The sequence below is a fragment of the Paenarthrobacter aurescens genome, assembly GCF_025421775.1.
Taxonomy (GTDB): Bacteria; Actinomycetota; Actinomycetes; order Actinomycetales; family Micrococcaceae; genus Arthrobacter; species Arthrobacter aurescens_B.
Map to the genome: position 1 here is coordinate 56,162 of NZ_JAOEFX010000005.1, position 230,686 is coordinate 286,847.

The following is a 230,686-nucleotide window of genomic DNA, read 5'->3' on the forward strand; positions in this document are numbered from 1 at the left end:
TTCATCAGGCGCGCCGCAACCTGGACGCGTTCCAGGACGCCGCAGCCGGGTTCCTGCAGACGTCCCAGCGCATCGATCTGTTGGCCTTTCTGTCGTGGCTGGAGGCCGCGGCTTCCGAAGAAGGCGGCTTGGACGTCGCCCCGGTGGAGACGAACAGGGAGGCAGTGCAATTGCTGACGGTTCACGCCTCCAAGGGCTTGGAATGGGATGTTGTCTTTGTCCCGGGCCTCAACGCAGGCTCGTTCCCCAGCAGCAGGGATTCGCGATGGAGCAGTGGCGCTGCGGCCTTGCCATGGCCCTTGAGGGGTGACCGCGCCGATCTTCCCCAGTGGGACCTGGACCAGCCAGACCAAAAGGGATGGCTGGACGCGGAAAAGTACTTCAAGTCCGAGGTCCAGCATCACGGCGAGGCCGAGGAACGGAGACTCGCCTATGTTGCCTATACCCGGGCGAAGTTCGTCTTGTGGGCGTCCAGCGCTGCGTGGAACGGCTCCCGCGCGGGAATGGCCGGCATGTCAGCTTTTCTCTCCGAGTTGGCTCCGCTTGCGGGACGTGCAGAAGAGGACAGCGGTAGCTCCCTTACAGCTGGTAGCGCGGTGATCCATCCGGAATCCGTTGCCGAGGAAGGCCTCCCTGAAGAAAGTCCGCTAACTGCAACGCTTGAGGTTGCCGGGTTCCCGTATGACCCTCTGGAAGGTCCGTCCGATCCCCGGACGGGAGCCCGCCTCCGACTGGTTCCGGGCCGGCGCCTTGCCATGGACCAGGCGGCCGCGATGGTCCGCCACTACATGGACGGGTCCGGCTGGGAAGCACCCTCTGCCGAGCTGGGTGGTGCGGCCGGGAAATGGTCAGAGGAGGCTGAACTCCTGCTGGATCGCCAACGGCAGCGTAAGACGGTTCAGGATGTTCACCTGCCCAGCCACATTTCGGCTTCATTGTTCGTTGACCTTGGTGCGGACCCGGCGGCCGTCCTGTCCCAGCTCCGGAGGCCTGTTCCCCGTGAACCGGGCATCTCTGCCCGTAAGGGCACGGCTTTCCATGCTTGGGTTGAGGAGTACTTCGGGACAACAGGCATGCTCGACCTCGATGAGGCGCCGGGCTCGGACTCCCACATCGACGAGGCTTACGGTTTGGATGACATGGTGGCGGCGTTCAAGCAGTCCGAATGGGCCCAGCGCGCGCCGGCGTTCGTCGAAGTTCCCGTGGAGACTCGGATTGGGGACGTCGTTGTCCGTGGACGGATCGACGCAGTGTTCCGTGACGCCGACGGCCGCTGGCAGCTCATCGACTGGAAAACCGGACGACGCCCGGCAGGTCAACAGCTGGCGACCAGGGCGGTGCAGCTGGCCGTGTACCGGCTGGCTTGGGCTCGGCTTAAGGACGTGCCCCTTGCAGAGGTCAGCGCAGCGTTTTATTACGTAGCGGAAGACTCAGTGGTGCGTCCGCACGATTTGGGCAGTGCCGAGGAACTCGAACAGATCGTTGTGAGGGCTCTGGAGAGCCGCGGCTAGAAGCCTAAGATCTCTCGGCCGCGTGAAGTGGCGTCACGTTGACCACACTGATGGCCGCAGTGGACGTGTCGTCAGGGATGGTCATGGCAGGGGAGTCACCGTCCGTGGCTTGGGTAGGCCCTTCGGGTTCTTTGGCATCGGCGGCCGATTCCGGTTCGCCGATTCCGTTTGGGGTTGACTCAACTGGCTGTTCAGGCGCGGCCGAAACCGTCTCCGCAGCGGCAGGCAGGGGAGCCACCGTGACTGATGACCCGGCGTCGGGAATTGCCATGACGCTGACGGGTGGCTGCTGGCCGGCCGGAGCTTCCGAAGCCTGTAGCCGGGCTGCCTCTTCTTCGGCAGCGTGCGCCGCCTCTTCTTCGTCGCGTCGGGCCTGCTCGTCGATGTCGTCCGACAGTGTCTGGAGCATGGACTCAGCCTCCGCCGTCATGCTCTGGTGCCCGGCCGCCATGGCCTTGACCAAATACTGGGCCAGGGCGAATTCGGCCAGTAGAGCGGCACGGCGGAGCAGGTGGACGTCGGGGGTTTCCCGGCGTGCCTCGGTGTAGTGGTTCAGGACAGCCTGAACGAACGAAGCCTCGTTGGATGCCACAAGCCAAGCGAAGTCGTCGGCTGGATCGCCGATCCGGAGATCGGTCCACCCAGTCAGGGCAGTCACCGAGTCGTCCTGCACCATGAGGTTGTCTTCATGGAGATCCCCATGAACCACCGAGGTGTTGAACCGCCAGAGGGCGACGTCTTCGAGGGCGTGTTCCCAGCGGCGAAGGAGGGTAGCCGGTATTTTGCCGGTGGTTGCGGCTTGGTCCAGCTCGTTGAGCTTGCGCTGCCGGAACTCATTTGCTGAGTAGCTTGGCAGGTCAGCGTTTGTCACGAGGGACAACGGGAGGTCGTGAATGGCGGCAAGGGCTGAGCCGATCTCCCGGGCCAAGGCAGGGCTGCCCGCGGAGAGCTCTTCGATGGAGAGCATTGAACCTTGCATGTGGGCGTAGACAAACGTGGTGAGGGCACCTTGGCGCACCGTGCCGGCGATCGTGGGCACGTGGAAGGGCAGCTCGGCACGGATGGCCGGTACGAAGGCACGCAGCACCATGAACTCCGTTTCCAACCGTGTGCTGGCTTCCGGATGGCGCGGCGAACGGACACGCCAGCGTTTGCCTTCCGAGTCGAGCAACAACGCCGAGTCGAAGTCTGCGTCATCGTCGGGGGAAAAGGCTGTAGCCGTCGGCGCCAGGCCAGGCACCGCCGCGGTTGCTATGGCGGCCAGTTCGAGCGGTGTTCTTCTCACCTTCTCCACGGTAGATTGAGTGAGGCCTGTGGCCATGATGCAGTGCGGCGAGTCTTCAGATCCACCGCAAAACAAGGCAATAATGGCTGCCCTGTCGGCCCGAGGGCGATGCATCCACAAGGCGGGACCATGCCAAATGTTTTTTGTCGGTACGAGTCAGTACGGTAGATACATGAGCAATACGGAGTCACCGGCGCTGGCCAACCACCTGATGGACACCGTTCTTCCAGTGCGCCCCGCCATGGTGGATCGGGGCTCGGGGGTTCGGATGAAGCCCGGCATGGTTGAGGACCTCATCGCCTCGGGCACGGCAAAGGCCATGGTGATCTCCCAGCGCAAGGCGCTGGTGAGCGCGGATGGGCTGTGGTTCGGGGACGCCGCTCCGTTGTGGAAGGCCCTCACCACGGGAGACACTGATACCGCTGCGGCCATTTACCTGGGCACCACCCTCGGCCCCTCCTCCTTGCTTGAAGGTACGTCCGTTCTGCTCTTCACCGTTGCTGAACCTCCGGCACCGGGCACCGCCACGGTGCCTGCAGACGCCCACTGGGCCGGCTTCCGGGAAGTCGCGGGTCGGCTGGATGCCAACGACACCGCCCTTTTCATCGAGGCAAGCGCGATCTCCAACTGGCACGCAACCCACACGCACTGCCCGCAGTGCGGAAATCCCACGGACGTCGAAGCCGGGGGCTGGGTTCGGCGGTGTCCCAAGGACAATTCAGAGCACTACCCCCGGACGGACCCCGCGATTATTGTCACGGTGGTAGGACCGGACGGCCGGCTTCTCTTGGGCGGCGGCGGTCCCGCGGACGCCAGGAACTACTCCACGCTTGCAGGTTTCGTTGAGCCCGGTGAGTCCTTGGAGCAAGCAGTTGTCCGTGAAATAGGGGAAGAAGTGGGCGTCCGTGTGACGGCCTGCCAGTATCTCGGTTCGCAGTCGTGGCCGTTTCCTGCCTCCCTCATGCTGGGGTTCACCGCCACCACCGATGACACTGTTGCCCGGCCTGACGGCGTCGAAGTCACACGGGCGCGCTGGTTCAGCCGCGAGGAATTGCAGCAGGCCGTCTCCAACGGCGAGATCACCATCTCCACGCGCCTGTCCATCGCGCGTTCACTGATTGAGCACTGGTACGGCGGCTTCATCGAAGACCTCCAGCCGTGACGGAGGACATTTTCGACGCCGGAGGGTCACTCGAGGACCGTATCCTCGGCGGTTTGGATGAAGAGCAGCGTGAAGTAGCCAGTACCCTGACGGGCCCCATGTGTGTCCTCGCGGGGGCCGGTACGGGCAAGACCCGTGCCATCACACACCGCATCGCGTACGGGGTTCACTCCGGCGTCTACAGCCCGCAACGGCTGCTGGCCGTGACGTTTACCGCGCGGGCGGCAGCGGAAATGCGCAGCAGGCTTCGTGATCTTGGTGTCGCCAACGTTCAAGCGCGCACCTTCCACGCTGCCGCACTAAGGCAATTGCAGTTCTTCTGGCCCCAGGCAATTGGCGGGACATTGCCAAATCTCCTGGACCACAAGGCCAACATGATCGCTGAAGCCTCCCGCAGGCTCCGCCTAAGCACGGACCGCGCATCCATCAGGGACTTGGCCGCTGAAATTGAATGGGCGAAGGTGTCAATGCTGACACCGGCCAACTACCTTGAGAACGCCCAGGACCGGGGAACGCCTGGCGGCTTTGACCTGACGGCGGTGTCCCGTGTTTTCCAGGCCTATGAGGACATCAAGACCGACCGCAACGTCATCGACTTCGAGGACGTCCTCCTGATCACCGTGGGTATCCTCCAGGAGGACCCGAAAGTGGCCGCTACGGTCCGGGAACAGTACCGGCATTTCGTGGTGGATGAGTACCAGGACGTATCGCCGCTGCAACAGCGGCTGTTGGATTTGTGGCTCGGGGGCCGAAACGAGTTGTGTGTGGTTGGCGATGCCAGCCAGACCATCTATTCCTTCACTGGTGCTTCACCCAAGCATTTGCTGGGGTTCAAAGCACAGTTCCCGGGAGCAACTGTCGTGAAGCTCATCCGTGACTATCGGTCCACCCCGCAAGTGGTGAAGCTGGCCAACGAACTCCTCGGGTCCCGCAGGAGTGGTGGTCCTGTTGCAGATGCCGCATGGGCGCCGCCCCTCCAGCTCGTTGCGCAGCGGCCCTCCGGTCCTGAGCCGCGCTTCATGGAGTGCCCGGATGACGAGGCCGAGGCAGCCGTGGTGGCCGGCAGGATTCAGGAATTGCTCAGCGCCGGTGTGAAGGCCAGTGAAATTGCCATACTGTTCCGCACCAACGGTCAGTCCGAGGCCTATGAGCAGGCTCTCGCTTCAGCCGGTATCGGCTACCAGCTGCGAGGTGGCGAACGGTTCTTCGCCCGGAAGGAAGTCCGGGATGCCATTCTCCAGCTGCGGGCCGCAACCCGCGCCGTGGCTGAGGGACCCCAAGAAGCACTGGGGCAGATCGTTCGGGATATTGTCGCTTCGCTTGGATATACGGATGCCGCACCGCACAGCGGGGGAGCGCTCCGCGAGAGGTGGGAATCGTTGGCTGCCTTGGTGGCCTTGGCCGATGAACTCGCCGTCAGCCGTGGCGAGTCCTTCACCTTGGCTGAGTTCGTCAACGAGCTCCAGGAACGCTCGGTGGCACAGCACGCACCTACCGTCCAGGGCGTGACCCTGGCTTCCCTGCATGCCGCGAAGGGCCTCGAATGGGATGCTGTCTTCCTGGTGGGCCTCAGCGAAGGCCTCATGCCCATCTCCTTCGCTGATACGCCGGAGGACGTGGATGAAGAACGCCGCTTGCTCTATGTAGGAATCACCCGGGCACGGGAACACCTGTGTCTTTCGTGGTCCACCGCCCGAACTCCGGGCGGCCGGGCCAACCGCAAGCCCTCGCGCTTTTTGGACGGACTTCGACCCAATTCGGTGGCCTCCGCAAGCGCTCGGAGCAAGACAGGCCCCACTCGCCGCAAAGCTGCGGTGCCGGCGTCGTGCAGGGTGTGCGGAAGCATGCTGGCCAGTGGAGCCGAGCGCAAGGTGGGGCGTTGCAACCAGTGCCCACCGTCGTATGAGGAACAAACCTTTGATGCGCTGAGGCAGTGGCGCAAGGATGAAGCGAAGTCGGCCGATGTCCCTGCGTATGTTGTCTTCACGGACGCTACGCTCACGGCCATCGCCGAGGCCAAACCGTCGACGCTTGAGGAACTGGCCGGCTTGGCGGGTATCGGCCCGTCCAAACTTGAGCGCTACGGCGAAGCAGTCCTGGCAGTTCTCACCGAGAGCACTGAACTCTGATGGCGCCCCGAACTGCAGCTGACCGTGAGATTCCGCTCGTTACCGACGACGGCGCTCCTGTCGTGGTGCGCCGCTCGGCACGGCGTCGAAGGACTGTTGCTGCTTTTTGGGAGGACGGCAACGCCGTAGTGGCTATCCCGGCCAGCTTCACTAAGTCGCAGGAGCGGGAATGGGTCCGACGCATGCTTGCGAAACTGAAGAAGCAGGGCGAGCATCGGTCGGGGCAAGGAAGGCGCCGTCCCGCCACAGACGAAGTACTCGCTGAGCATGCCGCGCACCTTTCGCGGACATACCTGGGCGGGCGGGCTGTTCCGACGTCGGTGCGTTGGGTCAGCAACCAGAACTCGCGGTGGGGTTCGGCTACGCCGGCGGACGGCACCATCAGGCTTTCACACAAGCTTCAGCCCATGCCGCAGTGGGTCATCGACTACGTTCTCGTGCACGAACTCGCGCACCTGCTGGTAGCAGGTCACAATGCCGAGTTCTGGAGGTTGGTCGAGGCTTATCCCGAAACGCAGCGGGCCAAGGCCTTCTTGGAAGGCGTTGCTTTTGCCACGTCCCGGGGTCTTCCCGTAGATGCAGTGTCCAGCGATCATGCGCCCTCCACTGCGGACCTGACTGATGAGGGCGACAAGCGATTGACACAGTAATGGCCGCCATCCGGGATGGCGGCCATTGCCGTGGTTGTCACAACCGCTTACTTGGCAGGCGACTCCGGATCTGTGTCGTCCGATGGAGTTTCGTCGCTGGACCCGTCCTCCGCGGAAGCGCCGGAATCTGAGGCTTCAGCACCGGTTTGGTCGGTGTCGTAGCCGCCGCTCAGCAGCTTCTGGAGGGCGTCATCAACTTCGCTGTCACTGGCTTCGGCGAGCCGCCGGCGTTCGGAGAAGCCTTTGGGGTCGTCGAGGTCGGCACCGGTCGGCAGCAGATCCGGGTGGTGCCAGATCGCATCGCGGCCTGCGATGCCGCGCTCTTCCTTCAAAGTTGCCCACAACGTTGCAGCCTCCCGGAGTCTGCGGGGCCGCAGTTCCAGTCCGACGAGGGAGGAGAAGGCGTGCTCGGCCGGTCCGCCCGTGGCGCGGCGACGACGAACAGTCTCGCGGAGCGCTGTCGCCGACGGCAGGACTTTGTCGGTAGCTTCTGCTGTGAGCTCGTCCACCCAACCCTCGACGAGCGCGAGTGCGGTTTCGAGCTTTTCCAATGCGGCGGTCTGAACCGGGGTTCGTTCCGGCGTGAAGACTCCTTGGGACAAGGCTTCCTGGATTCCCTCAGGGTTGCTGGGATCCAGGTCCCGGGCCAGGTCTTCAATGCGGGACATGTCAATGTGGATGCCGCGGGCGTACGCCTCAATGGCACCCAGCAAATGGCCACGCAACCAAGGGACCTGGACGAACAGCCTGGCATGGGCGGCTTCGCGGACGGCCAGGAACAGCCGGACATCGTTTTCGGGCAGACTGAGGCCCTCCCCAAATTTGGCCACATTGGCCGGCAGGAGTGCCATTTCCAAGTCGGCCAAGGGGACGCCGATGTCAGTGGAACTGACAACCTCCGCTGAAAGAGCACCAATTGCTTGTCCGAGTTGCATGCCGAAGATCGCGCCGCCCATGTTTTGGAGCATGGACGAGGCGCCGCCCATCATGGACTTCATTTCCTCGGGCATCTGCTGGGTGAGAGCGTTGGACAGCGCGTTGGCGATGCTGTTCGCCACGGGTTCGGTCAGGCGCTTCCACGTACCCAGGGTTGCTTCAACCCACTCGGCCCGAGACCATGCCCGGCCAATGAGGCCGGTAGCCGAGAGATCAGTGACGGGATCCAGCCATAGTTCTGCGAGCCTGAGAGCTTCGTCAATCTCTTTGGCCTGTTGGGCGTTGACTGAGGGATCGCTGCCGGCCGCTGCGACCCGACGGGCATTCTCGTGGGCAAGCTGCCAGTTGACAGGGCCTTCGGAGGTGGAGCTCATCATGGCCTGGACCTGCGCGAACATCTGCTGCAGCAGTTGGGGATCGTTGGGCAGGCCTGCGGCCTTGGCCAGCTCGGCGGGATCGATGTTGCCCATGCCCTGGCCACCCATGAGGTTCTGCAGCATTTCTGCCAAGGGATCCTTGGGTGTTTCGTCGTTGTTGGACGGGTCGTTGGGGTTGGATGTCATGGTGCCGCCGATCGTCGAACTGGCTGGTGATCTCTTTCACCGTACCCCGCAGCCGGTATGCTGTCTGCCCGGATGCGGCGTCGTTCGCTGTAGGCAAAGCAGTCCCGCAACGTCGGACCGCGTAGTGTTGATGTTTGGTATGTGCCGCCGTCGTCTTCGGTGGCAGAAGCCATGGAACCGGTCATGCAGTACCGGCATAGAGAGGCCTCAATGCTTACTTCGCCCAGCCCCGAGGGCTCATTGGACCCGCGTCAAACGCCCGACGCCGATCCCTCCTCCGTGCCTCCGGCACCTCCCCGAGACAACAGGTACATGATCATGGTGATCTCGGGCCTGCTGGCGCTGGGCCTGGGTATTGGAGCAGCAGCCCTGCCGGTCCCGTACGTCATCGAGTCAGCAGGACCCACGTTTAATACTTTGGGCAAGGACGGCGATAAGCCGGTTATCAGCATTTCCGGCCGCGAGTCATTTCCAGCCAACGGCAACCTGGACCTCACCACCGTCGTCATGACCGGCGGCCCGAAGAGCCCGGCCACCATTTTTGATGTTTCTCGAGCTTGGTTGGACAGTTCCAAGGCCATTTACCCGGAGGAACTTATTTATCCCAAGGGCACTACCGCGGAGCAGACGGTGCAAGAGGGCGAGATTGCCATGGAGACTTCGCAGGAGAATGCCCTCGCCGCAGCGTTGCGGGAGATGGACATTCCCTTCGAGCAGCGGCTGACCGTGGCGGGCCTGTCGGACCCGTCACCTTCGGCCGGGAAGATCCAGGAGGGTGATCTCCTGAAGTCCATCAACGGCAAGGCGATTACCTCCATGAGCGTGATCCAGGCCGAATTGGCTGCGGGGGCCGGGGCGCCGGCCGTTGTCGATGTGAGCAGAAATGGCACTCCAGTGACGGAGACGGTCACCCCCACAAAGAATTCGGCTGACCGGTATGTGTTGGGTGTGCTGTTGGCCAGCGACTTCACCTTCCCGTTCGACGTCAGCATTTCCTTGGAGAATGTGGGCGGACCGAGTGCTGGAATGATGTTCGCCTTGGGAATCATCGATAACCTCACTCCGGGGGACATGACTGGTGGCAAACACGTGGCGGGTACCGGCACCATTACTGCCGACGGAGCGGTTGGCCCCATCGGTGGCATCGCGCAGAAGATGATCGGCGCCCGGCAACAGGGGGCAACCATGTTCCTCGCTCCTGCAGCCAATTGCGCAGATGTTGCGGGCCATGTTCCGGACGGATTGCAGGTTGTTAAAGTCGAAACCCTGGCCGATGCCACATCCGCTGTGGAACGGCTCGGTTCCGGTCAAGACACGGCGGGCCTTCCCACCTGCACAAACAACTAGACTGGCGGTGGAACTTAGCTCCACTGCCACTCGTGGCATATATGACGGCCTCCGCCATATTCCAGCGGCGGAGAATGTCAATCACTCGCACACCGACTGTTCACTGACACCAATGAGGTACAGAGTTTGTCCCGTCCCGCCAGCTCCAACCCGCCCGGAAGATCACCGCTGAGACGAGGTGCCTTAACGCCGACGCTCATTGTCGTGGCAGTGGCCGTCGTCGGGTTCATTTTCTTCGCCAATGTGTGGACTGACGTCCTGTGGTACCAGCAGCTTGGTTTCTTCGAAGTTTATATCCGTGAAAACCTCGCCAGGATCATCACTTTCCTGGTCGGTTTCGCCATGATGTTCGCGGCCGTTTTCTTCGCCATCAGGATCGCCTACCGTTCCCGACCCGTCTACGCTCCTGACGCCGAGTCGCGGGACAACCTCAACCGGTACCAAGCGCAGCTCGAGCCTGTTCGCCGGGTTGTCATGATCGGCCTTCCTGTTCTGTTCGGGCTTTTCGCCGGCAGCGCAGCGGCCAGCCAGTGGCAGAAGGCCTTGTTGTTCTTCAACCAGGAACCATTCGGCCAGACGGACCCGCTCTTCAACCTCGACATCAGCTTCTACCTGATGACGCTGCCCTTCCTGGGTTTCGTCACCGGATTCCTGATCAGCATCGCCGTTGTGGCCGGCATCGCCGGTATCCTCACGCACTATCTGTACGGCAGTATCCGCCTGATGGAACGTGGCATCTTTACCAGCCGCGCAGCCCAGATCCACATCGCCGTCACCGGCGCCCTTTTCCTGATCCTGCTGGGTATCAATTTCTGGCTTGACAGGTACACCACGGTGCAGAGCAACTCTGGCCGCTGGGCGGGCGCCCTGTATACGGACGTCAATGCCGTTGTGCCCACCAAGGCCATCCTTGCCGTCGCCGCCATCCTTGTTGCCATTCTGTTCATCATTGCCGCGATCATCGGCCGCTGGCGCCTCCCGGTCATCGGGACCGCGATGCTGGTAATTACGGCCATCCTGGCTGGCGGTGTTTACCCATGGGTTATCCAGCAGTTCCAGGTGCGCCCCTCGGAAAACACCTTGGAGAAGGACTTTATCGACCGCAACATCAAGATGACACGGGCCGCTTATGGCTTGGATCAAATTGATGTGTCGGCCTATAACGCCACCACCACAGCCACAACGGGCGCACTTGCTGCAGACGCCCAGACCACGGCGAACATTCGCCTTCTGGACCCGAACCTGATTTCTTCCGCGTTCGCCCAGTTGGAGCAATACCGCCCGTATTACCAGTTCCCGCAGACCCTGAATGTTGACCGTTACATGGTTGATGGCAAGGTCCAGGACACGGTGATTGCTGTCCGCGAGCTCAACCCGGATGGCCTGAGCGCCAACCAGCAGACATGGGTTAACCGCCACATTGTGTACACCCACGGTTATGGTGTGGTCGCAGCCAAAGGCAACAAGTTTACGGCCGACGGCAAACCGGAGTTCCTGCAGTCGGGCATCCCGTCCAATGGTGTCCTCGGCAACGACACCACGTATGAGCCCCGCATCTACTTCGGTGAGAACTCGCCCGAGTACTCCATCGTGGGTGCACCGGACGGAGCCCCGAACCGTGAGCAGGACCGGCCTGCGGGCCGGGAAGGCGGCGGAGAGACGCAGTACACGTTCAGCGGCAATGGCGGACCCAACGTTGGCAACTGGCTCAATCGGATCCTTTACTCCATTAAGTTCCAGTCTTCGGACCTGTTGCTGTCCGACGGTGTCAACGCTGAGTCCCAGATTCTGTATGAACGCAATCCGCGTGAACGCGTCGAGAAGCTGGCTCCGTACCTGACTGTTGACGGCAACGCGTACCCGGCAGTTGTTGACGGACGTGTGAAGTGGATTGTTGACGGCTACACCACCAGCCAGTACTTCCCGTACTCCCAGCCGCAGCAGTTGCAAAACGCCACTGCGGACTCGCAGACCAGCGCTGGCCGCACCGTTGCCCTGCCGAACAGCTCAGTCAACTACATCCGTAACTCCGTCAAGGCCACAGTGGATGCCTACGACGGCTCCGTAAATCTGTATGCCTGGGATGATCAGGACCCCATCCTGAAGGCATGGCAGAAGGTCTTCCCGACGGTCATCAAGCCCTACTCCGAGATGTCCGGCGACCTCATGAGCCACGTCCGGTACCCGGAGGACCTCTTCAAGGTCCAGCGCGAACTCCTCGGCCGGTACCACGTGACGGACCCGGACAGCTTCTACCAGAACAACGATGCTTGGAGTGTGCCGAACGATCCCACCGTTTCGGAAGCCGTCAAGCAGCCGCCGTTCTACATGTCCTTGCAGATGCCTGACCAGGAGAAGCCGGCGTTCCAACTGACGTCGTCGTTTATTCCCCAGACGGTTAACGGCAGTGCGAGGAACATCCTGTACGGATTCCTTGCCGCTGACTCGGACGCAGGAAACGTGAAGGGCGTCAAGGGGGAGAGTTACGGAAAGCTCCGGCTTCTGGAGCTCCCAACCGATACCCAGGTCCCTGGGCCCGGGCAGGCCCAGAACAAGTTCAACTCCGATCCCACCGTGTCCCAGGCCCTCAACCTTCTGCGACAGGGTGCGTCCGACGTCTTGAACGGCAACCTGCTGACCCTTCCTGTTGGAGGCGGTCTGCTCTACGTACAGCCGGTCTACCTGAAGTCCACCGGTGAGACGTCGTACCCAACGCTGCAGCGCGTGCTTGTGGCGTTCGGTGACAAGATCGGCTTTGCCCCCACGCTGGATGAAGCACTTGATCAGCTGTTCGGTGGCAACTCCGGTGCCACGGCCGGCGACGCGGACAACAACGGTCAGACGCCCACGGCACCTCCGGGTACCACCACACCGCCCGCCGGGCCAACCGACGCCAAGGCTGACCTGAAGGCGGCCCTGGAGGAAGCCAACAAGGCCATCCAGGATGGCCAGGCTGCTTTGGCCAAGGGTGACTTCGCCGGATACGGTGCCCAGCAGACCAAACTGTCTGAAGCATTGAAGAAGGCTCTCGACGCCGAAACGCGCCTGGGTGCCACACCAACCGCGACGCCGGAAGCTACTCCGAGCGCGACTCCCTCGCCCTCGCCGAGCAGCTGACAGCCGTCTGTGATTGACAGAGCCGGTGCCCGCTCCGATTTGGGGTGGGTGCCGGCTCTTTTTGCCGGGGGAGATGCACATCACGTAGCCAGGATTTGGTCTCCCATTCACCGGACGGTAATGTTGTTCTTGCGACGCGGGGTGGAGCAGTTCGGTAGCTCGCTGGGCTCATAACCCAGAGGTCACAGGTTCAAATCCTGTCCCCGCAACTGGAGAAAAGGTCCGGATCAGTAATTACTGATCCGGACCTTTTGTTTTCCCATTGTTTTCGACGTCCGCTCTATTCCCGTGGGCCTCTGCCTCGACGCCCTTCGCTTACCCGAACCGCTGGAGTGTCTGCGCCGGGCATACCCGCCGTGCCAATCAGTGCGGGCTGTGTCAGTGATTCAGGGGCTAAGAGTGATCTGCGGCACCATTGGACCGGAATGGTCGGAACCACCCTGTTGGGTGCGGTAGAGTTGATTTTGCGACGCGGGGTGGAGCAGTTCGGTAGCTCGCTGGGCTCATAACCCAGAGGTCACAGGTTCAAATCCTGTCCCCGCAACTGGAAGGAAGATCCGGATCAGTAATTACTGATCCGGATCTTTTGTTTAACTGGTCGCTCAGACACCAGTGCTAGCATCAGATCCGGATTTGATGTGGCAAGAAATGGATGGGACGGCCCGATGGTCAACGAAGACTACAACTCCGGCCGCAACCGTGAGGTACTTCAGAGGGATGGCCCAGTGGCCGTTTACCAGCAGGTAGCTGACGTTCTAACGGACCAGGTCAGCCGGCTTGAGCCAGGATCCCGGATACCTACTGAAGAGTCCCTGATGGATGAGTACGGCATCAGCCGTACCACCGTCCGGAAGGCGATAGAGACGCTCGTCGTGAAGGGCCTGTTGGTCCGCAGGCAGGGGAAGGGCACATTCGTGATGGCCCAGCGTCCCGTCAGGATGCTGAACCGCCTGGCGCCGTTCATGGAGACGTTCACAGCCGCCGGCATGAAAACGGTGAAGGGCCTTATCGAATACAAGTGGATGGAGAAGGACAAGTCAGTGCCGGCGAAGCTGGTCTCTGATGACAACCTTGTCCTTGTGATCCGCCGATCGTATTCAAGTGCGGGCTGGCCCTATGCCATCGCAGAGATCTTTATCCCTTCGCACATCGGCCGACACATCAGCTTGGCGGACGCCGAACGGAACTCCATTTACCAGGTGATCCAGGACAGGACGCTGAAGCCCCTTCAGAGGGCGGAAATTACCGTTACCATGCATGCGCCGCCGGAGCACCTTGCCGACGCCCTGAACGTTCGGGGGTTCGCCATGGTGCCGCGGCTGGAGCGGACAACGTTGGGTCCCCATGGAGAGGTTCTGGAGTGCACGGTGACCTATTTCCACCCGAAGGGTTTCGAAATTCGGGCTGAAGTGGCCACCGACGTCAGTCCCGGCCATGATTCGCCAGTGCCCTCCGCGGGTTAGGTGAAATGCGGCAAAGGACAAAAGAATGGACCGGATCCTTTGAGGATCCGGTCCATTTCGTTTCAGCGGCACAAATCGGGCGGTGTGCCCTACTTTTCCTAGAGCTTGTCGAAGTCGGCTTCGTCCACCGTTGCACCTGTTGAAGCGGGTGCTCCAGCGCCGATGGCAGGCTTGGAGCCGCCCGACTTCAGTGCTGCAAGGCGGGCTTCGATCTCGGTCTGCTCTCCGAGGTCCTCAAGCTGGTTGAACTGGGCGTCGAGGCTGGAGCTGGCGAGTTCCTGCTGTCCCAGAACCTTGGCCTCTTCACGCCGGATCTTCTCTTCGAAGCGGCCAACCTCGCTGGTGGGATCCATGATGTCAATGCTCTTGAGCGCGTCGTGAACCTGGGACTGCGCGGCCGCAGTCTTGGAGCGCGCCACAAGCTCGTTGCGCTTGGCGGTCAGTTGGTTGAGCTTGTTCTTCATCTGGTCAAGCCCGGTCTTGAGCTTGTCCACTACCTCGGTCTGGGATGCGATGCTTGGCTCTGCTGCTTTTGCCTCGGACTCAGCGGTCATCTGGCGCTGGATGGCTACCTTGGCAAGGTTGTCGAACTTCTGGGCATCCACGGGATCCCCGGCGGAACGGTACTCATCGGCTTTCCGCGACGCTGCCAGTGCCTTGTTGCCCCAGTCCTGGGCGTTCTTGACGTCTTCGTTGTAGTCCGCCTGCAGCATCCGCAGATTGCCGATGGTCTGGGCCACGGCTGATTCGGCCTCGGCAATGTTGTTCGTGTAGTCGCGGACCATCTGGTCCAGCATCTTCTGCGGGTCCTCAGCCTGGTCCAGCAAGGCGTTGATGTTTGCCTTGGCGAGCTGCGAGATCCGACCGAAAATGGACTGCTTAACCATGGTGTTGCCTTTCGTCCTGCTCAGTGGTTCCACTGAAATCAGTGATCAGTTGTTGTACCGCTTCTATGCGGGGCATGGACCCCACTTAGTCTGTAGGGCTAGAAGCTACCGGAGTCTCCGCCGCCGAAGTCGCCTCCGCCGCCGCCCCAGTCGCCGCCGCCACCGGAGTCGCCGCCGAAGAAGCCACCGCCGCCGCCTCCGCCGTCGTTGTTGCCGCCGCCCCAGCCGCCTCCGCCGCCGTTGAAGATGGAGTTGATGAGAATGCCGCCGAGAATGGCACCGCCAAGGCCGCCGCCTCCGCCGCCACCGCCGAACATGCCACCGCGCCCGTAGCCTTGGCCTTGGTCTGCATAGCCGAACTGATCGACGTCGGACTGCGCAAGTTGGGCCGCCTGGGCAGCGAGTGAGTGTGCCTGCTGGGCGTAGGTCAGCGCCGTGACGGGATCATTGCGTGAGATGGACAGCGCGTAATCGAGATTGCGCTGGGCCTCAGCCAACCTGGTCCGGGCCTCCGTGCCCACACCACCGCGTCGGGCAGTGATGTAGTCGGAAGTGGCGCTGATCTGGGCCTGGGCAGCCATGATGGTCTGCTGCAGCGATGCCTGGGCCCGGCGGGCCTGCTCCTGCTGGTCGCGAATACCGGACAAGGACTGGTCCAGAGCTTGATGGGCCGACTCCACGCGGCTGAGCGTAGCGATGGGATCAATCTTTCCGCCTTGGATCTCGGTCTTCACCTGGGCCAAGGCGGCTTCCACACCCGCTACGGGGCCGGCGAGTTCAGGGTGCTCGCCCGATTGGATCATGGCCCTCGCCTGGGCAAGGTCCTGGCTGGTTTCTGCCACGGCGCCTTCCAGGGACGCCCGGGCCTCATCCAGGCTGCCGGCCGTCTTGGAAATGGCATCGATCAACACGTTGGTCTGGTGCAGGCTTTCCTCTGCGGCTCGAACGGCTACAGCCGCCATGCTGTTTTCGCCGGCGGCCAGCTTCTCTTGGGCCGCAGTCACGGCATTCTGCACGAACGCGAGCCGCTCCTTCGCCTGCAGTATGTTGTCCGAGACCTGCGCCAAGGCGGATTCTGCGTACTTGGCACGCAATCCCTCCAACGATTGCTCGGCGTTGGCGATCTTTGCATCGGCGTCCTTGGCTCCCGCGGATACCGCTGCAAGGGCCTGGGGCGCGTTCTTTTCAAGCTCCCGCAACGAGTCGAAGTCGGCTTTCTGGTCACGCAGCGACGCGAGCGCTGCCTCCGACCGGCGGATGATCTCCCCAAGCCAGCTCCGCTGCTGTTCCTCGGTGTCGGGGATATGGTCGTCCAACTGCTGCTGAAGCTTGAAGGATTCCGTCATGTGGGCCTTGGCTTCTTCCAACGCTTTGGTGAAGTTGCCAATCGCGGCATCACCGTACTGCGCCTGGGCAAATCCGAGTTCCTGCTCGCTGGACTTGATGGCGTCATCCGCTTCGATCAACAGCGAGCCGCTCTTCTGGCGCAGTTCCGGGATGCTCAAGCCGGCGAGCGGATCAAGCTGTTCACCTTGCGGTCCGTAGCTGGCGCTGACAGCCTGGGTGCCGCTTTTCTTGCGACGGTTTCGCAGGTAGAGGTAGGTGCCGGCACCGCCGGCCGCTACAACTCCAACCCCGACAAGGACACCGACGCCGGCATTCCCGCTGGGCACTGTCCCGCTTCCACCGCCCGCGGCATCGCCGATGGCAGCAGCCGTATCTATGGCTGCTTGGGCGTAGTCCTTCTTGCCGCCTGCCAGATTGGCAACAACGGCGTTCTGAGCGATTGCCGACTGCTTGGAGTAGATGGAGCTGCCCGAATTCAGGGCAAAGTTGTACTGGCCAGCCGTGGAAATCGCCAGAATGGCGTCCGGCTTGCCCATGAGCTTCTTATCGGCAACGGCCTTGGTCCACTCTTTGGGGTCCGAGGGGTTGGTGAAGGAGTCCACGGTCACCACGTACAGGTTGTACTTGTGATCCTTGAGCGTCTTTTGGATGGCTTCCTGGACCTCGCCTTTTCGGCTGCCCAGGACGTTGGCGTCGTCCACGATGTTCTGGCCGGATGGAATGGTCACCGGATCAGCGGCCCAAGCAGCTGTGGCCGGGAAAGCCAACAGCCCAGCCACGCCAATTCCGGCGAGTACGCGTTTAAATATTGACCGCATGTGCAACCCTTCAGCACGTCTGCGACTGGAACAAGGCGTACCAATCGTCACAGAATGCTCAGCGCCCCCACGCATGGTGTAAAGCCGCAGGTCGCTGTGGCAATTCCTCTTGATTCTATGGTGCACCCCATGACCCGTCCACAGGGGTGAATATGCCACCAGCGAAATATAGGAGAGAGCCGGATTGTTGAGGCGTTGAGGCTAATTTGGGGAAGCCTACTCAGGCAGCCGAACTCTTTCAGCAAGCTCCCAGCGAACGTCCGCTTTTGTTCCAGTTATTGGGTACATAGTTATGGAAGACGAGGACGAAAGGAAGACCCATGACGGAGAACCCAGCGCAGGGCACCGCACCGGAGGACCGCGAGCCAGCTGAGCCGCGGGATACGACCGGCGAGCATACCGATGCCACCGCTACCCAGCAGCAGCCAGCCTGGACTTCAGGGAAAGAGGCGGAGGGCGGCAATGCCCGGCCCACCACACCCTTGCCAGCCTTCCAGCCCCCGGCATCGGCCCCCGGCTCGGATCAGCATGCGGCCCCCGAACAGCATGCAGGCCAGTACGGCGGCCAGAACAGTGCTCAGGCTCCGGGCGCGGGCCAGTATGGTGCCCCGGCTCAGCACGCAGCCCAGGCCGGCCACTCAGGTGCCCCTGCCCCGTACTACGGCGCTCCACAACACCAGGATCCGGCCCACCGCCCGGGCTACCCCCAGCATCAACCGTTCTACGGCGGGGGCGCAAACCCCCAAGGCCAGCACGGACCCGGACTGCAGCACGCGCCTGGGAACTCAGCTGTTGCCACGAAGCGAAAGCCTGCGTTCGGCGTTGGCACGCTCGTGGCGAGCATGCTCGCAGCAGGCCTGATCGGTGGCGGAGTGGTGGCCGGAAGCAACGTGCTCTGGGACCAGCCGGCACCGGCCGCGTCAACGAGCGGACAGTCGAGCACCGTCATTGTGAACAACAAGGATGACGTCAACGTCATCACTGCAGCGGCCGCCAAAGCGTCGCCCAGCGTCGTGACCATCAAGGCAACCAGCGGCAACGAGGGTGGAACCGGTTCCGGGATCATTCTCGATGACCAAGGCCACATCCTCACGAACACCCACGTCGTGACGCTGGACGGTGCCACAGCCAACGCAGCCATCGAAGTACGCACCAACGACGGCAAGGTCCTCAAGGCCACCGTTGTAGGGACGGACCCGCTGTCCGACCTCGCCGTCATCAAAGTCAGTGACGCATCCGGTTTGGTTCCGGCAACGCTCGGTGACTCGTCCAAGATCAACGTGGGGGACACCGCCGTCGCCATCGGTTCGCCGCTGGGCCTGACCGGTACGGTAACCGACGGCATTGTTTCCACGCTCAATCGGACCATCAGTGTTGCGTCGTCGGCCGTACCGGAAGGTACGCCTGATGAGAGCCAGGGTGGCGACGAAGGCTTCCAGTTCGCGCCGCCAAACGGCGGGCAGAGCCAGCGGACAGCCAATGAGGGGTCCATCGCCATCAACGTTATCCAGACGGACGCAGCCATTAACCCCGGTAACTCCGGTGGTGCGTTGGTGAACAGCAAGGGCGAGGTCATCGGCGTTAACGTCGCGATTGCATCTGCAGGCAGTGGGACATCCGATTCCTCCACCGGCAACATCGGCGTCGGCTTCAGCGTCCCGATCAACCACGCCAAGCGTGTTGCACAGGAAATCATCGACAACGGCAAGGCCAGCCACGGACAGTTCGGTGTGTCAGTGCGTTCGAAGTCGTCCACAGGCAGCGATTCCGGATTCTCTGTCGGTGCCGAGGTTGCTTCGGTGACTTCCGGTTCCGCTGCAGCCAAGGCAGGGCTCAAGGTTGGCGATGTAGTCACCAAGTTCGGTGACTACGCTGTCAGCGACCCGAACCAACTGACCGCGGCCGTCCGCGAACAGCCGGCAGGTGCCAAGGTCAAGGTCACCATTGAACGTGGTGGCCAGACGCAGGAAGTTGAGGTTACCCTCGACGCCGCCCAACAGTAGACGGCAGGAACAGCGCACGACGGCGGGCCGCACCTCACAGGTGCGGCCCGCCGTTTGCCATCCCCGGCATACCCATGCGGTGAAACAGGGGTTAACGCTGGGAGTGGCTTTCTGCGGGCAATATGCTTAGCTAGGACGAGCCCACGCGCTGGGCAATTCACGGCCACGCTGTTGCGGTTGGCCGTCCACAAGCATGGAAGGCTGCTTCGAAGACAGTGGAAGAGACATTGAAGATTGTCGTTCTGGTCAAGCACGTCCCGGACGCCCAGTTCGACCGGCACATTACCGGACCTGGCAACACAACCGACCGTGATGAGAGCATCTTGTCCGAACTGGATGAGTACGCCCTTGAGGCAGCGCTGCAGTTGGCAGAGGAACGCGGAGGACCGAAGGCCGGTAACGAGGTCATTGCCTTGAGCATGGGCCCGTCCGGTGCGGTCAACGCTGTGAAGAAGTCGCTCCAGATCGGGGCGTATTCCGGCGTCCACCTTAGCGATGACGCTTTGGCCGGTTCTGATGCAGCTGCCACCTCGCTGGCGCTCGCCGCCGCGATCCGCCACATCTCGGCCGACGGCCGCCCGGTTGATCTGGTGCTGACGGGCATGGCGTCCACGGACGGCGAGACATCCCTGATCCCTGCCCAACTCGCCGAACGCTTGTCGTTCCCGCAGGTTACCTTTGCTTCCAGCCTTGAGGTTGCGGCCGGTCAGGTCAGTGCCCGCCGCGATGCCGGAGCCTTCTCTGAAACCGTTGAAGCGCAGCTCCCTGCAGTTGTTTCGGTTACCGATCAGATCAACGAGCCGCGATACCCCAACTTTAAGGGCATCCTGGCTGCCAAGAAGAAGAAGATCGCCTCCTTGTCGCTGGCCGACATCGGCGTGGACGCCTCGCAGGTGGGCCTGGCTGGATCCTGGACGGTGGTGGAGTCTGCTGAGGCCCGCCCACCGCGGACCGCAGGGACCATCATCACCGACGACGGCGACGCCGGCATCAAGCTGGTCGACTTCCTCGCCGCACAGAAGCTGCTCTAGAGGGGACTCCAATCATGGCAAATGCACTTGTTTTCATTGACAACCCGGGAGCGGCTCTCAAGAAGAGCAGCCTGGAGCTCCTGACCATCGCCCGCTCGCTGGGGGAGACCGCCGTCGCGTTCACCGGTGAGCTGAACGACGACGTCGCGGCCACCTTGGGTGCCTACGGCGCCACTACGGTTTACCTGCCGTCGGCGGAGGACCTCGACAACTACCTGGTTGGCCCGAAGGCCGCCTACCTTGCTGCTGCGGTACAGAGCTCGGGAGCCACGGCTGTTCTCCTGGACAACTCGCCCGAGGGCAAGGAAATCGCGGGCAGGCTTGGCATCAAGCTCAATGCCGGCGTCATCACCGATGTCGTGGGCGTTGAGGCTGATGGTACGGCACACAAGTCGGTTCTGGCAGGCTCTTACAACACCACGGCGAAGGCCACCACTCCGGTGACGGTCCTTTCGGTCAAGGCGAACAACGTGGAGCCTTCGCCGGTTGGTGCTGCGGCTGCCCCGGCCACTGCAACGGTTGAAGTACCGGCAGGCGCGATCACCAACTCTGCACGCATCGCTGCCCGGACCGAGAAGCCGGTCAGCGGCCGCCCGGACCTCAGCGAAGCGAGGATCGTCGTTGCCGGCGGCCGCGGCGTTGACGGTGACTTCAGCCCGGTCGAAGAGCTCGCCGACGCCCTGGGCGCGGCAGTAGGCGCATCCCGCGCTGCCACCGACGCAGGATGGATCGGGCACGACGCGCAGGTAGGCCAGACCGGCGTCACGGTATCACCGCAGCTTTACATTTCTGCCGGAATCTCAGGAGCCATCCAGCAGAAGGCTGGAATGCAGACGTCCAAGGTCATTGTGGCCATCAATAAGGACGCAGAATCGCCGGTGTTCGAAATTGCCGATTACGGCATCATCGGTGACCTCTTCAAGGTCCTTCCGCAGGCCACGGCCGAAATCAAAAAGCGGAAAGGCTGATCCCTTTGCCCACTGACGTCACGTCAGCAAAGAGCCCGTTCGACGCCTCCGCGGAGCGCGTTGAGCGGGTGCTTTGTTTTACTGCCCATCCCGACGATATCGACTTTGGCGCCGCCGGGACCATCGCGGCCTGGACGGCAGCCGGCGTAAAGGTCAGCTATTGCATCATGACCGACGGCGACGCCGGCGGTTTCGATCCTGTGGACCGGGAACGGATAGTCGAACTCCGTGCCGAAGAGCAAAGGCGTGCGGCCGCCCTTGTGGGTGTCACGGACATCCATTACCTTCATGAGCGCGACGGGTACCTCGAGCCGACACATGGCGTCATCAAGCAGGTGGTGAAGCTGATCCGTGAAATCCGTCCGGACATCGTGCTGACCATGCACCCGGAACGGAACTGGGACCGCCTCCAGAAGAGCCACCCTGACCACTTGGCAGCGGGGGAGGCCGTGACCCGGGCGGTTTATCCTGCAGTGGAGAATCCCTTCGCCTATCCGGAACTTGCTGAAGCCGGTCTTGACGCCTTCAAACTGCCATGGTTGTGGTTTATTTCCAGCCCGGAGTCCCGGGAGAACCACTTTGTGGACGTCTCGGGCCACGTCGACGCCAAGCTCGATGCCATCCGGGTCCACGCAAGCCAGCACCCGGATATCGACGGCATGGAGCGCGTAGTGCGGAGCTTGATGTTGGCTAACGGGGAACGTGGAGGGCTGCCCGCCGGGACCAGCGCCGAGGGCTTCCATGTGGTCTCCGTCAACGGATCCACCACCATCGCCGGCTTCTGACGTTGCCGTGGTGTAACCCGTGTCATATGCTTGATCTCGGTTAAATCATATTTATTCGAGGAAGGCAGACTTTGATGGCGAAGACTGCGCAACAACCCGTACTGGTGATTATGGGAGTCTCCGGTTCTGGAAAATCCACCGTGGCCGGCGTCCTTGCCGGCAAATTGGGATGGGACCTGGCCGAGGGCGATGATCTTCATCCCGAAGCGAATGTGGCCAAGATGCAGGCGGGGCAAGCCCTCAGTGATGAGGATCGCTGGCCGTGGCTGAATATCATCTCGGAATGGATCCGGGAACGTGCTGATGCCGGAGTGCCGGCCATCATCACGTGCTCGGCCTTGAAGAAGAAGTACCGCGACGTGCTTCGTGGCGAAGGTGTTGTCTTTGTCTTCCTGCAAGGAAGCAAGGACAAGATCTCCGACCGTCTGGCCTCCAGGCACGGTCACTTCATGCCGCCGTCGCTTCTGGAATCGCAGTTTGACGCACTTGAGGAACCCACGGAAGACGAGAATTACATCTCGCTGTGCGTTTCAGCGTCTCCTGCCGAAGAAGCGGACGAGGTCATTGAACGCCTTGGTCTCCGCCCTGTTGGCGCAGGCACCGGAACGACCAAGCTGTGAGGGCGCTGGAAACCGCGACGCAAGTACAGGAATGGACCGGGCACGATACCCGGCTGCTGGTGGTGGCAGCCCTGGGTATCGCACTGATTGTGGTCCTGATCGCGAAGCTGAAATTCCATCCGTTCCTGGCCCTTATCCTGGGTTCGGCTTTCGTTGGTCTGGCCTCTGACGTCGAACTTGGCAAGGTGGTCACCAACTTCGAGGACGGTGTTGGTGGTGTCCTTAAGGAAGTCGGCCTGTTGATTGCCCTCGGGGCCATGCTCGGCAAGCTGCTGGCTGATTCCGGCGGTGCAAACCGTGTGGTGGACACCTTGCTGGCCAAAGCCAGCGGAAACAAGTTGGTCTGGATGATCACCCTTGTGGCCGTGATCATTGGCTTGCCCATGTTCTTCGAAATCGGACTTGTCCTGCTGCTTCCCGTGATCGTCCTGGTGACCCAACGATCCAAGATGAAGCTGATGCGCATCGCCATCCCGGCGTTGGCCGGACTGTCAGTTCTCCACGGCCTTGTGCCACCGCACCCGGGTCCCCTCATCGCCATCAGCGCGGTGAAGGCTGAGCTTGGGACAACGCTGGGCTTGGGCATCCTCGTGGCGATCCCCACTGTCATCATCTGTGGTCCGCTCTTCTCACGGCTGGCTGCCCGTTGGGTACCCGTCGACGCCCCGGCCGTGGCCGGCGGCATCGATACCCAGCACGCAACGGACTTCAGCGACGTCAAGCGCCAGCCGTCGTTCCTGGTGACCCTGCTGACCATCATCTTCCCGGTGGTCCTCATGCTGTTGAAGGCCTTGGGCGGCATCATCTGGCCGGACCCGGAGACGGCACCTGCACTCCGGATCTTCTTCGACTTCGTCGGCCAGCCTCTGGTGGCAATGACGTTGGCAGTGCTTGCTGCCATCGTGACGTTCGGTTATGCAGTGGGCTTCACCGGCAGCAACATCACCGCCAAGTTGGGGGCCAGCCTCGGCCCCATTGCCGCGATCCTGCTCATCGTGGGCGCGGGCGGCGGTTTCAAGCAGACGCTGATCGGGGCCGGTGTGGGTGACGCCGTCAAGAAGTGGGCCGAGGGTGCCAACATGTCGGTCCTGGTGCTCGGCTTCATCGTTGCCGTGGCTCTGCGGCTTGCCACGGGCTCTGCAACGGTCGCTACTGTGACCGCGGCAGGTATTGTGGCACCTCTTGCCAGCAGCTTGAGCCCCACGCACGCAGCCCTGTTGGCCTTGGCGATTGGCGCCGGCTCGCTGTTCCTGTCCCACGTCAACGACGCGGGGTTCTGGTTGGTCAAGGAACTATTCGGCCTGACTGTTGGGCAGACGTTCAAGACGTGGTCCGTCATGGAGACACTGATCTCCGTGGTCGGATTCGGATTCGTGATGCTTCTATCGCTCGTGTTGTAGCTGCGTAATCCGCCAACAAATGCTCGACGGCGGCCGTCGCCAAGGTGGGGCGGCCGCCGTCGTGCATTAAGTCGTCGTGCTTGAGCCAGAGATTCAGGCGCTGAGCGCTACCACCAGGACCGGAGCCGTGGTCGGGGAAAGGGATCCGCCAGTGGGTTCCACGGTGATGGCTACGGATGAAGCGGACGACAAGCCCTTCACAACAGCCGGCTTGGAGAGGGTCTGGGCGTCCATGGTGCCCTGCGGGACAGGGGCAGAACCGTCCTTGGGAAGCGTCCACAACTGGTAGACCTTGCCCTCCGGAGCAGGCGCAACACCATCCATCAGGACGACGAATGAGTCCTTGGCCGATGAAGCGGAGATGGTGGCGGTTCCGCCGCCGGGAACAGACGCCGACTTCTTCTGGACGTCCTGTGCTTGCAGCACCTGATTGACAGGATCATTCTGAGCAGAGACGTAAGTACCTACCCCGATACCACCGAGAGCGATCACCGCTGCGGCTGCTGCGCCGACGATCCACCGGCGTGCGCCACCAAGGCGCTGACGCTCTTCCCGCTTGGTCCTCGCGGCCGCAAGATCGTCGACGGCGGGGCTTGCCGTCTCGGCACTTGCTGGCTCGGCAGGCGGATTGTTGGAGGCCTCGTTGGTAATTCGCTCCATGATGTTGCCAAAGAGGGCTGCCGGTGGCGTTTCTTCGGGTGCGAAGCTGACTGCCAAGGCCTCCCGGGCTTCACGGACCCGTTCGAAAAACTCCGGGGCTTCCGGGGCGTCTTTGACGTACTCGTCGATCATTACCCGTTCGTCGTCGCTGACGGCGTCCAAGGCGTAAATCTCCGCCAGTTCGAGGACGCGGCCCTCGGCGAGGTCGGTAGCGATGTCGTTGGCAAACATTCTGCGGATAAAGCCTCCACTGGTGTTTTCACTCATTTCAACCCACCCCCAGGCAGGTTTTAAGACGCAGCAGTCCATCGCGGATGCGGGACTTGATGGTCGGGACGGCCGCGCCGAGGTGTTCGGCGACCTCCCGGTACGTCAGGCCGCCGTAGTAGGCAAGCCTGACCGATTCACGCTGGGTGTCCGTCAGGGTGCCCAGGCATCGGCTGACGGCCTCGGCCTCCAAATTCGTGTCGGCCTCCTCCGCAACGAGGTCACGGTCCGGGTCCTGGCTCGACGCGCCATACTTGGCTTCGCGGTCTGTGGCAGCCTGCACGGCCCGCACACGGTCGATGGCACGGCGATGAGCGATCGTCATGATCCAGGCCAGCGGTGTTCCGGCGGAGCGATCGAACTTTGCCGCCCCCTGCCACACCTGAATGAAGACTTCCTGCGTGGCGTCCTCGCTCAAGTCGGGATCTATCAGGACGCGCTTGGCCATGCCAAAGACGCGCCGCGAGGTCAGGCGGTAGAACTCGGCAAAGGCCTGCTGGTCGCCGGTGGCCACGAGTTCGAGCAAACCAGCCAGTTGCGAATTCAGATCAGTCGCAGTGCCGGTAGCCTCGAAGACCGGTGGGCCGGGAGTGTTGGGGATGTCCATCACCGTCCAGCATATGTCGTCCCGTTTGAAACCGGCAGCACGACCATGTTGTGTTGCGGGCGCGGCGGTGCAGCGTCTTGCCGTTTTCACCCTGGTCTGCAGCGCGCTCACGTAGGCTCCCTCAATGAATGTCCCGGGCAGGAGTTGTCCCTGCATAAGGTATTCGGTGCTGTGGCGCCCCTGGATGGGCTAGACCTTGGCGCCGGCAAATCCGTTCTGTCGCCACGCTTCAAAGACTGCGATCGAGGCAGCGTTCGCGAGGTTGAGTGAGCGGAGGGATGGCTTCATGGGAAGGCGGACGCGCGCTGTGACGTGCGGGTCTTTCTTGAGCCAGTCCGGCAGTCCCACTGATTCCGGACCGAACATCAGGACGTCGCCTTCCCGGTAACTGACATCTGTGTATGAAGTCTCGCCGTCGGAGGTGAATGCGAAGACGCGTTCCGGCTGCAAAGCTGCCCAGGCGGCATCGATGTCCTTATGCACAGTAACGACGGCGAGATCGTGGTAATCAAGACCGGCGCGGCGTAACTTGGCGTCGGAAAAATCAAAGCCGAGTGGCTCCACCAAGTGAAGCTCGGCCCCCGTGATGGCTGCAAGGCGGATGGCGTTGCCCGTGTTGCCCGGGATTTCTGGAGTGTGGAAGAGGATGCGGAACACTGTCCCATCTTAGTCAGCCCCGTGCCCGGCGGCCGCCGTGTGCAGGTACGGCCTAGTGCATCCCGCGAAGCAACCGCGCCAGGACGGGGATCACCACGGTGTTTGGCGCGGGCCCCGAGCTGAGGAATTGCTTGAGCCCCCTGACCAGCCCTGCGCCATTGACTACCTCTACGGTGTTGAGGCTGGACTGCCCTTTACCGTACTGGTCGATGACGGGTTCATGGAGGTTGCCATCGGGACCGTGCAGGACAACCCAGCCCGTGACGTTGAGTTCTGGGAAGATGTCCTGCATATGGCGAACGATATGCGCCAACTGCGGGGGAGCCACGGAACGGCCCCCATGGCGCAGGGAATGGCCATCCCAGGCGTAGGCGCCCTTGGGGAGCAGCATCGAGCCGACCAACGCCAACCGGTAGCCGGACAGGACCGCGTGGTCGATGTGGTTGTTGTCCGAAGGTGAGCGCAGGCCGTTGATGAGCCGGGCCGCGGGAATAGCGGGCAGAACCTGGCGGCTGATGAGCTGCACGGTGCGCATTTCCCGTTGGATGCGCGCTTCGGCACCAAAGATTCCTCGTTTGCGCGGAAGCCCGTGGACCTGTTGGGCTGCTTCCGCAGCTGTTATGAGGGGCACTTCGTTGGGATCGTCAAAGGCCGGTACGTAGACCGGAGGATCGCCTGCCGTATTGCGCTGGGCCTGGGGTCGCTTGACGTTTGTGGTGGCCGAAGGTCCGGGTGCGGCCGTGCCCGTATAGTCGCCTGGCCTCGGCTGGCTACGGCCGGAGGCCCCACTGGCGTACCTCCGGTCGTATTCGGCCCTCCGCTGCGGGTCGATCAGGGTTTCATACGCGAGGGTTACCCGCCGGAACGTTTCCGCTTCGCCGCCGTGATCGGGATGGGCTTTCCGGGCAGCCTTACGGTAGGCAACTTTGATCTCCTTGTCCGTTGCTGTGACGGACACCCGGAGAACCTGATAGTGCGAACTGCTGCCCTCGGCCAAGCACGGGCCCTTCTCTAAAGACGGTGGTCCGCGCCGGGAAGCGCGGTACAGGCAAGTTTATCCAGCCACTAGGTGAACGTTGGCACCATGGTGCGTGGTTCCCGGCTGGCATAATTCGGGCTGTGAATCCTCCGGAACCCGCGCACCCCTCCAGCCCACCGGGGAAGATCGCCATAGCCATCAACCCTGCAGCCTCTTTCGGCCGCACCCGCAATGCCGGGTACCACGCCGCAGGCCACTTCCGCGACGCCGGGTGGGACGTCGTCGTACTGGAAGCGGACAGTTATGACTCCTTAAGGCAGCTCGTTGATGAAACCCTTGGCGCGCGAGCCAAGGTTGAGGCATTGGTGGTGGTGGGCGGCGACGGCATGGTCCATTTGGGCGTCAATGCGCTGGCGGGCCTGGACATACCTCTTGGCATTGTTCCCAGCGGAACGGGCAATGACGTTGCGCGGCTGTTGGAGGTTCCCCTGCAGGACACCGCGGCCGCATGCAGCCACATCGTGGCCGCGTTGGGGGCCGGCGGACGCTGGATGGACATCGGCCGGGTCACGGCAGCCGGCGGCACCTGCACCTACTTCGCCGGCGTCCTCTCGGCCGGGTTTGATGCCGCCGTTAACGAACGGGCCAACACGTGGCGCTGGCCACGGGGGAAGAGCCGCTACAACCTGGCGATGCTGAGGGAGCTCGGCTCTTTCCGGCAGATCGAATACACAGTGACCGCGGACCACCGGACATGGCGGCAGCCGGCGTTGCTGATTTCGGTAGCGAATGGCCAGTTCATCGGTGGCGGCATGAGGATCACGCCCGATGCCTCGCCCGACGACGGGTGGCTGGACCTGTTTGTGGTCAAACCGTTGTCCCGGATCCGTTTCCTCGCGGTGTTTCCGAAGGTGTTTGCTGGAAAGCACACCAGCCACCCTGCTGTGGACATTACGCGGGTCCGGAAGGTACGGCTGGAGGCAGAGAACGTGGTGGCGTACGCCGACGGGGAGCGCATAGCGGCGTTGCCCATCGACGTCGACATCGTTCCTGGTGGCCTAAGGGTTCTCGCCTAGGAGGTTAGACTCGATCGCGGCAGAAGGACCGCAGGACTGCAACGGCAAGGAGCGATGGTGGCGAGTAGCGTTCGACGACGACTGGCTGGGTTTGCTGTCCTGGGTGCCGTTGGATTGGTACTGGCTGCCTGCAGCGTTAACGTTCCGGATCCCGCGTCGCCGAAACCATCACCGTCTGAATCCACTCTGGCTACGCCGACCATTACACCGGGCCACGACGCCGCCGCCGTTGCGGCGAAAGACCTCCCCTTGGCAGCTGGGGGCACACTGGCTCCGGGGGATCCTGTGACGGTCGCCCTGCGATTGGAGGAAGTTCCCGGATGGACAGTGGTGCATTCCGCTCTCCAGGGCGAGGTCAGGTACCAGAAGGCTGATGGGTGCACTCTCGTTGCCCGAGTCAGCGTCAACCAGGAGCCGCTGGTTGTGGCGGGCGACGACGCAGCATCCACCAAGGAACTCTTCCGTTATCTGGACCCGGGAATCGCTGTGGAGAATTTGAAGCCCGTTCTGCTGCGGTGGGGACAAGACTCCGATAAACCCCAGCACAGCGCGGAGTTCCTCGCCTTGGATTCGTCAGCAGCGTCCGGCGGGAAGGCCGCTGTTGTCTTTGCCCGGCTCTTCAGTGTTCCGGCGTCTTCGGTGTACGTCTCGATTGCCTGCCCGGATGACGGGGCCTTGGCCAAGGCCCGTGCTGAGGCGGCGGCCCAGCTTGTGGTGGTCCCGCCAGGTTAAGCAAGGATCGTGGCTGCGAAAGAGACAACTGCGTTCTGGGTCCCATCGGTAGAATGGCAAGGTGCCTGTATACCTCGATCACGCTGCCACCACGCCCCTGTCGGCAGAAGCACTCGCCGTCATGACGCGGGAGCTGGCGCGAACCGGCAATCCGTCCTCACTGCACGGAGCGGGTCGTCGCGCCCGGCGCGCCGTAGAGGATGCCCGTGAAATGCTGGCCGCAGCAGCCGGCGCCCATCCTTCGGAGGTCATCTTCACCTCGGGTGGAACCGAAGCGGACAACTTGGCTGTCAAGGGCTTGTTCTGGGCCCGCAGGGACGAGGACCCCCGCCGGACGAGGGTCTTGTGCTCCGCCGTCGAACATCATGCGGTCCTTGACACTGTGGAGTGGCTGGAGCGGCACGAAGGTGCAGACGTTGTGTGGCTACCCGTCGATGAGTCCGGCACCGTACGGCTCGAGGTCCTTCAACGGGAGATCGAGAGGGATCCCGGATCAATTGCACTCATCACCATCATGTGGGCCAACAATGAAGTGGGCACCATCCAACCAGTCACGGAGATCGTCGAGCTCGCAAAGCCCCATGGAATCCCGGTCCACTCCGACGCTGTGCAGGCCTTCGGTTCGGTCCCCGTGGATTTCCGGGGGAGCGGACTCGCGGCAATGTCGGTGTCCGGGCACAAGCTTGGCGGCCCAGTGGGCGTGGGCGCGCTCTTCCTGGGGAGGGCCGTGAAATTGACGCCGGTACAGCACGGTGGCGGCCAGGAACGTGATGTTCGCTCGGGAACCCTCGACACCCCGGCCATTGCCGCATTCGCCGCCGCGGCTGAGGCAGTCACCGGGAACCTGGCCGAAGAGCGGGAACGGCTCAGCGCGTTGCGCGACCGTCTGATCGATGGCGTCTGCGCTACGGTGCCCGACGCAGTGCTGCGGGGTGCCGCGGGAGAGCGGCGGCTGCCGGGAAATGCCCACTTCACGTTCCCGGGGTGCGAAGGCGATTCGCTCCTCTTCCTGCTGGACCTGGCAGGCGTTGAATCATCCACTGGCTCTGCCTGCACGGCAGGAGTCCCGCGCCCATCGCACGTGCTGCTGGCCATGGGCCTGGACGAGGAAACTGCCCGCGGCGCCCAGCGTTTCACTTTGGGCCACAGCTCCACGGACGCGGATGTGGACGCGCTGCTGAAGGCTCTTCCCGAAGCATGCTCAAGGGCACGGCAGGCAGGAATGGCCGGTCACGAGTCCAGCATCCAGACGGCGGCAACAGTGGCGCGGCAGGGATCGCCGACGTCCTTGTAGCGGTGGCTTGGTGGCGCGGGTCAACGGATTTAGCGCAGGCATGGTATTGCAGGCTAGAATAGATGGGCACCCCGGCTGCTCTGAGCCGGAACAGTTGCCACAGCCCCCGACCCGGAAAGCCAGCATGCGAGTACTTGCAGCAATGAGCGGCGGAGTGGACTCCGCCGTAGCCGCCGCCCGCGCCGTAGAGGCCGGACACGACGTCGTCGGAGTCCACCTCGCGTTGTCGCGCATGCCCGGCACCCTGCGCACCGGAAGCCGGGGTTGCTGCACCATCGAGGACTCCCGTGACGCCTGGCGTGCATGCGACGTCCTGGGTATCCCTTACTACGTGTGGGATTTCTCGGAACGCTTCAAGGAAGACGTCGTCCAGGACTTCATCGATGAATACGCTGCTGGCCGGACGCCAAACCCCTGCATGCGCTGCAACGAGCGCATCAAGTTCGCTGCCTTGCTGGAGAAGGCCATTGCCCTCGGCTTCGATGCCGTATGCACCGGGCATTACGCCAAGGTGATCGAAGATGCCGACGGCAACCGGGAACTCCACCGCGCCGCCGACTGGGCCAAGGACCAAAGCTATGTTCTCGGCGTCCTGACCCACGAGCAGCTCAAGCACTCCATGTTCCCGCTGGCGGACACGCCGTCCAAGGCAGAAGTGCGTGCGGAAGCTGAGCGGCGGGGCCTGTCAGTGGCCAACAAGCCGGACAGCCACGACATCTGCTTCATCTCCGACGGCGACACCCGTGGCTGGCTGGCCGAAAAGATTGACATGACCACCGGCGACATCGTTGACGAGACCGGGGCCAAGGTAGGCGAACATCCCGGTGCCAACGCCTTCACAGTGGGACAGCGCCGTGGATTGAAGCTGGGAACTCCGGCCGCTGATGGCAAACCGCGCTTTGTCCTGGAGATCCGTCCCAAGGAAAACAAGGTGGTTGTGGGACCCGAAGCCTTGCTTGCCATCGACGAGATCCGGGGCATCAAGGTTTCGTGGGCAGGCTTACCCATCTCCGAAGTTGCGACGGGCGCGGAGTTCGATTGCCATGCCCAAGTACGGGCTCACGGGGATCCCGTTCCGGCGCGTGCGTATGTAGAAATCGTTGACGACTCAGGCGATCAGCGGGCCGAACTCGTTGTCACCCTGACCGACCCTCTCCGCGGTGTGGCTCCGGGACAAACGGTGGTCCTTTACCAGGGCAGCCGTGTCTTGGGGCAGGCAACCATTGACGCCGCCCGATCCCTGCAGCGTGTAGCGCTCTAGGAGGCATTGCCTCCGGATTACCGCGCCTCCATACTGGGCTAAGCAGCTCTTCCGCTGCGGTGTTTGGGGTCCGCATTCGGGACGGCGATGACTGTGGCATTTCCAAAGAAGAGCCCGGGAGACATCAAGGCCGGGCAGATGGTCTCCGTGACCGTTCTGGCTGAGGGGCCGATTGGCTCCTCAGGGGGACCTCCGCTGACAGCGCAGGTTCGTATTCCGGTTGAGCGTCTAAGGCGTGGTCCCACGGGCCACCGATACGCCATCCACATCCGGAAGTGGCGGGGGACTACTGTGTCCCCGGTGACCCTGACGCGGCAGGGAGACCCTTGGCTGTTGGTCTCTGAACCCCCACCTGACGGGCTGCGCGAACTCTTGGATGACACCCGCTTCCTGGCCCAGCATGTTTACGGCGTGGCGATGAGCACATTGGACATTTTCGAATCCACCCTCGGCAGGCGCATGCCATGGAATCCGGAAGGCCGGGTGGTTCTCAAGGCGCGGGATCTGGTGACTGCTACTGACACCGGCTATGAGCGGGGAACCAACGTCATACGGTTCGGATCAGTGGACCGCATGGGTTACAAAGTCCCCACCGCCCTCTACAGGGACATCGTCGCCCACGAAGTGACACATGCCATTCTGGATGGATTCCGGCCCGCATGGGCGGACCACATGGCCACCATGGAGCAACTGGCCATGCACGAGGCGCTGGCAGACATCGTGGCCATTCTTTCGGTATTTTCTTCACGCGAAGTTGTATACCGGCAACTCGAAGCGGCCGCCGGTGGCTTTGAGGCCGGGCAGGTGGTGGATGACGCCGTCTTGATGCGTTCCCTCTTCGACTTCGCCCGCGACCTTTTTGCGCGGGGTCCCCTGCGTGAGCCGTTCGTTGGTGCTGTGCCGGAAAATTGGCAGACACTGCCGGAGCCGCACATGCGGGGTGCCGTCGTGGTAGGTGCGGTGCTCCGGGCCGTCCAGCGCCTCTGGTCGGAGAGGATCGCACGGTTCGGGGACGGCCAAAGCCTGCAACAGAAGGCTGAATCAGGATCAATCGTGGCCATCAGGGTCCTGCGGATGGTGATCCGTGGACTCTCGTACATGCCTCCAGTTGATGTTTCCTGGCGTGATCTCCTGCGCGGAATCATTGCCGCAGATCTGGACATGGTTCCTGAGGATAACCATGGATACCGCGAGGCTCTCCAGTCAGAGTTCTCCGCCATTGGTATCCGGCGGGTGTCAATGAACAACATCAGTGGCGTGGACAACTACCAGGGTCTCCGTTACCCGATCCGCCTTTCTGCCCTCGGCTCCGACCCGCAGGAGGTGCAGCGTTTCGTTTGGGAGAACCCCCGGCTTCTGGAAGCTGCGCGGCTTGAACGGCGCACGCCACTGAGCTCCACTCGAGTACGCACCTCTGAGCGTGTCTCCCCGGATGGGTTCATCATTTCCGAAATAGGGGCCTCTTTTATCCAGACGGTCCGCATGGGCAGACGGGAAGCGTACGTCCGCCTTGGGTTGAAGACACGGAGGGATTTCGTGGACATCCGCGGGGGAGGACTGCTGCGTTTCGATGCTGGTGGCCGCCTCGTGTACGCAGCCCTCAAACCTGTGATGGACAGGGAACGCCAGGCGCAACTGTTTGGTTCGGACCAGCGCCATGATGCAGAGGAGGCTGCGTCCTCCGGAGTCCGGGACAAGTTCCACGGCACCGGAGATTAGCCGGTGACCGGATTGACGCCAGCGGAAGGTCAGCTGCCCCACGCGGCGTTGCGTGCCGCCGTCGACGCTTCCAGCTGGGCGATCTGGTCGAAACCGCCGGTCTTCAGCCCCTTGCTGACGAGCTTCAGAATCTCCGCCCGCCCGGCTGTATTGTCCCCCTCCAGGGACTTCACGAAGTTGTAGGTGAAGGCGCCGTTGTATCGGCCGTCAATCAAGGCATCGGCGGCTGTCTGGTCGGAGCGGCATGCCGCCATCAGTACCGGCGTGGAGAGCTTCGCAGTTTTGACCATGTCGCGCAGGCTGCGGGTGTCCTTGGATTCGTTGGCAATTACTGCCCGGGGCGTGGGCGCCGGCAGGAAGCGTGGGCGGCGACCCGGAAGCAGGTCCAGCGACTTCAGCCCAGTCCCGCTGTGGCAGGTGTCCAGCACAACGTCCATCAACACACCCTTGGGCAGCCTGGCGAAGAGGGTTGCCAGTTCGTCGTCTGTGATGACCGTACTGAAATCCCAGGCGTCTCCGGCGTCATTGATGTCGTAGCATGCGAAGGCCTCGTCCAGGCGGTCACTTTCATCCCCGCTGGTGTCGGGCACCTGCGTCCCGTGGCTGGAGAAGGTGAACACGATGTGGGTAGCTGTACCCGCCACCGCTGCGTCCACCAATTTGGTCAGTTCAGCCATGACCGTTTTCTTGACAGCCTTGGCATCGCGCAGCACCGTGATGGCAGAACTTTCGAAACCGTATTGTTTTTCAAGCATCCCGGCCAGGTCTTCGGCATCGTTGACGCAGCCGTTGAGCCAACTGGACTGGGGGAGGAACTTGAACTTGTTGATCCCTACACAAAGTGCTGCCTTGCTCATGTGCTTGTCCTTTGGGCGGTCTTTCAGTGAGTGGGGACTCGGAACCTACGATATTCCGGCGCGTCACCCGGAGCAATGGCCGGGAGGCTTTCGAAGAAAGCTACTGGAAAGTAAATTTTGTGTCTCAAATCACTAAAATGTAGGTTCGCGGCCTGCGAAGTCTGGTTGAATCGAGGCACTAAGAGTGTGCGCCGTCACAAATATCCCACGGCGGCGCGCCGAATCCATCGAACAGAAGGTTCACCAGATGGCACTGAACAAGAAGGCCCTGCACGGCGCTATCGCGCTGGCGGGCATTTCCGCGCTCGCCCTGACGGCATGCACGGGACCCTCCGGCGGCGGCTCATCGTCCGCACCGGCCGCTGCAGGCCCCATCGCCTACGGCACCACAGACAAGGTCACATCACTGGACCCCGCCGGATCCTATGACAACGGTTCGTTCATGGTGATGAACCAGATCTATTCCTTCCTCTTGAACTCCAAGCCCGGTGGCGCGGACCCCGTGCCCGACCTTGCGGAATCGTCGTCGTTCACGTCGCCGTCCGAGTACACGGTCAAGCTCAAATCCGGATTGAAGTGGGCCAATGGCCACACGTTGGATTCCAAGGACGTCAAGTTCTCGTTTGACCGCCAGGTGGCGATCAATGACCCCGCTGGTCCGGCGTCGTTGCTGACCAATATCGAGAGCGTCACTGCGCCCGATGCCACCACCGTTGTGTTCAAGCTCAAGAACGCCAACGACCAAACGTTCAGCCAGATCCTCAGCAGCCCTGCCGCGCCGATCGTCGACGACGAAGTCTTCCCGGCGGACAAAGTGCTTTCTGACGACGAGATCATCAAGGCCAACGCGTTCCACGGCCAGTACACCATTGACAGCTACAAGAAGAATGAGCTCGTCAGCTTCAAGGCGTTCGCGGATTACCAAGGCGTTCTGGGTAAGCCGGCAAACGATGCAGCCACCATCAAGTACTACGCCAGCCCCACCAACCTGAAGCTGGAAATCCAGCAGGGAGCCATTGACGTTGCCTTCCGCAGCCTGAGCGCGACAGACATCGACGATCTCCGCAAGGACTCCAAGGTCAAGGTACTCACAGGGCCGGGTGGCGAAATCCGCTACATCACGTTCAACTTCGACACCATGCCGTACGGAACCAAGGCTGCGGGCGCGGACCCGGCCAAGGCGCTGGCCGTTCGCCAGGCCGTGGCCAACCTTGTTGACCGGCAGGCAATCGCCGACCAGGTTTACAAGGGCACGTACCTGCCGTTGTACTCCAACGTCCCGAGTGGATTCCTCGGTGCCAACGAGTCGTTCAAGGACGCTTATGGTGATGCCGGCAAGCCGAGCCTGGACAAGGCCAAGAAAGTCCTGGCCGACGCCGGGATCACCGAACCCGTGGCCCTGAACCTCCAGTACAACCCGGACCACTACGGCGGATCCTCGGGTGACGAGTACGCCATGGTCAAGGAGCAGTTGGAGAAGTCCGGCCTCTTCACAGTGAACCTGCAGTCCACGGAGTGGGTCACCTACAGCAAGGCCAGCCGTGCAGATGAATACCCGTTGTTCCAGTTTGGCTGGTTCCCGGACTTCAGCGATGCCGATAACTACCTGACTCCGTTCTTCCCGGAGGGTGGGTTCCTGAAGAACCACTACAACAACGCCACGGTGAACGAACTGATCAGCAAGCAGCTCACCGATGCGGACAAGACCAGCCGCGAGTCGGCCATCAAGGATGTCCAGAATGCGCTCGCCAAGGACATTTCCACGCTGCCCCTGCTCCAGGGTGCACAGGTGGCTGTGGTCGGAAGTGGCGTGAACGGCGTCGACAAGACACTGGATCCGTCCTTCAAGTTCCGCCTGGGAGTCATTTCCAAGTAACCGCACCACTGTGACCAGAAGGCAGGCGGGACACTGATCCGGTGTCCCGCCTCCTTTGCTGACCACCACCTTGGCCGGCACGCATGAGCCAATCCCGCGCAATCCACGGGCAGGAAATACAGGTAATAATGACAACACTTATTGAGGTACCCGAGGCCGAGCCCGGGATCGTTGCTCCGAAGAGCAAGTCCAAAGCCGGGGGAGGGCTCGGCAGATATATCGTGATCCGGTTCTTCCTGATCATCCCCACCGTCTTCATCCTGGTGACACTGGTGTTCTTCCTGATGAGGGTCATTGGAGATCCCATCACGGCATCACAAGGCGGCCGGCTTCCTCCGGATGTCCTGGCCCAACGCATCCACGACGCCGGCTACGACCGCCCCATTCTGATCCAGTACTTCGAGTATCTTGGCCAGCTCATCACCGGCAACTTTGGCACCACGATCACCGACCGGCGACCAGTGGTTGAAGTTCTGACCACCTTTGGCGCCGCAACCCTTGAGCTGTCCATCAACGCCCTCATCGTGGCGCTCGCAGTCGGAATTCCCTTCGGGCTCATCGCGGCCCAGCACCGGGACAGGACCCCGGACGCATTCCTGAGGTTCTTCGCGATCCTCTGCTACGCCACTCCGGTGTTCTTCTCGGGCCTGCTTCTCAAGCTCACCTTTTCCGTATGGCTCGGATGGTTCCCCGTCGCGGGCCGGGCCTCCACCCGGACTGAACTGGCCATGAGCAGTCTTGAAGCCCCGTCCGGTATCTATTGGCTGGACGCGATCCGCAGCGGTAACTTCGCAGCACTCGGCGACATCGTTTCCCATGCGGTACTCCCGGCCATAGCCCTCGGCCTGCTGACCGCCGGTGTCTTCCTCCGCCTTGTGCGCACCAACGTTATAGGCACCCTGGGCAAGGACTACATCGAGGCGGGACGTTCCAGAGGCGTCAGTGAGTTCCGCTTGGTGACCAAGCACGCATACAAACCGGCGCTGATCCCCATCATCACGGTCATGGGTTTGCAGATTGCCTTGATGCTGGGCGGTGCCATCCTCACCGAAACCACGTTCGAATGGAAGGGGCTGGGGTACCAGTTGGTGCAGTATCTGAATGCCCGTGACTTCGTGGCCGTCCAGGGAATCGTTGTCCTTCTGGCCATCATCGTCGCCGTTACCAACTTCGTCGTGGACATTATTGCCGCGCTCATCGACCCCCGAGTGAGGTACTGACCATGAGCACTCCAGCGCTGACCGCACCCAGGCAGCCATTGTTCTCCAGGCTTCCTGTCATTTCACACCTCAAGAAGAGTGTTGGCCTCCAACGCGGCATGCTCATCGTGGGGGTAGTCCTCAGCGGGCTGTTTATCCTCACCAGCATCTTCGCACCACTTCTGGCGCCCTACGGCTACTCCCAACTCAGTGATGCTTCGGGCTCGTTCCCCACGCAGCAGGCCCCGAGCGGCCAGCACTTGCTCGGGACTACCGTTGGCGGTTACGACGTCCTGTCGCGGGTCATCTGGGGATCCCAGACGGCCGTGACGGTCATCATCGTCTCGGTTGCCATGTCCCTGTTCCTTGGCGTGGCCCTTGGCCTGCTCAGTGGCTATTTCGGAGGCTGGTTGGACCGGATCCTGGTGGTGGTGGCAGACGCCATCTACGCCTTCCCAACCCTGCTCCTGGCGATCGTCATCTCCATCGTGATCAGCCGGGGACAGTCCAGCTTCTGGGGCGGCATCTTCTCGTGCGCCTTCTCCATTACGGTGGTCTTCGTCCCGCAATACTTCCGGGTGATACGTGCCGAGACCATCCGGCTCAAGGCTGAACCGTTTGTTGAATCGGCCAAAGTACTCGGAGCCTCGAGCATTCGCATCATTGGCCGGCACATCTTCAAGAACGCCACCCGGACGCTGCCGCTGATGTTCACCCTCAACGCATCCGAGGCGATTCTGACGCTGGCCGGCCTCGGCTTCCTTGGCTTTGGCATCGAACCCACATCTGCCGCTGAATGGGGATTCGACCTCAACAAAGCACTGGCTGATACCTCGTCAGGTATCTGGTGGACCGGTGTCTTCCCGGGTATCGCTATCGTGCTCACCGTTCTGGGACTGACCTTGGTGGGTGAAAGCATCAACGACCTCAACGACCCCCGGATCCGTGGACGCAAACGCGCGGGCGGAACACCAGCCCCAGGGACTCCGGCAGCACCAACAACGCCGTCTACCCCGGCAGAGGCAGGTAAGCCATGACCAGCAATCTTGGAAATCTTTCAGACCAGGCCGCCAGTGGTCAGCCTGTCCTCACCATCGACCGTCTCCAGGTCACATTCGCCACCGACGGCGGGGACGTTCACGCAGTTAAGGACGTCAGCCTGGAGGTGAAGGCCGGAGAAGTAGTTGCGATTGTGGGGGAGTCGGGATCCGGCAAGACCGTGACCGCCAAGACCATCCTGGGATTGCTCCCGGAAACGGCCATCAGTTCCGGCGCGGTGGTGATCAACGGCAACGACGTGATCAGCGTCAGCAAATCCACGCTGCGCAAGATCCGTGGCCGGGATGTGGCCATGGTGTTCCAGGAGCCTTCCACGGCCCTGAACCCGGTCTTCACGGTCGGCTGGCAAATTGCCGAAGGCATCCGCGCGCACGCAACGGATGGCAAACGCATCTCCGCCAAAGAGGCCAAGCAACGGGCCACGGAGGCGCTGCGCAAAGTGGGTATCCCGGACCCTGAAACCCGGGTCAACTACTACCCCCACCAATTCTCCGGCGGCCAGAAACAACGCGTAGTCATCGCTGCGGCGCTCGCACTCAATCCGGGGTTGATCGTGGCTGACGAGCCGACCACCGCGTTGGATGTCACGGTCCAGGCAGAGATCCTCCAACTCCTGCGTGATTTGAGGGACAACTATGGGACCTCGATTGTGCTGATCACGCACAACATGGGTGTAGTTGCCGATCTCGCGGACCGGGTGGTGGTGATGTACCAGGGTGACGTGGTGGAGGAGGCTCCGTCCAGGGTCCTGTTTGCGGAACCTCAACAGGACTACACCAAAAAGCTCCTGGCAGCAGTGCCGCATCTGGGCCGCCATTCGGCCTCGGAAGGCGCCCGGGGGCGCCTCCACCAGGACGGCGGAATCCTGGTGGAGGCAAAGAATCTCACCATCGAATACCCTGGACGGTTCGGCAGGCACGGGTTCAAAGCCGTGGATGACGTCAGCTTTACTGTTTCGGAAAACGAGGTATTTGGCCTGGTGGGCGAGTCCGGCTCGGGAAAGTCCACCATCGGACGTGCCATCGCGGGGCTGACCCGGACAACAGGTGGCAGCTTGAAGGTTCTGGGCTACGAGATGCTGGACTTCAAGGAGCGTACGTTCCGTCCGCTCCGCAAAGAGATCGGATTCGTGTTCCAGGACCCGGCCGCCTCGTTCAATCCGCATCTCACCATCGGTGAGTGCGTTGCAGAGCCGTTGATGATCCACACCAAACCGAGCGCGGCTGAGGCGAGGAAAAAGGTAGGTGAGCTGCTCGAGTCAGTCCAGCTGCCGGCGTCGTACGCGCAACGCTACCCGCACGAGCTGTCCGGCGGGCAGCGGCAGCGCGCCTCGCTGGCAAGGTCGCTGGCGCTTAACCCGCGCCTACTGATCGCCGACGAACCCACGTCCGCCTTGGACGTTTCCGTTCAGGCGAAGGTCCTGGACCTTTTCAAGGACATCCAGGAGCAGTTCGGTTTTGCGGCGCTGTTCATCAGCCACGACCTTGCCGTGGTGGACATGTTGTCCCACTGGGTGGGGGTTCTCTACAAGGGCCGGCTGGTGGAGCAGGGGATCGGGAACCATGTGATGGGCTCGCCGCAGCACGACTACACCAAGCGGCTCATTGCGTCCCTGCCGGTACCGGACCCTGACGAACAGGCACGACGGCGGGAAGCGCACCGCGCGTTGCTGGGCGGCTAGACCCGTCCCTGGGAAGTGAAAGGCACGCCCCCTCATGGCGGGGGCGTGCCTTTTCCATGCCAAAGAGGCTGCGGCGCTATTCGGAGACTATGCCGATGTTGAACATCTTTCCCTGCGGCTGCTGCATGAAGAGACGAAGCCAGAGCGGCAGCCACATCTCCATTCCGCGGGCGGCATCGAGGGCGCCCAAGTCCCTGATGTGCTCCGGTGCCCAGCCGAATTCCTGCAACAACGCGGACACAGCGGACTTGGATTCCTGATCATTGCCCGCCATGAAAATGTCATGAGGCCCTGGGAGCCGGGCGGGGTCCACCATGACCGGTGCGCTGACAGTGTTCAAAGACTTGACCACGCGAACTTCCGTGAATGTCCGTTGAATGGTTTCGGCGATGCTGTCCGTATTGCACACAGCCAGCGATGGAGGAAAACCACTGGAGGAGTCCAAGGCATTGGAGACGTCCAACAGGATCTTGCCGTTGAGGTTGGCTTCGCCTGCTTCGGCGAGGGCAGCAAGGCTCACAGTGCCCGGCGTGGCGTTGACAATCAGCTCGGCATGGCCTGCCGCCTCCGCAAAAGAACCGGCATGGGCCTGTGGCCCGGCCTGGGCAGCCCACTCCTCGCCCTTTGGATTGCCCGACTCACGGGACCCCATGGTGACGTCATGGCCCAACGACACCAGCTTTCCCGCGAGGGCGTGCCCCACCATGCCAGTGCCCAGAACAGCGATTTTCATGGATTCTCCTTTGCCGAACCAGCAGTGATGGTGCCATTCTGCTCCGATACCGACGCAGGGGATACTGCTGGTGCCCCATTGCCTGCCACCCTCTGGTGAGCCGAGGTAACACCCGCGTCGGTACGGTCCAGCACCATAGACTGGGATGCATGATCGAGCAGAACAACGCCCTTCCCGACGACGCCGAATCCTTCAACCCGGCAGCAAGCTCCCTGGCCGGCCAAGTGGACCGCGCCGTCATGGATGAGTTGCTGTCCATCCGGTCCAGCATCGACAACATCGACGCAACGCTGGTATTCCTGCTCGCCGAGCGGTTCAAGGCCACCCAGAAGGTAGGAATCCTTAAAGCCACCCACAAGCTTCCTGCTGGAGATCCGGGCCGCGAAGCTGCCCAGATCACCCGCCTGCGGCGTCTCGCTGAGGACGCCAACCTCGATCCCGCCTTTGCGGAAAAGTTCCTGAACTTCATCATCAGTGAAGTGATCCGCCACCACGAGGCCATCGCCGAGGATCACCAGATTTCAAGCCAGCAGGCCTGATTGATGTCCTCAGTGAATGACTTGCGCGCCAGCGCTGCCGCGCTGGGCCCGTGGCCCGGCAACGATCCCGCTGAGGCAACCCGGATCATCCGGGGCGAGTTGGGGGATCCCCACCTTCCGTTCCTGCCCGAACTCCCGGACCGCGGAGTGGGCTCGGATGCCGTCGGCCGGACGGGTTCCCTGCTCGTTGACCTGGCCATCGACGTCCAGCCGCACGGATGGCGACTCGTCGACAGGCCGGGGAAAGACGCGCAGCGCGGCCGCTCTGCGCTAAAGACGGACATCAACATCCTGGCCGACATCGCCGGTGCCGAAGACGTTTCCGCCACTGAATTCAAGATCCAGCTGTTGGGCCCCATGAGCCTCGCCGCCAATCTTCACCTGCACAACGGTGAGCGTGCACTTCTGGACTTTGGCGCCCGCCGGGATATTGCGGAATCCCTGGCCGCCGGCGTCGCGGAACACCTTCGCCGTGTGTCCACCGCTGTCCCCGGCGCTGGCATCGTGGTGCAAATCGACGAGCCGGACATCTCTTCCGTGATGGCCGGGACAATCCCGACTGCCAGTGGTTACCGGACACTGCGTTCGATCTCTGGTGAGGAGATAACTGGAGCGTGGCGACTGGTGATCGACGCACTGAGGGCCGCGGGCTCCGTCGAAACCGTCATTTCCGTACCTGAAATTGAAGCACCCATCGAGCGGATACTTGCCGCCGGTGCAGATGGCGTTGCCGTGCCGCTCAAGGCCTTGACCACACGCCAGTGGGAACAGCTTGCCGGTGCCGTCGAAGGCGGAAAGCGTGTGTGGGCCGGGGCTCTGTCCACGAGCGACGCGCAAGCGCGGCTGCCGCGTACTGCGGACGTCGTCGATAGTATCTGGAAGCCGTGGCGCCAGCTCGGTCTGCCGGCATCGGGCCTGGCGGGTCTTCGCGTCACTCCCTCGACAGGACTTGCTCACTTCAAGCCCTCAGGGGCCAGGGACGTGCTGAAGAAACTCACGCAAGTGGCTGACGGACTGGATCAGCTGGCTCAGGGCTGACCACAAAACGTCAGATTCGCTCTTCCCAGCGGTCTGGTTCCGCGTAGCGGGGTAGCGTTGTGCCGGGGGCGGCCCCTGGCAGATAGGGTGCCAATCGGTAGTCGAACCGTCCGGCGTAAACAAGCACCAAGCCGATCTGTGGCTGAATGACCTTCACCTGGATCCGGTGCTTGCCTTCAGCGTTGTCCCACCATTGTTCCGCGTAGGCGCGGGCGTCGAGTCCTGCCGGCAACGGGATGCGCAGAGGGCCCAGGAACAGCCTGCTGGCATTGGAAACACCACGAAGACGACCCTTCGCTGTGACGCTGACGTCCAGGTCCGTCACCAGCCGGCGGTACCGTCCCACATGGTCCACCAGACGGGCCCGCCCATGGGCGCCTCGAGCATCGGGGCCAGGCATGACGGCGCTGGTCGTATCGTGGAACAGCCGTGTCCCCGAGGGGAAGTAGATCTCCCGTCGGGCTGTCAGGGCTGGGCGTCCAAAGGGATCTACATGCGCATGGTTCTCGATGCGGAAGGGGATGCCTTCGCCATACTCAGGGAAGAACGCCTCCTCGCCTCCGGTCAGCGCCAGAGGTGGCCGAAGCCACTTCTGCCGGCAACCCACAACATCAAAGATTCCTTCTCCGATTCCGTAGGAACCGGAGCCGGCTGCCAGCGAAAAGTACTCCTGAAGTTCGGGGGCCAGCCTGGTGAAATCATCGCCGAGCGCCAGCTGGTAGATAGGGGTATTCATGGCAGTCCTTTCCAGAGCCTGGGTACTAGAGCCGTCCGGCCGCTTTGAGCCGGATATAAGTGTCGGCCAGCAGGGGTGGAACCTCGAGTGGCTCGGCGTCCACCACTTCGGCTCCCAGCTGCCGGAGTTGGACTGTGACCGCAGCCCTTTCCAACAATGCGCGTTCGGCCGCAGCGGCCCTGAACACCTGGCTTGCCGTTGTCCGCTGCTCCTTCATTTCAGCCAGCAACGGGTCCCGCACTGACGCGACCACCACCACATGCTGGCGTGCCAATTGCGCCACGGTGGGGAGGAGACCTTCTTCAGGGGCGCCGCCGTCGAGGGCCGTCAGCAGCACCACCAGTGACCGGTGCGCCGAGACGGTCCGTACCTGCCCCGGGATCTGCTGCCAGTCCAGTTCTATGAGTTCGGCTTCCAAAGGGGCCATGGCCTGGACCAGTTGACCGAGCAGATTGCCCTTGGCCGATGAATCGACCCGTGCGCGCAGCCTCCGGTCATAGGCCAGGAAGTCGACGCGGTCCCCACCACGTTCAGCCAGCACAGCGAGCAACAGGGCGGCTTCCATGCCGGTATCGAGCCGGGGTTCATCCTCGATTCTGGCAGCAGCTGTGCGGGAAGTATCCAGCACAATGATCACCCGGCGGTCACGCTCCGGCCGCCATGTTCGCACCACCACTGACGTACGGCGTGCTGTGGCGCGCCAGTCGATGGACCGGACGTCGTCGCCGCGGACATAGTCGCGAAGGGAATCGAACTCGGTTCCGGCGCCGCGGATCTGCACCGCTGCCCGGCCATCCAGTTCCCTGAGCTTGCGCAGCTTGGAAGGCAGGTGGCGCTTGGAATGGAAGGGAGGGAGGACTCTTAACTGGCCGGGAAGTATGCGTGTGCGTTGCCTGGCCGCGACGCCGAGTGGTCCAAAAGATCGGATGGTCACGTGCGGACTTTCGAGGTCGCCGCGGCGATGCGGGACCAAGGTCACTGTCATCCGGCGGCGTTCGCCGGACGGGACCACCAGGGGCTGGACAGGATGGGCGGCTCCTGCGGATGGCTGCCACGCATCCCTGACTTCGGCACGCAGCTTCCTCCCGGTGGCGTTGGTGACCGTCAGCACAGAGTCAGCGTTACCCTCGAGTGTCACATTTCCGGGCTGCTGGCGTTCCAGGCCAAGTTTTCCAGGCGATGCCGCCAGGAACATGTCAAGTACCAGCACCATCACTAAGCCGGCCGCCACATACAGGACAGTGCTCCACGCGGGAAACAAGACCAACGGCACCAGCCCCGCCAGGGCCAGCATCACAAAACGACCTGTGATGGACATTCAGGCCACCTTGGCTGCGGGCGGCAGGGAGATCACCGGGGCACCGGGACGGACGCCAGGATGCTGCCCAGAACATCGTCCACCTGGATTCCGTCCATTTGGGCTTCCGGTCGGAGCCCCACCCTGTGCCGAAGGCACGGCAACGACAAAGCCTTGACATCGTCCGGAGTGACGAACGACCTGCCGGACAACCACGCCCATGCCTTGGAAGTGTTGAGCAGTGCGGTGGCACCGCGGGGCGAGACGCCGAGTTGGAAGGACGGCGCGGACCTCGTGGCACGGACGACGTCAACGATGTAGGCGAGGATTTCGGGTGCCACGGCCACGTGGGCTACTGCCGCCTGCGCAGCGGAAAGTTCGACGGCGCCGGCCACCGGCCGTACGCCGGCTGCGGCGAGATTTCGCGGATCAAAGCCACTGGCATGGCGCCGGATGACCTCGATTTCCTCGGCCCTTCCGGGCAGCGGCATGGTCAGTTTGAGCAGGAACCGGTCGAGCTGTGCCTCCGGCAGGGGATAGGTACCTTCGTATTCCACGGGGTTCTGCGTGGCCGCCACGATGAACGGACTCGGCAGCGGGCGGGACACGCCATCCACCGACACCTGGCGCTCCTCCATGGCTTCCAGGAGCGAGGCCTGGGTCTTCGGCGGTGTCCGGTTAATCTCGTCCGCGAGCATGATGTTCGTGAAGACAGGGCCTTCCCGGAAGGTGAATTCCGAAGAGTGGGAGTCGTAGACCAGCGACCCCGTGACATCACCAGGCATCAGGTCAGGAGTGAACTGGACACGCTTCGTATCCAGGCTCAGGGCAGTGGACAACGCCCTCACCAAGAGTGTCTTGGCCACGCCCGGCACGCCCTCCAGGAGGACATGCCCGCCGCAGAGGAGGGCAATGAGCATTCCCGTGACGGTGGGGTCCTGCCCGACCACAGCCTTGCCCACTTCGGTTCGGACATTCAGCAGCGACTGTCGCGCCGGGTCTTCAACCGCATGGTGACCATTCGGCTGGGGCACGCTTTCCTGGGGCGGAACACTTCCCGTGTATTGGCTGTTGCTGTCCGTGTAGCTATTTGGCTGGCTGCTCATCGGGCGGTCGCCTCCTGTTCGATTCGTTCGATCTGTTGTGCCCACTGCACCAGTTGTCCTTCGTTTTCCGGCATGAGGTCGATCAGGACTGACCCTACCTCCGGGGCTGGCCGCCCAAGGCGTTGGGCTGTCGCGTCCACAATTGCTTCCCGGGTTGCGTCGGCGCCGAGATTGAAATGCCGGGCCAAACGGGCCAGCGTTCCAGCCCGCAGGTTGTCGGCGGCCCGCACCACAGCCCGCGAGTCCTGGTAAAGGCGGGCCCTGCCTTCTGCGGTCTCAGCGGCTTTGACCACCACGGGGAGAGGCTCGAAAACCAGCGGACCCATTCGTCGGCCCCGCCACGCAATGGCCAGCAAGGTCACGACGGCCAACCAAGGCCCTGCGAATGCCAACCATCGGGGTGCAAGTTCGTTGAGGGTCGGAGTCGAATCCGCTGTGGAGATGTCCCCGACGCCGGGGATATACCAAACGAGGTCCCTGTTGTTGCCCAGCGTTCTCAAGGCGAGAGCTGCGTTTCCCTCTGTTGCGAGGTGCTGGTTGTCCAGCAAATCCGTGCTGCCGAGGACAATGACGCGCCCATCGGTTGACGCCGCGTAAAGGCCCGGGCCGCTGCTGCGGATGGGGTAGCACACCATAGGTCCCGTATAAACGGAGCCCTGCGCGGAGACCCTTCCGGCTGCCACGGCATCCCGCTGGTCGCAGTCAGGCCCGATGACAGTTGTTGCTTCGGGAACCACGCCACCCGGCCGGAAGCCTGGTTCAAGCCCGCTGAGGGTCCTGAGCCTCGGCTTTACCAGCACTATGCGGTCTGCAGCTGCTGTGAGGTCCTCCACCTGTGATTGATCCAGGAAGCCCTTGGGGTCGTACAGCAGGACTGTGGCGTTGTCCCTGGCTGACAACGCCGACAGGGTGTCTGCGAGCGTGTCCGTCGGTGTGATGGATACGCCTTGGCGTCCCAGGATCTCCGCCACGGCCATGGCGCCATCCGGTGCGGGATTTCGGGCCGACAACGGCCGTGGGTCCTTGGCGCCGGAGACACCGGCGATGGCGAGGTATGTCACCAGTCCGGCAAGCAGGGCACCGATCCCGATCCACGCCAGGTGTTTCCGGAACCAGACCGTGAAACCCCTCCGCGAGGACCGTTCGAGAGGTGCCGCCTCATCCGGACGACGTTCTTCTGGACGATGTTCTTCTGAACGACGTGCTGTGTCGTTAAAGCCTGTTGTCATCGGGGCACTGCGAATCCGGCGTGCGCCTGTCCCGTGAAGTCGGGTTTCATCGCAAGCACGTCAGCGTCCAACTGCCGGAAGGACTCATAGTCGGCCTTGGTCGCGCCCTCTTCGCCGTAGCGCACGGCGTCGAAGACGAGGGCGGCGTCGTCCAGCCGACGTTGTGCAGCACCAAAGACCTGCCCCAGCTGTGTGGCAGCTTCGTCCGCGGTTCTGCCGGCCCGGGCATCGATCACGTCCCGTTCTTCGGCGGATCGGACCAGAGCCCGGAACTGATCGACGACGGCGGCCGGCCAGTCGCCGTCGTCGGCCGCCTTTTCCGCGCGTTTCCTATACCCATCGGAATCGACGCTGGCGTCGTCGCCGTAGATGTCCACGGACGTCGCGTTTCGACGCGCATTCAGGCGGGGCCGGACAACGAAAACTGCCACGATGATGAGCGCCACGGCCACAGCGACCATCAACGGAACAGCAACATCCGGTCCGGGCCCGATTCCGTCGCCTTCCAAGGAGGCAAGCCAGTCAAGAAAATCGAGCCACAGCTGGTCCAGCCAGCTTGGCTGTGCATCAGGATATTGGGGTTTTGAAAGTTCTTCGGCTGCCCACCGCCGGGCTTCATCGCGATCCGGCGTCACGGGCGGTTCCATGGCTGCCAAGTTGGCCGGCACATCCCACGGCGTCACCCTCATGCTGGAGGCCGGGGCCCGGGAGAAGCGGACGGAAACTGTCCGTCGTTCGGGGGCCAAGCGGTGTTACGGGGCAAAGTCGAGTGACCGCCCGGTATTCCGTCCGGATCTGCACCGGTTTCCATCAGCCGCATCAACTCAACGTCCAAGCCATCCCGGCGCATCCGCAGGTCCATGTAGATCAGCGCGAAAACCGAGGCCTGGAATGCGAAAGTCACGGAGCCCACCAGCGCACCTATCGCCGTCGAAATCACAGTGGTTATCACCAGAGTGGAAGCGATTGATTCGGCGTCGGGGTGGGGGGTGACCACTTCCCCGATGGCCGCGGCCGCCAGGGAAGCGGGGATCTGGACAATTTGGGCAATGACGCCCACCATGATGGCCACCACGAGCGTAATCCCGAAGATGCGCCACCAATTGTTCCTTGTCAGTTGCCAGGACCGGAGGAGTCCGTCGTAGACACCCGTCCGCTCAACCACGATGGCCGCAGGTGCAAGCATCAGCTTCAAGCCGATCCAGACGAAGACCACTACTGAACCAAGGCCCAGGGGCAGGACGATCAGCAGGGCCCCAACGCCCATGGCAGTAAACAACAGCACCGAAATACCCACCACGGCAGCCGCGGCAAGAAGCCCGCCGAGTGTCAGCAACACTGCCACGCCCAGCAGAGGCCAGATTCTCCTGCCTGCAAGCTTCCACATCTGTTTGAAGCCCGTCCGTCGGTTCAGGACCGAACGGGCCACCGGCACCACCAATACCCCTTGAAGTACCGATCCGAGGAAACCGATGAGCACCGAGACACCCAAAGTGCCGGCCATGATGGCGAGGAAGGGACCCATGGCTTCGGCGAATTCTGCTTCGGAGTTCACAGTTTCAAGGGACATCGACAACTGGAACATGCCTAGGGTGACGATGCCAACGAAAACCGCCCCGATGGCTTGCACGATCAGCGCCGAGCCGAACATGGAAGCGGCATTGCGGCGAATCGTCTGGAAGGATCCATCCAGGATCTCGCCAAATTGCAACGGTCGGAGTGGAATAACACCCGGCTTGGGCGGAGCGACATAGAGGGGTTGTCCGTAGGGAGGCCCGGGGGGCCATCCCGGGGCGGGTTGGCCGCCATGAAACTGTCCGCCACCTTGCGGGGCTGCCCATGCAGGGGGACCGCCCCATTGTGGTTGGTTGCCCCATTGTGGTTGGTTGCCCCATTGTGGCTGGCTGACCCCTCCGGGCTGACCGCCCCTTCCGGGCTGACCGCCCGGCGATGGATTCCGGCCGTGCTCTGGCTGTGACACGATATCCTCCCCATAAGACCCGGCCCGCCGACATTCGACGTCCCCCACACGGACCTTGGCACCCAGCCTATAGTCCCGCCGTCGTCCCTCATAGCCCGCCGCCCGGCCCGCCATTGAAGGAGGAGTACTGCTGCGGTGCAGTACGGTGGAACTGCCCCTCGGGCGCCATGCCGTGCGCCGCGCCCAACGGGACAAAGACTTGGTGATAAGGGAATATATAACTATGAAGGCACGCATTCTGGTAGTTGACGACGACGAAGCGCTCGCAGAGATGATTGGTATCGTCTTGCGCAATGATGGCTTCGAGCCGGTGTTCTGCGCAGATGGTGGCCAAGCCTTGGAAGTGTTCCGCTCTTCCAAGCCGGACCTGGTCCTGCTGGACCTCATGTTGCCTGGCTCAGACGGCATTGAGGTCTGCCGGCAGATCCGTGGTGAGTCGGACGTCCCCATTGTCATGCTCACTGCGAAATCCGATACCTCGGATGTCGTCCGTGGTCTTGAATCCGGCGCCGATGACTACGTGCCCAAACCTTTTAAGCCCGCCGAACTCGTAGCGCGCGTCCGTGCACGCCTGCGGCCGGGCGAACAGAAGGCCCCCGAAACGCTGCGTATCGCCGACGTGACCATCGACGTCGCGGGCCACTTGGTGACCCGCGGCGGGGAGCGGATTTCGCTGACTCCCCTTGAGTTCGATCTTCTGGTAGCGCTGGCCCGCAAGCCTTGGCAGGTCTTTACCCGCGAGCTGCTCCTTGAGCAGGTCTGGGGATACCGGCATGCCGCAGATACGCGACTGGTCAACGTTCACGTACAACGCCTGCGCTCAAAGATTGAACGCGATCCGGAAGCGCCCGAGGTCGTATTGACGGTTCGTGGTGTCGGATATAAAGCAGGTTCCTGAGTCCCCGGTCGGCAAGACCGGCAAGACCAACGAGGACCAAGGTCCCGGAAGTCCGGAAGTGGCCGGCGCCCAGGATGTGACGCCGGCTTCTTCAGCGACCCCTGTGCAGTCCCCGGAGCAAACCACCCGGAAAGTTCGAAACCTGCCGTGGCTCGTGTCGCGGGCAAGGATCTGGACCCGACGTGGACTCATCCTGGTTCTGCGGGTTTCGCGGCTGGTGTCCATCGGCGTGCGGCAGATCAGGCCGGGACTTCGCTATCTGTGGCGGTCGCTGCTCCGGCGTTGGCGGCGGTCCCTGGAATTCAGAACAGTCCTCACCACGCTGCTGCTCGCCGTGACATCCTTCGCGATCGTCGGCGCATACCTTTCCAACCAAATTGCCAACAACCTCTTCCAGGAACGCCTTGCCCAGGCGGAATCAGAGTCGCGCTACAACGTCAAACAAGTCCAGGACACCTTCGACGGCGCGCAAGTCACCGATCAGTCCAGTGTCATCACTTTGGTCTATGACACGTTGACTGCCGTTGAGGGGCGCGGTTCGGTGATCCAACGACGATACGTCTTTGAAGCCAAGCCGGAGCAGACCAAGCCGCGGAACCGTTGGGTCGAGTCGCGTGCTTCCGACCAGCTAACGGTTCGCGTCATACCGCCGGACCTGCGAAAGGCTGTTCAGGAAGGTGGCAAACAGCAGTTCTGGGCCTCCACCCAGTTTCCAGTGGGCAATGAGGACCGCCCCGGCATTGCCGTCGGAAACATGGTCACCTTCAATGGCACGTCCTACGAGCTTTACCTGATCTACGACCTCAACACAGCCCAACAAACGTTGGACGAGATCCAGAACGTTCTCTGGGCGGGCGGCGCTGCCCTTGTCCTCATGATCGGTGCCATCGCCTGGTACGTGACGCGCAACGTGGTCAGTCCCGTAAGCCATGCTGCAGTGGTTTCGGAAAAACTCGCTGCCGGGCAGCTCCAGGAACGCATGGTGGTTAAGGGAGAGGATGAGGTGGCGAGGCTGGGTGCCTCCTTCAACCACATGGCCGCCAGCCTCCAGGAACAGATCACCCAGCTGGCCACCTTGTCGCAGATGCAGCAACGCTTTGTCTCCGATGTTTCGCACGAACTGCGAACCCCGCTGACCACCGTCCGGATGGCTGCCGAGGTCCTCTTCGAAGCCCGTGACGACTTCGACCCCATGAACAAACGGTCGGCAGAGCTGCTGTACCACCAGGTAGAGCGCTTCCAGTCCTTGCTTTCGGACTTGCTGGAGATTTCACGATTCGACGCCGGTGCTGCCGTCCTGGACGCAGAACCACAGGACATCTTCCAAGTGATCTCGCACGTCATGGAAGGTGCGGCACCTGTGGCGGCAGAGTACGGTTCGGATGTCCGGCTGAACGCTCGGCAGAAGAGCATTGTCGTGGAGATGGACTCCCGCAGGATCGACCGGATCCTCCGCAATTTATTACTCAACGCACTGGAACATGGTGAGGGCAGGCCGATCCACATATCCGTGGCCGCCAACCACGATGCTGTTGCGGTATCCGTCAGGGACCATGGGATCGGGATGAGCCAAACAGAGGCTGCCAGGGTCTTCGACCGTTTCTGGCGCGCAGATCCTGCACGGGCCCGGACCACTGGGGGCAGCGGCTTGGGCCTCTCCATCGCGGCCGAGGACACCAAGCTGCACAATGGCTGGCTGCAAGCCTGGGGCCGCAAAGGATCCGGCTCCAACTTCCGCTTGACACTGCCGCTTCGGCAAGGAGGCACCATTGTGAAATCGCCGCTGCAGCTTGAACCCGCGGATATCGACTTCCCCGGCTCCGCCAGCGAGCGGCAGATGCTGGTGTTGGGCAAGGAACCCGGGAGCCGTCCACAAGGGTCGCAAGTTGCGGCAGGCAAGCCTACGCCAGCAGACGCTGCGGCTGGTGAAGGGGCATGGGAATGATGCGGCCCCGGCGCGCAAGGGCAGTTGCAGCAGTGTTGGCCATGCTGATGGTGCTGTTGGCTTCCTGTGCGCAGATTCCCCGTTCCGGCCCCGTGGGCAAGAGCAAGGATGAAGGCGCCGGTAATCCGAACGCGCCCGTCTTCTTTCCCGCGGCCCCACGTGCCGGCTCAAGTCCCGAGACTGTCATTGAGGACTTCTACATGGCCGGCAGCGGCTACGAGGACGATTATCCTGTGGCACGCCAGTACCTGACGCAAGCACAGTCGGTGACGTGGAAACCTGACAAGCGCGCGATTGTTTTCCGCGAGGCGCAGGTGGTCAAGTCAGCCGTGGAGAATGAGTACCTTTACGAACTCGACCTCGCCTATTCGGTGGATGCTGACGGCGTGGCGACCCAATTTCCGCCGGGTACCAAGGAGACCATCCCGCTAACGCTCGAGCAGGTGGAGGGTGAATGGCGGATCTCCAAGGTGCCGGACGGAACAGCCATACCGGAGGAGACGTTCAAGGTCATTTACGGGGCGAACCCCATCTTCTTCTATGACCCAACCTTTACCTACGCGGTTCCTGACTACCGGTGGTTCATCAAGAAGAACACGGTCAAGTCCATGACCTCTGCTTTGCTCGCTGGCCCGGCGCCATACCTGCGTGGTGCAGTCGTCAGCGCATTCCCGTCCGGGATGAAGCTTGCACGGGAATCCGTTCCCGTGGTGTCCGGTGCAGCGCAGGTGGACCTGTCGGCCAAAGAGTTGTTTGACGCCTCGGCGGAAGACCGTCAGAGGATGCAAAACCAGTTGGCGCTGACCTTCCGAAGCCAGCCGGACGTCATCAACGTCCAACTGCGCGCCGACCAGGACCTTGTCCGGGTCGAAGACAACGGCACTGTGTTGCCTCCAGTGCTGGACAAGAGTGTTCCAGCGCGCCAGATTGCTGTGAGTAATGGCGATCTGGTGCGCTACGAAAACAACCGTATTACTCCGCTTCCGGACATACAGTCGGTCGCAGGATTGGGTCCGCACTCGCCGGCTGAGTCGCCTGTGTCCCAAACGGCTGCGTTCCTGAACGGCGATAGAACCACGCTTTATTCGATCGAACCAGGACAGCCAGCCCGTCAGCTCACCACCAGGAGTACCCTTACAGGTCCTTCGTTCAGCCCGCACGACTGGGTGTGGACAGCGGGCCCGGGAGCCAACGGAGCCGCCGAAGTTGTGGTCTACAAACCAACGGGCATAGCGCCCGGCATGACAGTTCCCAGTGTCACCATGACGCCGTCCTGGTTGTCCGGAAGGACTGTTAAGGACTTCAGGGTTTCCAGGGAGGGGACCAGGGCTTTGGTGATTTCCGAGGCCAATGGAAAGTCCACTGTGCAGATCACAGGAATAGTCCGGAACCCTGATGGCGTTCCCAAGGACCTCACTGCTCCCATTACCCTGCTCAGCACAGCCACCGCCGACCAGGGAGCCTGGGTCAACGGTTCAACCGTGGCGGTGATGTCCAGTTCGGCCACGGGAACCGTGGTTCCTGAATTGCTTTCCCTGGCATCGGGTGAACCTCAGCAGCTGGCCCCTTGGGACGGTCTGACCACCCTTAGCGCCGGAAACGGGTCCGAACAGATTTATGGTCAGTCAGAGGCCGGAATATTCCAACGTGTCGGAAACGGCTGGGAGCTCCAGCTGAAAGGACCTACGGAGCCTGCTTTCCCCGGCTGATCACCCGCCAGCAGGATCTGCCGGTTGTCCACATAACCGGCCGGATGTCTTCCAGATGCAGTCACTGGAAGCCCAAGCTTTCAGGATGACTCTCTTCGACAGCAACGCAGGGCCCCAAGGCCGGCGGATCCGACGCCGGCTCGACCCCGACCTTATTGCACCGGACCCTGCCGGTGCGCGTCGGCGCGGTTGGGACCACAGCAGACCCGGCCGTCTTTTTGCCGCGCTGCACGGAACATTGACGGATTTGCTTGCCCTGTTGGTTCCGGTTGAATGTGTATGTTGCGAGGCTGAGGACACAGTATTGTGTGGCGACTGCGCCAAACACGTTCGCCAACTATGCAAGCAACCATTCCGCGCCGAAGGTGAATCGCCTGCCTTGGTTGACGTCGATGGCACGGCGAAGCTCGGGGTGGTGGCAGCAGGACCCTACCGGGATGAACTTGCGCGATGCCTGTTGTCCTTTAAACGCTTTGGCCAGTGGCGTGTGGCAGCGGTTCTGGCACAGTGCCTCGGCAAGGCTGCGGAGGCTGCCATCGGGGGCCAGCCCGGATACTGCCTTGTCCCCGTCCCGACCAGTGGCCGGGCCTACCGCAGGCGTGGATTCAGCCCGGTCCATCTCGTGCTTCGTTGCATTCGCCTCCGCCGTATCCTGCCGTATTGCCCAAGCCTTGATGTGCTTGAGAAACGTGGAGATCCAACTGCGTCCGGGGTGATCCTTGCAGTGTTCTGGCGGCTGCCCGCACGGCTGGCGGAGGCGGTGTTGGATACGGGCGCCCCTAAGCAGGCCGCTGGACAAAAGGGCCTCGGGAGGGGAGAGCGGGCCAGCAGGGTCCGCGGATCCATGCGTGTCAGGCGCCGCTGGACCAAACGGCTCAGTGGGAGGCGATGCATCCTGGTGGACGACGTCCTCACCACCGGGGCTACCCTCGCTGAGGCAGCACGTGCAATTACTGCCGCTGGGGGAGTCGTTTGCGGTGCCGTGGTGCTCGCGGCCACGAGGCCACCAGCCTACGCCTCAACCGCTGCCGGGTACGACCCCCCATGAAGGCCTTAAGACTCAATCAAAAAATAAGTGGCTAAAGGATGAATAACGGGTGGCGATGAACTAACGTCGGTTGTGGGTACCAAGAACAGATGTACCTGTCGATAGCGGCTCGGAAAGGGGCTCGACTGTCCGTCAGACAAGCCCCTAACAGCGCCGTTGTCGTGTCACCTGAGTTATTTGGAGGGCACCATGGAGTTCATGATCAGCGGACGAAATCTCACAGTTTCCGACCGCTTTCGCGAATACGCCGGCGAGAAAATCTCGAAGATTGAATCGCTGGGGGATAAGGTCCAGCGAGTCGACGCCAAGGTTTCCAAGGAAACCAATCCCCGGCAGACGCCGGGCCAGCTCACCGTCGAAGTGACAGTCTTGGGCCGTGGCCCCGTTATCCGTGCCGAGGCCACAGCCGCTGACAAATTCGCTGCCTTCGATCTCGCGTACAACAAGCTGCTTGAAAGGCTTCGTCGTGCAAAGGACCGGAAAAAGGTGCACCACGGGCGTCACACGCCCAAAGCCGTACGGGAAGCCACGGCGACCCTCGAGCCAGCCAGTGCTAGCGAGCCACTCTACGTTGAGGCCAGCAACCACCAAGAGCCCGCGCCACAGGCAGACGAGCGTTCTCCCTATGAGATCGAGAACGACATTCCGGCAGGCGATTCACCCGTTCTGATCCGCCGGAAGGTATTCCCCGCAGCGTCTCTGACACTCGATGATGCTGTGGACAGCATGGAACTCGTTGGCCACAACTTTTACTTGTTCCTGGACAAGGAAACCAATGCGCCATCGGTTGTGTACCGTCGGAGTGGTTGGACCTACGGTGTGATTACCCTCGATTCAACCTGCGAACCCGGCGAGGAAGCCGTGGAGGAAAAGATCCACGCCTATCGCTCTGATGATCAGGCTTCCACCGCCAAGTAAGCCGTCAATTCCTGTATGAAGGGACTTCAATGACCGCTTCGCTGAGCCTTTTACAGGCACGGCGGATCGCATTGGCAGCTCAAGGATTGGCAAAGGTCCGGCCCACCGGCCCCGTGACTCCACGGGCGGTGGGCCGGACCTTTGCCCGGATCCAGCTCGTCCAGATCGATTCCGTGAATGTGGTGGCACGAAGCCACTACCTTCCGTTCTTCTCCCGGCTCGGAAATTATGATCCCCTGATCCTCCAAGCCATGGCCGGCCGGAAGCCCCGCAAGATGATGGAGTATTGGGCTCACGAGGCCAGTTTTATCCGCCCGGAACACTTCCAGGACCTGCTCGTATGGCAAAAGCGGGCCTGGGTGGGTGCCCATCACCTGGAGCCCGCCGTTCGCCAGGACATGGAGGACCGCATTCTGATGGCCCTCACGGCCGGGCGTCCCATGACGGCGTCGGAACTCACCGCCCAGCTTGGTCATGACGAACAGGCTGAACGGGATAACTGGGGCTGGAACTGGAATATCGTCAAGCGAGTGCTGGAGCATCTGTTTGAGCAAGGCCGGATTTCCGCAGCTTCGCGGACACCGCAATTTGAACGCAAGTACACCCTGACATCCCGGGTGGTCCCCGTCATGCCCCGGTCGGACATCAACGCTGAAGAGTCACTCGATCGTCTGATCGATGCAGCAGCCCAAGCCCATGGCATTGGCACCGTCCGATGCTTTTCCGACTACTTCCGGACACCCTTGAAAGCGGGAGCGGATTCCGTCCGGCGCCTGGTCCGGGCAGGCCGCCTCCAGCCGGTATCGGTCCGTGGCTGGGACCGGGATACTTTCAGGCATGTCAGCGCGAGGATGCCACGCCAGGCCGCAGGCAGGGCGCTGCTGAGCCCCTTCGACTCGTTGGTCTTTGAACGGCGGCGACTTGAGGAGCTGTTTGGCTTCCACTACAGGATCGAGATCTACACGCCTGCTGCCAAGCGCCAATTCGGCTACTACGTACTACCATTCCTGCTCCGGGATGGCATCGTGGCCCGGGTGGACCTGAAGGCGGACCGGGCATCCGGTCAGCTCCTGGTGCGCTCTGCATTTGCTGAGGCCGACGCGCCGGCGGAAACCGCCGTCGAGCTTGCTGCCGAACTGGAGCTCATGGCTGCCTGGCTCCGGCTTCAGGAAGTGGTGGTGTGGCCGGTTGGGGATCTTGCCGGAATGCTCGCCGAGGCTGTGGCCCGTCGTGCTGATCGTATAAAAGGGCACCGGCTGCCGGGCAGTCCGCTCACAGTGGAACACGGCAACGTGGCGCTGGTCTCTCCCGTAGACTGAAACAGCCAGAATTCGGCAGCATGAGACTGGGAGCAATTTCACGTGGCATCACTAATCGAAAAACTTCTCCGCACGGGTGATAAAAAGACACTCAAGCAACTGCGGAACTATGCCGATTCCATCAATGCCCTGGAAGACTCCTTCAAGTCCTTCACGGACGCCGAACTCCGCGAGGAAACGGACCATTTACGGTCCCGCCATCAAGATGGAGAAACGCTGGAGGCATTGCTGCCGGAAGCCTTCGCCGCTGTTCGCGAGGCCTCCTCCCGTACCTTGGGCATGCGGCACTTCGACGTGCAGCTTATGGGTGGTGCCGCACTTCATTTGGGCAACATCGCAGAAATGAAAACCGGCGAAGGCAAAACGCTTGTGGCTACCGCTCCGGCCTACCTCAACGCACTCGCGGGCAAAGGCGTCCACGTCGTCACGGTCAACGACTACCTTGCTGAATACCAGTCCGAACTCATGGGCCGCGTCTATAGGTTCCTCGGTCTCACAAGTGGTTGCATCCTTTCCAACCAGGACCCGACGGTGCGCAGGCAGCAGTACGCCGCGGACATCACCTACGGAACCAACAACGAATTCGGCTTCGACTACCTGCGCGACAACATGGCCTGGGATGCCAGTGAACTCGTGCAGCGCGGCCACAACTTCGCGATCGTGGATGAGGTCGACTCCATCCTGATCGACGAGGCACGTACTCCGCTGATCATTTCCGGCCCCGCCCAGGGTGACACCAACCGCTGGTACAGCGAATTTGCCAAGGTCGTGCTCCGCCTGCAGCCTGAAGTCGACTACGAAGTGGACGAAAAGAAGCGGACCGTTGGTGTGCTCGAAGCCGGTATTGAAAAGGTGGAGGACTACCTTGGAATCCAAAACCTCTACGAATCGGCAAACACGCCGCTGATTGGCTTCCTCAACAACGCCATCAAGGCCAAAGAACTGTTTAAGAGGGACAAGGATTACGTCATCCTCGACGGCGAAGTCCTGATCGTTGACGAGCACACGGGTCGTATCCTGGCGGGGCGCCGCTACAACGAGGGCATGCACCAGGCTATTGAAGCCAAGGAAAACGTCGAGATCAAGGCGGAGAACCAGACTCTCGCCACAGTGACTTTGCAGAACTACTTCCGCATGTATTCGAAGCTTGCAGGCATGACGGGTACGGCCGAGACTGAGGCCGCAGAGTTCATGAGCACCTACAAGCTCGGTGTCGTGCCAATTCCCACCAACCGCGACATGCAACGGATTGACCAGTCGGACCTCGTCTACAAAAACGAGGTGGTTAAGTTCGACGCCGTCGTTCAGGACATCGCCGAAAGGCACGAAAACGGCCAGCCTGTCCTTGTTGGTACCACCAGCGTTGAGAAGAGCGAATACCTCTCCAAGCTGCTGGCCAAAGAAGGCATCCGGCATGAAGTCCTGAACGCCAAGAATCACGCACGGGAAGCGTCCATCGTGGCGCAGGCTGGACGAAAAGGCGCGGTTACAGTGGCAACCAACATGGCAGGCCGCGGTACCGACATCATGCTGGGCGGAAACGCAGAGTTTACTGCCATTGCAGATCTTGCCAAGCGTGGCCTGGACCCTGAGGAGAACTCGGAGGAGTACGAGGCCGCATGGCCGGAAGCTCTCGCCGCAGCCAAGCAAGCGGTTAAGGACGAGCACGAAGAAGTTCTGGACCTTGGCGGACTTTATGTGCTGGGCACCGAGCGCCACGAATCCCGTCGGATCGACAATCAGTTGCGTGGACGTTCTGGACGTCAGGGCGACCCCGGTGAATCCCGGTTCTACCTGTCACTGACAGACGACCTCATGAGGTTGTTTAATTCCGGGGCCGCAGAACGTCTCATGAACAGCTCAGTGCCGGATGACGTTGCACTCGAATCCAAGCTCGTCTCACGTGCCATCGCCTCGGCCCAAGGCCAGGTGGAGGGCCGAAACGCCGAACAGCGCAAGAACGTCCTCAAATACGATGATGTACTCAACCGTCAGCGTGAGGCCATCTATGGCGACCGCCGTCGAATTCTTGAGGGCGACGACCTTCACGAGAAGGTCCAGTACTTCTTGGAAGACACCATCAATGCCCTTATCGATGCCGCCACAGCCGAGGGAACTGGCGACGATTGGGACTTCAACCAACTCTGGGCGAACCTGAAGACGTTGTACCCGGCAACGGTGACCGCTGAGGAAATCATCGACGAAGCGGGAGGCAAGTCAAAGGTCACGGCTGACTTCCTGAAGGATGAGATCCTTTCCGACGCGCGGCTTGTGTACCAAGCCCGCGAGGAGAGCATTGGCTCTGAGAGCATGCGTGAGCTTGAACGCCGCGTCGTACTTTCGGTCATTGGGCGCAAGTGGCAGGAACACCTGTACGAGATGGATTACCTCAAGGAGGGAATCGGTCTTCGGGCGATGGCCCAGCGGGATCCCTTGGTGGAATACCAGCGCGAGGGTTTCGTGATGTTCCAGAGCATGATGGAAGCCATCCGTGAGGAGAGCATCGGCTTCTTGTACAACCTCGAGGTAGAGGTAACACCAGGCGAGGATGTGGTGGTGGCGGACGATACTGCCGCTGGTGCCCACACCGAACACCATGATCCCCAGATTCGTGCTGCCGGTTTGCAAGCGCCAGAGAGGCCGGCGCAGTTGCAATACACGGCTCCGGGCGAGGATGGGGCCACCCAAACGCGCATCGAGGGCCGCGCGTCAGGTCGATCAGGTAACCCTGCCAAGGCGGCAAACCAGGAGCAGCGTAAAACGGCGAAGAAGAAGCGTCGCTGAGCCTGGTCCCTACGGGGTTGTAGAGCATTAATTAGTTGTAGAGCATTAATTAACGGGGCGAATCCCGGACTCAGCGTCCGGGATTCGCCCCTTTTGCGCTGCTGATCGCCACCCCGTCGGGCCGCGGCAAGCTATCCGATTTCCAGCGCCGTAACCCGCCATACGCCGTCGAAGCGCTCCAGCCTCATGGCGATGGCGCGGCACCTGTGTTCTTCCGCCACAACGATGCTGGCTTCACAGATGGTTTCGGATATGGAGCAGACTCGAACAGAGCGGACCATGGGGCTGCGGTGCGGGTGCAAACTTCCCCGGACCCGGGCGGCGTGTTTCCGTGTCAGGGCTACTCGATGCTGGAGAGACACATAGCATTCCGGGTCAAGGGAGCGGGACAGCTGACTCAGCGGGCGAGTGCCGGCAAGAACTTCCAAAGCGGCCTGGGCAATGCTCCGCGCAACCAAGCGCACATCAATTTCCGAGCCCTTCGATCCGTATGCGGCTATTGTGCGTTTGGTGTTCTGGTGCCCTGTACCCCGGCTTGCGGTTGCAATGGTCATGGTCATACCTCTGGCATTCACTACGTGAGCGGGAGCGTGGGGACGCTCTGCTCGGGTGGCTTCTGCTGGGATGACGCTGGATTAGCTTTGCGGCGTGGACGTTGCCCCTGAGTGGGTGGCATCCATTGAATCGGGAGGGGTGTTAGCCGGGCATCGGGGCCCGCAGCACTTGACCAGGAAGCAGCACGGCCGGGTCACTGCCAATTGTCGAGCGGTTGGCCTCGTACCACTGAGGCCAAGCCAGGGCGATGTCCACGTCAGTGGCAAACGGTCCCAGTCTTGATGCGGCTATCGACCACAGGGAGTCGCCGGTTTGGACGATGACGCTGGCTTGGTTCGGATTCGATGTCTGACGCGAGGACACACTGCTCAGTAGCCCAGGTTCAATCACGGGGGGTCGTGGCTGCCAGCGCGGATCATCCGACAGGGTGCCAGCTGTAGCTGTGTCGGCTGTCGGCGAGATGTCGCTTGCCCCCACGAAGGACGTTGGTGTCCAGGCTGCCTGGAAAGGATGTACGGTGCCCACGGCAGCTGGTTGCCAGCCGGGATCCGGTGGGGCAGCGGATGCTAGCGCTAAGGGCGCCCCCAGAAGGTTGAAGCTCACCACGGCTGCCGCCAGTCGCAACATGAAAGCGGGGCTGAATTTCGAGAGGGCCTCCGCTCCCTTCTCTTGTCCCTTCCGATGCATGACGGAGGCGAAGAAGGCAAGCACCATGGACAATACCCACCACGCTACAAGCGCAGCTCCTGCAGCGCTTACGAGTAGACCAAGAAGGTGCTCAAAGGAGAAGCCTTGGTGGTGATACTGAGCGGCCTGCCATTGACCCACCAAGGTGTTACCCACTAGAACGAGGAACAATCCAAGTCCAGGAATTGATGCAGCGAGGGCCATATCACTGCGTAATGTTCGTGCCATTCAAAGCCCCCAAGCTTCGTTTGATGCAGTTTGATGCGATTTGATCTTACTGGCTCATTCTGAACACACCTTGTACCCTTTGTCCAATTGTGGTGTGGCCGCAGACAAGAATTCGACCCGCCTTCATACTGCAGCCTAGTCTGACCACATGAGATGGGACTCTCTCTTTGACGACTTGGAAGCACAATTTTCGGCCGAACGTGCCCTGAAGGAGGAATCCGAGATAACGGAACGGTCCAGGGTTGAGCTTGCGGGCATTGAACTGGGCGACCGCCTCCGCGGGGCCATGGGTGCAGAAATCAAAGTTGTGCTGCATGAGGGCAGCATCATTCGCGGAGAGCTTTGCCACCTGGGGGGAGAGTGGCTGGTGCTTGTGGAGGGGGCGCGGCAATGGCTGGTTCCCCATACGTCCGTGCTTTCATACCAAGGGCTGGGGAGGCTGGCGCGGAAACCACCGCCCCGGATGCGGCAGCCGGCGGGGATCGCCAGTGCCTTGAGGGCGCTTTCCAGGGATCGCGCCGAGCTGGTGGTTCATCTGAGCGTCCGGGTGGGAGACGGCTACAGGCTCCAAGGAGTCATCGACAGGGTCGGCCGGGACCATTTTGATCTTGCAGTGGTCGCGCACGGCGAACTGCGGCGGGCCGGAAATGTGGCAGCAGTGATGACCATCCCGTTCAACTCGCTGGCAGCATTGTCATCGACCGGTAGCCAAGACGCCCGGCGGGGCAGCTTCTAAGGCTGGCCGGACTTTGACTTGGCCTCTTCGATCATGCGGCTTGCTTCTGCGTAGCGGTCCTGAATGTACTGCTCGAGCATCGTCTCTTCGATTCGCCATTGTCCGCGCCCACCTACCTGTATGGCTTTCAGCTCACCGCTTCGCACCAGGGCGTATGCCTGGGGCGAATTAATCTGGAGTTGTTCGGCGACATCCGCAAGAGTCAGGAATCGGGGCATGGATCCATATTGCCACCGTTGCCGCTGTTTGATGTAGTTATCCACAGTTTCGGCCCATTTGCCCATGATGGCTTTGGCACCGCCGGAGCCGCCAGTGAAAATGAGGAGGGCAGGTCTGTCGACTAAGCCACAACGCATACCGGGGGAGCATGAAAATGGGTCCAAGCGCAGATGTCGCCGCGGCGCGATTGAAAAAGCCATCGTGGAAGGATCCGCGTCTTCTCGTCGGTGTTCTGCTGGTTCTGGCGTCAATTGCCGGCGTCATTGCACTTATCGGCACGGCCGACAGGACCACCCAGGTCTACACGGCCAGGGAAGACATCGCGGTGGGCCAGATGGTCACCGGCGCAGATCTGTCCGTTGCCAAAGTCCGACTGGACGACATCGAGTCCAGCTACGTAACAGTCGAGAGCGGCCTGACTGCCGGGCAGGTGGCGTTGCAGAGGGTAGCGAAAAACCAGCTCATACCCCGGGGAAGCCTGGGGCAGGCTGACGCCCTGAATCGGAAGCCCGTTGCCATTTCAGTGGAGGAAGTACTCCCCGAGCAAGCCACTCCCGGCGCCCGGGTTGACGTCTGGGTAGCCATGCCAGGGGCGGGCAGTGCATTCGATGAGCCGCAACTGTTGCTGCCGGGCGCAGAAATCGCCCAGGTGACCTCAGGTGCCACTGCGCTGGGCGCGTCGAAAACCACCGTACTGCTGGTGCTCGTGACGGATGAGCAGATGCCGCAACTGCTGGGTGCACAAGCAAACAAGGCCAATATTTCCGTGGTTTGGAACCCCGCGGGTTCCAGCCAATGAGTATCCCGGTTGTTACCGTCGGGCCGGCCCAAGAGGCGGTGGTTGGCGGGCTGGAGAGCCTCCATGGTCCCGTGACCGTTGTCCGTCGTTGTTCTGAACTCTCAGAACTTATGGCCGCATGCCAAAGCGGCCTCGCGATGGCGGCTGTGGTAGCTGAGGGAAGCGAAGAACTTACTGCCACCCTGGTGGATCGCCTTGGAGCTGTTGGAGTGTCAATCCTGGCCCTGACAGATGACCCTGCCGAAGCATACCGCCTGCACTCCATCGGAGTCGTCGCAGCTGATCCAGGGATAGAACCATCAACCCTCGCAGCGAAGATTGCTGAGGCTGTTGGTCGAGAACGCATCGGTGGTCGGCTGGGCTCGGGTCACGACATGGGATTCGCGGATCCGGGCGCGGAATTGCTGCAGCTGCCTACCACCGGACCTGCTGAAGAAGGGCCAGGAGGCGCGGGGCGGGTATTCGCAGTGTGGGGGCCTATCGGTTCCCCCGGCAGAACTGTGCTTGCCGTCAACATCGCGGCAGAGTTGGCAGCGGAGGGCCAATCCGTCATCCTTGTGGACGCTGACAGTTATGGCGCAAGTGTGTCTGCAGTCCTTGGACTCCTGGACGAATCCGCTGGTCTGGCCCAAGCCTGCAGGCTCGCGGACCAGGGCCTGCTCGATGTCACAGCGCTGAAGGTCGCGGCGATTCCTGTCTTCACCAATAGCGGTTCCTTCCGGGTGCTTACAGGGACGACGCGCGCTGACCGCTGGACCGAGCTTAGGGCGGCAGCACTCTCGATGGTCCTCGAAAGGGCCAAGGAAGTGGCAGATGTTGTTGTGGTGGACACGGGCTTCTGCTTGGAATCAGACGAAGAATTAAGCTTCGACACCCTTGCCCCACGGCGGAACGCGGCTGCCCTCCGCAGCCTGGAGATGGCTGATGTTGTGTTTGCGGTGGGAGCGGCGGATGCCATCGGGGTCCCGCGCTTGGTCCGTGGACTGGCAGAACTCGAAGCAGCGGTTCCGCATGCATCCCCACGCGTGGTGCTGAACAAGGTCAAGCGCGAAGCTGTTGGCCCATCGCCCAAGCGGCAATTGGAGGAGGCATGGCAGCGTTATGGCCCGGGAATGGGCATCGACGCCTATTTGCCAGCTGACCCGGTCGCCTGCGACGCCGCGCTGCTCTCAGGGTCGGTCCTGCTGGAAGTGGCGCCGGAATCGGCACTGCGCATCGCCATTGCCAAGCTGGTCTGTGCGCCTGTCCAGCAAAAACGTATTTCCCTTGGCCGAAGTACCAGAGCCTTCCGTCTCCTTAAGCGATAGGCTCGCGGTGTGGGCTGCAGAGTCGCAGCAATCAACATGTGATGGAGGCGTTTGTAGATGTCGTCAGGATCCAGCGTGGAGGATCGGTCCGATGCAGCAGTTGTCCGTGAAGGGTTCTTCGGTGACTACTATGAGCACCTCGCAGAGGAGGATTCCCGCGCGTATTCGCCTGAGGTTCTGATAGCGCGGGCAACAAACCACAGAACCGTCGCGCAATCCCGTCAGCCCGGGAACGCCGTCGTCGAGGTCTCCGGTGAAGCTGACCGCAGCGTTGTCTACATTGTCACGGACGACATGCCGTTCCTTGTCGACTCTGTCAATGCCGAACTCGTTCGCCAGAATTGCGCGATCAGGCTGGTCATGCACCCCTTGTTCGTGGTCACGCGTGACCGGGTCTCCGGGGAGCTTCGCAAGATCTCAAGGGTGCCGTCCAACGTCGGAATTTCCAGTGGTGACACGGCTGCGCTGCCCAGCATCGCCCATCTCCTCGGCGACGGGGACAACTCATCGCACATGGAGTCATGGATCGCCGTCGAAATTGACCGCGTCAGCGATGATGCCCGCGCGGAATTGGTGGCCGGACTGCAGCGTGTCCTTGGCGACGTCAGGGCCGCCGTAGAGGACTGGCCCAAGATGCGTAGCAAGGCGCTTGAGTTGGCCGAAGCACTTGGCGGCGTATCGCACCCCGAGCAAGTCGCCGAACTCAGGCAGGCCCAGGACCTTCTGCGATGGCTGGACAACGGTAACTTCACTTTCCTTGGCTACCGCGAATACGACCTCGTGGACGAAGATGGCGAAGACGTCCTGCAGCTGCGTGAAGACAGCGGCCTGGGACTCCTCCGCGCAGGTGACACCACGCGACAGGTCCAGCACCTCACGGATGCGGGGCGGAAGCGTGCCAGGGAGAAGCGTGCTTTGGTGATCACCAAGGCGAACTCGCGGTCCACCGTGCACCGGCCCGCATACCTCGACTACATCGGAGTCAAGAGCTTCGATGCCATGGGCAACGTCAACGGGGAACGGCGCTTCATCGGGCTGTTCGCGACCAGCGCCTACACGGGATCTGTGCGCAGCATCCCGATTGTTCGGGACAAGGTCGATGCCGTTCTTCGGAACGCGGGCTTCCCGATTGATTCACACTCGGGCAAGGATCTTTTGGGAATCCTTGAGACCTACCCCCGCGATGAGCTGTTCCAGATCGAGATTCCGGACCTGGCCGCCACGGCCACCGGAATCCAGCGGCTGCAGGAACGCCGTCGGACCAAGCTGTTCCTCCGTCCCGACATCTACGGCCGGTTCATGTCCGCAGTGGTGTATTTGCCCCGCGACCGGTACACCACCAGCGTTCGCCTCAGGATCGAACAGGAACTCCGCGAAACGTTCCAGGCCGAAAGCATTGACTACGAGGCACGGATAACAGAGTCCGCTTTGGCCCGTGTTTTCTTCAGGATCAGGCTGCCCCGCACCGCCGAATTGGCTGACGTAAACGTTGAAGAGCTCGAACATCGTCTCATGAGGGCCTCCAGGTCCTGGAGCGAAGGTGTCGCCGAGGTTCTCCGCGAGCACCGCCCTTCAGGCAATGCTGACGTCTTGTCCGCCCTGTGGGCCGAGGCATTCCCGGCCGGATATCGCGTGGACTACGAAGTCGAAGACGCACTGGAAGACATCGAACGCTTCGAGAGGTACGGTGCGCAGGCGGAACGGGCCGGGGAAGTAACCAAGCAGGTCAAACCCGGTGTTCATGTGTACCTTCCTGAAGGGGCGGGAGAGGCGCTGGAAGAGGATGCCCGCGTCAAGCTCTATTTGATGGAGCCCAAGAGCCTGAGCCAGATCCTTCCTTACTTCCATAATCTCGGTCTTGAGGTATTGGACGAGCGGCCCTTCGAAATCGAAACTGCGGACCATCGCGACTTCTTCCTCTACGATCTGGGGCTCAAGTACCCCGCAGGCGTGGATCCCCTCGCGACCGGGGACCTCCTGGGTGATTCCTTTGGCGCTGCCGTCACAGGTTCCGTGGAATCGGACAACTTTGACCGCCTGGTGCTCCGTGAAGGCATGCACTGGCGCCAGGTAGTGGTTCTCCGTGCGTACGCCAAGTACATGCGCCAAATGGGCAACACCAACTCGTTCGGGTTCATAGCGGACACGCTTCTGGGCAACCCGGATGTTGCACGAGGACTCACTAAACTCTTCTCTGCGCGCTTCGATCCCTCCGTTCCAGAAGATCAGCGGCCTGAGCTTCAAGCCGCTGCACGGACAGCCCTGGCGGAGTCCATTGAACAGGTTGCCACGCTGGATGCGGACCGTGTCCTGCGTACATTTGTGAACCTTATCGAGTCGACCTTGCGGACCAACTACTTCCAGAACAAGGAATACCTCAGTTTCAAGCTCGATCCGACCTCGATTGAGGGGCTCCCCTTCCCCCGTCCGATGTACGAGATCTGGGTCTACTCACCCAGAGTGGAGGGTGTGCACCTTCGCTTCGGCAAGGTTGCCCGCGGTGGACTTCGTTGGTCAGACCGCCGGGAAGACTTCCGTACCGAGATCCTCGGCCTGGTAAAGGCACAGACGGTCAAGAATGCCGTCATCGTGCCGACCGGAGCCAAGGGCGGCTTCTTTGCCAAGAAACTGCCCAATCCCGCAGTCGACCGGGCAGCGTGGATGGCAGAGGGAATCGAGAGCTACAAGACCTTCATTCGAGGACTGCTTGATATCACCGACAACCTTGTGACCTCAGCTGAGGGCGAGACGCTTGTGCCGCCGTCGGACGTCGTTAGGCACGACGGCGACGATTCATACCTCGTAGTGGCAGCGGACAAGGGAACCGCCACGTTCTCTGACACCGCCAACGGATTGGCAGCCGACTACGGCTTCTGGCTCGGTGACGCTTTTGCCTCCGGAGGGTCCGTCGGTTACGACCACAAGGCCATGGGCATCACAGCAAGGGGAGCCTGGGAATCAGTCAAGAGACACTTCAGCGAACTTGACCTCGACACCCAGACCGAAGAATTCACTGTTGTGGGCGTTGGCGACATGTCCGGTGACGTCTTTGGCAACGGAATGCTGCTTTCCCGCCACATCCGGCTTTTGGCCGCATTTGACCACCGTCACATCTTCCTTGATCCCTCGCCGGATGCTGCGGCATCCTTTGCGGAAAGGCAGAGGCTCTTCGAGCTGCCCAGGTCCTCCTGGGATGACTACGATCGTAAGCTCATCAGCGAGGGTGGCGGCGTGTACACGCGCAGTGCAAAGACCATCCCGGTCTCGGACCAGGTCCGCAAAGCGCTGGGCCTGCCTGATGGCACGACGAAGCTAAGCCCGCCGGAACTTCTTCGCGCGATTTTGCTGGCTCCGGCTGACCTTTTGTACAACGGAGGCATCGGCACCTACGTCAAGGCAAGTACCGAGACGCATGCTGCTGTTGGAGATAAGGCCAACGATGCCATTCGTGTGGACGGCCGCGACTTGCGGGTCAAAGTGGTCGGCGAAGGTGGAAACCTCGGTTTGACTCAGCGGGGGCGCATCGAAGCCGCATTGCAAGGGGTCATCCTTAATACGGATGCGATCGACAACTCGGCCGGCGTGGACTGTTCCGACCATGAGGTCAACATCAAGATCTTCGTTGATCGAATGGTGGCGGCCGGCAAGTTGGACGCCGCGGAGCGCCCGTCGTTCCTGGCCGACATGACCGACGAAGTGGGACGGCTCGTTCTCCAGGACAATATCGACCAAAATATCCTGCTGCTCAACGACAGGACCCGTGTTGCCGATTGGAGCCCCAGCTACGAGCGTCTCATGGACTGGCTGGAGAAATCTGCCGACCTCAAACGCGATCTCGAGGCGCTGCCCACCACCGACACACTTCGTGCGAGGTTGGAACAGGGCCAGGGGCTGACGTCTCCCGAGCTGGCAGTTTTGGCAGCCTACGCGAAAATCGAGCTCGGAGCAGCGTTGCGGGACAGCAACCTCGCCGACGACCCTTGGTTCGCTGACACCATTCGCAACTACTTCCCGAAACAACTGCGGGAGAGGTTCGACGCGGAGCTGGACACCCACCCGCTGCGGCGCGAAATCATCGCCACTGTCGTAGCGAACGACATTATCAACCTGGGCGGCATCACCTTCGCGTTCCGGGCCATCGAAGAAACATCGGCCAATGAAGTAGCAGTTGCCAAAGCGTTTGTAGCCCTGCGCGAAATTTATGACCTCGATCCGATGGTTGCTGAGTTGAACGCACTTCCGGCTTCATTCCCCACAGAGCATTGGAGCGAAGTCCACCTGGACATCCGTCGACTGCTCGACCGGGCAGTGCGCTGGGTTCTGGGTCAGGGAATGGCTTCGCGGCCAATTTCCGAGGTTGTGGAATCGTTCAAGCCAACCATGGCTCCGTTGCGGGCCAAGCTTTTGGACTATCTCCGTGGTGAGGACAAAATCCGGATCTCGGCGTGGCTGGAAAAAGCACGTGGCTGGCACCTTCCAGACCATCTTGCACACAGGTGGGCAGAGCTCTTCGAGAGCTATGCGCTCTTGGATATCTCGCGGATTGCCCAGACCGGGAGCGACAGCGTCGAGGACGTTGCACACGTTTACTACACCGTGTTCAACCGATTCCATGCGGACTCCCTGCTCGAAAGAATCAGTTCCTTGCCGCGCGATGACCGCTGGCAGGCCTTGGCGCGGGCAGCCCTTCGGGATGACCTGTACTCAACGGTGGCGGATATGACGACGTCAGTGCTGGAGTCGACAGAGTCCGGCGCCGCAGCTGAGGATCGGCTGAAGGCATGGGAAGGGCAGAATGCCGAGCAACTCGGCCGTGCCAAGACCATGTTTGATGAGGTCAACGCCCTGGAAGCCGACGACATGGCTTCACTGTCGGTAGCATTAAGGCTCTTGAGGTCAATCGTTCGACGCTAGGGGCAATTCCCGGCGTCGCAAATGGAGGTGCAGTGGCAATCTTTACAGACCCCATCAGGGAACACGCTGATTTCGGGCCTGGAGATGCCGAATGGCTGCACCTCCTCGTCGGTGACTGGCAGATGGTCGCTGACTTGGCTTTTGCGGACCTCGCATTGTGGTTTCCGCATCCGGAGTTCGGCTATATCGCCCTCGCCCACGTACGTCCGTCGACATCCCATACGGTGTTCCACGCGGACTTCGTGGGTGAGGGCATCCGCTCTGATCTTCGCCCCCTTGTAGATAAGGCGTGGAACAGTCGGTCGATCGAGCGTTCCAGCGAAACGAGCTGGAGCAGTGAGATGGCTCTCCGGGTCGAGGCTGTTCCCATGGTGCGCAACGGCAGGACGCTCGCGGTCGTGACGTCCCACATGGACTTGTCCAGCTCCCGTATGCCGTCAAGGCTGGAACTGACGTATCGCCAGTGTGCGTATGACCTCCTTCGCATGGGAACCCTCGGACTCTGGCCTGACTTCGCGTCTCCGACAGGCTCCAGGCGCGGAGCGCCGCGCGTAGGCGATGGGCTCATCAGGCTCGATGCTGAGGGCATCGTGCAGTATGCCAGCCCCAACGGCGTATCAGCCTTCCGCCGGCTTGGAGAAGTTGAGTCGCTGGAAGGCCGGTCTCTGGCGGAGGTGACTGCCGGCCTGCTTAAGGACCGCAGGATGGTGGATGAGACATTGCCTTTGGTTGTCACTGGGCGAATGCCTTGGCGCAGCGAGATTGAGTCAAGGGGTGTCAGTCTTTCCCTCCGGGCCATTCCCTTGCGGGACGAGCAGCATCGCTTTGGTGCCCTTGTCCTCTGCCGTGATGTCTCGGAACTAAGGCGCCGGGAGATGGAACTTGTCACCAAGGATGCCACCATCCGGGAAATCCACCACAGGGTCAAGAACAATCTTCAGACTGTGGCGGCTCTACTGCGAATGCAGTCCCGGCGCATGGTCAGCGACGAAGCGAAACAGGGGTTGGAACAAGCAATGCGGCGTGTGGCCACCATTGCACTTGTGCATGAGACCCTCTCCCAGGGACTGACGCAGAGCGTCGATTTTGACGAGCTGATCGGACGGCAGTTCCGGCTGTCTGCAGAGGTGGCATCGCCGTCCCAGCAAGTGCGAACGGAACGATCCGGGATGTTCGGCGAGTTGCCCAGCGATTTTGCTACTCCGTTGGCCTTGGTGATTAATGAACTCGTCACCAACGCAGTTGAGCATGGGCTTGAGGGGCGAACAGGAACGGTGTGGTTGCTGGCCGACCGCGCAGACGGCGACGGCAACGACGAATTCTTGACCGTGACCATAGCCGACGACGGCGTAGGTTTGCCGGACGGACAGTACACCGAGGGCTTGGGCCTGCAGATTGTCCGCACACTGGTGACGAGCGAGCTCGGTGGATCCATTCAGTGGAGGCCACGTGACGGAGGAGGGACAGCCGTCGAAATCGTACTGAACCTCGCGCGGGCGTAGGCTTCCGAATCTACGAATACGGAACCCGCTCAGACGACAGGGTTCAGTAGTTGGGGATTAATAAGAAAGGCCGCGAACCAAATGGTCCGCGGCCTTTCTTGATTCTGTGGCCTACGAAGCGCGGCGTGCGCGAGCAGCGCGACGCTTCAGGGCACGACGCTCGTCTTCACTCATGCCGCCCCAAACGCCGGCGTCCTGGCCGGACTCCAGTGCCCACTGCAGGCAGGTGTCTACGACCGGGCAGCGGCGGCAGACACTTTTGGCTTCCTCGATCTGCAGAAGTGCTGGTCCCGTGTTGCCCACTGGGAAGAAGAGCTCCGGGTCCTTGTCGAGGCAGGCTGCGCGATTACGCCAATCCATGCTGATCAGTCACTCCATTCGTGAGAACTAGATAGTGCCTTTTGTGAAAACATTCACGAGAGGCTCCAAAGGAAAGGGGCCCGCATGGGCCCCCTTGGTCGTCTGAGTCAAGCGTTTCATGTTAACGCCTTGTAAACAAGGGGTGTTAGTGGTCGAAATGCCCGGAATCCGTGAGCGATGCATCACATCAGCCGCCAGTGTCCTCACTGCTAGACGACTATGTCCGGTAGTGTGCCAGTGTGTCAAGACCTCCCGTAAACCCTGCCCAACCCCCTTCCGGACCCGACGGAAGCGACGGTTCTGACGTGCAGCCGAGCCAGGAAGCCGAGGCTGCGGGCGGTCGCCCTAGGCCTCGGGGAATCATTGTGATCTCCGTTGTTGTTCTGCTGGAAGCCCTCGCGCTCCTCGGAGCTGCAGCCTGGTATGCCTTCGAGTTGCTGACGGGGGCTCCTGTGTTGACCTTCTGGGGAGCTGTCTTCACCCTGGGCTTGCTCCTTGCTTTCTCGGTATGGCTCTTTGCAGTGGGACATTTCCTGTTCCGCGGATATAGATGGACGCGCGCCGCAGCCTTGGTGGCCCAATTGTTCGTCCTTACCATCGGCTTCCCCACGATGACCGGCGGGCTGGTGGCGCCAGGGCTGGCGATGATCGTCCCTGCCGCTGCTGCGATTGTGTTCCTTTTCCAAAAGGACGTCGTCGCTTATGCCTCACGCACCGGCGGTACGTCCGGAGTGCTGTAGCTGGTCCGCGCGTCCGCTGGCGGCAGGTTCGGGGGCGGGAAGCCTGTTGTGAGCACGCCTTGAAACGGCTTCACCTCCGTTCCATTAACCAGGAAGCCGCGACCGGGGCGTGTTCGACCTGCATCAAGCCGGACCCCCAGCAGTTCACCATCGTGGGGTGTTCCCGGGGCCAGAATCACACCCGTACGTGAAGCCTGTACTTCCCTGGCGAGGGGCAATTGCTGTACGAGCGCCGGGCCAGGGGTAGCCGTGAGGACGACGCCGCGGACATTTCTGACCACCGCAGCGAGAGCCTTGTGGACTTGGGCATTCAAAGAATCCGCGTCATCCACCAACAGGATGCTGTTGGGATCCAGCATCCCCGCCGCCGCATCGCCCGCAACTGTGGCCCAAAACGATTCCTGGGATGCCCCGATTGGTGGGAAAACCCATGGAATCGAGGAATTCAGGTTGTAAAGAGACGCCAGGGCCGAGCTCTTCCCGGAACGATGGCCACCGAGGATGACGCCGACACCGTGAGACCTGAGTGGGAAAGACATGGGCATCGCTTCGTCACCTCCGACGCCGATCCACAAAGAGCTATGAGAGTTCTCCTCCGGGATGCCCAAGACCTTGGAGTTCACCCGTTGCCTGGACAGATGCGTGGCTTCTGGTCCGGGGGGTAACCGCTGTTCGGGGGTCTCGGCCAGCAGACTACGAAACTCCTGTCCGCCAAGTAGCTCCGGGAGTGGCCGCAGCCGGAATGGCGGTTCGGACTCCATGACGTGGGCGAACGGCCAAGGGGAAGTTGAGGGAGCTTCGCGAAACTGTGCCACCGTTGTCTGACCTTCAACGAAGTTGCCCACAACCACGGCGCGTCCCTGTAGGGAGTCCACCTCAGGTAGTCGCGGCCAGTGTAATCGCGACTCTTCAGTGGACCCGGTGGGAAAATATACGCGATTTTGTATGGCTGCAAAGAAGCGTGAGCTGACGAGCTCCCGCTCACCACAAATCAACACAGTGATGCCGAGCGATCTACCATCCCGGACAATGTCCTGGAGAGCTGCTTCTGCCCAAGCTGAGGGCCCTGCTCTGAACGCAGTCGCCCAAGAACACCAGCCAGTGACGATCAAACACAATGGTTTGCTGGCCCTGCTTGCATCACTTAGGGTGCGTCGACGTTCCATTTCCTCCGCGAGGCGCTTCAGGACGCGCGCCGCGAGTGTCAGTTGGTGCAGTCCAGCTATGGCGCCAATTCTTCCGCGCCCACCGAGATCGCCGATTATTGCGGCTGCGTCCAAGATATAGAGGTGCGGTTGAGGGCCATGGGTCGCCAGCATGGCGGAGGCAGCCCTGAAGCAGGTGTCCATGCCGCTCGACGGGCCTCCGATCATCGCCAGATGACCATCTTCGGCCGGAAACCACAGCAGGGGTTCCACGATTTGCTTCGACGGCCTGTCGAGCAGCGCCACAGGTCCGACAGCCCACAGCGGTGTTGCACTGGATGCCTGGCGCTTGACGATCTCCACAGCACGCAGCTCTTCCTGCCAACGGATCGAAGGGGGCAACGGTGCCGCTACAGGGTGCCTGGGGAGGGGCTTGCCGAGAAGCCGCCAAGCGTCCTGCACAATCGAAACGAGTTGCTGGACACCCGCATCCGGGAGAGCATCCGGGTGGCTTGTCATCATTCGGGCTTCTGTACGTTGCTGTAAAGCCTGCTTAGTCGCCTGGACAATCAGCACATCTTCGACCGGTGTGCCCGTGATGGTGACGTCTGGAAAACCAGAAAGAGATGCGGCTTGGAACTCTTCCGGCTTGCTCGCCGCCCGGGCCAGAAATGCCCGACCCGGGACGTTGGCTCGAATCGAGGCAGCTGCCTTGGAGTTGATGATGTCCACGGACTCTCCCTCCGACTGCACTCTAAGGGCGATGCTTGAGGTCACGTTTGCCCGGATATCGGCGGTCAGTGCCCCCTGAGGCCTTTGCGTTGCCATCACCAGATGGATACCGAGAGACCGGCCGATAGAGGCGATTCGAATGATCTCGCGAAGGGCGGCTGGGGCTTCGTCAATCAGCATGCGGAACTCGTCGATTACCAGCAGCAGATGCGGGATGGTCGGATACCTGGCCGTAGCAGCATGTTGGTATTGGCCCAGGTCCGTCACGCCGGCCGCGGCGAACAGTTCCTCGCGGTACGTGATCTCTCCACGAAGTGAAGTAAGAGCGCGATGAAGTTGATGGCTGGCAAGGTCGGTCAGAAGCCCAAGGCAGTGGGGGAGGCCAGCAAGAGGACGCAGCCCTGAGCCACCTTTGAAATCAAAGAACAGGAAAGTTGTGTGATCCGGAGGGTACTTCAGCCCCATGGAAGCTACGAGCGTCCTGAGGAGTTCCGACTTTCCAGAGCCTGTGGTCCCGGCAATCAACAGGTGCGGACCGTCATGCTTGAAGTCAAACGCCAGCATTCCATTGCGGCCCCGGCCCAGCACCGCCGTAAGCTCCTTCTGCGGTATCGCGTCTTCCCAACGGCGGAGGATTCGCCGGTGCCCAAAAGGAAGCAGGTCTGCCAAGGAACACTGGTCAGGAATAGCTTGGGTTGTGCTGGCTCCAACCTGGCCGGTCATGGCCGCCACGCTCCTGCAGAACCCGTCGAAAACCCGGTCTGGAACGAGGTCCGGAATGAAGGGCCTTCGCTCACTGCCCTGCTCCAAATAAGCATCTGTACCCGATGACGAAATCTCTATGGCGGGTTCAGCGCGTTCGGACGGCGCCCCGCAGTACACCACTTGCCACGAAGCAAGACGTGCAGCGCTCAGCAGGGATGGCAGGGCATCGACCTGGTCACGCACTGGGTCCCCAATGATGAACAGCCTCCCGTTAGGACTGCCGTTCTGATCCTGAAGGGCAGCATAAGCGGCGTCGTGGCCGGTTGCGAGAGTTACCTGCGGGAGGAATCTTGCGCTCAGGGGGAGGCGTCCCGCCGGTCCCAGGATGACGACAGGTGACTGTGAGGCGACCGGAAAGATGGCCAGTTGCATCAGCATGAAGCGAAGCAGGGCATCCACGTGGTTTGGTTCCCCGGAAAGGGCCACCACCGGATGTCGTGGATCCAACGTCACCGGCGCCGGGCCGATGGGTGGCGGACGGAACCCGGGATCCTCAGGGACAATCCGTATGTTGGCAGCTGTGTCCATGGTGCCGAGCCTGAGCCACGCTCCGGGCCGGTCAATGCCAGCCAATGACTGTGAACCTGGAGCCACTGCAGAATTGGGCAGCGCCTGTGCGGCCTGCGGACACAGCCGGCCCGCAACTGCGCCGATGCCGTGCACAGCTACCGATATCTCCGCAGCTGATGGCGAGCATCGACGACGCCGGCCGATGTCGTCCTGTGCCGCACGGGCAACAGCTGTCCTACGCTCGCGTCGGCTCTTCCGGCCGGCGATGAGGGGGAGAAGGAGACTGCCTGCTGAGATGGCGGTGAAACCCAAAAACGTCCACATACCGGTGGCAACAGCCAGTCCGATACCGGCAGCCAACGGTAGTCCCGCCGCCAAAGTGATGGCCAATCGGTTGCTGGGACTTCCCGTATGGGGGACTTCGAGGGGTTCTTCGACGGAGCAGCCGGCGTCGGCGGAAATTTCCGGCAGTTGACCGCTCTCTGTGAGCACAGTGAAAGTGGAGTTTCCACACCGGACTACTGACCCGGAGTTGACTGATCTACGGCGTGCGGGCTGTCCATCCACGAATACAGTGTTTGCACCCTTCACCGCGCTCAGTGTCAGAGCTGTACTGGAAACGTCCACGACAGCATGCTCCCTGGACATGCCCGGATCCGGTACCGGAATTTCGACCGGGCCCCTGCCGATTCGGAACCGTCCGCGATGGATCCGAAAGATGGCGCCGGCACTGGGGCCCGAATGGGTCAACAGCATCAAGGGCTGGGGCGTGGGTCCGGAGCGGCGCGGCGGGGAAGGACCATCCACCAAAACGGCGCCTGACACCAAGGGCGGCTGTCCTACTGTAAGGGTGGACAAATCCCGTCCGTCGACGGAGAGTGTGTCAGCTCCACGCTGATCCTGAAGGAGGGACAGGAGTTGGGTGCCGGACATACCTGCAGTGACCGAGATGGTCAATTCCTCCGGGGCAGCAGTACTCGCCGCAGCCGGGCCGCGCACCAATGTGCACTCCAATCTCACTGAATCCTCCTCGCATCGCTGCCTTGATGGTTCGCTTTTCATTGGCGGGACCGCCATAGCTGACGATATGTAGTTGGCAGCCGAACCGCTGCCCGTGCGAGGGTGTATGTGGACAACTGGGCAAAGCACGCTTGCTGCCTTGACGTTGGGGCTTGGTGTCTCAGCTAAGATGAATCTCGTTGTCGCGTGTGCTCAATGAGGAAGGACCTTCACCGGTGATAGTGGTTGCGGAGAGCGCCGATGTTTCAGACAAGGCGGTAATTGGTGATGGATCAAAGATTTGGCATCTTGCCCAAGTCCGCGAGCAGGCCGAGTTGGGCGTCAATTGCATCGTGGGACGAGGTGCCTATATCGGCACCGGGGTGAAGATGGGGGACAACTGCAAAGTCCAGAACTATGCACTTGTCTACGAGCCCGCGGAACTTGAAGCCGGTGTGTTCATTGGCCCGGCAGTTGTGCTGACCAACGACACCTACCCCCGTGCTGTCGGCCCGGACGGCAGCTTGAAGAGCGCTCACGATTGGGAGCCCGTTGGCGTCACCATTCGCGAGGGCGCATCAATCGGTGCCCGCGCCGTGTGCGTTGCTCCCGTGACCATTGGACGGTGGGCCACAATTGCCGCCGGCGCGGTCGTAGCCAAAGATGTCCCGGATTTTGCCCTGATGGTCGGAGTTCCGGCCAAGCGTCACGGGTGGGTCGGCAAAGCTGGTTTCCCGCTGCAGCGCAGCGGAGAGAACTGGGTGTGTCCGGAAACCGGCGCAACGTATGTTGAACAGAACGAGACCCTTCGAGAGGTAGAGGCATGAGCCCCGAATTCATTCCCCCGGCCAAACCCATCATCGGCGATGAAGAGCGCAAGGCCGTTGATGCCGTGCTGGCTTCCGGCCAACTCGCCCAGGGCACGGAGGTAGCCGCTTTCGAGGAGGAGTTCTCCCAGGTCCTCCTCGATGGCAGGGCCGCCGTTGCTGTCAACTCCGGCACCTCGGGTCTTCACCTGGGCCTGCTGGCTGCCGGCATCGGCGCTGGAGACGAGGTCATCGTTCCGTCGTTTACTTTCGCAGCGACGGCCAACTCGGTGGCACTGACTGGTGCCACTCCCGTTTTCGCTGACGTTGATCCGGATCACTACACTCTGGACCCGGCATCCGTCGAAGCAAAAATCACCGACCGTACAGCGGCCATCATGCCAGTGCACCTCTACGGGCACCCGTTCAACGTCGATGCGATTGGCGCGCTTGCAACCAAGCACGGCGTCAAGGTCTTCGAGGACGCTGCTCAGGCCCATGGCGCAGCAGTTAATGGACGCAAGGTTGGCACGTTTGGCGACTTCGCCATGTTCAGCCTTTACCCCACCAAGAACATGACGTCGGGTGAGGGTGGCATGGTCAGCACTGGTCTGGCCGACGTGGAGCGTCGCCTCCGGTTGCTCCGCAACCAGGGGATGGAACGCCAGTACGAAAACGAACTGGTTGGCTTCAACTGCCGCATGACCAACATCCATGCCGCCATCGGCCGCGTCCAGCTGACCAAGGTCAACGGCTGGACCAAGACCCGCCAGGAAAACGCTGCCTTCTTTGACGCGAACATCGAAGGCGTTGTCACGCCTAAGGTCGCCGAAGGCTACGAACACGTTTACCACCAGTACACGATCCGCATCGCTGAGGACCGTGACGGTTTTGCCAAGGCCCTGCGTGAGGAATACAACGTTGGCTGCGGGGTCTACTACCCGATTCCCAACCACCGTCTTGCGCCTTTCCAGACCTCGGATGACCTCCCCGTCACCGAAGAGGCGGCAGCAAGCGTGCTCTCCCTTCCGGTGCACCCGTCACTGAGCCAGGATGACCTTGACCGGATTGTTGCCGCCGTCAACGCTGTCGCCAAGGCGGGTAGCTAGTGGCGAATCTGCGCGCAGGCCTCATCGGACTTGGAATGATGGGGCGTCACCACGCCCGTGTCATTCGTGAACTTGAAGGCGTTGACCTTGTTGCTGTTGCCGATTCCTTCGGAGACCCCCACAACGTTGCCGACGGCCTGACGGTTTTCAACACGGTTGAGGAACTCATCGCACAGGGCATTGATATGGCTGTGGCGGCAGTGCCCACGATCCTCCACGAGGAAGTGGCGCTGCAGCTTGCCGAGGCAGGTGTCCACTGCCTCGTCGAGAAGCCGATCGCGAATGATTCCGAATCTGGCCGACGGATCGCTGAAGCCTTTGAATCCAAGGGCCTCATCGGTGCCGTCGGGCATATTGAACGCTTCAACCCCTCGCTGCAGAGCCTCCGGGACCGGTTGGAGAATGGTGACCTGGGTGATGTCTACCAGATCAGCACAAGGCGGCAGGGGCCGTTCCCGGCCCGCATAGCCGACGTCGGTGTCGTCAAGGACCTGGCCACCCACGACATCGACCTCACTGCCTGGCTGGCCCAGAGCAACTTCGTCAACGTCGTGGCCCACACTACCTCCCGCAGTGGCCGCGAGCATGAGGACATGGTCACGGCCATTGGCCATCTCAAGAGTGGCGTTGTGACGAACCACATTGTCAACTGGTTGTCACCCATGAAGGAACGCACCACGGTGGTCCTTGGCGAACGCGGCGCGTTCATTGCCGACACCATTTCCGCGGACCTCACGTTCGTGGAGAACGGCACGTTCCAGACGGACTGGGATTCCGTTGCGGCATTCCGCGGTGTTTCCGAGGGGTCATCGACGCGCTTTGCGCTGGCAAAGCGTGAACCCCTCAAAATGGAGCACGAGGCCTTCCGTGATGCAGTTCTCGGAAAGTCCTTGAACATTGTCACCATGGCAGAGGGGCTCGAGACCCTGAGGGTCGCGGAGGCTGTTTTGGAATCCGCGAAATCCGGCTCAGTCATCACTCTCTGAGCACTTCAGATCAAGCAAGGCACCAAGGGGAGGTTGGCCGCTGGCCAACCTCCCCTAGCCGTTTCCGGGCGCGGCCCCTCACCACGGTGCCCCGCCCCGGATACCGGGAACCCGAGTCATGTCGGGTAGCCTTGACCAGTAGACGTGGGCATTTCTGTGCCCGCACGCCAATACACAGGAGAGTTTGTGAACGCTGATCTCGTCGTCGTCGGCTCGGGTTTCTTTGGCCTGACCATTGCAGAACGCGCCGCTACCGAGTTGGGGCTGAAGGTCGCGGTGCTTGATCGCCGCCACCATATTGGAGGAAACGCCTACAGCGAGAACGAAGCGCAGACGGGAATCGAGGTCCACCGCTACGGCGCACACCTCTTCCACACGTCGAACGAACGCGTTTGGGAATATGTGAACCGCTTCACCAAGTTCACGAGCTACCAGCACAAGGTGTACACCAGCCACAAGGGCGAGGTTTACCCGATGCCCATCAACCTGGGCACCATCAACCAGTTCTTCCGTTCGGCCATGAGCCCGACCGAAGCGAAGGCCCTCATCGCGGAGCAGGCCGGCGAATTGGCCGGGACCGATCCGCAGAACCTCAATGACAAAGGCATCCAGCTGATTGGCCGCCCGCTGTATGAGGCGTTCATCAAGCACTACACAGGAAAGCAGTGGCAGACGGATCCCAAGGACCTGCCGGCCGAGATTATTTCCCGGCTCCCTGTGCGGTACAACTACGACAACCGGTACTTCAATGACTCTTACGAAGGTCTTCCGGTTGACGGCTACACAGCGTGGATCGAACGTATGGCCGATCACCCCAATATCGAGGTTGTTTTGAACACGGACTTCTTCGACGACGGTGAGTTCGGCAGGTCTGCTGTTCTGGGCCAGGTGCCGGTCATCTACACCGGCCCGGTGGACCGCTACTTCGACTACGCCGAGGGCGACCTCTCGTGGCGCACCATCGACCTTGAAGAGGAAGTGCTTCCCATTGAGGACTTCCAGGGCTGTTCTGTGATGAACTACCCGGACGCCGATGCTGCCTACACCCGCATCCACGAATTCCGTCACTTCCACCCTGAGCGTGACTACACCAAGGACGCAACGGTCATCATGCGTGAGTTCTCGCGCTTCGCCGAAAAGGGTGACGAGCCGTACTACCCGGTCAACACCTCTGACGACCGCCAGAAACTGCTTGCATACCGCGACCTCGCCCGTGGCGAGAAGTCCGTCCTCTTCGGCGGCCGTTTGGGAACCTACAAGTACCTCGACATGCACATGGCCATTGGCTCTGCCCTGTCCATGTTCGACAACAAGATCAAGCCGCACTTCACTGGCGGCGCCAAGCTTGAAAGCGGGGGAGTGGACGCATGACGGCTACTACGAACGAAAGTCAGAAGACGGCTATGACCACTACGGATGACCTGGCACCGGCCAAAGAAAACCTGCGTATTGTTCAGCGTGTGGTTTTCCCGGCCAACCGCGACCTCGACACCCTTCCGCTGTATGTCGACCCGGATACCAGCAAGGTGAAGAAGGACGACGGCGACAACAGCGCCGTCGTGCAGGCAGTTGGAATGACGCGGAAACTGCACCCCGAGGACATCCTGGACCGCGGTTCCGTGCAGGTTCGCCGTGGTGAGCGGCTTTCCTTCGGTTCCTATTTCAATGCTTTTCCTGCCAGCTACTGGCGGAAGTGGACCGTTGCCACGAAGACAGTCCTGCATCTTGAAACGGAAGGCGAGGGGACGGTCATTGTCTACCGCTCCAACGCCCGTGGCGCCTCGCAGCGTGTTGACTCCATACTCGTGGAAGGCGCGGCCGGCAACGACTTTGAATTGACCCTGGCGCCGTTCGGCGACGGTGGCTGGTACTGGTTCGACCTCATCGCCGGCGGCGACGGCATGACGCTTAAGAGCGCCCACTGGGCAGTCCCGGATGAAGGCCGCCCCCAGGGCCGGGTCACGCTCGGTGTTACGACGTTCAACCGCGCTGACTACTGCCTCGAAACCATCAAGTCGATTGATGCCGACGCCGGGCTGAGGGAGATCCTCGCCGAGCTGATCATCGTCGACCAAGGCAACAAGAAGGTCGCTGACGAAGCCGGATTCGATGCAGTCGCAGAGTCGATGGGTGACCAGCTCCGCGTCATCAACCAGGGCAACCTGGGTGGCTCAGGCGGTTTCGCCCGCAACATGTATGAGATGGTCGTTTCCGACAAGAGCGACTACGTGATGCTGCTGGACGACGACATTGAGCTTGAGACTGAGGGCGTCATGCGTGCAGTGGCATTCGCTGACCTCTGCCGCAAGCCAACCATTGTTGGCGGGCACATGTTCGACATGTACAACAAGTCGGTCCTGCATGCCTACTCGGAGGTCGTCAACTTCTACCGCTTCCTGTGGGGGCCTGTGGAAGGCCTCGGCAACCACGACTTCTCCTCTGCGGGCTTGCGTTCCACCCCTCAGCTGCACAGGCGCTGGGATGCTGACTACAACGGTTGGTGGATGTGCCTAATCCCGAAGACCGTGGTGGAAACCATTGGACTTTCCCTTCCCGTCTTCATCAAGTGGGATGACGCAGAGTATTCACTTCGCGCCCGTGCCGCCGGATTCCCGACGGTTACTCTGCCCGGAGCGGCTGTCTGGCACGTCTCCTGGGCCGATAAGGACGACTCTGTTGACTGGCAGGCCTACTACCATGAGCGCAACAGGCTTATCGCGACGCTCCTGCACTCGCCGTTCCCCAAGGGCGGACGCATCTTGCGCGAAAGCCTGAACACGGACGTCAAGCACTTGGTGTCCATGCAGTATTACCCTGAGCAGGCGAGGATCATGGCCCTCAGGGATGTCCTTGCGGGCCCGGGCAACCTGCACCAGCAGCTGCCCACCACCATGCCCAAGCTCCGTGCAATGCGCGAGGAATTCCAGGACTCGCAGGTCAAAACTGATCCCGGGGCCTTCCCGGAGGTCTTCCGGAAGCGTCCCCCCAAGAAGCCGCAGTCCTACAAGCAGCCCGGTGCCCTTGGTCTGCTTCCCTGGGCCGTGAAAACCGTCCTGAAGCAAACGCTGGCCCCCGTGCGTGACTCCGCCAAGGAGAACCCCGAGGCACAGGTAGCGCACCAGGATGGCAAATGGTGGAGCCTTGCGCACTTGGACAGTGCAGTCGTCTCCAACGCAGATGGCACGGGAGCTTCGTGGCACTTGCGTGACCCCAAGCTGGCCCGCCAGCTTGTGGTGGAATCGGCAAAACTCCACGCCCAGCTCTTCTCCAACTGGGAGACCCTGCGGGCCCAGTATCGTGAAGCCCTTCCAGAGATCACTTCGATGGACTCCTGGCGGCAAACCTTTGATGCGTCGGAGCCCAGCAAGTAGCGATGTCGAACTCCACTGATACGTATGCTGTTCCGGGGGTGGGCGCCGGGCTGCTGGACGTCTACCGCCGGCGGTACCTTCTTAAGCTGATTGTCCGCAAGGAACTCCGTGTCCGCTACCGCGGCTCGGTACTGGGTTTGGCTTGGTCCTATGTCAAGCCGCTGGTCCAGTATGTGGTCCTGTTTTTTGCCTTGGGCATCGTGTTGCGGGTTGGGGATCAAATTCCCAACTACGCGCTTTACATGTTCTCCGGTGTCATTGTCATCAACTTCTTCTCGGAGGCATTCTCGAATGCCACCCGATCCATCGTCTCGAATGCGGCACTGGTAAAGAAGATCTATCTTCCGCGTGAGCTGTTCCCGGTGGCATCCGTATGGGTGGCTGCAGTCCACTTCCTGCCGCAATTGATTGTCCTGCTGGCCGCAGCACTGCTGAGCGGATGGCATCCGGACATCATGCAGCTCTTCGGTGCCCTTCTTGGTTTTGTCATTGTGGCCGTTACGGCAACAGGCCTTGGCCTGTTGGCCGGTGCCATCAACGTGTTCTTCCGGGATGCCGAGAACATCGTGGACATGCTGATGATGATCGTGACATGGACTTCGCCGGTCTTGTATGACTGGACCATGATCCGCCGCCTGGCCGCGCCTTGGGTATTGACGATCTACCAGCTCAACCCCATTACCGTTGCGGTGGAACTGTTCCACTGGGCGTTTTGGTATCCAACGGTCAATCAGCCTGTCGAATTGCCTCCACACCTCCTGGTGACCGGCTTCATCGGACTGGGCATGGCGGCACTGTTCCTTGTTATTGGCCAGATCGTCTTCCGACGGCTCGAGGGCCACTTTGCGCAGGAGGTCTAAATGGGTGCAGCAGTAATCGTCAAGGGCCTGAAGAAGACCTTCAACCTCCGCCACTCGCATTCCATGAAGGAAACGCTGGTGTGGCTTGCCAAGGGGCGGAAAGGGGATCTCACCAAGAAATTCGATGCCTTGCACGACGTCAGCTTTGAGATCCAGCCGGGGGAGACCGTGGCATTGTTGGGCTTCAACGGCTCCGGCAAGTCCACGCTTCTTAAGCTGATCTCAGGTGTCATCCTGCCTGACCAAGGGACCGTTCGCACCAAGGGCAGGGTCGCGGGCCTGATCGAGGTGGGAGCAGGCTTTCACCCGGATTTGTCAGGTCGTGAAAACGTCTACCTCAATGCGGCCATCCTGGGGATGACGGAACAGGAGATCCAGGAAAAGTTCGACGACATCGTTGCCTTCTCCGAGATTGAACAGTTCATTGACACTGAGGTGAAGTTCTATTCCTCGGGTATGTTCCTCAGGCTTGCGTTTGCGGTAGCTGTCCATACCCAGCCGGATATCTTCCTCGTGGACGAAATCCTGGCCGTGGGCGACGAACCGTTCCAGAGGAAGTGCCTGGCCAAGATCAAGCAGCTCTCTGATGAAGGCCGGACTTTGGTGGTGGTCAGCCACGACCTTGACATGATTTCGCGGATCTGTGACCGGGGAGTGGTGCTGTCCTCGGGCACGGTCCAGTTCGAGGGTCCGGCTGACCAAGCCGTGGCGTGGCTGCGGGAACGTAACTAAGCCGCATCCAATTGCAAAGAGTCGTCTGTCAACGGATGGCTGGTGGAAGCATCTAAGAAAGGCGATCGTAGGAATGGGTATCGGCCCGCTGCTGTTGTGTGTACTCCTGATCGTTGTGTTGTGGTGGGGCCCGGGGTGGATCCTGGGAGAAGCGTTGGGCGTTCGCCGGGTTCTACTGCCCGTTGTAGCGCCGTTGCTCGGAATGGGCGTCCTGACGGTCATCGGCGTCATGGGAAATGCGCTGGGGCTCAGTTGGCAGTTGCTCCCGGTGACGGCGGTGCTGCTGGTGCTGTGTGCACTCCTGTTTGCCCTGCGCTTGACGCTGCGGCGCTATTTCCCGGACAAATTCGGCACCGTTGCCCAGCCGCCAGTCTTTGGCAAGCAGCTTTTTAAGGGATCGTGGTGGATCCTCCTGGCCGGTTTGGTCGCTGGCGGTGCGGTTGCCGCTGTCTCTTGGATTGTGGGAACCGAAGGCCTCCAAGGGATCAACCAGGACTGGGACATTCCCTGGCACGCCAACATGATCCGACTGATCTCCGTGAACCACGAGTGGGATCCGAGTATCGCAGGCAACTTTGCCTACTACGACACCACCATTCCTGAAGCTCCCATCCGGAGCTACCCCATCGCCTTCCACGCGGTGTTGTCTCTGTTCTGGCCCATGAGCGGCGTAAGCATCCCAGTGTTCCTGAACGTCTTTGTCCTGGTGATGATGGCAGTTCAACTGCCGTTGAGCACCATGGCCTTGACCATGCTGGTCACCCGCCGCCCGATTGCTCTGGCGGCCGCGGCGGCCGTTGCCGGTTGGTTTACGGTCTACCCATACGACCTCTTGTGGCGTGGCCCGTTGATTCCGTTCTTTGCCGGAATGCTGCTGGTTGGGCCGTTCGCCCTGCTGGCAGTGAAGGGGGCCGTGGAGCGACAGAAGTTCTGGATCCCCGGCATCGCTTTTGGCGCAGTCGGACTCATCGCAGTCCATCCCTCACTGGCCTTCGTTGTCCTGCCCGTACTGATCTTCTGGTTGATTTCTGCATTGATCCGCCGCAAGGGCAGGATCCTCGGCATTACGGTCTACCTTGCGGTCTCCGGTGTTCTGGCAGTCGTCCTCGGTTGGCCGATCATCGCCCAGATGCTGAAGGAATCCGAGCGCGTCTCCAAGCAGGTCTGGGCCGCGGACACTGACCGCAACGGTGCTATCCAAAACATCATTTTCCTGAACCACGGTTCAATGGCAATGCCGATCCTGACGGCGCTTGTGGCCCTTGGCTGCCTGGCCGTGGTCCTCAGGATCCGCATGTGGTGGTATTTCGGTCCTGTCCTCGCCTTCGCCTTCCTCTCGGTCTACACCATGGGTACAGACAACCCGCGTTTCATGACTTTGACGGCCCCGTTCTACGACGACCAGTGGCGAATCTTCGGCATACTTGTGATGCTCCTTGTGCCCCTTGCGGGTTTGGGAGTGGCGCAGGTGGCTGAAGCCATCGCCTGGCTGGTGGCAAAGGTACGCAGCCGCTCGGCCAACTCCACTACGGACGGAATCAAAGCCGGCCGGAGGCCCAGCCACGTGGTGACCGCAGTTGCCGCGGCAGCGGTACTCCTTGTCAGTGGCATCGCGGCTATCCCGTACTTCAAGCAAAACGCCGAGCGGATAAACATCAACACCAAAGTTAACGGGGCGACGCTGAGTGCATCTGAAGTCGGCCTCCTCAGCAAAATCGATCAGTATGTGCCGCAGGACGCCACGGTACTGAACGATTCGTGCGACGGCTCGGTCTGGATGTACGCCCTCGGCAACCGCATGCCGATGATCCGGCACTTCGAGATTCTTCCTACGAATCGTCAGTTGCTCGTCCTCCAAAAGCTCCCTGAGCTTGCCACGGATTCGGAAGTACGCGACGCGGCCGCCGAGCTGGGCATCGAATGGGTCTATATTGCTGATGGCAGGATCCGGGCATGGGACGAGCCCAAGGCCGGGCTGACACAGCCGGACTCCATTCCGTATCTTCAGCTCGTGGTGCGCGAAGGAAACGCCGCGCTCTACAAGATCGACTGGTCGCAGTTGCCCGGGGGCAAAGAAGCCTTCGACGCCGCAGCCAAGGACCGACTCCAGCTCGACGGCGTATCGGGGATCCTCGAGAACCGGAACCCGGACGGAATCGCACCGCTAGGAAGGATCTGCTGATCATGAAGGCATTCATCTCCAAGTTCCTGGCGTCCAGCTTGTTCAAGTTCCTCCTGATTGGCGGTTTGAGCTTCCTTCTGGACCTCGGACTGCTGGCCCTGTGCTTCCAGGTCTTCGGCTGGCCGTTGTGGCTTGCCACGGGCGCCGGCTTTTGGGGCAGCTTCTTCTTCAACTACTTCCTGCAGCGCCACTTTGCGTTCAACGGCGGCGGAACAGCCATTGGCGGGGTGCTGAGGTATTCGGGGCTTCTTGTTTTCAACACGCTTGCCGTGATGGGAATCGTTGAGCTTTTTGAATTCATAGGTGCCGGGTACGTGGTGGGTAAAGTTGTTGCGACGATCGTGACCATGGGATGGAACTACTTCATTTACAAGCACTGGGTCTTCCCGCAAAAGAAGCAACCGGAGACCGGTAGCGAACAGTTAGATGGCCAGTCGGGCACCGACACGCCAACACAGAGACTCACACCAAACAGCAGCGAAGGATAATCGATGTATCGAGGCGTTCGAATTGCCGCGGTAGTACCGGCCTACAAAGAAGAAAACCACATCGCCCAGGTCATCGAAACGATGCCTGATTTTGTTGATGACATCGTCATCGTCGATGACTGCAGCCCTGACGACACGTCAGGCGCAGCACGCCGTGCCGACGACGGTCGGGTCACCTTGATCCGGCACGAGGTCAACCAGGGCGTGGGAGGCGCGGTCCTTACGGCTCACAAAGCCGCAATGGAACTGGGCGCCGACATCAACGTGGTCATGGCCGGCGATGCCCAGATGGATCCCGACTACCTTCCGCAGCTTCTTGATCCAGTGGTTGATGGCTACGGCTTCGCGAAAGCCAACCGCTTCTTCTCGGGTGAGTCATTTGCGGGAATGCCTGGCTACCGCATCTTCGGCAACATCGTGTTGTCTTTCATGACGAAGCTTGCCTCGGGTTATTGGCACATCTTCGATCCGCAGAATGGCTACACGGCCATTCGCACCGAGGTCCTTCGCCGTCTCCCGATGAACAAAGTTGCCGCGCGCTACAGCTTCGAGAATGACCTCCTGATCCACCTGAACATTCTTGACGTTCCGATCGTTGATGTGCCGATTCCGGCCGTTTACGGCAACGAAGTGTCCAGCATCAAGCTGCGGAAGGTCATTCCCGAACTTCTGGCGATGCTCTTCGGCGGCTTCTGGCGCCGTGTGTGGTGGAAATACATGGTGTGGTCCTTCTCGGCGGTCGCCCTCCTGCTGATCGCCGGCATCGCCCTCATCGTCATGGGTCTGGTTGCCGGAATCTGGGTTCTTGCCGCCAGCGTTGGGTCTCCGACTGCAGGGTCGGTGATGTTGGCTGTGGTGCCCTTTGTGCTGGGCGTTCAGATGCTGTTGGTTTCCCTCCAATTGGATATCCAAGCGAGCCCGAACAGGCCCACCATGCATCCCATGAAGGAACGTACGTAGGAACTCCCATAAAAGGGGGAGGGGCCGGACCCTTGGCGTCCGGTCCCTCCCCCTTTTTTATGTGGTTCTAAGGAAGGGAAGTGAATCCTCCCCAGCCCCAACCGACCTGGCTGCGGGAGAGCCATCCGGATGTTCCGTTCCCGGGATACAGGAAGAGGTTTCCACCGGCGTCCCGGGCAAGGACATCGTTCTTGCCATCGCCGTTGAAGTCGCCTGGCCCAAGGATGGCGGTCATGCCACTCCAGCCGCTTCCGACCTGAACCCTGTTGAGCCACCCGCCCGTCCCGTTGCCTGGATACAGCCACAGGATGCCTGACGTGTCCCTGGCCAGGACGTCGGTCTTGCTGTCGCCATTGAAATCGCCCGTACTCAGAATGGCGTTCATGGCATTCCAACCTGTGCCAACCTGGGCGCTTGACGCGAATCCGCCCGTGCCGTTTCCACGGTATAGCCACAGGACGCCCGCAGAATTCCTTGCGAGAACATCAGCCTTTCCATCGCCGCTGAAGTCGCCCGGTGCCAGGATCAGCGTCATGCCAGTCCACCCGGTCCCGGCCTGAACGCGTGCTTGGAGACCGCCGGTGCCATTTCCCGGGTACAGCCAGAGAACGCCATTCGTATCCCTTGCCAGGACATCACTGCGTCCGTCCCCATTGAAGTCTTTCGTGGGGACAATTGCATTCAGCGAGTTCCAGCCAGTGCCGAGCGAACGTTGGGTCAGCCAACCACCGGTGCCGTTACCCGGGTAGAGCCAGAGGGTGCCGCCGTTGTCGCGTGCCACCACATCGTTCTTGGCGTCACCGGTGTAGTCCTTCCAGGTGTTGGCCGGAGGAGCTGTCACCGTGTAAGCCTGGGTGACGATTGCCGAACTGTTGTTGGAGGCATCCACTGCGAAGTACTTCAGTGTCATCGCCGTTGTCAGGGTAATGGCCGTGGAGTACTTGTTTGCGGCTGTGGCCGTCGGGTTTGTTCCGTTGGTGGTGAAGTAGATACTGGATCCCGGCTCATTGGCCGTGAGCGTGATCTGCTGGTTGGCAGGGTAGCTGCCCGCGGGTGGCGTCACAGTGACTACCGGGGGAGTTGTATCAAGAACCGTGTAAGCACGGGTGGTGACCGCCGAAGCGTTTCCATAGGCATCAACAGCGAGGGCCTTCACGGTGGTGTTGGCGGTCAGTGCAAACGCGGCAGTGTAGGCCTTGGTGCTACCCGAGGCACTGGTTGCGGGTGTTGTGCCATCGGTTGTGTAGAAGATGCTTCCGGGTTCGCTGGAAGACATCGTGACAAGTTGTCCCGAGGCATAGCCTCCGGCAGCGGGAGCCACCGTGAGAGCTGGTGCAGAGTTGTCCAGCACGTATGTCTGGGTGGCCACAGCTGAGGAATTTCCTGCGGTGTCCCGCGCGAAGTACTTCAGCGTCATGGACGTCAACGGCATCGGTCCCGAGTACACGGGGCTGGATGTCGTGGGCGTCGTACCGTTGGTCGTCACGTAGATGGTGGCAGCTTCATTGACCGACAAGGCAATGGTCTTGCCGGCACCGTACGTTCCTCCAGCCGGATCCACGGACACTACGGGAGCCGACGTATCAGGAGCAAAGACAGTCACGTTCCTTGAAGCCGTGGAGATATTTCCCGCATTGTCCCTGGCTTCCACCGTGAACGTGACGGGACCGCTTGGAACGTTCGTGTACGTCTTGGGTGAGGTGCACGCCGTATACGCGTTGGTCCCGAGCTTGCACCTGAATCCCGCAATATCCGGGGAGGAGGAAGCAAACGCGAAGGATGGTGAGATGCCGACTGTTGCGCCCTCTGCAGGTGAACTGATGGACACCTGCGGTGCGGTCAGGTCGGCAGTCACGGTTACCGAGGCCAGTGCGCTGACATTACCGGCCATGTCGGTGGCCCGCACCCGAAGTACGTGCTGGCCTGCCGTGGCGAGATTGAAGACGTACCCGTTGGTGCAGGCCGTAAACGTCGTGGTCGAATCGACGGAGCAGGACAACGTTGAATCCGGGTCCGAGGTGACGCCCAGGACTGGCGCTCCGTTGACTGTCGCTCCAGCCGCGGGTGACGTAATCACTGGTGTGCCGGGCGCGGTCACGTCGACGGTGAAAGCCCGCGAGACGGGAAGGCCCGACGGCGCTGCCCGCACCGAGAACGTGTAGGCGCCGTTGGCCAAGGCCGTCGACGGTGTAAAGCTGCCACTGGAACACACCTGCCAGACCGGCGTGGCAGTGCTGAGTTGGAGGCTGCATTCAAGAGCGCCGCCTGGAGGGGTCGAGGCCACCGCGAACGTCGGAGTGGAATCGTTGGTGAATGCCGGGTTGGCCGCCTGGGTTCCGTTCGCCGCCGTCGGACCGCTGACGATGGAAGGTACTACTCCGCCCAACGTGAGTAACCTGCCGCGTTCAGCGGGCTTCGCCGGATCCAGTTGTCCCGGATCTTCCATCACCAGAAGTTTGCCGGCCCGCATGGCCAGCCCCCCGACTTTGCTGAATCCCAGGGCCCATTGGTTGTCTACGGTGTCCGTGCTCAAATCGATCCGGGAGATGGTGTCCTTGCCGGCGTCGGCGGTGGTGGTTCCCCCACCCGTTCCGGTGTAGAGAACCAAAGGCGATTCCCAGTCGTAGTAGATGGCCGTAGGCTTACCGACGTTATAGAGAGGTGCTGGAACGAAATTGGTCAGCACACCGTCATCGGGTGCCGTGAAGACGGTCAACCCCGTGGTTTCGGCCACATAGACCACCACGTTGCCTGCACTATTGCGGTGCGTGGCAGCGAGGCTAAGCGAACTGGAATTGACCGAGGCTATGGATTCGATGCTCGGATGGAGAGCAGTGGGATTCACTATCTTGACGATGGAGCGAGCATTGGCAAACGACAAGTAGATGTTGCCATCAGGGCCGTCGCTGACGGCATTCGGCCGAAGGTCGCCGTCGAAGATGGTCAGTGCGCCGTCGTAGTCGAAGACACCGTTGTCCGGGTTCCAGAGTGCTCGGACTACATCGGAACTTCCGACGGCGGCATCCGGGATGAAAGCGATTTCGTCGCCATCGCCGTGGCTGGCGGGAGACGGATCGATGAGGGCGGGAGTGCCTGCCACGGCAGGGCCGCTCTCATGACCAGGCAGGGTTCCCCCAAGGCACGTGTCAGTTTCGAGTCCACCGGCCGTAGCGCCGGAGGCTTCTGTCACGCGGCAGAAGCCCGCGCGTGCATCCGAAACCCAAAGCCGTCCGTCCGGGTCCACCAAAGTTCCGGTGGCCTTGGTCAGGCCGGTGGCCACCGTTTGTCGTGCCTGGTCCGCCAAGGCCGGGCCTGCAGTGAGCACGCCGGTGAGGGCTGCCGTTGCAAGGCTGGCCGTTGCCAGAACTGCCGTCAGCTTGTGGCGTTGCCGTCCGTCAACCACCCTGCCGAGGGCGGAGGGTCGGGGTGTCTTGGAAAAGGTTCTTGAGCGACCGGCGAAGGCAAGACATGCCAAACCAAGCTGAAGAACACTGCGTTTGCGCGTGTCCACCGAGGGATCCCCACTTCATTCGGATGCTCCCCAGCTCCGCATGCATTGGTTATTCGCCCCACGCCGTTTCCGGCTGCGTCTACGTCCATCTTCCACCAATTTTCACATTTGTCACTAGTGAATTCCCGAAACGTCCCGTGTAGGACGCTAAGAGCCCGCCATCTTGACCGCGCAAGCCGGGCACCGCACGATTGAGGTGGAGGTCACAATGCGCAGACTGTTCCCGATGGCGGTGCCGATGGTGATGCTGTTGGTCGCCTGCACGGCCCCCTCAAGCCAGCCAACCACCGGAGGCAGCACGCCGGCATCGAGCAGTGCCGGCGTTACCGCGGAACCCAGCGGAACGCCGTCGTCCACTACAGCCAGCGCCCCCACTGCCGACGACGGGCCGACGGCAGGCGACGACGAACCGGGACGGTTCTCCTACCGTTGCACAAGCCTTGACGCTTCGCCGGAAGTCCAGTTGTCGAGTCTCGCCGAAGTTTGGGCCGCCAACAACTACACACGAATGGACTCCTGCGAAGTGACTTTCGCAGGTGACGAGCCATTCCTTCCCACGCCCCGTGAGGCTGAAGCGATTTCCACAGCTGCGTCGCAGGGGGCAGCAGCAGAGGATGGCCTTGCCACCATGGTGGATGTACTCCGCCTGTGCACCCGGATCAGCGATGAAACCGGACCTGGGGGATTCGAGGAGGCAAGTCACGGGACTTTGCTCGCGGCGGCCGCATTTTGTCCGGACGCTCCGCAGGGAAACATTATTGCCGCCTGGGCTCAAGGTACGAGGGTGGGAGACGGCAGCCACCTCGTGGGTGAAAGCGTGGAGCCCGGGGAAGTTCAGCTCCTTAAGCCGGGCGCTTCAGCCAGCGAATGTTCTTGGTCCCTCACCGCTCCGGATGGTTCTGTGGTTGCCAGCGGAGGAGTGCCTGAGGCCGGCAAAAACGTTGAGCTTGAAACCGGCCAGAACTTTACTAGTGACAAATGCGGAATTTGGGGGAAGATGTAGTAAGACGCAGCCGGAGACGGCTTGGGGCGAATAACCAATGCATGCGGAGCTGGGGAGCATCCGAATGAAGTGGGGATCCCTCGGTGGACATGCGCAGGCGCAGTGTTCTTCAACTCGGTGTGGCAACTTTAGCCTTGGCCGGTTGTTCAGGAACCAAAGTAGATACTTCCCAACCAGCCGCACTTGATATGGCGCCTGTTGTCGCGAACGATGACAAGATTCCCATTGAGCGTCCGGAACCTCTGATCCGATACCAATTTACGTGCACGGCGGCGGATGGCAGCCTCATCGGCAAATTTTCGAGCCTCGAAGAGGTTTGGGCATCGACGCGGTACATGCACGTCACAGATTGCCAGGTGGTATACGTCGGGAGCGGACCCCATGTCCTGACTCCCGAAGAAACGGCTGCCGTGAATGCGGCCGTGGCGGCGGGGGCGGCTACTGGCCAGGCTTCCGCGCTATGCCTGCGCATCATCAAAGCATGCACGAGGACAGATCACAGGACTCTGGCAGCATCTCTCGCCGCCTATGGGATACCCGTAGTCAAGGGCGCCTTGACGCTGGCCCCCTTGGCTCCGCAAGCTGTGCTGCTCACGAGGTGGCTCAAGACCGCGGTGCCGGGCTAAGCCCTGAATCAAGGCATATCCTGACGTCAATTTTCGAACCAGGATGGCGCTTGACAGGGCGATATTTATCCCCGGCAACCACACAAATCAACGGGATCACATGGTCTAATGAAGGTGGTCTCACGTATTGGCTGTTCAGCGTATTTTGGGAAACTGACTTTGTTTGGGGGCAAAGGAAGATCACCCGTTGCGCACAATCAAGGAGTGATCTTTTATGGCGTTTAGAGTAGGAACTGCAAGCGCTGACATAACGCCGTCGCTGAGCACCAATCCCTATATGGCCGGATATGGTTCTACCGATGGCGGACGCGAAGCCACCAGCAGTTCGCCGTTCGAGCCCCTGTACGCTCGGGCAATCCTCATCTGGGAAGACGCCCATCCCCACATCATTATCAGCTTGGACGTTCTGGCGTTACCGCGGGCAATGCACCAACGGATCCGCGACCGGATCATTGGGCTTGCGGATTGGTCCAGCAGCGATATCCTCATTCAGGCGACACACACGCACAACGGGCCTGCCCTCATTGACACCCTTCATCCGTTCATGGCGTACGGACTGGCGGACCTTGGCCTGGTGCGGTCTTACAGCTCAGACCTTGAAGACACGATTGTGGATCTCGCGCAAGAGGCCTTGGACGCGAACGAAACGGCGGTGACCTTCGACTACAAGGTTTCAACGCAGAACTTTTCCGCCAACCGGGTAGGCCTGCCGTACACGGAGACGGCCGTTCCCATCCTTGTGGCAAGACGCGGCAACGGCACGCCGGCCGCCGTGATTTTCAGCTATGGATGCCACCCGATCAGCGCGGGCCTGCGCACTCTCTTTGACGGTGATTTTGCAGCCGGCGCATGCAACTACATCGAAAACCGTAACCCGGACTGCTTCGCGATGTTCATCCAAGGTCCGGCCGGTGACCAGGACCCGGGAGGAGTCCGGAGTTGGGAACTCAGGGACCAACACGGAGACGCATTGGGGGCGACGGTGCATTCGAACATGCAGTCTGCCGGGCGTGCGCTCAGCGGGCCCATGGTCACGCGCTACCAGGAAGTCCAGCTGCCGTTGGACATCACGCCGACAGCCGGCAATCTCGCCGCTGTGCGTGCATCCTATGTTGCCCGCCTGGCGAACCCCAATGGCCAACCCCAGTGGTACCAGCGGCACGCGCAGGTGATGATCGGGCGCATTGACAGCAACAGTGTGGACACCTCGGTTCCCTCACCCTTCCAGGTGTGGAAATTCAACGGCAGCCCACAATTGAAGATCGCCATGATCGGCGGGGAATTAGTCAGTGGATACGCTGCTTACTTCCGGGGCAGAAACGGTGGAACCAACGGAATAATTGTTGGGGGATACGCAAATGAATCGTGCTGCTATATCCCAAGCAACGAATTCTTCCCGCCGTTCATGCCCCTTGGAAGCTACGAAGGCGGCTGGGAGCCGGATTTCCCGGGAATTGCCGGTGGCTCAATGACCGTGTATGGGCACTTGGCGCATTTCAAAGCGGGCACCAATGGCGTAGAGACCACGCTTGTTAATGCCATGAATGCATTGCTTGCATAATATTGATTTCGCAGTTGGCCGGGTGCTGACGCCGTGAGGGCCTGTCCAGGGAGAATTACCTTGGGCAGGCCCTCACGGCGCATTGGCATTCGAGCCGCGTGGTCCGGCTGCTATCTGGCGGCCGGGGCCAGGATAGTGAGGTTGTTCCAGCCCGTGCCGATCTTGGTTGGCGTTCCCCAGGACCGGTTGGAACCCACGGGGTAATACCGCAGTTCTCCAATGGTGGTCCGTGCGATGATGCCGGTTGAACCGGTGCCGGAGAATCCGCGCACCGCGCTGAAACTCGAAATCACGTTCCACCCGGTTCCCACCACGCCCGCAGCTTCCTGCACGAAATTGCCGGTGCCGTTTGAGCGATACAGCCTAAGGTCGCCTGTGCTTGTTTTAACCAGGAGGTCGGCGTAGGAATCTTTGTCGAAGTCCATTTGAACGATGTCCAGTCCAGTCCAGCCAACGCCGATGGAAACGCCGGTGGAAACCGCTTTTCCGGTCGGGTTGTTGAAATAGTAGAGCCGGCCGGTGGAGTCATACCCGACGATCCCGGGATGGGCATCGGCCTTCTTCCAAGTACCGACGCTCAGGGTCCAGCCCTTCCAATTGCTGCCAAGGGCGATCGCGGTCCCAAAGCCACTGCCGTTCCTGCCGGGGTAGACGTTCAACCGGCCGTCGGACCAGTGCGCCACGATGTCCAAGGCGCCGTCACCGTTCCAGTCCGTGACGAAACCAGCCTTCAGGCCGGCCCAGCCGGTTCCGATGAGGTCTTCAGGGAGTAGCGCGGTGGTGCCGGTTCCCGGGTACCGGTAGAGATTGGCGTCGGGACGGACTGCAAGGACGTCCTCCTGGTCAACGCCAAGGGTTGTCTCCACATCAATCGGGGCCCCGCTGATCAGGCTTGCGTCGTTCCACCCCAGACCGACGAGGCTGCGGTTGCCCCAGCTTCCAGAGCCGGCAGGGTAATAGTAGAGGTCTCCGTTGGAGGCCCGGGCATGAAGCCCTTGGGAGTCCGCGCCATTGAAGTTGACCGATGAGCTCACTGACGTCATGCCGGTCCACCCGGATCCGATGACCCTGCCCGGCTCGCTGACGAAGCTGCCCACTCCATTGGAGCGGAACAAGCGGAGGGTGCCGTCAGCGGTGCGTGTCACGATGTCCTGGTTACCGTCTCCATCGAAGTCGATCTGGTTCAGTTGGTGACCGCTGAACCCAGTTCCAATCAGGACTCCGTTCCCCAAACCGCCGCCGCTGCTGTTCGGGTACCGGTACAAATTGCCCAGGTAGTCCTGTCCGATGACGCCCGGATAGGCATCCTTGGAGTTCCACCACCCGACTGTCAGGGACATTTCCTGCCACCCGGAACCGACCTGGATCGGCGCGTAGAAGCTTCCGCCCGGGGCGCCCCGGAATACCTTTAGTGTCCCGTCGGACCACTGGGAAAGGATGTCCTGGACTCCGTCCTGGTTCCAATCCACGACGTAAAGGGACTTCGCGCCTGCCCACCCCGAACCAATCGCTACGGGTCCGGTGATTCGACCGGACCCGCTGGCAGGGAAGGCATCCAACCCTCCCGCGGGGGTGGTAGCGAGGACGTCGGCGGCGGATTTGATGGATGGGTTTGAGGGGTAGGAAACTCCCCGGGCAAATGTCCTTAGCTGGTCATAGCTGCCGTTGAAAATGTTTGAATCGCCTTCGAAGGGTCCAGTGCTGCTGTACTGCCACATCGTGTAATTGCCCCAACTGGCCGGCATTGAGCCCGGTGAGTTTGTTGGGTTGTTCCAATATGAGGCGATCCACAGGGGGTAACTTCCGAACGTGGAGTTGCCCACGCAGGTGTTCCACCAATCGGTGGTGCTGTAGATGACGGGGAAGCGGCCGGTCAGGGCTTTGACGGTGTTGCCGAAGTCGGCTGCCCACTGTCCCAACTGCGCCTTGGACATGTCGTAGCAAGTGTTGCCGAAGTAGAACCCGTTGATGGTGCGGCCAGCATAGGGGTTGTACTCGATGTCCAAGACGGGCGGGAGGGTGTATCCGTCAGCCGTCCAGCCACCACCGTTCGCCACGAAATACCTTGCCTGGTCAGCACCTGAGGACCAATTGGGGATGGCGAAGTGATAGGCGCCCCGCACCATGCCTACATTGCGGGATCCGTTGTACTGCTGGGTGTATTGCTCGTTGAGGTAGTAGTTGCCTTCGGATGCCTTGACGTATGCCCAGCGGGATCCTTGGTTCCATTGGCTCTGCCAGTTGATGTTGGGTTGATGGGCGCTGACGTCCTGTCCGGCGACGCCGATGGTCGGACGCCAGTGGCCAGGATCGGCTGCCATGGGGATCGCAGCACTGACTGCGCTTCCGATGGCCCGTGCGCCTGGGGCCGCCGGGGTGCCGTTGCCTTTTTGTGCTGCCAGCACCCGGGGGGACCGTTGTCCCATTTCCGCGCCGCCCGCGGGGATGGCTGCCCGCATGGCTGCTTTCATGGCTTCTGCGTCCGGGGCGTTGCCGGGCATTGCCTGCGCCTTGGGAAGCTGCGATTCGGGAGCCTTCGTAGGTTCCGCTGCGGGCAGCGGTGCAGTCCCGGGTGAAGGCTCGACGGCGGGTAGCTGCTGTTGCTGTTCGGTCGCCTCTGTCCCAGCGGGAGTCTGGACGCCTGAGGGCATCGTGGTGGTGTCGTTCCCTGTGGGCCCGGGTCCCGGCGCCGGGTTTGTTTCCTGCCCTGCCGGCGCTGGAGCTGGGCGTGGACCTTGTGTTTCTGCCCAGGCGGGCGATCCAAGGCAGCTGCCTGCTACGAGGGCGATCGTCAGCGCCAGACCGGCCCGGGCCAGCGGGATACGGCGGGACGGTTCACTCGAACGTCTTTTCATCTTCACATCCGGCCCTGTACCGCGGCTCAGCGGCGCATGGGGTGGCTTGCGGACAAGCTCCGGGGCGGGCGCCTGCGCATGAGACCAAAGGCCAGCTCCTAACGGCCTTTACCCTAACATCCTGAAACTGGAGTGACTAGTGGGATTGAGGATGCTGTCGTGACTGGTGATTCCGGGTTATCCACACACAATCGCAAGTGACTTGAGGGGGCACAACAGCTCGCTTAGCGTAAGTGACTCGAGATATGCCTCTCGTTTTTCGGGCTCATGATCGTTGGGGGAAGATGTGGATGCTGTAAGGATCGTGGAGGGAGAAGTCCGCGAGCTTATTCGACGTCGGGGTCTGGATCCTCTTGAGCAGGCTGCGGATGTCAGGCGGCTTGTGGAAGCGGCCGTCAACGACTACGACGAACGGGCGCTGTTAGGCCCGCTTCCCCCTCTGGGGCATCTTGAGGCTGCCCGCCGACATATCTTCGATGCCGTGGCGGGGTTCGGTCCTCTGCAACCACTTCTGGACGATGCCGCAATAGAAGAGGTGTGGATCAACTCGCCGCACGAGGTCTACGTGGCACGGAATGGTGAATCCGAGTTGACGGCCATCAGCCTCAGTGAGCAGCAGGTCCGCGACCTCGTGGAACGAATGCTTAAGAGCTCCGGGCGCAGGCTTGATCTCTCGTCACCATTCGTTGATGCCGCACTCCCGGACGGCTCCAGGCTGCACGTAGCCATCCCTGACATCACCCGTAAGCACTGGGCCGTCAACATCAGGAAATTTATCGCGAGGGCCAGCCGCCTGGAGCACTTGGTCGAGCTCGGAAGCCTGACGCCCCAAGCGGCCCGGTTCCTGGGTGCGGCAGTGGCCAGCGGACTCAACATTCTGGTTTCCGGTGCTACGCAGGCCGGGAAGACCACTATGTTGAACTGCCTGGCCGCACACGTTGGTTCCCGTGAACGAGTCATCACGGTCGAGGAAATCTTCGAACTGCAACTCCCACTGCGCGACGTGGTCGGGTTGCAGTGCCGCCAACCCAACCTGGAGGGTGGGGGCGAAATTCCCCTTCGCCGCTTGGTTAAGGAAGCGCTGCGTATGCGGCCGGACCGGTTGGTAGTGGGAGAGGTCCGGGAAGCGGAAAGCCTCGACATGTTGATCGCACTTAATTCAGGGCTTCCTGGTATGTGTACTGTGCACGCCAATTCCGCGCATGACGCCGTGACCAAGATCTGCACCCTCCCGTTGCTTGCCGGTGCAAATATTTCCAGTGCCTTCGTGGTGCCTACGGTGGCATCCTGCATAGATCTCGTAGTGCACTGCAGTCGCCACTCAACAGGGCGCAGGCAAGTGACAGAAATCCTCTCGCTGGGACGGAGGGTCGAAAACGGGATCATCGAATCCTCAGGTGTGTTCGGCATGGTCGCCGGCCAACTGCAGCCCAGGGGCAACTCGATGCCGGCCGCTGAGAAGTTCGCCCGCGCCGGCTTCGATGTTGCAGCGCTTCTGGAGCTGAACTGATGGCACCGCTTCTCGGCATCGTGGGTGGATTGGGAGTATTCCTTATCTGGTGGTCCGCGTGGGTGCAGCCGCCGGCGGAAACGAAAGCAGCCAAGGCCCGACGCCTGGATCTTCTGCTCATGTCGGCAGGAATTGAGAAAGTAACGGGCGGAGGACTACTCCTTACCTGCGCCGGCTTTGGCGTCTTCGCACTACTCCTGTTCTTCATTCTCACGGGCTCGCCGCCAGTTGCCATGTGCTTCGCCTTGTTCGGCTCCTGGATTCCGTTTGCCACCGTCCGTTGGCGGGCACGGAAGCGCCGGGCAGCACTGCGACTGCTGTGGCCTGACGTTGTGGATCATTTGCGGTCAGCCATCCGCGCCGGTCTTGCCCTACCCGAGGCGCTAATTCAACTGGGACGCAAAGGGCCCGAAGAGCTAAGGCCGTTGTTCCTGGATTTTGGGGCCGACTACAGATCCGGCGGGCACTTTGAGGCCGCGCTCAACAGGCTCAAACAACGGCTGGCCGACCCGGTGGCCGACCGAATCATAGAGGCGTTGCGTATGACCCGAGAAGTTGGTGGGTCGGACTTGGGGCGCATGCTGGGCACACTCTCCGAGTTCCTCCGGGACAGCGCCCGCACCCGCAGTGAGCTTGAAGCCCGGCAGTCATGGACCATCAACGCGGCCCGGCTCGCTGTTGCAGCGCCTTGGATCGTGCTGGTTGTCATGGCAAGCCGGCCCGAGGCAATGCTTGCCTACAACTCCGGCGTGGGGATCATGGTCTTGCTCGGAGGGCTGTTGGTTTCCGTCTTCTGCTATTCCGTGATGCTTCGCGTTGGGGCATTGCCTGAGGACGAAAGGGTCCTTCGATGAGCACGTCGACGGCTCTCGCCGTGCTGTGTGGACTGCTCCTTGGGACGGGCTGCTGGTTGATCCTGGTTCGACTCCATTTCATGCGGGGGAGAACGTTCTCGGACCGCATCGAACCCCAACTGAAGTTCCGTAGTTTGGAATCGCGGCTTCTGCACACACCAGCGCACAACCTCACGCCATTTGGGCCGTTGGAGAGAATACTCCGCCCGATCATGGGCGACGCCATCACCTATCTGTCCCGCTTCAACATCGGGTCCGCGGCGCTCGGAAAGAGGCTCGCGCGTGCCGGTTCGTCAAAGTCGACGCTGGATTTCCGGGCAGAGCAACTCCTCTGGGCAGGCGCAGGTTTCGTGCTGTCGGTGCTCGTGGTCGCTGTCAGCGCAGCTGCCGGGCAATTCAGCCCGGCGCTCTCGTTGGTTTCGGTAGTAGGCGGCGCAATCGCAGGCTACCTGCTCCGCGACTATGTGCTGGGACGAAAGATCAAGCGGCGCGAATCAGCCATGATGTCTGAATTTCCAAGCCTCGCGGAACTTATGGCACTCGCCGTGGCCGCAGGCGAGAGCGCCATGGGGGCCATGGACAGGGTGAGTCGCAGTTCCCGGGGTGAGCTTTCCGCAGAATTCACGGTGGTCCTGGCTGACACACGGTCCGGGAAACCATTGGCAGAGGCACTTCAGGCCTTCTCTTCAAGGTCGGAGCTGCCTCCGTTGGCCAGGTTCTTTGACGGTCTGGTGGTCGCTGTTGAACGAGGGACGCCGTTGGCCGACGTCCTCCGCGCACAGGCTGCCGATGTCAGGGATGCCGCCAAGCGTGACCTCATGGAGTCCGCGGGCAGGAAAGAGATTGCCATGATGGTGCCGCTTGTCTTCGGAGTGCTTCCTCTTACGGTCGTATTCGCTGCCTTTCCTGCCGTCGCCGCTCTGGAAATGAGCATGTAGTGCCCGCAAACAAGTCCTCCACAGCACCACTTCAATCCATCCGGTAACAACCGCATACCGCACAAATCGTCTTAGAGGAGAACCATGAAAAGAATCGCAGGAAAACTGTCCGCCACGTCCATTTCTGTCCTTTGCCGCACGCCACGGCTGATGGCGATCACCCGGGGTGCGGTACCGCCGCGGGAAGACCGCGAGCGCGGTGACGTCCCTGGTTGGGTCATGATTACTTTAATGTCGGCTGTCCTTGTCGCCGGGCTTCTCGCGATTGCGACACCAGCGTTGCAGGACCTCTTTAACCAGGCGATGAGCAAGGTGGGCAAATAAGGAATGCGGCGCGTCCGCGCCGTGGCTCCGAGGATTGTGCCCCACCACCGGTGGAGAGTCGCCGACGAGCGCGGATCTGCCGTTGTCGATTTCGTCCTGGTCGGAGCATTACTGACGGTGTTCTTCATGGCTATTGTCCAACTTACGTTGGTGTTGCACGTCCGGAACACGCTCATCGACGCCGCTGCATCCGGAGCGCGCTACGGCGCATTGGCGGACCGCACCCCGGCAGATGCCCGAGCCCGGACGACGGAGCTGATTGCCATGGCCCTGAATCAGGATTTTGCCCGCGATGTTGCCTCTTCCGTGACCACCGACGATGGAGTCCGCACCTTGGAGGTAACCGTGAAGGCACCTTTCCCGATTGTCGGGCTGGTGGGCCCCGGCGGAGTGATGGAGGTAAAGGGACATGCCGCTCTCCTTGGCTAGGCTGCACAAAACAGGGCTGACCGCCTTCCGGCAAACATTGCGTGAGGCGCTCTGCCTGCCCGCGGGCCCATCCAAAGAACGGCCGGCCGGTGCCGGAACTTCTGAAGGGCAACAGGGCAGTGCCGTCGTGGAGTTTACTTTCCTGGCGCTTCTGCTCATGGTTCCGGTGGTCTATTTCGTGGTCACAGTAGGCCAGATCCAGGGTGGGTCCTTTGCGGTTGTCGGAGCTGCAGACCAGGCCGCAAAGGTCTTCGTGACTCATGAAGACGCAGCCGGTGCGAGGATCGCCGCGGAGCGTACGGTCCTCATTGCCCTCAAGGACTACGGCCACCCACCGGACCAAGCCCAAGTTGAGATTTCGTGCGATAGAGCAGACTGTTTGGCAGCAGGAGCACGAGTGACCGTAACAGTCGGCTTGGATGTTCCCTTGCCCATGGTGCCGTTCGGGGACTCTTTGCACCTGAATGCCAGCAGGTTGAGTGCGTCCGCCACGCAGGTTGTGGGGCGCTACCGATGACAGAGTCTCCGCCCGGTGTGAACCCCCGCGAAGACGGCCAGATGTCAGTTCTCATTGTTGGTTTCGTGGTGTTGGCCCTGCTCCTGGCCACCGTGGTCATGGGTGCATCAGCGATCTACCTGGAGCACAAGAAGCTGCTGTCCCTGGCGGACGGGGCCGCCCTCACCGCCGCCGACTCGTTCATGGTGGGGGAGCTTGGAGGAGGAAGTCTGCCATCCCCATCGCTGGTGGACCAGCGCGTTGTAACGGCCGCGGGTTCCCACCTGGTCAGCAGTGATGCCTATTCCCGGCACGACCATTTGGTTGTCGCCGCCGGTACGGGCAGCGAGCCTGGCGGCACGGCCGTGGTAGTTCTAACGGCTGTTGCCCATCCTCCCGTGATCAGCTTTCTGTTGCCCGAAGGGATCGTCGTTGAGGCCAGATCGACGGCTCGTTCGTCGCTGACGCAGTAATGCTCAGGCAATCGGGGAGGGACGACGTTAGGGGAACACGGTGGATAGGGAGTGCGGTGGATAGCGTACGCTGGGATGACCATGGCTGAGATAGATTTTCCCGCAGAAATCCGCGCACTTCGCGCAACTTACAGCTCCATTGAGAACGTCACGGATGTTGATGCGCTCAAAGCTGAGATCGCCGAACTGAGCGAGCAAGCAGGAGCCCCGGACCTTTGGGATGACCCAGCTTCAGCTCAAGTAATCACCTCGCGGTTGTCGCACCGGCAGTCCGAAGTTGAACGCCTTTCCAGGCTCGCGTCCCGTATTGACGACCTCGAGGTCCTCGTGGAACTGGGGCAGGACGAGGGCGATGAGGACTCGATGGCGGAAGCGGCCAAGGAACTGTCATCCATCCGCAAAGCCTTGGCAGAACTCGAAATCACAACGTTGTTGTCCGGCGAATACGATGAACGCGAAGCTGTTGTCACCATCAGGGCTGGAGCGGGTGGCGTCGACGCTGCCGATTTCGCCGAGATGCTGATGAGGATGTACTTGCGGTGGGCCGAACGCCATGGCTATCCGACCACCGTGATGGACACCTCCTACGCCGAAGAGGCAGGGCTGAAATCCGCAACCTTCGAAGTCAAGGCACCGTACGCCTTCGGCACTCTGAGTGTCGAAGCTGGCACGCACCGGCTGGTTCGCATCAGCCCCTTCGACAACCAAGGTCGCCGCCAGACGTCCTTTGCAGCCGTCGAAGTTATTCCGTTGATTGAACAGACAGATTCCATCGAGATTCCCGATAACGAAATCCGCGTCGACGTGTTCCGGTCCTCGGGTCCCGGCGGCCAGTCAGTCAATACCACTGACTCTGCCGTGCGGTTGACGCACATTCCCACGGGCATAGTGGTCTCGATGCAGAACGAAAAGTCCCAGCTTCAGAACCGGGCAGCGGCTATGCGCGTGCTTCAATCACGCTTGCTGTTGGTTAAGAAGGAACAACAGGATGCCGAAAAGAAGGCCCTGGCTGGGGACGTCAAAGCTTCCTGGGGAGACCAGATGCGCTCCTATGTGCTCAATCCGTATCAGATGGTTAAGGACCTGCGCACCGAACACGAGGTGGGCAATACTTCTGCAGTGCTGGACGGCGATATTGACGACTTCATCGATGCCGGCATTCGCTGGCGGACAGGCAACCGCAACGCCGCGGCGAACTAGGATCCTGAGGGACGGGGAAGGTTCGCAGCGGATGCCGAATCCGCGACACGCCATTGAAAGCTCCGGTTTCCGCGCCTACCCGTGCGTATAGTCGAGTGGCCGGTGCTCTCACTTCCCCCATCGAAAGCCCGTGCTCCGGCTGTTGGACTGGGCGACTAAGTCATGTCCGGCGGGGTTCTAAAGGGCCATGATCAGATTCGAGAATGTCACCAAGGTATACGAGCAGAATGCCCGACCGGCGCTCGACTCTGTCAGCCTTGAGATCAACCGCGGGGAATTCACCTTCCTGGTGGGCGCTTCGGGCTCAGGCAAGTCCACCTTTCTGCGGTTGATCCTGAAGGAAGACAAAGCCTCCTCCGGATCCGTGTATGTTGCCGGCCAGAATGTTGCCAATATTTCCAGTTGGCGTGTCCCCAAGCTCCGGCGCGGCATAGGCGTGGTCTTCCAGGACTTCCGTCTGCTGCCCCAAAAGAACGTCTTCGCCAACGTTGCTTTCGCAATGCAGGTCATCGGCAAGAGCCGTTCCATTATTCGCGAAACAGTGCCTGAAGTCCTGAAAACTGTGGGCTTGGAGGGCAAGGAACGTCGCATGCCCCATGAACTTTCAGGTGGCGAGCAGCAGCGTGTGGCCATCGCCCGCGCCGTCGTGAATCGTCCCGGCATCCTGCTCGCGGACGAACCGACGGGCAACCTGGACCCCATCACCTCGATGGGAATCATGGGAGTCCTGGACAAGATCAACCAGAACGGCACCACAGTAGTCATGGCAACCCACGACGACGACATCGTCAACGAAATGCGCCGCCGCGTGGTGGAACTCAAAAACGGCAAGGTCATCCGCGACGAAGCCAAAGCGCTGTACACCTCGATGATCCCCGTGGTTGGCGAATCGCGTCGACTGCGCGATGCCAGTGGCGAGGAACTCAACCGTGCCCAGGGGGCCCAGCTGTGAGGCTCTTGTTCATTCTCGGGGAAATCGGCAGTGGCCTGCGTCGAAACCTTTCCATGGTGATTTCCGTGGTTCTGGTGACGTTTGTTTCCCTGACGTTCGTTGGTGCGGCCGGAATGCTGCAGATGCAGATCAACCAGATGAAGGGCTACTGGTACGACAAAGTACAAGTTGCGGTTTTCCTCTGCAATGACGGTTCGACGGCGGTGGGCTGCGCTTCGGGTCCAGCCACCGAGGAGCAACAGGCCAACCTTCAGTCGATGCTTGAGTCTCCGGCAGTCAAGCAGTACATCAACGACTTCCAGTTCGAATCCCAGGCCGAAGCGTATACGCACTTCAAGGAACAGTTCTCCAACTCGCCGATTGTGGACTCAGTGTCCGAGGACCAGTTGCCCGCGTCCTTCCGCATCAACATGAAGAACCCCGAGAAGTACCAGATCATCAGCGAGACTTTCTCCTCCCAACCGGGCGTTGAGACGGTCAGCGACCAACGGCAGGTTCTTGAGCGGATCTTCTCCTGGATGAACGGGGCATCGGTTGCAGCGATGGGTGTAGCCGCTGTGATGATTTTCTGCGCCGTGCTGCTCATTACCACCACCATCCGGCTCTCGGCGTTCAGCCGACGGCGGGAAACCGGAATCATGCGACTCGTGGGCGCTTCCAAGACAGTGATCCAGCTACCGTTCATCCTGGAAGGTGTCATTGCCGCCGTCGTGGGTGCTGTACTGGCGTCGGTGACGTTGTGGCTCATGGCGCACTTCTGGCTGAATGGCGACCTGTCTACGCAGTTCCTCAACACTCCCTTTATTTCCTCCACCCAGGTACTGGTTATCGCACCAGTGCTGATCGCACTTGGCGCGGGGCTTGCCGGGATATCCTCCTTGTTGACCCTCCGGCGTTATCTGAAGGTCTAGCCATGAACGCCGAAATCCGATGAACAACCATGCTGACAAGCGAAAAGGACTCCTGATGACCATGTTGGACCCGAACTCCCTGCGCCGACGCCTCGCGTCAGGCAATGCTCGGATTCTGGGTGCCGTCCTGGCTGTGGGTCTGGCTGTCAGCCTCCTCTCAGGCGCCCCCACGGCACAGGCTGACAACCTCGAAGACCAGCAAGCCGCGCTCGAAGCGGAAGCTGCCAGGGTCCAGGCTTCCCTAGAATTCGTCGACGCCAATATCGCAAAGGCAGCCGGTGACCTCGTGATCTACCAGGGCCGCCTTCCGGGTGCCCAGCAGGCGCTGCTTGAGGCCCAAGGACGGGTGGCCAGCGCGGTCAAGGAAGTCGAGGCATTGGCTGCCAGAGTTGAACTTGCCCAGCAGAACAAGGCCAAGATCACCGAACAGTTGGAGAGCGACAAGCAGAAGATCACCGACACGAAGAAGCTGATCGGCCAGATCGCCTCCCAAGCCTACAAATCCGGCGGCGTTCCTACCAATGTCGCCCTGCTCTTTGGGTCCAGTGAGTCGGGCAGCCTGACTGAGTCGATGGATTTGGCCGACCAGGCCATGCGCAGCCAGAACGCCGCAATGACCAAGCTGACCCAGCAGAACGCTACCAACGTGAACTCCCAGGCACGGCTCGTCGCAGTCGAGGAGGAGATTCAGGACCTGAAGGCGAAGGCAGACGCTGCGCTTGAGCGGGAAAAGTCGGCGAGAGACGAGGCAGCGAGCAAGAAAGCTGAAGTCGATAAGCTGATTGAAGACACCACGCGCCTTAACGGACAACTGCAGGCTGCCAAGCCGGGCATCGAAGCCAACCTGGCCCGGGTGAAGGCTGAGCAGGATACCGTTGCCGCCGAAATTGTGGAGCGTGACCGGAAACTCAGGGAAGCCTGGGAAGCGGAGCAGCGTCGTCTTGCCGAAGAAGCTGCTGCTGCTGCCGCGGCTGCGGCTGCAGCTCAAGGACGGCCGGCCCCTCCGGAACAGCCGTACGTTCCGCCGGCCGCTGGTTCGCCGTCCGCTTTCGGCCTACGTCATCCCTTCGCCAGCTACGTGCCTATTACGTCCGGGTTCGGCTGGCGTGCAACTCCGCCGGGGACCATCGACTTTTACGGTACTGGCGGCTACATGCACACCGGCATTGACTTCGGCGCGGCATGCGGCACTCCCGTCTACGCGGCAGCCGCAGGCGAAGTCTTCAACTCGGGTTGGAACTCGGCCGATGGCGGTGGCTGGCGTGTGAAGTTGTCCCATGGGGTTGTTCAAGGGAACTCCCTGACCACCATCTACTACCACAACAGCAGCATCGTCGTGGCTAATGGCCAGCGGGTCTCGGCAGGCCAACTCATCGCGTTTTCCGGCAGCACGGGCAACTCCACCGGCTGCCACGCGCACTTTGAGACTTGGCTGAACGGCTCCGCAGTGGATCCCATGAACCTCCTCTAGCGTGCGGCCAGCGTGCGGGTCACCCCCGACGCTGGCGTACACTAGTTGAAATCCGCATCTAACAAGGAGTTCTACCGTGCCCAAGGAAAGTGGCCGTAAGGTAGTGGCCACCAATCGGAAGGCCCGGCATAACTACCATGTTCTGGACACCTATGAGGCAGGCATTGCCCTCATGGGAACAGAAGTGAAGTCCCTCCGTGAGGGACATGCGTCCATGGTGGATGGCTTCTGCACGTTCTACAACGACGAGTTGTGGATGGAAGGTATCCATATCCCTGAGTATCACCAGGGGAGTTGGACCAACCATGCCGCGCGCCGGCGTCGTAAGCTCTTGCTTCATCGCGAAGAACTGGACAAGATCTCGCAGAAGATCCGTGAGTCCGGCTTCACTGTGGTGCCGCTTCAGCTTTACTTCCTGGACGGCAGGGCCAAAGTGGAAATTGCCATCGCCCGCGGTAAGAAGGACTACGACAAGCGTCAAACCCTGCGTGAGCAGCAGGACAAGCGTGAGTCGCTTCGTGAGCTGCGGGAACGCAACCGACGCTAGGCTCCGTGCCAGGCGTGTCCGGGGAATGTTCCGCCGGATGAATGCGTTATGATGGGTAGTCCGACAGGAACTCGATGTACTCCGTGCAATCGGGTCGCCGGTCGGGTTTGGTAACAAAATACGGGGATGATCGGTTTCGACGATGTTAGTCGCGACAGGTGAAGCGGGCCGAGGATGCAGAATTATCTCGTAAACGCTGTCTGCAAACCAATAAGTGCCGAATCTAAGCGCACTGACTTCGCTCTCGCTGCCTAAGCAGTAAGACAGTCCGTCAGCCCGGGGTTGCTATCGCCCCGGTTCCTGGCGTCATTTAGATAGCCACTGCTGTTTGCCTTCGTCATTGAGGTAAACGGGACTCTTAGATGACTGGGCCCGGATCAGCCACCTGTTCGCAGGATGGCTGGGGCCGAGAAAATCCGACGCGAACTGCGCCCGGAGAAGCCCTGACAAAACGACATCGGACGGGGGTTCAATTCCCCCCATCTCCACCCTGGAAAGCCCTCGGATCCTCGTGATCCGGGGGTTTTCTTGTGCCCGGAACCAGGAGCGTTCACCCAAGGCGTACCAAACCCAGGACTAGTGGCGCGTGATTGGCGGTTGAACTGGGTAAGCGCTCAACAGCGTGAGTGGTGGCGGGAGGCATGTGATGAGCACTGAACCTGAGTTTGAATTGCAGGACCCGGACGACGAGCAAGCCGTGGACGCTTACTCGCGGATCGTGATTCGTGTGGCCGCGTCAGTAACGCCCCATGTTGCCGCCATCGAGATGACGAGCACTGGCCGCCGGGGTCAGATCCGCAGGGGCAGTGGCTCGGCCGTTGTCTTCACTGGTGATGGGTACATGCTGACGAACGCGCATGTGGTGGCGGGTATCCGGTCCGGCCGGGCTGTATTCTCCGACGGGAAGCATACCGAGGTGGAGTTGGTGGGCGCAGATCCGTTATCCGACCTTGCGGTGGTCCGTGGCTTGAGGCCTGGCCCGTCGCCGGCGTTGTTGGGCAACGCCGACACGTTAAGGGTGGGCCAGCTGGTGATCGCCGTGGGCAACCCGTTGGGATTGGCCGGATCGGTTACCGCGGGTGTGGTCAGCGGACTGGGCAGATCCATCCCTGTCCGGGCTGGTGAGCACAGGCGCGTCATAGAGGATGTGATCCAAACGGACGCCGCCCTCAATCCCGGGAACTCTGGAGGTGCGCTGGCCGATGCCCGGGGGCGGATCGTCGGAATCAACACAGCTGTGGCCGGGCTTGGGCTCGGGTTGGCGGTGCCAATCAATGCGACAAGCCAGCGCATCATCGCCGGGCTGCTGAGGGATGGCAGGGTTCGCCGCGCCTATCTGGGTTTGGTGAGTACGCCAATATCCCTTGACGCCAGTGCTGTGGTGCGGACGGGCCAGAAGGAGGGGCTGCGTGTGGTGGAGGTGATCCCGAATTCTCCCGCGGAGCTGTCAGGACTCCAACCGGGGGACTTGGTGCTGCGCGCTCAGGGGCGGGCAGTGTCCAGTGCGGAAAGCCTGCAGAAACTGCTGTTTGAGGAAGCCATCGGCGAACCCTTCCCCCTAACGGTGCTGAGGGAAGGGAAGGCACTGCATGTCATTGCGGTGCCCTCAGAAATGAGCCAGCAGAATTAGGGAAAAGCTAGGCTTGGTTCTCCGGTACGTCGACGACGCCAACGAAGCGGCTGCCCACGCCTTCGTATTCGCTGCGCACTTCACCCAGGAAGAGCTTGGGAAGGTCGCTGTTCCGGTGGGTGCCGCAGTAAACGAAGGAAAAGTCAGGCCACCATTTCTTGGGGCGAACGGCTTCGGAGTAGCCACATACGGCACAGGTCAGATGAACCCAGACAGGGCGTTTGCCTGTGCGGTTGGCTCGAGACTGCACCAGCCACGCCGGGGGATTGTCCTGCATCTCCCGGAGTTCTGCTTCTGAAAGCCGGGACGGAATACCGTGGCGTTGGGCCATTTCCATCGAAATATCAAGGGCCAATGCTGCATCACGTCTGCTAATCACCACTCAACGATACGGGACTTCCCGGGCGTAGGCTGTGCTCATGACTGACGCAACGGTCCTGCCGCCGAGTACACCTCTCCAGAAACGCGTGCTGGTGGTGGCGATCGTGGCTTCGTTCATCGCCATCCTTGACGGTTTTGTGGTGAACCTCGCACTCCCCGCCATCGGGCGGGAACTCGGCGGCGGCCTGGTTATCCAGCAGTGGGTGGTGGACGCGTACCTGCTCACCCTGGGCGGATTGATCCTTGTGGCCGGCTCACTGTCCGACCATTTCGGCAGGGCACGGATCCTTGAGTGGGGCCTGGCCGGCTTCGCACTGACCTCGGTGCTGTGCGGTTTGGCATGGACCGGCGAAGTGCTGGTGGTTTCCAGGGCGCTCCAAGGGATCGCGGGTGCCCTTTTGGTTCCGAGCTCGCTGGCCATGATTATCACGTCGTTCTCCGGCCCTGCCCAATCGAAGGCCATTGGCCAGTGGTCCGGGTGGACCAGTGCGGCGGCCATTGTCGGCCCGCTCATCGGCGGCCTGGCGGTCGACGTCCTCTCATGGCGGGTGATCTTCTTCATCAACGTCATTCCTGCAGTTGCCATCTGGCCTATGCTGGCCGGTCTTCGTGCGTCCGACGCCGCGCGGGACAAGAGCAAACGCATCGACTACCTCGGAGCCGTCCTGGCCATGGTGGGCCTCGGTGGACCCGTGTTTGCGTTCATCGAACAAGGCCGCATGGGCTGGGGCAGCGCCCAGGTGTGGGTGCCATTGGCGGTTGGCGTGGTGGCCATGGCCTTTTTCCTGATCCACGAGGCACGGACTCCTGAGCCCATGCTGCCGCTCAGGCTGTTCACCATCCGCAATTTTGGCTGGGGCAACCTGGCCACCCTGGCCATCTACGGCGGCATTTCTCTGGGCTTCTTCGTCTTGGGGATTTACCTGCAGCAGGTGGGCGGCATGGGTGCCACGGTGGCAGGAATGGCACTCCTGCCGGGCACGGTCATCCTGATGCTGGGTGCTTCATACTTTGGCGGTTTGGCCGGAAAATACGGACCCAGATGGTTCATGACTGCGGGTCCGCTGCTGTGCGGTGTGGGCTTCCTGATGTCATTGTCGGTTCAGGAGCCGCTCAATTACTGGACTCAGGTGCTGCCGGGCCAGATCGTCTTCGGTCTGGGCTTGGCGACGCTCGTGGCACCACTCACAGCCGCGATCCTCGGTGCCGTCCCACCTGAGGAAGCCGGGATCGGTTCAGCGGTGAACAACGCTGTTGCGCGTATCGCAGGTCTGATTTCGATCGCCTTTGCAGGGGTGATTGTCGGCCCGGTTTTTGCCCGGGAGGGTCTCTACAACGCCTTGCTGGTCACAGCTGGTCTGTTCCTGTTCGGGGCGGCGGCGTCCGCCGTCGGGATCCGAAACCCGCCACGCGAAGCGGAGACTGCGGCCAAAAGCCAACCGGATGCAGCAGCGCCCGACGACGGCGGTGCGGCCGGGCAGCGCAGCTGACCTTGGGCGTGGGCCCGGCAGCGTTCAGGTCAGCGCGTCGGCAGGACGCAGCCTTCGTGGACCTCTGCGCTCTGCACCCAGAGCGCAGACGTCACTTCATCCGCGAGATCGAATTCCCGGCCCTGGGCGCCACTGCCGATCCGCACTACCAGTGCCCCTCCGAAGGGTTTGCGCCCAACGACTTCAACCGGCGCGTCCAAGGCGATCTCCTCAGCAGCAAGGTACCGGAGAAGGTCCGGGTTCTCGTCGCTGATCCGGGTGATGCGGCCTGAGTGTCCTTGGTCCAGTTCGATCATGCGGTAAGCATGCGGCAACTCGACGGACCCATCGGCTGAAGGAATAGGATCTCCATGCGGATCCCGGACAGGATGGCCAAGCTTGGCGGACATGCGTTCGATGAAAGTATCTGACACCGCATGTTCCAGCATCTCGGCTTCGTCGTGGACTTCGTCCCAGCTGTACCCGAGTTCTTCCACGAGGTAAGTTTCGATGAGTCGGTGCCGCCGTACCATGGCCAAGGCCAGCCGCATGCCCGCGGGAGTCAGCCGGATGGCACTGTAGGGTTGGTGGTCCACCAGGCCCTGGTCTTTGAGCTTGCGGACCATTTCAGACACCGAAGAATTGGCGACACCCAGGCGCTGGGCGAGTTGGGAGGACGTAATCGGCTTGTCTTGCCACTCCGTGTAGGAGTAGATGACCTTGACGTAGTCCTCGATCGAGGAGGAGGGCGTACTGGTCTTCACAACCCCAAGCCTACCGTGGCGGAGCGTTGTGGATATTGAGTGCCCGCCAGGTTTGTGTCACGTACGGCAGTTGGACGGTGTCTCCTGGCACGTACCCCAAGTGGTCGAAGAGATACCACTCCAGGTTCCCCATGACCTTTGCCCTTGTGGCATCGTTGGCGCGCAGATAGTAGCTGCGCGACTTGGTCAACTCCATGATGTCCTCAGGCGTCAAGGCGTCCTCCCATTTGGTGAGGTGGCTCTCCAAGCCTGCAAACTCCGGGCCGATGACGGGCCGGAAGCCGGGCTTGTGGACGTCTCCTGCATGCATAATGCGCGAGAGGCGGTGTACCCACGGAACAGCGGTGTCCAGCTGGTTCCAGATCAATCCCAAGGTGCCCTGCGGCCGCAGGATCCGGGCGATTTCGGTGCTGGCTGCGAATGGATCGCACCAGTGCCAGGCCTGGGCGACACTGACGACGTCGAATGCTGAGTCCGTCAGTCCAGTCGCCTCGGCCGTTCCCACCAACGCATTGACCTGGGGGTAGGCCTTCCGCAATTGCTCCAGCATGTCTGTGGAAGGGTCGACGGCGGCGACCTCCAGTCCGCGTTCTGCGAGGAGAGCCGTGAACTTGCCTGTACCCGCTCCTACGTCCGCAGCGGTTCTGGCCCCTTCGGGAACGAGCCAGTCCACGGAATCCGAAGGATAGCCCGGACGCACGCGATCGTAGTGCTCGCCGCCGTCCTGGAAGCTCAGGCCGAGTTCATTCCTGCGGGTTGCGTGGAGCTTGGGACCACGTGGTCCTGCCGGCCCGGGTACGCCGCGCTGTCCGCTTGAGGAAGCCGGAGAACTCAAAGCCACTGAAGACTCCTTCATAGGGTCGCCAAAGATACTCTACGAATTTACCGCAGTGGCAGGAAGCCTTGGTCCGCGTCTCCTAGTCGACTGTGCAGGGAGCTGCGCCAGCTGTGCCCGGAGTGTTCGGCGCCCACTCAGGGTAGCTGCGGTGATCGTTGGCAGGCACCCACCGGCCCTCGTCCACCACGTAGTCCCAGCCAAGCCCGGTGCGCTTGAGCCCTTCGATGCCTGCAAGCAGCCTCGTGGCGTCCTCCAGCCGGGAGCCGACGCCGAAGCTGGCGCGCAAGGAGCCGGAAGGGAGACCGAGCCGCTTGAGCAAGGGGTGGGCGCAGAAGCGGCCATCCCTGAGGCCGACGCCGTGCTCTGCCGCCAGGTAAGCGGCGACCAAACCGGCATCGAATCCTTCAACGGAGAAATTGACTACGCCGATCGTGTCTTCAGAGTCAGTGAAGATCCGGTGGACGGTCACACCATCGATAGCCTCCAGGCCTTCCACCAGGTACGAGCGGATGGCGGCTTCATGCGCGTGCCAGGCCTCCGGGTCAAGCGCGGCGAGCACCTGGGTGGCCCGGGCGAGGGTGGCGGCTCCCAGGACATTGGGGGAGCCGCCCTCGTGGCGGGCTGGACCGGTAGCCCAGCTGACGGAGTCCAAGCGGGCTTCACGGACGGCACCGCCACCGGCCAAGTGCGGAATCCCGGCGTCGAGCCAGTCCGGGCGACCCACCACGACGCCGGCGCCGAAGGGCGCGTAGAGCTTGTGCCCGGAAAACACGATGTAGTCCACGTCTGCTTCGGCGATGTTGATCCGGCGGTGCGGAGCCAACTGGGCAGCATCCACCACGATCCGTGCACCGTATTCGTGGGCCAGCGAAGCGAGTTGGGCGATGGGAAGAATTTCGCCAGTGACGTTCGATGCGCCCGTCACTGCGAGCAGGCTCACCCCGCCTTGGGCCAGCTCAGAGCGGAGTTTTTCCACTGTGGCGGCCAAGGTTGTGGCTGCGACGACGCTGCGGTGCGGGACTCCCTGCCAGGGGAGCAAATTGGCGTGGTGCTCGATGTCCAGGTAAAGCACCTCGCCGGTGGGCTGGCCGTCTGCGTGCGGGAGGCAGCCGGCCAGAAGGTTCAGGGAGTCCGTGGTATTCCGGGTGAAAATCACGGAATCATCAGGGCGCCCGCCGACGAACTCGCGGACGATGTTCCTGGAGTTTTCATACACGGACGTGCTGATCTGGGAGGCGTAGCCCGCGCCGCGGTGGACGCTCGCATAGTACGGCAGGACTTCGTTCAGGTAGGCCGAGACGATGGTCAAGGCTGGAGCCGATGCTCCGTAGTCGAGGTTGGCGTATCGAACGTGGCCGCCCTGGATCAGCGGAGCCTGCAACTCAGCGCCGGTAACTGCTGCGAGCGGCCGTGCTGCTGCCTGTGCCGGGGTTTCTTCGGCGAAGGACGGAATGATGTTTGAGTTGAACGTGACAGTGCTCATGGGACCTCACTCAAGAGGGACCCCCATAGGGGGATCCGCGCTTGCCGCATCCGTTCCGGACCGGCCGGGTCGTCACCCGGGGCACCCCACCGCGAATGGAGGGTTGCCGGCCAGCAAACCGGGGTTTAGCGCTGGCACTCGTGACCTGTAAAAAGGTTAGGGCACCTCCCGCAACCCGTCCAAAGTCGCTTCGTTATGTTAAGCGCTTTGTTACGTCTGCCGCCGGATCGGCCGTTTCCGCGAAGAAAAAACGGCAGACACCCCCAAAAGGGGGCATCCGCCGTCGAAAATTCGATAAAGTGCCGCTCCGGTGCCAGCCGCAGCCAGGTCCTAGAGCAGGTCGTCCAGCCCGGGGTTCAGCCTCTTGAGGACCTCCGAGTGCAGGATGGAGTTCGTGGCCAGGGCGTTGCCGCCGAAGGGGCCGTCTTCGCCCTCCAGGGAAGTAAAACGGCCGCCTGCCTCGGTAACGATGGGGACCAACGCTGCCATGTCATACAGGTTGAGTTCAGGCTCGCACGCGATGTCCACGGCGCCTTCGGCCACCAGGCAATAGGACCAAAAGTCGCCGTAGGCACGAGTACGCCAGATGTCTTCGGTGAGTCCCATGAACTCCTCGAGGTTCCCGCGTTCCTTCCACCCGGACAGGCTCGAATACGACATCGAGGCGTCGGCCAGGCGGGAAACGTTTGAAACCTTCAGCCGTGTTGCAGATGCAAGGGAGCGGCCCATGTAGGCTCCCATATCCTTCGCTGCCCACCACCGTTTGCCCAGCGCCGGTGCGCTGACAACACCAACAACGGGTTCGCCCTCATCCACCAGGGCAATCAACGTGGCCCACACCGGAACGCCGCGGACAAAGTTCTTGGTCCCGTCAATGGGATCGATGATCCAGCGTCGCGAGCCATGACCGCTGCTGCCAAACTCCTCGCCGAGGACGGCGTCGCGTGGGCGGGAACGCGACAACTGACCGCGGATTGCTTCCTCGGCTGCCTTGTCGGCGTCAGTGACAGGTGTGAGGTCAGGCTTGGTTTCGATCTGCAGGTCCAGCGCCTTGAAGCGATCCATGGTCTGGGCGTCGACTGAATCAGCGAGGACGTGGGCAAGGCGCAGGTCATCGTTGTAGGTGGAAACGGGATGGGTCATGCCACCAAACTATCCTGAATCATTCGCTGCAGTGGGGACGTGAAGCCGTAGCCGGTCAGTTGACCGTGCCCAGTTCCTTTGCCTCTTTGGCCTCCAGCCTCGGATCCGCACCCAGCAAACGGCGCAAGGATGCCAAACGGGCCACTCCCGAGGGGCCCGCATGGCCTTCATTCACCCATGCATCCAACCCGCAATTGATAGCCGTGGCGTCGTGCTTGCAGCCACGCTCGCAAGCTTCCGTCCCCGGCTCAAGATCAGGGAAGGAATGCAAAATCCGGTCCGGGTCCACGTGCGCTAGGCCAAATGAACGAATACCGGGGGTGTCGATGATCCAACTGCCGGAGGGGGCATCGGCAAGTTTGAGGGCCAGCGCCGATGACGAAGTGTGCCGTCCACGGCCCGTCACGGCGTTGACTCCGCCTGTGGCCCGCTCCGCTCCCGTCAGTGCGTTGACCATGGTGGATTTCCCGACGCCGGAGTGGCCCAGCATGACGGTCACCTTGCCTCCGAGGTGGGAGCGCAACTGGGCTACGGCGTCCCGGTCCAATCGTGCGGACAATCCGTCATCCGAGCGGGCATCAATGCCGCCGGCCTCAGAATCGGCCGTGCGGCTGATGATCACGGGGAAGTCCAGGCTGAGGTAGTTGGCGAGCAACTCCGCCGGATCCTTGACATCCGCCTTGGTGATGAGCAGCAGCGGCTCGATGCCGGCGTCGTAGGCTGCCACCAAGGCGCGGTCGATGAAGCCGGTACGTGGTTCAGGGTTGGCGGCAGCAACCACCACCACGAGCTGATCGGCGTTGGCCACAACCACCCGCTCGATGGGGTCGGTGTCATCGGCGCTTCGGCGCAGGAGCGTCGTACGCTCTTCCACGCGGACCAACCTGGCGAGAGTGTCCGGGGCTCCCGAGACGTCTCCCACCAATGCCACGAAGTCACCGGGAACTACGGGGTTTCGGCGCAATTCACGGGCGCGTGCCGCGATGACCACGCGCTCGTTCTCGGAATCTTCGCCCACAATCGCCCTGTAGCGTCCGCGGTCCACTGTGATGATCCGGCCGATGACGGCGTCATCATGGCTGGGCCTGTCCTTGGTCCGTGGCCTGGATCCTTTTTTGTTGGGACGGATCCGAACGTCTGATTCGTCCCAGGAGCGTGCATCACGGCCCATGGTCAGTTGCTGGCCCCATCTTTGCGGGACGTTGACTCAAGCATTCGCGCCCAGATTTCGGGGAACTCCGGCATGGTCTTTGACGTCGTGGCGATATCCTCCACGTTGACGCCCTCGACGGCGAGGCCCAGGATGGCGCCCGCAGTGGCCATGCGGTGGTCGGCATAGCTGTGGACCACTCCGGCGTGCAGGGTGGCGGGACGGATCACCAAACCGTCAGCCGTCTCTTCCGCGTCTCCACCGAGGCGGTTGATCTCGGCTACGAGCGCCGCGAGCCGATCCGTTTCGTGACCTCGGAGATGGGCGATGCCAGTCAGGCGCGAAGGACTTGCAGCCAAGGCGCACAAGGCGGCAACCGTCGGAGCGAGCTCGCTGGTTTCGTCGAAGTCGGCGCCGATGATCGAAGGGCCGCCTGTCACGGTCAACATCCCATCCTGCAAGGTGACGTCGGCCCCCATGGTGGCAAGGATTGTCCGCCACATATCGCCAACCTGGGTGGTGCCGGCGGGCCAATTTGGGATGCGGACTGTGCCCCTTGTGGCCAAAGCAGCGGCGAGGAACGGGCCGGCGTTGGAAAGATCCTGCTCGATCCGCTGGTCAAAGGCCCGGATGGGTCCGGGGGAGACACGCCAGTGGTTCGGCACGGAGTCGTCCACGCTGACACCGACACTGCGGAGGACCTCCACCGTCATGGTGATGTGATCAAGGCTCGGGACCGGCTTGCCTACGTGCTCCAGATGGAGCCCCTCGGTGAATCGGGCACCCACCAGGAGCAAGGCCGACACGAACTGCGATGAAGCGCTCGCGTCAATCACCAGGTGGCCGCCACGGACCTCGCCGTTGCCTTCCACGGTGAAAGGAAGGGCCGACGGCGTCCTGCCGCCCTCGGCTGCCACCGGAACTCCAAGGGCGATCAATGCCTCGATGATGGTTCCCATGGGCCGGTTGCGGGCGTGGGGGTCGCCATCGAAGACGGTAGTGCCATTGCGCAACGCAGCCAGCGGGGGAACGAACCGCATGACGGTACCGGCCAAGCCGCAGTCGATGGCTGTCCGTGAACTCGAGGCAGCGGGATCCATGGGAGTGATCTCCAGGTCCGGGCCGTAGTCGCCGTCACCGGGGACCTCGGTAACGGTGGCCCCCAATTGCCGCAGGGCCTGGATCATCAGTGCAGAGTCACGGGAATGAAGCGGAGCCCGCAGCCGGGAGGGACCATCCGCCAAAGCCGCCAGCACCAGGAATCGGTTGGTCAGCGACTTTGAACCAGGTACCGTCACCGTGGCGTCCACTGGGCCTCTGGCATAGGGAGCCGGCCATAGAGGCAACGTAGTGGCGGCTTTGTTTGAATCGGTGTTTGCGGCGGTGGTACCTGTCATGCTTCCTTATGCTCCAACTGCGTTGTCAACGGCCTTGCGTACTGCTTTGTCTGCCCGCTTGATCTGCTTGCCTGTGACTTTTTTGGCATCGGCCGCCAAGTGCTCTGCCCGCCAGGCGATGCTCGGACGTCCGTCGGTATCAACCGAGGCGAGAAGCACCCCGCCCGTCAGGGAAATGTTCTTGAGCAGCTGTGCCTTGCGCGCACGGCGGCCCTCCTTGGTGCTGATATCTGCCGAACGCCATTCGACGTAGGAGTTCAGTGCCGAGGTCACTGCAAGCAATGTGGCGGCGAAACGCGACAGTTTGCCGAGTCCCAGCAATGCTCCGGCGCCCAATTGGGCCCCGCCGATGACGCGCGCAAGGGTTTTCTCATCAGCTTTGAAAGGCAGGGATTCCGATGCGCGGCGGAGGATGGGCGAGAGTTGCTTGGCAGTGTCGTCCGCGTTCCTGAGCTTGTCCAGACCTGCGACGACGAAGCTGGACGCGAGCATGGGCCGCGCGAGAAAACGGATAACAGACATGTCTTGCCTCCTGGGTGGCTTGCCACACTTTATTGATGAATGTTCACGGGGTGCAGTCTGCTCTAGTCTTGCACCTTTGCGGAATATTTACCCAGCGGCTGCCGTTGTGAACTTAAGGTGCGGTGGATACCGGACCGCGGCATGGTGTTGCCGCCTCGTTGAACGGAGTTGGTTTTTTGACTTTGGTAAAGGACCGTGTGGTTCTACCGGAGCCCGGGTACGGTATGCAGCCGGATTCCCAGCAGCTGACAGTAGACTTGGCAACGATGAGCACCACGGAACCGGCCGCAGCGGCCATGTACCAGGCAGCCGGCGCGGATGAAGACGCAGCGGCAGTGAACCATGTCGATGTCGCTACGGAGACTCCCGAACAGCGGCGGGCGCGCTTTGAGCGTGACGCCATGCAGTACGTGGACCAGCTGTACTCGGCGGCCATGAGAATGGCCCGGAATCCTTCTGATGCGGAGGACCTGGTCCAGGAGGCCTACACCAAGGCGTTTTCGGCTTTCCACCAGTACAAGCCTGGCACCAACCTCAAGGCCTGGCTTTACCGCATCCTGACCAATACCTATATCAACCTCTACCGGAAACGGCAGCGTGAGCCGTTGCAGTCCAATTCGGACACCATTGAGGATTGGCAGTTGGCCAAGGCAGAATCGCACACGTCTGCCGGCCTGCGGTCCGCAGAGACCGAGGCGCTGGATCATCTGCCGGACTCCGACGTCAAGAACGCGCTGCAGTCGATCCCGGAGGAATTCCGGTTGGCCGTCTACTTCGCGGACGTCGAGGGATATGCGTACAAGCAGATCTCAGAGATCATGAACACCCCGATCGGCACGGTCATGTCGCGGTTGCACCGCGGCAGGAAGATGCTGCGGGACATGCTGGCGGACTACGCCACTGAACGGGGCTTCAGGGCCCATACCGAAGATCAGGCCGCGGCCGGAAGCAACAATCAGGAGAAAGAGAAATGAGCGACTGCCAGGGATTGGGCGATTGCGACGATACGCGAATGCAGCGGATCTATGAGTACCTCGACGGCGCCTTGACCCGCGAGGACCTCAGCGAGATCAAGCAGCACCTGGACACCTGCGAGGAGTGTGCTGAGCAGTATGACCTCGAATGCCTCATCCGCACCATGGTCAAGCGCTCATGCACTGAATCTGCACCGGAGAACCTCAAGAATTCGATTCTTGACAGGATCCACGCCATCAAGCCTGTGGAGGCCTGAACCGGTCCCTGCCGAGCATCCTACGCAGAGTCGTCGGATGAAGCGTCGGGCTGAAACGCCAAAGGCCCCGGAAACCGCATGGTTTCCGGGGCCTTCGCTCTTAAGCCTGTGACACTAAGCCGCTGGCTTAGGTGTTGGGACGCTTGCCGTGGTTAGCGCCGCCGCGCTTACGGTCACGACGCTTACGTGCACGCTTGCTCATAGCTGGCCTCCTTCAATTATTGATACTCAATAGAGCTGCCCTCCAGTTTCGCACATCCGGGTGCCGCGTCGCGAACCGGGGGGGTAGGGTCGAACTGCACGGTCCCACCCCCGGGTCAGTTCCGCAGCGAATTCCGGATGGAGATCCGGGCCTGGTCCAACACTGTGCGCACAGTCTCGAGCGCAACGGGCGTCAACGGATGCGAGGCGCCGTGTTGGCGCAGCTCGACGCGGATATCATCCCTGAACGACTGAACCAACAACTCGGCTTCCTTCAGCATGCGTTGGCCTTCCGGCGTGTAGCCTGCGGTACGGCTCCGGAAAGATGCCGAGGTTGCGCTGGTGCGGGCCGCCTCCGCGGTGGCGGCCAGATCTGCCCGCAGGCCGCGCATATTGGTCCTGATGTCTTCCCGCAGGTTGTCGGCAAGTCTTCTGACGGAGGCCGAGATGGTGTCTTCGACGTCGGCCAGTTCCTCCCGCCGGGAGTCCAGTTCGGCGCGGCCTGTATCGGTGATGAAGTACTTGGTGCGGCGGCCCTCGGTCTCGGTGGCTACCAGCCCTTCTTCCTCCAATTTTCCCAACCGCGGATAGATGGTCCCGGCGCTGGGGGAGTAGGTGCCGCCGAAGCGGTCACCCAGGGCCTTGATCAGTTCGTACCCGTGTTTGGGGCCATTCTCGAGCAGCGCCAGAAGGTAGAGGCGCAAGGCTCCATGCGCGAATACCGGAGGCATCAGAGGCCCGCTTCCCCGGGGACGGGGTGGTCATTTTCCGTTGCAGGTGCTGAGCCGTGCATGATGTACGTCTTGCCGGAAACCGTATTTGTCCGCACCAGCATGAGCCGTTCGTCAGGGCCGACGATGGTGTGCACATTACTGCCCGGTTGCGCGTACATCTGATCGTCGATGACCACGGTTCCGCTGGCTGACTTGGCCACGATGTCCAAGCCGACATCATGGGGCAACCGGATGGTCAGGTCGCCTGAAACCGAGTTTGCCCCGAGGTCGTTGGTGTAGTCCTGCAGATCGAAACTGAGGTCCCCGCTTACGGTGCTCGCGCGCACGTTCTTGAACTTGCCCGAAGCGGTGACCTCGCCTGAAACGCTTTTGGCGGTCAGGACGCCGTCGTGGTTCCTGGCGATGACCTCGCCGCTGACCGTGTTGACGTGCAATTCGCCGCTGGTTCCGTCCGCCATGACGGAACCGGAGACGGTGTTAAGGCGGGTGCGGCCGCTGATGCCGGAGACCATACCGTCTCCGCTCACCGTTCCCGCCTCGACGTCGACGCCGGGTGGCAGGGCGATGCCGACCACCACGGAGTTGGTGCTGGTGTTGTTGACGGTTCCCATCAGGTTGCGGAACCAGCCCTGAGGTCCCTGCAGTTGGTGGCGCACTTCCAGGCGTCCATCCACCAGCGTTACCGTGAGGGGGTCGCCGGTGATTTCGCTGACTTCGATGCGGACAAAGGGTTCATCGTGTGTCATGACGTCAAAGCGTCCCTTGACGATTCCCAATTTGAGAGAGCGGACATCGTCCACATCAATGGTTTGCGGACCCGTCACGGTCCATAGTTCGTCAGACATGATCCCTCCAATTTGCGATATATCGCGTTGATGGAATCACGATATATCGCGAATGCCCGGGAGGCAATGCCTTCCGGAAACCTGCGGAAGATCAGGCGGCCGGGCGGTACAACTTCCCGATCAGGGTCTTCGCGATGGTGGTGGCAGGATCCCGCCCGTCAGCTGCGGGAGCCAGGTTGGTCCAGACCACCAACGTGACGGAATTGACGGGGTCGTTTCCCATAAAGGTATTGAAGCCCGGCAGCTCGCCGGTATGCCCATACAAGTTGCCGAATTTAGCGATACCCAGACCGTAAAGGGCACCGCCGGGATTCTCCGGGTTGGTGGGGGTGACGCTCTCAAGCCGCTTCTGCTGGAGTTCCGGCTTGAGCAATTTGCCATTAACGAGTGCTTCCCCCAGGATCTTGAGGTCAGCAGCCGTGGAGATGCCCGAGCCAGCGGCCCATGCCCACGACGGATTGACATCGGTGACGTCGTTGGGCGCCAGACTGCCGGCAGCAGCTTCCTTTTGCATGTCCTCGGGAATGGCTGGATTTGTCATGGTCAGGACGTTGTCCCCGTAAAAGTAGCCACGCGGATGGGGCTCCGGAATGGCGTTGGACGAAACATCCGGAAAGACGGTGCCCTTCAAGCCGAGAGGTTCGAAGATCCGTTCCTTGAACAGTGTGCCAAGGGGCTTGCCCTCGACTTTCTCGGCTATGAGGCCCAAAAGCACCGTATTGGTGTTGGAGTAATGGAAGCCTTGGCCCGGCGCGAAATACGGAGGATGGGCGAACGCCAGGGCCAGGAGTTCGTCCGGCTGCCAAGCTCTTTGCGGGTCCTTGTCCATGGCCGTATTGAGCTCAAGAGTCTCGGTGTAATTGAACAAACCACTGCGCATGGTCAGCATCTGTTCAAGGGTGATCGCGTCCCCGTTGGGAACGTCGGTGCGGTATTTGGATACGGCGTCGTCCAGTGACAGCTTGCCCTCCTGCACCAGTTGCAGAATGAGGGTGGTGGTCCAGGTCTTCGTGACCGAACCCACCCGGACGTGGTCCTCAGTCGAAACGGGACGTTCAGACCCCCGGGTTCCAGTGCCGTAGGAGGCGGTGAGCGTTCCCTCGGGAGTCTGCAACAGGACCACGGCGCCGGGCACCAAAAGGTCTTTGGCCGTGCGTTCAAACTCGGCTTGCAACGCCGAGGCATCGAAAGGCCGCAAGGCACCTGATGCTGACGGGGCAGACGACGTTACAGGCGCTGTGGAGGGTGAAGTTGGCGTGGACGGAGCCGGGGGTCCGGAACTGCAGGAAACTGTGGCTGTCACGGCGGCTACGACGGCCGCTGTGACTGTTGCTCTGACAGAAACCTGCATGTTCCGCGTCATGGCTACTCCGGTTGAGCGATATTAAGCCACTGGAACCAGCCACGGTGCAGGACCAGCCACGCGATCAAGCCGTAGCCCGCCTGTCCCGGTGTTCCCCCATTGGCTGCGAGGTCCGTCCTCCACTGCTCATGATTAAGCAACGGGGAGAACGTGTCAACGTAGTGGTGGTTGCGACGGGTGGTGACATCGGCAAATGCCGTGTTGAGTTCGGCGAGGCGCTTGTTCCGTGCAGGGTCCAGTGTGGGCGGCGGCCCCACCACGAATACCTCTACGCTGCTGTGCGAGGCGCCGTCGAGGATGTTGGCGAGATTGAGCCGGCTGCGTGCAGTCGACAACCCAAATTCGAGATCGCGACCGGACAGGCCGATCACCAATCGATTCTCATGGGTATCACTGAAGCGTCTGCCTGCTTCATCTTGCCAGCGGGCAGCGAGGCCCTCAGTGCCTTCCATGGGGCAGGGGAGCGGGAAACTTTCCACTACGACGGAGTCCTGGGGCGTGCGGGCCAGCACTCGTCCGAGCCAACCCAAGGCGCGGGGATCCCCCAGACCCGCGAGCAGTTCATCTCCTACAGCTGCGATGCGCAGCTTCCTGTCTTCCACGGTTACCTCTTCACACTCGTTACGGTCCTTGCAGGGTTTGCCGGATTATCGGCCGGTTCTGGAACCGGGTACTTGTCCCATTAAACAGAACTGCCCGGCCTGAGGCGCGCTTATCGCTCCTCAGGCCGGGCAGTTTCGTTTACTTGCGCTCGAACGCCTGCTTGATCAGGGCATCCTGCTCAGCGGCGTGCCGCTTCATGGAACCGGCAGCCGTGGAGGCCGAAGCCGGACGCGAGACCAAACGAAGCTTGCGGTCAAGCTCGGGTGCCAGGTTCAGGCCCATGAACGGCCACGGACCCTGGTTGGCGGGCTCGTCCTGTGCCCAGACGATGTCCGCGTTGGGGTACTTGGCCAGTTCGGCGTCGATCTCGGCCTTTGGAAGCGGGTACAACTGCTCCACGCGGATGATCGCCGTGGAAGTGTCGCCCGACTTCTGGCGGTTGGACAGGAGGTCGTAGTACAAACGACCCGAGACCAGGATGACGCGATCCACATTGGCCGGCTGCACTTCCGGATCACCAATGACAGGCCTGAAACCGCCCGTGGTGAAGTCTTCGACGGCCGAAGCGGCGCCCTTAAGGCGGAGCAGCTGCTTGGGCGTGAAGATGATCAACGGCTTGCGCGGCCGGCTGTAGGCCTGGCGCCGCAACAAGTGGAAGTGCGAGGCAGCGGTGGTGGGGTTGGCCACGATCATGTTGTCCTCGGCGCACATCTGCAGGAAGCGCTCGATACGGGCAGAGGAGTGGTCGGGCCCCTGGCCTTCGTAGCCATGCGGAAGCATGAGCACCAGCGAAGAGCGCTGGCCCCACTTCTGTTCAGCCGAGGAAATGAACTCGTCAATGATGGTTTGGGCACCGTTGACGAAGTCACCGAACTGGGCTTCCCAGAGGACCAAGGCATCCGGGCGCTCCACCGAGTAGCCGTACTCGAAGCCCATGGCCGCGTATTCGGACAACAGTGAGTCGTAGATCCACAGCTTGGCCTGGTCATCCGAAAGGTTGCCCAGGGGCAGCCATTCATTGCCGTTGGCGCGATCGTGGAACACAGCGTGACGTTGCACGAACGTGCCACGACGGGAGTCCTGGCCAGCCAAGCGAACCGGCACGCCCTCCATGATCAACGAGCCGAAAGCCGCGATCTCGCCGAAGCCCCAGTCGATGCCGCCTTCGCGGGACATTTGCTCACGCTTCTCAAGGAGCTGCTTGAGCTTGGAGTGAACGGTGAAGCCGTCCGGAATCTCCAGGTGCGCCTTGCCGATGCGGGCAAGGGTATCGGCAGATATTGCCGTGGAAGCAGGGGAGTTGGTGCCAAAGTCAGCCTGCTGGGCAATGGGACGCTCGATGTCCGAGACAGCTGCGGAGTCCGCAGTGATGATCGGGATCGGGGACGTCTGTGCAGCGTGCGTCTCAGCGAAGACCCGCTCAAGCCGTTCCTGGTAGTCGCGCAGCAACTGTTCTGCTTCTTCTTCGGTGATGTCCCCACGGCCGATGAGCGACTCCGTGTACAGCTTGCGGACGGAGCGCTTGGCTTCGATCAGGTTGTACATGAGCGGCTGGGTCATCGAGGGGTCGTCGCCTTCGTTGTGGCCGCGACGGCGGTAGCAGACCATGTCGATGACGACGTCCTTGTGGAAACGCTGACGGAACTCGTAGGCGAGCTGCGCAACGCGCACCACGGCCTCGGGGTCGTCACCGTTCACGTGGAAGACCGGTGCCTGGATCATCTTGGCAACATCCGTGGAGTACGTGGACGAGCGCGATGAGGACGGCGCGGTGGTGAAGCCAACCTGGTTGTTGACGATCACGTGGATGGTGCCGCCGGTCCGGTACCCACGCAGCTGCGAGAGGTTGAGGGTTTCAGCCACTACGCCCTGACCGGCGAATGCGGCGTCACCGTGGACCATGATGGGCAGGACAGGGAACGACTCGCCCTGATCCAAACGGTCCTGCTTGGCGCGGACGATGCCCTCAAGGACGGAGTCCACTGCTTCCAAGTGGGACGGGTTGGCCGCGAGGTAGACCTTGGTCTGCTTGCCGTTGTCCGACGTGAAGGTGCCTTCGGTGCCGAGATGGTACTTGACGTCACCGGAACCCTGGACCGAGCGCGGGTCCTGGGTGCCCTCAAATTCGCGGAAGACCTGTGCGTAGGTCTTGCCTGCAATGTTGGTCAGCACGTTGAGGCGGCCACGGTGGGCCATGCCGATGGCAACCTCGTCCAGACCGTCGTCAGCTGCGTCCGAAATGACGGCGTCGAGCAACGGAATCAGCGACTCGCCACCCTCAAGGGAGAAGCGCTTCTGGCCGACGAACTTGGTCTGCAGGAAGGTCTCAAAAGCTTCTGCGGCGTTGAGCTTGGAGACGATGCGCAGCTGCTCTTCGCGGCTCGGCTTGGAGTACGGGTGCTCCAGCTGGTCCTGGAACCACTTGCGTTCTGCCGGTTCCTGGATGTGCATGTACTCAATGCCCGTGGTGCGGCAATAAGCGTCGCGCAGGACCCCAAGAATGTCGCGGAATTTCAGCTGCGGCTTGCCACCGAAGCCGCCGGTGGGCCATTCGCGGTCCAAATCCCACAGGGTCAGGCCGTATGTCAGTACGTCCAAGTCGGGGTGCTTGCGCTGTACGTACTCCAGGGGATCGGTGTCAGCCATCAGGTGGCCGCGCACACGGTAGGAGTGGATCAGCTGCTGGATCCGGGCAACCTTGTTGATTTCGTCGGCCGGATCGACCTGAAGGTCCGGGCTCCAGCGGACCGGCTCGTACGGGATACGCAGGGCTTCGAAGATTTCGTCGTAGAAGTTCTGCGCACCCAGGAGGAGCTGGTGGACCAGCTTGAGGAACTCGCCGCTGCCTGCACCCTGGATGACCCGGTGGTCATAGGTGGAAGTCAGGGTAAGGATCTTGCTGATGGCGTTTTGGGCGATGATTTTTTCGCTCGAGCCCTGGAACTCCGCCGGGTAGTCAAGGGCGCCGACGCCGATGATGGCAGCCTGGCCCTTGGAGAGGCGCGGTACCGAGTGAACGGTGCCGATGCCACCGGGGTTGGTCAGCGAGACCGTGGTGCCTGCGTGGTCATCGGCCGTGAGCTTGCCATTTCGGGCACGCTTGATCAAGTCCTCGTAGGTGTGCCAGAACTCCGCGAAGTCCATGGTCTCTGCCTTCTTGATGTTGGGAACCATCAGGAGGCGGGTGCCGTCGGGCTTCGGCATGTCAATGGCGATGCCGAAGTTGACGTGTGCAGGCTGCACAGCACTCGGCTTGCCATCAATCTCGTCGTAGTAGACGTTCATGGAGGGGAACTGGGAGAGTGCGCGGACAACGGCGTAGCCGATGAGGTGCGTAAAGGACACCTTGCCACCGCGGGCACGGGCAAGGTTCGAGTTGATGACTACGCGGTTGTCGATGAGCAGCTTGGCGGGAACTGCCCGGACACTCGTGGCGGTCGGAACCTCCAGGCTGGTGACCATGTTGGTTGCAATGGCCTTGGCCGGTCCCCGGAGGACGGAAACGACGTCTTCCTCAGGTGCCGTAGGAGCCTTGGTGCTTTTAGGCAGCTGCGCAGGGATGGGCTGGGACGTGGTGCCGGCGGCGGGCTTCTTTGCTCCGTCCCGGGCAACCGTGGCAGGCGCTTTCTTCGCCGGGGCGGGTGCCGCCGGTGCCGCCGGGTCCGCGGCAGGTGCAGCTGCGGGAGCGGCCGGCGCCGGTGCCGGTGCCGCTGCAGCCGGAGCTACCACGGGAAGTACTTGGGTAGGGGGATTGGCAGCTGCTGGAGCTGCAGAGGTTCCGTTGGAAGAAGTGCCGTCAGCGGAAGCAAAGGATTCGAAGAGGGGCCACCACTTGGTGTCCACCGAATTCTTGTCCTGTTGGTACCGCTCGTACAGTTCGTCAACGAGCCACTCGTTTCCGCCAAATTCCTCTGGTAGACGGTGGCTGGGCTGCTCTGGCACTTGAAATACGCCTCTTCCATGAGTGTTGTTTTCCCGCTGGCCAAAGTTGCTTTTCCGCAACGATGGGACAGGGTCCGGGTCCCGCGAACTCAGACCCCTGACAGTCTAGTTAGGATCGTTGGTTAACTGCCAATAGTGGTGACCTAAATCATGTTGCGGCTGACTTAGTGGGCAGCTCCTTCATTTTCTGTCACCGGGCTAAGCTGGCTGCCGGGCATGCAGCAGGTGGACTGTAGACTGAAAGTCTTATGGACAGTAAATCTAGGTGCCGGCCTGGGAACTGTCGGGGAAGCCAATCTGGCAACCCCGTACAGCGCGCCCGTCGAGCCGGCAACACCCGTTCACATGCCCATCACGCGCCGGCGCTCACAGCCGGTGGTGCCGCAGGCCATGCGTCAGCGGCACCCGACCAGCCTCCGCCGGGGCGAATTCCCCTGCCGATGGCACCAACCCCGTTGCACGCGCCCACCCTTGGAGTGATGCGCTAAGTGGAATGGATTCTTCTCCTTGCCGGCTTTGCCCTGATTCTGGGCACCGGCTTCTTTGTCGCTGTTGAGTTTTCCCTGGTTGCCTTGGACCAGGCAAGCGTCCAGCGTGCAGTTGATAATGGCGACCACGCTGCGGCCCCGCTGCTGAAGTGCCTCAAGTCGCTCTCCACCCAGCTCTCCAGTTGCCAGCTTGGCATTACCCTGACAACGCTGTTGACGGGTTTCGTGATGGAACCCTCCGTTGGGCAGTTGCTCCTGGGGCCCCTCGGCCTGCTGGGCCTCCCGGCTGAAGTGGTTCACTCCGTGGCATTGATTGTGGCGATGGCCTTCGCCACGCTCCTGTCGATGCTTCTTGGTGAGTTGGTCCCCAAGAACATGGCCATCGCCCTCGCATTCCCCTTGGGAAAGCGACTGGCCCGTCCGCAGCTGATGTTCACGGCGGTTTTCAGGCCGGCCATCGTGGTGCTGAACGGGTTCTCCAACAAGGTGCTGAACCTGTTCGGCCTCGAAGCCAAGGAAGAGATCTCCGGGGCGAGGACCCCCGCTGAACTCGCATCCTTGGTGAGGCGCTCCGCTGAGCTCGGGACCTTGGATGCAGGCACGGCCAACTTCGTCGCACGCACCCTGAACTTTTCGGGACGCACGGCGGCTGACGTCATGACGCCGCGTATCCGCATGGAAACGATCGATGCCGACCAGCCCGTGGCTGACATCCTGGACGCCGCGCGGAGAACCGGATATTCACGGTTCCCCGTCATCGGCGACTCCACGGACGACATCCGTGGAGTAGTGCACATCAAAAAGGCCGTGGCCGTCCCTGCGGAGCGTCGGGCCAAGCTCCAGGCGGGGGCGATCATGACGGATGTTCTCCAGGTACCCGAGACCATCCACCTTGATGCCCTCCTCGCCGAATTGCGTGAAGGCAATCTGCAGCTTGCCGTAGTCCTTGATGAATACGGTGGTACGGCGGGTATCGCCACCCTCGAGGACCTGGTGGAAGAGATCGTCGGGGAAGTCGCTGACGAGCACGACAAAGTCCGCCCGGGAGTGCTGCAGAGCGCGTCCGGTGACTGGTACTTCCCGGGCCTGCTGAGGCCGGACGAAGTATCCGAGCAGATCCCCAACCTCACTGTTCCTGATGAATCTGCCTATGAAACTGTGGGCGGGTATGTGATGAGCCAGCTCGGCCGGATTGCGAAGGTTGGAGACGCCGTGGACACAGTGGGCGGGACGCTGACAGTGACCAGGATGGACGGCCGGAGAATCGACAGGATCTGCTTCCACCACGTGGAGCGGGACGAGGCAGCGCCGGCGGATGCCGGAAACACCCGGCATGAAGCAGGTGCCATATGAGCGACTGGGTAGGAATCGTCTGGCTCGTTGTGCTCCTGATCGGCAACGCCTTCTTCGTGGGTGCTGAGTTCGCGGTCATGTCAGCCCGCCGCAGCCAGATTGAGCCTTTGGCCGAAGCTGGCTCCAAGCGCGCGCAAACAACACTGCGGGCCATGGAGAACGTTTCGTTGATGCTGGCCTGCGCCCAACTGGGTATAACCGTCTGCTCGCTCCTGATCCTGCAGGTTGCCGAGCCCGCCATCCACCACCTTTTGGCGGAGCCCCTTGAGCTGGTCGGCGTTCCGGTTGAACTGGCAGACATCATCGCTTTTGCCATTGCCTTGCTGTTTGTCACGTTCCTGCATGTCACGTTTGGTGAGATGGTCCCGAAGAACATCTCGGTTTCCGTAGCAGACAAGGCTGCGCTCCTGTTGGCTCCGCCACTGATGTTCATCGCACGGGTGGTTAACCCGATCATCTGGTCCCTGAACTGGCTGGCCAACCACATCCTGCGGCTGATGAAGATTGAACCCAAGGATGAAGTGTCCTCCTCGTTCACGCTTGAGGAGGTCCAGTCGATCGTCCAGGAGTCGACTCGCCATGGATTGGTGGACGACGAAGCCGGCTTGTTGAGCGGGGCGCTGGAGTTCTCGGAGCATACGGCGTCGCACATCATGGTGCCCTTGGACAAGCTGGTGGTGCTGAAGACCGCTTCCACTCCGGTTGACCTGGAGAAGGCCGTCAGCCGTACGGGGTTCTCCCGTTTCCCCATGGTTGACGACGACGGCGAACTTGCTGGATACCTGCACGTGAAAGACATCCTGTCCATTCCGGACGAAGGCCGAAGGCACCCCATCGCCGAGGGGCGGATCCGGTCACTGGCCAACCTGGCCCCGGAGGATGAGATCGAACAGGCGATGTCTGTCATGCAGCGCACGGGCTCGCACCTTGCCCGTGTTGTCGGTGCAGGCGGGGAGACGCACGGTGTTTTGTTCCTCGAGGACGTCATTGAGCAGCTGGTAGGCGAGATCCGCGACGCCACGCAGGCGACGGGAATCCGCCGCTACGGAGGCCAGCAAGCGCAGTAGAACAGCAGCAGAAGCAAGCTGAAATCAGTCTGGCGTCGATCGGGTTCGGTCGGCGCCAGACCGTTCTAAATAGGAATCATTCCTATTTAGGGTTACACTTGAACCTGCCAGTAATTGTGTTTGATTCTCATTTTGAGTAGATCCGAGGTCTTCGTGCGTCGTTCCGCCGCCCGCCTGTCCATGGCCGCTTCTGCCGGTCTTGCCGCCCTCTTGCTTTCCTCCTGCGCCGGCACAGCCGGCGCAAGCGATCCGTCGTCGTCAGGTGCCATCGACGTTGTCACCTCCACGAATGTTTATGGCGACATCGTGAAGGCAATTGGCGGTGACAAAGTCAACGTGAACGCCATCATCACCAAGACAAGCCAGGACCCGCACTCCTACGAGGCCAGTGCCCAGGACAAACTGGTCATCTCCAAGGCCAAGCTCGTGGTGGAGAACGGCGGAGGCTATGACGAGTTCCTCCACAAAATTGCTGATGAGACCAAGGTCGGCCACGAGAACATGATCAGCGCCGTGGAAATCTCCGGGCTCGCCCCCGAAGAAGAAGCCCACAGCGAGGAATCCCACAGCGAAGAAGGCCACACCCACAACCACGGCGAGTTCAATGAGCACGTCTGGTACAGCCTGGACACGATGGGGAAGCTCGCCGATGCAGTCGCTGCCAAGCTCGGCAGCCTGGATGCGGGATCGGCGGCGACCTTCACAGCCAATGCCGAAGCCTTCAAGACCAAACTCGCCGACATCACCGGAAAGCTCGACGCCGTCAAGGCCGCAAACGACCATGCGCCAGTAGCTGTCACCGAGCCCGTGCCCTTGTACCTCTTGGAAGCCGCCGGCCTGGAAAACAAAACTCCGGAGGCTTACAGCGCCGCCATTGAAGAGGAAACAGATGTCCCGGCTGCCGTATTGAAGGAAACCACGGACCTTGTCACTGCCAAATCCGTGCGGTTCCTGGCGTACAACGAGCAGACCGAAGGGCCCCAGACTGAATCCGTCAAGCGGGCCGCGGAAGCTGCCGGCGTGCCAGTGGTGAACTTCACCGAGACGCTGCCTGATGGCAAGAATTACGTCCAGTGGATGTCCGACAACGTGGAATCGGTTTCCTCCGCGCTCAAGAAGTAGCATTTCCTGACACCCGGTATGCAGTGAAGGGCCCTGCCAACGTCCTAAGATATTCAGGATGGCTGTGGGGCCTTTTGCCTGTCACCAGCACGGCCGCGAATACCAGCGGCACCACTGACTGCGTCCCCAGCGACGCATGGATCGAGGACAACTTTTGACACCGGTAGTGAGCCTCCGCGGAGCCAGCCTGCAGTTCGGCAAGAGGACGCTCTGGCGGGATCTCGACCTTGACATCAACCCGGGCGAGTTCTTCGCTGTCCTGGGGCCCAACGGCAGCGGCAAGACCAGCTTCCTGAAGGTTCTCCTTGGGCTGCAGGAACTGCATTCAGGAACTGTTTCCCTGGGCGGTCATCCGGTAGAGCGGGGCAGCAAACGGATTGGCTACATTCCGCAGCAGAAATCTTTTGCCCCGGATACGCCCTTGCGTGCACGTGACCTGGTGGGCCTGGGCATCGATGGGCATCGCTGGGGTATGCGGCTGTCATCCGGGAAGATTAATCAGCAGATCGATGAGCTGCTGGAGCAAGTGGGCGCCGCGGACTATGCCAAGGTTCCGGTGGGGCAGTTGTCCGGTGGCGAGCAACAACGGCTCAGGGTAGCCCAGGCGCTTGCCACGGAACCGCAGGTCCTCCTTTGCGACGAGCCGCTGCTGTCCCTTGACCTGCATCACCAGCAGGGCGTCAGCTCGCTGATCAACAAGCAATGCCATGAGCGGAACAGCGCCGTGGTGTTCGTGACGCACGAGATCAACCCGGTGATCGACTATGTGGACCGGGTGCTCTACTTGGCCGGTGGCCAGTTCCGGGTGGGTACCCCGCAAGAGGTCATGACCACGGAAGTTCTTTCGGAGCTGTACGACAGCCATGTGGAAGTCATCCATACCAACGGAAGGATCGTCGTCGTTGGTCTTCCGGACGCAACCACGCACTTCCACGACGATGCCCACGCAAGCGCCGGGGAGGAGCTCTAAATGGATCTCGACACCATTCTGCAGACCATTTTCAACTTCGAGAACTACGGCGAGTTGCTGGTCCTTGTCCAGAACTCCATCTGGGCTGGAGCCGTGCTGGGACTGCTCGGCGGGTTGGTGGGCACGTTCGTGATGAAGCGGGACCTAGCTTTTGCGGTCCATGGCATCTCGGAACTGTCTTTTGCCGGTGCTGCGTTTGCCTTGCTGATCGGCGCCGACATCATCTTCGGCTCGTTGATCGGCTCGGTGGCGGCCGCTGTGCTGCTGGGCTTCATGGGCGTCCGCGCCAGGGACAAGAACTCGATCATAGGTGTCATCATGCCGTTCGGCCTGGGGCTGGGCATCCTTTTCCTGGCACTCTATGAGGGCCGCGCGGCCAACAAATTCGGCCTGCTGACCGGCCAGATTGTTTCCGTCGACACCGTGCAACTGCAAGTTCTTGCGGGAACTGCAGTGGTGGTGATGATCGCCTTGGCGGCAATCTGGCGACCGCTGAGCTTTGCCAGTGTAGACCCCGAAATGGCGGAAGCCAGGGGCGTTCCGGTTCGTGGCCTGGCCATTGGGTTTATGGTGCTGCTGGGTGTCAGCGTGGCGCTGTCCATCCAGATCGTCGGCGCCCTGCTGGTCCTCGCCTTGCTGATTACGCCGGCAGCAGCTGCCCTTCGGGTGACCACCTCGCCCCGGTTGGTGGTGCTGCTCAGCGTGGTCTTTGCCATGACCGCCACCGTGGGTGGCATCCTCCTGGCCCTGGGCAGCCGCATTCCCATCAGCCCGTACGTCACCACGTTGTCATTCTTGATCTATGTGGTGTGCCGGATCATCGGCCGGGTTCGGGCCAACCGTGGACTCAACGGCAGGGTGTCACGGGACCAGCCCGCAGGAGCCCTCTAGAGCTTTCCCGCTGCTTTCTTGGCAGTGCACTCCGGGCAAAGGCCGAAGATTTCAACGGTGTGGGCCACCTCGGTGAAGCCATGTTCAGCAGCCGTTCGGGCAGCCCAGGTCTCGACGGCGGGAGCTTCCACTTCCTCAGCCTTGCCGCAGTTGCGGCACAGCAAGTGGTGGTGGTGTCCGGTAACAGCGCAGCGCCGGTAGACAGCTTCGCCTTCGCCGTTGCGGAGGACATCAATGAGTCCGTCATCGGCCAGCGATTGAAGGATGCGGTACGCGGTGGCCAGCGACACGGAAATGCCCTTGTTCTGCAGCATCCGATACAGCTCCTGGGTGCTGACGAAGTCATCCAATTCGTCCAGCGCGGCGCTGACGGCCAGGCGCTGCTTGGTGACGCGCTGCTCCTTGACGCCGCTGGTGGCCGGTGCCGAAGGGCCGGCCGTGGCGGAATTGGTGCCATGTGGCATTGAAGGACTCACTTCCCTGGGGATGCTGGCAAACCCTAATTTTACCAGCAGGGCAGGGTTGGAAACTGTCAGCGGGCGCCCATAGGCTGTGGGCATGAAGCTCACCAAGTACACCCACGCCTGTGTCCGGTTGGAGAAGGACGGGAAGGTTCTGGTCATCGACCCCGGGACGTTTTCCGAGGCAGAGGAAGCGTTGAACGGCGCCCACGCTGTACTTGTCACGCACGAGCACAATGACCATATCGACCGTCAGGCCGTGACGGCAGCCCTGCGGGGGAATCCCTCGCTGGAAGTCCATGCACCGGCCGGTGTCGCCAAGGCTTTAAAAGATGAGAGCGATGTCGCTGACCGGGTGCACGCCGTTGAGCCCGGCTCTGAATTCGACGCTGCTGGATTCAACGTGCGCACCTTCGGCGGCCAGCATGCGCTCATCCATCCGCAGATCCCTGTGGTTGCGAACATCGGTTACTTGGTGGATGGGAACGTATTCCACCCAGGGGACTCGTTCGTGGTCCCGGACGGGATCAACGTTCAAACGCTCCTGGTCCCCATCCACGCACCCTGGTCAAAGGTCGGAGAAGTGGTGGACTTCGTCATCTCAGTCCGCGCTCCCAAGGCGTTCCCCGTCCATGACGCCCTGCTCAATGAGCTGGGGCGTGGCATCGTGGAGGGCCATGTCACCAGAATCGGGTCCCGCTACGGGACCACATATGAGCGGCTCGCTCCGCACGACAGCGTGGAGGTCTAACCTGCCCATACCCCCGTGTCGTGGAATCGTTCCAGAACTGCTTCGTGCGGTACCGGATCGAGTCCGTGCGCGGCCAACCATCCGGCGTCGTTGTAACTGCCTGCGTAGCGATCGCCGCCATCGCACATCAGAGATACGATGCTGCCCCTCCGTCCCTCGGAAACCATCCGGGCGACCAATTGCCAGACTCCCCAAAGGTTGGTACCCGTGGAAGGGCCGGCGTGCAGGCCCGTGATCTTCCGCAGGTGGCGCATGGCGGCCACCGACGCGGCGTCGGGTACCTGGATCATGTGGTCGATAACCGCCGGAACGAAACTCGGCTCGGACCGTGGGCGGCCGATACCCTCGATCCTGGATGGCAAGCCGGTGGCTGCTGCCGCGTCACCGTCGCGCCATGCGGGGTAGAAGGCGGAGTTTTCGGGGTCCACTACAGCCAACCGGGTGTCGTACCGGTTGTACCTCAGGTAGCGGCCAATGGTTGCGCTTGTGCCACCTGTGCCGGCGCCCACCACGATCCACTCCGGAACGGGGTGCTCTTCCAGGGAGAGCTGTTCGAAGATTGATTCGGCGATGTTGTTGTTGCCCCGCCAATCAGTGGCGCGTTCCGCGAAGGTGAACTGGTCCATGTAGTAGCCGCCGGATGTCCTGGCAGTTTCTTCGGCCACGGCATAGACCTCCGAAGCGTGGTCCACCAACAGGCATGCGCCGCCGAAGTCCTCGATCAGGGCGATCTTCTCAGGGCTGGTGGTTTTGGTCATGACCGCAATGAACGGCAAGCCGATCAGCCGGGCAAAGTAGGCCTCGGAGACTGCGGTGCTGCCGCTGGAGGCTTCAACTATGGTGGTGCCTTCGGTGATCCAGCCGTTGACCAGGCCGTACAGGAACAACGACCGGGCCAGGCGATGCTTGAGGCTGCCCGAGCGGTGGGTCGACTCATCCTTCAAATACAGCTGTACCCCCCAATGCTCCGGGAGGGGAACTGCATAAAGATGCGTGTCCGCCGAGCGGTTGTTCTCGGCCTCGATTTTGCGGATGGCCTCGCTGGCCCATGCCCTGTCTTGAATGCACGAATTGCTCACCGGATAAGCCTAGGCTGGAATCCGGGCGCCGGCAGCAACAGCACCTGCGCGGGAAGCCGGGACGCCGGAACGAAGGAGAAACTATATGTCCACGCTGATGACTGCGTCAGAACTACGCGAGCGTCTGGAATCCGGGGAGCGCATCGTGCTCCTGGACGTCCGCTGGGTGTTGGGCCGGGATGACGGGCACAGTGAATACCTGACGGCCCACATTCCCGGTGCCGTGTTCGTGGACCTTCCCACGCAGCTCGCGGACCACTCGCAGCCCCGACTCGGCCGACACCCGTTGCCTTTGCCGGAACGGTTCCAGGAGACTGCCCGAAAATGGGGCATCAACGACGGTGACACGGTGGTCGCGTACGACAACAGCGGCAGCATGGCTGCAGCACGCGCCTGGTGGATGTTGCGGAACGCCGGGGTGGAGCCCGTCCACCTGCTCGACGGCGGATTGGCCGCCTGGCGCGCGAACGGTTACCCGGTGGAGTCCGGCGACGTGGGTCCCGCCGTCGGGAATGTCTCTTTGGGCGCCGGCAGGATGCCGGCCATCACGGCGCAGGAAGCGGCACGGTGGCACAGCCACGGCATACTCCTGGATGCCCGGGCGGGGGAGCGGTACAGGGGAGAAGTGGAGCCGATTGATCCCCGGGCGGGGCACATCCCGGGTGCTGTGAGTGCCCCAACCACGGCCAACGTCGCCGCAGACGGAACCTTCCTGCCGGTAGAAGAATTGAGGCGCCGGTTTGAAGCGTTGGGGTTGGACCACTCGTCCACCGTGGCGGTCTATTGTGGATCCGGAGTAACAGCCAGCCATGAGATTGCCGCATTGCACATTGCCGGGTACCAGGCAGCCCTCTTTCCCGGATCCTTCTCGCAATGGTCCAACAATGCCGCGAATCCAGTAGCCGTGGGCAGCGAACCGTTCGAGGACGGTGCAAACGGAGCCGGCGGACCAAGTGGCACAAGCCCGGCTGCCGGGAGTAGCGTCGAAGCATGACACCCGGACGCCCCGTGCCCCCGCCCCTTGCCAAACCCATCACCCTGGACACCAGCGACGCCGGGCCCCGGAGCGCAACCCTTGCTGCAGCGTATGGCGCGACGTCTCCAGACAGCGGTTTGGTTCCGCTGACCGTAGCCCGTCGGGCACCCACGGCGGATGACGTCGAGATCGCGATTGAATTCTGCGGCCTGTGCCATTCCGACGTCCATGCAACGCGCGGGGAGTGGCGGATTCCTCCCTACCCGCTGGTACCGGGCCATGAAATTGTAGGCCGGGTGACCCGTGTTGGCTCCTCGGTAGCCGACTTTGCACCGGGAGACCGGGTGGGCGTCGGCTGTATGGTGGACTCCTGCCGGGAATGCGGGAGCTGCCTCGATGGCCTCGAACAGTACTGCGAGCGGGGCAATATTGGAACCTATGGAGCTGCGGATCCGCGCCATGGGGACGCCGTCACCCAAGGTGGGTACTCGACGTCGGTAGTGGTGGACAGGCGCTTCGTTTTGCGGGTCCCCGAGGCCCTCGACCCCGCCGCAGCGGCGCCGTTGCTGTGTGCGGGAATCACCACGTATTCTCCGCTGCGGTATTTCGACGTCGAAGAAGGCGACGCCGTAGGTGTGGTGGGCTTGGGGGGCCTGGGTCATATGGCGGTTAAGATCGCCAAGGCCATGGGTGCCGAGGTCACTGTGTTCACTACCTCTGAATCCAAGTTTGAGGCGGCCCGGGAGCTTGGCGCCGACCACGTGGTCCTCTCCAAGGACGCCGACGCCATGGAGGCCGCCAACCGGAGCATCGACGTCATTATCGACACCGTCGCGGCGCCGCACGATCTCAACCCCTACTTCCGCACGCTCCGCCTGGACGGCGCCCTTTTCCAGCTGGGGCTTCCCGCCGACGACATGCCTCCGGTCAGCCCCGGGCTGCTCATTCGCCGCCGACTGGCCTATGCGGGCTCGTTGATCGGTGGCATTGCAGAAACGCAGGAAATGTTGGACTTCTGTGCTGAACACGGAGTAGCCAGCGACATTGAACTCGTTGGTGCTGAACAATTGAATGAGGCCTACGACCGCATGGTGGCGGGCGATGTGAAATACCGCTTCGTTCTGGACACCGCAACACTTCAGGAACCATCGGAAAGGGCAGACGCATGAGCACACTGTTCACCAAAATCATCAACGGGGAAATCCCGGGCCGCTTTGTCTGGAAGGACGAGGAAGTGGTGGCTTTCCTCACTATCGCTCCGCTCACGCACGGCCACACACTGGTGGTGCCGCGCCAGGAAGTGGACTCGTGGACGCACGCCAGCCCGGAACTGCTGGCCAAGGTCATGGACGTGGCCCAAAGCATCGGAAAGGTCCAGGAGAAGCTCTTCGAAGCCAAACGGGTAGGCGTCCTGATGGAAGGCTTCGAAGTTGAGCACCTGCACGTGCACGTGTGGCCGGCCTACTCCACTGCGGATTTTGAGGTGCACAACGTGGACCACAACCCGGACCCGGCGATCATGGATGCTACCGCCGTGAAACTCCGGGCTGCTCTCCGGAGCGCTGGCCATGGGGATGCCATTCCGGAAGACTGAGTCTTCCCAGAGACTTAACCCGGCGGTGCTGAATCAGTGCCGCCGGGTTTTTGATCGCTGCTAGGCCGGGGCGAGTGCCTGGTTCAGCACGGTACGGATGCGTTTCTCCGAGACTGAATAGGCCGTGCCGAGCTCAACCGCGAAGAGGCTCACCCGCAGCTCTTCGATCATCCAGCGCACCCGGGTTAACTCCGTGCCTGCGCGGCGTCCGGGAAGGAGCGCGGACACGGCGTCGTCGTAATCGTCCTCCAACCCCTGCACGATGGCCATGTTCAGGCTGTCCCGTTGAACGTTGCCCGGCAGCTTCTCCAGCCGCTTCTCGATGGCTTGCAGGTACCGCGGCAACTGGCTGAGCTGCGCGTAGCCCGTCTGTGCCACAAAGCCGGGGTGGACCAGTTGCTCCAGTTGGCTCTTCATGTCATTAAGGGCACTGATCAGTGGCAGGCTGGCGTTGGACTTCAGCTGCTTCTGGATGCGCCGGGTACTCGCCAAAACGCGCTCGACGACGGCAGTCACCGTGAAGACGGTATCTATCAGTTCTGCGCGGACCACTTCATACAGGGCATCGAAAGACGCCCTGTCCCATGGCAGGTCCTGTGGCGTCAACTTGTCGATGGCAGCAAGGGCGCAATCAGCGATGAGTGCACTGACTGATCCGTGCGGGTTCTGGCTGAATGTCAGTTTTTCCATGTTGCTCAGGTGCTCCAGCACATAACGGTCCGGAGGCGGAATCCGCAGCGCCAGGAGCCGGATGACGCCACCGCGCATGGCGGCTTCCTGTTCAGCCCTTGTCTGGAATACCCGAAGGGCGACTGACTTGCCTTCATCGACGACAGCAGGGAATCCGGTGACGTCGTGGCCCTTCACCGTGCGTGTCACCTGACGCTCTACGGTGCCGAAGTCCCATTCGGTGATCCCGCTGCGTTCCGCCACCGCTCCGTTGCCGGCTGAAGCGCCGGTGATGGCCGCCGTCGACGGTTGGCTGTTGGCGCTGCCGGTCGCCTTTCCGCCCTTGGCGGGTGATGTTGTGGCGGGGGTGGCACCGAGCGATTCGGCGATGGCGCGGCGCGTGGCCGGAGCCAGCTTTTCCTGGAGCTCGGCGAGGTCCTTGCCCTCATCCAGCACTTTGCCTTTGCTGTCCACCACCTTGAAACTCACGCGCAGGTGTGGCGGTACTGCATCCCAGTTCCAGGATCCCGGGGGAATGACCTGTCCGCGGAGTCGGCGAAGCACCAGCTCCAAGGACGGTTCGAGTTCGTCGACGGCGGGGTCGAAGTCTGCCTCGAGCGCCGCGGTTGCCTGGCGTGCGACATCGGGGGCCGGTACGAAGTTCTTCCGCACCTGCTTGGGCAACGATTTGATGAGCGCCGTGACCAACTCCACCCGCTGGCCGGGGATCTGCCAGCGGAACGGAGCATCATCCAACTGATTGAGGAACAGCACGGGAACCTCGGCCGTGACGCCGTCCGATGGATTGGGCACAGATCCTGGTGCCACAGGATGGAATTCATAGCTCAGGGGGAGTTCAAAGCCCTTGTGCAGCCAGGTCTTCGGGTAGGCGGAGTCGTCCAGTGCGTCGGCGTCTTCGCTCATCAAGAGGGATTGGTCGAAGTCCAGGAGGGCGGGATCGGCCTGGCGGGCGTCCTTCCACCACTTATCAAAGTGCCTCTCGGAGACAACATCCTTGCCCACGCGCGCGTCATAGAACTCGAAGAGGGTCTGGTCGTCCACCAGGATGTCGCGCCGCCGCATGCGCGTCTCGAGTTCTTCGATCTCCTGGAGCAGGGCACGGTTGCGGTGGAAGAACTTGTGATGGGTCTTCCATTCGCCCTCCACCAGTGCGTGGCGGATGAACAGTTCGCGGGAGAGTTCGGGATCAACGCGTCCGTAGTTCACCCGGCGGTTGGGAATGATCGGCACGCCATACAGCGTGACTTTCTCATGGGCCATCACGGCACCCTGGCGTGATGACCAATGCGGTTCGCTGTAGGACCGCTTCACCAGGTCCGGGGCCACTTGCTCGGCCCACAGGGGATCGAACCTGGCAGCAACACGGGCCCACAGGCGGCTGGTTTCCACCAGCTCGGCTGCCATGACAAACGCCGGGGACTTCTTGAAGAGTGCCGACCCGGGGAAAATCGCGAAACGGCTGCCACGCGCACCGGCATATTCGCGTTTGCGCTCATCCAGGAGGCCGATGTGGCTCAGCAACCCCGAGAGCAGGCTGATGTGGATGCCCTCATAGTTGCCCACGGGATCGGCTTCGCGTTTGTTATCCAGCGTGATGCCCAGCGGCTTGGCCAACTGCCGGAGCTGGGTGAAGAGATCCTGCCACTCACGGACGCGAAGGTAATTGATGAACTCGTTGCGACACAGTTTGCGGAACTGTGTGGAGGACAACTCGCGCTGCTTTTCCTGGATGTAGTTCCACAGGTTGAGGAATCCGGTGAAGTCCGAGATCTCGTCGCGGAACCGGGCATGCTTTTCAGCGGCCAGCTGCTGCTTGTCCGTTGGCCTTTCACGGGGGTCCTGGATGGTGAGGGCGGCTGCGAGGATCATGACTTCTCGGACGCAGCCACGCTTACCCGCCTCCACGATCATCCGGCCCAGCCGCGGATCAACCGGAAGCTGCGCAAGCTTCTGTCCGACGGCGGTCAGCCCGCCGCCGCTGCGACCGTTGCCGCCCGCGTCACCGGCCTTGGGCGAACCCAATTTGGGCGAACTCAAGGCTCCGAGCTCGCGCAGGAGAGTCACGCCGTCGTTGATGGCCCTCGAATCCGGTGGCTCCACGAAGGGGAAGTTCTCTACGTCCTTGGGTCCGCGGGCGACGCCCATGGCGGTCATCTGGAGGATGACCGCAGCGAGGTTGGTCCGGAGTATTTCCGGGTCCGTGAACTGAGGACGCGACTCGAAGTCCTCTTCGGAGTAAAGACGGATGGCGATGCCCTCGGAGACGCGCCCACAGCGGCCCGAGCGCTGGTTGGCCGACGCCTGGGAGACGCGCTCAATAGGCAGCCGCTGGACCTTGGTGCGGTGTGAGTAGCGCGAAATGCGGGCGGTGCCGGTGTCGATCACGTACTTGATGCCAGGCACGGTCAAGGAGGTCTCGGCAACGTTGGTGGCCAGGATGATGCGTCGTTTTCCACCGGGGTTGAAGACCCTGTGCTGCTCCTGGAGGCTCAGCCGCGCAAACAGCGGCAGTACTTCGGTCCCGGCGAGGCGGCGGTTGCTTTGGATGCGCCCGTTGATTGCCTCGGCGGCGTCGCGGATTTCGCGCTCGCCGGAGAAGAAGATGAGGATATCGCCGGGAGCTTCCTTGGCGAGCTCATCCACGGCGTCGCACACCGCGTCCAGGGGATCGCGGTCCTCTTCCAGTTCGTCGTCCGAAGTGTCCTCATCGCCGCCCGCTGGCTGGGACAGCGGCCTGTATCGGATCTCAACCGGATAAGTGCGGCCGGACACTTCGATGACGGGCGCGGGGTCCTCCTCGCTCCCGAAGTGCTTCGCGAAGCGTTGGGGATCGATGGTAGCCGAAGTAATGATGATCTTGAGGTCCGGGCGCTGGGGGAGGATGCGCTTGAGGTAGCCCAGGATGAAGTCGATGTTGAGGCTGCGTTCATGAGCCTCATCGATGATGATCGTGCTGTATTTCCTCAGCAGTTTGTCGCGTTGGATCTCGGCAAGGAGGATGCCGTCGGTCATGAGCTTGATCTTGGTCGACGCGCTCACCTCGCCGGTGAAGCGGACCTGGAAACCCACCTCCTGGCCGATCTCTACGTCGAGTTCAGAGGCAATGCGTTCGGCAACAGTCCGGGCCGCGAGGCGGCGCGGCTGGGTGTGCCCGATCAGGCCCTTGTCTCCAAGGCCAAGTTCGAGGCACATCTTGGGGATCTGCGTGGTCTTACCTGAACCGGTCTCGCCGGCAATGATGGTCACCTGGTTTGCGGCGATGGCCGCCATCAGATCCTCGCGGCGCTCGGATACGGGCAGCTCTGCGGGGTAGGAAATATGAAGTGTCATGGCTGCTGCCAGTCTACTGTGGCCGGGGTTCCACTTCCGCTGTGTCCGTCACAGTCCCGGCTGCAGCACTTAGCCGGTGCGAGAGTTCGATGGCGTAGGACTTGAATTCTTCGGGCTCGAGGATCTCGAAGTCCATGTCCAGCGCGGCCAGATACGCAGCCGGTGCGGCCAGGTTGTCCCATCCGGAGCGCAGGATGGTGGCTTTCGGGCCGTCGGCCGACAGTGTCGCGTACTGGGAATTGACGACGGCGGCTACCTCGGCGAGAGGCTCGCGGAGCCGCACCACGACGTCGAACCTGTACGGCGAGCGGGTGATGGACTCTTGTACGTACGCTGCCAGGTCCTCCGCGGGCAGGGGCCGTGGAGTGTATTTCTTGCGTTCCGAGGGCAGCGATTCAAACCGGTCTGCACGGAACGTGCGCCAGTCCTCCCGCTCCACATCCCACGCAACCAGATACCAGCGGCGGCCAGTGTCCACCAACCTGTAGGGCTCCACCAACCGCCGCGCGGACTCACCGTCCGACTTGACGTACTCAAAGGAAATCTGCCGTCGATCCGATATCGCGGCTGAGACGACGGTCAATTGTTGGGGATCAACGGTGGCCGCATTGCTCGGCAGGGTAGTGACAGCGGCCTTCAGCATGGCGAACTTCGGGCGCAACCGGGACGGCAGGACCTGTTCCAGCTTTGCAAGGGCGCGGACAGACGCTTCTCCGATGCCGGCCACGGGGCCCGCCGCTACGGAGTTCAGGCCCAGGGCGACGGCCAAAGCTTCGTTGTCGTCCAGGAGCAGCGGTGGTAGCTGGGCACCTGCGCCCAGCTGGTAGCCGCCGGCAATGCCGGGGGAAGCATGAATGGGGTATCCCAGGTTGCGCAGCTTGTCGATGTCGCGCCGCACCGTCCGTTCGGTCACGCCCATGCGGCCCGCGAGGGCCGGGCCAGTCCATTCCCGGCGTACCTGCAACAGCGACAACAGTTGGAGGAGGCGGGCAGAGGTTTGGATCATGCAAGTGAATCTAGCCCATGGTGCAGTGGTGGGACGCCTGTGGGCTTGGAAGCCGGGAGACATAAGGACGCCCGTCGTTCGGCGAATCCTGCAGAATACGGCGAACGAACGGGCGTCGGTTGGATGTGGCTCTGGTTGACCGGACTGTTGTGGTTGTGCAGTGCCCTGGCATGCCCTAGTAGATGCGCGGGTTCCAGTAAGGGCTGCTGGGAGCGTCGAATGCGCTCCAGGGTTCCTTGGAGTTGATGGGCGGGTTGTGCCCGCGCCCATCCTTCAACAGGGCAGAGATGGTGGCTGCGACGGCGGTGATGAGGACGATGAAGAGGATGATTCCGAAGATTTCCATGCCTCCAGCCTGCTCCTGTAGCGGACCAAGAAACAGTGGCAGAAATGCCCCATTTAGACAATTTTCTGCCACACTGGTCCTATGTTGAAATCAGTGGCAGTGATCGTGGTTCCCGACTTCTCGATCTTTGAATTCGGCACGGCTTTCGAAGTCTTCGGCATCGACAGATCGGATCGCAACGCCGGCGTCCCGGCCTTCGACTTCCGTGTGTGCGCGCCGGAGCCAGGCGACATTCGCATGAAGTCCGGCCTCTCGCTGCATGTGAACCTGGGCCTTGAAGCAGCGGCGGATGCAGACCTGGTGATCATGGCTCCCTTCGGCAGGGACCAGGACGTCCCCGAATCCGTCATGGACGCTTTGCGGGCAGCCCACGCGCGGGGCGCATGGGTGATGTCCATTTGCTCCGGCGCTTACGCGCTGGCCCGGGCGGGACTGCTGGATGGGCGCCGTTGCACCACGCACTGGCACTATTCGCAAGACCTGGCCAGTCGCTATCCGGGGGTCATCGTGGACGAGAACGTCCTCTACGTGCAGGATGGCACCATCATTACCAGCGCAGGCACAGCAGCCGGCATCGATGCTTGCCTGCACCTTGTCAGGGTCGAACTGGGCGCCAACGTCGCTGCCGCGATCGCCCGGGACATGGTGGTCCCGCCGCACCGCGACGGTGGCCAGGCGCAGTTCATAGACCGGCCGATGCCCCGCTGTGGTTCAGCTCCCATGGAAGAGCTCCTGCGCTGGATGGTGGAACACCTGGACGAAGAACACAGCGTGAATGAATTGGCTGCACGGCTCCACATGTCTCCCAGGACTTTCGCTCGCCGCTTCAGGGCAGAAACCGGCACAACTCCGGCTGCCTGGCTGAATTCACAACGGGTACTGAGGGCGCAGGAACTCCTTGAGACCACGGAACTGAACATCGACGAAATCGCCAGGGAAGCAGGTTTTGGACATTCTGTGCTGCTCCGCCACCATTTCACCAAGGTGCTGGATACCAGCCCGCAGAGTTACCGGCGTGCGTTCCGGGGCCAGCTGGCCGAGGCCATCTGAGGCCGCTCCGGACCCTGGATGCGCCTGAAGCGTGGACGCGGACTGCAGATGCCTCTGTGGGCTTCAGCGCCGGTTGCCGAGGCGCCCACGGGACTCCGACCCCTCAGCCTTGGCGCAGTCCACCAGTTCCTGCCATGGTCCCGTGACAGCGCGGTCGGGGAGAGTGGCACGACGCTGGCCTGCCCTGATTGAGTACATGAACCGGTCCGGTTCATTGGGCGTCCGGGCCTGGCTCTTGGCTTCGTCCCAAGGGCATGCCTCAACGATCGGAACCCAACGTTCCTTCTCATCGGGGGATACAGCGTCCACGCTCCAGACGCGTGTCAGTGCGGCGATTCCTCCACTGCGTTGGACGGTGATCTTCATGACCGGCTGCTTCTCGTTCGACGTTCCGTAGTCAGCCAAACAACGGGGACCGAACAAGGCTGCCCGGTCCCGCCCTTTGACTAAACCTTGACCTTCACAGTCTCCCACGCCTTAAGGACGGCGTCATGCTCAGTTGAACCCGAGCCGAAGAGTTCCTCCGCGGTAGCAACGGTGGTTTTGGCAAACTTTCCGAAGGTGCATGTTGGCGGCAATGATCCACTGGTCAGTGTGCCGTACCAGATCTGGCCCGCGGCCTCCCACGCATTGCCGCCGAGTTCTGTGGCGACAACGTAAAACGCCTTGTTGGGGATGCCGGAGTTGATATGCACGCCACCATTGTCAGCGCTGGTCCGCACATACGTGTCCATGGAGTCTGGCTGGGGATCCTTGCCCAAAACATCATCGTCGTAGGCGGTACCCGGTGCTTTCAAGGAGCGGAGGGCGGCACCCTGCACTTGGTCGGTGAAGAGTCCCTCGCCGATCAGCCAACTGGCCTGCCCGGCCGACTCCTGCTTCAGGTACTGCTCAACGAGGACGCCGAAGACATCTGACATGGACTCATTGAGTGCCCCGGCCTGGTTCCGGTAGGCAAGGTTGGCCGTGTACTGCGTGACGCCATGAGCCAGTTCATGGCCTATGACGCTGACGGATTTGGTGAAGCGCTGGAAGATCTGGCCGTCGCCATCGCCAAAGACCATCTGGGATCCATCCCAGAAAGCGTTGTCGTAGAGCTTTCCGTAATGGACAGTCGCATCAAGGGCGAGGCCTGCGTCGTCAATGGAGTCCCTGCCGAAAATCTCTCCGTACAGGCGGTGCGTACTCCCGAGGCCCTCGTAGGCTTCATCTGCAGCTACATCACCCACAGGGTCGGCGCCTTCTTTCCGGACGATCCGCCCGGGCAGGGTTTCCGCGGACTCGGCATCGAAAATGGTCCGCTTGGGTGGGCCGGGTTTGGCTTGACGCGCACTCGGCGGTGCAGCCGGAACAGGGGCCGTCCGGATGGCTTGGAGGTCCTTGATGTGCAGCAGCGATTCTTTGGCAGCCCTGGCAACGGCCCGAAGCCGTGGTTCATTCTGGGCGGCAATCCTGCGAAGCATGTACGGCGGGACGATCGAGCACATCACGGCAAACCCCTTTGGCTATCGGTAAGACCAACTGGGTTTAAGCCTAAAAGCAGGGGCTGACAATATTGCGGTGCGAGCCCGGCAAGCCCCGAAGTGATAGCCAGTCACCGCCAAACAAAAATACCCCGCCAGCAGGCTGGCGGGGTATTCGTTGTGCCCTCGATAGGATTCGAACCTACGGCCTTCTGCTCCGGAGGCAGACGCTCTATCCCCTGAGCTACGAGGGCATTCAGGGATCCCTCCGTTGCCGGTGGGACGTCCTAGAGCTTAGCAGCCACTGCGCCGCAAATGAAAACCCGGGGCCGTGGCGGCAAGCCCGGCCCGGAAGCCCGCCAATCAGTACCCTGCGAACGAGTCGACGTGAACCCGGCGGGCTCCTGCGCTCCGGGCTGCAGCGCGCAGGGAATCCACGCTCGCCGGGGAGCCGGAGACAAACACTTCCCGGTCCGCGATGTCCGGAACCAACTCCTTCAAGCGCGTGGCATCGATCCTGGAGGTGCCGGCGTCGAGCATGAACTCCGGGGGAGTTGAACCGTCCGAGAGCCGGGCGAAAACCCTCGCCCCCGACGCTTCAAGCTGTTCCACGCAGGCCAACTCACCGCGGCCCTTGGCGAGGTAGACCACCACGGTGTCGCGCGCGTCGCCGTCGGACGCCAGGTGCGACAGGAAAGGCGTAATGCCGATGCCTGCAGCGATCAGCAGGACCGGCCTGCCGGCGTCGTGCGGAAGCAGGAAGTCTCCACCGATGGCTGTGGCAGAGATGCGGTCTCCGGGTTGAAGCGCGAGCAGGGCCTTCTTTGCCGACGACAGCGGCTCGGCCGTGCCAACCCCGAAAGTCACTTCGGGCGCACCCGGGGGACTGGTGATGCTGAAGACCCGCCTCCGGCCTTTTCCGTCAGAACCTGAATGCGGAAGGTTGAGCTCCATGAACTGTCCCGCTGCAAAGCGGACCGGACGCTGCGGTTCAAACCTGAACTCGGTGCTTCCCGGCGTCAAGGCCCTCGCTTCCTTGAAGGTCAGGTGAACGCCGCCCCGTTGGCCCAGGAAGAAGGCCAAAAGGTTGCCCAGCAAAAGTGCGAGTTCGGGGGAGTTGGCCACGAAACCAAAGTTATAGGGGACCGCAAAAACAACACCCACGACGGCGGCAAGCGCCAACTGCTGCCAGCGGCGGGGAGGCAGGGTGAGGGGTTCCGAGAGCATGAAGCCCACGAAGAAGAGGAGCGGCCGTTGCGCCAGGGTCTGCCACAAGGCCTGGCCGAGCGTCATGCTGCGGCTCAGAAGCTCGACGGCGATGATGCTGGTGGCGGCCACCAGGAACACAGTGGCCATCAGGATTTTCCGCGTCCGATAGAGGACAACCAGCACACCCGGGACCAGGAGCCAAAGCATCGCCGGAGTCGCGGCCCACCAAGTGGCGATGTTCAGCCCGGTAAGGCCGGTAATGAACGCTCCGGCCGCGGCGGGATTGAAGATGTGCCGTCCCCGGTAGGCCAGCGCATACTTCGACGCACTTGCCAACACGCAAGCCAAGGCCACACCAGCCATGTCGGTGGCTCCGAATGCCGGCCAGAACAGGAAGTAGAGAAGCAGCCCCGTAATAAGGGAAGACTCAGTGTGCGGCGTGACCCTGAATATCAACGCGAGCAGGCGGTTGGATGCGTACGTCACCCCAAGGCAGAGCACCAAATGCACCAACATTTCCGGGAGGCCGAAGGTCAGCCACCCCAAAACGTTGAGGACCATGCTGTAGGCCACCAGCACACCCAGCACCCACAGGATCAATCGGTACATGGTGAAGCGACCCAACCAGGTGTCCAAGCGGGACTTAATGGCGATCATGAGAACAGTCTCCCCTCAAAACGGTTCGAAAACGTGGCGGCACCGCTTGAGGACACCCTGAGCCACGAGAAATCGAACTCATCCTCCAGCAGGTCAGGTTCAAGCATGAACAAAGCGGTGGCCAGCGCATCCGCTTCCAGTGCGCTCGCGGCCATTGTCCACGTAGCCACCGTGGTGTGGATGGGCTTTCCCGTGGTTCCGTCCAGGACATGGTGCAGCCCATCGCCCCAGACACGCCGGTTGGAAGCAGAGGCGCAAAGTGCGCCATTGTCCAGTTCCACGGTGCCAATCGCCTGGCCGGCGTTATAGGGGTGCTCCAACGCAACCATCACGGGGGCGGCTCCCGCGTGCAGCATGTCACCGCTGCCATCCACCAGGAACTCGGGGTGGCCAGTTGTGCGCAGGACTTCGCCCAGGAGGTCTACCAGTTGGCCTTTCCCGGCGGCGCCAATGTCCACAACCACTGGCTCGGCGGCGGTCAGGGAGGTGCCTGTCCAAGTAAGGACGTCTTCCCACCGCGGCGGGGCCTGCGGACCACCGGACGGAGCCAGCGTGTATCCAGGATCGTACCCAAGCCGTTCGAGGCTGCTGCCGATAAGCGGCGTCATGGCACCTCCACTCAACCGGTACAAGGCTGCGTAGATGTCATGAAGACCCTTGGCATGCTCCGGCAAGGTGATACTGCCCGATCCACGGGACAGGCCCGACACCACGGAATCGGCCCTGAACCGCGACCACGTCTTGTCGTACATGGCAACTGTCCCAAGCAGCTGGTGCCGGACATCGGGAGCCAGCCCGTCCGGCGTCGTAACCTCCCACCGCGTACCGATCCCGTCGAACCTGAAGCTGCTCCAGGCAGGATGCGGCATGGCTCCTACTTGGCCTGGGATTTGATCTGTTCCACGGCTTCGTTGAAGCCGCCTGATGTCAGCGAGGAGCCGGCAACTTTGGAGACATTGAGTTCGTCGATGTTCTTGCCCACGATCTGGGCCGCGATGCCGCCGGCAAACTCGCCCTGGAACTTCTTGGTGTTCGGGTTGGATGGGTGGACCGTGATATTGACGGCGGATACCTTGTCAGCGGCCAGTGTTAGTTCAACGCCCACCGTTTCCTGGCCGTTGGGCGATGTGTAGGTTCCATCGGAGCTATAGGTGCCGTCCTTGTACGTGGACTCGCCACTGGCGGTGGCAGTTGACGACGAAGGGCTGGTGGTGGATGCCTGCCCGCCATTCTGCGTAGCGGGAGTTTGAGTGGACGGCGACTCCGTGGTGGGGGCGCACGCAGTGGCTGTTCCCATGATGGAGAGACCGGCAATACCAAGGTAGAGGCTCTTGCGGAGTGGCGTAGTCATGATTCTGCTCGTTTCAACTGGACAAGATTTCGTCAATGGGCAATGTGGTCAAAGGGACACTGGGTTGTTCCGGGAGGACCAACGAGGCCACCTCCTACGTCTTCACAACGTCGAATTCAGCGTAATGGTTCAGCCTGTGACGCCCGACGGCCGTTGCTGTGCGTTGGCTGTGTCCACATTTTCCACATAGGGGGCCCTCAATTCCGCGACATTGCGGGCCCCCGGTAGGCTAGATGCGTGACTCCCGAAGAACTCTCTGCTGCCATATCCGCCTGCCTTAAGGACGCCGTCTCTGCCGGCGAAATCGCCTTGACGGAATCTGCCGTGCCCGATGCCGTGCGGGTGGAGCGACCCAAGAACAGGGATCACGGAGACTGGGCCACCAACATCGCCCTGCAACTGTCCAAGCAGGCCGGCATGAATCCCCGCGAATTCGCCGGTATCCTCAGCAACCATTTGCAGGGAATTCCGGGCGTGACCGGAGTGGAAATCGCTGGTCCCGGCTTCCTGAACATCACGGTGGATGCCGCCGCGGCCGGTGCCCTCGCCAAGGCCATCGTGGAGGCCGGACCCGCCTATGGCACCAACACGGCGCTCGCAGGCCGCGTGGTCAACATGGAATTCGTTTCCGCCAATCCCACTGGTCCGCTGCACATCGGGCACACCCGCTGGGCGGCCTTGGGCGATGCGATTGCGCGGGTACTTCGTGCCTCAGGTGCCGACGTCACCGCTGAGTACTACATCAACGACGCCGGCTCGCAGATGAACGTCTTCGCCAACTCCGTCCTCTCCCGTTTGCACGGACGTGGCGTACCTGAAGGCGGCTACCCCGGCGAGTACATCCGCGAGCTTGGCGACGAAGTCCTCAAGGCCCACCCGGACATCCGCGAACTCACGGATGAGGCCGCACTGCCGGTGATCCGCGCCGCTGCCTACGAAGCGCAGATGGCCGATATCAAGACCACCCTGGCTGAATTCGGCGTCGAGTTCGATGTCTTCTTCTCCGAGAAAGAACTGCACGACGCCGGTGCGATTGAATCTGCCGTCGCCCGCCTTCGCGAGCAGGGCCACGTGTTCGACGACGGCGGGGCCGTCTGGCTGCGCACCACCGACTTCGGCGACGACAAAGACCGCGTCATGATCCGTGCCAACGGCGAACCGACGTATTTCGCCGCTGACGCTGCGTACTACCTTTCCAAGAAAGACCGTGGTTTCACCGAGAAGATCTACCTCCTCGGTGCCGACCACCACGGATACATCAACCGCCTGAAAGCCATCGCAGCCTGCGCGGGCGATGACCCTGAGGTCAACATCGAGGTCCTGATCGGGCAGCTTGTGTCCGTCAACGGCGCAAAGCTGTCCAAGCGCGCCGGAAACATCATCGAGCTCAAGGACCTCATTTCCTGGCTTGGCAAGGACGCCGTACGCTACTCGCTGGCGCGTTTCCCGGCTGACTCCCCGCTGACGCTGGATCCCGAGCTGTTGAAGAAGCACAGCAACGAGAACCCCGTTTTCTACGTGCAGTACGCACATGCACGGTCCCGCGGCACGGCACGCAACGCTACCGAAGCAGGCGTGGATCGTTCCATATTCGATGCGTCGCTGCTCGATCACGCTACGGAAAACGAGTTGCTGTCCTACCTGGGCAGCTACCCCTCCATCGTCGCCAAGGCCGCGGAACTGCGTGAGCCGCACCGCGTGGCCCGACACCTCGAAGTCATCGCCGGTGCCTACCACCGCTGGTACGACGCTTGCCGAGTCTCCCCGCAAGGGGACGAACCTGTACAGGACGTCAACCGCACCCGCCTGTGGCTGAACGATGCCACCAGTCAGGTGCTCGCCAACGGACTCGAACTGCTGGGCGTTTCTGCGCCGGAACGGATGTAGGGAAATGAACACAGACGCTGCACACGCTTCTCCGCTCGCACCCGGGTGGCTGGCCGTTCCCGAAAACCTGAATGCCCTGCAGGCCCCCATGTGGGCGGCCGGGGTTGAGAAGAACGACGCCGGCGAGGTCACCATCGACGGTGTGACTGTCAGTGAGCTCAAGGAACAGTTCGGAACTCCGCTTTTCGTGATGAGTGAATCAGACTTCCGCTCCCGCGCCCGGGCATTCAAGGACGCCTTCGATGCCGCCTTCGATGACATCTGCGGGGGAGTGGACGTCTATTACGCGGGGAAGTCCTTCCTCTGCACCGCCGTAGCCACTTGGGTGGCTGAAGAGGGCCTCCGCCTGGATACGTGTTCCGGCGGCGAACTCGCTGTTGCCGCTCGCGCGGGTATTGACGGCGCCAACCTTGGTCTGCACGGCAACAACAAGTCGGACGCCGAGATCAACCGCGCCCTTGACATGAAGCTGGGCCGGATCGTGGTGGACAGCCTCGACGAACTCGAGCGGGTTGCCAAGATTGCCTCCAGCCGGGGCGAAACTGCCAAGGTCATGCTCCGACTGACCCCCGGTGTGCACGCCCACACCCATGAGTTCATTGCCACTGCCCACGAAGACCAGAAATTTGGCCTCTCCATGGCCGAAGACTCCACCGATGAAGCCGGCCTGTCTGCAGCCGAGGAGGCAGTGGCAGCCGCCACCTCCTACGCCAGCATCGAACTCCTGGGCCTGCACTGCCACATCGGCTCACAGATCTTCGAGCCGGACGGTTTTGCCGTCGCAGCGGAGAAGCTCCTGGGCTTCCTCGCCGCGATGCAGTCCAAGTACTCCATCGTCATGCCCGAATTGGACCTGGGCGGCGGTTATGGAATCGCCTACACCCCGGTGGACACGCCCCGCCCGCCAGCCGAAATCGCGCAGGCAATGGCCGCCGTCGTGCGCTCCAAGTGTGCTGAGTTGAACATCACACCACCGCGCATCTCCATCGAACCCGGACGTGCAATTGTGGGCAGCACCACCTTCACGCTTTACGAAGTTGGCACGCTCAAGACCGTCCGTGTTGACGTCCCTGAGGGTCAAGACGGGCAAAAGAACGTTACGTATCCGCGCCGCTATGTGTCGGTGGACGGCGGGATGAGCGACAACGCCCGTCCGGTGCTGTACGACGCGGATTATTCGGCAATTTTGGCGTCCCGGGACTCAGATGCGGCTCCGCAGCTGTCCCGAGTAGTGGGCAAACATTGCGAGAGCGGCGACATAGTTGTTAGAGATGTATATCTGCCCGCGGATGTGGCAGCCGGTGATTTGCTCGCAGTACCGGGTACCGGCGCCTACTGCTGGGCCCTCTCCAGCAACTACAACTACCTGGCCCGGCCTGGCGTTGTCGCTGTACGCGACGGAGCCGCCCGGCTGATTGTCCGCGGGGAAACCGAAGAAGATCTCTTGAACCGCGACATGGGAGTGGCGAATGTCTGAAGTGCGAACCTTGAAGGTGGCCCTGCTGGGCTGTGGCAACGTTGGGGCCCAGGTCGCGCGGATTCTGATTGACGACGCCGAGGCCCTCGCTGCCCGCAGCGGCGCCCGCTTGGAACTCTCCGGCATCGCCGTACGCAATATCGATTCCCCGCGTGATGTGGAATTGCCCCGCGAGCTTTTCACCACGGATGCCGACACCCTCGTCAAAGATGCAGACCTGGTCATCGAACTCATGGGTGGCATAGAACCTGCCCGTTCGCTGATCCTCACGGCCATCCAGAACGGTGCGTGCGTTGTCACGGGCAACAAAGCCCTGCTCGCGCAGGACGGTCCTACCCTGTACGCAGAGGCTGACAAGGCTGGTGTGCAGTTGTCATATGAAGCTGCAGTGGCCGGGGCCATCCCCATCCTGCGCCCCATCCGCGACAGCCTGTCCGGCGACCGCATCACCCGTGTCCTGGGAATCGTTAACGGCACCACCAACTTCATCCTTGACCAGATGGACACCACCGGTGCGCAGTTCGCCGATGCCCTGGCTGAGGCACAGCGACTTGGATACGCCGAAGCCGATCCCACAGCGGACATCGAAGGACACGATGCCGCCGCCAAGGCTGCCATTCTCGCTTCGCTCTCCTTCCACACCCGTTTCTCCCTGGATGATGTGTACTGCGAAGGCATCACCAAGGTCAGCGCCGCGGATATTGCCTCGGCCAAAGAAGCGGGCTTCGTCATCAAGCTGCTCGCGATTGCCGAGAAGATCGATTCTTCTGACGACGGCAGCGGTATTTCCGTTCGGGTCCATCCCACTCTCCTGCCCCGCGAACACCCGCTGGCTGCCGTTCGTGGAGCCTTCAACGCAGTCTTCATCGAGGCTGAGAACGCCGGCGAGCTGATGTTCTACGGACAGGGCGCAGGTGGAACCCCCACTGCGTCTGCCGTCCTTGGCGACCTCGTCTCGGCTGCGCGGCGCTTGGTCCTCGGCGGCCCTGGCCGCACGGAAACCACCACGGGCCACGTCCCGGCGCTGGCCATCGACGCGTCGAACACCAGCTACTACATTGGCTTGGATGTAGCCGACCAGGCTGGCGTGCTGGCCCGGATCGCGCACATCTTTGCGGAAAATGGCGTTTCCATCGAAATCATGCGCCAAACAATCCACCGCGACGCTGCCTCGAATGTCGAGTCGGCTGAACTGAAAATCGTGACGCACCGTGCCTCCGAAGCTGCCCTCGCAGCAACCGTCCAGGCCGTCAAGGGCTTGGACGTCATCAATTCTGTGACATCCGTACTGCGGGTAGAAGGGGTCTAAGTGGCTCACCAATGGCGCGGAGTAATCCGCGAATACGCTGATCGTTTGCCCGTAACGGAAGCCACCAAGGTTATTACCCTCGGCGAAGGCGGCACCCCGCTGGTCCACGCGCAGAAGCTCTCCGAGCTGACTGGCTCAGAGGTGTACCTCAAGGTCGAAGGCATGAACCCCACGGGTTCGTTCAAGGACCGTGGAATGACCATGGCCATGACAGCGGCCGTCGAAGCCGGCGCCAAGGCCGTGGTGTGCGCCTCCACCGGCAACACCTCCGCGTCGGCTGCAGCGTATGCCACCGCCGCAGGCCTGAAGTGCGCAGTGCTGGTACCCGAGGGCAAGATCTCCATGGGCAAACTGAGCCAGGCTATCGCTCACGGAGCCACCTTGCTCCAGGTTGACGGTAACTTCGATAACTGCCTGGACATTGCCCGGAAGCTCGGCGAGGCATACCCGGTGTTCCTGGTGAACTCCGTGAATCCGGCCCGGATCCAGGGCCAGAAGACAGGCGCCTTCGAGGTTGTGGACTCCTTGGGCGATGCCCCTGACATCCACGTGCTCCCCGTAGGCAACGCCGGCAACATCAGTGCTTACTGGAAGGGTTACAAGGAGTACTCGGCACCCTTTGAGACCGCCAACGGAACGCTTCCGGCCGTCTCCACCAAGACGCCCATCATGTGGGGGTTCCAGGCCGCGGGTGCTGCGCCCTTCGTCGCCGGGCACCCCATCACCGAACCTGACACGATCGCAACCGCCATCCGCATTGGCAACCCGGCATCGTGGGATACCGCTGTAGCGGCCCGCGACGAGTCCGGCGGCCTGATCGAGGCCGTAACCGATGACGAAATCCTGGCCGCCCACCGTTGGTTGTCGGCAAAGGAAGGCGTTTTTGTGGAGCCCGGCTCCGCTGCGGGCGTCGCAGGCTTGATTAAGAAGCATGCCGCGGGAGATGTTCCGTCGGGCAAGACCATCGTTATTACTGTCACCGGACACGGACTCAAGGACCCGCAATGGGCCCTCCGCACCGAAGACGGCAGCGATGTGCAGCCGGTCAAGGTGCCGAACGATGTTGTCACCGTGGCCGCAGAACTGGGACTGGAAGAAAACTAAGAGTGGAATCAACGCAGCCCACCGCGACCGATCGTGCGCTCGTCGCGGCAGGCCAGCGGCTGACCGTCAAGGTCCCCGGTACGAGTGCCAACCTGGGCCCCGGCTACGACAGCCTCGGCTTGGCCCTGTCCATTTACGACACCTTGACAGTGGAAACCCTCAGCACCGGTGAGCTCGAGTTCGAGCTCACCGGTGAGGGGGCAGACACCCTCCCGCGGGATGCAAGCCACTTGGTGGTGCGTGCCATTGACCTCGCACTGGATCGCCTCGGCTTCCAGCGTTCAGGTCTGAAAATCACTGCGGACAACGTCAACCCCCATGGGCGCGGCCTTGGTTCCTCCGCCTCGGCTGTGGTTGCCGCCGTCACTGCGGCCAACGCACTGGTCCCGGAAGAGTTTCGGCGGGACCGCGACTGGATCCTGCAGCTGACCAGCGAGATGGAAGGCCACCCGGACAACGTCGCACCCGCGATTTTCGGCGGACTGGCGCTGTCCTGGCAGGACAGCGAGCAGTACAGCAGCACCCGTGCCGATGTCGCGTCAGCAGTCACTCCGGTCGTCGCAGTGCCGGACTTCGAATTGTCGACGGAGACCGCACGCGGACTCCTCCCTGCTTCGGTTGGCCACCATGCGGCAGCAATGAACTCAGGCCGTGCAGCTTTGCTGATCCATGCGCTTACAACCCAGCCGGCATTCCTGTTGCCAGGCACCGAAGACTACCTGCACCAGAGCTACCGGGCACAGGCCATGCGTCCCAGTGCCGACCTCATTGCGGCCCTCCGAAAAGCGGGCCATGCAGCGGTCGTTTCCGGTGCGGGACCCACCGTGATGGTGTTGGCCAACGGTGAAGCCGAAGCCACGGCGGTTGCTGATTTCATCCTGGCCTACACGGCGGCCAACACACCCGACGTCGGCTGGCGCGTGATGACGCTGGCTGTGGACGTTCAAGGTGCTAGAGTGGAAGTGCACCGCCGGTAAAGCCGCGGGCAGTTCCCTGATTTTGGATCTCGGTGTTTCGCCGTACCTTTCGTCAACTGTGCCAACGTTGGTGGTGTCGTCTCTTTCCGGCCTGTCTCAGGTGCCGAGAATTCTCTCTGTTCCCTGAACATTCAGCCGGCTGTCCGGGTAACCGGATCCAGTGATGACGATCAGTATCCGGCCCTGTTGGCCAAAATCCATCAGGCACGGCCGAAATCACCGGCTGCAGATCTGAACTGCAGCCCAGAACAAATCATCGCGTCCAGCTCTCGCTCTGGACGCCGTCGAGGGGGAAGGATCCTTCGTGACAGAAACCACTGAGCTGGCTTCAGCTGTGGACACAACATCTTCTGCTGCTGAGTCGTCAACGGCAGCAACCACCAAGAGCAGCGGCCTTGCAGGCCTTAAGCTCGCCCAGCTCCAGGCTCTCGCGAGCCAGCTGGGTATCTCCGGGGGATCGCGTATGCGCAAGGGGGACTTGGTTACCGCCATTTCCGCCCACCGTGCCGGTACCTCCACTACCAAGGCACCTGCCAAGGCCACTGCGTCGGCAAAGGGAGCCACTGCCTCCGCGAAGGGAGCTGCCGCGGCCAAGGAAGCCCCGGCTGCAGAGGCCAAAGCCGCCGACAACGGCGCCGTTGAGGCAACTGCCGAGGCTTCGGAAGCACCCCGCGGACGTGGACGTGGCCGCAGCCGCCGCGCCACCAGTGACGGTGTCGTCGCAGCTGCTGAAGCAGTTGCCGCACCCGTTGAGCCTGCAGCAGCACCGGTGGCCGAAGCTCCGGCAGGCGTCGAAGCCAGCGAAGCTGGTACCGAACGTCGCCAGCCGCGCACCCGCAACCGCCGCCGTGGCGAGGCAGCAGCAGCCCCCGCTGAAGCAGCAGAAGCGCCTGCAACTGAGCAGCGCGAACAGCGTGGCGACCGTTCCGAACAGCGTGAACAGCGTGCTGACCGTTCCGAGCAGCGTGAACAGCGTGGCGACCGTTCCGAGCAGCGCGAACAGCGCGGCGACCGCACCGAACAGCGTGAACAGTCTGACTCGGGCGACCAGCGCGAACGTCGCGACAACACCCGTGGGCGCCGTGAAGACAACAACGACGGCGACGACACCGGCAACCGCCGTAACCGCCGTAACCGCCGCGACCGCAACGACCAGAACGACCGGGGAGACCGTCGTGGAGGTCAGGACAGCCGTGACGGTGGCAACACCCGCAGCGACCGCTTCCGCGACCGCAACGAACGGCGTCGTGGCCGTGCGCAGGGACCGGACGTTGACGACGTCGAGGTCACCGAAGACGACGTCCTGCTCCCCGTAGCAGGCATCCTGGACGTCTTGGAGAACTACGCGTTCATCCGGACATCCGGTTACCTTCCGGGTGCAAACGACGTCTACGTCTCCCTGGCTCAGGTCAAGAAGTACAACCTCCGCAAGGGCGACGCCGTGGTGGGTGCCATCCGCGCACCGCGAGACGGCGAAGACCGCAGCCAGCAGTCGGCCCGACAGAAGTTCAACGCGCTGGTCCGCGTCACTTCCGTCAACGGCAAGACGCCGGAAGAACTCAAGGACCGCGTCGAGTTCGCCAAGCTCGTGCCGCTGTACCCGTCCGAGCGCCTGCGCCTTGAGACGGACCCCAAGAAGATCGGCCCGCGTGTCATCGACCTCGTGGCCCCGATCGGCAAGGGCCAGCGTGGCCTGATCGTCTCCCCGCCGAAGGCCGGTAAGACGCTCATCCTGCAGTCCATTGCGAACGCAATCACCACCAACAACCCTGAGGTCCACCTCATGATGGTGCTGGTTGACGAACGTCCTGAAGAAGTCACGGACATGCAGCGCACCGTCAAGGGCGAGGTCATCGCCTCCACCTTCGACCGTCCCGCCGACGATCACACCACGGTTGCCGAGCTCTCCATCGAACGCGCCAAGCGCCTGGTGGAAATGGGCATGGACGTGGTGGTCCTCCTGGACTCCATGACCCGTCTGGGCCGTGCCTACAACCTGGCAGCACCGGCCTCCGGCCGCATCCTGTCCGGTGGTGTGGACTCCGCAGCCCTGTACCCACCCAAGCGTTTCTTCGGTGCAGCCCGCAACATCGAAAACGGTGGCTCGCTCACCATCCTGGCAACCGCGCTTGTCGAGACCGGCTCCAAGATGGACGAAGTCATCTTCGAAGAGTTCAAGGGCACCGGCAACATGGAGCTCCGCCTGTCCCGCCAGCTGGCAGACAAGCGCATCTTCCCGGCCGTGGACGTCAACGCGTCCGGTACGCGCCGTGAAGAGAACCTGCTCTCGCCTGAAGAAGTCAAGATCATGTGGAAGCTGCGCCGCGTCCTTTCCGGCCTGGAGCAGCAGCAGAGCCTTGAACTGCTGACCAACAAGATCCGGGAGACGCAGAGCAACGTCGAGTTCCTCATGCAGGTACAGAAGACGACGCTCGGAGCGAAGTCGGACAACGACAAATAGCGTTACGTGGGGTGGGGCCGTCAAGTAATTTTGCCGGCCCCGCCCCTTCGCGTTGCTGCTGACGTACTGCGTACGTCAGCAGCAACGCTACGACAGGCCCGATGCCACTCCCGGGCCGGCAAAATTACTCGACGGCGGTCAGGTCACCTTGGGCGTTGCCGTCACCTTCGCTGGCCGGCTTATTTGAGCGGTTGGTCGTTAAGACACCAATCGTCGCAACTAGACTTGTCTGCGAGTCGAAAGAGGTTTGAAAATGTTTGAGTCCGTACAGGGATTGCTTGATGAGCATGCTGCCATTCAGGCGCAGCTCAGTGATCCTGCTGTTTATGCCGATCAGTCTGCTGCCAGGAAGTTGGGGCGGCGGTCTGCTCAGCTTCAGGGCATTGTGGAGGCGTACAACAAGTGGCGCGGGCTCAATGACGATCTGGAAGCTGCCAAGGAAATGGCTGACGAGGATCCCGAATTTGCCGCCGAAGTTGTTCAGTTGGAGGAACAGATTCCTGCGGCGCAGGAGCGGTTGCGCCGTTTGCTGATCCCGCGTGATCCGGACGATGCCCGCAACGTCATCCTTGAAGTCAAGGGTGGCGAAGGTGGCGACGAAGCTGCTTTGTTCGCTGGCGACCTTCTTCGGATGTACATGCGTTACGCCGAATCGCGTGGCTGGAAGACGGAAATGATCTCTGCCACCGAATCCGATCTTGGTGGCTACAAGGACGTTGCCGTGGCTATTAAGGGCAACTCCAACGATCCCGCGCAGGGCGTCTTCGCGCGGTTGAAGTTCGAAGGTGGCGTGCACCGTGTGCAGCGCGTCCCCGTGACCGAATCCCAGGGCCGCATCCACACCTCGGCTGCCGGCGTGCTGGTACTCCCTGAAGTGGACGAGCCCGAAGAACTTGAGATCAACCAAAACGACCTCAAGATCGACGTTTATCGTTCCTCGGGTCCGGGTGGACAGTCCGTGAACACCACCGACTCCGCTGTCCGCATCACCCACTTGCCCACGGGCATCGTGGTGGCCATGCAAAACGAAAAGTCCCAGCTGCAGAACCGTGAAGCCGGCATGCGCGTCCTCCGTGCCCGCCTCCTGGCCCACCAGCAGGAACAGATCGACGCCGCCAATTCGGAGCAGCGAAAGTCGCAGATCCGCACCATGGACCGTTCGGAGCGTATCCGTACGTACAACTTCCCGGAGAACCGCATTGCGGACCACCGCACCGGGTACAAGGCCTACAACCTTGATGCCGTCATGAACGGTGACCTTGAGCCCGTGATCCAGTCGGCCATCGAGGCGGACGAACAGGCACGCCTGGACGCCATCGGCGAATAGCACCCTGCCGCACATCAACAGCAGAGTAGATTCATGACGTTTTACCAAGGCCAGAGCCTCGCGGACGCAGTTCGCGAGGCTACTGCCGTTCTCACCGACGCCGGTGTCCCCACGCCACGCGTGGACGCGGAGTTGCTTGCCGAACACCTGCTGGGTGTGGGTCTGGGACGCTTGCGGGCCATGCTGCTGGGCGATGCTCCCGCGCCGGATGGCTATGGAGAACTGGTGCAGGAGCGTGCGGGACGTGTTCCCTTGCAGCACATCACCGGCGTCGCCTATTTCCGCTACCTGGAGTTGCGCGTGGGCCCGGGCGTTTTCATTCCCCGGCCGGAAACGGAGTCGGTGGTCCAGCTGGTCATTGACCATGTGGCAGGAATTCCGAACCCCAAGGTGGTGGACCTCGGCACTGGATCCGGTGCAATTGCCGGTTCGATCGCCCACGAGGTGCCGGGCGCTGACGTCCATGCCGTGGAATACAGTACTTTCGCGCATGCCTGGGCAGCGAAGAACCTGGAGCCGCTGGGTGTGACGCTCATACAGGGGGACCTCAGGGAGGCGCTGCCCGAACATAACGGAACCTTCGACGTCGTCGTATCCAACCCGCCATATATCCCGGCAGAAGCGATACCCACAGAACCGGAAGTCGCACTCCACGATCCTCCCGAAGCACTGTACGGTGGGGGAGCGGACGGCATGGAACTCCCGACGGCGGCAGCTGCTTCCGCTGCCCGGCTTCTGAAGCCCGGCGGCTACTTTGTGATGGAACACGCAGAAGTCCAAGCCGGTTGGATCGCCGGGATGCTGCGACGGACGGGACGTTGGAACGACGTCACCACGCATTTCGACCTGAACGGCAAGGAACGTGCAACCAGCGCGGTGCTGGCAAGCACTGCGCCTGATGAGTGAAAGAATAGCGCTGTGACCACAACCTACAACTGCACTTCCGATGACCAGCGTGCTGAAGGACTTCAGCACGCACAGCGTGCCATCAGTGAAAAGAAGTGCATCGTGCTGCCGACGGACACTGTGTATGGCATTGCCGCCGACGCCTTCTCTCCCTTGGCCGTGACCATGTTGCTGGCCTCCAAGGGACGCAGCCGGCAGATGCCTCCACCGGTCCTGATTCCCAGAATCAATGCCTTGGACGGCCTGGCCACCGATGTGCCGGCCGATGCCCGGGCGCTTGCGCAGGCATTTTGGCCCGGCGGGCTGACCCTGATCCTTCATGCCCAGCCTTCCCTGGATTGGGATCTGGGCGATACCAAGGGCACCGTTGCACTCCGTATGCCGGACGATGAGATTGCCTTGGAGCTCCTCGGGCTCACGGGGCCGCTGGCCGTATCGTCGGCCAACCGCACGGGGCAGGAAGCAGCCCAGACCGCTTCGGAAGCGCGCATGCAACTGGCCGAATCCGTAGAGGTGTACCTGGAGGGCGGATTCCGGCCCGTGGAAGGTACTGCGGCGCTGCCGTCCACAATTGTGGACGCAACTGCCACCCCGTTCCGCGTAGTGCGCCAAGGAGCCATCTCCTTGGAGAGCCTCCGAGCGATCGTTCCGACCCTCCTCGGCTTCGGCGAGACTGTACCCGCCGATGTTATCGAAGCTGCTGAAGAGACAGCATCTGAAGAAGCGGTTGCCGAAGATGAGGCTGACGAGACAGCCGCGGCGGAAGAGGCAGTTTCGGAGGCTGAGCCTGTCGCGGAGACCGCCACCCTGGGCGACGCCCCGTTTGAAGTGACAGAAGCCGCCGTCGTCGAACCGACGCCCGACGACGATTCGACTGCTCGCAACGATGTGGAGCCGCCGGCCCCACGAGAAGCCAAGTCCGAATGATTCCGGACCGCCAGCGCGTCCCCGTCCTCGACGTCGACGCTACTCCGTTGCGCGTCAATGAACTCATTGACGCCGTGGGCGGGCTCATTGCTGCGGGGACCACAAGCACTGTGCTCGGTCACAACCTGCATAGCATCACGCTGTTTCATTCATGTCCGGATGTCCGCGCGCTGTATGAGAAAAGCTCGATAGTCCTGCTGGATGGAGCCCCCGCCACGTTGCTGTGGGGGATTTCCCGGAAGCGGCAGGGCCTGCCCTTGGGCGAAGGGGCCATGGCGTACCGTTTGGGCTCCATGGACTGGATCCCTGAACTCGGCAAGGTTCCAGGATTGCAGCGGGTTGCTGTGGTCGGCGCCGGCCGGGAGGCCAATACCGAAGCGGTGGCCCGCCTCCGCTCCATCATTCCCGGCGCCACGGTGGACGGAATGCCCGGCGAGGGCTGGGATGACGCCCTTGAAGACGCCGTCGTGGGCTGGCTGGGCACATTCCAGCCGCAATTGGTGCTGTTGGGCCTGGGGATGCCGCTCCAGGAGCATGTCCTGCATGGCAGGCTGGGGGAGTTGCCGCCGGCTACCTATTGCGCCGTTGGAGGCGCTATTGAGCAAGTTGCCGGCATTCAGAAACTGGCTCCGCGCTGGCTGGGGCGGCTGGGGCTCGAATGGGCCTGGCGGCTGGTCCTCCACCCGGGCCGCGTTGCCTACAGAGTTTTCATTGAGCCGTGGAAGCTTGCCGGCCTGTTGGTTCGGCGCCGTTTTCAATCTCCCAAGACCAAAGGCAAGTAAATGACGTCCCAAGCTGTTGTGGTCGCCGTCGTGGTGACATATAACCGGCGTGAACTCCTCCAGACCACTCTGGCGGGCATCGCAGCCGGCACCCGGGTTCCGGACGCCGTCGTCGTGGTGGACAACGCCTCCACTGACGGAACCGCAGAGTTCCTGCGGGACTATCAGGGGCCGCTGGCTACGGACGTAGTCACTTTGAGCTCAAACGTTGGCGGTGCCGGCGGTTTTGTGGTTGGCATGGAGCGCGCCCTGCTGGATCACGGCGCGGACCACGTCTGGATCATGGACGACGACACGGAACCCCAAGCAGCCGCCCTTGCTGAAGCGCTGGATGTTTCCACTGCTTATCAGCAGGAAACAGGAGATACGCCGGCCTTCATTGCAAGCCGCGTGGTCTGGACCGATGGCCGCGACCACCCCATGAACCGTATGCGTCCCCGGATGGGTGCCAGCGAAGAAGCACGTCAAGCTGCTGCACGCGTCGGTGCCACGCAGATCCGGAGCGCTTCCTTCGTGTCCGTCCTGATCCGAGCCGAAGAGATCAGGAAATACGGCCTGCCCATCGCGGACTACTTCATCTGGAACGACGACCTTGAGTACACTGCCAGGGTCTCGCGCAAGGGAACAGCACTGACCACGGAATCTTCGGTGGCCAATCACCACACCAAGGTCTTTGGCGACGCCGGTGCTGACCCGGGCCCCCGCTTCTACTACGAAGTGCGGAACAAGCTCTGGGTGTACACCCGTTCCAACGCGCTGGCCCCGTGGGAAAAGATTCTGTTCACCGGCGCCTCACTGCGAAACTGGACACGCACCATTGCCGCCTCGCCAAACCGCAAAGTGCTTCTGGCCGGGCTTTTCAAGGGCCTGCGCCACAGTTTAAAGGCCCCGCGCTCCAATGCAGAGGTGCTCAACGGCATCTACGCTTTGCGCAACATCCAAGAGCCGGCCAGCTGACAGCCACGCAGCTTGGTTCCGGCTAAACAAGGCAGGGCTTTGCGGCTGCGTCACAGGGTGGTCACGGCTGTTGGCATTAGTATCGTGACTAGAGTCCACAGAAATCCCGCAACATTCGGCACAGCCGGTGCAGGCATGGCGACGGAGTAGTTCCATTTATCCACACACAGAATTCCACACCTCGAGGTGCCCGGAAACCACCGGCTTTGACGCGACGCACCGGCTGCGCCTGCTGATCACCGTTTCCGGAACAGTGGGCGGGCTGCTCCAGGGAGCCGCGTCATGATCATGTATCTGTTGATGGCACTCACGGCTGCCGTGGTGTCCTACGCGGGAACGTGGGGTGCCCGCGTGGCCGGAAACAAGCTGCGCCTGTACCGTCCCATCCGCAGCCGCGACATGCACTCCGCCCTGATTTCCAAGCTCGGGGGATTGGGCATCTTTGCGGGTTTCTTCGTCGCCTTGGTGGTTGCCAGCAACTCATTCTTCGTGAAGGACATTTTCAGGCACAACGATGCGCCCTGGGGGATTCTGGCCGGTGCTGTGGTGATCGTCGCCGTAGGGGTGGCAGATGACATCCTGGACATCCGATGGTGGATCAAGCTGCTGGGCCAAGGTGCTGCCGCTCTCATCGTGGCACTGTGGGGCGTCCGGATGTCGGTGGTGCCATTCATCCCGGAACCGATATTCCTCGAGTCTGAGATCCTACAGATTGTGCTCACTGCGGGACTCATTGTCACCACTATGAACGCCGTCAACTTCATTGATGGACTGGACGGTTTGGCAGCGGGAGTGGCCATCATTGGTGGCGGCGCCTTCTTCCTCACGGCGTACTGGGTTCACCGGAACAACCCCTCCACCGACAACTCAGATCTCGCGACACTCCTGATGGCCATTCTGGTGGGAAGTTGCATCGGGTTCCTGCCGCACAACTGGTTCCCTGCCAAAATCTTCATGGGTGACTCCGGAGCCATGCTTATTGGCTTGCTCATGGCCTCCGCCGGTGTTGTGGCAACGGGGCAGATTGGCTCCGGCCTGTATGACCGCGCCAATGGCATCCCTACGATTGTTCCGATTTTGCTGCCCTTCGCCGTACTGTCCCTGCCCCTCCTGGATCTCGGGATGGCCGTGGTCCGCAGGACTGCGAGGGGCCAGTCGCCGTGGTCGGCAGACCGTGGGCACCTCCACCACAAGCTGGTGGACCTCGGATACTCGCACCGTGCCGCCGTCGTCATGCTGTATGTCTGGACGTGCATCCTGGCTTTCGGTGGCGTCGCGTTCGCCGTCTTCCCATGGCAAATTGTGCTGATCGTGGTCATTGCGGCAGCGCTCATCATGGCGGCCGTGACGGCCTGGCCCTACTTCACCCGTAACTCGACGCGGCCGGGGGAGTAGTTGTGACGGCCGGTTATGGTCACAGTTCTATCTCATGTAGAATTCTTACTGCGGACAGTCACTCGCCCGTAACCCCACTTTGAGAATATGGCACCTGTGCCACGAGGATTGGTATCCCCATGACATCCAACGCCGAAACCGGACGCCCGTCCGGTAAACGTGGTGTTGGATCCGTCGGCAAGCCGTCCTCATTATGGCTTCGGTTGCTTCTTCTTAGCGCTGCATCAGCGCTGGCGGCCACTGCCGTCACCTGTGTGATCGCAGCTTTCATGAACGGCGGTCAGGGAGCGCTCTCAGCAGCGTTCGGCGCCGCGCTGGTCATGCTCTTCTTTGGCATCAGCCTTTTGATAGGCCACTTTGTAGGCCGCAACAACCCTTCAGGTGCTGTTGGCCTCTTTGTTGCCACGTATTTCATTAAAGTCGTCGGCTTTGCTGTTGTGCTCTTTGTGCTCGGCGCACCGGACTGGCTCCACCACCGCTGGTTCCTGATTGGCGCCGTGGTCACCGTTGTCTTCTGGCAGGCAGCAGAAATCTATGGTTTCAGCAAGGCCCGCCTCCAGATCTACAACGATCCTGAAGAGAAGAAGGGTGGCCCGGATGTCTCCGCGTAAGCGATATTCACGCCCGGCCCCACAAGCCCAGCAACCCGGAAAAGCCAATGAAAGCGCGGAAGCCGGAAACGACGGCGGATACAACGCCGGCATTGCCGTCTTCAGCTACATCATTGGCGGGATCATTGTCTGGAGTTTGATAGGCTGGGGTCTGGATAATCTGTGGGGGACCCGCTGGATTGTGCTCCTTGGCGCTCTGCTGGGAGCCGCAGGAGGGTTCTATCTTTCCCATATGCACGGCCTCACCAGGCAAAGCTCCTCTTCTGGCGAGAGCAACGCAGACAGCGGTCCGTCCATGGACGGGGACAGTAATGCCAAATAATTTCACACGGATTGTGGATGCGTCCAACGCTTCCGGATTCCAACCAATGCCCAATGATGGACACAGCAGAGAGGAAACGCGTTGATCGCGCTTGCGCTCCCCGCCCAGGATTCGGGGTCCTTCACCCCACCCGGAATCGACGAAATGCACCTGCCGGCAATCCTGCCTTGGGGTGCGCACGACGGATTCTCCAAGCAGATGCTGCTGGTGATTCTTTCAGTCGTCATTATCGCTACATTCTTCATCCTCGCTGCACGTAAGCAGCAGCTGGTACCCGGCAAGCTGCAGTTCGCAGGCGAGATGGCTTACGGCTTCGTCCGCAACAGCATCGCCAAGGACATCATCGGCGGCAAGGACTTCATCAAGTACGTCCCGCTGCTGTTCAGCTTGTTCTTCTTCATTTTGGTGAACAACATCTACGGCGCCATCCCGGTGATTCAGCTGCCGAGCTTCTCACACGTAGGCGGCGCCTATGTCATGGCCGGCATCGTGTACTTCACCTGGATCATCATCGGCATCAAGAAGAACGGCCTGAAGTACTTCAAGCTCGCCACCGTTCCTTCCGGTGTCCCGTGGTACATCCTCCCGATCGTGGTTCCGATCGAAATCATCTCCAACTTCCTGGTCCGCCCGGTCACGCACAGCCTCCGTCTGTTCGCGACGATGCTGGCCGGTCACTTGATCGTCATGCTCGCCGGTTCCGGCATCGAGTTCCTTGTCATGCAGGAGAACGTGCTGCTCAAGGGCGCATCGGTCCTGGTGCTGGTAGGCGCCGTGGCCATGTACATGCTGGAAGCACTGATCATGGCCCTGCAGGCTTACGTGTTCACCCTGTTGACCGCGATCTACATCGAAGGCGCCCTGCACGCCGATAGCCACTAGGCTCCCAAAACTTCCCCTTGCGGGGATGAAGCAACCCAAACAACCTGCCGCACGGGCGGCATCTTGAAAGGAAGAAAAAATGGAAGGCACCATCAACGGCTCCCTCAACCTCATCGGCTACGGTCTTTCGGCCATCGGCGGTGGTATCGGTGTGGGTCTCGTGTTCGCCGCGTACATCAACGGTGTTGCACGTCAGCCGGAAGCTCAGCGTGTGCTGCAGCCGATCGCGTTCCTTGGTCTGGCACTGACTGAAGCTCTTGCCATCCTCGGCCTCGTCTTCGCTTTCGTTCTTTCCTAATAATAAGAACCCAAGCGAATTCGACGCACGAGTAGATAGGACGGGTGAAATATGAATCAGCTGATCATCTCAGCCGCCACTGAAGGCGAAGCGAAGAGCAACCCGCTCGTTCCCAACGTCTGGGAAATGGGCGTTGTCCTCGTCGGCTTTGCGGTCCTCATGTACATCGTGGTCAAGTTTGTTGTCCCGATGTTCGAGAAGACCTTCGCAGAGCGCGCCGAAGCAATCGAAGGTGGCATTGCAAAGGCCGAAGCGGCCCAGGCGGAAGCTTCTGCAGCTCTTGAAGAGTACAAGCAGCAGCTCACCGACGCCCGCGCCGAAGCCAACCGAATCCGTGAAGAAGCACGCGCCGAAGGCGCCCAGATCCTTGCGGACCTCAAGGCCAAGGCTGCAGCAGAGTCTGCTCGCATCACCGAGCAGGCACACGCTGCCATCGAGTCGGAGCGCCAGGCAGCTGTTGTCTCGCTTCGTTCCGAGGTAGGCACCCTGGCCACCACGCTGGCCGGCCGCATCGTTGGTGAAGCACTCACCGACGACCAGCGCGCCGCACGCGTTGTGGACCGTTTCCTTGCAGATGTGGAGACCCAGAGCGCAGGTGCAGCTAAGTAATGGCAGGTATATCGAGCGAATCGCTGACCACAGCACTGGCGCAGTTGGAAGCCAAGCTTCCCTTCGCCTCGCTGCAGTTGGCTAAGGACCTCTTCGGAATCCTGGGAACGGTGGACAGCTCGGCTGGCTTGCGCCGCGCCCTGACTGACCCGTCCCGTACTGGAGACGAAAAGTCGGCGCTGGTCAAGCAGCTGGTTGGCGGAAAAGTCTCCGCTGATGCTGCTGAAATTGCGGGCGGACTGGCCAGCTCACGCTGGGCATCGGCACGTGATATCGGCGATGCACTCGAGACGCTTGCCGCCACGGTTGTCATTGCCGTAGCTGAAAACAAGTCGGCGGTTTCTGCCTCCGGTATCACGGGGCTGGAAGAGCTGGAAAACGATCTGTTTGCCTTCAACCAGATCGTCGCCTCCAGCCACGAAGTACAACGTGCTCTGTCTGAGCCGCAGGGATCCCCTGCGGCAAAGATTGCTCTGGCTGAGAAGCTTGTTCCTGGCAGCAGCGAGGAAGCAAAGGTTCTCATCAGCCAGGCAGTTACGCAGCCGCGCGGTGTCAAGCCGAGCAAGCTCGTCGATTCTTTCGCCAAGCTTGCAGCCAAGCGTCAGCAGCGCTGGATTGCAACTGTCAGCGTTACCCGTCCGTTGACGGAAACGCAGGCCAGCCGTCTGCAGGCCGGGCTGGATGCCCTGTACGGCCGCGAACTGAAGGTCAACCTCAACGTTGACCCCGCACTGATCGGTGGAATCCGTGTCCAGGTTGGTGACGAAGTGCTCGATGCTTCGGTCATCGCCCGCCTGAGCGAACTCCGCCGTCAGCTCGCTGGCTAGCCAGACCAAGCACAACTTAACTGATATAAAACCCGGTCATCGTGAGCAACGATGATCACGAAAACAGGAGAGCAGGGACTGCAGATGGCCGAATTGACCATCAACGCCGACGACGTCCGTAATGCGTTGAACGAGTTCGCGGCGTCCTACGAACCCGGTAACGCAGAGCGCGTAGAGGTTGGTCGTGTGACCACCGCAAGTGACGGCATCGCCCGTGTTGAGGGTCTTCCCTCGGTCATGGCGAACGAGCTGCTTCGCTTCGAAGATGGCACGCTGGGCCTGGCCCAGAACCTTGACGTCCGCGAGATCGGTGTCATTATCCTCGGTGACTTCACCGGTATTGAAGAAGGCCAGGAAGTTCACCGTACCGGTGAGATCCTGTCCGTTCCGGTTGGCGATGCCTTCCTGGGTCGCGTTGTTGACCCGTTGGGCCAGCCGATCGACGACCTCGGCGAGATCAAGGCCGAGGGCACCCGTGCACTGGAACTCCAGGCTCCGGGCGTCACCGAACGCAAGTCGGTTCACGAACCGATGCAGACCGGCCTCAAGGCTATCGACGCCATGATCCCGATCGGCCGCGGCCAGCGTCAGCTGATCATTGGTGACCGCCAGACCGGCAAGACTGCCATCGCCGTGGACACCATCATCAACCAGAAGGCCAACTGGGCTTCCGGAGATGTCACCAAGCAGGTTCGTTGCGTCTACGTTGGTGTCGGCCAGAAGGCTTCCACCATCGCAGCAGTCCGCCAGACCCTTGAGGATCACGGCGCGCTGGAGTACACCACCATTGTGGCGTCCCCGGCATCGGACCCCGCTGGCTTCAAGTATTTGGCACCGTACGCAGGCTCGGCCATCGGCCAGCACTGGATGTACGGCGGCAAGCATGTTCTGGTGATCTTCGATGACCTGTCCAAGCAGGCCGAAGCCTACCGCGCCGTATCCCTGCTGCTGCGCCGTCCGCCGGGACGCGAAGCCTACCCGGGTGACGTCTTCTACTTGCACTCCCGTTTGCTGGAGCGTTGTGCCAAGCTCTCCGACGAGCTCGGTGCAGGTTCGATGACCGGTCTTCCGATCGTCGAGACCAAGGCAAACGACGTCTCGGCCTACATCCCGACCAACGTGATCTCCATCACCGATGGCCAGATCTTCCTCCAGTCGGACCTCTTCAACGCCAACCAGCGTCCTGCTGTTGACGTTGGTGTTTCGGTCTCCCGCGTTGGTGGCGCTGCACAGGTCAAGTCCATGAAGAAGGTCTCCGGTACCTTGAAGCTGGACCTGGCCCAGTACCGCGACATGCAGGCATTCGCCATGTTCGCCTCTGACCTGGATGCTGCTTCCCGTCAGCAGCTGACCCGTGGTGCACGCCTGATGGAACTGCTGAAGCAGGGCCAGTACTCACCGTTCCCGGTTGAGAACCAGGTTGTTTCCATCTGGGCCGGTACCAAGGGTTACCTGGACGACGTTCCGGTTGAGGACATCAGCCGCTTCGAGTCCGAGTTCCTGGAGCACCTCGCGCACAAGTCCTCCATCCTGACCACGCTGGCTCAGACCAACGTCCTGGATGACGACACCGCTGCAGCCTTGAAGGAAGCGATCATTTCCTTCAAGAAGGGCTTCTTCGGCGAAGGCGACAACCACCTGGTTGGCGCCGGCCACGAAGAGCACGCAGCGATCTCCGGCGGCGACGTCGACCAGGAAAAGATCGTCAAGCAGAAGCGCTAGTTCCGATCACCTGCCCTGCCGGGGTCCGCAAGGGCCCCGGCAGGGCAGCACATCGGGAACTTAGGAAAGGATAAGTATGGGAGCCCAGATTCGGGTCTACCGTCAGAAGATCAGCTCGACGACGTCGATGCGCAAGATCTTCAAGGCGATGGAACTGATCGCTACCTCGCGCATCGGTAAGGCCCGCGCCCGCGTAGCAGCTTCACTGCCCTACGCGAACGCGATTACCCGCGCCGTTTCTGCTGTCGCAACTCAGAGCGAAATCGACCACCCGCTGACCACCGAGCCGGAGCAGATCCGCCGCGCCGCAGTCCTGATCATTACATCGGACCGTGGCCTTGCAGGATCGTACTCCGCGAGCGTGCTCAAGCAGGCTGAAGGTCTCACCGAGCTTCTTCACGCAGAAGGCAAGGAAGTCAAGGCGTACCTGGTTGGCCGCAAGGCGCAGGCGTACTTCGATTTCCGCAACCGGTCATACACCCGCGTATGGACCGGTGGCACGGACGCACCGGAATTCGAAACCGCACAGGAAGTCGGAGCTGCACTTCTCGAAGACTTCTCCACTGACTTCGAAGAGGGTGGCGTGGATGAGATCCACGTCGTCTACACCCGCTTCAAGTCGATGGTGACCCAGGAGCCCACGGTTATCCGTTTGCTCCCGTTGGAGGTCGTCGAAGAGGAAGCAGCCTCGGAATCCGAGCTGTTGCCGTTGTACGAGTTTGAACCGGAAACAGAGCAGGTGCTTGACGCACTGCTTCCGCGTTACATCGAGTCCCGCATCTTCGCAGCCATGCTGCAGGCCGCTGCTTCCGAGCTCGCAGCCCGCCAGCGTGCCATGAAGTCGGCCGGTGACAACGCTACCGATTTGATCAAGAAGTACACGCGCCTTCGCAACACGGCCCGCCAGGCCGAGATTACGCAGGAGCTTTCCGAAATCGTTGCCGGCGCTGACGCCCTCGCGTCCTAGCCTGCACCGGATTCGGTTCGAAGCCGCACCTGCAACAAACAGATAAACTTAACCCCACGCCATCTACTGAGTGAAGTGAGAGAGATGACTGCCACTGCTACCGAACACGTAGCAACGGCCGGTGCCACCGGCCGCATTGCCCGTGTTATTGGTCCGGTTGTCGACGTCGAATTCCCGGCTGACGCAATCCCCTCGATTTACAACGCTCTGACCACTGAGATCACTCTCAACGGCCAGACGAAGACCATCACGTTCGAGACCTCCCAGCACCTGGGTGACAACCTCGTCCGCGCCATCTCCCTGCAGGCAACCGACGGACTCGTCCGCGGTACCACTGTCCAGGACTCCGGCGCTCCGATCTCCGTGCCCGTCGGCGACGGCGTCAAGGGCCACATCTTCAACGTTCTCGGCAAGCCGCTGGACGTCGAAGAGTCCGAGATCAAGGCTGACGCCTACTGGCCGATCCACCGCAAGGCTCCGGCCTTCGCCTCCCTCGAGGGCTCCACGGAGATGCTCGAGACCGGCATCAAGGTCATCGACCTTCTCACCCCGTACATCAAGGGTGGAAAGATCGGCCTGTTCGGCGGCGCCGGCGTTGGCAAGACCGTTTTGATCCAGGAAATGATCACCCGTGTTGCCCGCAACTTCGGTGGTACTTCGGTATTCGCCGGTGTCGGCGAGCGTACCCGTGAAGGTAACGACCTCTGGGTTGAAATGGAAGAGGCAGGCGTCCTCAAGGACACCGCCCTTGTCTTCGGCCAGATGGATGAGCCGCCGGGAACGCGTCTTCGCGTAGCCCTCTCTGCGCTGACCATGGCGGAGTACTTCCGCGATGTCCAGAACCAGGACGTGTTGCTCTTCATCGACAACATCTTCCGCTTCACGCAGGCGGGTTCGGAAGTTTCCACACTGCTCGGTCGCATGCCGTCCGCTGTGGGCTACCAGCCCAACCTTGCTGACGAGATGGGTCTCCTCCAGGAGCGCATCACGTCAACCAAGGGTCACTCCATCACGTCGATGCAGGCCATCTACGTGCCTGCTGATGACTACACCGACCCGGCCCCGGCCACGACCTTCGCACACCTCGACGCGACCACGGAACTTTCCCGTGAAATCGCATCCCGTGGTCTGTACCCGGCCGTTGACCCGCTGACGTCGACTTCCCGCATCCTGGATCCCCAGTACATCGGCAAGGACCACTACAACACGGCTGTCCGTGTTAAGCAGATCCTGCAGAAGAACAAGGAACTCCAGGACATCATCGCCATCCTCGGTGTTGACGAACTGTCTGAAGAGGACAAGATCGTCGTGTCGCGTGCACGCCGTATCCAGCAGTTCCTCTCGCAGAACACCTACACCGCCAAGCAGTTCACCGGCGTTGAAGGCTCCACCGTGTCCATCAAGGACACCGTTGAAGGCTTCACGGCCATCTGCGACGGAGAGCTTGACCACATCGCAGAGCAGGCGTTCTTCAACGTCGGCGGCCTGGATGACGTCGAGCGCCAGTGGGCCAAGATCCAGGAACAGACCAAGTAGTATGGCTGAGCTCGAGGTTGAGATTGTCGCAGCGGACCACTTCGTGTGGTCCGGCGCGGCCAAGATGGTGAAGGCCCGCACCAGCGATGGTGAAATCGGAATCCTGCCGGGCCACTCGCCCCTTCTGGCCATCATGGCCGCGGGCGAGCTGGCAATCCAGCCGGTTTCCGGTGACCGTATTGCGGTAGAAGTCGACGGCGGATTCTTCTCCGTGGACAACGATCGCGTGGTCATTGTTGCTGACAACGCCAAACTGGGCGAAGCGGCTACAGCGGGGATCCGATAGCACGACCTTGATGGACGATTCCCTTATTCCGTTCATCGCCCTGGCAACAGCGTTTACGTTGCTGATCATTTCACTGTGCCTGTTCGGGGTGCGCCGCTTCAACCTGCGGCGTGCCCTGGGCACGGTCGACGCCTCCATTTGCACGGCTGGAAACAGCTGGCAGATGGGGGTTTGTCGTTATCAGGACAATGAGCTTGAGTGGTTCCGCTTGATGTCCCTCAGTGTGATCCCCAAACACAGGTTCAAACGCAGCTCCCTCGAACTTCTGGGCCGCCGCCAACCTACCGAGGATGAACTCGTCAGGATACAGCCCGGCGTCGTGGTGGTTGAACTGCAGTACGAAGGCAAAAAGTTCATGCTGGCCATGAACTTCGACGCCTACGCAGGGTTGTCCTCCTGGCTGGAAGCCGGACCGGTCATCGGCGTCGGTACCTGGCGCTAGGTATTATGGACTTTCTTTCGGACGTCAGCCTTGTTGATGGACCGTTCCTCTGGTTCAGCATTGCTTGCGGTGCTGCCGGTGGGGCCTACCTCCTGTGGCGGCGACGTCGTTCCTGGCCGTTCGTCGTTCTGGCCGCCCTGCTGATGGCAGTGGGCGTCGTGACACTGGTGCACTGGATCCTGGTGGATCTGATGGCCACGTTTTCCGAGAACCTGCCCTTTGAGACCTTGGCCTGGTCGGTGCCGGCAGTCGCTGCCATACTTCTCTGCATTGCCCGGTTCCCTCGAAGTTCCGGGAAGGACCGCTCGCTGAGTGTCTTCGCGATGCTTGGCGTCATTTTGCTGAGCGCGGTTCAAGTTAACCTTTACTTCGGCCTGAACAACTCTGTAGCCGACTTGCTCGGTACCGCGGTTGCGCGGATCCAGCCGCTGGAGACGAGCCTCAAACGCAGCCCTGACGCTCAACCCGGTCCCGACTTTTCCACGTGGAAGGCACCGGAGTCGATGCCGGGGCTGGGAATCCTGCGCAAAGCGGATATTCCGGGTACCGTGTCCGGTTTCGCGGCGCGGGAGGCCTATATCTATCTTCCTCCTGCCTATCAAACGGCGGCCCGGCCCAGCCTGCCCGTACTGGTCCTTTTCTCCGGGCAGCCCGGCGGTCCCGCCGACTGGCTGACTGGCGGCCAACTGCGGTCACAACTGGACCGTTTTGCTGAGGCGCACCATGGCGTTGCTCCGGTGACGGTGGTAGTTGACCCCAATGGAACGGGCAACGGAAACACCATGTGCATGGACAGCCTCATTGCCCAAGCGGACACGTACCTGTCGCAAGACGTGCCTGCCTGGATCAAGTCCACGCTGGACGTTTCCACCGATCCCCGGCAGTGGGCAGTGGGGGGATTCTCTTTCGGGGGAACGTGTGCCATGCAGATGGGAACGGCTCACCCTGAGATTTTTCCGTCCATCCTGGCATTCTCGGCGGAGCGGGAGCCGGCGCTTGCCAAGGACCGAAACAAGACCATTCAGGACTCGTTCGACGGCGATGTTGCAGCTTTTGAGTCCAGAACGCCGTTGGTGTTGATGCAGCAGCGCAACTACGCAGGCAGCGGAGCCTATCTTGCCGCGGGTGAAACGGATCACGAGTTTGTCGACTACATGCATGAGCTCGCGAATGCGGCGCGGAACGCTGGCTTTGAAATCGAAGAACACTCCATCCAGCATGCAGGGCACTCGTGGGACGCAGTGGTGAGGGGAATGCCGGGGGCGCTCGGTTTTCTCTCCGGGCGGTGGGGGCTGCCGCAATGAGCCTTGCGGTGAGAGGCGTGGTGAGGCCCGCGATGTTGCAGGCGGGCCGGCATCTGCGGGCCACACCGGTCACACTTTTTGTGCTGGCTTTGTTTGTTGTGCTGTCACTTGTGTCCGGCAGTTTCCTTTCCGGGCCCCCGGAGCCGTGGCTTGCCTTCGCCGGCGTGTCCTTGGAAGGACTGAAGTCGGGCGAGTGGTGGTCAATCTGGACCTCGTTGTTCTTCACCACCAACCCGCTGGCTTATGCCACTGCAATCATGATGATCCTGTTCCTTTTGGGTCTCGCGGAGCGGCGCTTGGGTTCGCTGAAAACCGCGGGTGTGTTCTTGGGCAGCCAGTTTGCCTGCGTCTCTGCTTTTCTTTTGGTCACCCAGGTGGCGCAGCACTCCGATGACGGATGGCTGTCGCGGATGGCGGACACACGGTTGATCGGTCCTTACGGGGCAGTGCTGGCAACTGCTTTGGCTGCCAGCGCGTTGCTTCCCACACTGTGGCAACGACGCTTGCGTACGGTGACGATGTCCATTTCGCTGCTCTTGGTGTTGTACGTGGGGCACGCCGAGACCGTTGTCGGGTTCCTGGGCGCCTTGATCGGCTTGGCTGCAGGGTGGTGGTTGCAAAGCAGCCAGGGACATCTCCATCTTCATCGGTCCACGGGCAGGGAAGTGCGGAACCTCCTGGCCTTGACGATGGCGATCTTCGCTGTGGGACCTATTGTGACGGCGGCAGCGAAGAGCCCGTCCGGCCCCTTGGCTTTGCTGCGGGACGTGATCCTGAATCCCTTGCCCACGCTCGGCCAGTTGGAAACAAACTGCGGGGGAACCATTGATGTCGCCTGCCTGGAGTTGGGCCGGCAGGGTTACACAGGCCCGTTCGGCTTGGCGCTGGCAGTGGTGCCCGTGGCCCTGCTCCTCATTTGTGCCGACGGCATGAGACGCGGGCGACGACTTGCCCTGGGTATCGCGATTGGCGTCCAACTGGTGGTGGTGGCGTTGTCAGCGATTTATCTGGGCCTTTTTGCCGGCATGCCCAGGCCTCAAGGACGTCCCCACGTAACCATGTTGAACTCGGCGGTGGTGCATCTGATACCCCTTGTTTTGGTCCCGCTGGTTCTGGCAGTGCTCCTCTTTGCTTACCGTGGCCATTTCCGGGTGGTGTCCTCAGATCGCCTCCGGCGCAAGGTGTTCTGGTTGGTAGGCCTGACGGGGGCAGCACTCAGCCTCGCGTACACGGCCGTGTGGCTGGCTTCCGGCGGCATGGACCGCGACGGCGGCTTGCTCGGGTTGGCTGCCGAACTCGCCAGGCAGTACCTTCCGGTTCCACTGCCCGGCGTTTACCGGAAAGTCTTCGCTGAACGCGATGTTATGGAGGTCTTCCTCTTCTCCTATTCCGGAACAGTCTTTTGGCTCGTTGCCTTGCTGGGAGTCTGGATATTGCTCATCCGGGGCCACCATGCCGGAGGGCTTGACCACCAAGCCCGCGAAGCAGCCCGGCAGCTGGTCAAGTCGGGAGGTGACTCGTTGTCCTGGATGGCGCTGTGGGAACCGAACAAGTACTGGTTCAACGCCGACCACACCGGGGGAGTGGCGTACCAACAACACGGCAACGTGGCGTTGACGTTGGCTGGACCGATTGGTTCCATCGACCACCACGTGGACACAGCGAAGGGGTTCCTTGAATATTGCTCCCGGCATGCGTTGATTCCCTGCTTCTACTCCTGCACCGATGAGTTGTGGCCCATGCTGCAGTCACGAGGATTCCGCAGGGTTGCCGTTGCCCAGGAAACCCGGCTGCGGATCACGGAGCTGGAATTTCGCGGCAAAGAATGGCAGAACGTCAGAACGTCACTCAACCGTGCCGCAAAGCTGGGGATTTCGGCCAAATGGGGCCGGTACTCCGAGCTGTCGCACGGTGTGCGCGCCCAAGTCAGTGAAGTCTCCGAAGAGTGGGCGGCCCAGAAGAAGATTCCGGAGATGGGCTTCACCTTGGGTGGCCTCGACGAGCTGGAAGACGACGACGTCCTGTGCTGTGTCGCAGTGGACGATCTGGGATTCGTCTACGGGGTTACCAGTTGGCTACCGGTCTACGAGGACGGCAAGGTGGTCAGCTGGACACTGGACTTCATGCGGCGACGCGGAGATGCTTTTCCCGGGGTCATGGAGTTCCTCATAGCCTCGGCCATCATGCACCTCCGTGGATCCGTGGAGGTCATCTCGCTGTCAGGCTCGCCTTTGGCCCGGGAGAGGGGTGAAATCGAACAGGAAGCGGAAGGCCTGGCTGGAATTCTCGACGTAGTGGGGCAGGCTTTGGAACCTGTTTATGGATTCAGGTCTCTGGCTTCCTTTAAATCGAGATTCCAACCCGAGTACCGAACCTTGTACATGTATTATCAGGACCCGCTGCACCTTCCGGCAATGGGACGTGCGCTCAGCCGCGCCTACCTTCCGGGATTGTCGGTGCGGCATTCCGCGAGGTTGCTCCGGACGTTGGTTGGTTGAATAGTCAACGCCTATTCGGCGTGGCGATTCCAGGTTTCTTCACGGTTAGTAACAGTAGTTGTCGAAATATCGGACAATAGGAACCTTAAACACGTAGACCCCGGCTGAAAGGCCGGGGTCTACGTGTTTGTTGAATCTGCAATGCGCAGAATTCAACGGGTAAGGCTAGACGACAGTAACGCCGGTTGCCTGGGGGCCCTTGGCGCCCTGACCGATCTCGAACTGAACGCGCTGGTTCTCATCGAGGGTCTTGAAGCCGCCGGTCTGGATCTCGGAGTAGTGAACAAAAACGTCCCCATCCGAGTCATCCGGGGTGATGAAGCCGAAGCCCTTTTCAGCGTTGAACCACTTGACGGTTCCCAGTGCCATGTATTTCTCCTCATTGTGGAACATCAGTCCGATACACCTCGTACCGGCTTTGTTACTCCGCGAGAAGACCTTGGATTCCGTCCAGGCGGGGCCCGGTTGGTTTCGCAGGAGCTTCACGCTCGCAACTCGTCTTGCGAGCATGAAAACCACCTACACAAAGACTGCTACAACACTTTCATGTGCCCTGCCGGAGGTCAACGGTCTTTTGGGTAATTCGGGAAAATTTTCGGTAAAAAGAAGGTAACGCAAGCCCACTTCTATTCACACTAGGAGAACCACTGGCCGTTGCGCATGACGCCGGTTAGTTCGAGGTCTTCGTTAGTGACAACAACGTCCGCACGCAGCCCACGGCGCAGCCCGCCCAGTTCGTCGGATAGTCCCAGTACAGCTGCGGGTACCGCCGTTGCGGAGCAAATTGCGTCCGGAAGGGCAACGCCGGCAGCCACGGTTTTGCGGACGACCTCCAGGAGGGTGGCGGTGCCACCCGCAATGGAGCCGGTCGCATCAAGAGTGGCGACGCCATCGCTGACGGTTACCGGGGAAGGGCCGAGCATGTAGCTTCCGTCTGACAGGCCGGCAGCGGCCATGGAGTCCGTCACCAGGACAATGTTGGAGGCACCCACCAACTGGAAGACTGTGGCCACTGTGCTGGGGTCCAAATGGGTTCCGTCGGCGATGAGTTCAACAACGGCTTTTCCTTCCTGCGCCATCCGCAGGCATGCCGCTACAGGACCCGGCGCGCGGTGGTGCATGGGCGGCATCCCGTTGAAAAGGTGCGTCACAGTGGGGAGCGAGCTGACGCCGTCGAATCCTGCTGACTCAAGCCCCTCGCGGGCGGCGGCCAACGACGCCGCCGCGGTGGCGTCGTCGCAATCTGTGTGACCCAGCGAGGGTGTAACTCCGTGTGATGTCATCAGGTCAACCAGTGCCGCCGCCCCCGGAAGCTCAGGAGCATACGTCATGGTATGGAGCTTGCCCGCCGCAGCGCCCACGAGCTCGTCCATGAGGTCGAGGTCAGGTTCCAGCAGGTAGTCGGGATTCTGGGCGCCGCAGCGGGCATGCGAAAGGAAGGGACCTTCGAGGTGGATACCGGCCACGAGGCCTTCGTCGGCTAGCTTCACGTAGAGCTCGATGCCACGAAGGAGATCTTCCCGGGGAGCGGTCACCATGCTGGCGAGGACCGTTGTTGTTCCTGAGCGGTGCAGGAAGTCGATGGCTTGACGCGCAGAAGCCTCGTCCCCGCTGGGAAAATCGCCCCCGTTGCCGCCGTGGCAATGTATGTCTACAAGGCCGGGGATGAGGTAGCTGCCGCTGGGGACTCCGAGGCGGACGGCGCTCTGGAAGCCCTCGAATGCCTCAGGATGAAAATCAGTCGCCGGCCCGGCATAGGCGATTCTGTCGCCATCGATGGCCACAAGGCCGTCCTCCACCACCTCGCCATCGCTGACAAGCGTTCCTTTGATGATCTGGTGGCTTGGCGCGGAAGGAGGAAAGCGATCTGGGGCAGTCATGATGTCGATTCTAGTGGCCTGCGGCACACCATCCCGAAGACAAAGACTCAGAAGAGTCGCGACTCGCTGTCGTCCACGCCGCGCATGGCGTCGTAATCAAGCGTCACGCAGTCGATGCCACGGTCGTTTGCCAGAACTTTGGCTTGCGGCTTGATCTGCTGTGCGGCGAAGATCCCGCGGACCGGAGCCAGCAGGGGGTCGCGGTTGAGCAGTTCCAGATAACGGGTGAGCTGCTCGACGCCGTCGATATCACCGCGGCGCTTGAGCTCAACGGCAACCGTGGCCCCGTTACCGTCCCTGGCCAGGATGTCGACGGGTCCGATTGCAGTGAAATACTCACGGCGGATGAGGGAATAACCGGTTCCGAGGGTCTCGATCTGCTCTGCCAGGAGTCGTTGGAGATCGGCCTCCACGCCGTCCTTGATCAGACCGGGATCGGTGCCGAGTTCGTGGGAGGTGTCGTGCAGTTGCTCGTAGATGTTGATGATCAGGCGGTCATCGGTCTTGGCCGATTGGACTGTCCACTGTTCAACCACGCCTTCCTCCACCTCGGTCTCTTCCGGAGTAGTCACCCGCAACGTGGCGGGTGGGCTCATCCAGTTCAGCGGCTTGTAGGAGCCGCCGTCAGAGTGCACCAAAACGGAACCATCTGCCTTGACCAGCAGCAGCCGGGTAGCGAGGGGGAGATGGGCCTTGAGGCGGCCAACGTAATCAACAGAACAACGGGCTATGACGAGTCGCACCCGCCCCACATTACCGTCTCACCATCTACAACATGGTGGCTGGGGCAGAATGGAAGCATGCCCCGTTCCAACCGCCCACGTCGCAACGCGTCCAGCACACGCTCCGGCAATGCCGGCGGAAAATGGACGGAACCGGCGCCGGCGCTCGATCTTGAGCGGGCCCGTGCAGGAATCGCCCGACGTGAAAGCGCACCTGACGGTGAATGGATGGTCAGGACCATGACCGCGAAGAAGGCGGAAAAGCAGTACATTTGCCCTGGCTGTTCCACCGCGATAGTCCCGGGCATCGCCCACTTGGTGGTGTGGTCGGACAGCCACCTGTTCGGACAGGCCGCAGGGCTGGCCGAACGCAGGCATTGGCACACCAACTGCTGGACTGGCCGGACGTACCGCTACCGCTGATTCGATACGCTTGGAAGCATGACTTTCGACCCCGCCACGCTTGTTTTCACCCCTCAGGACGCACCTTCGGAGATCCGTGCTTCCACGGTGCTTCCCGCCCGGCGGGAAAATGTGGAATTTACCACCGAGGACGGCAAGGTACTGCTGGGCGAACTGGCGCTGCCGGAGTCAGGGGACATCACCGCGACGCTGATCACGCTCCACCCGTTGCCCACACACGGTGGGTTCATGGATTCGCACGTCTACCGGAAGGCTTCGTACAGGCTCCCGGCCCTGGCCGGAGTTGCCGTCCTGCGATTCAACACCCGCGGTACCCAGTCGCCGCGCGGAACCAGCGATGGCCGGTTCGAGGAAGGCATTGGTGAGCGCTACGACGTCGAGGCAGCTGTGCGGTTCGCCGTCGAGCGTGGCCTGCCGAACCGCTGGCTTGTGGGTTGGTCCTTCGGCACCGAACTCGCCCTGATGTACGGCGCAGTGGAGCCGGTGTCCGCGCAGATTGAAGGGGCAGTGTTGTTGTCGCCGCCTTTGCACCGGGCCACCGACGTCCACCTCAAGGAGTGGGCCGCATCAGGCAAGCCCATGACGGTTCTGGTGCCGGAACATGACGACTATCTGCAGCCTGCCGAAGCAGCCCAGCGGTTCAGCCTGGTACCGCAGGCCCGGCTGATCGGCGTCGACGGCGCCAAGCACCTTTGGGTAGGTGAGAAGTACGCGGCGCGGGTCCTGGACGAAATTGTCGACGACGTCACTCCCGCAGGTGCCGGCGTTGACGGCTTGCCGCGCCAGTGGGCGGGGCCGGTCGCAAGCGCCTAGTCCGGCAGCGAAGAGTTTTTGTACAGATAATGCCCCTTAACCTCGCGGTTAAGGGGCATTATCTGTACAAAAACCCGGCAGGGGACGAGGTCAGTGCCGGTCTTGGCGGATGATGAAGACTTCCTTGATCAGCAGCATGATCGCGGCCGCTGTGGGAATCGCGATCAGTGCGCCCAGCACGCCAAGCAGGCTTCCGCCCGCAATCACCGAGATCACAGCTACAGCGCCCGGAACGGCTACTGCGCGCTGCATGATGCGCGGTGAGATGAAGTAGGCCTCGAACTGAAGATAGGCGAAGTAGGCAATCGCATAAACCACGGCGGTCTGCCAACCGGCAGTGAGTGCCACGAGGATCACCACGATGGCAGCGATCATGCCGCCCACCAAAGGAATGAACGCCAGCAGGGCCACCACGAAGGCGAGCAGCACGCTGAAGGGGATACCCAGGATGGTCATCACGATGAAAGCGAAGATCGCATTCAGGAGGGCGACGCAGGCCTGGCCGATCACGTAGTTGCCCACGGAGTCGGTGATGGCTTCGGAAAGCGCCTCAACCCGGGGGCGGCGGGATCGCGGAGCCAGGCGGTAGGCCCACTTCTTCATGGATGGCAAAGCCGCCAGGAAGTAGAGGCTCAGAACCAGGACGATCAGGGAACCGAACAGTCCGTTGGCTACGGTGGAACCAAATCCGACAACACCGCCGAAGATGCCGCCCATGGCCTCGGGATCCTTGACGAACTTATCCAGCTCGGTGGTGATCCGGTCGCGTACGCCAAACTGGCTGTCGGCGTTGCGGAAGAAGTCCGAGTCGAGGAAGCCGCGGATCCATTCCGGGGCCTGGCGAACAATTTCCGATACCTGTTCAACGATCGTGGGAATCAGTGTGGCGAAGAATCCGGCGACGGCGAGGACCAAAGCTGACACGGAGATCAGGATGCCGGCGACGCGGGGGACCTTGCGTGACTCGAGCCACCGGACCACTGGGTCCAGGCCAAGGGCGATGAAGAGGGCAGCGACGATCCAGAGGATCAGCTGGGTGGTGTTGCTGGCGATGTAGAAGACCGCCAGGGCAACGCCAACGCCGGCCGTTCCCATGAACCCCACGTAAAGGGGGTGCTGCGATGACATCCGCGGGCCGGGCGCTCCGAAGCCGTGGTCGTCCTCAGGCCGGTGGCCCTCACGCGCCTGATCCGATTCGTCTTCCGGGGGCATTTCGAAGCGAACGCGGTTGCGGGCTCCGGGGATGGGCTGCCTCAGCCTGCGGCTGAGGGCGGCAAGTCGTCCGGTTCGGACGGGAACCGTGGCAGCGGTGGCGTCCGAACCGGCATCCACCGCACGTGACCCGGGCTCATCGGCGGGACGGGGCTCCAAAGGGTCTTTCACGCGGTTTTGCTGCCTTTTCATTGGTGGTTAGGGGATGATTCAGGCGCAGGAGGGCCCGGATATCATGATCATCGCCACACTATCAGGAGCGCTGAATGGCACCGCAGCGGCGCGATGGCGGGGATTTCCGGATGTTGGGGAGATCACCCCGATCTGACTCTCTGATAACAAAACGGTTACCCTTGAAGTTCAACGACCGCTGATGATAGGTGATCCTGTGCGTTTGAAGACTGCAGCCTTGCTGGTGCTGCTGGGCCTGCTGACGATGCTGGCCGGCATAGGCCAGCTGACTTTCTGGGCCCCCTCTGAGACTGTGACGGCCTCGGTTCCCAGCGATACCAAAGCTGCCCCGTTGACCGTGATCGACCAAAAGTTGATTGCCCTCCACGACGGGCCGGTGAAGATCAAGATCCAGGGTGAAGGCAACTTCATCGTCGCTACCGGACGTCCGGACGACGTCGAAGCCTGGGTGGGTGAAACTGCCCACACCACGCTGACCGGCGTGTCGGCGGACCAGAAGTCACTTGAGGTGTCCTCTGTGGACGGTGAAGCAACAGCACCATCCCCGGCCGGATCCGATCTATGGGTCAGCACCGAGGATGCCAGCGGCGAACTCGACTACACCTGGAACCCGCCGGCTGATGGCGAGTGGTCCCTGCTGGTAGCCGGCGACGGAACCCAGCCTGCGCCGTCGTCGATTTCCATGACGTTCCCGAACAACGCCACCACCCCCTGGGCCGTGCCGCTGATCGTTCTGGGCATCATCATCATTCTTGTGGGGGCAGCGCTGCCCTTCGTCGCCAAGGCCCTCAGCAACCGCCGCAAGGACGGCGAGGGTGATGGGCCCCGCGATGGCGGCGAAACCACCACGTTGCCTGTGCAGTCTCCCGCGGGTGACGCAAGCGGCCGCCGCGGTAACGACACCGAGGGCCCGGCATTGCGGGTCACCGCAGTCGCTGCTGCGCTGGCAGCTGTGATGGTTGGCGGAACAGCGGTCGCTGCCCAGGCGACGACCACTCCCGGACCGACCTCCACCAGCTCCGCGGCAGCCCCCGCGGAAGGCGAAGGCGGCAACCCTGTCTTGCTGGAGTCCCAGTTGCAGCGGATTCTGGAGCAGGTAGCCAGCACCGTGGACGCGGCCGATGCTGCCAAGGACGCGGCCAAGCTGGCCCCGCGCGTGGACAAGATGGAACTCCAGATCCGGACGCAGAACTACAAGATCCGGTCAGCAGTCTCGGCCTACGAACCGCGGATGCCGGTTCGTGCCACCAAGCTTCAGAGCAGCGTCATCAGTACCAAGCGTGATTGGCCGCGCACGGTCTTCGCCTTGACGCAGGGCGAGGGAAACGTAGTGCCACAGGTCCTCACGCTCGTGCAGCTTTCTCCGCGTGAAAACTACAAGCTGTGGGCCAGCGCGCCGCTCCAGCCAGGAACCAATTTCCCCTCCTTCCCCGTTCCACGGGAAGGGACGGAAGCCGTGCCCGCCGCCGATAACACTGGTTTGGCTTACAGCGGCAACGAGGCCCTCGGCATCCTGGCCGAAATGTTGACCACCCCTGATTCGCCCAACCGGAGCAAGCTGGCCGACGGGCAATCGTCGCCGTACATCGCTGGTGCCCTCACCTACCAGGCTGACACTGTGAAGAACGGAACCAGTGCCAACTTCAAGTTCACGCACACACCCGTGAACAACCAGACCGTTGTGTTGCGCACTGCTGACGGAGGCGCTCTGGTTGTCGGCCGCCTGGACTTCGCTTTCGAGGGAACGCCCAAGGCTGCAGGCGACAAGCTGCTGCTCGAGGACGATTCCGCAGTTTTCGCCGGGGGCAAGGAAACCACCACGGGGATGGTCCTGAACTTCGCCGAGTCGGTTGCCGTGTACATTCCGCCGGCCGGCTCCACCGATCCCATGGAGCTCGTAGCAGCCACCCGCGGTCTGGTCGGAGCCAGCTTCAAGTAGGCCTGACCATGGCAGGGCAGCGGCTAGAGTGGACGGTATGAGTTCGCCCGGATACCGACCCACTCCAGCCGCTGCCAGCCAGCTCAACTTGCGTGGCGCCGTTGACCTCTCGTCGCTGCGCCGCCCGGCCTCGCCTTCGGCGCCTCCCGGCACCGCAGGCGGTGGGGCTCCACACGGCGGTGGTACGCAAGACACCGCCGACGCCGGCCAGGCGCCCCTTCGTGTGGATGCCACCGAAACAAACTTCCAGGACCTGGTGCAGTTGTCGGCGCAGATCCCAGTCCTGTTCCTCCTCTGGTCGCAGTACGCGCCGGAGTCCCCGGCGGTCCTTGACGCGGCCGAACGAGTCGTTCAAAGCTACGGCGGACGCCTTGTTCTTGCTGCCGCCGATGTCGATGCTTTTCCGCAACTGGCGCAGGCTTTCCAAGTGCAGGCTGTCCCCACCGCTGTTGCTGTGGTCAAGGGCCAGCCCGTTCCCCTTTTCCAAGGTCCCGCCGATGATGCGCAGATCCGGGACCTGGTGGAAGAACTCCTCAAGGTGGCCGCTGCCAACGGGGTCACCGGAAGTATTGGCGAAGCCGGCCAGGGTGAAGAGACTGAACCGGCACCGCTCCCACCGCTCCACCAAGCCGCCATCGAAGCCATCGAGGCCGGTGACTACGCGGGAGCCGCAGCTTCGTACAAGCAGGCTCTCCTGGAGCAGCCCGCGGACGCCGACGCCAAAGCCGGTTTGGCCCAGGTCGAGCTGATGGCGAGGTTGGAGAACCTCTCTGCTCCCGAGGCCGAAAGCCTCCGCGACCTTGCCGCCAAGGAGCCGGACAACATTGACGCCCAGCTGGGGATCGCCGACCTTGACGTCTCCGGCGGACACATTGAGGACGCCTTCAACCGCATCATCACGTTTATCGGCAGGAATTTCGGTCCTGAGCGTGAGACCGCCCGCGTGCGGCTCCTTGAGCTTTTTGAGGTAGTCGGAACCCAGGACGAGAGAGTGGCCAAGGCGCGTCAGGGGCTCGCGAGAGTTCTTTTCTAATGCCATCAGCGCTGTTCTCTCCACTGGAGCTGCGTTCACTCACCATCCCGCATCGGGGGTGGGTATCGCCGATGTGCCAGTACAGTTGCCACCCCGAGACCGGCGAGGGCGTCCCGAACGACTGGCATTTGATGCATCTGGGATCTTTTGCGGCCGGAGGTGCCGCGCTGATTATGAGCGAGGCAGCAGCGGTGAATCCCGTTGGCCGGATCAGCCCCCTGGATGCGGGCCTGTACTCCGATGAGCAGGCTGCCGGTTGGGAACGCATTGTCCATTTTGTGCACAGGCATGGTGCCGTTGAGTGCAAAATCGGCGCGCAGCTGGCCCACGCAGGCCGTAAGGCATCAACGTATTGGCCGTTTTCCGGGCGCTCTGGTTCAGTTCCGGTGTCCGACGGCGGGTGGGTTACCGCCGGGCCGACGAACCTGCCGTTCAACGGCTATGCAGCACCTGCGGCCATGAGCGAGGAAGACATCCAAGGCGTCGTGGCTGACTTTGCGGCAGCCGCTTCCCGCGCAGTTGCCGTGGGGTTTGACACCGTGGAGATTCACGGCGCCCACGGCTACCTGTTGCACCAGTTTCAAAGCCCCCTCATCAACACCCGGACGGATAGTTGGGGTGGAAGCGAAGAGGGGCGGAACAAGCTCATGCTCAGCGTGGTGGACGCGGTGCGGGAAACCATTCCTGATTCGATGCCTCTCCTGCTTCGGATCTCCGCATCCGACTGGGCCGACGGGGGAGTGGACGTTGGGGCGTCAGTCCGACTGGCGCGGTCCGCGGCTGATCGCGGCGTTGATTTGGTGGATGTCTCCAGCGGCGGCGCCGTAGCGCACCAGAAGATCAGGGCAGCCCCCGGCTACCAGGCCGGATTCGCCGAGCAAGTAAGGCGCGACGCCGGCGTCCCCACCGGAGCGGTGGGGCTTCTCACGAGTGCCACACAGGCAGAGGACATCGTTGCCAACGGCAGGGCCGATGCCGTCTTCATGGCCCGTGCGGCATTGCGTGATCCCCATTGGTGGCTGAGGGCAGCTTACGAACTTGGCCATGACATTCCCTGGGTCCCACAGTATGAACGGGCCGTTCCCCGCCACGGCTTCTAGGGCTCCCGCCGGTTTCCATAAGCGCGGTTAGGCTGGTCACATGACGGAACCACGCCATGAAACCACGCCCATGTCCGCGCCGCCACAAACCGACGCGCCGCCACAAACCGACGCGCCGCCACAAACCGACGCGCCGCCACAAACCGACGCCGCCCCGCAACAGGGCGCTCCGGAACTGCCCTCAGAAGGAGCTCCCGGGGGTTCTCCCCTCGCCGCGCTGTCCATTCGTGGACTGGCCAAGCGCTTCGGTGACAAGGTAGCTGTCGATGGCGTCAGCCTGGAAGTGCCGGCGGGTTCCTTTTACGGGATGGTTGGTCCCAACGGTGCCGGCAAGACCACAACCTTGTCCATGGCCACTGGGCTTCTCCGGCCGGACTTTGGCACGGCCTTGATCCATGGAGTGGACGTATGGGCGCGGCCCTTGGAGGCAAAGAAGCTCATGGGTGTCCTGCCCGATGGCGTGCGTCTCTTTGACCGGCTGACGGGCGAACAGTTGGTCACTTACTCCGGACTCCTCCGCGGCATGGACCGCGATGTTGTTGCTTCGCGGGTTCCAGAACTGTTGGCTGCCCTTGATCTTGAGGCCGATGCCGGTTCGTTGGTGGTTGATTACTCGGCCGGCATGACCAAGAAGATCGCGCTGGCCTCCGCGCTGATCCACGCGCCCCGCCTCCTCGTCCTTGACGAGCCCTTCGAGTCCGTCGACCCTGTCTCGGCTTCCAATATCCGGGGCATTCTGGAGGGATATGTGGCGTCCGGAGGAACTGTCATCGTGTCCAGCCATGTCATGGACCTGGTTCAACGCATGTGCAGCCACGTTGCGGTTGTGGCCGGCGGTCGCGTCCTGGCAGCGGGATCGGTAGACGAGGTCCGCAACGGTTCAACCCTGGAAGAGCGCTTTGTTCAGTTGGTGGGCGGCGGACACCGGACGGAGGGGCTGGAATGGTTGCGCACCTTCTGAGCCTGAAGTGGCGTCTACTCCTTAATGGATTCAAACGCAGTCCGTGGCAGTTGGTTGGCATGGCCTTGGGACTGCTTTACGCGTTGGGATTGTTGGTCCTCCTGGTTGGAGGCCTCATAGCGCTGCGGTGGGCTGATCCGGAGATCGCCCACACCGTGGTGGTATTGGGTGGAGCGGCCACTGTCCTGGGCTGGGCAATCATCCCACTCGTAGCTTCGGCAGCGGATATGACGTTGGATCCCGCACGGTTCACTACGTTCGCCATACCGCCCAAGCAACTCCTGACGGGCCTTGCCTTGGCAGGATTCATCGGCATCCCCGGTTTGGCCACATTGATTGCCGCCTTGGGGACCGTTGGAACCTGGTGGCGAAATGTTCCTGCCGTGGCCGGGGCGCTGCTGGGTGCTGTCCTGGGTGCCGTCACGTGCATAGTGCTGTCCAAAGTAGTGACGACGGCGACTGCCGGCTTGGCCGCATCGCGGCGCTTCAAGGACGTGAGCAGCATTATCGTCTTCATACCCCTGGTGCTGCTTGGACCCATCATGGTAGGTGTCATTGACGGCGTGCGCGGCAGCGCGGACTACCTCCCGGTGCTTGCGCGCAGCGTGTCGTGGACACCGCTTGGTGCCGCGTGGTCGCTGGGTGGGGACCTTGATTCAGGAGATGTTGCCGCAGCTGGACTGAAGCTCCTGATCTCGGCAGCCACTATCGCCGGTCTTCTTCTCTGCTGGCATGTGCTGCTGAAGCGCGCTTTGGTGACGCCCCCTTACTCCGGAGGATCGGCCCGGAAGGGTGGGAAGCTTGGATTGTTTGGCTTGCTTCCGGGAACTCCTGCCGGAGCCGTTGCTGCCCGTGCTTTGATTTATTGGTTGAAGGATCCACGGTATGCGGCGTCCTTGGTGATTGTTCCGTTGTTCCCTGTTCTTTTCTTCTTCAGTGGCTCGCAGGGCGGCGGCTACGGCTTGCTCATGATCCTTGGACCGTTGACCGCTTTCGTCATGGCATGGTCCATTTGCGCTGATGTCTCGTATGACAACACCGCTTTTGCACTTCATCTTGCGGCGGGTGTCCGGGGAGTCGATGACCGGCTTGGACGCGCCCTGGCATGCCTGGCCATATCGCTTCCAATAGTGGTGGTCTTCACCATAGGACCGCTGTTCGTCACGGGGGATTGGCAGTGGCTGCCCAACCTGCTGGGCTTGTCCATGGGAACGCTTTTCACTGGGTTGGGGCTCTCCTCGGTCATTTCGGCCCGCTACAACATTGCAGTGCCTTTGCCCGGTGATAGCCCCTTCAAGAAACCGCCGGGAAACGTCGCCCAAACCCTGGCCGTCCAGGCGGTGGGAATGGGTGTCCTGGCCCTCCTGTTGGTGCCGGAGCTTGTCCTTGTGGCTGTCCAGGCTTTTACCGGCGGACCCGAAGCCGGCTGGATCAACCTGGTGGCAGGTCCGTTGCTGGGCGTCATCCTGTTCGTCGTGGGCGTACGTCTCGGTGGAAAATGGTTGGACGCGCGGGGTCCGGAAATGTTCGCCCAACTCAGCGTGAACCGCTGATCGCGTAACAACCATGCCCATAGGTGGGACATGGGATAACCTCTGTTGACAGATAGCTCTGAAGATCCTTACCAAGAAAGGCCGTGACGATGGAAGTTGTCATTCTCCCTGGCACCAAACAGATCGGTGCGCTTGCAGCCGATGCCATTGAGGCGCTGGTCCGCCGTAAGCCCAACGCCGTACTGGGGTTGGCTACAGGATCTTCCCCGCTGCCGGTCTATGACGAGTTGGCCCGCCGCTACGATGCCGGTGGACTGGACTTCAGCCAGGCCCACGGATTCGCCTTGGACGAGTACGTTGGCCTCGAAGCCGGGCATCCGGAATCGTACCGTGAGGTGATCCGGCGCGAGTTCACCAACCGCGTGAACATCAAGCCTGAGAACGTCCATGGGCCTGACGGGGCGGCGGCGGACCTGGAGGCAGCCTGCCAGGCATACGAAGACGCCATCAAGGCCGCAGGCGGAGTTGATCTCCAGATCCTGGGCGTCGGCACTGACGGGCATATTGGCTTCAACGAGCCCGGCTCTTCCCTGGCCTCCCGTACGCGCATCAAGACGCTGATCGAGCAGACGCGCAAGGACAATGCGCGCTTCTTCGACAGCATCGACGACGTCCCCCACCACGTAGTGACGCAGGGACTGGGAACCATCATGGATGCACGCCACGTTGTGCTTGTGGCCACAGGGGCCCAGAAGGCGCAGGCTGTCCGGGACTTCGTCGAAGGGCCCGTAGCTGCCATTTGTGCAGCGTCCATCCTGCAAATGCACCCGCACGCCACGATTTTGGTGGACGAGGCGGCCGCATCATCGCTGAAGCTGGCTGATTACTACCGGCACACGTACGACAACAAGCCGGAGTGGCAGGGCATCTAGACGGTAAGATGTTTGGCATGACTACGCTTCCTCCGGATCCATTCGAAAACGACCCCATGCGCGAGCTTTCCGGAGCCGGAACGTCCACTTCCACCATTGAGCGCGAGGAAACGCGCCAGGAAGTGGAACCCGGCGATCGCGAGCGGTTCTCGCATTATGTCCGCAAGGAAAAGATCATGGAGTCGGCCCTGAGCGGCGAGCCCGTCATTGCCCTGTGCGGCAAGGTCTGGACGCCGGGACGCGATCCCAAGAAGTTCCCGGTCTGCCCGGAGTGCAAAGAGATCTATGACGGACTCCGCCCCGGCAATGACGGCGGAAAAAACGGCGGCCCGGGCAACTCCAAGTAGTGGGTGGGAAGAGAACACAGGTCCCTTCTGATCGTCACCGCTTTGTGGTCCGCTTTGGCGTGCCCGGAGGCTGGGGAAATATCATCGCTGCCGTCAGGCCGGGGGAGTCCGCATGACAGAAACACTTTTTGGTGGTCCATCCCTGCCTCCGGCGTACCCGGAACGGGCCGCATGGGGCACGGCGCCCAAACTCCGTGCCTGGCAGCAGGAGGCGCTTGACCTCTACATGAACCGCAACCCGAAGGACTTCCTGGCCGTCGCGACCCCCGGTGCAGGCAAGACCACCTTCGCGCTGCGCATCGCCACGACGCTGCTGGACAGCGGAGTGGTCAACCGCATCACCATCGTCGCCCCTACCGACCACCTGAAAAGGCAGTGGGCAGATGCGGCAGCGAAAGTTGGCATCGCCATTGATCCCAACTTCAAGAACTCCGACGGCCAACACGGCCGCGGATTTGTGGGTGTGGCCGTCACGTATGCGCAGGTAGCGAGCAAGCCCATGCTGCATCGCGCGAAGACTGAAGCGGCCCGGACGCTGGTGATCCTGGACGAGATCCACCACGGTGGCGAAGCGCTCTCCTGGGGAGATGGGCTGCGTGAGGCGTTCGATCCCGCTGCGAAGCGTCTCTCGTTGACGGGTACTCCGTTCCGTTCGGATACCTCGCCCATTCCATTCGTTGAATACGCTGAGGACCGCGACGGCATCCGCCGTTCCAAAGCTGACTACACCTACGGGTATGGCAACGCCTTGCGGGACCATGTGGTCCGCCCCGTCCTGTTCATGGCCTACTCCGGCCAGATGCGCTGGCGGACCAGTGCCGGCGATGAAATGGCGGCTTCCCTGGGTGAAGCTGCCGTGACCAAGGACATTACCTCCCAGGCGTGGCGGACTGCGTTGAACCCCACAGGGGAGTGGATTCCTGCCGTCCTGGCTGCGGCGGACAAACGCCTCGGCGAGGTAAGGCGTACGGTGCCGGACGCCGGCGGGTTGGTCATTGCGACGGACCACGACGACGCCCGCGCCTATGCGGGCCAGCTCAAGAAGATCACAGGGCAGTCGCCCACGGTGATTCTCTCGGACGATTCCAAGGCCTCCAGCAAGATCGAGGAATTCTCCGCGGGCGACCAACGCTGGATGGTGGCTGTCCGCATGGTGTCTGAAGGCGTCGACGTCCCACGCCTTTCGGTGGGCGTGTACGCCACGTCCACCTCCACGCCGCTGTTCTTCGCCCAGGCCGTAGGCCGTTTTGTGCGTGCCCGCAAGAGGGGCGAGACGGCGTCGGTATTCCTTCCGTCCGTGCCGCCGCTGATGATCCTTGCCAACACCATGGAAGCTGAGCGGGACCATGCCCTGGACCGCCCCGAGAAGGACGACGACGGACTCTTCAGTCCCGAAGAGAACCTCATGGCGGAGGCCAACCGCGAGGACAAGGCCTCGGACGAGCTCACCAAGGGCAAATTCGAAGCGTTGGACTCCCAGGCGTCTTTCGACCGCGTCCTCTTCGACGGCGGCGAGTTTGGCACGGGCGCCGACATTGGTTCTGATGAAGAGCTGGACTTCCTGGGCATCCCCGGCCTCCTGGACGCCGAGCAGGTGGGAACGCTGCTGCGTCAACGCCAGCACGAACAGCAGTCGCGCAAGAAGCGGCAATCGCCGTTGGCGGCTGCGGCCTCTCCGGCCGTACCCGACCACCGCATGCTCATGGACCTTCGAAACGAACTTGCCAAGAACGTCGCTGCCTGGGCTGCACGTACCGGCACGCCGCATGGGGTTGTCCATACCAAGCTGCGCGAAGTGTGTGGTGGCCCGGCTGTGGCGCAGGCGAACGAGGAGCAGCTGCAGGCACGCCTGCGCAAGTTGCAGGACTGGTTCATCGGCAGGAAGTAGCCAACCTGCCCCCGACATAGAGCATAAGAAAGGCGCCGCACATGTGCGGCGCCCTTTCTTATGCTCTGGTGACTGGCATGTCAGTCACGCTCAACTTCGACGCCGGCCGCTTCCATCTCGTCGAACGCATCGGTGAGGTCGTCGGCGATTCCGGCCGTAAGCTCCGCGATGACCGTGGTGGTATACCCGGCCTGAATGGCATCCAAGGCCGTTGCCTTGACGCAGTAGTCCGTAGCGAGGCCCACCACTACCACTTCCTCGACGTCATGGCTCTGCAGCCAGTCGTCCAAGCCGATTGCGTCCTCGTCGAGGACTTCGGCCACTGTCGCTCCTGCCTTGAGGTCACCGGAAGGCACGTCGTCTTCCGGCGCAAGGACCCCTTCGAATCCGGAGTACGCGGCTGTGTACTGCCCTTTGCGGAAATAGGCCTGGATGTACTCGGGGTCCAGGTCTTCGTGCAGTTCGGCGCCTTTGGTCCGGGCGCGGCAATGCGGAGGCCAGGAATCCACCATGTCCGGGTCGTCGGAAAAATGGTCTCCCGGTTCGATGTGCCAGTCCTGGGTGGCCACAATGTGGTCGAAGTGTTGCTGGTTGGCGTCCACGTACTCGGTGATGGCGCCGGCTACTGCTTCCCCACCTTCCACGGCCAGGGTGCCGCCTTCGCAGAAGTCGTTTTGGACATCGACGATGATCAGGGCCCGGGACATCAGTTCTCCTCGTAGATGGTGGGAATGGCGGCCTCGCCGCGTTGCAGGCGATTCACGACGGCGGGCAGTTCGGCCATGGTGGCGGCGTGCCTCTCCTTGGCGCGGACCACGCCTTCAGGTCCGGTCCATCCCGGCAGCACCTCGCCGTTCTTGACGAATTGGTGAAGCAGCGCACGGTCGTTGCCATCGTCCTCCGGGCGGTGTCCAATGCCCACGACTTCCTGGGTGGCCCGTCCGCGGTCATTGAGTTTGCGGAGGGCGTATTTGCGTCCGCCCACGCTGGCCTTGTTCTTGGCGGCCTTGGCAACCGAGATGAACTCTCCGGCATCGTTGGTGCGGCTTACCAGCTTGTAGACCATGCTGGCGGTTGGGGCGCCGGAGCCGGTGACCAGGGAGGTGCCAACGCCGTAGGAGTCCACCGGGGCGGACTGCAGAGCGGCGATGGCGAACTCGTCGAGGTCCGAGGTCACTACGATCCGGGTGTTGACGTTGCCGAGGTCATCGAGCATTTGCCTGACCCACTGCGCTTGCGCAATCAGGTCGCCGGAATCCAGCCGGACGGCCCCCAGCTTGTCGCCGGCAAGTTCGACTGCGGTGCGTACCGCAGTCTCGACATCGTAAGTGTCCACCAGCAAGGACGTGCCAGGGCCGAAGGCGGCGATCTGTGCTTCGAAGGCCTCGCGCTCGGTGTCGTGGAGCAGGGTGAAGGAGTGGGCCGCGGTGCCTACGGTCTTGATACCGTAACGTCGCCCGGCCTCCAGATTGGAGGTGCTGGCGAAGCCGGCGATGACAGCGGCGCGGGCGGCCGCCGTCGCGGATTCCTCCTGGGTGCGCCGGGAGCCCATCTCGATGCAGGGGCGGGTGCCCGCCGCTGAGGTCATCCGCGAAGCGGCAGAGGCGATGGCGCTGTCGTGGTTGAGGACAGACAAGATGAAGGTTTCCAGGATGCAGGCTTCGGCGAACGTGGATTCCACGATGAGGATGGGGGAGTTGGGGAAGTAGGCGTCACCTTCGGCGTAGCCCCAGATGTCGCCGCTGAATTTGTAGTCGGCCAGGTAGTCCAGGGTCTCCTGGTTGACCACTCTGTTTTGCTGAAGGAACGCAAGCTCGGCGTCGCCGAACCGGAAGTCGGCGATGCCCTCCAGCAGGCGTCCGGTGCCGCCCACCACGCCGTAGCGCCGGCCGTCAGGCAAGCGCCGGGCGAAGGCTTCGAACACCGAACGGCGATGCGCGGCGCCCGAATGCAAGGCAGCCTGAAGCATGGTCAGTTCGTAGTGGTCTGTGTACAAGGATGTTGCGGGGTGGTCCCACGACGTGGCTCTACTCACGAATTCACTCTAGTGCGAGCCGCCATAGAATGGACAGATGAGCCCTAGCGTTGCGTATGGCACGGACATCGATGAACGGACGAAAGCTGAAGAGCAGTCGTCCACCGATGTCCTGACAGCCCCTGATATCCCGTGGAACCTTGTGATCTGGAATGATCCCGTGAATCTGATGAGCTACGTGAGCTTTGTCTTCCAGAGCTACTTCGGCTATTCGGAGTCCAAAGCACACAAGCTCATGATGGAGGTCCATAAGAAGGGCCGGTCCATTGTGGCTCACGGCAGCAAGGAACAAGTGGAGCAGCACGCGGTGGCCATGCACGGATTTGGCCTCTGGGCCACGGTGGAGAAGGCCGCCAGCGGCAACGAAACACCCGGGAAGGGCGGCCGCCAGCGTGGCTAAGGCATTCAAGTATGGACTCAAGGGCATCACTGGATTCCTGGAACCGGCAGAGCGCGACCTCCTGAGGGGGTTGTTTGACGATGTCATTTCCATGTTGGAGCAGGACATCCGGGAGAACGAGGACCCGCTGGCAGCGCTGATCGGCCTGGACATGGACGTCAAGCAGCCGGGCGACAGGGCCCTTCTTCGGCTCCTGCCAAATGTCATGAAGGACGACGACGGCGGCTCGCTGGAGTTCCGGCAACTCACCGAACGCTCGGTGCGGGAAAACAAAATCGGTGCGCTGAGGGCTGCGGCCATGGGACTGGACAAGGACGAGCTGGTCCTGTCGCCCGAAGACTCCACCCGTTGGTCCATGGCACTGAACGACGTCCGGCTGGTGCTCGCCGAACGCCTGGATATCCGGGACGAAGCTGACGCGGAGCACATCCACAGCATGCAGGACTGGAGCCAGGCTGAGGACGTGGAGAGTTACCTTGCCCTGGTCTACAACTTCACGACGTGGCTCCAGGAGTCCTTGGTGCAGGCCATGTTGGCTGCAAGGCAGGCGAAATCCTGATCCGGACGGTGCGGTGGCGCTCCAGCCCTGTGACACATCAGACACGAGGCGGAGAGCACAGTTAATGGCCGCACACCATGGGAAGCCTTATTCTCGAATAATTATGACTTCAGCATCGGGTTCACCAGGCGGCGCCTTGGGCAGTGGCGTCCCCCTCGGCGACGGGGAACTCATAGGGACGCGTCCTATCGGCATCTTTGATTCCGGCGTGGGCGGATTGACGGTAGCGCGGTCCATCATTGACCAGCTCCCCAACGAGTCGATCCTCTATGTAGGCGATACCGCCAACGGCCCCTATGGTCCACTCCCCATCGCCGAAGTACGCGCCAACGCGTTGGGCGTCATGGACGAACTGGTGGATTCAGGCGTAAAGCTGCTGACCATAGCCTGCAATTCGGCGTCCGCCGCGGTGCTCCGTGATGCGAGGGAACGCTACACGGCCCGCTACGGCATCCCGGTGATAGAGGTTATCCAGCCGGCAGTCCGGCGGGCAGTCTCTGCTACCCGTTCCGGCAAGATCGGCGTCATTGGAACATCCGCCACTGTGGGGTCCAGAGCCTACGAGGATACGTTTGCTGCCGCTCCGGACCTGACCATAACGTCCGTGGCCTGCCCGGCGTTCGTGAACTTCGTGGAGGCGGGTGTCACCACGGGCCCGGAACTTTTGGCCGCAGCCAATGAGTACTTGGAGCCCCTCAAGCACGCCGGCGTGGACACCGTTGTCCTGGGATGCACGCACTACCCGCTGTTGACCGGCGTTATTTCCTTCGTCATGGGCGAGGACGTCACGCTGGTCTCCAGTGCTGAAGAGACTGCCAAGGACGTATATCGGGCCCTGGCCAACCATGGCATCCAGCGGACAGAGTCCCAGGCGCCGAGCCACGAATTCATTGCCACAGGCGACGCCACGCAGTTCGAGACATTGGCCCGCCGCTTCCTTGGGCCTGAGGTCCTCTCCGTGAAGCATGTGGACCACGTCGCAGCCCAATATCCCACGGGCAGCCTGGCCCGCATCACCCCCGAGATGCTCGAAGCAGCACGTTCGGGAACCGGGCTGTCCCGCCGCTCGTATTTCGTGCAGCCCCAGGACAGCCCCAACAGCGGCGCAGGAGCAACCTTGGGGCGTGGACTGTGAAACTCACCATCGTAGGATGCACAGGCTCGTTTCCCGGTCCCGGTTCCCCGGCATCGTGCTATTTGGTGACGGCACACGATGGTGAGCGCGAGTGGAAGATCGTCATGGACCTCGGCAGCGGAGCCTTGGGAGCGATCCAGCGCTACACCGATCTTGAGGACATCGACGCAATATTCCTCACCCACCTGCACCCGGATCACTGCATGGACCTGTGTGGGCTCCACGTGGCGGTCCGCTGGAAGCCCGGCGGATGGGGCCGCGACCGCTTGCCCGTGTGGGGACCTGCGGCTACTGCGGACCGTATGGCTACGGCCTATGGGCTCGACCTGGATCCAGGCATGCATGAGGAATTCGATTTCACGCACTGGGCCGAACTCAAGCCTGTCACTGTGGGTCCGTTCACCGTGACGCCGTATGCCGTCAACCACCCGGTGGAAGAGGCCTATGCGCTGCGCGTGACGGCCACCGAGCCCGGCAAGGACGGCGTTCCGGTGACCAAAATCCTGACCTACTCGGGCGACACCGATTCGTGCCAGGGGCTGGAAGATGCGGCCAAAGGATCGGACCTCTTCCTGTGTGAGGCAGCGTTCGAGGAAGGCCGGGATGACGACATCAAGGACGTCCATCTCACGGGCAAGCGTGCAGGGGAAGCCGCAACGAACGCAGGCGCCAAGCGTCTCCTCCTCACCCACATTCCTGTGTGGACCTCACAAACCAAGGTGTTGTCCGAGGCCAAACCTGTGTTTGCCGGTGACGTGGCAGTTGCCGTAGCTGGAGTCCACTACACGATCTAGCTCTACAGGCGTCGGGCAGTGCCACGAGCTTGGCTAAGCTTGAACCATGAATTCTGAAGCTACAGCCACACCCGTCATCCGTGCCGATGGCCGGACACCCGACCAACTGCGACCCATCAGCATCACCCGCGGCTGGTCGAAGCAGGCCGAGGGCTCGGCTCTGATCGAGTTCGGAAACACCCGGGTCTTGTGCACGGCTTCGCTGACCGAGGGCGTGCCGCGCTGGCTCAAGGGCGAAGGCCGCGGCTGGGTCACTGCAGAGTACGCAATGCTTCCCCGTGCCACGAACACCCGTTCCGACCGTGAGTCCGTCAAGGGCAAGATCGGCGGACGCACGCACGAAATCTCGCGCCTCATTGGCCGCTCCCTGCGCTCCATCATCGACACGAAGGCGCTCGGCGAGAACACGATCGTCCTGGACTGCGATGTGCTGCAGGCCGATGGTGGCACACGCACGGCCGCGATCACCGGCGCCTATGTGGCGCTCGCAGAGGCCATTCGTTTCGCCCGCGAAAACAAGCTCATTGCCCGCAACGCCGAGCCGCTGGTGGACACCATCGCGGCGGTCTCAGTAGGCATCATCGACGGCGTGCCCATGTTGGACCTGCCATATGTGGAAGACGTCCGTGCAGAGACGGACATGAACGTGGTGGTGACCGGTTCCGGCAAGTTCGTTGAAGTTCAGGGCACAGCCGAAGGCGCTCCCTTCGACCGCGACGAGCTCAACGCACTTCTTGACCTCGCCCTGCTCGGCACAACCCAGCTGTCCGCCATCCAGCGCGAGACGCTGGCGGAAGCTCCGTGAGCGGCGCACTGGCACCCGGGGTTCCGCGCCTCGTCCTGGCGACACACAACAAGGGCAAGCTCAAGGAACTCCGCGAACTTCTTCGTGGTCAGGTTCCAGGACTCGACGTCGACACCCAGGTGGTGGACGCCGCTGCGGCCGGTGCCCCGGACGTTGCGGAAACGGGTGTCACGTTCGCCGAGAACTCACTCCTCAAAGCCCGGGCTGTTGCGGAAGCGACCGGCCTGGTAGCCATTGCCGACGACTCCGGCCTGGCCGTGGATGTCCTTGGCGGAGCGCCGGGCATCTTCTCTGCACGATGGTCCGGAAGTCATGGGAACGACACCGCCAACCTGAACCTGCTGCTTGCGCAGCTCTCCGATGTTCCGGATGCGTTCCGCGGAGCAGCGTTTGTGTGCGCGGCAGCTTTGGCGGTGCCCGGTCCGGACGGCATTGCCCACGAGACTGTCGAGTACGGCCAGATGGAGGGGACGCTGCTGCGGGAACCCCGCGGTGAGGGTGGATTCGGCTATGACCCCGTGCTGCAGCCGGTCGGGATGGACCGCAGCTGCGCCGAGCTTAGCTCCGAAGAGAAGAACGCCATCAGCCATCGCGGCCAGGCCTTCCGTGCTCTGCTTCCCGCGATCGTGTCGGCGTTGAGCGGGTCCGGCTCGAACTAGCTTCTTCGTCAGACGCAAAAGGCACCCCGCCGTGCGGGGTGCCTTTTTTGTGCTCGGGCGGTGATCCTCAGAGCTCGCCGTGCTTGCCGCCTTCGTGTTCTTCGATGAATTCCTCCACGGGGTCGGTGCCTGCCGCTGCCGCCTTGCGCTTGGCGACGAATCCCCGGCCGATCTCAATGAAGATCGGGATGACCGAGATCAGGACGATGACAATGAAGATGATGTCGATGTTGTTGCCAACCCACTCGAACTGGCCAAGCCATGCGCCGAGCAGGGTAACGCCGCCGCCCCAGAGGACGGCGCCGATGACGTTGAAGAGGAAGAACTTGCGCTTATCCATCTGCGCAACGCCTACGATCACCGGCACGAAGGTGCGGATGATGGGTACGAAGCGCGCCAGGATCAGGGCCTTGCCACCGTGCTTCTCGAAGAACGCATGGGCGCTCTCCACATTTTCTTTCTTGAAAAGCCGTGAATCCGGCTTGTTGAAGATGGCCGGGCCGGCCTTCGATCCAATGAGATAGCCGGTCTGGTTGCCGATGATGGCGGCCACGATGATCATGCCGCACATGGCCCACAAGTTGAATTCGATGGCGCCGGTGGAGACCAGCAGCCCCGCCGTGAACAGCATCGAATCGCCCGGCAGGAAGAAGCCCACCAGGAGGCCTGTTTCTGCGAAAACAATGGCGCAGACCAGGAGGACCACCCACGGTCCTAACGGGGAATCGCGGAGGAATACGTCGGGGTTCAACCAGTCCGGCAGGAACGAAGCCATGGAGGGCTGCACCGGTCCCGCGCCCCCGAAAGTGGATACGGCAAGGTCGCTTATCGCAGAAAAGATCACCCAACAAGCCTACTTGACGGCCGTCGTCGTGATTTTCGGGGGAGAACCCTTGACTCCTGCCTCACTGCTTGTATGGTTAGTTACATGAGTAATGAACCAGTGAGGCCGTGATGCTCATGATCGATGACAGCAAACCGATCTTTATGCAGATCGCCGAACTCATCGAGAACGGAATCGTGGACGGCAGCATGGCCGAAGAGTCGCAAGTGCCCTCCACCAACGAGTTCGCAGCGTTCCACCGCATCAACCCGGCAACCGCTGCCAAGGGCGTCAACCTGCTGGTGGATTCGGGAATTCTCTACAAACGCAGGGGGATAGGGATGTTCGTCGCCACAGGGGCGCGCGCCCAACTGGTAGCGCGCCGCACCGAAGAGTTCTTCGAGCAGTACGTCAAACCGCTGGCATTGGAAGCCCGGAAGCTGGGCATCTCGACCGAGCAGCTGAACACCATGATTGAACGCAGCTCCGGGCTTGCCCCGGAATCCGGGACAGACAAGGAAAGGAGCGCGGCCCTGTGAACGACACCATCGTCGAGGCCCGTAACCTGATCAAGCACTACAAAGACCTTAACGCGCTGGACAACGTGAACCTGAGCCTCTCGGCGAACCGGATCTACGGACTGCTGGGCCGCAACGGCGCCGGTAAAACCACGTTGATGTCCATCCTCACCGCACAGGCCTTCGCCACGTCCGGCGAAGCACTCGTCTTTGGCGCCAGCGCCTACGAGAACGAGGCCGTGCTGTCCCGGATCTGCTTCATCCGGGAATCCCAAAAGTATCCGGACGACTTCCAGCCGCAGCATGCCTTCCGCTCCGCTGCCCTTTTTTACAAGAACTGGGACCAGGCCTTCGCCGACCGGTTGGCCGAAGACTTCCAACTCCCCATCAAGCGCAGGATCAAGAAGCTCTCGCGCGGCCAGTTGTCCGCCGTGGGAGTCATCATAGGTCTTGCGTCGCGTGCAGAACTGACGTTTTTCGATGAACCGTACCTGGGACTCGACGCCGTGGCCCGCCAGCTGTTCTACGACCGCTTGGTGGAGGACTACGCCGAACACCCGCGCACCATCATCCTGTCCTCCCACCTGATCGATGAGGTGGCCAACCTCCTGGAGCACGTGGTGGTGATCGATCGGGGCCGGATCATCATGGACGCCGATGCCGATGACATCCGCGGTTCCGCCGTCACCGTTTCCGGATCCGCCGAAACGGTGGATGCCTTCCTCCTTGGACGGAAGATCCTGCATCGGGAAACCCTGGGGTCGCTGGCATCGGTGACCGTGGACGAATCGCTCGGAAGCCGTGAGCGCGCCGAAGCGCAGGAGCTGGGACTCGAATTGTCGCCCGTTTCCCTGCAGCAGTTGGTGGTTCGCAAAACCATGGCCGGCGTGGGCAGTACCGGCGTTGGATCCGACACTGGAGATTTCGCCGACGACACTTTGGAGGCAAGGCGATGAGCAGGACAGTAGCAGTTGCCCGCATGCAGCTGATCAATAAGTGGACGTACATCGGGTGGCCCTTGACCATCCTCGCGGCTTCCTTCCTGATGTCGCTGGCCATCTTCGCCCTGATTCCCGTCCAGGAAGGCAAGTACGGTGGTGGCAGCCAGGCGCCCATGTGGTACTTCCTGGTCCTCGGCATCCAGAGCATGACCTTGGTTTTCCCCTTCTCGCAGGGTTTGAGCATCAGCCGCAAGGCGTTCTACCTGGGTACCCTGGGCCTGTTCTCACTCATCGCTCTCGGGATGACAGGGCTCTACCTTCTGGGTGGCGTCATCGAAAGGGCAACCACCGGCTGGGGTGTCTACGGCTACTTCTTCAATATCCCCTGGGTTACGGATGGTCCGTGGTACTCCACAGCTGCGTTCTTCTTTGTAGTGATGATGTTCATGTTCATCATCGGGTTCTGGTTCGCCACCATTTTCAAGCGCTGGGGCACGAGTGGCACGTTGGTTTCCACGCTCGGAACGTCAGTGGCCCTGATCGGCCTGGCCGCCCTCACCACGTTGCTCGGATGGTGGGGATACGTTGGAAGTTGGTTCGCCCAACAGAGCCCGTTGAGCATCAGCGGGTGGGCGGCGCTGCTATGCGTCCTGCTCGCCGCGGGCTCCTACGCAACACTCCGGCGGGCCACACCTTAAGCAGCGAAATGTCGTGTTCGCCACAAAGCAGGCCCGAAGGGCCGCCCCGCCGCGGAAATCGGCAGGGGCGGCCTTTTCCGGCGGTAACCTTGTCCAGTGGCATTGGACTTTACGGCGATCGACTTTGAAACAGCCAACGGCTTCCGGGGGTCGCCGTGCTCGGTGGGCCTCAGCAAAGTCCGTGGTGGAGTGGTGGTGGAAGAAGCCTCCTGGCTCATGCGCCCGCCGGAGAACCACGACCACTTCGAATTCCACAACACGCGCATCCATGGCATCCGCGCTGAAGACGTAGCCGGGCGTCCCCGGTTCGGGGAGCTCTTCCCCGAGATTGGCGCGTTCATCGGGGACGACGTCCTAGCCGCTCACAACGCTGCTTTCGACCTCGGGGTCATCCGATCCGGCCTGGAAGTGTCCGGCCTTGCCGGCCCAGCCTATGACTACGTCTGCACCGTCATGCTGTCCCGCCGCTGCTACTCACTGGTTTCCAACTCCTTGCCGTATGCCGCAGAGGAGGCCGGAGTGCCCCTGGTCAACCACCACGACGCCGCAGAAGACGCCCGGGCCTGCGCCGGTATCCTGGTGGACATTGCCCGACGGAACAACGCCAACAGTATCGCCGAACTCTATCTTTCCCTCGGTCTCAACCTGCCACAGCAACCGGCATTCGATCCCGCGCAGGGTCTGTCCAAAGCGACCATGTCCGCGCTCGCCGCAAAGACTGGCAGCTCCGCGGAACACACCCTGGAGCGAGCGCCGGGCGTCCCCAGTGGTTGGTCGGCCTGGCCGGAGGAGGGACCCAACCCCCTGCCCAACCCCGCCGCCGAACCTGGACATCCGTTGTTCGGGCAGACCGTCGTCTTCACGGGGGACCTCGCCATTACCCGGCCGGAGGCGAAATCCCGCGCCGCGGATATGGGGGCACGCCCCGAAAGCAGGGTCACTGCACGGACCACTGTCCTCATCGTGGGAGATGGCTTCGTGGCCGGTGACCTTCGCGCCGGCAGGCTTACCGGCAAAGCCAAGAGGGTGCTTGAACTGCACGCCAAGGGCCAACAGATCGAGGTTGTCTCCGAGGGCGAGTTCCTGCAGATGGTCGGCGGGGCTTAGCTGCATTGAGGCGGTGATGGGGTCATACTTCGCAACAATGCTTCCCACTGGAAGAGCGGCGCTCCTAGCCTTGGGGCATGACCAAACCAACGCTTGCCCAGGCACCGGAACGCCAGCACGCCGGCGTTCCCATAAACGGCGGAGTTGATTGGCGGGCTGTTTTTGCTTTCCCTAACCCCGTGAACGAATACGCCGCCCGAATCACGGCAGGACTGGTTGTGGTGCTGGCTGTCGCAACACTGCTGACAGGCTGGGGTTGGGGCTTGCTGGCGCTGGCCGCCGGCTTCTGGCTCCGTGTGCTGTTTGGTCCCCGGATCTCCCCGCTCGCACTGCTGTCCGTGAAGGTGTTGGCACCCCGGATTGGGCATGCCAAGCTCGTGGCCGGCCCTCCCAAGCGCTTCGCCCAAGGTATCGGCGCCGCGTTGACGAGTGCCGCCGTCGTGCTGTTCTTTATCGGCTACCAGCCGGCCGCATGGGTCCTGCTGGGGCTCCTTATCGTGGCCGCTTCGTTGGAAGCGTTCGTCGGGTTTTGCCTTGGCTGCGCGATCTTCGGCTTCCTGCAGCGTCGGGGCTTTATCCCCGACGAAGTGTGCGAGGCCTGCAACAACGTCACGCTTCGCCGGACGTAGCGCTTACTATCCCGTAGTGACGGCCAGCAGCCTGTCGGCCATGCCCCGAATGACCTCAGGGGCTTCCAAAGCTGTGAGCCAATCGGCCGGCAGGCACTCTTCCCCGTAGCAAGCCCCCAGGATGTTTCCAGCGATGGACCCTGTGGAGTCACTGTCGCCACTGTGGTTGATGGCCACCACGACCGCGTTTCGGAAATGCTCCGCTGGTGAGCTGCCGCTCGTGGCCAGCGCTGCGTAGAGGCCGACGGCGAGCGCCTCCTCTGCGATCCACCCCTCGCCCAGCGCTGCAGTCAGTTCTTCCGGGCTCACTACCGTGGGTTGCAAGGACAACTGCAATGCAGCTTCAAGCCTCTCCCCAAGTTCGGGTGCCTTGGTGGGGACGCCGTTGACATAGGCGAGGGCCGCCGTTGCGGCAGTGCGGATATCGCTTCCGGCCACGATGTTGTGGATCAGCAGGCCGAAAGCCGCTGCGCTGAGTCGAGCCGAAGGGTGTCCGTGCGTGAGGGAGGCGGCGTCGGAGCTGAGCTTGTAGACGGCCTCCCGGGAAATATGGGGAATAAGGCCGAACGGCGCCGAGCGCATCACCGTGCCGCATCCCTTGGAGTCTGCGTTGACCGGCCGTGCGACGGTCCCCATCTCACCGGTCGCCAAGCCACTGAGGCAGGCGTTCCCGGGTGCCCGGCGGTGACGCAGGACTTCCTGGGCGTCTATCCAGCGGGGTTGCGGCACGGGGGCGGAGGAGGCAACAGCAACGTCCTGGGTGCCGAGCCAGCGCAGGTAGGCCAGCCAAAGGCAAGCGATTTCGTCAGCGGCCACGCCGTCGTTGGCCCATTCGAGGGCTTCCACAAGGCCGTCAACCGTGTACAAGGTCATTTGGGTGTCGTCCGAAAAGTGACTGCTGCCGTCGAGTTGTCCGAAAGATTCCAAACCGGTAGATCCGTAGCGGGCACGAATCGCGGCGATGGAGTCAAACTCCACAGCGTAACCAAGGGAATCACCCAGCGCCCCTCCCAGAAGTGTCCCGTGGACGCGGGATTCGAAAGACGGAACAGCGGGGGACGTAGGCTCAACACTCATGCCAGTAACTTACCGTGCCCGGGAACCCCCGCTGGTATGGTGGGGAAGCTGCCCGGCACTGACAAAACTTGGAGAGAACATCGTGCGAGAACCTGCTTGGCGACGGACAGGCAAGACACCGGACTACAGGTTTTCCCTTGCCAACGAACGCACGTTCCTCGCCTGGATCCGCACATCCCTGGCCTTGCTCGCCGGCGCGGTTGCCGTTGACCAGCTGGCTCCGAATATCGCGCCGACTCCCGTCCGGCTGGTCTTGTGTGTCTTGCTTGCCTTGGTCGGGGCGGGTCTGGCCGCACTTTCCTACCGCCGTTGGGGACAGATGGAAGCCGCGATGCGCAAGGACCAGGCGCTCCCGTTCTCCCGGGTCATGCTGTTCATGACCATCGTGGTGGCTGTAGCGGCGTTCGCCTTTGCGGTGCTGATATTGGTGGCGCGATAAGTATGGAAGTCCGCGATCCCGGCCTGCAGCCCGAGCGCACCACTCTGGCTTGGCGTCGGACGCTGATTTCCCTTGTGGTGGTGGACTTGTTCATTTGGCGGAGCTGGCTGACCTCTGAACCGTCCACCGGCAACCTCATCGGGGACCTTCCCGGACTTGATTACCAAGGGATCTGCGCCCTCATGGCGGCTGCGGCCACCGTTGTCCTGGCCTGTGTGGTGTGGGTTCGCTCACGCCAACTGCACGTCGGAAACGAGGCAGCATCGGCCCGGCTTGTCCTGGTCAGCACGCTCGCTGTGATGGGGCTCGGTGGCACCGCGATCGCAGCCATCGCTTTGGGCGGCTAAGCTCAAGGGCGGTATTCAGCAACCGCCCAGACTCGGCTGGCAAGATACACAAGGGCTCCGGCTTTGAGTTTGGATCACCCCTGCCGCGCAGCGGGCAACGCGTTACGAGGCCGGCCATGCCGGCAACCACACCAACCGTAAGGACTCATTCGACATGACCTCTCCTGTTCAGGCCACTCCCGACCACCAACCGGGACTTGTTGCCCGGCTGTCGGCTGAAGCTTTGGGATCGATGTTTGTTGTGGTTGCCGCGGTGGGTGTCGGGATTTTTTCGAATCCTGGTGGGGCGCCCTTGCCGGTAGCCCTGGCAACCGGCCTCACGGTGACGGTAGCAATGCTGGCCTTCGGCCACGTCTCCGGTGGCCACTTCAACCCGGTGATCACCTTGGGCAATCTGATTGCCGGCCGAATCCGGGCTGTGGCGGCCGTAGCCTACGTGGCGGCGCAAATCATCGGTAGCGTCGTGGGTGCTGCGTTGATCTACTTCGTAGTGACCACCGTGCCGGTCCTCACGGAGGCCCGGGCGGCGTTCGACGTCGTTGCGCCGGGCTTTGGCGAGCACGCGTCCGCCCAAACGCAGATGGCCGGTGTTTTGCTGGTTGAAGTCCTTGGTTCGGCCCTGATTGTGGCAGTGTTCCTCGGCGCGACAACCGGCCGCCGGGCTGTTCCGGCCATGGCCCCCTTCGCCGTGGGCCTTGCCATGGCTGTCTTGCTTCAGTTCGGCCAGGTCCTGGGCAACATTCCCTTCAACCCGGCGCGGGCAACGGGCCAGGCCTTCTTCAGCTCGTCCTGGGCGCTTGAAGGCTTGTGGCTCTTTTGGGTGGCCCCGCTGATGGGCGCCGCGCTTGCCGGACTCGCCTTCCGTGGCTTCCAGGGCCTTTCACGCGCTACGGATGCCGGGGCTGAGGACGTCCAGGCCGGCAACGATGGCATTAACGACGCCTTTGATGAAGTTGACGAGCAGGCCGGGGACGCAGAAGAAAAGGAAGCTGCCGCCAAGTCGGAGACAGCATCTTCGCTACCCGCTCCGTCCGCGCCCGCCGGTGATGATGCCCGCGATTTCTTCGACGGCAAGAAGGGCTAAAAGCCGGACAGGATCGACGACGGACGGCTTGTCTGCGCTTTAATGTCGGTGCCCCCGGTTAACTTGGAAATATGCGGTTACTACACACTTCGGATTGGCATCTTGGCCGGTCATTCCACGGCGTTGGCATGCTCGAGGCCCAGCGCAATTTCGTGGACCAGTTGGTATCCGTCGTCGAGGACAGGGCCGTGGATGTCGTCCTGATTGCAGGGGACGTCTACGATCGCGCGTTGCCTGGGCTGGACGTCGTCAAACTGCTGGATGATGCCCTTGTCCGCATCACCCAGGCAGGTGCAAGTGTGGTCTTGACCAGCGGAAACCACGACTCCGCCATCCGCTTGGGTTTCGCCTCCCGGCTGCTGGAGCGCGGGGGAGTGCACTTGCGGACCCGGGTGGAGGATCTGGACGTACCGGTTGTCTTCCCGCTCCGAACTGACGGGAGCACAGGGAACGCAGGGGACACCAGCGGTGTTGCCGCCCACGTTGCCATCTACGGAGTTCCCTATCTTGAACCCCGTCTGGTGGCTGAGCGGTTGGGCGCAGAAAACGCAAACCACTTTGACGTCACGTTGGCGGCAGTGGAGCGGATCCGGCGGGATGTTGAGCGCCGGGCAGGGTCCGGACCCGTCTACCCGGTGGTCCTGGCGCACACCTTCGCCAGCGGAGGCATCACCTCGGACAGCGAACGGGACCTGAGTATCGGCGGACTGGGGGCAGTACCGCTGGACCTCTTTGCGGACTTCACCTATACGGCTTTGGGCCATCTTCATGGCCGCCAGGAGCTGGCACCCAACGTCCGGTACTCCGGCTCTCCGTTGGCCTATTCCTTCTCGGAAGCCAAGCACCGGAAGGGCGCCTGGCTTGTCGATATCGGGCCAGATGCCGTGGTGGATGTTGAGGAAATTGTCTGGGACGCACCCAAATCCCTCGCCACGCTTCGAGGAACGCTGGACAGTCTGCTGGTTGCCGGAGAGCACGCTTGGGCAGAAAGTGCCTATTGCCAGATCACGTTGACGGATGCACAACGGCCTGTCCAGGCGATGGAGAGGGTGCGCACCCGCTTCCCTGACACGTTGGTCCTGGCTTTCGACCCCGAGGGTGCTGGGGCGCGGACTTCCACCAGCTACAGCAACCGGCTCGCCGAGGCGGAGGACGACCTTGGAGTCTGTTGCGGCTTCCTGGAGCATGTCAGGGAACGCGGTGCCAGCGATGCAGAGGAAGCTGCAGTGCGCGAGGCCCTTGAAGCTGTCCGGTTGCAGGAGGCTGAGCTGTGAGAATTCATCGTTTGGACATCGAAGCGTTCGGTCCGTTTGCAGCGCCCCAGCATATCGATTTCGACCAGTTAAGTGCCCAGGGACTGTTCCTCCTCAATGGGGCCACCGGGGCTGGCAAGACCAGCATTCTGGATGCCATCTGCTTCGCCCTGTACGGTTCTGTGCCCGGCGCACGCCAGGAAGGCAAGCGCCTTCGAAGCGATCACGCGGCTCCCGGTGCTGAGCCACGCGTGGTGTGTGAGTTCTCCGCCCGCGGTCGACATTTCGAAGTGACGCGGTCGCCTGCGTGGGAACGGCCCAGTGCCCGCGGCCGCAATGGATACACCACCCAGCAAGCCAAGACCCTTCTCCGGGAGCGCGTGGACGGAAGCTGGGAAGAAAAGTCTTCCAGGAACGACGAAGTGGGTGCCGAGCTCGCCGATGTCCTTGGAATGGACCGTGACCAGTTCACCAGGGTGGTGATGCTGCCGCAGGGTGATTTCGCGGCGTTCTTGCGGTCCAAGGCCAACGACCGGCTGGACCTCCTCCAGAAACTTTTCGGTACGCAGCGCTTTGAAGCTGTTGAACACCAGCTTGCCCAGCGGGCATCAGTTGCCGCCCGCGCGGTGCAGGAGAACGCTTCGGAACTGAAGATGCTGTTGGACAGGGTCGCGGCAGAGCAGGAGCAGCTTGGGCTCGCCGATGCCACCGCCCGGGATTCCGTCACTCCGGGCGAAGACGCTGCTGCCGCCTCAACGGCCGGACTGGAACCGGAGTCGTGGCTTGCCGGGGTGGAAGCCGCTGTGGATGCTGAATGGAAACGCCGCCGGAATCAGGCCACCGAGGCCGAGTCCTTGTCAGCCCGCCTTGCGGAAAAATTCCAGGAGGCGCAGGACAAGTCGCTGCGGCATGGGCGCCTGGGCGCCGCAACGCAGCGCAGGGTCTTGTTTGAACTTGCCGCACCCCGGGCACTCGAGAACAAGGAGATGCTCGGAAAACACCGCCGTGCTGCTGTTCTGAGCGGCCATCTGGAAGCAGTTGATTCCGCGTCCCGCAAGGTCCAGGCTGCCGTTGCGCTGGCAGCAGGCATTCGGGATAAGTTGGATGCGGCGGGCGTGGATGCCGGCAACCCTGCCGTTTCCCTGGACAAGGTCAAAGCAAGCTGTGCAGTGCTCGAGGCCCGTCTTCCTGACGAGGAACGCATGGACGGGATTGCAGCCCGCCTAAAAGCCAAACGCGACGAACTGGCTGAACACCAGTCCGCGGCGGAAACAGCAGCGTCGACCCTGAAACAGTTGAGCGACGAAGCGCTCACTGTGCAATCGGCGATCGAGCCCCTGGAGCCTTTGGCGGACCAGCTGGTCGAGCTGGAACGGGATGCTGCGGCCGCAGCCGAACTCGTTGGCATCGTGGCCAGCCATTCAACGGCCACCATCGGCTTGGAAACGATCACGGGGAAGCATCTCCAAGCGCGGACCACGTCACAGGACCTTCGGCAGCAGTGGCTCGATGTCCGTGAGCTCCGCCTGGCCAACGCTGCAGGGGAACTGGCAGCGGCGTTGGAGAGCGGCAAGCCGTGCGCCGTTTGCGGAAGCGAACACCACCCCAACCCCGCCGCGGCCGTTCGATCAGCGCTCTCCCTGGCCCAGGAAGAGGAAGAAGCCAAGGAACGATACGAAACAAGTGAGAAAGCACTGGGGCTCCTCGCCGGGCAAGTGTCCACCGCAGCCCAGGTCCTCGCCGGATTAGTGGCCCAAGGCGGTTCGATGGACGCCGCGGAAGCAGATTCCAGGCGGGCATCGGCCGAAGCGGCCGCCTCCGCGGCACGGAAGGCAGCAGGTTCGCTGGAGAAGCTCCGGGCTCAGCACCAGACCCTTACCAGGCGCATCGTCCATGTGCAGGAAGAACACACTGGATTGGTGGGTGCATCGGGCCAGGCAGCATCGGCGGTCCTGCTGCTGCAAGAGCAATACAACGCCTTGGAGGCAGACCTCGCTGGTTTAAGGGGTGACTTCCCGAGCCTGCGTGAGCAGCTGGAAGCCCTGGAGGCCGAGCGCGTCCTGCTTCAAGCGGCCGCAGATGCCGACCGGGAACTGGAACATGCCACACAGGCCAAGGATGACGCCGCCGCCGCCCTTGAACGGGCCTTGCCGGAATCCGGGTTCGAGACGGCTGAGGAAGCGCGTCGCGAACTCCTTTCGCCCGCCGACGTTGTGGGACTTGAAAAGGACCTGGCGGATTTCGATGCTGAATCTTCCCGTCTGGATGAGTTGTTTGCCAGTGAGGACCTGGTCCTGGCGGCGAAGGAAGCCAGCATTGGAGAACTTCCGTTACCCGGTGCCGAACTCACCGACATTAAGCTCGAGGCTTCCCGCGCCGCGGAGAATGCCCGGGCCGCGGCTTTGTTGGCGGGCCTTGCCGGAAAGTCCGCGGAAGTCGTCGCCCGTTTCCGGGCGGAGTACCTGGAGCTCGCCCAAGCCGGCAAGGAGCCCCGGAACCAAGCGAGGATGCTGGCTGAGTTGGCTGACACCGTGAGGGGATCCGGTGACAACGGCTACCGCATGAGCCTGAACACCTATGTCCTGGCCGCACGCCTGGAACAGGTGGCCATCGCCGCCTCCGAGAGGCTCGTCGCCATGAGCGATGGCCGCTATACGCTGCAACATACTGATGCCAAGGCGGCGCGGGGCGCAAAGTCGGGGCTCGGGTTGGAGGTTGTGGACGAGTGGACAGGCCAGCGGCGGGACACCTCCACCCTGTCGGGCGGTGAATCCTTCATGGCATCGCTGTCCCTTGCCCTCGGTCTCGCGGACGTCGTCCAGCAGGAAGCGGGTGGCGTTGACATTGAGACATTATTCGTCGACGAAGGCTTTGGCAGCCTGGACGAGCAAGCCTTGGAACAAGTGATGGACGCCTTGGAAGGACTGCGCGACGGAGGCAGGGTGGTGGGTTTGGTCAGCCACGTCGCGGAGATGAAGCAACGCATCACCAATCAGCTCCAGGTGGTTAAGGGGCGGCATGGTTCCAGCGTGCGTATTGCCGAAGCGGTTCCGGTCTGACAGGTATCCGATAGACTTAACCCGTTACACCGGGTCGCGCGCATCGGGAGGAGGGACGATGCGCACTCTTTAGTGAACCCGGATTAATGGAAAAATCTTCTGTGGCCTCCCAGCCCTTGTCATCGGCGCCCGCACGCACGTCGCGTCTGCCTGGCCGTTTCGCACGCCTTCCGGAACTTGCCGGACCTGGCTTCCTGCCGCTGGGCCTCTTCGCCCGGCTTCCCCTCGCCATGTTGACCGTTGGCACCCTGACCTTGGTGACGGCAGTCAGCCAGTCGTATGCAATCGGCGGTATGGCGGCCGGAGCGGTCGGCATCGGCTCTGCTCTGGGCGCACCCGTCCTTGGCTCGTTGGCTGATCGTGCCGGGCAGCGCATCGTGCTCCTCGTGGCCGCGGTCATCAACACGCTTGCTGTAGCGGGGCTGCTTGCCGCGGCCTACGTCACTCCGGGCTACGGTTCGGTAAATGACGCTGTTGGTGTTCTCATAGCCGCTTTCCTGGCTGGTGCGAGTTGCCCCCAAGTAGGACCGATGGCGAGGGTCAGGTGGATGGCCCTGACCACCCGCAACCTTTCCCCGGAAGCAACCACCGGCAGGAAAAGCGTCGCGGCAAACCGTGCCGACCTGGATACCGCATTGTCCTATGAGGGCACTGCCGACGAGATCACGTTCGTCCTGGGACCTGCCTTGGTGGGTGTCCTCGCCAGCATCGTGGCACCGTGGTTGCCACTCGCGTTGGCCGCCGTCATGACCATCACCCTTGTGCCTGCTTTCGCGGTCCACCCCAGCCAGCATGCTGTGGTGCCCGCACCGCGGAAGGCCGCTCCCGGCGTCGTGGTTCAAGGGGAGCGGACCACCGGGGCGGCTCCGTTGCGCCGCAACCGTTGGGCCGGAGCCGTCGTGGCCGTCCCCGTGGTGGCGATGGTTTGCATGGGTACCTTCTTTGGTGCCACCCAGAATGCCCTGAGTGCCTTTTCAGCGCAGTACGCCACTGCCGAGATCGCGGGGCTCCTCTATGCAGTGATGGGACTGAGCTCTGCCGTGGCCGCGCTGTCCGTGGCATTTTGGCCGCAGCGGTTCAGCCTGGCTTCCCGGTGGGTTGCCGCAGCACTGGCCATGTCCGTCCTGTCCCTGTTGCTGCTTCTTCCGGCAGGCATATGGCCCATGATCTTTGTGCTGCTGGTGCTCGGAATTCCCGTGGGGCCTGTCATGGTCACCGTCTTCAGCATCGGCGGCGTGGTGGCCCCGGCCGGCCGTATGGCGACGGTCATGACGGCCCTTGCCAGTGGGATCGTGGCCGGAACAGCCTTGGGCTCCTACCTGGCCGGGCAGTTGGCCGAAACCCAGGGCCCGGGCGCCGCGTTCGTGGTTTCGATGGCCGCAGCGGCAGGCCTCCTCCTGCTGGGTGTTGTCACCTCACTCGTGATGAAGCGCCAGCCTCAGGAGTAGTCGAGCGCTCCGGCGAGGGACAACGCCATTAGTTCAACCAAACGCATGGACCGTTCCCCGTCAGGGTCGGCCAAATGCTGCATGCTGATGCCGTCGATCCCGGAAATAAACAAGCGGGTAATGTCCTCCAGATTGGCGGGGACGGGTTCGCCGGCGGCTTCGGCTGCGCCGCGAAACAACTCCAGCGTTGAGCTCACCCAGCCGTCATACATCGAACGGTTCATGAGCAATGCCTGGGGTTGGTCGTCGGCCTCCACACGGAATCGTCGGAGCAGCAGTTCGAACGTTGTGACTTGCTCGTGCGGGTTCTCCAGCATGCGGCTCCAGATGCGCCGGGCGTGGGCGCCCACCATGTGGCGCAGCCCCATGCCGGGGTCGGCCACGGGGTCAAGCGCCTTGGCGTAATCCCTGCTGAGGAAGTTATACACCTCTTCCAGGAGCTCATCCTTGCTGCGGAAACAGTAGTGCAATGCCGCGAGGGGGGCGTCGGCCTCACTGGCGATTCGACGTGTCGTAGCCGAGGCGAGCCCATCCTGTGCGATCACCCTGGCTGCCGCTTCGACGAATTGCAGGCGCCTTTCTTCGGCGGGAACCCTTGCCATCCGCTCACCTTCCTCATGGTTCTTTCCACCCGTGATCGGTTCCACCAACCCAGCGGTCTCATCGATCGTAGGCGCTCTCCGCCATGACGGCCTTGTGGCCGTGCCGTGGAGGCGGAAAAGTCCTCTGGGAGAAATTTTACGTCAAAACCTAGTCAAGTGACCCAGTCAAGCGACATACTTCTTGCAAGAACGTTGTCTGCATCACATTCGGATGCGGTGACTTGAGGAGAACCGATGCAAGATTTCGCTGATCTGGTGATCGTGAATGCCTCGGTCCACACCATGGACCGGGCGCAACCACACCGCATGGCTGATTCCATCGCAGTCAAGGACGGCCGCGTGGCAGGGCTTGGCCACAATGACGTGAGCCAGTTGATCGGCCCGGGTACGCGGGTTGTCGATGCCGCAGGTGGGGCCGTCATTCCAGGGATCAATGATGCCCACCTGCATTTCGTGTCGGCGGCGATGGCCGCCTTTGGCTACGTGCGCCTGACCCCGGCCGTGGCCCCGGACTGGGCGACCGTCGTGGACGAGCTGACAGCAGCACCCGTGGGCCCGGATGGCTGGATCCGTGCCCACGGCTGGGATGAGTCGATACTGGGACCGGCCAAGGGTTTGCTGGATTGCCGGGCTGACACGCCCGTTGTGGCGTTCGACGGCACAGGCCATCAACTCCTGGCCAACCGGGAGGCGCTCCGCCGCGCGGGCATCACCGCCGCAACTCCGGACATCGACGGCGGCGTGATCGTGAGGGCAGCAGACGGCAGCCCCTCCGGCCTGTTCCAGGACGGAGCCATGGAACTCATCTCTCGGGCCATGCCACCCGTTCCGGCTTCGACGCTCCGCCCGGCGCTGCTTCTTCTCCAGGAATACCTGCACTCGCTTGGCATCACCTCACTCACGGAGCCGGGACTGGGGCCAGCGAGCGCTGGACTCATGGACGGGGCCGGTTCGACGGCGGCACTCGAGTTACTGGGTGACCTCGCTTCATCGGGTGAACTGACGTTGCGGATCAACGTCCTCATGCTCTTCGCGGGAACCGGGGGAGCCAATGCCCTGGCCGTGGGGGAGGGCCTGCGCAGCGGACTGGCAGGGAGCTACAAGAACCGGGGCATTGATCCGGAGCAGTTGAGGATCGCGGGCGTCAAAGTCTTCGCGGACGGGATCCCACGCAGCGGCACCGCCTGGATGCGCGAGCCTTATGGTCCGGCCTGTACCCACGGCAGCCTGGTGATCCAAGGAGCCAGTGATGGAGAACGGGTTGCTGAACTCAACAGGATTCTGCGACTCATCGACGAAGCCGGACTGCAGGCCGGTGTCCACGCCACGGGAGATGCTGCCACCCTCGCGGCCGTGGAGGCGATTATCGCGGCGACCGACGCTACCGGGGGTCGTTCCACGTCCACCGGAAGCCACCGAAACCGCCATTACATCATCCACGGGGCCTTCAGTGACTCAACAACTTTGCGCACAATGGCTGCCCGGGGCGTTGGTTACAGCACCAACCCCCTGATCCGCCAGGAGGCCGGTGACATCATGCGCCAGGTGCTGGGTGAGGATCGGTTTTCCCGCCATCAACCCCTTCATTCAGCCGTGGAAGCCGGCGTGCGTTTCAACCTTGCTTCCGACGCTCCCGTGACCAGCCCGGACTGGCGGCGCACTGTGGTGGCTGCCGTCCGCCGGTCCACCCGGTCCACACCTGGTGCACCGGGCGATCCCGAGCGTATCACCGGGCTGCAGGCCCTGGCTGCCATGACCCTTGACGCCGCTTGGCAGGACCACGCCGAGCACTTTAAGGGCTCCCTGATACCTGGCAGGACAGCAGACCTGTGCCTGCTGTCCAACCCCTGGCCCGCCGATGAGCAGATCGAGAAGCTCCTCGACACTGAGGTCAGGCTCACCTTGAGCGGTGGCCGCGTAGTCCACCAATCACCCAGCTAGAAAAGTCCCCTTCCAACCATTCGTGATTCTAGGAGCACCATGCGACGCACTATTCCCTTGGCCCTGGCCGCAGTTTTGTCCATGACTTTGGCCGCCTGCGGTGGCGGGTCGAGTCCGGCCGCCGCCCCCGCCGCCGATGGGACCACCACCCTCAAGGTGGGCACCATCGGCATCGGTTCGGACGCCGGTATCCGCCTTGCAGCTGACAAAGGCTTCTTCAAGGAACAGGGTCTCAACGTCGAGATTTCTGTCATTGCCAATCCACCGGCTGGTATTGCGGCTGCCCAGAGCGGCCAAATTGACCTCACCTACACTCCCTCAATTCCGCTCCTGAACGCATTGAGCCAGAACGTGCCGCTCAAGATCATTGCCGCCGCCGACGGTTACAAGGACGGGGCAGGAGATTCCAGCGACCTCAACCGCGTGGATGATACCGGCCTCCTCGTCCAGAAGGCTTCGTCCATCACCCGGCCCAAAGACCTGGAAGGCAAGAACGTCAGCGTTCCGGCAAGGAAAGCACAGCTGGAGGTTACAGTCAGCAAACTGGTCAAGGATGACGGGGGAGATCCTGCCAAAGTGAACTGGATGGTCCTGGACCCGTCGTCTGCACTGCAATCACTGAACTCCGGGCGCGTGGACGCGGCCTCCCTGGTGGCTCCGTTCACATCCAAGGCAGTGTCTGAGGGGAACCAACTGCTGGCGTCGCCGGGTGTTGAGTTCTTTGAGCAGGGTGCCATTGGCCTGTGGGTCTCCGGTGCGAACACGGTGAAGTCCAAGGAGAAAGCCTTGGCGGGCTTCAAAGCCGCCATCTACAAGGCAAACGCCTACGCCAACGGCCACATCGATGAAGCACAGCAGCTCAGTGCAGAGATCACCAAGACCCCGCTGGACGTGGTCAAGTCCGGGGCCGTCAACTACTGGCCCGACGACGTCCGTGTGGAAGACATCGAGCGGGCCAACAACAATCTTGCCGACCTCGGCTTCCTGAATGCCCCGGTGAAACTGCCGGCCGACATCATCTTCGGCAAGTAGGCAGGAGAACAGCATGGGAGATTCACCATGAAGGCATCCATCCGCCCATACCTCTTCAGTATCCTGGGCGTCGCGGCGGCCTTGGTCATCTGGCAGGTTCTCGCTGAGGCCAAGGTTGCAGGAAATGCCTTGCCGCCGGCCACTACGGTGTTCACCACCCTCGCGACCATTCTGGGAACAGGCACCTTCTGGTCCTCGCTGGGGGCCACGATCGGTATTTCCATCCTCGCGTTGGCGCTGGCTGCCGTGGCCGGAGTAGTCATTGGGCTGCTGGTCGGGAGTTTCGAGTCCGTCAGGTATGCCACCCTGGCTGTGCTGGAGTTCCTCAAGCCAGTCCCCCCGATCGTCATTCTCCCCCTCGCAGTGTTGGTGCTTGGCCCCACAGCTGAGATGTCGTTGTTCCTCGTGGTGTTCGGGTGCTTGCTCCCCATCGTCATGCAAACCGTGGACGGCGTTCAGGGCACCGACCCGGTGGCACGTGATACGGCCCGCTCCTACGGCATGGGAGAGAGGGAAATCCTGGCCCGGGTGGTATTGCCCAGCGCCATGCCCTACATAGGAACTGCGATGCGCGTGGCAGCACCTGCCGCCTTGGTGGTCACCGTGGTGGCAGGACTCCTCGGGGGCGGTCCAGGCCTCGGCCAAAACATCTACCAAGCCCAAGCGGCGGGTGATTACGCCAGTCTCTACGGATTGGTGATAGTCCTCGGTGTCCTGGGCCTGCTGTTCCAAGGTGCCACGCGGCTGGCCGAGCGCCGGGTCCTGCACTGGCATGAGTCCTACCGGGAAGTGGTGCCCTGATGAGAAACGTCAAAATGCGAAACTGGGTGATCGGCATTGGCACACCCGTGCTGCTGTTGGTGGCATGGTGGTTCCTTTCCGCGAACTCCACCGATCCCTTCTTCCCTCCGCTGGAAACCATCCTCATCCGTTTCCAGGAGTTGTGGCTCTTTGAGCACTTCCAGTCCGATGTCCTGCTCAGCCTGGGAAACCTGTTCCTCGGTTTCGTCATCGCAGCAGCAGCCGGGATCGCACTCGGGTTCGTCACTGCCCTGGTTCCCCCGGTCCGGTGGATGATCGATCCGTTGATTCATTTCCTCCGCGGTATTCCACCCGTGGCCCTGGTACCGATCTTTATCTCGCTCATAGGCTTCGGTACCCAAATGCGTGTCACCAGCATCGCCCTGGCGGCGCTGTTTCCCACCATGATCGCCACGGTGGACGGCATCCGCAGCGTCAGCAACGACCTCATGGACGTTGCCAGGGTCTACCGCCTGACCCGGAAGGAGCGGGTTCTGAAGGTTCTCCTGCCAGCGGCGACCCCACAAATCTTCTCCGGCCTGCAGGTGAGCCTGCAGGTGGCCTTCATCGTGATGATCGCCAGCGAGATGCTGGGCAGCTCGCAGGGAATCGGAGCAATGACTTTGCTCGCCCAACAGAGTTTCATGACCGCTGACATGTGGGCCGGAATCCTGCTCCTGGGTGTCATCGGATTCCTGGTCAACGTCCTGTTCAGCCTCCTCCGTCGCAAGGTCCTGTCCTGGTACATCGGATCCCGTCGCTTGGCGCGTGCATCATGAGCAACCGTCCGGCACCGACCCTTCCCACCCGCAACAGAAAGTCCACCATGGCACAGCAACCAGAAACACGAGTCAGCGCATCCACGCCGCGGCTGGACGTGTCGCATCTCGCCAAGACGTATGGCAGTGGCGCAAAGGCCCGTACGGTCATCGAAGACCTGACCTTCACCGTGGATGCCGGGGAGATTGTCTGCATCGTAGGTCCGTCGGGCGTTGGCAAGACGACACTCCTGAAATGCCTGGCCGGGCTCCACCCGGCCACCAGCGGCAGGGCGGCCATCGACGGGCGGACCATCAGTGGCCCGCCTTCGGAAATGGCTTTGGTCTTCCAGGATTACAATCGATCGCTGATGCCATGGCTCACCGTCCGAAAGAACCTGGTCCTGCCCCTGCGGCACCTCAAGTTGTCCGCAGCGGAACTGAAGGAACGCTGCGACGGTGCGCTGGCCGCCGTTTGCCTCTCCCACGCCGACAACCAGTATCCGTGGCAGCTATCCGGCGGCATGCAGCAACGTGTCGCCATTGCCAGGGCCTTGGCTTACAGGCCCGAGATCCTGATCATGGACGAGCCCTTCGCCTCGGTGGACGCGCAGACCCGCTTTGACTTGGAAGACCTCTGCCTGAAGATCCGGAGGGACTTCGCCATGACCATCCTGGTAGTGACCCACGACATCGACGAAGCGGTCTACCTTGCAGACCGTGTGGTGGTACTTGGCTCACGGCCTGCACGAGTGCTCAAGGTAGTGGACGTGGACCTGCCCGCCCCACGCGACCAGATCACCACGCGCTCGCTGCCGGAGTTCGCCCGGCAACGCACCGAAGTGCTGTCCCTCATCAAGAGGCCCGCATGACAGGGCAGCGCCGCAGGAACGATCACCACCGGCCCAACGTCCTGTTCTTCATCGCCGACCAGCTTAGGGCGGACCATCTGGGCTTCGGTGGCAACGGCACGGTCAGGACGCCCCACCTGGACGCGCTCGCGGCCAGGAGCATTGTTTTCGAGAATGCGACTGTGGCCAACCCGACGTGCATGCCCAACCGTGCCAGCCTGATGACGGGCCGGTGGCCATCAGCGCACGGAACACGCTGTAACGGCATAACCTTGGATCCCCTCACGCAGACCGTTCCGGGTTCCTTGGCAGCTGGCGGCTACCGAACCGTGGGCGTGGGAAAACTGCATCACCAAAACATGGGGTGGGAGTTTGAACCCCACCAGGCCGAGGAGATCCGGGCCACCGACCCCATGCTGCTGGACGCGGAGGCTGGCGACGCCCGACGTCATGGTTTTTCTTTGGGTTGGGACCAGTGGGAAAACCGGGAAGCGCACGATGACCGGTTCATTGCGCTGCCGTCCGACTACTACGGATATCAGCATGTCGACTTGGTGATTGGCCACGGGGACCGACCCGGCGGCCACTACGTGCACTGGGCCCGGGAACGGGGCATCGACCCGGAAACTCTGGGTGGTCCTGGCAACTCGTCCAGCAGGTACGGGGGGTGGGACCAGGTGTACCAGACAGCCATTCCGGCTGAGGTGCACCCCACAAGCTATGTGAGCGAGAAGGCAATCGAGCACCTGAAGGACGCTGCGGGTCAGGATCAGCCGTTCTTCATGTTTGTGTCCTTTCCCGACCCCCACCATCCGTTCTCTCCGCCGGCAGGCTACTCGGATCTCTATGATCCCGCGGCCCTGCCACTCCCGCTCGGCTTTGACCAGGACCATGGGGCTTCACCGGCGCACGTGAGGGACATGGTGGAACACCGTGGTGAGCCGAACATGGACCCAACCATGACGTGGGCCGCCACGGAGGAGCAGTACAGGAATGCCGCGGCCGCGCAATACGGCCTGATCACCATGATGGACGAGCACATTGGCCGGATACTTGACGAGCTGGACCGGCAAGGGTTGGCCGAGGACACCATCGTGGTGTTCACCAGTGACCATGGAGACCTGTTCGGCGACCACGGGCTGATGCTCAAGCACTTTGTCCACTACCGCGCCGTAACGAATGTCCCCTTGGTGGTGCACATTCCCGGGAAAAAGCCGGGCCGGACGGAAGCGTTGGTTTCCAGCGCGGATGTGGCACCGACCCTCCTTGAGCTCACTGGATCCCGGGGCTACCGGGGAATTCAGGGTCGCTCGCTGGTGCCTTTGCTGGAAGGGGATACGGAGCATCATCGGGACGCCCTCCTGGTGGAGGAAGAGCAACCGTTCGGTTTGGCCGGACTGCCGGGGCCGGTCCGCATGAGAACGATCATCACTGCTGAGGGCCGGCTGACCAGGTACTTCGGCACAGACATGGCCGAACTGTACGATCACCAGACCGATCCCGGTGAGTTGACCAACCGCGCGGGCGATCCTGCTTTCGCTGGGTTGGAGGACCGGTTGCTGCGCACCATGCTGGACGAGATGGCCGCCTTGACGGATCAGGGTACGGCCCCGACGGCGGCCGCCTAGCAAACGGTGCGGGGAGTCGTCAGTGGCTGTTGCGGTAGCCCGTGGGGGAGTTCCCGAAAGCTGCCCGGAAGATCCTGCTGAAGTGGGCGGCGTCGGTGAACCCCCACCGCGCCGCGATGGCAGTGACGGGACGTTCGGCCAGCACCGGATCCCTCAGGTCGCGCCGGCATCGTTCAAGCCGCCGTTGCCGGATGGAGGCGGCCACCGTGGTTCCAATTTCCTGGAAAAGATCGTGGAGGTGCCGGGTGGAGATGTAGTGGGCTGCGGCGATGGTTCCGGGGGAGAGTTCCGGATCACCGAGGTTGGCTTCGATGTAGTCGTGGATGCGCCCCAGCAGCAGGAGATGGGGGTCCCTGCCGGTCTCGATCAGTTGGTCCAGTTCACCGTTGAAGAGGGTGGTCACCAGGTCCAGTGCGTTGTGGACCAACCGGAGACCATTGGTACCGGAGAGGGCGTCAAGATTGTCGGCCAGCTTCACCAGGAAGGGACTGATGAGTTCGCCCAGGCCCTCGTCGCCGGGTATCCGCAACGCAGTGACGTGGCCCATGGCCTCTGCCGGCAAGTCCAGCAGGACGTGCGGAAACATGAGCACCAGAGTGCGGAAGTCGTCGTCGAACGTTAGTTGATAGGGGCGGGAGGTGTCGTAGATGGAGAGGTCGCCTGGCCGCAACACCGCTTCGCGTTCGTCCTGAATGAGACGACCCGATCCCGTGAGCTGGATGCTGAGCTTGAAAAAGCGGCCCGTCGACTTGGCGATCAGCTCCGGGGTGCGCAGGACGGTATGGGGTCCGGCGGTGATTTCCACAACGGAGATCTGTCCCAGAACGCGGGCACGCATGGTCCCGTGGAACGTTGAATTGCGTGGACCCTGGGCCAGGAGGGGTACGAAGGATGCGGAGATTGCCCTGCTCCACTCCTGGAACGACTCCGCCACGATGGTTTGCACGATTGCGGGGCCCGTATCAGCCGCAACGGTCATCAAGTTCCCTTCCAATGGCCCCAAGGTGCCGCTGCCAAGGGGCAGGAATGCCGATAGCGCGGACGTGAGCTTGCCCACGATTCTACACGGGGGGCAGGGCTCAACCGTGCTTGCGTGCAGCGACAAACTCCTTGCCGTGTGAGACAAGTCACGCACGCTCCCTGCGGTGGAAGATTGCGGAATGACAGACACCGTGCCGCGCAATCTCCCGCGGTACCGAGGCAGGAGCACACTATGAGCGTGGACAACCCAGTCAAGGGCAGGACCGCCGGGACCGTCGGCAACAAGCGGCGGCTCGGCGTGCCTGCCGTGACTTTCATGATTATCGCGGCCTCGGCGCCGCTGACCGTCCTGGCAGGCGGAGTCACCACCACCTTCGCGGTCACCGGCGTGACGGGGGTCCCACTGTCATTCCTGGTCCTGGGTGGAATCCTGGCACTGTTCGCGGTGGGTTATGCCGCGATGAGCCGGTACGTCACCAACGCCGGCGCCTTCTACGCTTATATCGCCCAAGGCATCTCAAGGCCGGCCGGGGTGGGAGCATCCCTGGTTGCGTTGATGGCCTACAACCTGATGCAAGTGGGCATCTACGGACTTTTCGGCTTCACTGTCTCATCGCTCCTGTCCGCGCGGCTGGGCGTCAGCGTTCCTTGGTGGATACCGGTGCTGGTGTGCATCGCCATCGTGGGGTGGCTGGGAGTGAACAGGGTGGACCTCTCTGCCAAGGTGCTGGGGGTCCTGGTGGCGCTCGAATTCCTGGTGGTCATCGTGTACGACGTCATCAGCCTCGCTGTGGCTCCGGAGGGCATCAGCGCTGTGACCTTCAGCCCGGAGAGCCTGTTCGTTCCTGGGATCGGGGCAGTCCTGTCCTTCGGCATTGCCGCGTTCATGGGCTTTGAATCCGCCGCCATCTACGGTGAGGAATCCAAGGACCCCAAACGCACTGTCGCACGGGCCACGTTCGCCGCAGTGGGCATCATCGCCGTCTTCTATGCGGTATCGGCCTGGGCCATGACCATGGGGGCGGGGCCGTCCGCCGTCATCGAGACGGCCACCGCCAATGGTCCGGACATGATCTTTGCGTTCCTGGGTGCCAACGGAGGGGTGCTGCTCAGCGACATCGCCCAAATCCTCTTTGTTACCAGCCTCTTCGCGGCACTCGTTAGTTTCCACAACGCCGTAGCACGCTATTTCTTTTCGCTCGGCCGGGAACGCGTCCTGCCGTCTGTGCTGGCAAGGGTTCGGACGGAAAGCGGTGCGCCGTTCGCTGGTTCGGTGGCACAAACGGTGATCGCCGTCGTCGTGACCCTCGCATTTGCCGTCGCCGGATCCGGTTCGGAACTTGGCGGGCTCTACCCCGTGCTGACCATGTTCACCTGGCTGACCAACAGCGGAGCCATGGGGCTGGTGCTGCTGATGACGGTAGTGTCGGTGGCCGTGATCGGCTTCTTCCGCCGGCAGCAGCACGGAGCGAGCCTGTGGGTGCGGGTCATCGCTCCTGCCCTGGGATTTGTGCTCCTTGCCATTGTCTTTGTGCTCATCGTGGCCAACTTCAACGTCCTGCTGGGCCAGACCGAGTCGACAGCCGCGACATTTGTCTTGCCGATGCTTGTCCTGCTCCCCGGACTCGTGGGTGTGGTGTGGGGCCTGCGTCTGCGGCGCACGCAGCCGGAGCTGTACGCCCGGATCGGCCACGGCTCGGACGACTGACAACCCTCGCGGCTGGTAACCCCCGCAGCCTCAAGGAAGCCCCGGCAAGTTTCTCCTTGCCGGGGCTTCCTTGGCGTCGTCCGACGGGTCAGGCAGTGGTGGCCGGGTTCAATTCCGGGCTGTGCTGGGTGACGCTGATCAGGCGGCCGTGCGCACCAAAGGTGAAGTGCACGGGGTCCGTGCCTGCCTCGTCCCAGCCGAAGAGGCTGCCGTGGGACCGGATGGCGTTGGGGTTGCGGTGATCGGCGATGGTGACTGAGCCGCACGGAATGACTTTCTCCCGCCACGTGAAGACAAAAATTCCCGGGCGGATTTGGAAGACGGTGTTGGAGTCGGTGTCTGCCAATCCCCGCTCTGGACCGGCAAGGCATTGCCAGGTGTACCAAGTGGGGCTGAGGTAGATGTGCTCGTAGGCGTGTGTTTCGCTGTAGATCCATTCGACGCGCCGGCCGATGAGTGCAGTGCTTTCCGAGATGGCCTCGCCCGTGGCGCGGTATCCATCAAGCGTTCCGGGGCGGAAGTCGTGGTGAACGGCAAGGCTGGAGGCGGTTGCCCGGCCGAGGATGGCGCCGATGTAGAGCGCCCGGCCCTGCGCAAGATCAAGAATGAGGGAAACGGCAAGGTCCGGTTCCAGGACGCTCTGCCACTGGCAGTAGTACAGGTCCTCGGCTACAGCGAAAGCCTCGTAGGCGGATGTTCCAGCGTGGCCGGCGGCAGCCCATTGCACTTCTTCGTCGTCGAAGCTGAACGTCATGGGTCCGCCTTCGCCGCGAATGGTGAATTGCTGTCCCACCAGGTCTTGTACGGCAGGGGCCTTGTTGGCGTCGAAGCCGGGGGCCAGGCCGTCCAGCGGCAGCCAGTTGGAGGTATCAAGAAGATTCAGGCTCATGGGTTCCTTCTCGTGCTCGAAAGAAGGACCGGACAGTGTGTCGGGTCCTTCTTCGAGTATTCGGTGCCCGCGCGCCGCAGTCTTGTGCTGTGGGGCACACCGCTTGACCTGGAAGGAAAGGTTCAGGCCAGTTGGCTTTCGATGCGTGCGGCACTGGCGGCCAGCGCTTTTCCAACGGCGTCGGAGTCCTGGTCCAGGCGGATGTAGACGACGGCGATCGCTGCCGGTCGCCCGCCCGGAACCTTGATGGGGGCCGCGATGGACGACAACCCGGCGACGACTTCGTCGTGGCTGGTGGCGTAGCCGACGCGTCGGGCTTCGTGGGCCTCGGGCCGGTAAGGGTTGCCCGCGCCCACCTGCTGCCAGCGTTCCTCAGTCATGGTGGACTGGATGGCAATGCCGGGGGCGCCCGTGCTGACGGGGTGCCGGCTGCCTGGATGTTGGGCGAGTGCCGCGCCTGTGTGCCGGGGTTCGACGGTGACCAGGGTGACGCATTCCTGGTGGTCCCAGACGGCGATGAAGGCTGTCATGTGGAGGCTGTTTGCCAGTTGCGTGAGTTCGGGAAGGGCGGCGGTTTGCAGGTTCCGGGACACGCCGCTGGCCAGGACTGACAGCCCGGGACCGGGTTGGACGCGTCCGGAGTCGTCGCGTACCAGCAGGGAGTGGTCTTCGAGGGTCCTGAGTATCCGGTAGGCCACGGAGCGGTGCACGCCCAGTGCTTCGGTGAGTTCTCCGATGGTGAGGGGCCGATCAGCGGCGGCGAGGATCTCCAGTGCGCGGATTCCCCGTGAGAGCGTTTGCGACGGCGGAACTTGGGTTGCTGCTTCCGATGGGCCCTTGACGTCGCTGCGGGGATTCATGCGAACCATCCTATGTTGACGGAGCCTTCCGGGGGTCTGTGCTTTGGGTCACAGGGTGTAGTATTCTTTCCTAACTGACCGTTCTGTCGGTTAATGCAAGTCAAACGCCGACCAGTCACTCTCACCCATGGAGTTCCAATGACCGCAACTTCCACTGTCGACTCTCCGTCAGGGCCCAGCAGCAAGCGCGAAGAGCGCAGGGTCCTGGCAGGGACGCTGGTTGGTACCACCATTGAGTGGTACGACTTCTTTATCTTCGCCCAGCTCACGGCAACGCTGTTGGCGCCCTTGTTCCTGTCTCCGCTGGAGAAGTCCAACCCCGGAGTGGCCCAGCTTTTGTCGTTCGCCACCATCGGCATCAGCTTCCTTTTCCGTCCCCTCGGGGCCTTCGTAGCCGGACACCTCGGCGACAGGATGGGCCGCAAGGCCGTCCTTGTCATGACGCTGGTCATGATGGGCGCAGCTACGGCGCTCATTGGCTTGCTGCCCACTTACGCCACGATCGGCGTCTGGGCCCCGGTCCTGCTCATTACCCTGCGCGTTGTCCAAGGATTCTCGGCCGGTGGGGAATGGGGCGGTGCAGCGCTCATGGCCGTGGAGCATGCCCCCATCAAAAAGCGTGGTCTCTTTGGCGCCTACCCGCAGATCGGCGTGCCGATCGGCATGATCCTGGCAACGGGGCTGCTGTTCCTCCTGCAGTCCGGCATGTCAAAGGAAGAGTTCGCAGCCTGGGGTTGGCGTGTTCCGTTCCTGCTGTCCGTGGTACTCATCGTGGTGGGCTACCTGATCCGACGCGCAGTTGGTGAAAGCCCCGTCTTCAAGGAGATCGCCCAGCGCAAGGCTGAAAGCAAGGCGCCCCTGGGCGAACTCTTCCGCAAGAACAAGAAGGAAGTTGTCCTGGCTGCGCTGATCTTCATTGCCAACAACGCTGCCGGGTACCTGCTGATTGCCTTCTTCATCTCCTACGCCACCAGGACGTTGAAGATGCCTACGCCGCAGGTACTGCTGGCCACCACCGTCGCATCCTTCGGCTGGCTCATCTTCACCATGGTGGGTGGTTGGTTGTCGGACAAGATCGGGCGAGTGAAGACATTCCTGATCGGTTACGGGCTGGTCTTTGCCTGGATGATTCCCATGTTTGTGTTGATCGACTCCAAAGACATCGTGCTCTACGGAACCGCCCTGTTTGTCCTCACCATTGGTTTGGGTCTGTCCTACGGCCCGATGTCCGCCATGTACGCCGAGATGTTCCCGGCCCAGGTCCGCTACTCCGGAATCTCCATCGGCTACGCCCTGGGTGCAATCTTGGGCGGCGCCTTCGCGCCCCTCATCGCACAGGCGCTTCTCGACACCACCAAGTGGTCCGGTTCAGTGGGCCTTTACATCATGGGCCTCTGCATCATTTCCGCAGTGGGCGTGATCCTCGCCAAGGAAACGCGGGGCCGTCCGCTGGGCTACAGCGTCCATCACTAAATCAGGGCAAAGGAAAGGCGGATGCGGTCCACAGCGGACCGCACCCGCCTTTTGTTTTGGAGAACGACGGCGGTTACTTGCGCCCGCCGGCTGTGGCGCCTTCCAATTGGGCCACCACGTCGGCGTCGGACAACTGCCCGAAGTGTTCGTAAAAGGCGCCCACGGCATGGAACTTACCGGGAGTGTGCAGTGCCATCACTAAGTCGCACACCCGTGCCAGTGACGTCGAGGCTTCCAGGGATGCAACCGGTACTGCGGCTATGACGGTGCGTGCGCCGGCGGAACGAACCGCTTCTACAGCGGCCCGCATGGTGGCTCCCGTAGCTAATCCGTCATCCGCCAGGACCACGGTCTTCCCGCGCAAGTCATGGCCGGTGCCCGGGTACGTTTGTGCCCGCCGAAGAAGCTCGGACCGTTCGTGGGCTTCCACGGCGTCCAGGGCGGACTGGGAGATGCCGTGGGCGAGGATGAGGTCCTTCAGTGGCTTGTTGACGATCCGAAGGACGTCGCCTTGAGACCATGCCAGTGCCCCGAAAGCGGTTTCATCGCGACCTGGAATGCCGAGCTTGCGTACCAGGACCGCCCCGAATGGCAGGTACAGTTCGGCTGCTGCCGCGGCGGCCACGGGGACTCCTCCGCGTGCCAGGCCCAGCACGATGGCGTCCGGCTGTTCCCTGAGTTGGGGGAGGGCTTCAGCCAGGCGTCGACCGGCTTCCGCACGGTCCTTGAAACGCATGCCCATCTGCTCCACTTCCACGTAATTCGTTGCAGTTCCAAGCCTACCGTCCACACCTTGCCCGGGGACGCGTCCGCTGAAAGCATGGGCTTGTGAACAAGCCGATCGGATATTGGATTAAGAGGCTCGACGCCGCACTGGAGGTGCAGCTGGACAGTACCTTGGCCCGGATCAAGCTCACCCGGCGCCAGTGGCAGACTCTTAGCACCTTGTCAGAGGGCGCGATGCTTCCCGAGCAGCTCGAGGTGACCCTGTATCCGTTGTGGGGCAACGATATCCGGATGCGGGAGAGGGAACTTGCAGCCCTCGTAGGCCGCGGAATGATCACCATGATCGATGACCGGCTGGTCCTGAGCGACCGCGGGCGGGAGAAATATCACGAAGCCCAGCGGTCGGTGGAAGATGCCCGACAGGACTTGTCCATGGGCATTGGCATCGACGAGTACTCCATGGCACTGAGTGTCTTGGAACGCATGTCCCTTAATGCGGAGCGGCTGGCCCGCTAACGCGCGGGCCGGCCGCTCCGGCTTAATGCTCCCGGACCAAAAGGCCGGGGACTACACCCCGAGGAACCCGACGGCAGCTTCCTTGAAGGCCCGGCTGGTGATGACGTTGGTGTGGGTGCGGCCGGGTACAACGAGGGTCTCCACCATGCCGCCATGCTTGCCCGCAATGGCAGCCAGTTCGGGCATGGTGGCTGCCCGTTCGTCCTTTTCGCCGGCAACGAGCAAGAGGGGCATGTGCGGGGAAGCCTCGGCAGGATCGAACGGTTCCCCCTTGATGGCCTCAATGAGCGACAACATGGAGAAGAGGTTGTTGCTGGGGAGCATCTGGGCCATCTTCAGCAGTCCTGCCGTGGACGGGTCCTCAATGGGCGTGCCGTCGGCCAAGTGCCGTTGCGCAGCGACGAGGTCGAAAGCTGCCAGCGGATCTGCCGAGCTGGGTCCACCCAGGACGATGCGGTGGACAAGATCCGGCTGGGTGGCGCCGAATTCCCACGCCAGCCTGGAGCCGAGCGAGTAGCCAATGACGTCGAGTCCCGTGGACGGGTCGCCGTCGCGCAGTGGCCGGGCTCCGGCGTCGGTCACTATCTGGAGGAGGTCGGCGCGGATACGGCTGGGCGTGTACGAGTCCAGGTCCTCGGGGGAGTGGCTCCGGCCGTGGCCCGGCAGGTCCACGGTGATGACCCGGCGACCCGCATCCTGGAGGGTGGTGATCCAGCCGCTGTCCTGCCAGTTGAGTTTGCTGGAGGAGGAGAAGCCGTGGATCAGCAGGACTGGACGCAACCCGGCATCGGCAGCTGGCTCATGGACCTCGACAAACAGCCCGGGGTCGGTGCCCTCCACGGTGTGCCTTTGCTGTTCCACGGTGTGCCTGCCGGTCATGGTGTCAGTCCTCATCGAGTACGGCGCTCAGGCGGACCCGGCGCTTGGGTGCTTCGTCCTTCGGAACAGTGCCCACGATCCCGGCGGTGTCATCCGGAACCTCGAACACAATCAGCGGTTCGCCAACGTTGATGGTGTCACCGGGCGCCCCGTGAATACGCACCACTTTACCCGCCTGCGGGCTGGGCAATTCGAGTGCTGATTTGGTGGTTTCGAGCTCCACGATCGGTTGGTTGCGTTCCACCTGCTGACCGGGCTCCACGAGCCAGTCCAGGACGGTCGCCTCAATGAGGCCCTCACCGAGGTCGGGGAGTGGGAAGGAAATTTCAGCCACGGCGATACTCCAGTACGCGTTGGATCCCAAAGAGGATGCGGTCGATATTGGGGATGTATTCGTCCTCCAGGTCCCCGGAGGGGTACGGCACGTCGAAGCCTGTCACGCGCTCCACCGGCGCCTTGAGTGTCGCGAAGCAGCTTTGCGTGATGAGTTGGGCCACCTCAGCGCCAAGGCCCGAGGTCAGCGGCGCTTCATGAACGACGACGGCGCGTCGCGTCTTCCCGACGGACCTCGCCAAGGCTTCGGCATCGATCGGTTTCAGCCAGCGCAAGTCCAGGACCTCGATGTCAATGCCGTCCTCGGCTGCCAGTTCGGCTACCTGCAGGCAACGGGAGACCATTGCTCCCCACGCCACCAGCGTCACGTGCCGCCCTTCCCTGGCCACGCGGGCGCCGGTGAGGCTGCCGCTGGGGGCCGTGCCGTCGTCGTTCGCTGAAACCTCCGTGGCCGCAGAACTGAGGTTGACCGGCCCCTTCTGCCAGTAACGGGACTTCGGCTCCATGAAGATGACTGGATCCGGCCGGGTGGCCGCGTACTTCAGCAGGTGGTAAGCGTCGTGCGGATTGGACGGTGAGACTACTTTGAGTCCCGGCACGTGGGCGAAGAGTGCTTCCAGGGACTCGCCGTGGTGCTCGGGTGCGCGGATGCCGCCGAAGCTGGGTACACGCAGCGTGATGGGCATGGGCAAGGTGCCTCGGCTGCGGTAGTTCATCCGGGCGATCTGGCACACAATCTGGTTGATCGCCGGGTAGGCGAAACCGTCAAACTGGACCTCGGGGATGGGGTGGAAGCCGGCCATCGCCAAGCCCACGGACATACCGAGGATGCCGGACTCTGCCAAAGGGGTGTCGAACACGCGGTCCTCGCCGTGTTTGGCCTGCAAACCATCGGTGATGCGGAACACGCCACCTAGGCGGCCACAGTCCTCGCCGAAGATGACGGTCTTGGGATTGTCCGCCAGTACTTCGTCAAGGGCGCGGTTGAGGGCTTGCTGCATTGACATCTGGTGAACGGATGCTGCGGAAACGTCCGTTGTTCCGGGCATTGCGGTGATGGTCTCAGACATGTTCGGACTCCTCGCGCCACGCGGTGGCCTGGGATTGAAGGGCGGGCGTTGGTTCCTGGAAGACCAGGCCGAACATTTCAGCCCCGGGGCGGGGCCCCAGATCCTCGATGCCCCTGCGGATGGTTTCCTCTTCCTCTTCTGCCAGGCGCTGTGCTTCCGCGAAGAAGGCCTCGTCGGCAATGGCTTCCGCGAGAAGCCGCTGCTTGAAGCGCTCCAACGGATCCTCGCCCGCGTCAAGGCGCTCCTCGTTTAGGGTGCGGTAACGGCCGGGGTCGTCGGCGGTGGAGTGCGGGCCGCGGCGGTAGGTCATGGCTTCGATCACCACTGGCCCGTTGCCGGCGCGGCAATGGGCGAAGGCGGAGCGTGTGGCTTCGAAGACGGCGACGACGTCGTTGCCGTCCACCTGCAGGGAGGGGATTCCGTAGCCGGCTGCGCGTGCCGCGACAGAGCCGCCCGCAACCTGGCGTTCGGTGGGGACCGAGATGGCCCAGCCGTTGTTCTGGATGAAGAACACAACAGGCGCCTTCATGACTGCGGCGAAGTTCATGGCTTCGTGGACATCGCCCTGGGAGGAAGCGCCGTCGCCGAAGTACGTCATGGCGACGCCCATTTCGCCGGTGGGTTGTCCGGCGAGTGTTTGGCCGTGGGCCCAACCGACTGCGTGCAGTACGGAACCCGCCACCACTGCCTGGATGGGAGCGAACCTGGATTCCAGCGGGTTGTACATGCCGCCATGCCAGGTGGCTTTGTGAGTGGACATGTAGCCCACCATGTCCAGCCCCATTGCGCGTGCCACGCCCATTTCGCGGTAGGTGGGGAAGACGAAGTCCCGGGTCCGGTCAACTGCATAGCCGCTGCCTACCTGCGCGGCCTCCTGGCCGAGCTCGGGGGCATAAGCGGGAATGATGCCTTGGCGCTGCCAGGCCACTGCTGAAGTGTCCAGATGCCGGACTGCTGCCATCAGGGTGTACAGCTCTCGGAGCTGATGGTGGGTGAGCGGGGCCGCGTCGTCATCGACGGCGGCCAGCACTGGTTCGGTAGTCATGGCTGTGACCCTAGTCACCAGCTAGGGGTGTGCGCAATCAGCACAGTTCAAACGAAACACTTTGTACAACTTGAATAAGCAAAGACGCCATGCACGGTACAAACTGTGCAGGGCGTCTCGATGGAGCTGAGCAGGTGGCTACTCGGCGCGCTGTGCCCGGCTGGCCTTGGCTTTGGCGTTCAGGAAGCAACCTGCAGCGATGACGAGGATGAGCAGGAAGGTCCCGATGAGCTGGCCGGCGCTCTCCGGGTTGGCGAAGCCCACCACGAGGATGAGGCCCAGCAGGACGAGGCCAACAATGGTGAGGTACGGGAAGCCCTTCATCCGCAGCGGCAGTTCGGTGCCGTCCCGGTCTGCCCTGCGGCGCAGGATGAACTGCGACACCAGTGCCGTACCCCAGACCACCAGGCAGGTGGAGCCCACCAGGTTCAGCAGTGCCGGCAGGATCTTTTCCGGGAACAGCAATTCAAGGACGGTGGCGATGAAGCCGAAGGCAACCGAAATACCGACGGCGGCAACGGGAACCTTGGAGCCGCTCAGGCGGGACAGGAAGCGGGGAGCTTCCCCGCGCTCGGAGAGGGAGAAGATCATCCTGGAGGCGCCGTACAGGTTGGCGTTCAGTGCAGACAACAGGGCGACGACGGCTACCAGGGTGATGGCTGCGCCGGCTCCGGGGATTCCGGCCAGGTCCAGGACTCCGGCGAACGGAGACTTCAGGCCCTCTGAACCAACGGGAAGAACGGCCGCGATGACGAAGACGGAGCCGATGTAGAAGGTCAGGATGCGCCAGACAACCGTGCGGATGGCCTTGCCCACGCTGTGGGCGGGGTTTTCGGTTTCGGCGGCCGCAACGCTGACGATCTCTGTCCCGCCGAAGGCGAAGATCACCACGAACAGTGCGGCGGCGATGCCACCGATGCCGTTGGGGGCAAAATCGCCGAATGCCGAGAATCCGGGGGAGGGGACATTCGGCAACCAACCGAAGAGCAGGGCAGCGCCGATGAGCAGGAAGATGACGATTGCGGCCACCTTCAGGATGGCGAACCAGAACTCGAACTCGCCGAAGTTGCGGACGCCCACGAGGTTGATTCCCGTAAAGACGACCATGAAGACCAGCGCAAGGACCCACACGGGGATGACGGGCCAAATGGAGAACAGCAGCCCTGCTGCTCCAATGGCTTCAGCCGCGATGACTACCACCAGCTGAAGCCACCACAGCCAGCCGATGGTGCCGCCGGCGGTCTTGCCCATGGCCTTCTCTGCGTACACGGAGAATGCGCCGCTGTTGGGGTTGGCGGCTGCCATCTCGCCGAGGGCCCACATGACCAGGATGATCAACGTGCCGGCGACGAGATAGGAAATGAGCACTGCCGGACCGGCGGCCTGAACGCCCGCTCCCGAGCCGAGGAAGAGGCCCGCTCCGATCGCGGAGCCGAGCCCCATCATGGTGAGCTGGCGAGGTTTGAGCGAATGGCCGAGGCCGGAAGTTGGGGCAGGAGCCGCGATGGACTTCGTTGTCATACGTGTCTACCTTCTATGGATTACATACTGGTTTGGCGTGCCGGCCTCATGGGCTTGGCAAGCGGGCGTCGACGACGCAGCAAGAGCCGTGGAATAATTCTCGCAGTTTGTAAGATACATCACTTTTTGCTGTGGCGATGTGATGGGTAGGAATCCCCGGGGACAGGAACTTTGATGCTGGTCGATGCGCTTGATGCAAAAATTGTACGTTTCTTCACGGATTCTCCGCGATCTTCCGTGCTGGAGGCCTCCCGTGTACTCAGGGTTGCCCGGGCCACGGTGCAGTCCCGGATCGATCGCATGATCGAGAACGGGGTCATTGGGTCATGGGTTCCGCAGCCTGATCCGGCAAATTTCGGATTCCCGGTGGTGGCCTTCTGTTCTG

At 62.0% G+C, this 230,686-nt stretch carries 202 protein-coding genes, 3 tRNA genes, 1 other RNA gene and 1 riboswitch (2 of these 207 cut by a window edge); of the genes, 141 read left to right on the plus strand and 65 right to left on the minus strand.

The window, feature by feature from the left end:
• Positions 1–1,511, plus strand: partial view of an ATP-dependent helicase gene (locus N7568_RS12040; protein ID WP_261610067.1) — the 3' end only. The gene continues 1,999 nt to the left of window position 1, outside the view; the window shows 1,511 of its 3,510 coding nt (coding positions 2,000–3,510); the start codon falls outside the window, past its left edge; it ends in the stop codon at positions 1,509–1,511.
• Between the two features lie 4 nt (positions 1,512–1,515).
• Here N7568_RS12040 and N7568_RS12045 read toward each other — a convergent pair whose 3' ends face one another.
• Complete coding sequence (locus N7568_RS12045) at positions 1,516–2,796, minus strand: macrolide 2'-phosphotransferase (protein ID WP_261610068.1); 1,281 nt, start codon at positions 2,794–2,796, stop codon at positions 1,516–1,518.
• A 172-nt stretch (positions 2,797–2,968) separates the two neighbouring features.
• Between N7568_RS12045 and nudC the strand changes: the two genes are divergently transcribed.
• The 3 genes from nudC to N7568_RS12060 are packed head-to-tail and all read left to right on the plus strand — an operon-like array spanning position 2,969 to position 6,737.
• Complete coding sequence (gene nudC, locus N7568_RS12050; RefSeq protein ID WP_261610069.1) at positions 2,969–3,958, plus strand: NAD(+) diphosphatase; 990 nt, start codon at positions 2,969–2,971, stop codon at positions 3,956–3,958.
• Positions 3,955–6,087 (plus strand): ATP-dependent DNA helicase UvrD2, encoded by a 2,133-nt coding sequence (locus tag N7568_RS12055; RefSeq protein ID WP_261610070.1) that lies wholly within the window; start codon positions 3,955–3,957, stop codon positions 6,085–6,087. The genes nudC and N7568_RS12055 overlap by 4 nt, the downstream gene beginning before the upstream one ends.
• Positions 6,087–6,737, plus strand: a complete 651-nt coding sequence (locus tag N7568_RS12060) for a M48 metallopeptidase family protein (RefSeq protein WP_261610071.1) — start codon at positions 6,087–6,089, stop codon at positions 6,735–6,737. Before N7568_RS12055 ends, N7568_RS12060 begins: the two co-directional genes overlap by 1 nt.
• Positions 6,738–6,784: 47 nt before the next feature.
• On the opposite strand, the gene N7568_RS12065 is transcribed toward N7568_RS12060, so the two are convergent.
• On the minus strand, positions 6,785–8,236 hold the full coding sequence (locus tag N7568_RS12065; protein WP_261610072.1) for a zinc-dependent metalloprotease: 1,452 nt from the start codon (positions 8,234–8,236) through the stop codon (positions 6,785–6,787).
• A 210-nt stretch (positions 8,237–8,446) separates the two neighbouring features.
• On the opposite strand from N7568_RS12065, the gene N7568_RS12070 reads away from it, so the two are divergent.
• From N7568_RS12070 to N7568_RS12090, 5 genes are all read left to right on the plus strand, one after another.
• Positions 8,447–9,583, plus strand: a complete 1,137-nt coding sequence (locus N7568_RS12070) for a YlbL family protein (RefSeq protein WP_261610073.1) — start codon at positions 8,447–8,449, stop codon at positions 9,581–9,583.
• A 126-nt stretch (positions 9,584–9,709) separates the two neighbouring features.
• Complete coding sequence (locus N7568_RS12075; protein ID WP_261610074.1) at positions 9,710–12,700, plus strand: UPF0182 family membrane protein; 2,991 nt, start codon at positions 9,710–9,712, stop codon at positions 12,698–12,700.
• 135 nt (positions 12,701–12,835) lie between these two features.
• A tRNA-Met gene (locus tag N7568_RS12080) sits at positions 12,836–12,909 on the plus strand.
• 261 nt (positions 12,910–13,170) lie between these two features.
• Positions 13,171–13,244, plus strand: a tRNA-Met gene (locus N7568_RS12085).
• 121 nt (positions 13,245–13,365) lie between these two features.
• Positions 13,366–14,163: a GntR family transcriptional regulator gene (locus N7568_RS12090; RefSeq protein ID WP_261610075.1), complete on the plus strand. Its 798-nt coding sequence runs from the start codon at positions 13,366–13,368 to the stop codon at positions 14,161–14,163.
• Positions 14,164–14,261: 98 nt separating this feature from the next.
• Here N7568_RS12090 and N7568_RS12095 read toward each other — a convergent pair whose 3' ends face one another.
• Together N7568_RS12095 and N7568_RS12100 are read right to left on the minus strand one after the other, a co-directional pair.
• Positions 14,262–15,050, minus strand: coding sequence for a PspA/IM30 family protein (locus N7568_RS12095; protein WP_014922264.1), 789 nt, complete (start codon positions 15,048–15,050; stop codon positions 14,262–14,264).
• Between the two features lie 98 nt (positions 15,051–15,148).
• Positions 15,149–17,215: a TPM domain-containing protein gene (locus N7568_RS12100; RefSeq protein ID WP_261610076.1), complete on the minus strand. Its 2,067-nt coding sequence runs from the start codon at positions 17,213–17,215 to the stop codon at positions 15,149–15,151.
• 320 nt (positions 17,216–17,535) lie between these two features.
• Between N7568_RS12100 and N7568_RS12105 the strand changes: the two genes are divergently transcribed.
• From N7568_RS12105 to N7568_RS12130, 6 genes are all read left to right on the plus strand, one after another.
• Positions 17,536–19,218 (plus strand): S1C family serine protease, encoded by a 1,683-nt coding sequence (locus N7568_RS12105; RefSeq protein ID WP_261610077.1) that lies wholly within the window; start codon positions 17,536–17,538, stop codon positions 19,216–19,218.
• A 227-nt stretch (positions 19,219–19,445) separates the two neighbouring features.
• A complete protein-coding gene (locus N7568_RS12110; RefSeq protein ID WP_261610078.1) occupies positions 19,446–20,249 on the plus strand; it encodes an electron transfer flavoprotein subunit beta/FixA family protein in 804 nt (267 codons plus the stop codon).
• Between the two features lie 14 nt (positions 20,250–20,263).
• Positions 20,264–21,217 carry an electron transfer flavoprotein subunit alpha/FixB family protein gene (locus N7568_RS12115; protein WP_261610079.1) on the plus strand — a complete coding sequence of 318 codons (954 nt, stop codon included), beginning with the start codon at positions 20,264–20,266 and terminating at the stop codon, positions 21,215–21,217.
• A 5-nt stretch (positions 21,218–21,222) separates the two neighbouring features.
• Positions 21,223–22,002: a PIG-L deacetylase family protein gene (locus N7568_RS12120; protein WP_261610080.1), complete on the plus strand. Its 780-nt coding sequence runs from the start codon at positions 21,223–21,225 to the stop codon at positions 22,000–22,002.
• 74 nt (positions 22,003–22,076) lie between these two features.
• Positions 22,077–22,622: a gluconokinase gene (locus N7568_RS12125; protein WP_261610081.1), complete on the plus strand. Its 546-nt coding sequence runs from the start codon at positions 22,077–22,079 to the stop codon at positions 22,620–22,622.
• Positions 22,619–24,022, plus strand: a complete 1,404-nt coding sequence (locus N7568_RS12130) for a GntP family permease (RefSeq protein WP_261610082.1) — start codon at positions 22,619–22,621, stop codon at positions 24,020–24,022. Before N7568_RS12125 ends, N7568_RS12130 begins: the two co-directional genes overlap by 4 nt.
• A gap of 93 nt (positions 24,023–24,115) precedes the next feature.
• On the opposite strand, the gene N7568_RS12135 is transcribed toward N7568_RS12130, so the two are convergent.
• The 4 genes from N7568_RS12135 to N7568_RS12150 form a co-directional block, all read right to left on the minus strand.
• The gene (locus N7568_RS12135; protein WP_261610083.1) at positions 24,116–24,949 is read right to left on the minus strand and encodes an anti-sigma factor; all 834 of its coding nucleotides are present in this window, start codon (positions 24,947–24,949) and stop codon (positions 24,116–24,118) included.
• 1 nt (position 24,950) lies between these two features.
• Positions 24,951–25,556: an ECF RNA polymerase sigma factor SigK gene (gene sigK, locus N7568_RS12140; RefSeq protein ID WP_261610084.1), complete on the minus strand. Its 606-nt coding sequence runs from the start codon at positions 25,554–25,556 to the stop codon at positions 24,951–24,953.
• Positions 25,557–25,745: 189 nt separating this feature from the next.
• Positions 25,746–26,213 (minus strand): tRNA (cytidine(34)-2'-O)-methyltransferase, encoded by a 468-nt coding sequence (locus N7568_RS12145; RefSeq protein WP_261610085.1) that lies wholly within the window; start codon positions 26,211–26,213, stop codon positions 25,746–25,748.
• A gap of 52 nt (positions 26,214–26,265) precedes the next feature.
• Positions 26,266–27,210 (minus strand): J domain-containing protein, encoded by a 945-nt coding sequence (locus N7568_RS12150; protein WP_261610086.1) that lies wholly within the window; start codon positions 27,208–27,210, stop codon positions 26,266–26,268.
• Positions 27,211–27,332: 122 nt separating this feature from the next.
• Between N7568_RS12150 and N7568_RS12155 the strand changes: the two genes are divergently transcribed.
• From N7568_RS12155 to N7568_RS12175, 5 genes are all read left to right on the plus strand, one after another.
• The gene (locus N7568_RS12155) at positions 27,333–28,268 is read left to right on the plus strand and encodes a diacylglycerol/lipid kinase family protein (RefSeq protein WP_261610087.1); all 936 of its coding nucleotides are present in this window, start codon (positions 27,333–27,335) and stop codon (positions 28,266–28,268) included.
• Between the two features lie 54 nt (positions 28,269–28,322).
• Positions 28,323–29,000, plus strand: coding sequence for a hypothetical protein (locus N7568_RS12160; protein WP_261610088.1), 678 nt, complete (start codon positions 28,323–28,325; stop codon positions 28,998–29,000).
• Positions 29,001–29,061: 61 nt separating this feature from the next.
• Positions 29,062–30,294, plus strand: coding sequence for a cysteine desulfurase family protein (locus N7568_RS12165; protein ID WP_261610089.1), 1,233 nt, complete (start codon positions 29,062–29,064; stop codon positions 30,292–30,294).
• 124 nt (positions 30,295–30,418) lie between these two features.
• Positions 30,419–31,555 (plus strand): tRNA 2-thiouridine(34) synthase MnmA, encoded by a 1,137-nt coding sequence (mnmA, locus tag N7568_RS12170; protein WP_261610090.1) that lies wholly within the window; start codon positions 30,419–30,421, stop codon positions 31,553–31,555.
• Between the two features lie 93 nt (positions 31,556–31,648).
• Entirely contained in the window at positions 31,649–33,274 is a 1,626-nt protein-coding gene (locus tag N7568_RS12175; RefSeq protein WP_261610091.1) for a hypothetical protein, read from the plus strand.
• A 29-nt stretch (positions 33,275–33,303) separates the two neighbouring features.
• On the opposite strand, the gene N7568_RS12180 is transcribed toward N7568_RS12175, so the two are convergent.
• Entirely contained in the window at positions 33,304–34,131 is an 828-nt protein-coding gene (locus N7568_RS12180; RefSeq protein ID WP_261610092.1) for a caspase family protein, read from the minus strand.
• Positions 34,132–34,378: 247 nt separating this feature from the next.
• On the opposite strand from N7568_RS12180, the gene N7568_RS12185 reads away from it, so the two are divergent.
• The 4 genes from N7568_RS12185 to N7568_RS12200 all read left to right on the plus strand — a co-directional run bounded on the left by N7568_RS12185 (position 34,379) and on the right by N7568_RS12200 (position 39,946).
• The gene (locus N7568_RS12185) at positions 34,379–36,007 is read left to right on the plus strand and encodes an ABC transporter substrate-binding protein (protein WP_261610093.1); all 1,629 of its coding nucleotides are present in this window, start codon (positions 34,379–34,381) and stop codon (positions 36,005–36,007) included.
• 128 nt (positions 36,008–36,135) lie between these two features.
• On the plus strand, positions 36,136–37,227 hold the full coding sequence (locus N7568_RS12190; RefSeq protein ID WP_261610094.1) for an ABC transporter permease: 1,092 nt from the start codon (positions 36,136–36,138) through the stop codon (positions 37,225–37,227).
• A 2-nt stretch (positions 37,228–37,229) separates the two neighbouring features.
• Positions 37,230–38,243, plus strand: a complete 1,014-nt coding sequence (locus N7568_RS12195) for an ABC transporter permease (protein ID WP_261610095.1) — start codon at positions 37,230–37,232, stop codon at positions 38,241–38,243.
• Positions 38,240–39,946, plus strand: coding sequence for an ABC transporter ATP-binding protein (locus N7568_RS12200; RefSeq protein WP_261610096.1), 1,707 nt, complete (start codon positions 38,240–38,242; stop codon positions 39,944–39,946). Before N7568_RS12195 ends, N7568_RS12200 begins: the two co-directional genes overlap by 4 nt.
• Before the next feature lie 76 nt (positions 39,947–40,022).
• On the opposite strand, the gene N7568_RS12205 is transcribed toward N7568_RS12200, so the two are convergent.
• Positions 40,023–40,679, minus strand: a complete 657-nt coding sequence (locus tag N7568_RS12205; protein WP_261610097.1) for an NADPH-dependent F420 reductase — start codon at positions 40,677–40,679, stop codon at positions 40,023–40,025.
• Positions 40,680–40,828: 149 nt separating this feature from the next.
• On the opposite strand from N7568_RS12205, the gene N7568_RS12210 reads away from it, so the two are divergent.
• The gene (locus N7568_RS12210) at positions 40,829–41,218 is read left to right on the plus strand and encodes a chorismate mutase (RefSeq protein WP_261610098.1); all 390 of its coding nucleotides are present in this window, start codon (positions 40,829–40,831) and stop codon (positions 41,216–41,218) included.
• Between the two features lie 3 nt (positions 41,219–41,221).
• Positions 41,222–42,256, plus strand: a complete 1,035-nt coding sequence (locus N7568_RS12215; protein ID WP_261610099.1) for a hypothetical protein — start codon at positions 41,222–41,224, stop codon at positions 42,254–42,256.
• A 10-nt stretch (positions 42,257–42,266) separates the two neighbouring features.
• Here N7568_RS12215 and N7568_RS12220 read toward each other — a convergent pair whose 3' ends face one another.
• The 6 genes from N7568_RS12220 to N7568_RS12245 are packed head-to-tail and all read right to left on the minus strand — an operon-like array spanning position 42,267 to position 48,335.
• On the minus strand, positions 42,267–42,992 hold the full coding sequence (locus N7568_RS12220) for a DUF4166 domain-containing protein (protein ID WP_261610100.1): 726 nt from the start codon (positions 42,990–42,992) through the stop codon (positions 42,267–42,269).
• A 25-nt stretch (positions 42,993–43,017) separates the two neighbouring features.
• Positions 43,018–44,310 (minus strand): DUF58 domain-containing protein, encoded by a 1,293-nt coding sequence (locus N7568_RS12225; RefSeq protein ID WP_261610101.1) that lies wholly within the window; start codon positions 44,308–44,310, stop codon positions 43,018–43,020.
• Between the two features lie 32 nt (positions 44,311–44,342).
• Positions 44,343–45,395 (minus strand): AAA family ATPase, encoded by a 1,053-nt coding sequence (locus N7568_RS12230; RefSeq protein ID WP_261610102.1) that lies wholly within the window; start codon positions 45,393–45,395, stop codon positions 44,343–44,345.
• Positions 45,392–46,624: a DUF4350 domain-containing protein gene (locus N7568_RS12235; RefSeq protein WP_261610103.1), complete on the minus strand. Its 1,233-nt coding sequence runs from the start codon at positions 46,622–46,624 to the stop codon at positions 45,392–45,394. Before N7568_RS12235 ends, N7568_RS12230 begins: the two co-directional genes overlap by 4 nt.
• Positions 46,621–47,259, minus strand: coding sequence for a DUF4129 domain-containing protein (locus tag N7568_RS12240; protein WP_261610104.1), 639 nt, complete (start codon positions 47,257–47,259; stop codon positions 46,621–46,623). The genes N7568_RS12235 and N7568_RS12240 overlap by 4 nt, the downstream gene beginning before the upstream one ends.
• Before the next feature lie 50 nt (positions 47,260–47,309).
• On the minus strand, positions 47,310–48,335 hold the full coding sequence (locus N7568_RS12245) for a DUF7847 domain-containing protein (RefSeq protein WP_261610105.1): 1,026 nt from the start codon (positions 48,333–48,335) through the stop codon (positions 47,310–47,312).
• Between the two features lie 493 nt (positions 48,336–48,828).
• On the opposite strand from N7568_RS12245, the gene mtrA reads away from it, so the two are divergent.
• From mtrA to secA, 7 genes are all read left to right on the plus strand, one after another.
• Positions 48,829–49,503, plus strand: a complete 675-nt coding sequence (gene mtrA / locus N7568_RS12250) for an MtrAB system response regulator MtrA (RefSeq protein WP_144649950.1) — start codon at positions 48,829–48,831, stop codon at positions 49,501–49,503.
• Entirely contained in the window at positions 49,475–51,448 is a 1,974-nt protein-coding gene (mtrB, locus tag N7568_RS12255) for an MtrAB system histidine kinase MtrB (protein ID WP_439898976.1), read from the plus strand. Before mtrA ends, mtrB begins: the two co-directional genes overlap by 29 nt.
• A complete protein-coding gene (locus N7568_RS12260) occupies positions 51,445–53,157 on the plus strand; it encodes an LpqB family beta-propeller domain-containing protein (RefSeq protein WP_261610106.1) in 1,713 nt (570 codons plus the stop codon). Before mtrB ends, N7568_RS12260 begins: the two co-directional genes overlap by 4 nt.
• A 379-nt stretch (positions 53,158–53,536) precedes the next feature.
• Positions 53,537–54,205, plus strand: coding sequence for a ComF family protein (locus N7568_RS12265; protein WP_261610107.1), 669 nt, complete (start codon positions 53,537–53,539; stop codon positions 54,203–54,205).
• A 189-nt stretch (positions 54,206–54,394) separates the two neighbouring features.
• Positions 54,395–55,123 (plus strand): ribosome hibernation-promoting factor, HPF/YfiA family, encoded by a 729-nt coding sequence (gene hpf / locus N7568_RS12270; protein WP_261610108.1) that lies wholly within the window; start codon positions 54,395–54,397, stop codon positions 55,121–55,123.
• Positions 55,124–55,152: 29 nt separating this feature from the next.
• The gene (locus N7568_RS12275; protein WP_261610109.1) at positions 55,153–56,442 is read left to right on the plus strand and encodes a winged helix-turn-helix domain-containing protein; all 1,290 of its coding nucleotides are present in this window, start codon (positions 55,153–55,155) and stop codon (positions 56,440–56,442) included.
• Between the two features lie 42 nt (positions 56,443–56,484).
• The gene (secA, locus tag N7568_RS12280) at positions 56,485–59,226 is read left to right on the plus strand and encodes a preprotein translocase subunit SecA (protein WP_261610110.1); all 2,742 of its coding nucleotides are present in this window, start codon (positions 56,485–56,487) and stop codon (positions 59,224–59,226) included.
• A 131-nt stretch (positions 59,227–59,357) separates the two neighbouring features.
• Here the strand turns inward: secA and N7568_RS12285 are convergent, their stop codons facing one another.
• The gene (locus N7568_RS12285; protein ID WP_261610111.1) at positions 59,358–59,780 is read right to left on the minus strand and encodes an Rv3235 family protein; all 423 of its coding nucleotides are present in this window, start codon (positions 59,778–59,780) and stop codon (positions 59,358–59,360) included.
• A gap of 1,064 nt (positions 59,781–60,844) precedes the next feature.
• On the opposite strand from N7568_RS12285, the gene N7568_RS12295 reads away from it, so the two are divergent.
• A complete protein-coding gene (locus N7568_RS12295; RefSeq protein WP_261610112.1) occupies positions 60,845–61,432 on the plus strand; it encodes a hypothetical protein in 588 nt (195 codons plus the stop codon).
• On the opposite strand, the gene N7568_RS12300 is transcribed toward N7568_RS12295, so the two are convergent.
• Entirely contained in the window at positions 61,429–61,650 is a 222-nt protein-coding gene (locus N7568_RS12300) for a helix-turn-helix domain-containing protein (RefSeq protein ID WP_261610113.1), read from the minus strand. The genes N7568_RS12295 and N7568_RS12300 overlap by 4 nt on opposite strands.
• Positions 61,651–61,805: 155 nt before the next feature.
• Between N7568_RS12300 and N7568_RS12305 the strand changes: the two genes are divergently transcribed.
• The 4 genes from N7568_RS12305 to N7568_RS12320 are packed head-to-tail and all read left to right on the plus strand — an operon-like array spanning position 61,806 to position 70,173.
• Complete coding sequence (locus N7568_RS12305) at positions 61,806–62,450, plus strand: SAF domain-containing protein (RefSeq protein ID WP_261610114.1); 645 nt, start codon at positions 61,806–61,808, stop codon at positions 62,448–62,450.
• The gene (locus N7568_RS12310; RefSeq protein WP_261610115.1) at positions 62,447–63,757 is read left to right on the plus strand and encodes an AAA family ATPase; all 1,311 of its coding nucleotides are present in this window, start codon (positions 62,447–62,449) and stop codon (positions 63,755–63,757) included. The genes N7568_RS12305 and N7568_RS12310 overlap by 4 nt, the downstream gene beginning before the upstream one ends.
• Before the next feature lie 57 nt (positions 63,758–63,814).
• Positions 63,815–68,671: an NAD-glutamate dehydrogenase gene (locus N7568_RS12315; protein WP_261610116.1), complete on the plus strand. Its 4,857-nt coding sequence runs from the start codon at positions 63,815–63,817 to the stop codon at positions 68,669–68,671.
• Between the two features lie 32 nt (positions 68,672–68,703).
• Positions 68,704–70,173 carry a sensor histidine kinase gene (locus N7568_RS12320; RefSeq protein WP_261610117.1) on the plus strand — a complete coding sequence of 490 codons (1,470 nt, stop codon included), beginning with the start codon at positions 68,704–68,706 and terminating at the stop codon, positions 70,171–70,173.
• 111 nt (positions 70,174–70,284) lie between these two features.
• Here N7568_RS12320 and N7568_RS12325 read toward each other — a convergent pair whose 3' ends face one another.
• Positions 70,285–70,533 (minus strand): WhiB family transcriptional regulator, encoded by a 249-nt coding sequence (locus N7568_RS12325; RefSeq protein ID WP_003804966.1) that lies wholly within the window; start codon positions 70,531–70,533, stop codon positions 70,285–70,287.
• Positions 70,534–70,838: 305 nt separating this feature from the next.
• Between N7568_RS12325 and N7568_RS12330 the strand changes: the two genes are divergently transcribed.
• Positions 70,839–71,273, plus strand: coding sequence for a hypothetical protein (locus tag N7568_RS12330; protein ID WP_439898977.1), 435 nt, complete (start codon positions 70,839–70,841; stop codon positions 71,271–71,273).
• Here the strand turns inward: N7568_RS12330 and N7568_RS12335 are convergent.
• A complete protein-coding gene (locus tag N7568_RS12335; RefSeq protein ID WP_261610119.1) occupies positions 71,234–75,445 on the minus strand; it encodes an FtsK/SpoIIIE domain-containing protein in 4,212 nt (1,403 codons plus the stop codon). The two genes, N7568_RS12330 and N7568_RS12335, sit on opposite strands and share 40 nt — an antisense overlap.
• Positions 75,446–75,633: 188 nt before the next feature.
• Between N7568_RS12335 and N7568_RS12340 the strand changes: the two genes are divergently transcribed.
• The 10 genes from N7568_RS12340 (at position 75,634) to N7568_RS12385 (ending at position 86,918) form a co-directional block, all read left to right on the plus strand.
• Positions 75,634–76,251, plus strand: coding sequence for an acyltransferase (locus N7568_RS12340; RefSeq protein WP_311236096.1), 618 nt, complete (start codon positions 75,634–75,636; stop codon positions 76,249–76,251).
• Positions 76,248–77,339: a DegT/DnrJ/EryC1/StrS family aminotransferase gene (locus N7568_RS12345; protein ID WP_261610121.1), complete on the plus strand. Its 1,092-nt coding sequence runs from the start codon at positions 76,248–76,250 to the stop codon at positions 77,337–77,339. Before N7568_RS12340 ends, N7568_RS12345 begins: the two co-directional genes overlap by 4 nt.
• The gene (locus N7568_RS12350; RefSeq protein WP_089595601.1) at positions 77,339–78,325 is read left to right on the plus strand and encodes a Gfo/Idh/MocA family protein; all 987 of its coding nucleotides are present in this window, start codon (positions 77,339–77,341) and stop codon (positions 78,323–78,325) included. The genes N7568_RS12345 and N7568_RS12350 overlap by 1 nt, the downstream gene beginning before the upstream one ends.
• A gap of 186 nt (positions 78,326–78,511) precedes the next feature.
• On the plus strand, positions 78,512–79,696 hold the full coding sequence (gene glf / locus N7568_RS12355; protein ID WP_261610122.1) for a UDP-galactopyranose mutase: 1,185 nt from the start codon (positions 78,512–78,514) through the stop codon (positions 79,694–79,696).
• Positions 79,693–81,696 (plus strand): glycosyltransferase, encoded by a 2,004-nt coding sequence (locus N7568_RS12360; RefSeq protein ID WP_261610123.1) that lies wholly within the window; start codon positions 79,693–79,695, stop codon positions 81,694–81,696. The genes glf and N7568_RS12360 overlap by 4 nt, the downstream gene beginning before the upstream one ends.
• 2 nt (positions 81,697–81,698) lie before the next feature.
• A complete protein-coding gene (locus N7568_RS12365; RefSeq protein ID WP_172324331.1) occupies positions 81,699–82,556 on the plus strand; it encodes an ABC transporter permease in 858 nt (285 codons plus the stop codon).
• The gene (locus tag N7568_RS12370) at positions 82,557–83,288 is read left to right on the plus strand and encodes an ABC transporter ATP-binding protein (protein WP_089595598.1); all 732 of its coding nucleotides are present in this window, start codon (positions 82,557–82,559) and stop codon (positions 83,286–83,288) included. It begins immediately after the preceding gene.
• 73 nt (positions 83,289–83,361) lie between these two features.
• Positions 83,362–85,470 (plus strand): DUF6541 family protein, encoded by a 2,109-nt coding sequence (locus N7568_RS12375; protein ID WP_261610124.1) that lies wholly within the window; start codon positions 83,362–83,364, stop codon positions 85,468–85,470.
• Positions 85,471–85,472: 2 nt separating this feature from the next.
• A complete protein-coding gene (locus tag N7568_RS12380) occupies positions 85,473–85,958 on the plus strand; it encodes a GtrA family protein (protein ID WP_261610125.1) in 486 nt (161 codons plus the stop codon).
• Positions 85,959–85,961: 3 nt separating this feature from the next.
• The gene (locus N7568_RS12385) at positions 85,962–86,918 is read left to right on the plus strand and encodes a glycosyltransferase family 2 protein (RefSeq protein WP_089595595.1); all 957 of its coding nucleotides are present in this window, start codon (positions 85,962–85,964) and stop codon (positions 86,916–86,918) included.
• A gap of 67 nt (positions 86,919–86,985) precedes the next feature.
• Here N7568_RS12385 and N7568_RS12390 read toward each other — a convergent pair whose 3' ends face one another.
• Complete coding sequence (locus tag N7568_RS12390; protein ID WP_261610126.1) at positions 86,986–90,429, minus strand: chitobiase/beta-hexosaminidase C-terminal domain-containing protein; 3,444 nt, start codon at positions 90,427–90,429, stop codon at positions 86,986–86,988.
• Between the two features lie 208 nt (positions 90,430–90,637).
• On the opposite strand from N7568_RS12390, the gene N7568_RS12395 reads away from it, so the two are divergent.
• The 3 genes from N7568_RS12395 (at position 90,638) to N7568_RS12405 (ending at position 93,619) form a co-directional block, all read left to right on the plus strand.
• Positions 90,638–91,432 (plus strand): hypothetical protein, encoded by a 795-nt coding sequence (locus tag N7568_RS12395; protein ID WP_261610127.1) that lies wholly within the window; start codon positions 90,638–90,640, stop codon positions 91,430–91,432.
• A 188-nt stretch (positions 91,433–91,620) separates the two neighbouring features.
• A complete protein-coding gene (locus N7568_RS12400) occupies positions 91,621–92,058 on the plus strand; it encodes a hypothetical protein (RefSeq protein ID WP_261610128.1) in 438 nt (145 codons plus the stop codon).
• 214 nt (positions 92,059–92,272) lie between these two features.
• A complete protein-coding gene (locus tag N7568_RS12405) occupies positions 92,273–93,619 on the plus strand; it encodes a hypothetical protein (RefSeq protein ID WP_261610129.1) in 1,347 nt (448 codons plus the stop codon).
• Positions 93,620–93,729: 110 nt separating this feature from the next.
• Here the strand turns inward: N7568_RS12405 and N7568_RS12410 are convergent, their stop codons facing one another.
• Entirely contained in the window at positions 93,730–96,474 is a 2,745-nt protein-coding gene (locus N7568_RS12410; RefSeq protein WP_261610130.1) for a GH25 family lysozyme, read from the minus strand.
• Between the two features lie 286 nt (positions 96,475–96,760).
• Between N7568_RS12410 and N7568_RS12415 the strand changes: the two genes are divergently transcribed.
• The 14 genes from N7568_RS12415 to N7568_RS12480 all read left to right on the plus strand — a co-directional run bounded on the left by N7568_RS12415 (position 96,761) and on the right by N7568_RS12480 (position 108,209).
• A complete protein-coding gene (locus N7568_RS12415; RefSeq protein ID WP_261610131.1) occupies positions 96,761–97,984 on the plus strand; it encodes a CpaF family protein in 1,224 nt (407 codons plus the stop codon).
• Positions 97,984–98,838 carry a type II secretion system F family protein gene (locus N7568_RS12420; protein WP_261610132.1) on the plus strand — a complete coding sequence of 285 codons (855 nt, stop codon included), beginning with the start codon at positions 97,984–97,986 and terminating at the stop codon, positions 98,836–98,838. Before N7568_RS12415 ends, N7568_RS12420 begins: the two co-directional genes overlap by 1 nt.
• The gene (locus tag N7568_RS12425) at positions 98,835–99,776 is read left to right on the plus strand and encodes a type II secretion system F family protein (RefSeq protein WP_261610133.1); all 942 of its coding nucleotides are present in this window, start codon (positions 98,835–98,837) and stop codon (positions 99,774–99,776) included. The genes N7568_RS12420 and N7568_RS12425 overlap by 4 nt, the downstream gene beginning before the upstream one ends.
• Before the next feature lie 84 nt (positions 99,777–99,860).
• Positions 99,861–100,100, plus strand: a complete 240-nt coding sequence (locus N7568_RS12430; protein ID WP_261610333.1) for a hypothetical protein — start codon at positions 99,861–99,863, stop codon at positions 100,098–100,100.
• 3 nt (positions 100,101–100,103) lie between these two features.
• Entirely contained in the window at positions 100,104–100,529 is a 426-nt protein-coding gene (locus tag N7568_RS12435; protein WP_261610134.1) for a TadE/TadG family type IV pilus assembly protein, read from the plus strand.
• The gene (locus N7568_RS12440) at positions 100,510–101,046 is read left to right on the plus strand and encodes a hypothetical protein (protein WP_261610135.1); all 537 of its coding nucleotides are present in this window, start codon (positions 100,510–100,512) and stop codon (positions 101,044–101,046) included. Before N7568_RS12435 ends, N7568_RS12440 begins: the two co-directional genes overlap by 20 nt.
• The gene (locus N7568_RS12445; protein WP_261610136.1) at positions 101,043–101,498 is read left to right on the plus strand and encodes a pilus assembly protein TadG-related protein; all 456 of its coding nucleotides are present in this window, start codon (positions 101,043–101,045) and stop codon (positions 101,496–101,498) included. Before N7568_RS12440 ends, N7568_RS12445 begins: the two co-directional genes overlap by 4 nt.
• An 81-nt stretch (positions 101,499–101,579) precedes the next feature.
• Positions 101,580–102,698: a peptide chain release factor 2 gene (gene prfB, locus N7568_RS12450; RefSeq protein WP_159733764.1), complete on the plus strand. Its 1,119-nt coding sequence runs from the start codon at positions 101,580–101,582 to the stop codon at positions 102,696–102,698.
• Positions 102,699–102,885: 187 nt separating this feature from the next.
• Positions 102,886–103,650 (plus strand): cell division ATP-binding protein FtsE, encoded by a 765-nt coding sequence (gene ftsE, locus N7568_RS12455; RefSeq protein ID WP_017198501.1) that lies wholly within the window; start codon positions 102,886–102,888, stop codon positions 103,648–103,650.
• Positions 103,647–104,561, plus strand: a complete 915-nt coding sequence (ftsX, locus tag N7568_RS12460) for a permease-like cell division protein FtsX (protein WP_261610137.1) — start codon at positions 103,647–103,649, stop codon at positions 104,559–104,561. The genes ftsE and ftsX overlap by 4 nt, the downstream gene beginning before the upstream one ends.
• A gap of 55 nt (positions 104,562–104,616) precedes the next feature.
• Complete coding sequence (locus N7568_RS12465) at positions 104,617–106,032, plus strand: M23 family metallopeptidase (protein WP_261610138.1); 1,416 nt, start codon at positions 104,617–104,619, stop codon at positions 106,030–106,032.
• A 76-nt stretch (positions 106,033–106,108) separates the two neighbouring features.
• Positions 106,109–106,579, plus strand: coding sequence for an SsrA-binding protein SmpB (gene smpB / locus N7568_RS12470; protein ID WP_026540087.1), 471 nt, complete (start codon positions 106,109–106,111; stop codon positions 106,577–106,579).
• 122 nt (positions 106,580–106,701) lie between these two features.
• Positions 106,702–107,070, plus strand: a transfer-messenger RNA (tmRNA) gene (gene ssrA / locus N7568_RS12475).
• Positions 107,071–107,225: 155 nt separating this feature from the next.
• Positions 107,226–108,209, plus strand: a complete 984-nt coding sequence (locus tag N7568_RS12480; RefSeq protein WP_261610139.1) for a S1C family serine protease — start codon at positions 107,226–107,228, stop codon at positions 108,207–108,209.
• A gap of 7 nt (positions 108,210–108,216) precedes the next feature.
• On the opposite strand, the gene N7568_RS12485 is transcribed toward N7568_RS12480, so the two are convergent.
• Positions 108,217–108,546 carry a hypothetical protein gene (locus N7568_RS12485; protein WP_261610321.1) on the minus strand — a complete coding sequence of 110 codons (330 nt, stop codon included), beginning with the start codon at positions 108,544–108,546 and terminating at the stop codon, positions 108,217–108,219.
• 76 nt (positions 108,547–108,622) lie between these two features.
• Between N7568_RS12485 and N7568_RS12490 the strand changes: the two genes are divergently transcribed.
• The gene (locus N7568_RS12490; protein WP_261610140.1) at positions 108,623–110,080 is read left to right on the plus strand and encodes an MFS transporter; all 1,458 of its coding nucleotides are present in this window, start codon (positions 108,623–108,625) and stop codon (positions 110,078–110,080) included.
• 29 nt (positions 110,081–110,109) lie between these two features.
• Here the strand turns inward: N7568_RS12490 and N7568_RS12495 are convergent, their stop codons facing one another.
• From N7568_RS12495 to N7568_RS12525, 7 genes are all read right to left on the minus strand, one after another.
• Entirely contained in the window at positions 110,110–110,823 is a 714-nt protein-coding gene (locus N7568_RS12495) for a metal-dependent transcriptional regulator (protein WP_261610141.1), read from the minus strand.
• 10 nt (positions 110,824–110,833) lie between these two features.
• Positions 110,834–111,658 (minus strand): class I SAM-dependent methyltransferase, encoded by an 825-nt coding sequence (locus N7568_RS12500; RefSeq protein ID WP_439898983.1) that lies wholly within the window; start codon positions 111,656–111,658, stop codon positions 110,834–110,836.
• 82 nt (positions 111,659–111,740) lie between these two features.
• Complete coding sequence (locus N7568_RS12505) at positions 111,741–113,144, minus strand: aminotransferase class V-fold PLP-dependent enzyme (protein ID WP_261610143.1); 1,404 nt, start codon at positions 113,142–113,144, stop codon at positions 111,741–111,743.
• Between the two features lie 32 nt (positions 113,145–113,176).
• Positions 113,177–113,290, minus strand: a riboswitch (SAM riboswitch).
• A gap of 184 nt (positions 113,291–113,474) precedes the next feature.
• A complete protein-coding gene (gene hisN, locus N7568_RS12510) occupies positions 113,475–114,287 on the minus strand; it encodes a histidinol-phosphatase (protein ID WP_261610144.1) in 813 nt (270 codons plus the stop codon).
• A gap of 55 nt (positions 114,288–114,342) precedes the next feature.
• Positions 114,343–115,458: a ribosome small subunit-dependent GTPase A gene (gene rsgA, locus N7568_RS12515; protein WP_261610145.1), complete on the minus strand. Its 1,116-nt coding sequence runs from the start codon at positions 115,456–115,458 to the stop codon at positions 114,343–114,345.
• 2 nt (positions 115,459–115,460) lie between these two features.
• Positions 115,461–116,834 carry a 3-phosphoshikimate 1-carboxyvinyltransferase gene (gene aroA, locus N7568_RS12520; protein WP_261610146.1) on the minus strand — a complete coding sequence of 458 codons (1,374 nt, stop codon included), beginning with the start codon at positions 116,832–116,834 and terminating at the stop codon, positions 115,461–115,463.
• Between the two features lie 6 nt (positions 116,835–116,840).
• Positions 116,841–117,356 (minus strand): DoxX family membrane protein, encoded by a 516-nt coding sequence (locus N7568_RS12525; RefSeq protein ID WP_261610147.1) that lies wholly within the window; start codon positions 117,354–117,356, stop codon positions 116,841–116,843.
• A gap of 176 nt (positions 117,357–117,532) precedes the next feature.
• Between N7568_RS12525 and N7568_RS12530 the strand changes: the two genes are divergently transcribed.
• Both N7568_RS12530 and rsrA read left to right on the plus strand, forming a co-directional pair.
• Positions 117,533–118,330: a sigma-70 family RNA polymerase sigma factor gene (locus N7568_RS12530; RefSeq protein ID WP_306422866.1), complete on the plus strand. Its 798-nt coding sequence runs from the start codon at positions 117,533–117,535 to the stop codon at positions 118,328–118,330.
• A complete protein-coding gene (rsrA, locus tag N7568_RS12535; RefSeq protein ID WP_261610148.1) occupies positions 118,327–118,587 on the plus strand; it encodes a mycothiol system anti-sigma-R factor in 261 nt (86 codons plus the stop codon). The genes N7568_RS12530 and rsrA overlap by 4 nt, the downstream gene beginning before the upstream one ends.
• Before the next feature lie 127 nt (positions 118,588–118,714).
• Here the strand turns inward: rsrA and N7568_RS28665 are convergent, their stop codons facing one another.
• The 6 genes from N7568_RS28665 to N7568_RS12560 all read right to left on the minus strand — a co-directional run bounded on the left by N7568_RS28665 (position 118,715) and on the right by N7568_RS12560 (position 126,275).
• Positions 118,715–118,789, minus strand: coding sequence for a 50S ribosomal protein bL37 (locus tag N7568_RS28665; RefSeq protein ID WP_369299106.1), 75 nt, complete (start codon positions 118,787–118,789; stop codon positions 118,715–118,717).
• Between the two features lie 115 nt (positions 118,790–118,904).
• Complete coding sequence (locus N7568_RS12540; RefSeq protein WP_261610149.1) at positions 118,905–119,519, minus strand: PadR family transcriptional regulator; 615 nt, start codon at positions 119,517–119,519, stop codon at positions 118,905–118,907.
• On the minus strand, positions 119,519–120,367 hold the full coding sequence (locus N7568_RS12545) for a DUF4097 family beta strand repeat-containing protein (protein WP_261610150.1): 849 nt from the start codon (positions 120,365–120,367) through the stop codon (positions 119,519–119,521). Before N7568_RS12545 ends, N7568_RS12540 begins: the two co-directional genes overlap by 1 nt.
• Before the next feature lie 91 nt (positions 120,368–120,458).
• Complete coding sequence (locus tag N7568_RS12550) at positions 120,459–121,730, minus strand: serine hydrolase domain-containing protein (protein ID WP_261610151.1); 1,272 nt, start codon at positions 121,728–121,730, stop codon at positions 120,459–120,461.
• Between the two features lie 2 nt (positions 121,731–121,732).
• Positions 121,733–122,332, minus strand: coding sequence for a GDSL-type esterase/lipase family protein (locus N7568_RS12555; protein ID WP_014922202.1), 600 nt, complete (start codon positions 122,330–122,332; stop codon positions 121,733–121,735).
• Between the two features lie 139 nt (positions 122,333–122,471).
• Positions 122,472–126,275, minus strand: coding sequence for a multifunctional oxoglutarate decarboxylase/oxoglutarate dehydrogenase thiamine pyrophosphate-binding subunit/dihydrolipoyllysine-residue succinyltransferase subunit (locus tag N7568_RS12560; RefSeq protein WP_261610152.1), 3,804 nt, complete (start codon positions 126,273–126,275; stop codon positions 122,472–122,474).
• 488 nt (positions 126,276–126,763) lie between these two features.
• Between N7568_RS12560 and N7568_RS12565 the strand changes: the two genes are divergently transcribed.
• From N7568_RS12565 to N7568_RS12585, 5 genes are all read left to right on the plus strand, one after another.
• Positions 126,764–128,116, plus strand: coding sequence for a hemolysin family protein (locus N7568_RS12565; protein ID WP_261610153.1), 1,353 nt, complete (start codon positions 126,764–126,766; stop codon positions 128,114–128,116).
• Complete coding sequence (locus N7568_RS12570) at positions 128,113–129,183, plus strand: hemolysin family protein (RefSeq protein ID WP_261610154.1); 1,071 nt, start codon at positions 128,113–128,115, stop codon at positions 129,181–129,183. Before N7568_RS12565 ends, N7568_RS12570 begins: the two co-directional genes overlap by 4 nt.
• Before the next feature lie 120 nt (positions 129,184–129,303).
• Positions 129,304–130,305, plus strand: a complete 1,002-nt coding sequence (locus tag N7568_RS12575; protein WP_261610155.1) for a metal ABC transporter solute-binding protein, Zn/Mn family — start codon at positions 129,304–129,306, stop codon at positions 130,303–130,305.
• 154 nt (positions 130,306–130,459) lie between these two features.
• On the plus strand, positions 130,460–131,275 hold the full coding sequence (locus N7568_RS12580; protein ID WP_261610156.1) for a metal ABC transporter ATP-binding protein: 816 nt from the start codon (positions 130,460–130,462) through the stop codon (positions 131,273–131,275).
• Entirely contained in the window at positions 131,276–132,166 is an 891-nt protein-coding gene (locus tag N7568_RS12585; RefSeq protein WP_261610157.1) for a metal ABC transporter permease, read from the plus strand.
• Here N7568_RS12585 and N7568_RS12590 read toward each other — a convergent pair.
• Positions 132,163–132,630: a Fur family transcriptional regulator gene (locus N7568_RS12590; RefSeq protein ID WP_261610158.1), complete on the minus strand. Its 468-nt coding sequence runs from the start codon at positions 132,628–132,630 to the stop codon at positions 132,163–132,165. The two genes, N7568_RS12585 and N7568_RS12590, sit on opposite strands and share 4 nt — an antisense overlap.
• A gap of 94 nt (positions 132,631–132,724) precedes the next feature.
• On the opposite strand from N7568_RS12590, the gene N7568_RS12595 reads away from it, so the two are divergent.
• On the plus strand, positions 132,725–133,378 hold the full coding sequence (locus N7568_RS12595) for an MBL fold metallo-hydrolase (RefSeq protein ID WP_261610159.1): 654 nt from the start codon (positions 132,725–132,727) through the stop codon (positions 133,376–133,378).
• On the opposite strand, the gene N7568_RS12600 is transcribed toward N7568_RS12595, so the two are convergent.
• Positions 133,375–134,457 carry a PLP-dependent cysteine synthase family protein gene (locus tag N7568_RS12600; protein ID WP_261610160.1) on the minus strand — a complete coding sequence of 361 codons (1,083 nt, stop codon included), beginning with the start codon at positions 134,455–134,457 and terminating at the stop codon, positions 133,375–133,377. The genes N7568_RS12595 and N7568_RS12600 overlap by 4 nt on opposite strands.
• 85 nt (positions 134,458–134,542) lie before the next feature.
• On the opposite strand from N7568_RS12600, the gene N7568_RS12605 reads away from it, so the two are divergent.
• Genes N7568_RS12605 through N7568_RS12615 form a run of 3 tightly spaced genes read left to right on the plus strand, consistent with a single transcriptional unit; the run spans position 134,543 to position 137,027 of the window.
• Positions 134,543–135,451: a sulfurtransferase gene (locus tag N7568_RS12605; RefSeq protein WP_261610161.1), complete on the plus strand. Its 909-nt coding sequence runs from the start codon at positions 134,543–134,545 to the stop codon at positions 135,449–135,451.
• Positions 135,448–136,602 carry an NAD(P)-dependent alcohol dehydrogenase gene (locus N7568_RS12610; RefSeq protein WP_261610162.1) on the plus strand — a complete coding sequence of 385 codons (1,155 nt, stop codon included), beginning with the start codon at positions 135,448–135,450 and terminating at the stop codon, positions 136,600–136,602. The genes N7568_RS12605 and N7568_RS12610 overlap by 4 nt, the downstream gene beginning before the upstream one ends.
• Entirely contained in the window at positions 136,599–137,027 is a 429-nt protein-coding gene (locus N7568_RS12615) for an HIT family protein (protein WP_261610163.1), read from the plus strand. The genes N7568_RS12610 and N7568_RS12615 overlap by 4 nt, the downstream gene beginning before the upstream one ends.
• A gap of 60 nt (positions 137,028–137,087) precedes the next feature.
• Here N7568_RS12615 and hrpA read toward each other — a convergent pair whose 3' ends face one another.
• The 3 genes from hrpA to N7568_RS12630 all read right to left on the minus strand — a co-directional run bounded on the left by hrpA (position 137,088) and on the right by N7568_RS12630 (position 142,399).
• The gene (hrpA, locus tag N7568_RS12620) at positions 137,088–141,047 is read right to left on the minus strand and encodes an ATP-dependent RNA helicase HrpA (protein ID WP_261610164.1); all 3,960 of its coding nucleotides are present in this window, start codon (positions 141,045–141,047) and stop codon (positions 137,088–137,090) included.
• Between the two features lie 13 nt (positions 141,048–141,060).
• Positions 141,061–142,053, minus strand: a complete 993-nt coding sequence (locus N7568_RS12625; RefSeq protein ID WP_261610165.1) for a helix-turn-helix transcriptional regulator — start codon at positions 142,051–142,053, stop codon at positions 141,061–141,063.
• A gap of 175 nt (positions 142,054–142,228) precedes the next feature.
• Complete coding sequence (locus N7568_RS12630) at positions 142,229–142,399, minus strand: hypothetical protein (protein ID WP_175538583.1); 171 nt, start codon at positions 142,397–142,399, stop codon at positions 142,229–142,231.
• Positions 142,400–142,480: 81 nt separating this feature from the next.
• Here N7568_RS12630 and N7568_RS12635 point away from each other — a divergent pair, with 81 nt between their 5' ends.
• A complete protein-coding gene (locus N7568_RS12635) occupies positions 142,481–143,449 on the plus strand; it encodes a GlxA family transcriptional regulator (RefSeq protein ID WP_261610166.1) in 969 nt (322 codons plus the stop codon).
• 63 nt (positions 143,450–143,512) lie between these two features.
• On the opposite strand, the gene N7568_RS12640 is transcribed toward N7568_RS12635, so the two are convergent.
• The 6 genes from N7568_RS12640 to N7568_RS12665 form a co-directional block, all read right to left on the minus strand.
• Positions 143,513–143,815, minus strand: coding sequence for a protealysin inhibitor emfourin (locus N7568_RS12640; RefSeq protein WP_261610167.1), 303 nt, complete (start codon positions 143,813–143,815; stop codon positions 143,513–143,515).
• A gap of 80 nt (positions 143,816–143,895) precedes the next feature.
• Positions 143,896–144,936 carry a M4 family metallopeptidase gene (locus N7568_RS12645; protein ID WP_261610323.1) on the minus strand — a complete coding sequence of 347 codons (1,041 nt, stop codon included), beginning with the start codon at positions 144,934–144,936 and terminating at the stop codon, positions 143,896–143,898.
• 157 nt (positions 144,937–145,093) lie between these two features.
• Positions 145,094–145,166 (minus strand) — tRNA-Arg (locus N7568_RS12650).
• Positions 145,167–145,275: 109 nt separating this feature from the next.
• Positions 145,276–146,778 carry an FAD-dependent oxidoreductase gene (locus tag N7568_RS12655; RefSeq protein WP_261610168.1) on the minus strand — a complete coding sequence of 501 codons (1,503 nt, stop codon included), beginning with the start codon at positions 146,776–146,778 and terminating at the stop codon, positions 145,276–145,278.
• Entirely contained in the window at positions 146,775–147,647 is an 873-nt protein-coding gene (locus N7568_RS12660; RefSeq protein ID WP_261610169.1) for an FAD:protein FMN transferase, read from the minus strand. The genes N7568_RS12655 and N7568_RS12660 overlap by 4 nt, the downstream gene beginning before the upstream one ends.
• 5 nt (positions 147,648–147,652) lie before the next feature.
• Complete coding sequence (locus tag N7568_RS12665; RefSeq protein ID WP_261610170.1) at positions 147,653–148,129, minus strand: FMN-binding protein; 477 nt, start codon at positions 148,127–148,129, stop codon at positions 147,653–147,655.
• A gap of 237 nt (positions 148,130–148,366) precedes the next feature.
• On the opposite strand from N7568_RS12665, the gene argS reads away from it, so the two are divergent.
• The 25 genes from argS (at position 148,367) to N7568_RS12790 (ending at position 175,942) form a co-directional block, all read left to right on the plus strand.
• Positions 148,367–150,016 carry an arginine--tRNA ligase gene (argS, locus tag N7568_RS12670; protein WP_261610171.1) on the plus strand — a complete coding sequence of 550 codons (1,650 nt, stop codon included), beginning with the start codon at positions 148,367–148,369 and terminating at the stop codon, positions 150,014–150,016.
• 4 nt (positions 150,017–150,020) lie between these two features.
• Entirely contained in the window at positions 150,021–151,493 is a 1,473-nt protein-coding gene (gene lysA, locus N7568_RS12675; protein ID WP_261610172.1) for a diaminopimelate decarboxylase, read from the plus strand.
• A complete protein-coding gene (locus tag N7568_RS12680; RefSeq protein WP_261610173.1) occupies positions 151,486–152,802 on the plus strand; it encodes a homoserine dehydrogenase in 1,317 nt (438 codons plus the stop codon). Before lysA ends, N7568_RS12680 begins: the two co-directional genes overlap by 8 nt.
• Entirely contained in the window at positions 152,803–153,906 is a 1,104-nt protein-coding gene (gene thrC / locus N7568_RS12685; RefSeq protein ID WP_261610174.1) for a threonine synthase, read from the plus strand. It abuts the gene before it with no gap.
• A 2-nt stretch (positions 153,907–153,908) separates the two neighbouring features.
• Positions 153,909–154,883, plus strand: a complete 975-nt coding sequence (gene thrB / locus N7568_RS12690; protein WP_261610175.1) for a homoserine kinase — start codon at positions 153,909–153,911, stop codon at positions 154,881–154,883.
• 304 nt (positions 154,884–155,187) lie between these two features.
• Entirely contained in the window at positions 155,188–157,344 is a 2,157-nt protein-coding gene (gene rho, locus N7568_RS12695; protein WP_261610176.1) for a transcription termination factor Rho, read from the plus strand.
• A 253-nt stretch (positions 157,345–157,597) separates the two neighbouring features.
• The gene (gene prfA / locus N7568_RS12700) at positions 157,598–158,671 is read left to right on the plus strand and encodes a peptide chain release factor 1 (RefSeq protein WP_014922181.1); all 1,074 of its coding nucleotides are present in this window, start codon (positions 157,598–157,600) and stop codon (positions 158,669–158,671) included.
• 33 nt (positions 158,672–158,704) lie between these two features.
• Positions 158,705–159,577: a peptide chain release factor N(5)-glutamine methyltransferase gene (gene prmC, locus N7568_RS12705; protein ID WP_261610177.1), complete on the plus strand. Its 873-nt coding sequence runs from the start codon at positions 158,705–158,707 to the stop codon at positions 159,575–159,577.
• A 12-nt stretch (positions 159,578–159,589) separates the two neighbouring features.
• Positions 159,590–160,504 carry an L-threonylcarbamoyladenylate synthase gene (locus N7568_RS12710; protein ID WP_261610178.1) on the plus strand — a complete coding sequence of 305 codons (915 nt, stop codon included), beginning with the start codon at positions 159,590–159,592 and terminating at the stop codon, positions 160,502–160,504.
• A complete protein-coding gene (locus N7568_RS12715; protein ID WP_261610179.1) occupies positions 160,501–161,286 on the plus strand; it encodes a WecB/TagA/CpsF family glycosyltransferase in 786 nt (261 codons plus the stop codon). The genes N7568_RS12710 and N7568_RS12715 overlap by 4 nt, the downstream gene beginning before the upstream one ends.
• Positions 161,287–162,243 (plus strand): glycosyltransferase, encoded by a 957-nt coding sequence (locus N7568_RS12720; protein ID WP_261610180.1) that lies wholly within the window; start codon positions 161,287–161,289, stop codon positions 162,241–162,243.
• A 282-nt stretch (positions 162,244–162,525) separates the two neighbouring features.
• On the plus strand, positions 162,526–163,638 hold the full coding sequence (locus tag N7568_RS12725) for an MraY family glycosyltransferase (RefSeq protein ID WP_261610181.1): 1,113 nt from the start codon (positions 162,526–162,528) through the stop codon (positions 163,636–163,638).
• 119 nt (positions 163,639–163,757) lie between these two features.
• Positions 163,758–164,249: a hypothetical protein gene (locus N7568_RS12730; protein WP_261610182.1), complete on the plus strand. Its 492-nt coding sequence runs from the start codon at positions 163,758–163,760 to the stop codon at positions 164,247–164,249.
• The gene (locus N7568_RS12735) at positions 164,236–164,571 is read left to right on the plus strand and encodes a hypothetical protein (RefSeq protein WP_261610183.1); all 336 of its coding nucleotides are present in this window, start codon (positions 164,236–164,238) and stop codon (positions 164,569–164,571) included. The genes N7568_RS12730 and N7568_RS12735 overlap by 14 nt, the downstream gene beginning before the upstream one ends.
• Positions 164,572–164,652: 81 nt before the next feature.
• Entirely contained in the window at positions 164,653–165,453 is an 801-nt protein-coding gene (gene atpB, locus N7568_RS12740) for a F0F1 ATP synthase subunit A (RefSeq protein ID WP_261610184.1), read from the plus strand.
• Positions 165,454–165,532: 79 nt separating this feature from the next.
• On the plus strand, positions 165,533–165,751 hold the full coding sequence (gene atpE / locus N7568_RS12745; RefSeq protein ID WP_011775261.1) for an ATP synthase F0 subunit C: 219 nt from the start codon (positions 165,533–165,535) through the stop codon (positions 165,749–165,751).
• A 51-nt stretch (positions 165,752–165,802) separates the two neighbouring features.
• A complete protein-coding gene (locus N7568_RS12750; RefSeq protein WP_261610185.1) occupies positions 165,803–166,360 on the plus strand; it encodes a F0F1 ATP synthase subunit B in 558 nt (185 codons plus the stop codon).
• A complete protein-coding gene (locus tag N7568_RS12755; protein ID WP_261610186.1) occupies positions 166,360–167,187 on the plus strand; it encodes a F0F1 ATP synthase subunit delta in 828 nt (275 codons plus the stop codon). The genes N7568_RS12750 and N7568_RS12755 overlap by 1 nt, the downstream gene beginning before the upstream one ends.
• Positions 167,188–167,271: 84 nt before the next feature.
• A complete protein-coding gene (gene atpA, locus N7568_RS12760; RefSeq protein ID WP_089597491.1) occupies positions 167,272–168,909 on the plus strand; it encodes a F0F1 ATP synthase subunit alpha in 1,638 nt (545 codons plus the stop codon).
• A 76-nt stretch (positions 168,910–168,985) separates the two neighbouring features.
• The gene (locus tag N7568_RS12765) at positions 168,986–169,876 is read left to right on the plus strand and encodes a F0F1 ATP synthase subunit gamma (protein WP_089595533.1); all 891 of its coding nucleotides are present in this window, start codon (positions 168,986–168,988) and stop codon (positions 169,874–169,876) included.
• Between the two features lie 84 nt (positions 169,877–169,960).
• On the plus strand, positions 169,961–171,412 hold the full coding sequence (atpD, locus tag N7568_RS12770; RefSeq protein WP_089595532.1) for a F0F1 ATP synthase subunit beta: 1,452 nt from the start codon (positions 169,961–169,963) through the stop codon (positions 171,410–171,412).
• A gap of 1 nt (position 171,413) precedes the next feature.
• Positions 171,414–171,698, plus strand: a complete 285-nt coding sequence (locus tag N7568_RS12775) for a F0F1 ATP synthase subunit epsilon (RefSeq protein ID WP_261610187.1) — start codon at positions 171,414–171,416, stop codon at positions 171,696–171,698.
• A gap of 10 nt (positions 171,699–171,708) precedes the next feature.
• Positions 171,709–172,140: a DUF2550 domain-containing protein gene (locus tag N7568_RS12780; RefSeq protein WP_261610188.1), complete on the plus strand. Its 432-nt coding sequence runs from the start codon at positions 171,709–171,711 to the stop codon at positions 172,138–172,140.
• A gap of 5 nt (positions 172,141–172,145) precedes the next feature.
• Positions 172,146–173,444, plus strand: a complete 1,299-nt coding sequence (locus N7568_RS12785) for an alpha/beta hydrolase (protein ID WP_261610189.1) — start codon at positions 172,146–172,148, stop codon at positions 173,442–173,444.
• A complete protein-coding gene (locus N7568_RS12790; protein WP_261610190.1) occupies positions 173,441–175,942 on the plus strand; it encodes a DUF2156 domain-containing protein in 2,502 nt (833 codons plus the stop codon). The genes N7568_RS12785 and N7568_RS12790 overlap by 4 nt, the downstream gene beginning before the upstream one ends.
• Positions 175,943–176,107: 165 nt before the next feature.
• Here the strand turns inward: N7568_RS12790 and N7568_RS12795 are convergent, their stop codons facing one another.
• From N7568_RS12795 to nucS, 3 genes are all read right to left on the minus strand, one after another.
• Positions 176,108–176,311: a cold-shock protein gene (locus tag N7568_RS12795; RefSeq protein ID WP_018776337.1), complete on the minus strand. Its 204-nt coding sequence runs from the start codon at positions 176,309–176,311 to the stop codon at positions 176,108–176,110.
• A gap of 266 nt (positions 176,312–176,577) precedes the next feature.
• Positions 176,578–177,822: an N-acetylglucosamine-6-phosphate deacetylase gene (gene nagA / locus N7568_RS12800; RefSeq protein ID WP_261610191.1), complete on the minus strand. Its 1,245-nt coding sequence runs from the start codon at positions 177,820–177,822 to the stop codon at positions 176,578–176,580.
• Positions 177,823–177,869: 47 nt separating this feature from the next.
• A complete protein-coding gene (nucS, locus tag N7568_RS12805; protein ID WP_261610192.1) occupies positions 177,870–178,565 on the minus strand; it encodes an endonuclease NucS in 696 nt (231 codons plus the stop codon).
• Positions 178,566–178,622: 57 nt separating this feature from the next.
• On the opposite strand from nucS, the gene N7568_RS12810 reads away from it, so the two are divergent.
• Entirely contained in the window at positions 178,623–178,967 is a 345-nt protein-coding gene (locus N7568_RS12810; RefSeq protein ID WP_261610193.1) for an ATP/GTP-binding protein, read from the plus strand.
• Positions 178,968–178,985: 18 nt separating this feature from the next.
• Entirely contained in the window at positions 178,986–179,780 is a 795-nt protein-coding gene (locus tag N7568_RS12815; RefSeq protein WP_261610194.1) for an alpha/beta hydrolase, read from the plus strand.
• Positions 179,781–179,870: 90 nt separating this feature from the next.
• Here N7568_RS12815 and N7568_RS12820 read toward each other — a convergent pair whose 3' ends face one another.
• On the minus strand, positions 179,871–181,163 hold the full coding sequence (locus tag N7568_RS12820; protein WP_261610195.1) for an AI-2E family transporter: 1,293 nt from the start codon (positions 181,161–181,163) through the stop codon (positions 179,871–179,873).
• Positions 181,164–181,365: 202 nt separating this feature from the next.
• Between N7568_RS12820 and N7568_RS12825 the strand changes: the two genes are divergently transcribed.
• The 8 genes from N7568_RS12825 (at position 181,366) to N7568_RS12860 (ending at position 190,877) form a co-directional block, all read left to right on the plus strand.
• On the plus strand, positions 181,366–183,123 hold the full coding sequence (locus tag N7568_RS12825; RefSeq protein ID WP_261610196.1) for a hypothetical protein: 1,758 nt from the start codon (positions 181,366–181,368) through the stop codon (positions 183,121–183,123).
• Positions 183,124–183,160: 37 nt separating this feature from the next.
• The gene (locus N7568_RS12830) at positions 183,161–184,156 is read left to right on the plus strand and encodes a tetratricopeptide repeat protein (RefSeq protein ID WP_261610197.1); all 996 of its coding nucleotides are present in this window, start codon (positions 183,161–183,163) and stop codon (positions 184,154–184,156) included.
• The gene (locus N7568_RS12835) at positions 184,156–185,256 is read left to right on the plus strand and encodes an NADH:flavin oxidoreductase/NADH oxidase (RefSeq protein ID WP_261610198.1); all 1,101 of its coding nucleotides are present in this window, start codon (positions 184,156–184,158) and stop codon (positions 185,254–185,256) included. Before N7568_RS12830 ends, N7568_RS12835 begins: the two co-directional genes overlap by 1 nt.
• A 40-nt stretch (positions 185,257–185,296) precedes the next feature.
• A complete protein-coding gene (locus N7568_RS12840) occupies positions 185,297–186,217 on the plus strand; it encodes an ABC transporter ATP-binding protein (RefSeq protein ID WP_261610199.1) in 921 nt (306 codons plus the stop codon).
• Positions 186,199–187,770: a transporter gene (locus tag N7568_RS12845; RefSeq protein WP_261610200.1), complete on the plus strand. Its 1,572-nt coding sequence runs from the start codon at positions 186,199–186,201 to the stop codon at positions 187,768–187,770. The genes N7568_RS12840 and N7568_RS12845 overlap by 19 nt, the downstream gene beginning before the upstream one ends.
• An 89-nt stretch (positions 187,771–187,859) precedes the next feature.
• Positions 187,860–188,642 (plus strand): glucosamine-6-phosphate deaminase, encoded by a 783-nt coding sequence (gene nagB / locus N7568_RS12850; RefSeq protein ID WP_261610201.1) that lies wholly within the window; start codon positions 187,860–187,862, stop codon positions 188,640–188,642.
• A gap of 8 nt (positions 188,643–188,650) precedes the next feature.
• Positions 188,651–188,989, plus strand: coding sequence for a DUF3039 domain-containing protein (locus N7568_RS12855; RefSeq protein ID WP_261610202.1), 339 nt, complete (start codon positions 188,651–188,653; stop codon positions 188,987–188,989).
• Positions 188,990–189,101: 112 nt separating this feature from the next.
• Entirely contained in the window at positions 189,102–190,877 is a 1,776-nt protein-coding gene (locus N7568_RS12860; RefSeq protein ID WP_261610203.1) for a DEAD/DEAH box helicase, read from the plus strand.
• 80 nt (positions 190,878–190,957) lie between these two features.
• On the opposite strand, the gene N7568_RS12865 is transcribed toward N7568_RS12860, so the two are convergent.
• Together N7568_RS12865 and N7568_RS12870 are read right to left on the minus strand one after the other, a co-directional pair.
• A complete protein-coding gene (locus tag N7568_RS12865) occupies positions 190,958–191,584 on the minus strand; it encodes an isochorismatase family protein (RefSeq protein WP_261610204.1) in 627 nt (208 codons plus the stop codon).
• On the minus strand, positions 191,584–192,912 hold the full coding sequence (locus N7568_RS12870) for a nicotinate phosphoribosyltransferase (RefSeq protein ID WP_261610205.1): 1,329 nt from the start codon (positions 192,910–192,912) through the stop codon (positions 191,584–191,586). The genes N7568_RS12865 and N7568_RS12870 overlap by 1 nt, the downstream gene beginning before the upstream one ends.
• A gap of 37 nt (positions 192,913–192,949) precedes the next feature.
• Between N7568_RS12870 and clpS the strand changes: the two genes are divergently transcribed.
• The 6 genes from clpS to rdgB all read left to right on the plus strand — a co-directional run bounded on the left by clpS (position 192,950) and on the right by rdgB (position 197,264).
• On the plus strand, positions 192,950–193,312 hold the full coding sequence (gene clpS, locus N7568_RS12875) for an ATP-dependent Clp protease adapter ClpS (protein WP_261610206.1): 363 nt from the start codon (positions 192,950–192,952) through the stop codon (positions 193,310–193,312).
• A complete protein-coding gene (locus N7568_RS12880) occupies positions 193,305–193,871 on the plus strand; it encodes a DUF2017 domain-containing protein (RefSeq protein WP_261610207.1) in 567 nt (188 codons plus the stop codon). The genes clpS and N7568_RS12880 overlap by 8 nt, the downstream gene beginning before the upstream one ends.
• A gap of 64 nt (positions 193,872–193,935) precedes the next feature.
• Complete coding sequence (murI, locus tag N7568_RS12885; protein ID WP_261610208.1) at positions 193,936–195,006, plus strand: glutamate racemase; 1,071 nt, start codon at positions 193,936–193,938, stop codon at positions 195,004–195,006.
• Entirely contained in the window at positions 195,003–195,800 is a 798-nt protein-coding gene (locus N7568_RS12890; RefSeq protein ID WP_261610209.1) for an MBL fold metallo-hydrolase, read from the plus strand. The genes murI and N7568_RS12890 overlap by 4 nt, the downstream gene beginning before the upstream one ends.
• A 46-nt stretch (positions 195,801–195,846) precedes the next feature.
• On the plus strand, positions 195,847–196,605 hold the full coding sequence (gene rph, locus N7568_RS12895; RefSeq protein WP_306422868.1) for a ribonuclease PH: 759 nt from the start codon (positions 195,847–195,849) through the stop codon (positions 196,603–196,605).
• On the plus strand, positions 196,602–197,264 hold the full coding sequence (gene rdgB, locus N7568_RS12900; protein ID WP_261610210.1) for an RdgB/HAM1 family non-canonical purine NTP pyrophosphatase: 663 nt from the start codon (positions 196,602–196,604) through the stop codon (positions 197,262–197,264). Before rph ends, rdgB begins: the two co-directional genes overlap by 4 nt.
• 67 nt (positions 197,265–197,331) lie before the next feature.
• Here rdgB and N7568_RS12905 read toward each other — a convergent pair whose 3' ends face one another.
• On the minus strand, positions 197,332–198,093 hold the full coding sequence (locus N7568_RS12905; RefSeq protein ID WP_261610324.1) for a DedA family protein: 762 nt from the start codon (positions 198,091–198,093) through the stop codon (positions 197,332–197,334).
• A 131-nt stretch (positions 198,094–198,224) separates the two neighbouring features.
• Here N7568_RS12905 and N7568_RS12910 point away from each other — a divergent pair, with 131 nt between their 5' ends.
• The 5 genes from N7568_RS12910 (at position 198,225) to N7568_RS12930 (ending at position 201,980) form a co-directional block, all read left to right on the plus strand.
• Positions 198,225–198,626 carry a GntR family transcriptional regulator gene (locus N7568_RS12910; protein ID WP_261610325.1) on the plus strand — a complete coding sequence of 134 codons (402 nt, stop codon included), beginning with the start codon at positions 198,225–198,227 and terminating at the stop codon, positions 198,624–198,626.
• Positions 198,623–199,561, plus strand: coding sequence for an ABC transporter ATP-binding protein (locus N7568_RS12915; RefSeq protein ID WP_261610211.1), 939 nt, complete (start codon positions 198,623–198,625; stop codon positions 199,559–199,561). The genes N7568_RS12910 and N7568_RS12915 overlap by 4 nt, the downstream gene beginning before the upstream one ends.
• The gene (locus N7568_RS12920; RefSeq protein WP_261610212.1) at positions 199,558–200,244 is read left to right on the plus strand and encodes a hypothetical protein; all 687 of its coding nucleotides are present in this window, start codon (positions 199,558–199,560) and stop codon (positions 200,242–200,244) included. The genes N7568_RS12915 and N7568_RS12920 overlap by 4 nt, the downstream gene beginning before the upstream one ends.
• Positions 200,245–200,340: 96 nt before the next feature.
• A complete protein-coding gene (locus tag N7568_RS12925) occupies positions 200,341–201,351 on the plus strand; it encodes an exonuclease domain-containing protein (RefSeq protein WP_261610213.1) in 1,011 nt (336 codons plus the stop codon).
• Between the two features lie 77 nt (positions 201,352–201,428).
• Positions 201,429–201,980 carry a DUF4395 domain-containing protein gene (locus tag N7568_RS12930; RefSeq protein WP_261610214.1) on the plus strand — a complete coding sequence of 184 codons (552 nt, stop codon included), beginning with the start codon at positions 201,429–201,431 and terminating at the stop codon, positions 201,978–201,980.
• 6 nt (positions 201,981–201,986) lie between these two features.
• Here the strand turns inward: N7568_RS12930 and N7568_RS12935 are convergent, their stop codons facing one another.
• Positions 201,987–203,057: an ADP-ribosylglycohydrolase family protein gene (locus tag N7568_RS12935; RefSeq protein ID WP_261610215.1), complete on the minus strand. Its 1,071-nt coding sequence runs from the start codon at positions 203,055–203,057 to the stop codon at positions 201,987–201,989.
• 82 nt (positions 203,058–203,139) lie between these two features.
• Between N7568_RS12935 and N7568_RS12940 the strand changes: the two genes are divergently transcribed.
• The 6 genes from N7568_RS12940 to N7568_RS12965 all read left to right on the plus strand — a co-directional run bounded on the left by N7568_RS12940 (position 203,140) and on the right by N7568_RS12965 (position 210,687).
• The gene (locus tag N7568_RS12940) at positions 203,140–203,496 is read left to right on the plus strand and encodes a YidH family protein (RefSeq protein WP_261610216.1); all 357 of its coding nucleotides are present in this window, start codon (positions 203,140–203,142) and stop codon (positions 203,494–203,496) included.
• A gap of 2 nt (positions 203,497–203,498) precedes the next feature.
• The gene (locus N7568_RS12945; protein ID WP_261610217.1) at positions 203,499–203,843 is read left to right on the plus strand and encodes a DUF202 domain-containing protein; all 345 of its coding nucleotides are present in this window, start codon (positions 203,499–203,501) and stop codon (positions 203,841–203,843) included.
• 154 nt (positions 203,844–203,997) lie between these two features.
• On the plus strand, positions 203,998–204,927 hold the full coding sequence (locus N7568_RS12950; RefSeq protein WP_261610218.1) for an aquaporin: 930 nt from the start codon (positions 203,998–204,000) through the stop codon (positions 204,925–204,927).
• Positions 204,928–204,998: 71 nt separating this feature from the next.
• Positions 204,999–206,201, plus strand: coding sequence for an exonuclease SbcCD subunit D (locus tag N7568_RS12955; RefSeq protein WP_261610219.1), 1,203 nt, complete (start codon positions 204,999–205,001; stop codon positions 206,199–206,201).
• Positions 206,198–209,239, plus strand: a complete 3,042-nt coding sequence (locus N7568_RS12960; protein WP_261610220.1) for an SMC family ATPase — start codon at positions 206,198–206,200, stop codon at positions 209,237–209,239. Before N7568_RS12955 ends, N7568_RS12960 begins: the two co-directional genes overlap by 4 nt.
• 86 nt (positions 209,240–209,325) lie before the next feature.
• A complete protein-coding gene (locus tag N7568_RS12965; protein WP_261610221.1) occupies positions 209,326–210,687 on the plus strand; it encodes an MFS transporter in 1,362 nt (453 codons plus the stop codon).
• On the opposite strand, the gene N7568_RS12970 is transcribed toward N7568_RS12965, so the two are convergent.
• Positions 210,678–211,289, minus strand: a complete 612-nt coding sequence (locus tag N7568_RS12970; protein ID WP_261610222.1) for a TetR/AcrR family transcriptional regulator — start codon at positions 211,287–211,289, stop codon at positions 210,678–210,680. The two genes, N7568_RS12965 and N7568_RS12970, sit on opposite strands and share 10 nt — an antisense overlap.
• A gap of 234 nt (positions 211,290–211,523) precedes the next feature.
• Between N7568_RS12970 and N7568_RS12975 the strand changes: the two genes are divergently transcribed.
• The 6 genes from N7568_RS12975 to N7568_RS13000 are packed head-to-tail and all read left to right on the plus strand — an operon-like array spanning position 211,524 to position 218,300.
• A complete protein-coding gene (locus N7568_RS12975; RefSeq protein WP_261610223.1) occupies positions 211,524–213,230 on the plus strand; it encodes an amidohydrolase in 1,707 nt (568 codons plus the stop codon).
• Between the two features lie 39 nt (positions 213,231–213,269).
• Positions 213,270–214,262 (plus strand): ABC transporter substrate-binding protein, encoded by a 993-nt coding sequence (locus N7568_RS12980; protein ID WP_261610224.1) that lies wholly within the window; start codon positions 213,270–213,272, stop codon positions 214,260–214,262.
• Between the two features lie 27 nt (positions 214,263–214,289).
• Positions 214,290–215,063 carry an ABC transporter permease gene (locus tag N7568_RS12985; protein ID WP_261610225.1) on the plus strand — a complete coding sequence of 258 codons (774 nt, stop codon included), beginning with the start codon at positions 214,290–214,292 and terminating at the stop codon, positions 215,061–215,063.
• Positions 215,063–215,842 (plus strand): ABC transporter permease, encoded by a 780-nt coding sequence (locus N7568_RS12990; RefSeq protein WP_261610226.1) that lies wholly within the window; start codon positions 215,063–215,065, stop codon positions 215,840–215,842. Before N7568_RS12985 ends, N7568_RS12990 begins: the two co-directional genes overlap by 1 nt.
• Positions 215,839–216,693, plus strand: a complete 855-nt coding sequence (locus N7568_RS12995) for an ABC transporter ATP-binding protein (protein ID WP_261610227.1) — start codon at positions 215,839–215,841, stop codon at positions 216,691–216,693. Before N7568_RS12990 ends, N7568_RS12995 begins: the two co-directional genes overlap by 4 nt.
• The gene (locus N7568_RS13000) at positions 216,690–218,300 is read left to right on the plus strand and encodes a sulfatase family protein (RefSeq protein WP_261610228.1); all 1,611 of its coding nucleotides are present in this window, start codon (positions 216,690–216,692) and stop codon (positions 218,298–218,300) included. Before N7568_RS12995 ends, N7568_RS13000 begins: the two co-directional genes overlap by 4 nt.
• A 19-nt stretch (positions 218,301–218,319) precedes the next feature.
• Here the strand turns inward: N7568_RS13000 and N7568_RS13005 are convergent, their stop codons facing one another.
• Positions 218,320–219,279 (minus strand): helix-turn-helix domain-containing protein, encoded by a 960-nt coding sequence (locus N7568_RS13005; RefSeq protein ID WP_261610229.1) that lies wholly within the window; start codon positions 219,277–219,279, stop codon positions 218,320–218,322.
• Positions 219,280–219,513: 234 nt separating this feature from the next.
• Between N7568_RS13005 and N7568_RS13010 the strand changes: the two genes are divergently transcribed.
• A complete protein-coding gene (locus N7568_RS13010) occupies positions 219,514–220,989 on the plus strand; it encodes an APC family permease (protein WP_261610230.1) in 1,476 nt (491 codons plus the stop codon).
• A gap of 88 nt (positions 220,990–221,077) precedes the next feature.
• On the opposite strand, the gene N7568_RS13015 is transcribed toward N7568_RS13010, so the two are convergent.
• A complete protein-coding gene (locus N7568_RS13015; RefSeq protein WP_261610231.1) occupies positions 221,078–221,878 on the minus strand; it encodes a molybdenum cofactor biosynthesis F family protein in 801 nt (266 codons plus the stop codon).
• Between the two features lie 122 nt (positions 221,879–222,000).
• A complete protein-coding gene (locus tag N7568_RS13020) occupies positions 222,001–222,747 on the minus strand; it encodes an IclR family transcriptional regulator (protein WP_439898978.1) in 747 nt (248 codons plus the stop codon).
• 129 nt (positions 222,748–222,876) lie between these two features.
• Here N7568_RS13020 and N7568_RS13025 point away from each other — a divergent pair, with 129 nt between their 5' ends.
• A complete protein-coding gene (locus N7568_RS13025; protein WP_261610233.1) occupies positions 222,877–224,211 on the plus strand; it encodes an MFS transporter in 1,335 nt (444 codons plus the stop codon).
• A 73-nt stretch (positions 224,212–224,284) separates the two neighbouring features.
• On the opposite strand, the gene N7568_RS13030 is transcribed toward N7568_RS13025, so the two are convergent.
• Complete coding sequence (locus N7568_RS13030) at positions 224,285–224,968, minus strand: phosphoribosyltransferase (protein WP_261610234.1); 684 nt, start codon at positions 224,966–224,968, stop codon at positions 224,285–224,287.
• A gap of 71 nt (positions 224,969–225,039) precedes the next feature.
• On the opposite strand from N7568_RS13030, the gene N7568_RS13035 reads away from it, so the two are divergent.
• Positions 225,040–225,453, plus strand: a complete 414-nt coding sequence (locus N7568_RS13035; RefSeq protein ID WP_261610235.1) for a MarR family transcriptional regulator — start codon at positions 225,040–225,042, stop codon at positions 225,451–225,453.
• A 51-nt stretch (positions 225,454–225,504) separates the two neighbouring features.
• Here N7568_RS13035 and N7568_RS13040 read toward each other — a convergent pair whose 3' ends face one another.
• From N7568_RS13040 to N7568_RS13060, 5 genes are all read right to left on the minus strand, one after another.
• Positions 225,505–226,332 carry an alpha/beta fold hydrolase gene (locus tag N7568_RS13040; protein WP_261610236.1) on the minus strand — a complete coding sequence of 276 codons (828 nt, stop codon included), beginning with the start codon at positions 226,330–226,332 and terminating at the stop codon, positions 225,505–225,507.
• A 4-nt stretch (positions 226,333–226,336) separates the two neighbouring features.
• A complete protein-coding gene (locus N7568_RS13045; RefSeq protein ID WP_017200407.1) occupies positions 226,337–226,666 on the minus strand; it encodes a biotin/lipoyl-containing protein in 330 nt (109 codons plus the stop codon).
• Positions 226,659–227,735: an alpha-ketoacid dehydrogenase subunit beta gene (locus N7568_RS13050; RefSeq protein WP_261610237.1), complete on the minus strand. Its 1,077-nt coding sequence runs from the start codon at positions 227,733–227,735 to the stop codon at positions 226,659–226,661. Before N7568_RS13050 ends, N7568_RS13045 begins: the two co-directional genes overlap by 8 nt.
• Positions 227,728–228,780: a thiamine pyrophosphate-dependent enzyme gene (locus N7568_RS13055; RefSeq protein ID WP_261610238.1), complete on the minus strand. Its 1,053-nt coding sequence runs from the start codon at positions 228,778–228,780 to the stop codon at positions 227,728–227,730. The genes N7568_RS13050 and N7568_RS13055 overlap by 8 nt, the downstream gene beginning before the upstream one ends.
• A 138-nt stretch (positions 228,781–228,918) precedes the next feature.
• Complete coding sequence (locus N7568_RS13060) at positions 228,919–230,301, minus strand: amino acid permease (protein ID WP_261610239.1); 1,383 nt, start codon at positions 230,299–230,301, stop codon at positions 228,919–228,921.
• A 174-nt stretch (positions 230,302–230,475) separates the two neighbouring features.
• On the opposite strand from N7568_RS13060, the gene N7568_RS13065 reads away from it, so the two are divergent.
• On the plus strand, positions 230,476–230,686 hold the 5' portion of the coding sequence (locus N7568_RS13065) for an Lrp/AsnC family transcriptional regulator (RefSeq protein ID WP_014922130.1). Its footprint extends 263 nt past the window's final position; 211 of the gene's 474 nt are visible here — the first part of the coding sequence; its start codon is at positions 230,476–230,478; the stop codon falls past the right edge of the window.

Bases quoted from the DNA above. Each gene is read 5' to 3' on its own strand.
- nudC (WP_261610069.1), top strand. From the start codon at position 2,969: ATGAGCAATACGGAGTCACCGGCGCTGGCCAACCACCTGATGGACACC.
- N7568_RS12060 (WP_261610071.1), top strand. From the start codon at position 6,087: ATGGCGCCCCGAACTGCAGCTGACCGTGAGATTCCGCTCGTTACCGAC.
- N7568_RS12065 (WP_261610072.1), bottom strand. From the start codon at position 8,236: ATGACATCCAACCCCAACGACCCGTCCAACAACGACGAAACACCCAAG.
- N7568_RS12070 (WP_261610073.1), top strand. From the start codon at position 8,447: ATGCTTACTTCGCCCAGCCCCGAGGGCTCATTGGACCCGCGTCAAACG.
- N7568_RS12090 (WP_261610075.1), top strand. From the start codon at position 13,366: ATGGTCAACGAAGACTACAACTCCGGCCGCAACCGTGAGGTACTTCAG.
- N7568_RS12095 (WP_014922264.1), bottom strand. From the start codon at position 15,050: ATGGTTAAGCAGTCCATTTTCGGTCGGATCTCGCAGCTCGCCAAGGCA.
- N7568_RS12100 (WP_261610076.1), bottom strand. From the start codon at position 17,215: ATGCGGTCAATATTTAAACGCGTACTCGCCGGAATTGGCGTGGCTGGG.
- N7568_RS12105 (WP_261610077.1), top strand. From the start codon at position 17,536: ATGACGGAGAACCCAGCGCAGGGCACCGCACCGGAGGACCGCGAGCCA.
- N7568_RS12115 (WP_261610079.1), top strand. From the start codon at position 20,264: ATGGCAAATGCACTTGTTTTCATTGACAACCCGGGAGCGGCTCTCAAG.
- N7568_RS12125 (WP_261610081.1), top strand. From the start codon at position 22,077: ATGGCGAAGACTGCGCAACAACCCGTACTGGTGATTATGGGAGTCTCC.
- N7568_RS12135 (WP_261610083.1), bottom strand. From the start codon at position 24,949: ATGAGTGAAAACACCAGTGGAGGCTTTATCCGCAGAATGTTTGCCAAC.
- sigK (WP_261610084.1), bottom strand. From the start codon at position 25,556: ATGGACATCCCCAACACTCCCGGCCCACCGGTCTTCGAGGCTACCGGC.
- N7568_RS12160 (WP_261610088.1), top strand. From the start codon at position 28,323: ATGGTGGCGAGTAGCGTTCGACGACGACTGGCTGGGTTTGCTGTCCTG.
- mnmA (WP_261610090.1), top strand. From the start codon at position 30,419: ATGCGAGTACTTGCAGCAATGAGCGGCGGAGTGGACTCCGCCGTAGCC.
- N7568_RS12180 (WP_261610092.1), bottom strand. From the start codon at position 34,131: ATGAGCAAGGCAGCACTTTGTGTAGGGATCAACAAGTTCAAGTTCCTC.
- N7568_RS12185 (WP_261610093.1), top strand. From the start codon at position 34,379: ATGGCACTGAACAAGAAGGCCCTGCACGGCGCTATCGCGCTGGCGGGC.
- N7568_RS12190 (WP_261610094.1), top strand. From the start codon at position 36,136: ATGACAACACTTATTGAGGTACCCGAGGCCGAGCCCGGGATCGTTGCT.
- N7568_RS12195 (WP_261610095.1), top strand. From the start codon at position 37,230: ATGAGCACTCCAGCGCTGACCGCACCCAGGCAGCCATTGTTCTCCAGG.
- N7568_RS12200 (WP_261610096.1), top strand. From the start codon at position 38,240: ATGACCAGCAATCTTGGAAATCTTTCAGACCAGGCCGCCAGTGGTCAG.
- N7568_RS12205 (WP_261610097.1), bottom strand. From the start codon at position 40,679: ATGAAAATCGCTGTTCTGGGCACTGGCATGGTGGGGCACGCCCTCGCG.
- N7568_RS12210 (WP_261610098.1), top strand. From the start codon at position 40,829: ATGATCGAGCAGAACAACGCCCTTCCCGACGACGCCGAATCCTTCAAC.
- N7568_RS12215 (WP_261610099.1), top strand. From the start codon at position 41,222: ATGTCCTCAGTGAATGACTTGCGCGCCAGCGCTGCCGCGCTGGGCCCG.
- N7568_RS12220 (WP_261610100.1), bottom strand. From the start codon at position 42,992: ATGAATACCCCTATCTACCAGCTGGCGCTCGGCGATGATTTCACCAGG.
- N7568_RS12225 (WP_261610101.1), bottom strand. From the start codon at position 44,310: ATGTCCATCACAGGTCGTTTTGTGATGCTGGCCCTGGCGGGGCTGGTG.
- N7568_RS12230 (WP_261610102.1), bottom strand. From the start codon at position 45,395: ATGAGCAGCCAGCCAAATAGCTACACGGACAGCAACAGCCAATACACG.
- N7568_RS12235 (WP_261610103.1), bottom strand. From the start codon at position 46,624: ATGACAACAGGCTTTAACGACACAGCACGTCGTTCAGAAGAACATCGT.
- mtrA (WP_144649950.1), top strand. From the start codon at position 48,829: ATGAAGGCACGCATTCTGGTAGTTGACGACGACGAAGCGCTCGCAGAG.
- N7568_RS12260 (WP_261610106.1), top strand. From the start codon at position 51,445: ATGATGCGGCCCCGGCGCGCAAGGGCAGTTGCAGCAGTGTTGGCCATG.
- hpf (WP_261610108.1), top strand. From the start codon at position 54,395: ATGGAGTTCATGATCAGCGGACGAAATCTCACAGTTTCCGACCGCTTT.
- N7568_RS12275 (WP_261610109.1), top strand. From the start codon at position 55,153: ATGACCGCTTCGCTGAGCCTTTTACAGGCACGGCGGATCGCATTGGCA.
- N7568_RS12285 (WP_261610111.1), bottom strand. From the start codon at position 59,780: ATGACCATTGCAACCGCAAGCCGGGGTACAGGGCACCAGAACACCAAA.
- N7568_RS12295 (WP_261610112.1), top strand. From the start codon at position 60,845: ATGAGATGGGACTCTCTCTTTGACGACTTGGAAGCACAATTTTCGGCC.
- N7568_RS12300 (WP_261610113.1), bottom strand. From the start codon at position 61,650: ATGCCCCGATTCCTGACTCTTGCGGATGTCGCCGAACAACTCCAGATT.
- N7568_RS12305 (WP_261610114.1), top strand. From the start codon at position 61,806: ATGGGTCCAAGCGCAGATGTCGCCGCGGCGCGATTGAAAAAGCCATCG.
- N7568_RS12310 (WP_261610115.1), top strand. From the start codon at position 62,447: ATGAGTATCCCGGTTGTTACCGTCGGGCCGGCCCAAGAGGCGGTGGTT.
- N7568_RS12315 (WP_261610116.1), top strand. From the start codon at position 63,815: ATGTCGTCAGGATCCAGCGTGGAGGATCGGTCCGATGCAGCAGTTGTC.
- N7568_RS12325 (WP_003804966.1), bottom strand. From the start codon at position 70,533: ATGGATTGGCGTAATCGCGCAGCCTGCCTCGACAAGGACCCGGAGCTC.
- N7568_RS12345 (WP_261610121.1), top strand. From the start codon at position 76,248: ATGAGCCCCGAATTCATTCCCCCGGCCAAACCCATCATCGGCGATGAA.
- N7568_RS12360 (WP_261610123.1), top strand. From the start codon at position 79,693: ATGACGGCTACTACGAACGAAAGTCAGAAGACGGCTATGACCACTACG.
- N7568_RS12365 (WP_172324331.1), top strand. From the start codon at position 81,699: ATGTCGAACTCCACTGATACGTATGCTGTTCCGGGGGTGGGCGCCGGG.
- N7568_RS12370 (WP_089595598.1), top strand. From the start codon at position 82,557: ATGGGTGCAGCAGTAATCGTCAAGGGCCTGAAGAAGACCTTCAACCTC.
- N7568_RS12375 (WP_261610124.1), top strand. From the start codon at position 83,362: ATGGGTATCGGCCCGCTGCTGTTGTGTGTACTCCTGATCGTTGTGTTG.
- N7568_RS12380 (WP_261610125.1), top strand. From the start codon at position 85,473: ATGAAGGCATTCATCTCCAAGTTCCTGGCGTCCAGCTTGTTCAAGTTC.
- N7568_RS12385 (WP_089595595.1), top strand. From the start codon at position 85,962: ATGTATCGAGGCGTTCGAATTGCCGCGGTAGTACCGGCCTACAAAGAA.
- N7568_RS12395 (WP_261610127.1), top strand. From the start codon at position 90,638: ATGCGCAGACTGTTCCCGATGGCGGTGCCGATGGTGATGCTGTTGGTC.
- N7568_RS12400 (WP_261610128.1), top strand. From the start codon at position 91,621: ATGGCGCCTGTTGTCGCGAACGATGACAAGATTCCCATTGAGCGTCCG.
- N7568_RS12405 (WP_261610129.1), top strand. From the start codon at position 92,273: ATGGCGTTTAGAGTAGGAACTGCAAGCGCTGACATAACGCCGTCGCTG.
- N7568_RS12410 (WP_261610130.1), bottom strand. From the start codon at position 96,474: ATGAAAAGACGTTCGAGTGAACCGTCCCGCCGTATCCCGCTGGCCCGG.
- N7568_RS12420 (WP_261610132.1), top strand. From the start codon at position 97,984: ATGGCACCGCTTCTCGGCATCGTGGGTGGATTGGGAGTATTCCTTATC.
- N7568_RS12425 (WP_261610133.1), top strand. From the start codon at position 98,835: ATGAGCACGTCGACGGCTCTCGCCGTGCTGTGTGGACTGCTCCTTGGG.
- N7568_RS12430 (WP_261610333.1), top strand. From the start codon at position 99,861: ATGAAAAGAATCGCAGGAAAACTGTCCGCCACGTCCATTTCTGTCCTT.
- N7568_RS12435 (WP_261610134.1), top strand. From the start codon at position 100,104: ATGCGGCGCGTCCGCGCCGTGGCTCCGAGGATTGTGCCCCACCACCGG.
- N7568_RS12440 (WP_261610135.1), top strand. From the start codon at position 100,510: ATGCCGCTCTCCTTGGCTAGGCTGCACAAAACAGGGCTGACCGCCTTC.
- N7568_RS12445 (WP_261610136.1), top strand. From the start codon at position 101,043: ATGACAGAGTCTCCGCCCGGTGTGAACCCCCGCGAAGACGGCCAGATG.
- prfB (WP_159733764.1), top strand. From the start codon at position 101,580: ATGGCTGAGATAGATTTTCCCGCAGAAATCCGCGCACTTCGCGCAACT.
- ftsE (WP_017198501.1), top strand. From the start codon at position 102,886: ATGATCAGATTCGAGAATGTCACCAAGGTATACGAGCAGAATGCCCGA.
- N7568_RS12465 (WP_261610138.1), top strand. From the start codon at position 104,617: ATGACCATGTTGGACCCGAACTCCCTGCGCCGACGCCTCGCGTCAGGC.
- N7568_RS12480 (WP_261610139.1), top strand. From the start codon at position 107,226: ATGAGCACTGAACCTGAGTTTGAATTGCAGGACCCGGACGACGAGCAA.
- N7568_RS12485 (WP_261610321.1), bottom strand. From the start codon at position 108,546: ATGGAAATGGCCCAACGCCACGGTATTCCGTCCCGGCTTTCAGAAGCA.
- N7568_RS12505 (WP_261610143.1), bottom strand. From the start codon at position 113,144: ATGAGCACTGTCACGTTCAACTCAAACATCATTCCGTCCTTCGCCGAA.
- hisN (WP_261610144.1), bottom strand. From the start codon at position 114,287: ATGACCCATCCCGTTTCCACCTACAACGATGACCTGCGCCTTGCCCAC.
- rsgA (WP_261610145.1), bottom strand. From the start codon at position 115,458: ATGGGCCGTGATGCACGCTCCTGGGACGAATCAGACGTTCGGATCCGT.
- aroA (WP_261610146.1), bottom strand. From the start codon at position 116,834: ATGACAGGTACCACCGCCGCAAACACCGATTCAAACAAAGCCGCCACT.
- N7568_RS12525 (WP_261610147.1), bottom strand. From the start codon at position 117,356: ATGTCTGTTATCCGTTTTCTCGCGCGGCCCATGCTCGCGTCCAGCTTC.
- rsrA (WP_261610148.1), top strand. From the start codon at position 118,327: ATGAGCGACTGCCAGGGATTGGGCGATTGCGACGATACGCGAATGCAG.
- N7568_RS12540 (WP_261610149.1), bottom strand. From the start codon at position 119,519: ATGCCTCCGGTATTCGCGCATGGAGCCTTGCGCCTCTACCTTCTGGCG.
- N7568_RS12545 (WP_261610150.1), bottom strand. From the start codon at position 120,367: ATGTCTGACGAACTATGGACCGTGACGGGTCCGCAAACCATTGATGTG.
- N7568_RS12550 (WP_261610151.1), bottom strand. From the start codon at position 121,730: ATGACGCGGAACATGCAGGTTTCTGTCAGAGCAACAGTCACAGCGGCC.
- N7568_RS12570 (WP_261610154.1), top strand. From the start codon at position 128,113: ATGAGCGACTGGGTAGGAATCGTCTGGCTCGTTGTGCTCCTGATCGGC.
- N7568_RS12585 (WP_261610157.1), top strand. From the start codon at position 131,276: ATGGATCTCGACACCATTCTGCAGACCATTTTCAACTTCGAGAACTAC.
- N7568_RS12590 (WP_261610158.1), bottom strand. From the start codon at position 132,630: ATGCCACATGGCACCAATTCCGCCACGGCCGGCCCTTCGGCACCGGCC.
- N7568_RS12595 (WP_261610159.1), top strand. From the start codon at position 132,725: ATGAAGCTCACCAAGTACACCCACGCCTGTGTCCGGTTGGAGAAGGAC.
- N7568_RS12605 (WP_261610161.1), top strand. From the start codon at position 134,543: ATGTCCACGCTGATGACTGCGTCAGAACTACGCGAGCGTCTGGAATCC.
- N7568_RS12610 (WP_261610162.1), top strand. From the start codon at position 135,448: ATGACACCCGGACGCCCCGTGCCCCCGCCCCTTGCCAAACCCATCACC.
- N7568_RS12615 (WP_261610163.1), top strand. From the start codon at position 136,599: ATGAGCACACTGTTCACCAAAATCATCAACGGGGAAATCCCGGGCCGC.
- hrpA (WP_261610164.1), bottom strand. From the start codon at position 141,047: ATGACACTTCATATTTCCTACCCCGCAGAGCTGCCCGTATCCGAGCGC.
- N7568_RS12625 (WP_261610165.1), bottom strand. From the start codon at position 142,053: ATGATCCAAACCTCTGCCCGCCTCCTCCAACTGTTGTCGCTGTTGCAG.
- N7568_RS12630 (WP_175538583.1), bottom strand. From the start codon at position 142,399: ATGGAAATCTTCGGAATCATCCTCTTCATCGTCCTCATCACCGCCGTC.
- N7568_RS12635 (WP_261610166.1), top strand. From the start codon at position 142,481: ATGTTGAAATCAGTGGCAGTGATCGTGGTTCCCGACTTCTCGATCTTT.
- N7568_RS12640 (WP_261610167.1), bottom strand. From the start codon at position 143,815: ATGAAGATCACCGTCCAACGCAGTGGAGGAATCGCCGCACTGACACGC.
- N7568_RS12645 (WP_261610323.1), bottom strand. From the start codon at position 144,936: ATGTGCTCGATCGTCCCGCCGTACATGCTTCGCAGGATTGCCGCCCAG.
- N7568_RS12655 (WP_261610168.1), bottom strand. From the start codon at position 146,778: ATGATCGCCATTAAGTCCCGCTTGGACACCTGGTTGGGTCGCTTCACC.
- N7568_RS12660 (WP_261610169.1), bottom strand. From the start codon at position 147,647: ATGCCGCATCCTGCCTGGAGCAGCTTCAGGTTCGACGGGATCGGTACG.
- N7568_RS12665 (WP_261610170.1), bottom strand. From the start codon at position 148,129: ATGACTACGCCACTCCGCAAGAGCCTCTACCTTGGTATTGCCGGTCTC.
- lysA (WP_261610172.1), top strand. From the start codon at position 150,021: ATGAACACAGACGCTGCACACGCTTCTCCGCTCGCACCCGGGTGGCTG.
- N7568_RS12680 (WP_261610173.1), top strand. From the start codon at position 151,486: ATGTCTGAAGTGCGAACCTTGAAGGTGGCCCTGCTGGGCTGTGGCAAC.
- prfA (WP_014922181.1), top strand. From the start codon at position 157,598: ATGTTTGAGTCCGTACAGGGATTGCTTGATGAGCATGCTGCCATTCAG.
- prmC (WP_261610177.1), top strand. From the start codon at position 158,705: ATGACGTTTTACCAAGGCCAGAGCCTCGCGGACGCAGTTCGCGAGGCT.
- N7568_RS12715 (WP_261610179.1), top strand. From the start codon at position 160,501: ATGATTCCGGACCGCCAGCGCGTCCCCGTCCTCGACGTCGACGCTACT.
- N7568_RS12720 (WP_261610180.1), top strand. From the start codon at position 161,287: ATGACGTCCCAAGCTGTTGTGGTCGCCGTCGTGGTGACATATAACCGG.
- N7568_RS12725 (WP_261610181.1), top strand. From the start codon at position 162,526: ATGATCATGTATCTGTTGATGGCACTCACGGCTGCCGTGGTGTCCTAC.
- N7568_RS12730 (WP_261610182.1), top strand. From the start codon at position 163,758: ATGACATCCAACGCCGAAACCGGACGCCCGTCCGGTAAACGTGGTGTT.
- N7568_RS12735 (WP_261610183.1), top strand. From the start codon at position 164,236: ATGTCTCCGCGTAAGCGATATTCACGCCCGGCCCCACAAGCCCAGCAA.
- atpE (WP_011775261.1), top strand. From the start codon at position 165,533: ATGGAAGGCACCATCAACGGCTCCCTCAACCTCATCGGCTACGGTCTT.
- N7568_RS12750 (WP_261610185.1), top strand. From the start codon at position 165,803: ATGAATCAGCTGATCATCTCAGCCGCCACTGAAGGCGAAGCGAAGAGC.
- N7568_RS12755 (WP_261610186.1), top strand. From the start codon at position 166,360: ATGGCAGGTATATCGAGCGAATCGCTGACCACAGCACTGGCGCAGTTG.
- atpA (WP_089597491.1), top strand. From the start codon at position 167,272: ATGGCCGAATTGACCATCAACGCCGACGACGTCCGTAATGCGTTGAAC.
- N7568_RS12765 (WP_089595533.1), top strand. From the start codon at position 168,986: ATGGGAGCCCAGATTCGGGTCTACCGTCAGAAGATCAGCTCGACGACG.
- atpD (WP_089595532.1), top strand. From the start codon at position 169,961: ATGACTGCCACTGCTACCGAACACGTAGCAACGGCCGGTGCCACCGGC.
- N7568_RS12775 (WP_261610187.1), top strand. From the start codon at position 171,414: ATGGCTGAGCTCGAGGTTGAGATTGTCGCAGCGGACCACTTCGTGTGG.
- N7568_RS12780 (WP_261610188.1), top strand. From the start codon at position 171,709: ATGGACGATTCCCTTATTCCGTTCATCGCCCTGGCAACAGCGTTTACG.
- N7568_RS12785 (WP_261610189.1), top strand. From the start codon at position 172,146: ATGGACTTTCTTTCGGACGTCAGCCTTGTTGATGGACCGTTCCTCTGG.
- N7568_RS12790 (WP_261610190.1), top strand. From the start codon at position 173,441: ATGAGCCTTGCGGTGAGAGGCGTGGTGAGGCCCGCGATGTTGCAGGCG.
- N7568_RS12795 (WP_018776337.1), bottom strand. From the start codon at position 176,311: ATGGCACTGGGAACCGTCAAGTGGTTCAACGCTGAAAAGGGCTTCGGC.
- nagA (WP_261610191.1), bottom strand. From the start codon at position 177,822: ATGACTGCCCCAGATCGCTTTCCTCCTTCCGCGCCAAGCCACCAGATC.
- N7568_RS12810 (WP_261610193.1), top strand. From the start codon at position 178,623: ATGCCCCGTTCCAACCGCCCACGTCGCAACGCGTCCAGCACACGCTCC.
- N7568_RS12815 (WP_261610194.1), top strand. From the start codon at position 178,986: ATGACTTTCGACCCCGCCACGCTTGTTTTCACCCCTCAGGACGCACCT.
- N7568_RS12825 (WP_261610196.1), top strand. From the start codon at position 181,366: ATGATAGGTGATCCTGTGCGTTTGAAGACTGCAGCCTTGCTGGTGCTG.
- N7568_RS12830 (WP_261610197.1), top strand. From the start codon at position 183,161: ATGAGTTCGCCCGGATACCGACCCACTCCAGCCGCTGCCAGCCAGCTC.
- N7568_RS12835 (WP_261610198.1), top strand. From the start codon at position 184,156: ATGCCATCAGCGCTGTTCTCTCCACTGGAGCTGCGTTCACTCACCATC.
- N7568_RS12840 (WP_261610199.1), top strand. From the start codon at position 185,297: ATGACGGAACCACGCCATGAAACCACGCCCATGTCCGCGCCGCCACAA.
- N7568_RS12845 (WP_261610200.1), top strand. From the start codon at position 186,199: ATGGTTGCGCACCTTCTGAGCCTGAAGTGGCGTCTACTCCTTAATGGA.
- nagB (WP_261610201.1), top strand. From the start codon at position 187,860: ATGGAAGTTGTCATTCTCCCTGGCACCAAACAGATCGGTGCGCTTGCA.
- N7568_RS12855 (WP_261610202.1), top strand. From the start codon at position 188,651: ATGTTTGGCATGACTACGCTTCCTCCGGATCCATTCGAAAACGACCCC.
- N7568_RS12860 (WP_261610203.1), top strand. From the start codon at position 189,102: ATGACAGAAACACTTTTTGGTGGTCCATCCCTGCCTCCGGCGTACCCG.
- N7568_RS12865 (WP_261610204.1), bottom strand. From the start codon at position 191,584: ATGTCCCGGGCCCTGATCATCGTCGATGTCCAAAACGACTTCTGCGAA.
- clpS (WP_261610206.1), top strand. From the start codon at position 192,950: ATGAGCCCTAGCGTTGCGTATGGCACGGACATCGATGAACGGACGAAA.
- murI (WP_261610208.1), top strand. From the start codon at position 193,936: ATGGCCGCACACCATGGGAAGCCTTATTCTCGAATAATTATGACTTCA.
- rph (WP_306422868.1), top strand. From the start codon at position 195,847: ATGAATTCTGAAGCTACAGCCACACCCGTCATCCGTGCCGATGGCCGG.
- N7568_RS12910 (WP_261610325.1), top strand. From the start codon at position 198,225: ATGATCGATGACAGCAAACCGATCTTTATGCAGATCGCCGAACTCATC.
- N7568_RS12920 (WP_261610212.1), top strand. From the start codon at position 199,558: ATGAGCAGGACAGTAGCAGTTGCCCGCATGCAGCTGATCAATAAGTGG.
- N7568_RS12930 (WP_261610214.1), top strand. From the start codon at position 201,429: ATGACCAAACCAACGCTTGCCCAGGCACCGGAACGCCAGCACGCCGGC.
- N7568_RS12935 (WP_261610215.1), bottom strand. From the start codon at position 203,057: ATGAGTGTTGAGCCTACGTCCCCCGCTGTTCCGTCTTTCGAATCCCGC.
- N7568_RS12945 (WP_261610217.1), top strand. From the start codon at position 203,499: ATGGAAGTCCGCGATCCCGGCCTGCAGCCCGAGCGCACCACTCTGGCT.
- N7568_RS12950 (WP_261610218.1), top strand. From the start codon at position 203,998: ATGACCTCTCCTGTTCAGGCCACTCCCGACCACCAACCGGGACTTGTT.
- N7568_RS12955 (WP_261610219.1), top strand. From the start codon at position 204,999: ATGCGGTTACTACACACTTCGGATTGGCATCTTGGCCGGTCATTCCAC.
- N7568_RS12965 (WP_261610221.1), top strand. From the start codon at position 209,326: ATGGAAAAATCTTCTGTGGCCTCCCAGCCCTTGTCATCGGCGCCCGCA.
- N7568_RS12970 (WP_261610222.1), bottom strand. From the start codon at position 211,289: ATGGCAAGGGTTCCCGCCGAAGAAAGGCGCCTGCAATTCGTCGAAGCG.
- N7568_RS12975 (WP_261610223.1), top strand. From the start codon at position 211,524: ATGCAAGATTTCGCTGATCTGGTGATCGTGAATGCCTCGGTCCACACC.
- N7568_RS12980 (WP_261610224.1), top strand. From the start codon at position 213,270: ATGCGACGCACTATTCCCTTGGCCCTGGCCGCAGTTTTGTCCATGACT.
- N7568_RS12985 (WP_261610225.1), top strand. From the start codon at position 214,290: ATGAAGGCATCCATCCGCCCATACCTCTTCAGTATCCTGGGCGTCGCG.
- N7568_RS12990 (WP_261610226.1), top strand. From the start codon at position 215,063: ATGAGAAACGTCAAAATGCGAAACTGGGTGATCGGCATTGGCACACCC.
- N7568_RS12995 (WP_261610227.1), top strand. From the start codon at position 215,839: ATGAGCAACCGTCCGGCACCGACCCTTCCCACCCGCAACAGAAAGTCC.
- N7568_RS13000 (WP_261610228.1), top strand. From the start codon at position 216,690: ATGACAGGGCAGCGCCGCAGGAACGATCACCACCGGCCCAACGTCCTG.
- N7568_RS13005 (WP_261610229.1), bottom strand. From the start codon at position 219,279: ATGACCGTTGCGGCTGATACGGGCCCCGCAATCGTGCAAACCATCGTG.
- N7568_RS13010 (WP_261610230.1), top strand. From the start codon at position 219,514: ATGAGCGTGGACAACCCAGTCAAGGGCAGGACCGCCGGGACCGTCGGC.
- N7568_RS13015 (WP_261610231.1), bottom strand. From the start codon at position 221,878: ATGAGCCTGAATCTTCTTGATACCTCCAACTGGCTGCCGCTGGACGGC.
- N7568_RS13020 (WP_439898978.1), bottom strand. From the start codon at position 222,747: ATGGTTCGCATGAATCCCCGCAGCGACGTCAAGGGCCCATCGGAAGCA.
- N7568_RS13025 (WP_261610233.1), top strand. From the start codon at position 222,877: ATGACCGCAACTTCCACTGTCGACTCTCCGTCAGGGCCCAGCAGCAAG.
- N7568_RS13040 (WP_261610236.1), bottom strand. From the start codon at position 226,332: ATGACCGGCAGGCACACCGTGGAACAGCAAAGGCACACCGTGGAGGGC.
- N7568_RS13050 (WP_261610237.1), bottom strand. From the start codon at position 227,735: ATGTCTGAGACCATCACCGCAATGCCCGGAACAACGGACGTTTCCGCA.
- N7568_RS13055 (WP_261610238.1), bottom strand. From the start codon at position 228,780: ATGACTACCGAACCAGTGCTGGCCGCCGTCGATGACGACGCGGCCCCG.
- N7568_RS13060 (WP_261610239.1), bottom strand. From the start codon at position 230,301: ATGACAACGAAGTCCATCGCGGCTCCTGCCCCAACTTCCGGCCTCGGC.